At 63.3% G+C, this 226,247-nt stretch carries 219 protein-coding genes, 6 tRNA genes, 1 pseudogene and 1 other annotated feature (2 of these 227 cut by a window edge); of the genes and pseudogenes, 151 read left to right on the forward strand and 75 right to left on the reverse strand.

All coding sequences use genetic code 11. The features are described from left to right. On the reverse strand, window positions 1–837 hold the 5' portion of the coding sequence (locus tag HT051_RS07020; RefSeq protein WP_174541376.1) for a TerC family protein. It extends 189 nt beyond the left edge of the window; 837 of the gene's 1,026 nt are visible here — the first part of the coding sequence; it begins with the start codon at window positions 835–837; the stop codon falls past the left edge of the window. A 605-nt stretch (window positions 838–1,442) separates the two neighbouring features. On the opposite strand from HT051_RS07020, the gene HT051_RS07025 reads away from it, so the two are divergent. The 3 genes from HT051_RS07025 to HT051_RS07035 are packed head-to-tail and all read left to right on the forward strand — an operon-like array spanning window position 1,443 to window position 3,150. Next, window positions 1,443–2,057: a hypothetical protein gene (locus tag HT051_RS07025; protein WP_174541377.1), complete on the forward strand. Its 615-nt coding sequence runs from the start codon at window positions 1,443–1,445 to the stop codon at window positions 2,055–2,057. Beyond that, a complete protein-coding gene (locus HT051_RS07030) occupies window positions 2,047–2,418 on the forward strand; it encodes a transcriptional regulator (RefSeq protein WP_174541378.1) in 372 nt (123 codons plus the stop codon). Before HT051_RS07025 ends, HT051_RS07030 begins: the two co-directional genes overlap by 11 nt. Window positions 2,419–2,448: 30 nt before the next feature. Then, window positions 2,449–3,150, forward strand: a complete 702-nt coding sequence (locus HT051_RS07035) for a di-trans,poly-cis-decaprenylcistransferase (RefSeq protein ID WP_174541379.1) — start codon at window positions 2,449–2,451, stop codon at window positions 3,148–3,150. Here HT051_RS07035 and HT051_RS07040 read toward each other — a convergent pair whose 3' ends face one another. Both HT051_RS07040 and HT051_RS07045 read right to left on the reverse strand, forming a co-directional pair. After that, entirely contained in the window at window positions 3,151–4,461 is a 1,311-nt protein-coding gene (locus tag HT051_RS07040) for an NTP/NDP exchange transporter (protein WP_174541380.1), read from the reverse strand. Window positions 4,462–4,468: 7 nt separating this feature from the next. Further along, on the reverse strand, window positions 4,469–5,431 hold the full coding sequence (locus HT051_RS07045; RefSeq protein ID WP_174541381.1) for an aldo/keto reductase: 963 nt from the start codon (window positions 5,429–5,431) through the stop codon (window positions 4,469–4,471). Window positions 5,432–5,461: 30 nt separating this feature from the next. Between HT051_RS07045 and HT051_RS07050 the strand changes: the two genes are divergently transcribed. The 3 genes from HT051_RS07050 (at window position 5,462) to HT051_RS07060 (ending at window position 6,853) form a co-directional block, all read left to right on the forward strand. Then, window positions 5,462–5,824: a hypothetical protein gene (locus tag HT051_RS07050; RefSeq protein ID WP_174541382.1), complete on the forward strand. Its 363-nt coding sequence runs from the start codon at window positions 5,462–5,464 to the stop codon at window positions 5,822–5,824. 66 nt (window positions 5,825–5,890) lie between these two features. Continuing rightward, complete coding sequence (locus HT051_RS07055; protein ID WP_174541383.1) at window positions 5,891–6,292, forward strand: DUF983 domain-containing protein; 402 nt, start codon at window positions 5,891–5,893, stop codon at window positions 6,290–6,292. A 30-nt stretch (window positions 6,293–6,322) separates the two neighbouring features. Then, entirely contained in the window at window positions 6,323–6,853 is a 531-nt protein-coding gene (locus HT051_RS07060; RefSeq protein WP_174541384.1) for an AAA family ATPase, read from the forward strand. Window positions 6,854–6,868: 15 nt separating this feature from the next. Here the strand turns inward: HT051_RS07060 and HT051_RS07065 are convergent, their stop codons facing one another. Next, window positions 6,869–7,963 (reverse strand): helix-turn-helix transcriptional regulator, encoded by a 1,095-nt coding sequence (locus HT051_RS07065; RefSeq protein WP_208454402.1) that lies wholly within the window; start codon window positions 7,961–7,963, stop codon window positions 6,869–6,871. 200 nt (window positions 7,964–8,163) lie between these two features. On the opposite strand from HT051_RS07065, the gene HT051_RS07070 reads away from it, so the two are divergent. Both HT051_RS07070 and HT051_RS07075 read left to right on the forward strand, forming a co-directional pair. Continuing rightward, window positions 8,164–9,573: an amidase gene (locus HT051_RS07070; RefSeq protein WP_174541386.1), complete on the forward strand. Its 1,410-nt coding sequence runs from the start codon at window positions 8,164–8,166 to the stop codon at window positions 9,571–9,573. Between the two features lie 14 nt (window positions 9,574–9,587). Further along, a complete protein-coding gene (locus HT051_RS07075) occupies window positions 9,588–10,811 on the forward strand; it encodes a Xaa-Pro peptidase family protein (protein ID WP_174541387.1) in 1,224 nt (407 codons plus the stop codon). A gap of 125 nt (window positions 10,812–10,936) precedes the next feature. Here HT051_RS07075 and HT051_RS07080 read toward each other — a convergent pair whose 3' ends face one another. Continuing rightward, window positions 10,937–12,334 carry a glutamine synthetase gene (locus HT051_RS07080; RefSeq protein WP_174541388.1) on the reverse strand — a complete coding sequence of 466 codons (1,398 nt, stop codon included), beginning with the start codon at window positions 12,332–12,334 and terminating at the stop codon, window positions 10,937–10,939. A 321-nt stretch (window positions 12,335–12,655) separates the two neighbouring features. Here HT051_RS07080 and HT051_RS07085 point away from each other — a divergent pair, with 321 nt between their 5' ends. The 4 genes from HT051_RS07085 to HT051_RS07100 all read left to right on the forward strand — a co-directional run bounded on the left by HT051_RS07085 (window position 12,656) and on the right by HT051_RS07100 (window position 16,530). Further along, window positions 12,656–13,408, forward strand: a complete 753-nt coding sequence (locus HT051_RS07085) for a creatininase family protein (protein WP_246810210.1) — start codon at window positions 12,656–12,658, stop codon at window positions 13,406–13,408. A 101-nt stretch (window positions 13,409–13,509) separates the two neighbouring features. Continuing rightward, window positions 13,510–13,965, forward strand: a complete 456-nt coding sequence (locus HT051_RS07090) for an MEKHLA domain-containing protein (protein ID WP_174541389.1) — start codon at window positions 13,510–13,512, stop codon at window positions 13,963–13,965. Window positions 13,966–14,044: 79 nt separating this feature from the next. Further along, window positions 14,045–14,104 (forward strand) — a sequence feature (sul1 is cis-regulatory element that is thought to sense ions involved in sulfur or methionine metabolism; They are found in Alphaproteobacteria). An 84-nt stretch (window positions 14,105–14,188) separates the two neighbouring features. Continuing rightward, window positions 14,189–15,673 (forward strand): SulP family inorganic anion transporter, encoded by a 1,485-nt coding sequence (locus HT051_RS07095; protein ID WP_174541390.1) that lies wholly within the window; start codon window positions 14,189–14,191, stop codon window positions 15,671–15,673. An 8-nt stretch (window positions 15,674–15,681) separates the two neighbouring features. Continuing rightward, window positions 15,682–16,530 (forward strand): universal stress protein, encoded by an 849-nt coding sequence (locus tag HT051_RS07100; RefSeq protein ID WP_174541391.1) that lies wholly within the window; start codon window positions 15,682–15,684, stop codon window positions 16,528–16,530. A gap of 23 nt (window positions 16,531–16,553) precedes the next feature. Here HT051_RS07100 and HT051_RS07105 read toward each other — a convergent pair whose 3' ends face one another. Next, window positions 16,554–17,138, reverse strand: a complete 585-nt coding sequence (locus tag HT051_RS07105; protein WP_174541392.1) for a TetR/AcrR family transcriptional regulator — start codon at window positions 17,136–17,138, stop codon at window positions 16,554–16,556. Window positions 17,139–17,246: 108 nt separating this feature from the next. Between HT051_RS07105 and HT051_RS07110 the strand changes: the two genes are divergently transcribed. Next, window positions 17,247–18,407, forward strand: coding sequence for an alpha/beta hydrolase (locus HT051_RS07110; protein ID WP_246810211.1), 1,161 nt, complete (start codon window positions 17,247–17,249; stop codon window positions 18,405–18,407). Window positions 18,408–18,634: 227 nt separating this feature from the next. After that, window positions 18,635–20,986 carry an FdhF/YdeP family oxidoreductase gene (locus HT051_RS07115; protein WP_174541393.1) on the forward strand — a complete coding sequence of 784 codons (2,352 nt, stop codon included), beginning with the start codon at window positions 18,635–18,637 and terminating at the stop codon, window positions 20,984–20,986. Window positions 20,987–21,024: 38 nt separating this feature from the next. On the opposite strand, the gene HT051_RS07120 is transcribed toward HT051_RS07115, so the two are convergent. The 6 genes from HT051_RS07120 to HT051_RS15135 all read right to left on the reverse strand — a co-directional run bounded on the left by HT051_RS07120 (window position 21,025) and on the right by HT051_RS15135 (window position 26,519). Then, window positions 21,025–21,900, reverse strand: coding sequence for an HlyD family secretion protein (locus HT051_RS07120; RefSeq protein WP_174541394.1), 876 nt, complete (start codon window positions 21,898–21,900; stop codon window positions 21,025–21,027). Beyond that, complete coding sequence (locus HT051_RS07125) at window positions 21,897–22,106, reverse strand: DUF1656 domain-containing protein (RefSeq protein ID WP_174541395.1); 210 nt, start codon at window positions 22,104–22,106, stop codon at window positions 21,897–21,899. The genes HT051_RS07120 and HT051_RS07125 overlap by 4 nt, the downstream gene beginning before the upstream one ends. Beyond that, a complete protein-coding gene (locus tag HT051_RS07130; protein ID WP_174541396.1) occupies window positions 22,103–24,133 on the reverse strand; it encodes an FUSC family protein in 2,031 nt (676 codons plus the stop codon). The genes HT051_RS07125 and HT051_RS07130 overlap by 4 nt, the downstream gene beginning before the upstream one ends. Further along, window positions 24,130–24,600 carry a MarR family winged helix-turn-helix transcriptional regulator gene (locus HT051_RS07135; protein WP_174541397.1) on the reverse strand — a complete coding sequence of 157 codons (471 nt, stop codon included), beginning with the start codon at window positions 24,598–24,600 and terminating at the stop codon, window positions 24,130–24,132. Before HT051_RS07135 ends, HT051_RS07130 begins: the two co-directional genes overlap by 4 nt. A gap of 134 nt (window positions 24,601–24,734) precedes the next feature. After that, on the reverse strand, window positions 24,735–26,171 hold the full coding sequence (locus tag HT051_RS07140) for a cytochrome P450 (protein WP_174541398.1): 1,437 nt from the start codon (window positions 26,169–26,171) through the stop codon (window positions 24,735–24,737). 30 nt (window positions 26,172–26,201) lie between these two features. After that, complete coding sequence (locus HT051_RS15135) at window positions 26,202–26,519, reverse strand: cysteine rich repeat-containing protein (RefSeq protein WP_246810212.1); 318 nt, start codon at window positions 26,517–26,519, stop codon at window positions 26,202–26,204. Between the two features lie 362 nt (window positions 26,520–26,881). Between HT051_RS15135 and panB the strand changes: the two genes are divergently transcribed. The 4 genes from panB to HT051_RS07170 all read left to right on the forward strand — a co-directional run bounded on the left by panB (window position 26,882) and on the right by HT051_RS07170 (window position 30,735). Then, complete coding sequence (panB, locus tag HT051_RS07155; protein ID WP_174541400.1) at window positions 26,882–27,745, forward strand: 3-methyl-2-oxobutanoate hydroxymethyltransferase; 864 nt, start codon at window positions 26,882–26,884, stop codon at window positions 27,743–27,745. 167 nt (window positions 27,746–27,912) lie between these two features. Next, window positions 27,913–28,788, forward strand: a complete 876-nt coding sequence (locus HT051_RS07160; protein ID WP_174541401.1) for a tetratricopeptide repeat protein — start codon at window positions 27,913–27,915, stop codon at window positions 28,786–28,788. A gap of 145 nt (window positions 28,789–28,933) precedes the next feature. Continuing rightward, a complete protein-coding gene (gene der, locus HT051_RS07165) occupies window positions 28,934–30,277 on the forward strand; it encodes a ribosome biogenesis GTPase Der (protein ID WP_174541402.1) in 1,344 nt (447 codons plus the stop codon). Further along, window positions 30,274–30,735 carry a DNA polymerase III subunit chi gene (locus HT051_RS07170; protein WP_174541403.1) on the forward strand — a complete coding sequence of 154 codons (462 nt, stop codon included), beginning with the start codon at window positions 30,274–30,276 and terminating at the stop codon, window positions 30,733–30,735. Before der ends, HT051_RS07170 begins: the two co-directional genes overlap by 4 nt. A 99-nt stretch (window positions 30,736–30,834) precedes the next feature. Here the strand turns inward: HT051_RS07170 and HT051_RS07175 are convergent, their stop codons facing one another. Continuing rightward, window positions 30,835–31,185, reverse strand: coding sequence for a DUF3147 family protein (locus HT051_RS07175; RefSeq protein ID WP_174541404.1), 351 nt, complete (start codon window positions 31,183–31,185; stop codon window positions 30,835–30,837). Between the two features lie 153 nt (window positions 31,186–31,338). Between HT051_RS07175 and ndk the strand changes: the two genes are divergently transcribed. After that, window positions 31,339–31,761, forward strand: coding sequence for a nucleoside-diphosphate kinase (ndk, locus tag HT051_RS07180; RefSeq protein WP_174541405.1), 423 nt, complete (start codon window positions 31,339–31,341; stop codon window positions 31,759–31,761). Window positions 31,762–32,030: 269 nt separating this feature from the next. On the opposite strand, the gene HT051_RS07185 is transcribed toward ndk, so the two are convergent. From HT051_RS07185 to HT051_RS07200, 4 genes are all read right to left on the reverse strand, one after another. After that, the gene (locus HT051_RS07185; RefSeq protein ID WP_246810213.1) at window positions 32,031–33,404 is read right to left on the reverse strand and encodes a cytochrome P450; all 1,374 of its coding nucleotides are present in this window, start codon (window positions 33,402–33,404) and stop codon (window positions 32,031–32,033) included. Between the two features lie 290 nt (window positions 33,405–33,694). Continuing rightward, window positions 33,695–34,345: a phosphoribosylglycinamide formyltransferase gene (gene purN, locus HT051_RS07190; RefSeq protein WP_174541406.1), complete on the reverse strand. Its 651-nt coding sequence runs from the start codon at window positions 34,343–34,345 to the stop codon at window positions 33,695–33,697. Between the two features lie 5 nt (window positions 34,346–34,350). Further along, on the reverse strand, window positions 34,351–35,439 hold the full coding sequence (gene purM / locus HT051_RS07195; RefSeq protein WP_371740602.1) for a phosphoribosylformylglycinamidine cyclo-ligase: 1,089 nt from the start codon (window positions 35,437–35,439) through the stop codon (window positions 34,351–34,353). Between the two features lie 96 nt (window positions 35,440–35,535). Further along, window positions 35,536–36,747, reverse strand: coding sequence for a hypothetical protein (locus tag HT051_RS07200; protein ID WP_174541408.1), 1,212 nt, complete (start codon window positions 36,745–36,747; stop codon window positions 35,536–35,538). A gap of 240 nt (window positions 36,748–36,987) precedes the next feature. Between HT051_RS07200 and HT051_RS07205 the strand changes: the two genes are divergently transcribed. The 7 genes from HT051_RS07205 to HT051_RS07235 all read left to right on the forward strand — a co-directional run bounded on the left by HT051_RS07205 (window position 36,988) and on the right by HT051_RS07235 (window position 44,929). Further along, window positions 36,988–38,193 (forward strand): DUF2066 domain-containing protein, encoded by a 1,206-nt coding sequence (locus HT051_RS07205; protein WP_174541409.1) that lies wholly within the window; start codon window positions 36,988–36,990, stop codon window positions 38,191–38,193. A gap of 104 nt (window positions 38,194–38,297) precedes the next feature. Further along, the gene (locus HT051_RS07210; protein WP_174541410.1) at window positions 38,298–38,909 is read left to right on the forward strand and encodes a CDP-alcohol phosphatidyltransferase family protein; all 612 of its coding nucleotides are present in this window, start codon (window positions 38,298–38,300) and stop codon (window positions 38,907–38,909) included. Next, on the forward strand, window positions 38,906–39,580 hold the full coding sequence (locus HT051_RS07215) for a DnaA ATPase domain-containing protein (RefSeq protein ID WP_246810214.1): 675 nt from the start codon (window positions 38,906–38,908) through the stop codon (window positions 39,578–39,580). Before HT051_RS07210 ends, HT051_RS07215 begins: the two co-directional genes overlap by 4 nt. Before the next feature lie 176 nt (window positions 39,581–39,756). Continuing rightward, window positions 39,757–41,958, forward strand: coding sequence for an RNA degradosome polyphosphate kinase (locus tag HT051_RS07220; RefSeq protein ID WP_246810215.1), 2,202 nt, complete (start codon window positions 39,757–39,759; stop codon window positions 41,956–41,958). A gap of 33 nt (window positions 41,959–41,991) precedes the next feature. Beyond that, window positions 41,992–43,509: an exopolyphosphatase gene (ppx, locus tag HT051_RS07225; RefSeq protein ID WP_246810216.1), complete on the forward strand. Its 1,518-nt coding sequence runs from the start codon at window positions 41,992–41,994 to the stop codon at window positions 43,507–43,509. Window positions 43,510–43,655: 146 nt separating this feature from the next. Continuing rightward, window positions 43,656–44,585 carry a DnaJ C-terminal domain-containing protein gene (locus HT051_RS07230; RefSeq protein ID WP_174541413.1) on the forward strand — a complete coding sequence of 310 codons (930 nt, stop codon included), beginning with the start codon at window positions 43,656–43,658 and terminating at the stop codon, window positions 44,583–44,585. Further along, window positions 44,585–44,929: a MerR family transcriptional regulator gene (locus tag HT051_RS07235; RefSeq protein WP_208454403.1), complete on the forward strand. Its 345-nt coding sequence runs from the start codon at window positions 44,585–44,587 to the stop codon at window positions 44,927–44,929. Before HT051_RS07230 ends, HT051_RS07235 begins: the two co-directional genes overlap by 1 nt. A 9-nt stretch (window positions 44,930–44,938) precedes the next feature. On the opposite strand, the gene rnd is transcribed toward HT051_RS07235, so the two are convergent. Continuing rightward, on the reverse strand, window positions 44,939–46,108 hold the full coding sequence (rnd, locus tag HT051_RS07240; protein WP_174541414.1) for a ribonuclease D: 1,170 nt from the start codon (window positions 46,106–46,108) through the stop codon (window positions 44,939–44,941). A gap of 201 nt (window positions 46,109–46,309) precedes the next feature. On the opposite strand from rnd, the gene aspS reads away from it, so the two are divergent. After that, the gene (gene aspS / locus HT051_RS07245; protein ID WP_174541415.1) at window positions 46,310–48,091 is read left to right on the forward strand and encodes an aspartate--tRNA ligase; all 1,782 of its coding nucleotides are present in this window, start codon (window positions 46,310–46,312) and stop codon (window positions 48,089–48,091) included. Window positions 48,092–48,113: 22 nt separating this feature from the next. Here the strand turns inward: aspS and HT051_RS07250 are convergent, their stop codons facing one another. Continuing rightward, window positions 48,114–49,394, reverse strand: a complete 1,281-nt coding sequence (locus HT051_RS07250; RefSeq protein WP_174541416.1) for a DUF2254 domain-containing protein — start codon at window positions 49,392–49,394, stop codon at window positions 48,114–48,116. 59 nt (window positions 49,395–49,453) lie between these two features. Beyond that, the gene (locus HT051_RS07255; RefSeq protein WP_174541417.1) at window positions 49,454–49,657 is read right to left on the reverse strand and encodes a hypothetical protein; all 204 of its coding nucleotides are present in this window, start codon (window positions 49,655–49,657) and stop codon (window positions 49,454–49,456) included. A 224-nt stretch (window positions 49,658–49,881) separates the two neighbouring features. On the opposite strand from HT051_RS07255, the gene HT051_RS07260 reads away from it, so the two are divergent. From HT051_RS07260 to HT051_RS07280, 5 genes are all read left to right on the forward strand, one after another. Next, the gene (locus HT051_RS07260; protein ID WP_174541418.1) at window positions 49,882–50,694 is read left to right on the forward strand and encodes a ceramidase domain-containing protein; all 813 of its coding nucleotides are present in this window, start codon (window positions 49,882–49,884) and stop codon (window positions 50,692–50,694) included. A 41-nt stretch (window positions 50,695–50,735) separates the two neighbouring features. Further along, the gene (locus HT051_RS07265) at window positions 50,736–51,296 is read left to right on the forward strand and encodes a cupin domain-containing protein (protein WP_174541419.1); all 561 of its coding nucleotides are present in this window, start codon (window positions 50,736–50,738) and stop codon (window positions 51,294–51,296) included. A gap of 159 nt (window positions 51,297–51,455) precedes the next feature. After that, window positions 51,456–51,542: transfer RNA gene (locus HT051_RS07270), tRNA-Leu, on the forward strand. Between the two features lie 293 nt (window positions 51,543–51,835). Further along, window positions 51,836–52,354 carry a hypothetical protein gene (locus tag HT051_RS07275; protein ID WP_174541420.1) on the forward strand — a complete coding sequence of 173 codons (519 nt, stop codon included), beginning with the start codon at window positions 51,836–51,838 and terminating at the stop codon, window positions 52,352–52,354. 32 nt (window positions 52,355–52,386) lie between these two features. Beyond that, complete coding sequence (locus tag HT051_RS07280; RefSeq protein ID WP_208454404.1) at window positions 52,387–53,319, forward strand: toll/interleukin-1 receptor domain-containing protein; 933 nt, start codon at window positions 52,387–52,389, stop codon at window positions 53,317–53,319. A gap of 353 nt (window positions 53,320–53,672) precedes the next feature. Here the strand turns inward: HT051_RS07280 and HT051_RS07285 are convergent, their stop codons facing one another. From HT051_RS07285 to HT051_RS07295, 3 genes are read right to left on the reverse strand one after another with little or no spacing between them, the layout of a single operon-like run. Then, the gene (locus HT051_RS07285) at window positions 53,673–54,092 is read right to left on the reverse strand and encodes a potassium channel family protein (RefSeq protein ID WP_174541422.1); all 420 of its coding nucleotides are present in this window, start codon (window positions 54,090–54,092) and stop codon (window positions 53,673–53,675) included. Between the two features lie 34 nt (window positions 54,093–54,126). Continuing rightward, window positions 54,127–57,282 (reverse strand): efflux RND transporter permease subunit, encoded by a 3,156-nt coding sequence (locus tag HT051_RS07290; protein WP_174541423.1) that lies wholly within the window; start codon window positions 57,280–57,282, stop codon window positions 54,127–54,129. Between the two features lie 3 nt (window positions 57,283–57,285). Beyond that, on the reverse strand, window positions 57,286–58,485 hold the full coding sequence (locus HT051_RS07295) for an efflux RND transporter periplasmic adaptor subunit (RefSeq protein WP_174541424.1): 1,200 nt from the start codon (window positions 58,483–58,485) through the stop codon (window positions 57,286–57,288). 253 nt (window positions 58,486–58,738) lie between these two features. On the opposite strand from HT051_RS07295, the gene fabI reads away from it, so the two are divergent. After that, window positions 58,739–59,503, forward strand: a complete 765-nt coding sequence (gene fabI / locus HT051_RS07300; protein WP_174541425.1) for an enoyl-ACP reductase FabI — start codon at window positions 58,739–58,741, stop codon at window positions 59,501–59,503. On the opposite strand, the gene HT051_RS07305 is transcribed toward fabI, so the two are convergent. Further along, window positions 59,500–60,126 (reverse strand): SGNH/GDSL hydrolase family protein, encoded by a 627-nt coding sequence (locus HT051_RS07305; protein ID WP_174541426.1) that lies wholly within the window; start codon window positions 60,124–60,126, stop codon window positions 59,500–59,502. The two genes, fabI and HT051_RS07305, sit on opposite strands and share 4 nt — an antisense overlap. Before the next feature lie 36 nt (window positions 60,127–60,162). Here HT051_RS07305 and HT051_RS07310 point away from each other — a divergent pair, with 36 nt between their 5' ends. From HT051_RS07310 to HT051_RS07335, 6 genes are all read left to right on the forward strand, one after another. Then, window positions 60,163–61,797, forward strand: coding sequence for a bifunctional diguanylate cyclase/phosphodiesterase (locus tag HT051_RS07310; RefSeq protein WP_174541427.1), 1,635 nt, complete (start codon window positions 60,163–60,165; stop codon window positions 61,795–61,797). Between the two features lie 205 nt (window positions 61,798–62,002). Continuing rightward, the gene (locus HT051_RS07315) at window positions 62,003–62,218 is read left to right on the forward strand and encodes a hypothetical protein (RefSeq protein ID WP_174541428.1); all 216 of its coding nucleotides are present in this window, start codon (window positions 62,003–62,005) and stop codon (window positions 62,216–62,218) included. Between the two features lie 235 nt (window positions 62,219–62,453). Further along, window positions 62,454–64,265 (forward strand): sulfatase-like hydrolase/transferase, encoded by a 1,812-nt coding sequence (locus tag HT051_RS07320; protein ID WP_208454405.1) that lies wholly within the window; start codon window positions 62,454–62,456, stop codon window positions 64,263–64,265. Window positions 64,266–64,522: 257 nt separating this feature from the next. Then, the gene (locus HT051_RS07325; protein WP_208454406.1) at window positions 64,523–65,662 is read left to right on the forward strand and encodes a hypothetical protein; all 1,140 of its coding nucleotides are present in this window, start codon (window positions 64,523–64,525) and stop codon (window positions 65,660–65,662) included. A gap of 34 nt (window positions 65,663–65,696) precedes the next feature. Continuing rightward, window positions 65,697–68,111, forward strand: a complete 2,415-nt coding sequence (locus tag HT051_RS07330; RefSeq protein ID WP_246810217.1) for a tetratricopeptide repeat protein — start codon at window positions 65,697–65,699, stop codon at window positions 68,109–68,111. Window positions 68,112–68,297: 186 nt separating this feature from the next. Next, the gene (locus tag HT051_RS07335; RefSeq protein ID WP_174542917.1) at window positions 68,298–69,464 is read left to right on the forward strand and encodes a mechanosensitive ion channel family protein; all 1,167 of its coding nucleotides are present in this window, start codon (window positions 68,298–68,300) and stop codon (window positions 69,462–69,464) included. A 6-nt stretch (window positions 69,465–69,470) separates the two neighbouring features. Here HT051_RS07335 and HT051_RS07340 read toward each other — a convergent pair whose 3' ends face one another. The 4 genes from HT051_RS07340 to HT051_RS07355 form a co-directional block, all read right to left on the reverse strand. Next, window positions 69,471–70,910, reverse strand: coding sequence for a mechanosensitive ion channel family protein (locus tag HT051_RS07340; protein ID WP_174541430.1), 1,440 nt, complete (start codon window positions 70,908–70,910; stop codon window positions 69,471–69,473). 86 nt (window positions 70,911–70,996) lie between these two features. Beyond that, complete coding sequence (locus tag HT051_RS07345) at window positions 70,997–72,004, reverse strand: zinc transporter ZntB (protein WP_174541431.1); 1,008 nt, start codon at window positions 72,002–72,004, stop codon at window positions 70,997–70,999. A 208-nt stretch (window positions 72,005–72,212) separates the two neighbouring features. Then, window positions 72,213–73,439, reverse strand: coding sequence for a cytochrome P450 (locus HT051_RS07350; RefSeq protein ID WP_174541432.1), 1,227 nt, complete (start codon window positions 73,437–73,439; stop codon window positions 72,213–72,215). A 25-nt stretch (window positions 73,440–73,464) separates the two neighbouring features. After that, window positions 73,465–74,934 carry a glutamine synthetase family protein gene (locus HT051_RS07355; RefSeq protein ID WP_174541433.1) on the reverse strand — a complete coding sequence of 490 codons (1,470 nt, stop codon included), beginning with the start codon at window positions 74,932–74,934 and terminating at the stop codon, window positions 73,465–73,467. 365 nt (window positions 74,935–75,299) lie between these two features. On the opposite strand from HT051_RS07355, the gene HT051_RS07360 reads away from it, so the two are divergent. Beyond that, entirely contained in the window at window positions 75,300–76,091 is a 792-nt protein-coding gene (locus tag HT051_RS07360) for a FadR/GntR family transcriptional regulator (protein ID WP_174541434.1), read from the forward strand. 252 nt (window positions 76,092–76,343) lie between these two features. Here the strand turns inward: HT051_RS07360 and HT051_RS07365 are convergent, their stop codons facing one another. The 3 genes from HT051_RS07365 to HT051_RS07375 all read right to left on the reverse strand — a co-directional run bounded on the left by HT051_RS07365 (window position 76,344) and on the right by HT051_RS07375 (window position 79,154). Further along, a complete protein-coding gene (locus tag HT051_RS07365) occupies window positions 76,344–77,675 on the reverse strand; it encodes a glutamine synthetase (RefSeq protein WP_174541435.1) in 1,332 nt (443 codons plus the stop codon). 136 nt (window positions 77,676–77,811) lie between these two features. Continuing rightward, window positions 77,812–78,327, reverse strand: a complete 516-nt coding sequence (locus HT051_RS07370) for a Dps family protein (RefSeq protein WP_174542918.1) — start codon at window positions 78,325–78,327, stop codon at window positions 77,812–77,814. Window positions 78,328–78,497: 170 nt separating this feature from the next. Beyond that, on the reverse strand, window positions 78,498–79,154 hold the full coding sequence (locus HT051_RS07375) for a glutathione S-transferase family protein (protein WP_174541436.1): 657 nt from the start codon (window positions 79,152–79,154) through the stop codon (window positions 78,498–78,500). A 170-nt stretch (window positions 79,155–79,324) separates the two neighbouring features. Here HT051_RS07375 and HT051_RS07380 point away from each other — a divergent pair, with 170 nt between their 5' ends. Beyond that, window positions 79,325–80,554, forward strand: a complete 1,230-nt coding sequence (locus HT051_RS07380) for a polyhydroxyalkanoate depolymerase (protein ID WP_174541437.1) — start codon at window positions 79,325–79,327, stop codon at window positions 80,552–80,554. A gap of 206 nt (window positions 80,555–80,760) precedes the next feature. Further along, window positions 80,761–80,895: a hypothetical protein gene (locus HT051_RS15220; protein ID WP_256396469.1), complete on the forward strand. Its 135-nt coding sequence runs from the start codon at window positions 80,761–80,763 to the stop codon at window positions 80,893–80,895. A gap of 190 nt (window positions 80,896–81,085) precedes the next feature. Here the strand turns inward: HT051_RS15220 and HT051_RS07385 are convergent, their stop codons facing one another. Beyond that, on the reverse strand, window positions 81,086–81,421 hold the full coding sequence (locus HT051_RS07385; protein ID WP_174541438.1) for an antibiotic biosynthesis monooxygenase: 336 nt from the start codon (window positions 81,419–81,421) through the stop codon (window positions 81,086–81,088). Window positions 81,422–81,580: 159 nt separating this feature from the next. Beyond that, window positions 81,581–83,722, reverse strand: a complete 2,142-nt coding sequence (locus HT051_RS07390) for a TonB-dependent receptor domain-containing protein (protein WP_246810220.1) — start codon at window positions 83,720–83,722, stop codon at window positions 81,581–81,583. A 623-nt stretch (window positions 83,723–84,345) separates the two neighbouring features. Here HT051_RS07390 and hemP point away from each other — a divergent pair. From hemP to HT051_RS07420, 6 genes and pseudogenes are all read left to right on the forward strand, one after another. Continuing rightward, a pseudogene (gene hemP / locus HT051_RS15285) lies at window positions 84,346–84,429 on the forward strand (hemin uptake protein HemP); the annotation flags it as partial. Window positions 84,430–84,439: 10 nt separating this feature from the next. After that, window positions 84,440–85,384 (forward strand): hemin ABC transporter substrate-binding protein, encoded by a 945-nt coding sequence (locus HT051_RS07400; protein ID WP_174541441.1) that lies wholly within the window; start codon window positions 84,440–84,442, stop codon window positions 85,382–85,384. Then, entirely contained in the window at window positions 85,381–86,466 is a 1,086-nt protein-coding gene (locus HT051_RS07405) for an iron ABC transporter permease (protein ID WP_174541442.1), read from the forward strand. Before HT051_RS07400 ends, HT051_RS07405 begins: the two co-directional genes overlap by 4 nt. 3 nt (window positions 86,467–86,469) lie before the next feature. Continuing rightward, window positions 86,470–87,267 (forward strand): heme ABC transporter ATP-binding protein, encoded by a 798-nt coding sequence (locus tag HT051_RS07410; RefSeq protein WP_174541443.1) that lies wholly within the window; start codon window positions 86,470–86,472, stop codon window positions 87,265–87,267. Window positions 87,268–87,393: 126 nt separating this feature from the next. Continuing rightward, on the forward strand, window positions 87,394–88,866 hold the full coding sequence (locus HT051_RS07415) for a UbiA family prenyltransferase (RefSeq protein WP_174541444.1): 1,473 nt from the start codon (window positions 87,394–87,396) through the stop codon (window positions 88,864–88,866). Continuing rightward, a complete protein-coding gene (locus HT051_RS07420) occupies window positions 88,863–89,321 on the forward strand; it encodes a GtrA family protein (RefSeq protein WP_246810221.1) in 459 nt (152 codons plus the stop codon). Before HT051_RS07415 ends, HT051_RS07420 begins: the two co-directional genes overlap by 4 nt. Before the next feature lie 49 nt (window positions 89,322–89,370). On the opposite strand, the gene HT051_RS07425 is transcribed toward HT051_RS07420, so the two are convergent. Next, a complete protein-coding gene (locus tag HT051_RS07425; RefSeq protein WP_174541445.1) occupies window positions 89,371–90,597 on the reverse strand; it encodes a glycosyltransferase family 39 protein in 1,227 nt (408 codons plus the stop codon). 214 nt (window positions 90,598–90,811) lie between these two features. Between HT051_RS07425 and nhaA the strand changes: the two genes are divergently transcribed. After that, window positions 90,812–92,044: a Na+/H+ antiporter NhaA gene (gene nhaA / locus HT051_RS07430; RefSeq protein ID WP_246810222.1), complete on the forward strand. Its 1,233-nt coding sequence runs from the start codon at window positions 90,812–90,814 to the stop codon at window positions 92,042–92,044. A 4-nt stretch (window positions 92,045–92,048) separates the two neighbouring features. Here nhaA and HT051_RS07435 read toward each other — a convergent pair whose 3' ends face one another. Both HT051_RS07435 and HT051_RS07440 read right to left on the reverse strand, forming a co-directional pair. Continuing rightward, on the reverse strand, window positions 92,049–93,224 hold the full coding sequence (locus HT051_RS07435; protein WP_174541447.1) for an FAD-dependent monooxygenase: 1,176 nt from the start codon (window positions 93,222–93,224) through the stop codon (window positions 92,049–92,051). 18 nt (window positions 93,225–93,242) lie between these two features. Continuing rightward, window positions 93,243–93,491: a zinc-finger domain-containing protein gene (locus HT051_RS07440; protein WP_174541448.1), complete on the reverse strand. Its 249-nt coding sequence runs from the start codon at window positions 93,489–93,491 to the stop codon at window positions 93,243–93,245. 62 nt (window positions 93,492–93,553) lie between these two features. Between HT051_RS07440 and HT051_RS07445 the strand changes: the two genes are divergently transcribed. The 4 genes from HT051_RS07445 to HT051_RS07460 all read left to right on the forward strand — a co-directional run bounded on the left by HT051_RS07445 (window position 93,554) and on the right by HT051_RS07460 (window position 96,104). Continuing rightward, window positions 93,554–94,318, forward strand: a complete 765-nt coding sequence (locus HT051_RS07445; RefSeq protein ID WP_246810223.1) for an alpha/beta fold hydrolase — start codon at window positions 93,554–93,556, stop codon at window positions 94,316–94,318. A 68-nt stretch (window positions 94,319–94,386) separates the two neighbouring features. Next, window positions 94,387–95,220: a serine O-acetyltransferase gene (gene cysE, locus HT051_RS07450; RefSeq protein ID WP_174541449.1), complete on the forward strand. Its 834-nt coding sequence runs from the start codon at window positions 94,387–94,389 to the stop codon at window positions 95,218–95,220. A 107-nt stretch (window positions 95,221–95,327) separates the two neighbouring features. Continuing rightward, window positions 95,328–95,540 carry a DUF3126 family protein gene (locus HT051_RS07455; protein ID WP_174541450.1) on the forward strand — a complete coding sequence of 71 codons (213 nt, stop codon included), beginning with the start codon at window positions 95,328–95,330 and terminating at the stop codon, window positions 95,538–95,540. A gap of 252 nt (window positions 95,541–95,792) precedes the next feature. Then, a complete protein-coding gene (locus tag HT051_RS07460; RefSeq protein WP_174541451.1) occupies window positions 95,793–96,104 on the forward strand; it encodes a hypothetical protein in 312 nt (103 codons plus the stop codon). Between the two features lie 167 nt (window positions 96,105–96,271). On the opposite strand, the gene HT051_RS07465 is transcribed toward HT051_RS07460, so the two are convergent. The 3 genes from HT051_RS07465 to HT051_RS07475 form a co-directional block, all read right to left on the reverse strand. Beyond that, window positions 96,272–96,892 carry a transglutaminase-like cysteine peptidase gene (locus HT051_RS07465; RefSeq protein WP_174541452.1) on the reverse strand — a complete coding sequence of 207 codons (621 nt, stop codon included), beginning with the start codon at window positions 96,890–96,892 and terminating at the stop codon, window positions 96,272–96,274. 327 nt (window positions 96,893–97,219) lie between these two features. Next, window positions 97,220–97,777 carry a PilZ domain-containing protein gene (locus tag HT051_RS07470; RefSeq protein ID WP_246810224.1) on the reverse strand — a complete coding sequence of 186 codons (558 nt, stop codon included), beginning with the start codon at window positions 97,775–97,777 and terminating at the stop codon, window positions 97,220–97,222. A 257-nt stretch (window positions 97,778–98,034) separates the two neighbouring features. Continuing rightward, the gene (locus HT051_RS07475) at window positions 98,035–98,625 is read right to left on the reverse strand and encodes a PAS domain-containing protein (RefSeq protein ID WP_174541454.1); all 591 of its coding nucleotides are present in this window, start codon (window positions 98,623–98,625) and stop codon (window positions 98,035–98,037) included. A gap of 309 nt (window positions 98,626–98,934) precedes the next feature. Between HT051_RS07475 and HT051_RS07480 the strand changes: the two genes are divergently transcribed. Both HT051_RS07480 and HT051_RS07485 read left to right on the forward strand, forming a co-directional pair. Beyond that, window positions 98,935–99,657 (forward strand): rhomboid family intramembrane serine protease, encoded by a 723-nt coding sequence (locus HT051_RS07480; RefSeq protein WP_174541455.1) that lies wholly within the window; start codon window positions 98,935–98,937, stop codon window positions 99,655–99,657. Window positions 99,658–99,831: 174 nt separating this feature from the next. Continuing rightward, on the forward strand, window positions 99,832–100,221 hold the full coding sequence (locus tag HT051_RS07485; protein ID WP_333502683.1) for a CBS domain-containing protein: 390 nt from the start codon (window positions 99,832–99,834) through the stop codon (window positions 100,219–100,221). Here the strand turns inward: HT051_RS07485 and HT051_RS07490 are convergent. From HT051_RS07490 to folE, 3 genes are all read right to left on the reverse strand, one after another. Further along, window positions 100,218–101,132: a patatin-like phospholipase family protein gene (locus HT051_RS07490; protein WP_174541457.1), complete on the reverse strand. Its 915-nt coding sequence runs from the start codon at window positions 101,130–101,132 to the stop codon at window positions 100,218–100,220. The two genes, HT051_RS07485 and HT051_RS07490, sit on opposite strands and share 4 nt — an antisense overlap. A 111-nt stretch (window positions 101,133–101,243) precedes the next feature. Then, complete coding sequence (gene hisI, locus HT051_RS07495) at window positions 101,244–101,702, reverse strand: phosphoribosyl-AMP cyclohydrolase (protein ID WP_174541458.1); 459 nt, start codon at window positions 101,700–101,702, stop codon at window positions 101,244–101,246. Window positions 101,703–101,705: 3 nt separating this feature from the next. After that, window positions 101,706–102,335 (reverse strand): GTP cyclohydrolase I FolE, encoded by a 630-nt coding sequence (gene folE / locus HT051_RS07500; RefSeq protein WP_174541459.1) that lies wholly within the window; start codon window positions 102,333–102,335, stop codon window positions 101,706–101,708. 268 nt (window positions 102,336–102,603) lie between these two features. On the opposite strand from folE, the gene HT051_RS07505 reads away from it, so the two are divergent. From HT051_RS07505 to thrS, 4 genes are all read left to right on the forward strand, one after another. Beyond that, window positions 102,604–103,083, forward strand: coding sequence for an iron-sulfur cluster assembly scaffold protein (locus HT051_RS07505; RefSeq protein ID WP_174541460.1), 480 nt, complete (start codon window positions 102,604–102,606; stop codon window positions 103,081–103,083). A gap of 7 nt (window positions 103,084–103,090) precedes the next feature. Beyond that, entirely contained in the window at window positions 103,091–103,567 is a 477-nt protein-coding gene (locus HT051_RS07510; protein ID WP_246810225.1) for a cupin domain-containing protein, read from the forward strand. Next, window positions 103,564–103,905, forward strand: a complete 342-nt coding sequence (yidD, locus tag HT051_RS07515; protein WP_174541461.1) for a membrane protein insertion efficiency factor YidD — start codon at window positions 103,564–103,566, stop codon at window positions 103,903–103,905. The genes HT051_RS07510 and yidD overlap by 4 nt, the downstream gene beginning before the upstream one ends. Before the next feature lie 79 nt (window positions 103,906–103,984). Then, window positions 103,985–105,928: a threonine--tRNA ligase gene (gene thrS, locus HT051_RS07520; protein WP_174541462.1), complete on the forward strand. Its 1,944-nt coding sequence runs from the start codon at window positions 103,985–103,987 to the stop codon at window positions 105,926–105,928. Here thrS and HT051_RS07525 read toward each other — a convergent pair. After that, window positions 105,861–107,075 (reverse strand): hypothetical protein, encoded by a 1,215-nt coding sequence (locus HT051_RS07525; RefSeq protein WP_174541463.1) that lies wholly within the window; start codon window positions 107,073–107,075, stop codon window positions 105,861–105,863. The genes thrS and HT051_RS07525 overlap by 68 nt on opposite strands. 222 nt (window positions 107,076–107,297) lie before the next feature. On the opposite strand from HT051_RS07525, the gene HT051_RS07530 reads away from it, so the two are divergent. Then, window positions 107,298–107,876: a nitroreductase gene (locus tag HT051_RS07530; protein ID WP_174541464.1), complete on the forward strand. Its 579-nt coding sequence runs from the start codon at window positions 107,298–107,300 to the stop codon at window positions 107,874–107,876. Window positions 107,877–107,888: 12 nt separating this feature from the next. Here the strand turns inward: HT051_RS07530 and HT051_RS07535 are convergent, their stop codons facing one another. From HT051_RS07535 to HT051_RS07545, 3 genes are all read right to left on the reverse strand, one after another. Then, complete coding sequence (locus HT051_RS07535; protein ID WP_174541465.1) at window positions 107,889–108,311, reverse strand: Hpt domain-containing protein; 423 nt, start codon at window positions 108,309–108,311, stop codon at window positions 107,889–107,891. Between the two features lie 78 nt (window positions 108,312–108,389). Then, entirely contained in the window at window positions 108,390–108,953 is a 564-nt protein-coding gene (locus HT051_RS07540; RefSeq protein WP_174541466.1) for a response regulator, read from the reverse strand. Window positions 108,954–109,056: 103 nt separating this feature from the next. Beyond that, window positions 109,057–109,827 carry an NAD kinase gene (locus HT051_RS07545; protein ID WP_174541467.1) on the reverse strand — a complete coding sequence of 257 codons (771 nt, stop codon included), beginning with the start codon at window positions 109,825–109,827 and terminating at the stop codon, window positions 109,057–109,059. A gap of 331 nt (window positions 109,828–110,158) precedes the next feature. Between HT051_RS07545 and HT051_RS07550 the strand changes: the two genes are divergently transcribed. From HT051_RS07550 to HT051_RS07565, 4 genes are all read left to right on the forward strand, one after another. Further along, window positions 110,159–111,136 carry a leucyl/phenylalanyl-tRNA--protein transferase gene (locus HT051_RS07550; protein WP_174541468.1) on the forward strand — a complete coding sequence of 326 codons (978 nt, stop codon included), beginning with the start codon at window positions 110,159–110,161 and terminating at the stop codon, window positions 111,134–111,136. 267 nt (window positions 111,137–111,403) lie between these two features. After that, the gene (gene aat, locus HT051_RS07555) at window positions 111,404–112,372 is read left to right on the forward strand and encodes a leucyl/phenylalanyl-tRNA--protein transferase (protein ID WP_174541469.1); all 969 of its coding nucleotides are present in this window, start codon (window positions 111,404–111,406) and stop codon (window positions 112,370–112,372) included. After that, on the forward strand, window positions 112,372–113,145 hold the full coding sequence (locus HT051_RS07560; protein WP_174541470.1) for a leucyl/phenylalanyl-tRNA--protein transferase: 774 nt from the start codon (window positions 112,372–112,374) through the stop codon (window positions 113,143–113,145). Before aat ends, HT051_RS07560 begins: the two co-directional genes overlap by 1 nt. Before the next feature lie 163 nt (window positions 113,146–113,308). After that, window positions 113,309–115,519 (forward strand): SulP family inorganic anion transporter, encoded by a 2,211-nt coding sequence (locus tag HT051_RS07565; protein WP_174541471.1) that lies wholly within the window; start codon window positions 113,309–113,311, stop codon window positions 115,517–115,519. Between the two features lie 18 nt (window positions 115,520–115,537). Here HT051_RS07565 and HT051_RS07570 read toward each other — a convergent pair whose 3' ends face one another. Next, the gene (locus HT051_RS07570; RefSeq protein ID WP_174541472.1) at window positions 115,538–117,748 is read right to left on the reverse strand and encodes a CHASE2 domain-containing protein; all 2,211 of its coding nucleotides are present in this window, start codon (window positions 117,746–117,748) and stop codon (window positions 115,538–115,540) included. Between the two features lie 234 nt (window positions 117,749–117,982). On the opposite strand from HT051_RS07570, the gene HT051_RS07575 reads away from it, so the two are divergent. Then, window positions 117,983–119,284: a UDP-glucose/GDP-mannose dehydrogenase family protein gene (locus tag HT051_RS07575; protein ID WP_174541473.1), complete on the forward strand. Its 1,302-nt coding sequence runs from the start codon at window positions 117,983–117,985 to the stop codon at window positions 119,282–119,284. A 14-nt stretch (window positions 119,285–119,298) separates the two neighbouring features. Here the strand turns inward: HT051_RS07575 and HT051_RS07580 are convergent, their stop codons facing one another. Continuing rightward, window positions 119,299–120,780 carry an NAD(P)/FAD-dependent oxidoreductase gene (locus tag HT051_RS07580; RefSeq protein WP_174541474.1) on the reverse strand — a complete coding sequence of 494 codons (1,482 nt, stop codon included), beginning with the start codon at window positions 120,778–120,780 and terminating at the stop codon, window positions 119,299–119,301. Window positions 120,781–121,086: 306 nt separating this feature from the next. Between HT051_RS07580 and HT051_RS07585 the strand changes: the two genes are divergently transcribed. Together HT051_RS07585 and HT051_RS07590 are read left to right on the forward strand one after the other, a co-directional pair. Next, complete coding sequence (locus tag HT051_RS07585; RefSeq protein ID WP_174541475.1) at window positions 121,087–121,614, forward strand: hypothetical protein; 528 nt, start codon at window positions 121,087–121,089, stop codon at window positions 121,612–121,614. 258 nt (window positions 121,615–121,872) lie between these two features. After that, window positions 121,873–122,721: a quinoprotein dehydrogenase-associated putative ABC transporter substrate-binding protein gene (locus HT051_RS07590; RefSeq protein WP_174541476.1), complete on the forward strand. Its 849-nt coding sequence runs from the start codon at window positions 121,873–121,875 to the stop codon at window positions 122,719–122,721. Between the two features lie 21 nt (window positions 122,722–122,742). On the opposite strand, the gene HT051_RS07595 is transcribed toward HT051_RS07590, so the two are convergent. Beyond that, entirely contained in the window at window positions 122,743–123,969 is a 1,227-nt protein-coding gene (locus HT051_RS07595) for an ABC transporter substrate-binding protein (protein ID WP_174541477.1), read from the reverse strand. 222 nt (window positions 123,970–124,191) lie between these two features. Between HT051_RS07595 and HT051_RS07600 the strand changes: the two genes are divergently transcribed. After that, the gene (locus HT051_RS07600) at window positions 124,192–125,295 is read left to right on the forward strand and encodes a hypothetical protein (RefSeq protein ID WP_174541478.1); all 1,104 of its coding nucleotides are present in this window, start codon (window positions 124,192–124,194) and stop codon (window positions 125,293–125,295) included. Continuing rightward, complete coding sequence (locus tag HT051_RS07605; protein ID WP_174541479.1) at window positions 125,279–125,674, forward strand: hypothetical protein; 396 nt, start codon at window positions 125,279–125,281, stop codon at window positions 125,672–125,674. Before HT051_RS07600 ends, HT051_RS07605 begins: the two co-directional genes overlap by 17 nt. Window positions 125,675–125,865: 191 nt before the next feature. Here the strand turns inward: HT051_RS07605 and pqqE are convergent, their stop codons facing one another. The 4 genes from pqqE to HT051_RS07625 all read right to left on the reverse strand — a co-directional run bounded on the left by pqqE (window position 125,866) and on the right by HT051_RS07625 (window position 129,739). Next, window positions 125,866–127,104, reverse strand: coding sequence for a pyrroloquinoline quinone biosynthesis protein PqqE (gene pqqE, locus HT051_RS07610; RefSeq protein WP_174541480.1), 1,239 nt, complete (start codon window positions 127,102–127,104; stop codon window positions 125,866–125,868). Window positions 127,105–127,128: 24 nt separating this feature from the next. After that, entirely contained in the window at window positions 127,129–127,434 is a 306-nt protein-coding gene (gene pqqD, locus HT051_RS07615) for a pyrroloquinoline quinone biosynthesis peptide chaperone PqqD (protein ID WP_174541481.1), read from the reverse strand. After that, entirely contained in the window at window positions 127,434–128,168 is a 735-nt protein-coding gene (gene pqqC / locus HT051_RS07620) for a pyrroloquinoline-quinone synthase PqqC (RefSeq protein ID WP_174541482.1), read from the reverse strand. Before pqqC ends, pqqD begins: the two co-directional genes overlap by 1 nt. Before the next feature lie 368 nt (window positions 128,169–128,536). Continuing rightward, complete coding sequence (locus tag HT051_RS07625; RefSeq protein ID WP_174541483.1) at window positions 128,537–129,739, reverse strand: hypothetical protein; 1,203 nt, start codon at window positions 129,737–129,739, stop codon at window positions 128,537–128,539. Between the two features lie 269 nt (window positions 129,740–130,008). On the opposite strand from HT051_RS07625, the gene HT051_RS07630 reads away from it, so the two are divergent. Next, window positions 130,009–130,725, forward strand: a complete 717-nt coding sequence (locus HT051_RS07630) for a TVP38/TMEM64 family protein (RefSeq protein ID WP_174541484.1) — start codon at window positions 130,009–130,011, stop codon at window positions 130,723–130,725. Between the two features lie 15 nt (window positions 130,726–130,740). Here the strand turns inward: HT051_RS07630 and HT051_RS07635 are convergent, their stop codons facing one another. Beyond that, window positions 130,741–131,253, reverse strand: coding sequence for a Tat pathway signal sequence domain protein (locus HT051_RS07635; RefSeq protein ID WP_174541485.1), 513 nt, complete (start codon window positions 131,251–131,253; stop codon window positions 130,741–130,743). Window positions 131,254–131,501: 248 nt separating this feature from the next. Between HT051_RS07635 and HT051_RS07640 the strand changes: the two genes are divergently transcribed. The 3 genes from HT051_RS07640 (at window position 131,502) to HT051_RS07650 (ending at window position 135,304) form a co-directional block, all read left to right on the forward strand. Continuing rightward, complete coding sequence (locus tag HT051_RS07640; protein ID WP_246810016.1) at window positions 131,502–132,212, forward strand: metallophosphoesterase family protein; 711 nt, start codon at window positions 131,502–131,504, stop codon at window positions 132,210–132,212. A 103-nt stretch (window positions 132,213–132,315) separates the two neighbouring features. Beyond that, window positions 132,316–134,202, forward strand: coding sequence for a glutaminase A (gene glsA / locus HT051_RS07645; protein ID WP_208454291.1), 1,887 nt, complete (start codon window positions 132,316–132,318; stop codon window positions 134,200–134,202). Between the two features lie 247 nt (window positions 134,203–134,449). Continuing rightward, complete coding sequence (locus HT051_RS07650; protein ID WP_174541488.1) at window positions 134,450–135,304, forward strand: hypothetical protein; 855 nt, start codon at window positions 134,450–134,452, stop codon at window positions 135,302–135,304. Between the two features lie 34 nt (window positions 135,305–135,338). Here the strand turns inward: HT051_RS07650 and HT051_RS07655 are convergent, their stop codons facing one another. Next, complete coding sequence (locus tag HT051_RS07655; protein WP_174541489.1) at window positions 135,339–136,262, reverse strand: leucyl/phenylalanyl-tRNA--protein transferase; 924 nt, start codon at window positions 136,260–136,262, stop codon at window positions 135,339–135,341. A gap of 237 nt (window positions 136,263–136,499) precedes the next feature. Between HT051_RS07655 and HT051_RS07660 the strand changes: the two genes are divergently transcribed. From HT051_RS07660 to HT051_RS07685, 6 genes are all read left to right on the forward strand, one after another. Beyond that, a complete protein-coding gene (locus HT051_RS07660; RefSeq protein WP_174541490.1) occupies window positions 136,500–136,811 on the forward strand; it encodes a cytochrome c in 312 nt (103 codons plus the stop codon). A gap of 33 nt (window positions 136,812–136,844) precedes the next feature. Beyond that, the gene (locus HT051_RS07665) at window positions 136,845–137,210 is read left to right on the forward strand and encodes a c-type cytochrome (RefSeq protein ID WP_174541491.1); all 366 of its coding nucleotides are present in this window, start codon (window positions 136,845–136,847) and stop codon (window positions 137,208–137,210) included. Window positions 137,211–137,267: 57 nt separating this feature from the next. Further along, window positions 137,268–137,654, forward strand: coding sequence for a DUF302 domain-containing protein (locus tag HT051_RS07670; protein WP_174541492.1), 387 nt, complete (start codon window positions 137,268–137,270; stop codon window positions 137,652–137,654). Between the two features lie 185 nt (window positions 137,655–137,839). Then, the gene (locus tag HT051_RS07675) at window positions 137,840–139,219 is read left to right on the forward strand and encodes a hypothetical protein (RefSeq protein ID WP_174541493.1); all 1,380 of its coding nucleotides are present in this window, start codon (window positions 137,840–137,842) and stop codon (window positions 139,217–139,219) included. Between the two features lie 183 nt (window positions 139,220–139,402). Then, on the forward strand, window positions 139,403–139,951 hold the full coding sequence (locus tag HT051_RS07680; RefSeq protein ID WP_174541494.1) for an HdeD family acid-resistance protein: 549 nt from the start codon (window positions 139,403–139,405) through the stop codon (window positions 139,949–139,951). Window positions 139,952–140,014: 63 nt separating this feature from the next. Next, window positions 140,015–140,302, forward strand: coding sequence for a GlsB/YeaQ/YmgE family stress response membrane protein (locus HT051_RS07685; RefSeq protein WP_174541495.1), 288 nt, complete (start codon window positions 140,015–140,017; stop codon window positions 140,300–140,302). 47 nt (window positions 140,303–140,349) lie between these two features. On the opposite strand, the gene HT051_RS07690 is transcribed toward HT051_RS07685, so the two are convergent. Next, window positions 140,350–140,425: transfer RNA gene (locus tag HT051_RS07690), tRNA-Thr, on the reverse strand. 451 nt (window positions 140,426–140,876) lie between these two features. On the opposite strand from HT051_RS07690, the gene HT051_RS07695 reads away from it, so the two are divergent. Beyond that, on the forward strand, window positions 140,877–141,476 hold the full coding sequence (locus HT051_RS07695) for an invasion associated locus B family protein (protein WP_174541496.1): 600 nt from the start codon (window positions 140,877–140,879) through the stop codon (window positions 141,474–141,476). A 56-nt stretch (window positions 141,477–141,532) separates the two neighbouring features. Here HT051_RS07695 and HT051_RS07700 read toward each other — a convergent pair whose 3' ends face one another. From HT051_RS07700 to HT051_RS07710, 3 genes are all read right to left on the reverse strand, one after another. Beyond that, window positions 141,533–142,579, reverse strand: a complete 1,047-nt coding sequence (locus tag HT051_RS07700) for a hypothetical protein (protein WP_174541497.1) — start codon at window positions 142,577–142,579, stop codon at window positions 141,533–141,535. 163 nt (window positions 142,580–142,742) lie between these two features. Next, on the reverse strand, window positions 142,743–143,168 hold the full coding sequence (locus HT051_RS07705) for a hypothetical protein (RefSeq protein ID WP_174541498.1): 426 nt from the start codon (window positions 143,166–143,168) through the stop codon (window positions 142,743–142,745). A gap of 12 nt (window positions 143,169–143,180) precedes the next feature. Then, window positions 143,181–143,468, reverse strand: a complete 288-nt coding sequence (locus HT051_RS07710) for a YqjD family protein (protein ID WP_174541499.1) — start codon at window positions 143,466–143,468, stop codon at window positions 143,181–143,183. Between the two features lie 264 nt (window positions 143,469–143,732). Between HT051_RS07710 and HT051_RS07715 the strand changes: the two genes are divergently transcribed. The 3 genes from HT051_RS07715 to HT051_RS07725 all read left to right on the forward strand — a co-directional run bounded on the left by HT051_RS07715 (window position 143,733) and on the right by HT051_RS07725 (window position 145,381). Then, window positions 143,733–144,104: a hypothetical protein gene (locus HT051_RS07715; RefSeq protein ID WP_208454292.1), complete on the forward strand. Its 372-nt coding sequence runs from the start codon at window positions 143,733–143,735 to the stop codon at window positions 144,102–144,104. A gap of 210 nt (window positions 144,105–144,314) precedes the next feature. Next, window positions 144,315–144,668 (forward strand): hypothetical protein, encoded by a 354-nt coding sequence (locus HT051_RS07720; protein ID WP_174541501.1) that lies wholly within the window; start codon window positions 144,315–144,317, stop codon window positions 144,666–144,668. 98 nt (window positions 144,669–144,766) lie between these two features. Then, window positions 144,767–145,381: a hypothetical protein gene (locus HT051_RS07725; RefSeq protein WP_174541502.1), complete on the forward strand. Its 615-nt coding sequence runs from the start codon at window positions 144,767–144,769 to the stop codon at window positions 145,379–145,381. A 28-nt stretch (window positions 145,382–145,409) separates the two neighbouring features. On the opposite strand, the gene rlmB is transcribed toward HT051_RS07725, so the two are convergent. Then, the gene (rlmB, locus tag HT051_RS07730; protein WP_174541503.1) at window positions 145,410–146,252 is read right to left on the reverse strand and encodes a 23S rRNA (guanosine(2251)-2'-O)-methyltransferase RlmB; all 843 of its coding nucleotides are present in this window, start codon (window positions 146,250–146,252) and stop codon (window positions 145,410–145,412) included. Window positions 146,253–146,463: 211 nt separating this feature from the next. On the opposite strand from rlmB, the gene HT051_RS07735 reads away from it, so the two are divergent. From HT051_RS07735 to rplQ, 42 genes are all read left to right on the forward strand, one after another. Next, window positions 146,464–146,548: transfer RNA gene (locus tag HT051_RS07735), tRNA-Tyr, on the forward strand. 19 nt (window positions 146,549–146,567) lie between these two features. Then, a tRNA-Gly gene (locus tag HT051_RS07740) sits at window positions 146,568–146,641 on the forward strand. A gap of 137 nt (window positions 146,642–146,778) precedes the next feature. Beyond that, window positions 146,779–146,855 (forward strand) — tRNA-Trp (locus tag HT051_RS07745). 176 nt (window positions 146,856–147,031) lie between these two features. Then, window positions 147,032–147,229, forward strand: a complete 198-nt coding sequence (secE, locus tag HT051_RS07750) for a preprotein translocase subunit SecE (RefSeq protein WP_174541504.1) — start codon at window positions 147,032–147,034, stop codon at window positions 147,227–147,229. An 11-nt stretch (window positions 147,230–147,240) separates the two neighbouring features. Further along, a complete protein-coding gene (nusG, locus tag HT051_RS07755) occupies window positions 147,241–147,771 on the forward strand; it encodes a transcription termination/antitermination protein NusG (protein ID WP_174541505.1) in 531 nt (176 codons plus the stop codon). 133 nt (window positions 147,772–147,904) lie between these two features. Beyond that, window positions 147,905–148,330, forward strand: a complete 426-nt coding sequence (rplK, locus tag HT051_RS07760) for a 50S ribosomal protein L11 (protein WP_174541506.1) — start codon at window positions 147,905–147,907, stop codon at window positions 148,328–148,330. Between the two features lie 4 nt (window positions 148,331–148,334). After that, a complete protein-coding gene (rplA, locus tag HT051_RS07765) occupies window positions 148,335–149,030 on the forward strand; it encodes a 50S ribosomal protein L1 (RefSeq protein WP_174541507.1) in 696 nt (231 codons plus the stop codon). Window positions 149,031–149,391: 361 nt separating this feature from the next. After that, window positions 149,392–149,910, forward strand: a complete 519-nt coding sequence (gene rplJ, locus HT051_RS07770; protein ID WP_174541508.1) for a 50S ribosomal protein L10 — start codon at window positions 149,392–149,394, stop codon at window positions 149,908–149,910. Between the two features lie 60 nt (window positions 149,911–149,970). Beyond that, entirely contained in the window at window positions 149,971–150,348 is a 378-nt protein-coding gene (gene rplL, locus HT051_RS07775) for a 50S ribosomal protein L7/L12 (RefSeq protein ID WP_174541509.1), read from the forward strand. 140 nt (window positions 150,349–150,488) lie between these two features. Next, complete coding sequence (rpoB, locus tag HT051_RS07780) at window positions 150,489–154,631, forward strand: DNA-directed RNA polymerase subunit beta (protein ID WP_174541510.1); 4,143 nt, start codon at window positions 150,489–150,491, stop codon at window positions 154,629–154,631. A gap of 104 nt (window positions 154,632–154,735) precedes the next feature. After that, window positions 154,736–158,944, forward strand: coding sequence for a DNA-directed RNA polymerase subunit beta' (gene rpoC, locus HT051_RS07785; protein WP_174541511.1), 4,209 nt, complete (start codon window positions 154,736–154,738; stop codon window positions 158,942–158,944). Window positions 158,945–159,415: 471 nt separating this feature from the next. After that, the gene (gene rpsL / locus HT051_RS07790; RefSeq protein ID WP_174541512.1) at window positions 159,416–159,787 is read left to right on the forward strand and encodes a 30S ribosomal protein S12; all 372 of its coding nucleotides are present in this window, start codon (window positions 159,416–159,418) and stop codon (window positions 159,785–159,787) included. An 11-nt stretch (window positions 159,788–159,798) separates the two neighbouring features. After that, window positions 159,799–160,269 carry a 30S ribosomal protein S7 gene (rpsG, locus tag HT051_RS07795; protein WP_174541513.1) on the forward strand — a complete coding sequence of 157 codons (471 nt, stop codon included), beginning with the start codon at window positions 159,799–159,801 and terminating at the stop codon, window positions 160,267–160,269. Between the two features lie 22 nt (window positions 160,270–160,291). Further along, complete coding sequence (fusA, locus tag HT051_RS07800; protein ID WP_174541514.1) at window positions 160,292–162,367, forward strand: elongation factor G; 2,076 nt, start codon at window positions 160,292–160,294, stop codon at window positions 162,365–162,367. Window positions 162,368–162,445: 78 nt separating this feature from the next. Then, window positions 162,446–163,636 (forward strand): elongation factor Tu, encoded by a 1,191-nt coding sequence (tuf, locus tag HT051_RS07805; protein ID WP_174541515.1) that lies wholly within the window; start codon window positions 162,446–162,448, stop codon window positions 163,634–163,636. Window positions 163,637–163,698: 62 nt separating this feature from the next. Further along, window positions 163,699–164,007, forward strand: a complete 309-nt coding sequence (rpsJ, locus tag HT051_RS07810; RefSeq protein ID WP_069438070.1) for a 30S ribosomal protein S10 — start codon at window positions 163,699–163,701, stop codon at window positions 164,005–164,007. A 33-nt stretch (window positions 164,008–164,040) separates the two neighbouring features. After that, complete coding sequence (gene rplC, locus HT051_RS07815) at window positions 164,041–164,808, forward strand: 50S ribosomal protein L3 (protein WP_174541516.1); 768 nt, start codon at window positions 164,041–164,043, stop codon at window positions 164,806–164,808. Next, entirely contained in the window at window positions 164,808–165,428 is a 621-nt protein-coding gene (gene rplD, locus HT051_RS07820) for a 50S ribosomal protein L4 (protein WP_174541517.1), read from the forward strand. The genes rplC and rplD overlap by 1 nt, the downstream gene beginning before the upstream one ends. Beyond that, a complete protein-coding gene (locus HT051_RS07825) occupies window positions 165,425–165,718 on the forward strand; it encodes a 50S ribosomal protein L23 (protein WP_174541518.1) in 294 nt (97 codons plus the stop codon). Before rplD ends, HT051_RS07825 begins: the two co-directional genes overlap by 4 nt. Window positions 165,719–165,722: 4 nt before the next feature. Then, window positions 165,723–166,562, forward strand: coding sequence for a 50S ribosomal protein L2 (rplB, locus tag HT051_RS07830; protein WP_174541519.1), 840 nt, complete (start codon window positions 165,723–165,725; stop codon window positions 166,560–166,562). Between the two features lie 5 nt (window positions 166,563–166,567). After that, window positions 166,568–166,846: a 30S ribosomal protein S19 gene (gene rpsS / locus HT051_RS07835; RefSeq protein WP_174541520.1), complete on the forward strand. Its 279-nt coding sequence runs from the start codon at window positions 166,568–166,570 to the stop codon at window positions 166,844–166,846. A gap of 3 nt (window positions 166,847–166,849) precedes the next feature. Further along, window positions 166,850–167,230 carry a 50S ribosomal protein L22 gene (gene rplV, locus HT051_RS07840; RefSeq protein WP_174541521.1) on the forward strand — a complete coding sequence of 127 codons (381 nt, stop codon included), beginning with the start codon at window positions 166,850–166,852 and terminating at the stop codon, window positions 167,228–167,230. After that, window positions 167,230–167,952 carry a 30S ribosomal protein S3 gene (gene rpsC, locus HT051_RS07845; RefSeq protein WP_174541522.1) on the forward strand — a complete coding sequence of 241 codons (723 nt, stop codon included), beginning with the start codon at window positions 167,230–167,232 and terminating at the stop codon, window positions 167,950–167,952. Before rplV ends, rpsC begins: the two co-directional genes overlap by 1 nt. Window positions 167,953–167,973: 21 nt before the next feature. Beyond that, window positions 167,974–168,387 (forward strand): 50S ribosomal protein L16, encoded by a 414-nt coding sequence (rplP, locus tag HT051_RS07850; RefSeq protein WP_174541523.1) that lies wholly within the window; start codon window positions 167,974–167,976, stop codon window positions 168,385–168,387. A gap of 15 nt (window positions 168,388–168,402) precedes the next feature. After that, window positions 168,403–168,603: a 50S ribosomal protein L29 gene (gene rpmC / locus HT051_RS07855; protein ID WP_174541524.1), complete on the forward strand. Its 201-nt coding sequence runs from the start codon at window positions 168,403–168,405 to the stop codon at window positions 168,601–168,603. Between the two features lie 11 nt (window positions 168,604–168,614). Then, window positions 168,615–168,857: a 30S ribosomal protein S17 gene (rpsQ, locus tag HT051_RS07860; RefSeq protein ID WP_174541525.1), complete on the forward strand. Its 243-nt coding sequence runs from the start codon at window positions 168,615–168,617 to the stop codon at window positions 168,855–168,857. Between the two features lie 28 nt (window positions 168,858–168,885). Next, entirely contained in the window at window positions 168,886–169,254 is a 369-nt protein-coding gene (rplN, locus tag HT051_RS07865) for a 50S ribosomal protein L14 (protein WP_174541526.1), read from the forward strand. A 2-nt stretch (window positions 169,255–169,256) separates the two neighbouring features. Continuing rightward, on the forward strand, window positions 169,257–169,580 hold the full coding sequence (rplX, locus tag HT051_RS07870) for a 50S ribosomal protein L24 (RefSeq protein WP_208454293.1): 324 nt from the start codon (window positions 169,257–169,259) through the stop codon (window positions 169,578–169,580). Further along, window positions 169,573–170,130, forward strand: coding sequence for a 50S ribosomal protein L5 (rplE, locus tag HT051_RS07875; RefSeq protein ID WP_174541527.1), 558 nt, complete (start codon window positions 169,573–169,575; stop codon window positions 170,128–170,130). The genes rplX and rplE overlap by 8 nt, the downstream gene beginning before the upstream one ends. Window positions 170,131–170,164: 34 nt before the next feature. Then, window positions 170,165–170,470 carry a 30S ribosomal protein S14 gene (rpsN, locus tag HT051_RS07880; protein ID WP_174541528.1) on the forward strand — a complete coding sequence of 102 codons (306 nt, stop codon included), beginning with the start codon at window positions 170,165–170,167 and terminating at the stop codon, window positions 170,468–170,470. Between the two features lie 11 nt (window positions 170,471–170,481). Then, window positions 170,482–170,880, forward strand: a complete 399-nt coding sequence (rpsH, locus tag HT051_RS07885; protein ID WP_174541529.1) for a 30S ribosomal protein S8 — start codon at window positions 170,482–170,484, stop codon at window positions 170,878–170,880. A gap of 23 nt (window positions 170,881–170,903) precedes the next feature. Further along, on the forward strand, window positions 170,904–171,437 hold the full coding sequence (gene rplF, locus HT051_RS07890) for a 50S ribosomal protein L6 (RefSeq protein WP_174541530.1): 534 nt from the start codon (window positions 170,904–170,906) through the stop codon (window positions 171,435–171,437). 2 nt (window positions 171,438–171,439) lie between these two features. Further along, on the forward strand, window positions 171,440–171,802 hold the full coding sequence (gene rplR / locus HT051_RS07895; RefSeq protein ID WP_174541531.1) for a 50S ribosomal protein L18: 363 nt from the start codon (window positions 171,440–171,442) through the stop codon (window positions 171,800–171,802). Between the two features lie 22 nt (window positions 171,803–171,824). Further along, the gene (gene rpsE / locus HT051_RS07900; RefSeq protein WP_174541532.1) at window positions 171,825–172,403 is read left to right on the forward strand and encodes a 30S ribosomal protein S5; all 579 of its coding nucleotides are present in this window, start codon (window positions 171,825–171,827) and stop codon (window positions 172,401–172,403) included. 30 nt (window positions 172,404–172,433) lie between these two features. Next, a complete protein-coding gene (gene rpmD / locus HT051_RS07905; RefSeq protein ID WP_174541533.1) occupies window positions 172,434–172,637 on the forward strand; it encodes a 50S ribosomal protein L30 in 204 nt (67 codons plus the stop codon). A 28-nt stretch (window positions 172,638–172,665) separates the two neighbouring features. Then, a complete protein-coding gene (gene rplO / locus HT051_RS07910; protein ID WP_174541534.1) occupies window positions 172,666–173,253 on the forward strand; it encodes a 50S ribosomal protein L15 in 588 nt (195 codons plus the stop codon). Between the two features lie 62 nt (window positions 173,254–173,315). Beyond that, complete coding sequence (gene secY / locus HT051_RS07915) at window positions 173,316–174,650, forward strand: preprotein translocase subunit SecY (protein ID WP_174541535.1); 1,335 nt, start codon at window positions 173,316–173,318, stop codon at window positions 174,648–174,650. Then, window positions 174,647–175,312 carry an adenylate kinase gene (locus HT051_RS07920; RefSeq protein WP_174541536.1) on the forward strand — a complete coding sequence of 222 codons (666 nt, stop codon included), beginning with the start codon at window positions 174,647–174,649 and terminating at the stop codon, window positions 175,310–175,312. Before secY ends, HT051_RS07920 begins: the two co-directional genes overlap by 4 nt. A gap of 179 nt (window positions 175,313–175,491) precedes the next feature. Then, the gene (rpsM, locus tag HT051_RS07925) at window positions 175,492–175,860 is read left to right on the forward strand and encodes a 30S ribosomal protein S13 (RefSeq protein ID WP_174541537.1); all 369 of its coding nucleotides are present in this window, start codon (window positions 175,492–175,494) and stop codon (window positions 175,858–175,860) included. Window positions 175,861–175,930: 70 nt separating this feature from the next. Then, window positions 175,931–176,320 carry a 30S ribosomal protein S11 gene (gene rpsK / locus HT051_RS07930; protein ID WP_174541538.1) on the forward strand — a complete coding sequence of 130 codons (390 nt, stop codon included), beginning with the start codon at window positions 175,931–175,933 and terminating at the stop codon, window positions 176,318–176,320. A gap of 82 nt (window positions 176,321–176,402) precedes the next feature. Continuing rightward, complete coding sequence (locus HT051_RS07935) at window positions 176,403–177,419, forward strand: DNA-directed RNA polymerase subunit alpha (RefSeq protein ID WP_174541539.1); 1,017 nt, start codon at window positions 176,403–176,405, stop codon at window positions 177,417–177,419. A 77-nt stretch (window positions 177,420–177,496) separates the two neighbouring features. Then, window positions 177,497–177,922 (forward strand): 50S ribosomal protein L17, encoded by a 426-nt coding sequence (rplQ, locus tag HT051_RS07940; RefSeq protein ID WP_174541540.1) that lies wholly within the window; start codon window positions 177,497–177,499, stop codon window positions 177,920–177,922. A 105-nt stretch (window positions 177,923–178,027) separates the two neighbouring features. Here the strand turns inward: rplQ and HT051_RS07945 are convergent, their stop codons facing one another. Beyond that, window positions 178,028–178,570, reverse strand: coding sequence for an SRPBCC family protein (locus HT051_RS07945; RefSeq protein ID WP_174541541.1), 543 nt, complete (start codon window positions 178,568–178,570; stop codon window positions 178,028–178,030). 182 nt (window positions 178,571–178,752) lie between these two features. On the opposite strand from HT051_RS07945, the gene HT051_RS07950 reads away from it, so the two are divergent. The 8 genes from HT051_RS07950 (at window position 178,753) to HT051_RS07985 (ending at window position 186,990) form a co-directional block, all read left to right on the forward strand. Next, window positions 178,753–180,177 carry a Do family serine endopeptidase gene (locus HT051_RS07950; RefSeq protein WP_174541542.1) on the forward strand — a complete coding sequence of 475 codons (1,425 nt, stop codon included), beginning with the start codon at window positions 178,753–178,755 and terminating at the stop codon, window positions 180,175–180,177. Window positions 180,178–180,188: 11 nt separating this feature from the next. Next, window positions 180,189–181,505 (forward strand): replication-associated recombination protein A, encoded by a 1,317-nt coding sequence (locus HT051_RS07955; RefSeq protein WP_174541543.1) that lies wholly within the window; start codon window positions 180,189–180,191, stop codon window positions 181,503–181,505. A 12-nt stretch (window positions 181,506–181,517) separates the two neighbouring features. Then, entirely contained in the window at window positions 181,518–181,889 is a 372-nt protein-coding gene (gene crcB, locus HT051_RS07960) for a fluoride efflux transporter CrcB (RefSeq protein ID WP_174541544.1), read from the forward strand. 2 nt (window positions 181,890–181,891) lie between these two features. Next, entirely contained in the window at window positions 181,892–182,917 is a 1,026-nt protein-coding gene (locus HT051_RS07965; protein WP_174541545.1) for an RluA family pseudouridine synthase, read from the forward strand. Window positions 182,918–182,948: 31 nt separating this feature from the next. After that, window positions 182,949–183,656, forward strand: a complete 708-nt coding sequence (locus HT051_RS07970) for an ATP12 family chaperone protein (RefSeq protein WP_208454294.1) — start codon at window positions 182,949–182,951, stop codon at window positions 183,654–183,656. A 100-nt stretch (window positions 183,657–183,756) separates the two neighbouring features. After that, window positions 183,757–185,289, forward strand: coding sequence for an acyl-CoA carboxylase subunit beta (locus HT051_RS07975; RefSeq protein WP_174541547.1), 1,533 nt, complete (start codon window positions 183,757–183,759; stop codon window positions 185,287–185,289). A gap of 9 nt (window positions 185,290–185,298) precedes the next feature. Continuing rightward, window positions 185,299–186,255: a hypothetical protein gene (locus HT051_RS07980; protein ID WP_174541548.1), complete on the forward strand. Its 957-nt coding sequence runs from the start codon at window positions 185,299–185,301 to the stop codon at window positions 186,253–186,255. A gap of 333 nt (window positions 186,256–186,588) precedes the next feature. After that, on the forward strand, window positions 186,589–186,990 hold the full coding sequence (locus HT051_RS07985; protein ID WP_246810018.1) for an EF-hand domain-containing protein: 402 nt from the start codon (window positions 186,589–186,591) through the stop codon (window positions 186,988–186,990). 79 nt (window positions 186,991–187,069) lie between these two features. Here the strand turns inward: HT051_RS07985 and HT051_RS07990 are convergent, their stop codons facing one another. After that, a complete protein-coding gene (locus HT051_RS07990) occupies window positions 187,070–188,653 on the reverse strand; it encodes a bifunctional diguanylate cyclase/phosphodiesterase (protein ID WP_174541549.1) in 1,584 nt (527 codons plus the stop codon). Between the two features lie 186 nt (window positions 188,654–188,839). Beyond that, on the reverse strand, window positions 188,840–189,856 hold the full coding sequence (locus HT051_RS07995) for an alpha/beta fold hydrolase (RefSeq protein ID WP_246810019.1): 1,017 nt from the start codon (window positions 189,854–189,856) through the stop codon (window positions 188,840–188,842). A gap of 216 nt (window positions 189,857–190,072) precedes the next feature. Between HT051_RS07995 and HT051_RS08000 the strand changes: the two genes are divergently transcribed. The 4 genes from HT051_RS08000 (at window position 190,073) to HT051_RS08015 (ending at window position 196,945) form a co-directional block, all read left to right on the forward strand. Next, a complete protein-coding gene (locus HT051_RS08000; RefSeq protein ID WP_174541550.1) occupies window positions 190,073–191,299 on the forward strand; it encodes an efflux RND transporter periplasmic adaptor subunit in 1,227 nt (408 codons plus the stop codon). A 4-nt stretch (window positions 191,300–191,303) separates the two neighbouring features. Continuing rightward, on the forward strand, window positions 191,304–194,522 hold the full coding sequence (locus tag HT051_RS08005; protein ID WP_174541551.1) for an efflux RND transporter permease subunit: 3,219 nt from the start codon (window positions 191,304–191,306) through the stop codon (window positions 194,520–194,522). Between the two features lie 80 nt (window positions 194,523–194,602). Beyond that, entirely contained in the window at window positions 194,603–196,618 is a 2,016-nt protein-coding gene (locus HT051_RS08010; RefSeq protein ID WP_174541552.1) for an acetyl/propionyl/methylcrotonyl-CoA carboxylase subunit alpha, read from the forward strand. A 24-nt stretch (window positions 196,619–196,642) separates the two neighbouring features. Further along, window positions 196,643–196,945, forward strand: coding sequence for an acylphosphatase (locus HT051_RS08015; protein ID WP_174541553.1), 303 nt, complete (start codon window positions 196,643–196,645; stop codon window positions 196,943–196,945). Here the strand turns inward: HT051_RS08015 and lipB are convergent. Continuing rightward, window positions 196,923–197,639 (reverse strand): lipoyl(octanoyl) transferase LipB, encoded by a 717-nt coding sequence (gene lipB / locus HT051_RS08020; RefSeq protein ID WP_246810020.1) that lies wholly within the window; start codon window positions 197,637–197,639, stop codon window positions 196,923–196,925. The two genes, HT051_RS08015 and lipB, sit on opposite strands and share 23 nt — an antisense overlap. Window positions 197,640–197,809: 170 nt before the next feature. Here lipB and HT051_RS08025 point away from each other — a divergent pair. The 5 genes from HT051_RS08025 (at window position 197,810) to HT051_RS08045 (ending at window position 202,317) form a co-directional block, all read left to right on the forward strand. After that, window positions 197,810–197,895, forward strand: a tRNA-Leu gene (locus tag HT051_RS08025). Between the two features lie 317 nt (window positions 197,896–198,212). Next, window positions 198,213–199,289: a hypothetical protein gene (locus HT051_RS08030; RefSeq protein WP_174541554.1), complete on the forward strand. Its 1,077-nt coding sequence runs from the start codon at window positions 198,213–198,215 to the stop codon at window positions 199,287–199,289. Window positions 199,290–199,491: 202 nt separating this feature from the next. Continuing rightward, window positions 199,492–200,880, forward strand: a complete 1,389-nt coding sequence (mgtE, locus tag HT051_RS08035; protein WP_174541555.1) for a magnesium transporter — start codon at window positions 199,492–199,494, stop codon at window positions 200,878–200,880. 106 nt (window positions 200,881–200,986) lie between these two features. Next, on the forward strand, window positions 200,987–201,808 hold the full coding sequence (locus tag HT051_RS08040) for a YdcF family protein (protein ID WP_174541556.1): 822 nt from the start codon (window positions 200,987–200,989) through the stop codon (window positions 201,806–201,808). A 71-nt stretch (window positions 201,809–201,879) separates the two neighbouring features. Continuing rightward, entirely contained in the window at window positions 201,880–202,317 is a 438-nt protein-coding gene (locus HT051_RS08045) for a DUF1489 family protein (protein ID WP_174541557.1), read from the forward strand. A gap of 4 nt (window positions 202,318–202,321) precedes the next feature. On the opposite strand, the gene panC is transcribed toward HT051_RS08045, so the two are convergent. Then, window positions 202,322–203,212, reverse strand: a complete 891-nt coding sequence (gene panC, locus HT051_RS08050; protein WP_174541558.1) for a pantoate--beta-alanine ligase — start codon at window positions 203,210–203,212, stop codon at window positions 202,322–202,324. A gap of 200 nt (window positions 203,213–203,412) precedes the next feature. Here panC and putA point away from each other — a divergent pair, with 200 nt between their 5' ends. The 3 genes from putA to HT051_RS15240 all read left to right on the forward strand — a co-directional run bounded on the left by putA (window position 203,413) and on the right by HT051_RS15240 (window position 208,172). Continuing rightward, a complete protein-coding gene (gene putA, locus HT051_RS08055; RefSeq protein ID WP_174542926.1) occupies window positions 203,413–206,592 on the forward strand; it encodes a bifunctional proline dehydrogenase/L-glutamate gamma-semialdehyde dehydrogenase PutA in 3,180 nt (1,059 codons plus the stop codon). Between the two features lie 81 nt (window positions 206,593–206,673). Beyond that, a complete protein-coding gene (locus HT051_RS08060; RefSeq protein WP_174541559.1) occupies window positions 206,674–207,399 on the forward strand; it encodes a VWA domain-containing protein in 726 nt (241 codons plus the stop codon). Window positions 207,400–207,407: 8 nt separating this feature from the next. Continuing rightward, on the forward strand, window positions 207,408–208,172 hold the full coding sequence (locus tag HT051_RS15240; protein WP_305798172.1) for a DnaJ domain-containing protein: 765 nt from the start codon (window positions 207,408–207,410) through the stop codon (window positions 208,170–208,172). 16 nt (window positions 208,173–208,188) lie between these two features. Here the strand turns inward: HT051_RS15240 and HT051_RS08070 are convergent, their stop codons facing one another. Both HT051_RS08070 and HT051_RS08075 read right to left on the reverse strand, forming a co-directional pair. Continuing rightward, window positions 208,189–208,587, reverse strand: a complete 399-nt coding sequence (locus HT051_RS08070) for a DoxX family protein (protein ID WP_174541560.1) — start codon at window positions 208,585–208,587, stop codon at window positions 208,189–208,191. 150 nt (window positions 208,588–208,737) lie between these two features. Further along, window positions 208,738–210,105: a D-alanyl-D-alanine carboxypeptidase gene (locus tag HT051_RS08075; RefSeq protein ID WP_174541561.1), complete on the reverse strand. Its 1,368-nt coding sequence runs from the start codon at window positions 210,103–210,105 to the stop codon at window positions 208,738–208,740. Window positions 210,106–210,360: 255 nt separating this feature from the next. Between HT051_RS08075 and HT051_RS08080 the strand changes: the two genes are divergently transcribed. From HT051_RS08080 to clpA, 3 genes are all read left to right on the forward strand, one after another. Next, window positions 210,361–210,696: a phasin family protein gene (locus HT051_RS08080; protein WP_333502679.1), complete on the forward strand. Its 336-nt coding sequence runs from the start codon at window positions 210,361–210,363 to the stop codon at window positions 210,694–210,696. A 286-nt stretch (window positions 210,697–210,982) separates the two neighbouring features. Beyond that, window positions 210,983–211,315, forward strand: a complete 333-nt coding sequence (clpS, locus tag HT051_RS08085; RefSeq protein ID WP_174541562.1) for an ATP-dependent Clp protease adapter ClpS — start codon at window positions 210,983–210,985, stop codon at window positions 211,313–211,315. Window positions 211,316–211,322: 7 nt separating this feature from the next. Next, a complete protein-coding gene (clpA, locus tag HT051_RS08090) occupies window positions 211,323–213,680 on the forward strand; it encodes an ATP-dependent Clp protease ATP-binding subunit ClpA (RefSeq protein WP_174541563.1) in 2,358 nt (785 codons plus the stop codon). An 880-nt stretch (window positions 213,681–214,560) separates the two neighbouring features. Here clpA and HT051_RS08095 read toward each other — a convergent pair. The 4 genes from HT051_RS08095 to HT051_RS08110 form a co-directional block, all read right to left on the reverse strand. Further along, window positions 214,561–214,977 carry an HIT family protein gene (locus HT051_RS08095; RefSeq protein ID WP_174541564.1) on the reverse strand — a complete coding sequence of 139 codons (417 nt, stop codon included), beginning with the start codon at window positions 214,975–214,977 and terminating at the stop codon, window positions 214,561–214,563. A gap of 76 nt (window positions 214,978–215,053) precedes the next feature. After that, on the reverse strand, window positions 215,054–216,250 hold the full coding sequence (locus tag HT051_RS08100) for a GNAT family N-acetyltransferase (RefSeq protein ID WP_174541565.1): 1,197 nt from the start codon (window positions 216,248–216,250) through the stop codon (window positions 215,054–215,056). Window positions 216,251–216,267: 17 nt separating this feature from the next. Continuing rightward, complete coding sequence (locus HT051_RS08105) at window positions 216,268–217,017, reverse strand: glycerophosphodiester phosphodiesterase family protein (protein WP_174541566.1); 750 nt, start codon at window positions 217,015–217,017, stop codon at window positions 216,268–216,270. Between the two features lie 12 nt (window positions 217,018–217,029). Continuing rightward, complete coding sequence (locus HT051_RS08110; RefSeq protein ID WP_174542929.1) at window positions 217,030–217,491, reverse strand: RidA family protein; 462 nt, start codon at window positions 217,489–217,491, stop codon at window positions 217,030–217,032. Between the two features lie 222 nt (window positions 217,492–217,713). Between HT051_RS08110 and HT051_RS08115 the strand changes: the two genes are divergently transcribed. The 3 genes from HT051_RS08115 to HT051_RS08125 all read left to right on the forward strand — a co-directional run bounded on the left by HT051_RS08115 (window position 217,714) and on the right by HT051_RS08125 (window position 220,558). After that, window positions 217,714–218,574 carry a cell envelope integrity EipB family protein gene (locus HT051_RS08115; protein WP_208454295.1) on the forward strand — a complete coding sequence of 287 codons (861 nt, stop codon included), beginning with the start codon at window positions 217,714–217,716 and terminating at the stop codon, window positions 218,572–218,574. Window positions 218,575–218,806: 232 nt separating this feature from the next. Next, window positions 218,807–219,181, forward strand: coding sequence for a response regulator (locus tag HT051_RS08120; protein WP_174541568.1), 375 nt, complete (start codon window positions 218,807–218,809; stop codon window positions 219,179–219,181). Window positions 219,182–219,184: 3 nt separating this feature from the next. Further along, window positions 219,185–220,558, forward strand: coding sequence for a PleD family two-component system response regulator (locus HT051_RS08125; RefSeq protein ID WP_174541569.1), 1,374 nt, complete (start codon window positions 219,185–219,187; stop codon window positions 220,556–220,558). A 594-nt stretch (window positions 220,559–221,152) separates the two neighbouring features. Here the strand turns inward: HT051_RS08125 and rpmG are convergent. The 4 genes from rpmG to topA form a co-directional block, all read right to left on the reverse strand. Further along, window positions 221,153–221,320: a 50S ribosomal protein L33 gene (gene rpmG, locus HT051_RS08130; protein ID WP_174541570.1), complete on the reverse strand. Its 168-nt coding sequence runs from the start codon at window positions 221,318–221,320 to the stop codon at window positions 221,153–221,155. 67 nt (window positions 221,321–221,387) lie between these two features. After that, window positions 221,388–221,876: a DUF983 domain-containing protein gene (locus HT051_RS08135; RefSeq protein ID WP_174541571.1), complete on the reverse strand. Its 489-nt coding sequence runs from the start codon at window positions 221,874–221,876 to the stop codon at window positions 221,388–221,390. 37 nt (window positions 221,877–221,913) lie between these two features. Beyond that, complete coding sequence (gene rnr / locus HT051_RS08140) at window positions 221,914–224,244, reverse strand: ribonuclease R (RefSeq protein ID WP_246810021.1); 2,331 nt, start codon at window positions 224,242–224,244, stop codon at window positions 221,914–221,916. Between the two features lie 15 nt (window positions 224,245–224,259). Then, window positions 224,260–226,247, reverse strand: the 3' portion of a protein-coding gene (topA, locus tag HT051_RS08145; protein WP_174541573.1) for a type I DNA topoisomerase. It continues 667 nt past the right edge of the window; only the last 1,988 of its 2,655 coding nucleotides appear in the window; its start codon lies off the right edge, out of view; it ends in the stop codon at window positions 224,260–224,262.

Here is a 226,247-nt window from a genome sequence, read left to right on the forward strand (position 1 = left end):
GAATTTCCCGCCATAGAAATAATTGGCGATCATTTTGAAGCCGATCACCAGCAGCACCAGGGCCAGACCGTACTTCAGATAGATGAAGCGGGGGACGATGCCGGCCAGTGCGAAATACAGCGCGCGCAGGCCGAGGATGGCGAAGACGTTGGAGGTGTAGACGATGAACGGGTCGGTGGTGATGGCGATGATCGCCGGAATGGAATCGACGGCGAAGATCAGGTCGGTCACCTCGATCATCACCAGTACGAGGAACAGCGGCGTGGCGAAAAGCAGCCCGTTCTCGCGCAAGAAGAAATGCTTGCCCCGATAGCCGTCGGTGAGGCGGACGCGGCGGCGGACGGCCTTCAGAATGATGTTGTTCTCAAGGTCCGGTTCCTGCTCGGCCACCACCAGCATCTTGATGCCGGTGACGATGAGGAAAGCGCCGAACAATAGCGCCATCCAGGCGAATTGATGGATCAGCTGTACGCCGGCGAAGATCAGCAGCCCACGCATCACCAGCGCGCCCAAGATGCCCCAGAACAGCACCCGGTGCTGATATTGCGGCGGCACCTGGAAATAGGTGAAGAGCAGCACGATGACGAAGATATTGTCGACGCTCAGCGACTTCTCGACGAAGTAGCCGGTGAGGAAATCGATGCCGTCCTCGGGCCCGCGCAGCCAGAACAGCCCGGCGCTGAAAATCAGCGCCAGCACCACATAGAACAGGCTGAGGCGAATGGCTTCGCCGACCTTGATTTGCCGCGGCTCGCGGTGAAGCACGCCGAGATCGAGGGCAAGCAGCCCCAGAACGAAAAGATTGAAGGCAACCCAGAGCCAGATGCTCGATTCCATAAATTCGCTTTCGCTTCAAAATTTCCCGGCCGGGAGGCGGCGGTGAGGGCGGATCGTACGGGGCCGATCCCCCGTGGGCCGGCTCCGCACTATGAGCGTGGCAGACAGATATGTAGCCGGAGGCCGGGTTGCAGCCCCTTGCGCGCGGGTTTGCCGGATAGAGCCCGCCCGATGGCTCGTTCGATAGCGTGCCCGCCCTGGCTCGCGTCCGGCTGTGGGTCTTCTCATAAAGCGGGGCGTTCTGTCCACGCTATCGGAGGTTTGCCCGTCGCTTTTGCCACGAGAGAGTTGCGGTCCGGATTTGCCACAACTTTGATTTTTTCGCTGCGGTCCGTGCTGTATTCCCCCTGGAAATCGCGGATAATTTGAGTTTCTTCCGGAAGGCTCGCTGCTTGTGCCGGTCGGGATGGCTCCCGTCGCCGAGGCCGCACTTCCCCACTCAGCATCGAAGACGTGCACATTTTCATGCCCGGCTGTTGCGGTCACGGCAGGGCGCCGTTCGCCGTCTTGCCTGTTTGCGCTTTGCCTATTTGCGCTTGCATCTACTTTGCAGACATGCTTACTTTGCATTATAAAGTTCTTTAGAGGACACGAGAGAGGGGCAGATGCGCGATTACGAGAAAGCCTTGTCCGACATCGCCGATATCCGCAGCAAGGTTGCGGCGAGCACCACCTTTCGCGGGCTCGGCCCGGCGGCGCTCGGGCTCAGCGGGCTGATGGCGCTGCTCACGGCGATCTGCCAGAGCCTGTTCCTGACCGATCCGCTGGATGTGCCGTTCCTGTTCTTCTCGGCCTGGATCGTCGTGGCGGCGATCAGCGGTGTGCTGATCGGGGCGGAGATGATCGTCCGCTCGCGCCAAGAGCATGGCGGCCTCGCCGACTCCATGATCCTCAACGCGGTGCATCAGTTCCTGCCTGCAGGCGCCGCGGGCACCGCGCTCGGCGCGATCCTATGGCGTTTCGCGCCCGACCATGTGTGGATGCTGCCGGGCCTGTGGTCGATCCTGGTCAGCCTTGGCCTGTTCGCCGCCGTGCCGTCTTTGCCGCGGACGGTGGCAGTCGCTGCCGCCTGGTATTTCGTCGCCGGCTGCGCCGTCCTGATGTGGGCGGCAAGCGGGCCGGCGCTTTCGCCCTGGATGATGGGGCTTCCCTTCGCCGTCGGCCAGCTGCTGCTTGCCGCGATTATCTACAAGACGTCCGGAGACCTCGATGACGCGTGAGACGAATGCCCCATATTCCTATGACGGGCTCGACCGGGTGATCCACGAGAAGGCGCGGCTCGGCATCATGACCTCGCTGATCGGCCATCCCAAGGGGCTCAGCTTTGCCGATCTGAAACGGCTTTGCGGTCTCACCGACGGCAATCTCTCGCGGCATCTGCAAGTGCTGGAGGAGACCGGGCTGGTGCGCATCGACAAGAGCTTCGAGGGCAAGCGGCCGCTGACCACCTGCCGGCTGACCGGTGAGGGCAGGGCGCGCTTCCTCGACTATCTCGCCGAGCTGGAACGCGTGGTGCGCGATGCGGCCGATGTCGCCGAAATCTCCGATCGCGATCCGCTTCTCAATCCCCGAGGCGCTTGAGCGCCTCTTTTTTTGCCAGGAGACTTTACAATGCAAAGTGCACTGCAGGACAGAATTCATGTCGGGATCATCATGGACGGCAACGGACGCTGGGCCGAGCGCAAAGGGCTTCCGCGTAGCCGAGGACACCGGGCCGGCGTGCAGGCGGTGCGGGGGATCGTCGAGGCTGCCGGAAAGGCCGGCATCGGCATGCTGACCCTCTACGCCTTCTCCAGCGACAACTGGCGGCGGCCGAAGCCGGAAATCGCGGTGTTGATGAATCTGCTGCAGGGCCATCTCGACCGCGAGCTTGGCGCGCTGCAGGGCCAAGGCGTGCGGCTCTCCTTCATCGGGCGCCGCGAGCGTCTGCCGGCGAATTTGCGCGAGCGGATCGACTGGGCCGAGCGCGCCACGGCCAAGGGCTCCCGGCTGCATCTTCGCGTGGCCGTCGATTACTCGGCGCGCGATGCGATCCTCGCAGCGGCGGCTCAGGCCGAGCGGGGCACCACGCGCGAAGCCTTCGCGCGGCTGGTGACAGGGGACGGCGCGCCGGATGTCGATCTTCTGATCCGCACCGGCGGCGAGAAGCGGCTCAGCGACTTCCTGCTCTGGGAATGCGCTTACGCGGAGCTGCTGTTCACCGATTGCATGTGGCCGGATTTCGGCCCCGACGAACTCGCCGCCGCGCTCGACGAATTCGAAACCCGGCAGCGCCGTTTCGGCGGTCTCCTTGCGAGCGGCAAGGCGGCCTGACTAGCCGGACGGGTCTCCGCCGAGAGCTGCCTCGCGGCGCTTCTCGGCCCGGCCGAGCCCGTAGCCGACGCCGGCCCAGGTCAGCGCGACGCCGGCACCGATCATCATGGCGAGGGACGGATCGCCGACGATATCGAGGCCGCGCTTCACCCAGCCGCTCACCGCATCGCCGCCGCGATAGATCACCGTGTCGATGAAGTTCTTGGCCTTGTACTTCTCCACCGGCGCGACGACGGTGTAGAGCATCTCGCGGCCCGGCCGCACCAGGGCGTATTCGCCGGCGCGGCGGGCGATCATCACCACCACGAAGACGGCGAAGACCGGCGACAGGGCAAGCCAGAGAAAGCCGCAGGCCATCAGCAGCGGCACGCCGACCAGCAGCACGCCGATACCGAGGGATTTGGCGATGCGGCCGGTGAAGAAGATTTGCGTGAGGATCGAGAGGGTCTGCACCACCGTGTCGATCAGCCCGAACACCTGTGTCTGGCGCGTCGGATCGGGGAAGGTCTCGGAAACCAGCCGGGCCTGCTCGAAATAGAGGAAGGTCGAGACGCTGGCCAGCAGCACCACGAACAGGGCGATGCCCGCGAGATAGGGCGAGCGGAAGACCTCCGTCGCCCCGGCGAACGGGTTGCCGCCGAGGGGGCGGCGGCTATCGTTCTGCGCTTGCAGCGCCGCAGGGACCGGATGAGCGTCGCGCCAGCGATAGAGCGCAACGCCTGCGATCGCACTGCCGGCGAGCAGCAGGGCGGAGAGCACCAGCAGGCCGCTATGGCCGAGCGGGGCGACCAGAAGCGTGCCGAGGATCGGCCCCGTCAGCCCGCCGAGACTGGCCCCGCCGGCAATCAGTGCGAAGAGCCGCTTCGCCTCCGCCGTGACGAAGATATCGGCGAGCACGCTCCAGGCCAGGGAGATGGCCAGCAGGTTGAACACCGACAGCCAGATATAGAAGGCGCGGGCGGTCCAGATATCGTCGGGCCGAAGGACGAGCGCGGCGGCGAAGCTGAGCAGGTTCAGGACGAAGAAGCCGTAGGCCCAGGGGAGAATGCGGCGGCGCGAGGCTTTCGAGGCGAGCCAGCCGAACAGCGGCATGGCGATCAGCGTGGCGATAAACGTGCCGGTGAACAGCCATTGCAGGTTCTCCACCCCGCCCGCGACGCCCATGGTCTCGCGCACCGGGCGCAGCATGAAATAGCCGGTGAACAGGAGGAAGAACATGGCAAGACCCCCGGCAACGGCCGGAGTTTCGCCAGGCTCGACATTGAAGAGGCGCGCGATGAGGCGTGCGGCGGCGCTGCGGGATTGCGGCATCGGGGCTTTACGCGAAGGCGGCGGTCAGCTCTTGCTGCTGCGCGGCGCTCAGCAAGGGGCCGATGCCGGCATGGAGATTATCGGCCTGATGCTTCGGCTTGCTGGTCGCCGGGATCACCGCGGTGACGGCCGGATGGCTGATGGCGAATTTGAGGAAGATCTGCGCCCAGCTCGTCGTCTCCACCTCGGGCGCCCAATCGGGCAAGGGCCGGTCCTTCACCTTGGCGAATAGGCGTCCGTCGTCGAAGGCGCGGTTGATCAGAACGCCGACCTCCTTCATCCGGGCGAGGGGAAGTAGCGTCTGGCCCGCTTGCGGCGCATTCACCGAATAATTGATCTGGATGAAGTCGAGCGGCTCGTTTCGCATGATCTCGGCCATCTCCTCATGGCCGCTCTCCAGATAATGCGTGATGCCGACATATTTGGTGAGGCCTTGCGCCTTCAGCTCGCGGGCATAGGCGAGTTGGGTGCGCCAGTCGCGCAAGTTATGCACCTGCAGCAGCTCGACATGATCGGTACGCAGCGTCTTCAGGCTGCCGGCCCATTGCGCCTCGGCCTCCTCGCGGCTGTCGGCGGCGATCTTGGTGGCGAGGAAGCAGCGATCCCGGTAGCCGCCGTCTTCCAGCAGGGCGCCGAGCGCGGCATCGGCATTGCCGTAATTGGGCGAGGTGTCGAACACGGTGGCGCCGCCATTGAAGAAGATCTTGATGGTCTCTTTCAGCCGTTCGAATTCCGGCGAGCCGATCTGCACATTGTAGGCGCCGGAGGTGCCGCCGCCGATCACCGGCAGCTCTTGGCCGGTCGAGGGAATCGGGCGGGTGCGCAAGGCTTGGCTCGGCGGCTCGGTTGGCGGGGCGGGCATCTCGCCATCCTCGATGATCTGGGCGAAAGCGCGCGGCGTGCGGGTGACGAGCGCAAGACCGCCGGTGGCGAGGGCGGCGGCGCTCAGGAAAGCGCGTCGGGAATACATCGGGCGGTTCCTTGGGACGGTTCCTTGGGCATGTCCTTGCAGTTTCGATCCTCGGCAGGCGGAGTCTGGCGCGAGAATGAAGTGGAATTGTGGAAAGGCGGCGGAAAAGGCCGGTTTTCCGTGTCCCTGCGTCGCGCCCTGGGGCAGCCTGTCGCGCCTCAGCCGATGACGCCTGTGCTACCGATAGTGGCAAAAGAATATGCAAAAGAACGTATGGAGGAAACGATGCGGATTTCCTTGCGCGGCTTTGCGGCGCGGCCCTTCGCCTTCGCGCGAACGGCGGATTTTGCGGTCTGCGACGGCATGCCCGTTGTTGGCGACGCTTTCGCCACCCATGTCTCTAAGATGCAGACAGACGGCAGCTTCAAGCTGCGGCTTCACAGCTTCAATTAGCCTTGCTTCGCGTTCCGCGCCGGCTCGGCTTTCGGGCCGGGCTCATCCCTCTATGAGGTATCCAAGATGTCCGAGACTTCCGAATATCCGCCGCTCTCTCCGATCTGGACGGGAATCCGCGGGCGCTGTCCGTGTTGCGGCAAGGGACATCTTTTCAAGGGCTTCCTCACCTTGCGCGACAAGTGCGAGGTGTGCGGCTTGGATTATTCCTTCGCGGACCCGGCGGACGGTCCCGCCTTCTTCGTGATGTGCTTCGGCTGCATCCCGGCGGTCGCGTTTGCCGTGTGGATCGAGGCGGCCTACACGGCGCCGTATTGGGTCCATCTGTTCACCTCGCTGCCGATCTTACTGCTCACCTGCATCCCTCCGTTACGGCCGCTCAAAGGCTGGCTGGTCAGTTCGCAATATTATTTCAAAGCGGAGGAGGGAAAGCTGGATCTCGGGGACGCGCCCTCGCCGACGCGCTAGGCGCTGCCCGCGATCCCGCGTTCATCTGACATGGATCGTTTCGTCGTCATCTCCGGCTGCTCCGGCGGCGGCAAGTCCACGCTGCTCGCCGAGCTTTCGCGGCGGGGCTACGCGGTTGTCGAGGAGCCGGGCCGGCGGATCATCGCCGAGGAAACGGCAAAAGATGGCGCGGCCTTGCCTTGGGTCGACATGGCCGCCTTCGCCCGGCGCGCCATGGAGATGGCGCTGGCCGACCGGGCGGCCAATGAAATGCGAGTTTCCTGGGTGTTTTTCGATCGCGGGCTGATCGATGCGGCGGCTGCGCTGCAGCACGTCACTGGCGAGCCGGCGCTCGAGGCGCTGGCGCAAGACAATCGCTACAACAGACAGGTCTTCCTCACGCCGCCCTGGCCGGAGATTTACGTCACCGACGAGGATCGCCGCCACGATCTGGAGGCGGGAATCGCCGAGTACGAGCGGCTGCTGAAAATCTATCCGGCGCTCGGTTATGAGGCCGTGATTCTGCCGAAATCCGATGTCGGGACCCGCGCCGATTTCGTGCTAGAGCGACTGGCGGTTTGAGCGCGCAGCCGCAGCTTAGCGGTTGGCGATGATCAGGTCGAAGAACAGGCGGAACAGCTCGCGCTCGGTGGTGATGTCGAGCTTGTTGTAGAGCCGGTGCTTGTGATTGCGCACGGTGCCGCTTGTCAGCCCCATCTGCTCGGCGATCAGCGCCGGCGGCTGGCCCTTCAGGAGGCGGGTGACGATCTCCTTCTCCTTCGGGGTGAGCTGGTGGATCTCGGCGAATTTTTCCACCAGCTCGTTCTCGGCCAGATCGACATAGCCGGGGGAGGGCTCCTCAAGCAGATAGGCCTTGCCGCCGGGCGCGACGGCGTTTTGCTGGTCGAGGGTCTCCCAATGCACGACGAGGCCTTCGTCGAGCTTCTCGCAGCCGCTGGCTTGCGCCTCGGCGAGGGAGCGGATGCGCTCTTCGCGGGCCTCGCTCACGCGGCTCTTCCACAGCGCATTGCGCAAGGCGACATGGCCCTCGGTGTCGATCATCATGAAGGCGATCTGGCTGTCGTCGAGATAGCCGCCGCGCCAGCCGAACACGCAGCGCTCGACATGCAGGCCATGCAGCTTGGAAAGCAGCGGGTAGAGCCGTTCGGCGATGTCGATCTCGCGCTCGTCGAACAGGGTCTCGGCCCGGTCGACGCAGATGGCAGTCCAGATGCCGCCGACGGTGGGCAGCAGGATGACCAGCTCGTCGAGGATCTCGGCGGTCCGGTACATCGCCTCGTAATAGAGCGTATCGGTGCCGCTCCGGCGCAGCTGGTCGAAGGTGAGCACGTTGCGCTCAACGCCCGTCCGCACCATGCGCAGCAGGGGATCGATGCGGTAATAGCTCCGAAGATAATCCTCGGTCGCCGCCTCGGTCATCGAGGCATTGACCAGGAACTCCGGGCGGGAGAAGCGCGCATAGCGGATGGCGAGATAGCGGTCGGCACGGAAGCTCTTAGCGACGCATTCGGCCATCGCCGGATAGAAGCGCGCGCTGCCGACCGCCTCGGCGACTTCGCCGAGACTTTCGAACAGCCCGTCGAACTCCGGCGCCAATGCGGGCGCAGGCCGGCCGGAGAGGCTGTCGCCGTCCCGGTCGATCTCCTTCAGCCGGCGTTCTAGCAGGCGCAATTTTCCGCTCCGCTGCATCTTTAAGGCCTTTCGGGCGCCAAGCTTAATACGGGTGCCGGCGCCCCGAAAGACGGCTTTCTGGCCGGTGGCGAGCCATGACGTTTGTCACGATTGCCTGCAAGGTCGGTGCAACCCAAGCTGCATGCTCGGTATCGGTTAATCGGAGCACCCGCCTTACGGGCGGCATGAGGCTGTCGAGCTTGCAAAGCGCATCCGAAATTCGAGAGGCGATCCTTGTCGGAGAGACCTCTTGCGAGGCGGTCGTCTCTGCCGCGTTGGAGCGCGCAAAACCGGTGCAGGAGAGGCTCAACGCCTTCACCATCCTGTTGGATGAGGAAGCGCTTGCGGCGGCGCGGTGGATCGACGGCTCGGGAGCGCCGGCGGACGCCGGGCTGCTGCATGGCGTCCCCATCGTGATCAAGGATATGACGCCGACAGCGGGGCATCCGACCACGCTCGGCTCGCTGACCACTGGCGAGGGGATCACCGACCACGATGCCGTGATCGTGCAGCGGCTGAAGGCGCAAGGCGCCATCGTCATCGGCAAGACCACCACGCCGGAATTCGCCTTCTCCAGCTTCACCCGTTCGCCCCGCTATGGGCCAACGCGCAATCCCTGGGATACCAGCCGCACGCCGGGCGGGTCCTCCGGCGGCTCCGCGGTGGCGGTGGCGACCGGCGTGGTGCCGCTCGGCGAGGGCACCGATATGGGCGGCTCGGTGCGCATTCCGGCCGGCGCGTCCGGCGTTGTCGGGTTCAAGCCGAGCCTGGGGCGGACGCCGATGAGCATTCTCCCGACCGGGGTCGATACCATTTCCCATTTCGGGCCGCTCGCCTCTTGCGTCGCCGATGCCGCCCTGTTCGTCGCCGCAGGCGCTGGGGGCCATCCGGCCGATCTTTTGTCGCAAACGCGCGATTTCCGCCTGGCGGATACCGCGCCGGCGCCGCTCCAAGGTTTGCGCTTCGCGCTGTCTCACGATCTTGGCTATTGCGCAGTGCAGCCGGAGGTCTCGGACGCGCTGCAGAACACCGCCGACGAACTCGCCCGTGCCGGCGCGGAGATCGTCGAGGTCGATCTTCCCTGGACCCGCGCGGTCTATGACGAGTGGATCAAGCATTGGAACGCGCTGCTGGCGCTGTTCCCGACCGGGCAAACGCCCGAGCAGCGCGCCCAGATGGACCCGACGCTTGCCGCCTGCATCGAGGAGGGGCGGGCACTCTCGGCGCTGGATCTGATGCGGGTCGGCATCTTGCGCAAGGAGATGAGCCTGCAGCTCGGCGCGATCTTGGAGAGCTGCGATGCGCTGCTCTGCCCGACCAATGCGGTGGAGGCGCCGCCTGTCGATGCGCCGGAGACCGATTACGAGGCGGACACCGAAGACGGCAAGTTCTGCGCTTTCGACATGACCCACCCGTTCAACATGCTGTCGAACCTGCCGGTGCTGTCGCTGCCCATCGGGCTGACGCCTTCGGGCCTGCCGATGGGGATGCAGATCGTCGGGCGCCCCTACCAAGACGAACGGCTGCTCGCCATTGCCGGCGGCATCGAAGCCATGCGCGGCCCGTTTCCGGCGCCGCCGAATTTCCAACCTTCGCCCTTTCAACGTTAGCCAAGGAGTAGACCATGCCCGGTCCGCAGATCCCCGACCAAGAATTCGAACAGCGCCGCGAGATTGCCCGCGCCAAGGCCAAGGAGAAGGGGCTCGAGGCTCTGGTGATCTGGTCGCGCAGCGGCCACACCGTGGAGGCTTATGGCGATCTCTATTACCTCACCAACTTCCACTCGCTGTTTCCCGTGGTGCCGGACCGGGTGAGCTGGGCGAGCCGCGGCCACGGCGCGCTGATCCTGCCTGTCGAGGGCGATCCGGTGCTGATCACCGATTACGTCGACGATCCGGAAGACCGCATCAAGGTGAGCGATGTGCGCTGCGTGCCGGATATCACCGTCTCCACCGCCGACGTGCTGCGCGAGATGGATCTCCTGAACAAGCCGATCGGTCTGGTCGGCGGCATGTCGTTTCTGATGAGCGCTTGGCGGCGTATGGAAGCGCGGGCCGGCAACGACAAGATCGATTTCGTTCCGGCGGACGACATCCTGGAGCGCATGCGGTTGATCAAGAGCCCTGCCGAAATCGCGCTGATGCGCCATGCGGCGGGCGTCGGCGTGAAGTGGATGGAGGCCACCATGTCCGCCATCGTCGCCGGCAACACGGAAGGCGATGCGGTGGGCGAGGGCTTGCGCGTGCTGGCGGCCAATGGCGGCACCCAGCAGGATATCGCCATCGCTTCGGGGCCGTTCGCTTCAAACTATATGGGCAGCTCGGGCATTCCCCATTGGAACGTGACCCGGCCCATGGAGGAAGGCGATCTGGTGCATTGCGATCAGTGGGGCCCGGTCGATGCCTATTACACCGATTTCGCCCGCTCCACCGTGGTCGGCGGCAAGCCGAGCGATGCCCAGCGCGAGCTGCTGGAAGGCAGCAAGACGCTGATCCATCACATCATCGACGGCATCAGGCCGGGCGAGACGACCTTCGGCGATCTCTATGCGAGCGGCTCCAAATGGCTCGACGATCACGGCTTTGCCAATCACAAATCCTCCGCCGACGAGAGCAACGCCTTCAGCAGCATGTTCCCCTGCTTCGGCCATTCCCTCGGGCTCGGTATCGATGCGCCGTGGATCTGCGAGGACGATCCCACGATGGTCGAAGAGAACATGACCCTGGCGATCGAGGCCCTGGTCGGGCGCCCCGGTGTCGGCGCGGCGAATTACGAGGAGAATATCGTCGTCCATGCCGACGGGGTGGAAATCCTCACCGCGTCTTGCGAGGGCCAGCGCTGGGAGTAGCCACGCCGCTCTAACAGCGACGGAATTTTGAGAAGGAAAAGGGGCGGTGCGTTCGGCGCGCCGCCCCTTCCTGTTTTGTTGCGCACCTGGCGTTTGCGGCGCCCGGTAGGGCCGACCTTCAGCGCTTAGATCGCCTCGAGCATGCGCTCGCGCTCGGGAGCGTCCACGATGTAGTAGTCGCGCTCCCACTCGCCGAGCTTCCAGGACAGATAGATGTCGCGCATCTCCTCGCCGAAGGTGGCGAGCGCGATCGGATCGGTCTCGAAAGCCTGCAGCGCTTCGAGCAGGGTGCGCGGCAGACGGCGGACGGTGCCGTCCTGAGTCTGGAACACGTCGGATGCCGTCGGCTTGCCGCGGCGGAGATAGAGATTGTCGTTCATCGGCTCGCCGGGATCGGCCGCCTGCGCGATCCCTTCCAGACCCGCCATCAGCGACATCGCGGTGCCGAGATAGAAATTGCAGGAGATATCCGGCGCGCGGTTTTCCACGCAGGGCCGGTTCATCGGCAGGCGCAGCATGGCGGAGCGGTTGTTCTTGCCGTAGGCCCGCAGCACCGGCGCCCAGCTCATATCGGCCATCTGGCCCTGCGCTAGCAGTCCCTTATAGGAATTGAAGGACGGGCAGGTAACGGCGGTCAGCGCGCTGGCATGGGCCAAGAGGCCGGAGACGAAGTGATAGCCGAGATCCGGGAAGGGGATACCGTATTTTTCCGCCATGGCGCTGCCATCGCCTGCGAACAGGTTGTCGCCGCTCTCGCTGTCGTAAAGCGACATGTTGAAATGGGCGCCCGAGCGGAAGTCGCCGGCATAGGGTTTCGGCATGAAGCTGGCGATCAGCCCCAGCTCCTGGGCGATGGCTTTCGCCATGAAGCGGAAGAAGACGAGCCGGTCGCACATGGTCAGGGCGTCGGCATAGGCAAAATCGAGCTCGTATTGGCCGCTGCCGCCTTCGGCGTCGAAGGAATAGACGCTCCAGCCCAGCGCATTCATCGCCTGCACCATGCGGTCGAGAAAACTCATCGACTGCATCGTCTGGTTCACGTCATAGGCGGGGCAAGGCCCCTTGAACTGGCGCTCGGGTAAAGGCACGGGGCCGTCCTCGCCGGGGCGGAAGACATAGAACTCCGTCTCCACGCCGAGATTCATGCCGTAGCCGGCCTGCTTTGCCTTCGCCAAGGCCTTCTTGAGGATGACCCGGCTGCAATTGGCGTAAGGCTCGCCGTGATACCAGAGGTCGGAGGCGAACCAGGCGTAGCGCTTGTCCCAGGGCAGGATCGTCAAGCTGTCGAGATCGGGCACGGCGGCGCATTCGTCCTTCTCCGGCCCGATCAGCCCCATGCCGTCCATGGCGCCCACGGTGAACAGTTCGGAGCCGCTGCACATCTTCTCGAAGCTTGTCAGAGGCACGGCTTTGGCTTTCGGCACGCCATGCACATCGACATAGGTGGCGAAGCAGTATTGGACGCCGGCCGCCTCCAATTGTTGGCGGACCTCGCGGACGCGTTCTGGGGTGTTCGGATTCATTCGTTTCCTCGACTCTTGCTGTGTCTGATGTCGCAAGCAGGCTGCAAAATCGGGGCCAGCAGTTGGAAGCGCGGCGCGGAGACGCGATATCCGTTGGTTTCCGCCGACTTGTCCGTTCTCCGCGCAAAACTGCGATTTTCGAGCTCTCTCGGGAAGGGCGCAAAGATTGTGCGCCGTTTGCTCATTAATCGATCAATTAACAAACATATTGTGCTGGTGAGGGGGTGGTTCTCGCCGGATTCCAACAGGGGCGCTGTGGCACAGGCATTGCACCTTGGAAGGCCTGAGAGTTTTGGCCCGAAAGCAACGAATGAGGCAGTTATGGCGCGGTGGGATCTGATGACGAGCGACGAGGTGGGGGCGATGATCGCCGAGGGACGGGATCTCGCCGTCTTGCCGGTCGGCGCGACGGAGCAGCACGGGCCGCATTTGGCTTGCGGCTGCGATACGATCTCGTCCGAGACGCTGGCGCAGATGGCGGGTGAGAGGGCCAATGTTCTGGTGCTGCCGGGGTTTGCCTATGGCTGCTCGCTCGGCCATACGGATCAATGGCCCGGCACGTTCTCGCTGCATCCGGGAACGATGATCCAGGCGATGGTGGAACTCGGACGCTGGGCCATGGCGAACGGGCTCAAGAAGCTGCTGTTCCTGTCCGGCCACGGCACCAACGATGCGCCGTTGCGCAGCGCCATCCTGCAGCTTCGCTACGAGTTTCCGGAAGGGCGCTTCGCCACGATGGGGCTGTGGGATATCTCGCCGCGTGTTGCCGAGCTCTATTTCCGCGACGGCGCCGATATCCACGCCAATCGCGGCGAGACCTCGATCCTGCTGCATCTGCGCCCCGAAATGGTTCGCATGGAGCATGCTTTCGACGTGCCGGACGTGACCCCGGGCACGCATTTCTCCTATGCCATGCCGGCGACCACGCCGACCGGCGTTGTCGGCAGCCCGGCGGACTCCTCCGCCGAGGACGGCGAGATGATGGTGGAGACGATCGTCACCGACCTTGCCAATTGGCTGGAGGCGGCGTTGGCTGAGGATTGGCCGGAGCTGCCGCAAGGGCCCGCGGCCTAGTCCACCCCGCGCCTCTAGGCGGCGCGCGGAACCGGGCGAGATAATTGGATCGAGGCGATTTGGATCGAAGCAATTTGGATCGAAACAATTTGGATCGAAACATGGCCGATACGCAGCGGGAGCGATGCGATCCCGACTTCTTCGCGCTTCTCACCGGAAGCTATGCGCGGCTGGTCGGGCGTCCGCTGGTGGCGCCGGGGCAGGGGCCGGCATGGCTCTACGACGCGGCGCCGTTTGCGGTGCTGGCGCATGACACGCAAGCCGATCCGCATTTCGTCTATGCCAACAAGGCCGCGCAACGCTGCTTCGAATATGGCTGGGAGGAGATCGTCGGGCTGCCATCGCGGCTTTCCGCCGAGCCGCAGGAGCGGGCCGAGCGTCAGCGTCTGCTTGATGCGGTGACGCAGGACGGCTTCGTCACCGGCTATCGTGGCGTCCGCATCGCCAAGTCGGGCCGCCGCTTTTTCATCGAGGACGGGCTGATCTGGCAGCTCTTCGACGAAGCCGGCATCTATCGCGGCCAAGCGGCGACCTTCTCCACATGGCGCGATGTCTAGGATTTAGCGCGTAGTGTCGTCGCAGGGCGGAGGTTGCACTTGCGAGGCAAAACTCTTCTCCGCTAAGTGGCAAAGCTTCATCGGACCGGGCCTTTTGCAGGCCGGGTGGCTTGGCCGGGCGCCTATCCCTCGGATAACGACAATCGCGGAGCACCCCTTGCGCATGACGCAAGGTTCGGCCGGAGGCCGGACGCTGGATTGCCGCTCCCCTCAGGTTTGACGCATGTTTTCTCTCGCCTCACTGCGCAGTGAATGGCTGGCCAATCCGCGCGGCGATATCCTTGCCGGTATCGTGGTGGCGCTGGCGCTGATTCCGGAAGCCATCGGGTTTTCGATCATCGCCGGGGTCGATCCCAAGGTCGGTCTCTACGCCTCCTTCTCCATCGCCGTGATCATCTCTCTGGTCGGCGGGCGTCCCGGCATGATCTCGGCGGCGACCGCCTCGGTGGCGGTTCTCGTGGTGCCGCTGGTGCGCGATCACGGGGTGCAATATCTGTTCGCCGCGACCATCCTGATGGGCATCATTCAGGTGATCGCCGGTTTTCTGCGCCTCGATCTTCTGATGCAATACGTCTCGCGATCGGTGGTCACCGGCTTCGTCAACGCGCTGGCGATCCTGATCTTCATGGCGCAATTCCCGCAGCTCATCGGGGTGCATTGGCTGACCTACCCCATGGTCGCCGGCGGCCTGGCGATCATCTACCTGTTCCCCTATGTGACCAAGATGGTGCCCTCGCCGCTGATCGCCATCATCGTGCTGACGGTGATCTCGATCTATTTGGGGCTGGAGGTGAACACTGTCGGCGATATGGGGCAGCTTCCCGATGCGCTGCCGTCCTTCGCACTGCCCGACGTGCCGCTCACCTTCGAGACCTTGCGCATCATCTTTCCGTATTCGCTGACGATGGCGGCGGTTGGCCTGCTTGAATCGCTTCTGACGGCGCAGATCGTCGACGATCTGACCGACACGCCGAGCGATAAGCGGCGCGAGTGCAAGGGCCAGGGCATCGCCAATTTCGTCACCGGGTTTTTCGGCGGGATGGGCGGCTGCGCCATGATCGGCCAGTCGGTGATCAACGTGAAATCCGGCGGCAGCACCCGGCTCTCGACCTTCGTCGCCGGCGCCTTCCTGCTGTTCCTGATCGTGGTGCTGGGGCCGCTGGTCAGCCAGATCCCGATGCCTTCGCTGGTGGCGGTGATGATCATGGTCTCCATCGGCACGTTCAGCTGGAAGTCGATCAAGGATCTGAAGCGCCATCCCTGGCAGTCTTCGGTGGTGATGGTGGTCACCGTCATCGTCGTGGTCTGGACCCACGATCTGGCGCAGGGCGTGCTGGCGGGCGTTCTACTCAGCGGGCTGTTCTTCGCCAGCAAGGTACGCGGCCTGTTCACGGTGAGCTCGGAGCTGTCGCCGGATGGCACCTGCCGCACCTATCGCATCGTCGGACAGGTGTTCTTCGCCTCCACCGAGCGCTTTGTCGACGCGTTCGATTTCAAGGAAGTGTTGGATAAGGTCGTTATCGATGTCTCGGCGGCGCATTTCTGGGATATCTCGGCGGTAGGCACGCTGGACGAAGCGGTGCATAAGTTCCGCCGCGAAGGGGCGAGCGTCGAGGTGGTGGGGCTGAACGAGGCCAGCGCCACCATGGTCGATAAATTCGCCACCCATGATAAGCCGGGCGGCGAGAGCCAGCCGGCCGGGCATTAGGGGGCCAAATGAAACGGATACTCGCCTGCATCGACGCATCGTCCTACGCGACCAGCGTTTGCGAGCTGACCGCCTGGGCGGCGACCCGGCTCAACGCCTCGGTCGATCTTCTGCACGTGGTGCAGCGCAAGGATGCGGTGGCGGCGCGCCACGATCTCAGCGGCGCTATCGGGCTTGGCGTGAAGAGCGAGCTGCTGGAGGAGCTGACCCGGATCGACGAGGCGGAGGGCAAGCTCGCCATCAAGAAGGGCCGCGTGCTGCTGGCAACGGCCGAAGATGCGCTGCAAAAGGCGGGCGTGACCGACATCGAGAAGCTGCACCGCCATGGCGGCATCGTCGACACCATCACCGAATGCGAGGCGGATGCCAATCTGGTGGTGGTGGGCAAGCGCGGCGCCTCGCACGAATTCGCCGCCGATCATATCGGCTCGCAGATCGAGCGCGTGGTGCGGGCCAGCGTCAAACCGGTGTTGATCGCCTGCCGCAAGGTGAAGGCGCCGGAAAGCGTGGTGCTGGCCTATGACGGCAGCGCGGCGGCCAAGGCGGCGCTCGATGCGGTGGCGAAGTCTCCGCTGTTCACCGGGCTTCCGGTGCATGTGGTGGTGGCCGGACCGGACGACGCCAAGCATCAAAGCCGGCTGGACGAAGCCGCCATGCGCCTCGACGAAAAAGAGCCGACCCTGGCGCTGCGCGATGGATCGGCGGAAGCCGTGATCGGCGCGTATATGGAAGAGCTGCCTAACGGCTTGCTGGTGATGGGCGCTTACGGCCATTCCCCGCTGCGCAGCCTGGTGGTGGGTAGCACGACCACGGCGATGATCCGCACCGTGCATGTGCCGGTGCTGCTGGTCCGCTAAGCGAAAGCGGCGATCTTTCGTCGTTAGCGGCGTCCGGTGGGTGCGGTCAGGTCGCCGGCGATAATCTCGGCGAAGAGACGGCCGATCATCTGCTCCAGCGCGCCGTTGCCGTCTTCCTGCAAAGGAGCGAGCTGCACCACATCGCGCATAATGCTGAAGCCGGCGAGGACGGCGGCGGCCAGGGCGGCCCGTTCGGGCGCTGGCGGTTTCAGGCGCGCCGATAGGGGCTCGATGAAGCTCTCCAGAATATGGGTGCGCAGCACCTCGGTGGCCTCGGCGCTGGTAAGGGAATGGACCACGATGCCGAGGGGCGAGATGCCATAGGGAAGGTCTGTGCTGGTGTCCCCTAAGATCATCCGTTCCGTGAGACTCGCGGCGATATCGGCATCTTCCTCAGGAAGGATATGCTCCGGCCGCATAACGGCCTTCACCGCGGCGGTGAACAGCGCCTGTTTCGACCCATAGCAGCGATGCACATAGGCGACGTCGACGCCGGCATCGGCGGCGATGGCGCGCAATCCGGTCTGTTCGTAGGAAGCTTCGGAAAAACGCCGGACCGCGGCTTCCAGGATCCGCTCCCGGGTGGTCTGTGCTTCTGAATGACGCATCAAAGGCTCGCTAAGAATCGATTGCCATCGAGAGGCTTACCCCATTAGGACTAAGTCAACGACTGTTGACTTAGTTTTACACGTCACTTTCCCAACGGGGGATCGGGTATGGCGACGATCATGCGGCCGGGGGCTATCGCGCGGCGTCCGGCGAGCGCCGACTGGCGGATTGCCGCGGCGATTGTTTTGGCGCTGGTGCTTGGCGGCTGCGCGCGGCCGGGCCCGGAGGTGCTGAGGCCGATCGGCGGAACCGTGCAGGGCGCCAAGACGGTGACGGTCGCGGTGGCGACGACACGGGCGCGGGCCGCATCCGGCTCCAATGTGTTCACCGTCGCGCGGGCCAGGCAGACCAACTATGCGTCCTTCACCATCTCGGTCCCGCCGGGGCATCGGCCGGGCAAGGTCGAGTGGGCGCGCGGGCGTCCCAACCCGGCGAAGCATTTTGTGACGGTGGATCAGAGCATCCTCGATCAGCGTAGCTTCGCGCGCGATGTCGCGCGCCGCGCTGCGCAATATCCGGGGCATCGCGTCGGCGTCCTCGTGCATGGCTACAACACGAATTTCCAGGAAGCTCTGTTCCGGCTTGCTCAGATGTCGGCAGATACGGATATGAAGGCGGCGCCGGTGCTGTTTGCCTGGCCGTCCGAGGCGCGGCTCAACGGCTATGTCGCCGACAAGGACGCCGTCACCTATTCCCGCGACAGTCTGGTGCAGATGCTCACTGCGCTTACCCGCGAGCCGGGCACCGGACGCATCACCGTCTTCGCCCACAGCATGGGGACGTGGCTCACCATGGAGGCGCTGCGGCAGCTGCGGCTGACCGGCCGGAACGACGTGATCCGGCGGCTTGAAGTCGTGCTTGCGGCGCCGGATATCGATGTCGATGTGTTCGCCGAGCAGCTGAAGGTGATTGGGCCGATGTCGCCGCCGCTGACGCTGCTGGTCTCTCCGGACGATCGCGCGCTCGGATTTTCCAGCCGTATCGCCGGCGACCGCGAGCGGGTCGGCCGGTTGAACGTGGCAGACCCGCGGGTGCAGGCGGCCGCGCGGTCGGCGCATGTCGAGGTGATCGATATCTCGGCGTTCAAGGGGTCGGACGGTCTCAATCACGACCGCTATGTCGGTTTGGCATCGGCCTATCCGCATCTGGTGGCCGAGGCTGCCGACAACAAATCCTTCCAGAAAGCCGGTGCTTATGTGCTCGACACGGTCGGGGTAACGCTCTCAAGCCCGTTCGTCTACTCGAGCCGCGCATTGGCTGGGCGATAAGAGACGCCCCGTAACAGGCCCAATATTGGGAATCCTGATTACCGGATAAGTAATTGAAATTGAATGAGACTTATCAGCGCACGGCGTTCCGTAGCCGTCTCGCGCGCGTATAAGCTTGCGATACGACATCCCCGATCGACGACGGGGAGCTGAAACCTAACCGCAAAATTCGGGTGCGGCGGAGAGAAACCGCCATGGGGACGCCAGGCCTCGAAAGGGAACACAGCATGTCTTCCGACAACGGACACAAGGCAGACGACGATGCGCACGCCGCCGGCGGGTGGGGCGCGGTAAACGCGACCGAGAAGCATCTCAGCCGCCAGAAAATTCTGATGAAGGGCAACAAGATCCTTCTCTCGATGAACAAGCCGGGCGGTTTCGACTGTCCGAGCTGTGCCTGGCCCGATCCGAAAAAGCCGCATATGGCGGAGTATTGCGAGAACGGCGCCAAGGCCGTCGCCTGGGAGGCGACGCGCAAGCGGACCGGGCCGGAGTTCTTTGCCAAACACACTGTCTCGGAGCTGCTCACCTGGTCCGATTTCGAGCTGGAGGATCAGGGCCGGCTCACCCATCCGATGCGCTACAACGCGCAGACCGACAAATACGAGCCGGTGAGCTGGGATACGGCGTTCAGCGAGATCGGCGAGTTCGTTCGCGGCTGCGATCCCAAACGGGTCAATCTCTATACGTCAGGCCGCACCTCCAACGAGGCCGCCTTCCTCTGGCAGCTCTATGGAAGGCTGATCGGCACCAACAATTTCCCCGACTGCTCGAATATGTGCCACGAGACCACCACGGTGGCGCTGCCCGAAAGCATCGGCATCGGCAAGGGTACGGTGACGCTGGACGATTGGAAGCATTGCGATGCGCTGTTCATCATCGGCCAGAATCCCGGCACCAACAGCCCGCGCATGCTGGCCTATTTGCACGATATGGCGAAGCGCGGCGTGCCGATCGTCTCGTTCAATCCGCTGAAAGAGCGCGGGCTGATCCGTTTCACCGATCCGCAGAGCCCGAAGGAGATGCTGACCGGCCGGGCCCAGACCATCTCTTCCAGCTATTATCAGCTGCGCACCGGCGGTGACATCCTGGCCATGCAGGGCATGTGCAAGCTGGTGATCGAGGCCGACGATGCGGCCAAGGCAGCCGGGCGTCCGCGCATTCTCGACGTGCCGTTCCTCAATCAGCACACCCATGGCTTCGAGGAATTCGCCGATCACGTGCGCCAGCTCTCCTGGGCCGATATCGAACTCTACACCTCGCTGTCCCGGGCGCAGATCGAGCATGCCGCCAACATCTATATGAAGGCCAAGAACGTGATCTGCTGCTGGGGCATGGGCATCACCCAGCACCGGCGCGGCGGCGATGCCATGCAGCAGATCGTCAATCTCTTGCTGCTGCGCGGCAATATCGGCCGGCCCGGCGCAGGACCTTGCCCGGTGCGCGGCCATTCCAACGTGCAGGGCGACCGCACCGTCGGCATCTATCAGAAGCCGAAGGAGCCGTTCCTTGCCAAGTTGGACGAGGTGTTCGGCTTCGAGAGCCCGCGCGAGTGGGGCAACGACACCGCCGAATGCTGCGAGGATATCCTGGAAGGCAAGGTCGACGTCTTCCTCGGCATGGGCGGCAATTTCTTCCGCGCCATCCCCGATCTGGAGCGTGTTTGCGCCAAGGTGAAGGATATCGGGCTGACCATGCATGTCGGCATCAAGCTGAACCGCAGCCATCTTCTGACCGGCAAACGCGCCTATATCTTCCCGGCGCTGGGGCGCACCGAATCCGACTGGCAGAAGACCGGGCGCCAGACCATCACCGTGGAGGACAGCTTCTCCATGGTGCATGGCTCCACCGGCATGGTGAAGCCGGCGAGCGAGCATTTGCGCTCCGAGCCCTTCATCGTCGCCGGCCTCGCCAAGGCGACCGTGGCCGACAAGGCCGATATCGACTGGGACGCGATGGTTCAGGATTACGACCTGATCCGCGACAAGATCGAGGCGGTCTTCCCCGACCAGTTCACCGACTACAATGCGCGCATCCTGGAGCCTGGCGGGTTCCGCATGCCGAACAGTGCCTCGGAGCGGATCTGGAACACGCCGACGGGAAAGGCCAACTTCCTGTTCAATCCGAATCTGAGAGACAACGACGATACGGTTCCGGATTCGGGCATTCTGCAGCTGATGACGCTGCGCAGCCACGATCAGTTCAACACCACGGTTTACTCCAATAACGATCGCTATCGCGGCATCACCAACGAGCGCATGGTGGTGTTCATGAACGAGCGGGATATCGAGGAGCTGGGGCTCGCCGAGAACGACATCATCGAGTTCCAGGCCGCGGCGGCGGACAAGATCGAGCGCAAGGTCTCGGGCTTCAGAGTGGTGCCGTTCGACATGCCGCAAGGCTGCTGCGGCGCCTATTACCCGGAGACCAATCCGCTGCTGTCGCTGGCCCATCGCGACGAGCGCAGCAACACGCCGGCTTCCAAAGGCGTGCCGGTGAAGATTGTGCCGGTGAAGCAAGCCGCCGCGGCCAAGCCGGGGCAGGGCGCCTCCGACGCCGAGCTGGTGCCGGCGGAGTAAGCGACCGGTCCGTTGCTCTGCTGACGGGATGAAAGCGCTTACGGCGCCGGGGCGGAAAGCGAGATCGTTGCTGTCCGGCCGGCGACGAGCTTGGCCGGGTCGGCAACGCCATCCAGCTTGATGCGCACCGGCACGCGCTGGGCCAGACGCACCCAGGCGAAGGTGGGTTCGATATCGGCGAGAAGATTGCTGCTGTTGGTCCTCTCGCTGTCGCCAATACCGCCGGCAATGCTCTCGACATGGCCTTCGAGCCGCTCATCGTCGCCCATCAGATGGATGACGGCATGGTCGCCGATATGGATGCGCGGCAGCTTGGTTTCCTCGAAATAGCCCTCGACACGAATCGAGGCCCGGTCGATCAACGCCATGACGCCGTTTCCGGCGGTGACATAGGTGCCGGGCTGAAGATCCATATTGACGATTTGACCGCTTACCGAGGCGCGCACCTCTGAACGTTCGAGATTGAGCTTGGCGAGATCGCGGGCCGCGAGCGCCTGATGATAGTCGGCTTCGGCGGTGAGCTTATCGGCGCGGGCGGATTCGAGCTTCTGCTGCGAGACGGCGCTGTCGCTCAGCTTGGCATAGCGGCGGTAATCGGCGTTGGCTTGCTCGAAGGCGGCACGCCTTCCTTCCACCTCGGCCTCCGCCTCGCGCAAGGCGAGCTTGAAGCGCTCCGGATCGATCCGGAACAGCACGTCGCCCTGTTCGACGGGCTGGTTGTCCTTGATCAGCACCGCCGAGACCAGACCGGAGACATCCGGGGCGATGGCGACGACATCGGCGCGGACATGGCCGTCCCGGGTCCAGGGGGCTTCAACATAATAATCCCAAAGGCCGTATGCGGTCGCGAGGGCGGCTGTGACGGTGACAAGGGTGAGAACGAGCCGGGACAGCGGCGTGAGGAAACGCATCATAGGGAGAATCCATTTGCGGTCGCGACGACCGCACCGAGAAGCAACACGTAAAGCGCAAGATCGAAAAGCGGGCGATGCCAGACGAAGCGATAAAGGCCGACGGCGTTCAAAACGCGGCGGAGCAGCACGCTGAGCAGAAATGCAGCCAGCATCCAGGCCATCAGGCTGGGCACGAAGACGCCATAGAGGTCGAATTGGCCGTTCATGCCGCGGCCTCCGCTATGAGAAGCGCGGGGGGCTCATAGGCTGGCGCATCGGCAAACAGGATGCAGCGTAAGCCGACCAAGCCAAGCACGGCGGAGGATCTGCCGCTGCAGGTCTCTCTTAGCGCAGCGTCGAGAGCGTCGTCGAGCAAGCCCAGGATTGGGGCCGGAGTGTCTTTGGACTCGGTGCTGAAATGCTGCGCCAAGGCGTCTAGAAGCCGGTCGATGCAGGCCCGTGTCCGGGGCGAGAGCTGGCGGCGGACGCGCAAGAGCTCGACGAGATTGATGCCGATACGGGTTTGGACCAGAAGCTCGGAGGTGATTGCGCTGGCGCCCTGTCCGGAGGAGGAGAGCTTCGCCGCGATCAGGCCGACGCGGTCGAGCATCTTGGCCGCAAGCTCGAGGCTCTCGCGGGGGCGGCGGCGCCGTGCCTCCTGAACCAGGTCCCGCCGGTTGATGGCGTGATACCGGTTTGCGGTGCGGACGGCGTCGGCATTGCGCATCAGGCGCATCAGGATCGCCGTCATCCAGGCGCCCGAGATCAGCGCGATGGACGCATTGGCGAATTCGCTGAAGTCGCCGGTATAGCCGTTCTGCAGCATCATCGTGGTGGTTCCAAGAACTGCGATACCTAAGCCGAGAAAGGCATAGCGAGGCTGGGTCATTAGCAGGGCGCAGGCCATCAACCCCGGGGTCATCACGAGGAAGAGCATCTCGACATTGGGGACGCGGGGCAAAATCGCGAACAGGTAGACCGCGCCGGCCAGGGTGCTGAGAATGGCGGCATTGCCGAAGGCGAGGATCGGCGGAACGGGATCTTCCATATCGGCGAAGAAGCTGCCGCTGAGGGCCGCCATCAGAGGGGCCGCCCAGCCAGCGGACCAGCCGGTCAAGATCCACATTGCGGAGGTGGCCAAGACCGCGGCTACGGCTGCTCCAGCGCCAATCCGGGCCTTATAATGGTCTTGGTGGCGGATGGTGCGGACCTTGGCCGTATAGCGGAAGGCGAGGGGCTCGCTCATCGGCTCGGCCTGCACGATATGGCGCTGCAGCGCGCGCGTGTCCTGACGAAGATCGATGAAATCCTGCAGCCGTGCTTCCAGATTGCAGATGAGCAGGTCGCTCCAGCTCGGCCGCGGCCCGATGCTGGGCGCCGATGCGGCGATCCGTGCCTTCAGGCTTTCGGCTTCGGCGGGATCGGTCGTGTTGCTGGTAAGCCAGCTATCGACGTCATCCAGCATTGAGCGGGCGCTCACGGGCAGCGGACCGTCGCGCTCCATTATTCGCGTGCGGTGGGAGATACCGGTGATGATCGGCAAAAACATCAACATGTGCTGCCGCAGATTGGCGAAGGCTTCGACCTTGCCGCGGCTGTCCGTATCGTGGCGAAAGGGCGCCGCCAGGGCATCGAGCGCCACGGCCTCGGAGGCCAGGTGCAGGCGTTCGGCCGGCGTATCCTTTGTTCCATCGCTGGGCGAGAAGACGGAGATCACCCACTCCCGAGCCTCTTGCAGCCAAGACGCCAATTTCTGCGTAATCGCCGGTGTCACCGGTTCCGGCAGGATCAGCGACGAGGCGAGGCCCGCACACAGGATGCCGAGGGTAATCTCTTCGGTCCGCGCGACCGCGGTGGTGAAGATTGCGCTTGGGGTGTCGATGATGGGGAAGGCGATCAAAGGGACGGTGTAGCCGGCCAGCATCCACATATAGCTTTGGGCGGTGCGGTCGATCACCGAAAGGTAGATGCAAAGTCCGACCCATAGGGCGACGGCCAAGCAGAGCAGCTCCGGGGCGTTGATCAGGTTGGGGACCATGATCACGCTGACGACGGCGCCGAGGAGGGTGCCGCAAACACGGTAGATGGACTTGGACCGGGTCGCGCCGGCATGCAGCTGGCTGGTGATGAACACCGTGGTCAGGGCCCAGTAGGGCTCCGCCAAACCGAACCACATGGCCAAGAGAAATGCGAAAAGCGCGGCGAGGGTGGTCTTGCCCGCAAAGACCCAGGCGCGCCAGCTCAGTGCGCTCATGCCGCTTCGGTCTCCTCGGCATCGCTCAGCTTAGCGGCATGGGTCTGGATCGCCTGCAGGACGCGGAGTGCCGCCTTCAGGTCCGCGGCGCTCACATTCTCCAGCACGTCTTGGCGCAATCCGGCCATGGTGGCTTCGACCTCGGCGACGATGGCCTCTCCCTCCGGCGTCAGACTTAGGGTCTTGGCGCGACGGTCATTGGGATCTTCCCGACGTTCGACGAGGTCTGCGGCGCTGAGCTGATCCAGCGGGCGGACAAGGCTTGCGCATTCCACGCCCATCACCTCGGCGAGCGCGGTCTGCGTGGGCGGCGGGGCCATATGACCGATCAGGATGAGCGGCAGGGCGGTCGCGTCGGAAAGGCCGTGGGTCTGCGCGGCACGGTCGGCCATGCGCCGCCATTGCCGCGAGGTCAAAATCAGGGTGCGCGTAAAGGTTTGACGGAGTTTGGCCAGGTCCGTGGACATCGCGGCGCCTTCTCGAAGATTTCAGGATAACCTGCATATATGAAGCGTGCATATAATAAGCAAGCTAAATATTATGACATTAATGATTGCCGCTCGGAGCGAGAATTGCGTCGATCAGAGGACAGGCGGCGGGCTTAGCGCGGGCTGACGATCATCGGGATTCCGCCGCGGGAGCGCAGCGTGATGCGTGCTTCCGGCACGATGGCCGCGGTGTCGGCGAGGCGGAAGCGGAAGGCCGGCAGGATCGCCGCCAGCACGGTCAGGATTTCCTGGATGGCGAAGCCCTGACCGATGCAGACTCGCGGGCCGAGCCCGAAGGGGAGATAGGCGCCGCGGGGGAAGTCCGCCTCCTTCTGCCCCAGAAAGCGTTCGGGGTTGAAGGCGTCCGGCTCCTCCCACAGGGCGCGGTGGCGGTGGACGATCCAGGGCGAGATTAGGATCTCGGTGCCGGGCTTCACATCGTGGCCTGCCAGCGTGTCGGCGCCGATCGCTTCGCGGCCCATGAACGGGGCCGGCGGGTAAAGCCGCAGCGCTTCGTTCACCGCCGCCCGGGTGAAGGGGAGCAGGTCCATAGCCTCGCGGGAGGCGACGCCGCCGGGCAGTGCCTCGAGCTCCTCGCGCATGCGGGTCTCGGTTTCCGGATCCAGCGCCAGCAGATAGAGGATCCAGCCCAGCGCATTGCCGGTGGTCTCGTGGCCGGCGGCGAGAAAGGTCAGCACATTGTCGGCGACGGCCGTGGGGCTCAGCCTTTTGCCGGTCTTCGGGTCGGGGCTCTGCATCAGCCGGTCGAGGAGATCGGCGCTTTCCCGGTCCGGATCTGCCACCCGCGCGGCGACGACCTCGTCCACCACGGCGCGGAAGGCGCCTAGAGCCGGCTTCACCCGGCGTGCGTTTCTGGTCGGGAGCCAGTCGGGCAGGTTGAGCAGGCTGGCCAGATCGATGCGGCCGATAGTGTCGAAATACACCGCCATATTGGCGTGGATATTGATGCGGTGCTCGTCCAGCGCGCCGGAGAACACGGTGCGGGAGACGATGTCGTAGGTCAGGCGCTGAAACTCGGCGGTGAGGTCCAGCGGCGTATCGGGCGCTTTGCGGTCGCGCCAGCGCGCGGCCATGGCGTCCGCCGCGCCACGCATATCGCCAAGCAGGGCTTCGATGGCTTTCGGCGTGAAGAGGGGGGAGGCGATGCGCCTTGTGCTGCGCCAGGTCTCGCCCTCGGCGGTGAGCAGGCCGTCGCCGAGCGCCGGCGTCAGGCGGCGCTGCTGCTGGACGCTCTTGCGATAATTGCCGGCATTGCCGACCAGGATGCGCGCGATGGCATCCGGATCGCTGACCAGCAGCATTCTTTTGAGGAAGGTGACCTCGAGAACCGGCGCCTCATAGGCGGGTGCTGCGAAGGCCGACAGAGGATTATTGGCGAGCGCCCGGATGGCGCCGAAAAAGCCGAGGCGTTTGGGGGACGGGATCGGCGCGGCCGGCCGCAGAACATTTCGCTGCGGCCCAGCCGATTGCTCGAATTGGTCCCGACGCAGCCGATTCCGGCCCGCCTCAGCTTGGAGAACGGATGACATCGCGACTAGGCATAACGCCTCTTCGCAGCGTTATTGCGGCATCACCCCGGCCGCAATCGCCTTTTGCTTCAAGGCTTCGGCGCGCGGCATGGCGCTGGTGCAGCCGTCGCTCAGCATCTCGTTCTGATTCTGAAGGCAGGCGAGGACGCGTCCGCCGCCGGGCTGGGTGCCCCGGCAAAGCCGCTTATAATCCTCGCGGCACAGCTTCATCAGCATCGCCGCCTCTTGCCGCATTTCCGGCGGAAGATCGTTGAAGGCGGTGGCCGGCGTGCCGGTCAGACCAAGTGCGAGCGCCGCGGCGGCAAAAGCGCCGGAACGGCAAAGGGACCGCATTTGAAGTTCGAGCATCGTCCTTATCCTGTTGCTGAAAAAGCCTCCTACCGAGTCGTCGATGTTATTCTGGCGTTTTTCGTCACGCATTTGGAAGCCTTGAGCCGAGCGCAAGTTCCATTTTCCTGCAAGCATTTCGCCACATGCGATGGAATTAGGGTTGAGGCCGGTTTAATAACGCGCGGATGGATTGAATCGTTTGCTTTTCGGCGGGTGGGGCTTTGGACGATTCCCGGCGTCGAGCCGGCAGCATTTCTCTCTTCTTCTCGCCTAGACGAGGGTAACCGCCGGGCCGGTTAAGTGTTCGCGCGGTTTTGCCCCTGCAAAAACCTCCCCATATCTGGCATAAACGCCCCTTACTCGAGCCTGGGAGCAATCACGTGTCGGTTGAATTTGACGGAAAACGCCTGACCGCGCCGGATATCGCCAAACGCAAAGGCGGCGAGCCCATCGTGGCGCTGACCGCCTATCACGCCCATACGGCGCAGATCATCGATCCCTATGTCGATCTTCTGCTGGTTGGCGACTCTCTCGGCATGGTGATGCACGGATATGACACGACCGTGCCAGTGCCGCTCGATCTGATGATCCGCCATGCCCAGGCGGTGGTGCGCGGCTCGGGCCATGCGCTGGTGGTCGTCGATATGCCGTTCGGCTCCTATGAGGAGAACCCGCAGGTCGCCTTCCGCAATGCAGCGCGGGTGCTGAAGGAGACCGGCTGCGGTGCGGTGAAGCTGGAGGGCGGCGAGCATATGGCCGAGACCATCCGCTATCTCACCGATCGCGGCATCCCGGTGATGGCCCATATCGGCATGACCCCACAGGCGGTGAACATGTTCGGCAGCTTCAAGGCGCAAGGCCGCCGCCGTTCCGAATGGGCGAAATTCGAGGCCGACGCCAAGGCCATCGCCGATGCCGGCGCTTTTGCCGTGGTGGTCGAGGCGCTGGCCGAGCTTCTGGCGGCGCGCATCACCAAGCAAATCCCGATCCCGACCATCGGTATCGGCGCTTCGGCCGAATGCGACGGGCAGATCCTGGTGCTGGAGGATATGCTCGGGCTTTCCAAGAGAGTGCCGAAATTCGTCAAGGAATACGCCCAGTTGGGCGATGCCATCGACCAGGCGGTGTCGAGCTACGCGCAAGAGGTGAAGACGCGCCGCTTCCCCGCCGCCGAAAACACCTATGACATGCTGGACGAGGACGGGCCGGAATACGAGAAAAAGCCCAAGCTCGCCTCCCGCTAGCCTGTGCCTTGGCGCATGTCGATGCCTGCCGCTTTCGAAACGCAAGGTGACACGCGCCGGTTGCTTTGGCTTGCGTCCGCCGCACGGCTTGACTATACGGCGGGCAGGGAAGGCGGGGCAGCGTCAAATCAAAAACCCCCGCAATAGGAGCGCCTTAAGGTTCAGCCATGAGTGATGGGGATTTATTCCGCGAGGTCGACGAGGCCATCCGCCACGAGCGCTATCGGCTTTTGTGGGCGAAATACGGCTCGTTTGTCATTGCCTTCGCGCTGCTGATTGTGGTGGTGGTCGCCGGCTATAAGGGCTGGGTCTACTGGCAAAAGAGCCAGGCGGACACTGCTGGCGCTTCCTTCACCGAAGCCGTGGCCCTGGCCGAATCCGGCGATAAGGACAAGGCGCGCGAGGCGTTCCAGAAGCTGGCCGAGGATGGGCCCAGCGGCTATGCGACCCTGGCGCGGTTTCGGCTTGCCGCTGAGGATGTCGCTGCCGGCAACACGGAAGAGGCGGTGACGGCTTACGACGCGATCGCCAATGACGGCAGCGTCGATTCCATTCTACGCAACGAGGCGACGATCCAGGCGGCGAGTCTTCGCCTGCCGGGGGCCGATTACGCGGAGATGGAGCGGCGGCTGAACGGGCTGCTTGCTGCCGACAATCCCTGGCGCTACTCGGCGCAGGATCTGCTGGGGCTTTCCGCTTACCGGCTGAAGGACATCGAGGCGGCGCAGAAGCATTTCAGCGCGCTGATGGTGGATAGCGGCACGCCGAACAATTTGCGCGAGCGGGCCAATATGATGCTGACCCTGCTGGCGGGCGAGACCGCGGCTTCGAGTGCCGGCGAGGATAAGGCCGCCGGCGAGACGCCTGCTGCAGCGAGCTCTTCCGATGCAACACCTTCGGAAGGGACGCCCTCGGAAGAGGCGCCTGCGGCGGATGAAAGCGCATCCGGCAGCGCGGAGAGTGCGCCCGATGCTCGCGGCGATGCGGCCGACGAGAGCGCCGAGACCCCGGCCGACAGCGAAGCTGAGAGCCCGGCCAATTAGGCGCTGCCGTATCCGCCGGTCTAGCCGACGCGTTTTTTGCGGCCTTTTTCGCCTATGCAGAAGATGCGGAGCGGATCGCTCTGAGCTAGCTTCTCTTTTTCGGGCCGGAATTCCTTCCGGCTCCCCTTAAACCTGAGCGCGATCCATGCCCTTTACCGTTGCCATTGTGGGGCGGCCGAATGTCGGCAAGTCCTCGCTGTTCAACCGGCTGCTCGGCCGGCGCCTGGCGCTGGTCGACGATCAGCCGGGGCTGACGCGCGACCGCCGCGAGGGGGAAGGGCCGATTGGCGATGCCGAGGTCCGGCTGATCGATACCGCAGGCTGGGAAGACAGCAACGATCCGCTGCCCGCCAATATGCGCAAGCAGACCGAAGCCGCCGTCGCGCAGGCCGATCTGGTGCTGTTCCTGTTCGATGCCCGGGCCGGCGTGATTCCGGCGGACGAGATGTTCGTTCAGCTGGTGCGCGATTCGGGCAAGCCGGTGCTGCTTGCGGCCAATAAATGCGAAGGCCGCGCCGCGGAGCCGGGGCTGTATGAGGCCTATCGCTTGGGGCTTGGCGATCCGCTCGCGATCTCCGCCGAGCATGGGCTGGGCATCGGCGATTTGATCCTTGCCATCGAGGATGCGGCCAAGGCCCATGGGGAGAGCGTTTCCGAAAGGCCGGAAGACCGGCCGTTGCGTATCGCCATCGTCGGCCGGCCCAATGTCGGCAAATCCACCCTGGTCAATGCGGTGCTCGGCGAAGAGCGCATGATCACCGGGCCCGAGGCGGGCATCACGCGCGATGCCATCTCCGTGCCGCTGGAATGGGAGGGGCGGCCGATCAGCCTGTTCGACACGGCCGGGCTGCGGCGCAAGATGCGTGTGGAGGGCCGGGCCGAGGTTCTTTCGGTCGGTGACAGCTTGCGGGCGATCCGCTTTGCCGAGGTCGCAGTGCTGCTGCTCGATGCCGAGCAGGCTTTCGAGAAGCAGGATCTCACCATTGCCGATCTGATCGTGCGCGAGGGACGGGCCCTGGTCATCGCCGTCAACAAATGGGACCTGGTGGAGGATAAGGATAAGTTCCTCAAAGCCACGCGTGAGGCGTGCGAGCGGCTTCTGCCTCAGGCCAAGGGCGTCGCGCTAGTGCCGGTCTCGGGGCTCAAGGGGCGCGGTCTCGACCGGCTGATGCGGGCGGTGCTCGCGGCGGACGAGGTGTGGAACCGGCGGCTTCCCACCCACAAGCTGAACGAATGGCTGGGCGAGATGGTGGAGGCGCATCCGCCGCCCCATGTGGCCGGACGCCGGGTGCGCTTGCGCTACATGACCCAGGCCAATGCGCGGCCGCCGACCTTCGTCGTGTTCTGCTCGCGGCCCAAGGCGCTGCCCGAGTCCTACCTTCGCTATCTGGTGAACGGCTTGCGCGAGCGCTTCGATCTTCCTGGCGTGCCGATCCGGCTGCATCTTCGCAAAGGGGATAATCCTTACGAGAAGGAGGGGCGGAGGTGAGCGAGGGGGCTCCTGAGCTCTATTTCTACCATCTGGAGCAGCGGACCCTGGAGGAGGTGCTCCCCATTCTGCTTGAGCGCTCGCTGGAGCGGGGCTGGCGCGCCGTGGTGCAGGCGAGCAGTGAGGAGCGGCTGGACCACCTCAACTCGCATCTTTGGACCTATTCGCAAGGCAGCTTCCTGCCCCATGGCGGTCCGAAGGACGGCCATGCCGCCGACCAGCCGATCTATCTGACCCTGGAGGACGACAACCCCAACGGGGCGGCGATCCGCTTCCTGGTCGACAATGCGCCGCTTTCAGATCCGACTGGCTACGAACGCATCGTGGTGCTGTTCGACGGACGCGACGAGGCGGCCACGGCCGATGCCCGCAGACAGTGGCAGGAGGCCAAGACCCAGGGGCTTCAGATCAGCTACTGGCAGCAGGACGAGACCGGGCGCTGGCAGAAGAGAGCCTGACCGGCTCCAGCACGATTTCCGATTGCTCTGCCGATGCTCGCGCTCACCGCGATAGGGCTTCGATTTCGCCAATGATGGGAATCGGTTGGCTTTATGTCTTCAGAGTTTGAGTCCGAACCGCTTCAGCGCTTCCAGCATCAGGAAATACGCCGCCACGGTCAGGGCGATGGAGATGCCGAGGCTGAGATAGAACTCCACCCCCCGTCGAAGCAGCAGGGGCAGGGCGATGAACAGCACCAGAGAGGGCAGCACCAGCCAGACGATGCCGGAGGCGAGCGAGGCTATCTTCTCCACGTCCTTGGTGTCGATATAGAGCCAGATCATGGCCAGCACCGAGACCAGCGGGATGGAGGCGAGGATGGCCCCGGCTATGGCGTTGCGCTTGCCGATCTCGGAGATCAGGACGATCAGCACGCTGGTGATCAGAAGCTTGAGCGCGGCATAGGCCATAAGCGGTCTCGTGGGTGCTCCGATGGGCTTTCTCGTGGGCTTTCGACGGGGTTGAGATCCTGTTCTGTGACCGCGGCGCCGTGCGGCTTGCCGCCCAACGGCGCGGCAGCTATAAGCCGCCCAGAGTCTAGAGGTTTTTAGAGGTATTTGGCCATGGCCACCGAACGTACTTTGTCCATCATCAAGCCCGACGCCACCGAGCGCAACATCACCGGCAAGATCATCACCAAGCTGGAGGATGCCGGCCTGCGGGTGATCGCCTCCAAGCGCGTCTGGTGGAAGAAGAAGGACGCCAAGGAATTCTACGAAGTTCATAAGGAGCGCCCCTTCTACGAGGAGCTGGTGGCCTATATGACGTCCGGCCCGATCGTGATCCAGGTGCTGGAGGGCGAGAACGCCGTTGCCAAGAACCGTGAGGTGATGGGCGCGACCAATCCGGTCGATGCCGAGCCCGGCACCATCCGCAAGGAGCTTGGCGTCAATATCGAGCGCAACTCCGTGCACGGCTCCGACAGTGTCGAGAACGCCAAGAAGGAGATCGATATGTGCTTCTCCAACAAGGAGCTCGTGGGCTAAGGCGCTTGGCCCACCGATTGGCCTGAGCGCAAGGCCTGCTCCCTCCCCCTGGAAGGGGGAGGGTCGGGGTGGGGGTCGGAAGCGGCGGCTGAAGACCGCCGCGTTTTAGATGCGCCCCCCCTCTAGCTCCCCCCTTTCAGGGGGGAGGACCGGCCATGCTCCTTTAGCGGGCGCCATGTGGTCTCGCGCCATGCCATCTATCGTCGGAATCAAAAACGCCGGGTCTTGAGCCCGGCGTTTTGTCGTTTGGAAGTCTTGAAAGCGGCTCGCTAAGCGCCGGCCTCGATCGGCTTGATGCGGAAGGGGAGCCCGCCGCGCGGCGTTAGGGTGACGGTGGCGTTCAGCCTGGGCTGTCCTTCGCCGACATATTCCGGCGTGAAGCGGCGCAGCAGCTGCACCAGAGCCAGGGTGTTCTCGATCTGGGAGAGCGCCCCGCCGATGCAAGCGCGCTTACCGGCCGCGAAAGGCAGGTAGCTGTATTTGGCGCGTTTTTTCATGCGTTCGCGGGAGAAGCGCTCCGGATCGAATGCCTCCGGATTGGTCCAGTATTTTTCGCTGTGGTGGAGGATGTAGGTGCAGACCACCACCTTGTCGCCGGGGTTGATCTTCTGGCCGTCGATCTCATCCTCTTCCTGAGCGATGCGGATCAGGGCCCAGACCGGCGGGAACATGCGCATGGTCTCCTGGATCACCATGCGGGTGTAGGTGAGCTGGTTGACCTCGTTCCATTCCGGATCGCGTTCGCCGCAGACGGAGCGGACTTCCTCGCGGATGCGCTCGCGGGACTCCGGATGCAGGGATAGCAGATAGAGCGACCAGGCCAGGGTCAGCGCCGTGGTCTCGGTGCCGGCCCACAGATACTGCTTCATCTCGTCGATGGCCTGGCGGTGGTCGAACTCCGGGAAGTCCGGGTCGTTCGCCGCATCCTCGATCATGCGCAGCAGGGTCTTTTCGCGGTGCTCCAGAATGCCGGAGCCGATCACCGAGTCGGGCACGCCGTCCCAGACTTCCATGGCCTTGGCCACGTCGCCCTGGGTGATCTCCTCAAGCTCGCCATTCACCTTGTGCAGGCGGATGGATTTGTGGTTGCCCACATCGGTGTAGGTCTTCACCTGCTGGAAGATGAAATGCGGGTTGAACGGCATCTCGCGGTCGAACAGCGCCTTGCAGACCATGTCGGCGGCGAGCGTCCAGGTCTCCTCGACCATCTCCACCGTCTCGCCGGATTTCGCCAGCTCTTCCCACCGCGCCATCTTTCCGCGGATGGAATCCATCAGATAGGGGAAATACTGCTCGAACATCGCCGGGTGGAAGGCCGGCTGCTGCGGCGTGCGCACCTTCTGCCAGAGCGCACCGTCGATGGTGATCATGCTCTTGCCGAAGATCGGGCGCAGCCCGTCGAAATATTTCGTGTAGTTGTCGGCATTCTCCACCAGCACGCGCTGGGCGTGCTCCGGCTTGCTGAGCAGCACGATGCGCTGGTTCTTCAGATTGACCGGAATGATGCCGTTATATTTGTCGCTCAACCGCATCAGAACCTGCATCGGGTTCTCTTGGGCAAGCAGTGGCGAGAGTTTGAACCAGATGCTCTGCTCTTCGCCTAGACCATGTGATGGAGCGTAGGTGACGGTCATGTCCACCATGTACACCTTCCCCTTTTGATGAAGCCCCTGGTGCGGGTCACCGCATATTCACCGGTTGCGATATTGTTGCGCAGCGGAAGCGGCTTCGTCATGTGCTGGTGCCGGCATTTCCGCATTTGAACAAGCAATAGGCACCGTTGAAAGATTTAGATTGTCCTCTAGCACCGCGGGCGCCGGATTGTCTATGTCGCCAAGGCCGCAGTCTGACCATTATGTTGCCATGTGGTAACTATGCGCTCCGCGACGATACGCGCCGGGTTTGGGCCGTTTTTGCTCGGGCCGGTCCGCCGCTAGGGACGGTCGAAAGGCGGAGATTTCGTGGCAATAGCTTGATTTACGACGATTTTGTCGTCTTCAACGTAAACTTCGCCGGATGCCACACGGCGCAGCGCATGCGGGTAAAGCAGATGCTCGGCATCGAGCACCCTCGCCGCCAAACTGTCCGGCGTGTCATTATTTAGCACCGGCACGACGGCCTGATCGACGATCGGCCCCGAATCCATCTCGAAGCGCACGAAATGCACCGTGGCGCCGGAAACCGTCATTCCCGCCTCGATCACCCGCTCATGGGTGTGCAGCCCCTTGAAGGCGGGGAGCAGCGAGGGATGAATGTTGAGGTGGCGGTTGCGCCAGCTTTCGACGAAGCCTTCGGTGTGCAGGCGCATGAAGCCGGCATTGCAGAGGAGATCGAGCTCGGCCTGTTTCAGCAGCATGTCGAGAGATGCGTCGAACTCCTCGCGGCTGTCGAATAGGCGGTGATCGAGGGCGATGGTCTCGATGCCGGCGGCGTCCGCCTTGGCGAGGCCCGGCGCGTCGGGCACGTTGGAGACCACCAGCGCGATCTCGGCCGGGTAATCCGGCTCATGGCGGCTCGCCTCGATCAGCGAATGCATATTGCTGCCGCGGCCGGAAATCAGCACGCCGACGCGTTTCTTTTCCATCGGCGTCAGGCCTCGAAGCGCAGGCTGTTCTGATAGAGGACGGCCGGTCCGTCGCCGCGCGGGGCGAGGGTGCCGAGCATCACCGGCGCTTCGCCGCCTGCGCGCAAGGCTTCCGTCACCGCATCTGCCTCGGCGGCGCTGGCGACGATGATGAGGCCGATGCCGCAATTGAAGGTGCGCAGCATCTCCGCATCGTCGAGATGGGCACCGGATTTGAGCCAGCCGAAGACCGGCGGCACGTCGATACGGTGAAGATCGATCTCGGCTGCGAGCGTCTCCGGCAGCACCCGGGGCAGGTTCTCGGTCAGACCGCCGCCGGTGATATGAGCCAGCGCCTTGACCGCGCCGGTGTCGCGGATCGCCTGCAGCACCGGTTTCACATAGATGCGCGTCGGGGTGAGCAGTGCTTTGCCCAGGCTGGTATCGGGTGCGAAGGGCGCCGGGTCGGTCCAGGTTAGCCTCACGCGCTCGGCGACGCGGCGGACCAGTGAAAACCCGTTGGAATGGACGCCGGACGAGGGGAGGCCGAGCAGCACGTCGCCGTCCGCAAGATCGGTGCGCGGCAGGATTTGCTCGCGCTCCACTGCGCCGACCGAGAAGCCGGCGAGGTCGTAATCGGCCTCCGCGTAGAGCCCGGGCATCTCCGCGGTCTCGCCGCCGATCAGGCCGGCGCCGGCCTGGCGGCAGCCTTCGGCGATGCCGGCGACGACTTGCGCCGCATGAGCCGGATCCAGCTTGCTGGTGGCGAAATAGTCGAGAAACAGAAGCGGCTCGGCGCCTTGCACGATCAGATCGTTGACGCACATGGCGACGAGATCGATGCCGACCGTGGTATGATCTTCCGCCTCGATGGCGAGCTTCAGCTTGGTGCCGACGCCGTCGGTGGCGGAAACCAGAATAGGGTCGGTGTAGCCGGCCGCCTTCAGGTCGAACAGGCCGCCGAAGCCGCCGATGCCGCCCATCACGCCGGGCCGCTTGGTGGCTTTGGCGAGGGGGCCGATGGCGTCCACCAGCGCATTGCCCGCATCGATATCGACGCCGGCATCGCGGTAGGTCAGCGGTTTGGATTTATCGGCGTTGGTGGGCACCGTCACTCCGGGCTTTCGGGGGCTTTGCGGCTTCTGGCGCATAACAATCGGCCCGAAACGATTCAGTCAAGCAGAAGCTCGAAGCCTTCCCCGAATCGCGCCCTAATCGCCGTGGGCATAATAGCGCATCAGGTGATATTGCGCCCCGCTGGCGATTTCCGGATCGGAATCCTTGGCGAGCCGCGTCAGCACGGCGTCCATGCCTTCCACCTTCTCGTTCAGCTCGGTGGCGCACATCATGGCGATCCAGGCCCGGTCCGCCTCGATCAGCTTGGTGACGAAGGCCGGATCGGCGCAGTAATGCTCGTGCACGTAGAACCAGAGCGCCTGGGCGTTGGGGAGGTAGATCTCCTCCTTCTCAGGCGCGAGCCCGTCGAGCACCCAGCGGTCGAGGTCGAAGCCGGCGCCCTCCAGCCGCTTATCGGCCTTCAGCCCGTAAAGTCCCTGGCAGGCGCTGTCGAAGCCGCAGACGAAAGCGCCGCAAAGCTCGGCCCGGTAGCGCGGCCGCGCGGCGAGGTCCTTCAGCATATCGGCAAGCCGCGCCGCGCCGGGCTCTTCGTCGATGCTGTTGTCGTAGAGCCAGCCGAGATAGCGGGCGCTAGCCGCGGCGACCATCGGGTGGGGGTGATCGAGCAGCGACAGCACGTCCCCAGCGCATTGCACCCAGGAGAGGGTTTCGTCTCGCTCTTCCTTGTCGTAGAGCCGGCCGGCCTGAGCGATCGCCTCCGCCATGCCGGGGGTGCCGAGGCTCTTGGCAGCAAGCTCGGCCATCCAATCTGCGACGACTTGTTTGAACACCGGATAGCCGTCGCGGCTGACATACCAGCAAAGCTGGAAATGGAAATTCGGATTTTCGTCGAAATAGGCCTCGTAAGCTTTTAGGAATGGGCGGATTTCTTGTGCTGCCGTTGCCTTGTCCCAGGGGATGTCGAGGGCCGGGGGAAGCTGGCTATCGTTCAGCCCCTCCGGCGTTTCTTTGTCTCCCGCTGCGAACCAGGCCCGGCGCTCGGCGATCCAGGCGCGGGTATGCGCGTTCCGGTCATACATCACCTCTTCGATGTCGGAGCGGGCGCAGGCGGCGAGATGGCCGATTTGCCAAGCTTCCAGATCGCCGGTGAGATCGAGGGGCGGCTCGGCGCTGTCGAGCTGCAGAATCCGGTAGCAAACGGCCAGCAAATGGCTCAGCTCCGCGGCGGAGACGTCCGCGGGCAGTTTGAGGGCGCGGAAAGCGGCAATCAGCCGCTCATAGCTGTGCGGGGTCTCGGCAAGTGCCGCATCGAACTCGCAAAGGACTTCGCCGATGGGGGGTGGCATGCCGGATTCCCTCTGTTTCGGCCGTTTCGGCTGGAATTCGCGCGGCTTGATCCTAGACCGTTTAGCGTCATATTTCGGCGGAAATTTTCCGACTAACTCTGTGAGAGTCGGGGGAATCGGCGCATGCCACTTGTCAGTGCGGCGCGAATGGCCTTTGTATCGGCTCGGCCAGGGACTTAAGTCATGAATGGACTTCGGCCATGGATAGACTTGGGTCCGGGAGATGAGGGGTTTTTGGGTTTGAGATACTTGGTTTTTCTTGCAGGGTTGGGGCTGGCGCTTGCCTGCGCCGGGCCGGCATTTGCCGCGTCCAGCCTCTATGACGTGGACAGTATCGATGTCGACGTGACGGCGTCCGATGCCGTTGCCGCCCAGAAGAAGGCCATGGCCGAGGCCCAGGCCAAAGGCGCCGATATCCTGTTGAAACGTTTGGTCGCGCCGAGCGATTACGCCCAGCTGCCGAAACTCAGCGCTCAGGAGATCGAAGGGCTGGTCACCGGCGTCTCGATCCAGTCGGAGCGCTACTCCACCACCCGCTATATCGCCACGCTCGGGGTCAGCTTCAGCCCGCCTGCGGTGCAGCAGCTTTTGGCTTCGCGCGGGTTGATGATCAACGACCAGCGCGCGCCGGAGATCAAGATTCTGCCTATCGTTCTGAACGGTCAGGTGCAGGGCGACGATCCGTTCGGCTGGTATAATTCCTGGGCCAATCTCGACCTATCGCACGGATTGGCGCCGGCGACCGTGGTCACGCCGATCAACTGGCTCACCACCGAGCGGCTGGGCGCCATCCTCAATGGCGATTACAACGCGTTTCAGTTCCTGGAAAACCAGTATGGCGGCGGGCCGCTGGTGATTGCGATCGCCGAGCTCGGGTCGGATCCGGCCGTGGGCCAGGTGCTGGTCACCCGGCTCTATGGCGCCGACAGCACGGGCGACGTCGATTCCAGCCAGATGGAGCCGATCGAGAACGGCGATATCCAGGCGGCCGCGCTGCGTGCGGCGCAGATGAATTACAGCGAGATCGAAAATCGCTGGAAGGCGACCACCGCCCAGGTCTCCATGCAGCAGCAGCGGCCGCGCCGGCAAAAAAAGCGCGGCGGGTTCTTGAGCAATTTCTTCGGCGGGCAGGAGGAGCAGGTGGCAGCCCCGATGCCGCCGCCCATGCCGGCCGCACCGCCGCCGATGGAGATGCCTGCCGCGGCGGCCAAGCAGAATATTTCGGCGACGGTGGAATTCGCCGGCCTCGATGGCTGGCAGCAGATGCGCCAACGGCTCAATTCGGTTCCGGGGGTGGAGAGCCTGGCGGTGAATTCGCTGTCGCCCAACAATGCCTTCGTCACTTTCGGCTATGCCGGTTCGATGCAGGCTTTCGAGGATCAGCTCGCCCAGAACGGCTTCTATCTGGAGCAGGGCATGAGCGGATATGTGGTTCGGTCCTATTAACAAGACCGAAGCTGCGTGGAGTTTAGAGTAGGACCGTTAGGGGCGATGCGGATCTGCTACGAAGCAGTCCGAACAGCCATGAGAACGGCGGTTAAGACGTGATCGTGAACATTCCAAATGCCCTGACGCTGGTGCGCATCGTGCTCGTGCCATTCGTCATCTGGTCGATTATCGCCGGTGAGATGACGCTTGCTTTCATGCTGTTTGTTGTCGCCGGTATCTCGGACGCGGCGGATGGCTATATCGCCAAGCAGTTCGGCTGCCAGACCGAGCTCGGCTCCTATCTCGACCCGATCGCCGATAAGGCGCTGCTGGTCAGCATCTATGTGACGCTCGGGCTCTCCGAGCAGCTTCCGGTTTGGCTGGTGATCGCCGTGGTCAGCCGCGACGTGCTGATCGTCGGCGCCTTTATGCTGTCCTGGGTGTTGGGCCGGGTGGTTGCGGTGCAGCCAATCCTGATCAGCAAGATCAACACCTTTTCGCAGATCGTGCTGGCCGGGCTGGTGCTTGCGGAGCTCGGTCTCGGCCTGGGGCTGGAGCAGGTGGTGGCGGTGCTGATCTGGGTCACCGGTTTCCTCACCATCGTCTCGGCGGCGGCGTATTTCTGGGGCTGGCTCGGCCTGATGGCCCGCTACGAGCCGGTGCAGCCGCCGCGGCGCCAGCATCAGAGCGACGACCTGAAGGCCCCGCGCGGGTCGGGAGTGTCGACGTCGTGATTCGGGCGCAGCTGGTTTTCGACCTGCCGCACCGCACGGCGCTCGGCGCGGAGGATTTTCTGGTCAGCCAGTGCAACCGCCTGGCGGTGGAGATGGTCGATGCCTGGCCCGACTGGCCGCAAGGTATTCAGCTTCTGGTCGGTCCGCCGAAGAGCGGCAAGACCCACCTGGTGCGGGTCTGGCAGGCGCGTTCCGGGGCGGTGGCACTGTCTCCCGACGCGGCGAGCCTGACCGCGCTCGATACGCTGGAGGCGCCGGCGCTGGTGGTGGAGGATGCCGACCGGGCCGGCTATGACGACCAGACGCTGTTCCACATCATCAATACGGCGCGGGAGCGGAATATCCCGATGCTGATTACGGCGCGAAAGCCGCCCGCCCGCTGGGATGTTTCCCTGCCGGATCTTCTGTCGCGGCTGAACGCGCTGCCGCTGGTGGAGATCGGCGTGCCGGACGATGCATTGCTGAAGACGGTCATGCTGAAGCATTTCGCCGACCGCCAGCTCGATGTCGAGCCGAAGGTGCTGGATTACCTCGCCCTGCATGTGGAGCGCTCGCTCGAAGGCGCGGCCCGGGCAGTGGCGGCGGTCGACAAGGTGGCGCTGGCGACGGGGCGAAAGATCAGCCGGCAGCTCGCCGCCGAGGCGCTCCGAAGCGATCCTTCGGCGGGCTAGCCGGCCATCTGGCCCAGCGGAATCTTTGAGATTCCGGGCGCGGCTTGTAACAGCAATGATAACTTTGCTGGTGTAGGATGCCGGAAATAGCCCGGAAGTTGCCGCTTTCAGGGAATGAGAAGCATTACGTTAGTTCGGCGAGGCAGTTGATGACATTACCGGAGAATGTAGCGTCCATGGGATCTGGCATGGGATCCGGAGGGGCGGAAGCCGGGGAGGACGGCGCCTCCAAGGCGAAGGAAGGCGTGGCCGCTTTCGGGCCGAGCCGCTACTTCAACCGGGAACTTTCCTGGCTCTATTTCAACAAGCGCGTGATGGAGGAGGCCGAGAACGAGCGGCATCCGCTGCTGGAGCGCCTGCGCTTCTTGTCGATCTCCGCCACCAATCTCGACGAGTTCTACATGGTCCGCGTGGCGGGCCTGCGCGGCCAGGTGCTGGCCGGAATCGATACGCCGAGCCAGGACGGGCTGACGCCCGCCGAGCAGCTGAGCCGCATCAACCGCTTCGTCGCCGAGCTGACCGCCGAGCAGCAGGAAAACTGGGTCAAGCTGAAGAGCCTGATGGGCGAGGCCGGCATCCATATCGTCGGCGCCGATCAGCTCACCACCCAGGAGCGCGAGTGGCTGGAGCATTATTTCGTCGACGACGTCTTCCCGGTGCTGACGCCGATCGCCGTGGATCCGGCGCACCCGTTCCCGTTCATCCCGAATTTCGGCTTCACCCTCGGGCTGGAGCTGGTGCGGGAGGGGTCGCTGCGCGCCATGCACGCGCTGATGCCGATCCCGCCGATGCTCGACCGCTTCATCCGCCTGCCGCAGGGCGAGAATTCCGACCAGATCCGCTTCATCCGGCTAGAGACGCTGGTGGCGATTTTCGTCGACCGGCTGTTCCCGGGCTACCGGGTGCGCAGCCAGGGCGCCTTCCGGGTGCTGCGCGACAGCGATCTGGAAGTGCAGGAAGAGGCCGAAGATCTGGTGCGGCTGTTCGAATCGGCGCTGAAGCGCCGCCGGCGCGGATCGGTGATCCGGCTGGAGATCGAGAACACCATGCCGCCGCGGCTGCAGCGCTTCGTGATGCAGGAGCTGAAGGTCACCGATGACGAGGTGTTCGTGCAGAAGGGGCTGATCGGTCTGTCCGACACCTCGCAGCTGATCGTCTCCGACCGGCCGGACCTTAAGTTCAAGCCGTTCAACAGCCGCTTTCCGGAGCGTATCCGCGAGCATCAGGGCGATTGCTTCGCGGCCATCCGGGAGAAGGACATCGTGGTGCATCACCCCTACGAATCCTTTGACGTGGTGCTGCAATTCCTCAAGCAGGCCGCTGCCGATCCGGATGTGGTGGCGATCAAATGGACGCTCTACCGCACCGGCAAGAGCTCGCCGATCATCGAGGTGCTGAAAGAGGCGGCCGAGGCCGGCAAGTCGGTTACCGCGGTGGTGGAGCTCAAGGCGCGCTTCGACGAGGAAGCCAACATCAAATGGGCCCGCGATCTGGAAAGCGCCGGCGTCCAGGTGGTGTATGGCTTTCTGGAGCTGAAGACCCACGCCAAGCTCAGCCTGATCGTGCGGCGCGAGCGGGGCGAGCTGGTCACCTATTGCCATGTCGGCACCGGCAACTACCACGCGGTGACGGCGAAGATTTACACCGATCTGTCCTTCTTCACCGCCGACCGGGCCACCGGCCACGACCTGTCGCGCATCTTCAACTTCGTCACCGGCTATGCCGAGCCGATGGAGCTGGAGGCGATGGCGCTGTCGCCGCACGGGATCCGGGCGCGCATCCTCGATCACATCCGCGAGGAGATGTATCACGCCAAGGAAGGCCGGCCCGCGGCGATCTGGATGAAGATGAACTCGCTGGTCGATCCGGAGATCATCGACACGCTGTACGAGGCGAGTCAGGCCGGCGTCGAGATCGACCTGATCGTGCGCGGCATTTGCTGCCTGCGCCCCGGCGTGCCGCATCTTTCCGAGCGCATCCACGTGAAGAGCATCGTCGGCCGCTTCCTGGAGCATTCGCGCATTTATTGCTTCGGCGCCGGCTACGGCCTGCCGCACCGCAATGCAGCCGTTTATATCTCCTCGGCGGATATGATGCCGCGCAATCTCGACCGCCGGGTCGAGGCGATGCTGCCGATCCGCAATGCCACGGTGCATGAGCAGATTCTCGACCAGATCATGGTCGCCAATCTGAAGGACAACCTGCAGAGCTGGCGGGTGCGCCCCGATGGAAGTTCGGAACGAATCAAGCCGGTGGAGGGCCAGGAGCCGTTCAGCGCACAGAGCTACTTCATGACCAACCCAAGCCTTTCGGGGCGCGGCGCGGCTTTGAAGGAAAACATGCCGCCGCGATTTGCCCATCTCGTACAGACCGGTTAAGCGTTGGCTTTGATGAAGCTTTTCCGGCTGCCCATGGCCCGTCGCGATGACCTAAGCCCTGTAGCGATCGTCGATATCGGGTCCAACTCGGTTCGGCTGGTCGTCTATGAGGGCGCAACCCGCGTCCCCGTACCGCTTTTCAACGAAAAGGTGCTTTGCGGTCTCGGCCGCGAAGTCGCGTCTACGGGCAAGCTTGCGCCGAAGGCGGTGGAGCGGGCCTTGCACGCCTTGCACCGCTTTCGCGCCATCATCGATCAGACCAAGGCCAAGACCGTCGAGGTGATCGCCACCGCGGCGGCGCGCGATGCCGAAAACGGTCCGGACTTCGTCGCCGAGGCGGAAGCGATTCTCGATGCGCCGGTGCAGCTTCTGACCGGCCGCATGGAGGCGGAGCTTGCCGCGGCGGGTGTGATTTCCGGCCATCGCCATGCGCAAGGGCTCGCCGGAGATATGGGCGGCGGCAGTCTGGAGCTGGTGGATATCGCCGATGGCACGCCGGGTGATGCCGTCACCTTGCCGCTTGGCGGCTTGCGGCTGATCGACGTTTCCGGCGGCAGCCTGAAGAAGGCGCGCGATATCGTCGACGAGGAGCTCGACAAGGTTTCGTGGCTGGAAAACGGCAAGGACCGCGATTTCTACGCCATCGGCGGCACGTGGCGCGCTTTCGCCCGGGTCTATATGGCGGAGATCGACTATCCCTTGAGCGTGATGCAGGATTTCCGCATCAAGGCGGAGGATGCGCTGAAATTCGCCTCCGTGCTCGATCATCAGTCCCAGACATCGCTGGCCGGCATCCGCGAAGTCTCCAGCGCGCGGCGTGAGACCTTGCCCTATGGCGCGTTGGTGCTGGAGCGGATCATTCGCCGGATGAAGCCGAAATCCATCGTCATCTCGGCTTACGGCATCCGGGAAGGGCTGCTCTATACGCTGCTCGACGAGACGCAGCGGAAGGAAGACCCGCTGCTGGTCGCCTGCCAGGATCTGGCGGAGCGCCGCTCGCGCTCGGTGGACTACGCCTACGAGCTTTGCGAATGGACCGACACGCTGTTCGGCGGCGCCGGCTATCCGGAAACGGAGGATGAGCGGCGTCTTCGCCATGCCGCATGCCTGCTCTCCGATATCGGCTGGCGGGCGCATCCCGATTATCGCGGCACGCAAAGCCTCGACACGGTGGCGCAGGGCAATTTCGCCGGGGTCGATCATGTCGGCCGGGCGCTTCTGGCGCTTGCGGTCTATTTCCGCGCCGAAGGCTTCGTGAAGGACGAGCTCAGCCTGTCGCTGATGGAGCTGATCGGCGACGATCAGGTGAAGCGGGCCCGTATTCTCGGGGCCGCCTTCCGTGCTGCCAATATGGTCAGCGCCTCGCTGCCGGGCGTGCTGCCGCATACCCCGCTCAGCTTCGAAGGCGACCGGCTGGTCTGGACCTTGCCGGCGCCTTACGACAATCTGGACGGCGAGCGGGTCGGGCGCCGGTTCAAGACCTTGGCCGGGCTGCTCGGCAAGGAAGATGAGATCAGGGTCGGCAATGCGGTGGAGAAGGCTGCAGTCTAAGCTCCGCAGCTATGCTTGTGAGCGGGGTTAAGAGACCCCAACTACAAAACACCCCGAATTATCGTGTCCCCAATTAACATGACATTGGGGATCATGGTGTCCTATCCCATTTCACGATCAAAGCAGAACCGGAACATCTCTTGTAAATGGCAGACGATCTTTATTCCGTGCTTGGCGTGTCGAAGACCGCGAGTGGCGACGACATCAGCAAGGCCTATCGCAAGCTCGCGAAGAAGTATCACCCCGACCTCAATCCGGGCGACAGCGCTGCGGAGGCCAAATTCAAGGAAGCCTCGGCCGCCTATTCGATCCTTGGCGACGAGGAGAAGCGCGGCAAATACGATCGCGGCGAGATCGACGCGTCCGGCCAGGAGCGGCCAGAGCAGCGCTACTATCGCGAATATGCCGGCGGCGAGGGCGGCCAGCAATATTACTCCTCGGCCGGGTTCGAGGATCTCGGCGATATCTTCAGCGATCTGTTCGGCCAGCGCGGCGCTGCGGGCGGCGCACGCGGCGGCGGCGCCCGCAACTTCGCCATGCGCGGCCAGGACGCCAATTACCGGCTGGAGGTCGATTTTCTGGAAGCCGCCAACGGCGCCAAGAAGCGCATCACGCTGCCCGATGGCGGCACGCTGGATGTCAGCCTGCCTGCCGGCGTGCGCGACGGCCAGGTGCTGCGTCTCAAGGGCAAGGGCTCGCCGGGCTCGGGCGGCGCGCCTTCGGGCGATGCGCTGGTGGAGATCACCGTCCGGTCTCACCCGGTGTTCAAACGCGACGGCAACAACATCACGGTGGAGCTGCCGCTGACCCTTGCCGAGGCGGGGCTCGGCGGCAAGGTCGAGGTGCCGACCATTCACGGCCCGGTCTCGATGACCATTCCGGCCGGCTCCAATACCGGCCAGACGCTGCGGCTGAAGGGGCGCGGCATCAAGGCCAAGGCGGGCACCGGCGATCAGTTCGTGAAGCTCCAGGTGACGATGCCGGAGACCGTCGATGACGAGCTGAAAGAGTTTCTCGGAAGCTGGCGGGACAAGCATCCTTATGACCCGCGCTCGAAACTGAGGGTGGGAACCTGATGCTGAAGGAACGCGATCTTGTGGCCAAGGTGCCCAAGCTCACCGTCTCGCGGCTTCGGGTCTGGGTCAACGAAGGTTGGATCCGGCCGACCGCGCAGGACGACGACGGCTTTAGCGAAGCGGATCTGGCGCGGGCCGCGCTGATCCGCGATCTGCTCGACGATCTCGGCTTTGGCGAGGAGGAGGTGCCGGTGGTACTGAATCTGATCGATCAGATCCACGGGCTGCGCGGCGAGCTGCGCTGCTTCGTCGAGACTATCGATTCCCTATCGGACGATACCCGCACCGAGGTGAAGCAGAAGCTCACCGTGCGGCGGGCCAAGCTCTACCGCACCGAGCCCTAAGCCGGCCTGCTAGCCGGCGAGGATATCCTTGCCGGCGGGGACCACCACGATCTCGCCATCCTTGATGGTGAGGGAGAGTTCGCCGCGTTTCAGCGCCAGGGCCTGATCGCCGAACAGGGTCTTGCGCCAGCCTTTCATCACCGGATTGTCGGCGGCATCGGAGCGGGCGATCTGCTCCAGATCGTCGGATGTGGCGATCAGCTTGGGCGCAACGCCGTGATGCCCGGCGGTCGCTTTCAAAAGCACCCGCAATAGATCGAACACCGCGGCGGCTTCGGGCTTCAGCGGCTCGTTGCGGGGAAGCCGCGGCACGGTCTTCGGATCGCGGGCGAGGCCTGCCTCCACCGCTTCCAGGACGGCGCGGCCCCGCGGCGAGCGGGCAAAGCCGTTATGCAGGGTGCGCAGCCCTCCGAGCTCTTCCTGCGTGCGCGGCGCCTGATTGGCGATGTCGTGCAGCGCGTCGTCCTTGAGGATGCGGGCCCGGGGCACGTCCTGGGTCTGGGCTTCGCGCTCGCGCCAGGCGGCGATCTCCATCAGAATACCGAGCGCCTTGGGCGTCTTGGTGCGGATCTTCAGGCGTTTCCAGGCATTTTCCGGATGCAGCTCGTAGGTGGCTGGGTCGGTGAGCACCGCCATCTCCTCGCGCAGCCAGGTTTCCCGCCCGGATTGGTCGAGCTGGGCCTTCAGATCGGGGTAGAGGTCCCGCAAGTGTGTCACGTCGCCCAGCGCGTAGGTCAGCTGGCGTTCGGAGAGGGGGCGGCGGCTCCAATCGGTGAAACGGGAGGTCTTGTCCAGATTGCGGTTCAGCATCCGCTTCACCAGCATGCCGTAGCCCACCGATTCGCCGAAGCCGCACACCATGGCGGCGACCTGGGTATCGAAGATCGGCTTGGGCACGTCGCCGGCCATGTGGTGGACGATCTCCACGTCCTGGCGGGCGGAATGGAACACCTTGACCACGTTCTCATTGAACATCAGCTCGAAGAACGGGGCCAAATCGATGCCCGGCGCCAGGGTATCGACCAGCACTTCGGTGTCCCCGGCAGCCATCTGGACGAGACATAGCTTCGGCCAGAAGGTCTGCTCCCGCAGGAACTCCGTATCGACGGCAATAAATGGAGCTGAGGCCAGCTCCCGGCAGGTCGCCGCGAGCTCCTCGGAGGTGGTGATTAATCGCATGGTTACTGGCCGATATAGCTTAACCGGGGGCCCCGCGCCAAGGATTTGCACGAAACGAGCTGTTGACGAGAATGCGGCAGCCGGGATCGCGCCGGCTTGCGGCGGTCCGCGGCGCCGCTCATCTTGACAAACCGGGCCGCGCATGCGCTGTTCCGCGGCACCCGATCCTTGCCTTTTTGGCCTTCCAAAGAACCATTTCCGATGCACGATTATCGCTCCCATACCTGCGGCGAACTTCGACGCGACGACGTTGGCAAAACCGTCCGGCTGTCCGGCTGGGTCCATCGCGTCCGCGACCATGGCGGCCTGCTTTTCATCGACTTGCGCGATCATTACGGGCTGACCCAATGCGTCGCCGATCCGGAGTCGCCGGCCTTTGCCGAGGCCGAGAAGCTGAAGGCCGAATGGGTGGTGAAAATCGACGGCGAGGTGGTCGCTCGCGAGGCGGAGACGGTCAATCCGAACCTGCCGACCGGCGATGTCGAGGTGCGGATCAAATCCATCGAGGTGCTGTCCGAGGCGGCCGAGCTGCCTGTGCCGGTGTTCGGCGAGCCGGATTATCCGGAGGAGACGCGGCTGCGCTACCGCTTCCTCGATCTTCGCCGCGAGAAGCTGCACGCCAATATCATGAAGCGCCAGGCGATCATCTGGTCGCTGCGCCAGCGCATGCGCGATGCCGGGTTCTTCGAGTTCCAGACCCCGATTCTGACGGCCTCCTCGCCGGAAGGCGCGCGCGATTATCTGGTGCCGAGCCGGGTGCATCCGGGCAAGTTCTATGCGCTGCCCCAGGCGCCGCAGCAGTTCAAGCAGCTGACGATGATGGCTGGCTTCGACCGGTATTTTCAGATCGCGCCGTGCTTCCGCGACGAGGATGCCCGCGCCGACCGCTCGCCGGGTGAATTCTATCAGCTCGATATCGAGATGAGCTTCGTCACCCAGGAAGACGTGTTCCAGGCGGTGGAGCCGGTGCTGCGCGGCCTGTTCGAGGAGTTCGCTGACGGCAAGCGGGTGACCCAGGAGTTTCCGCGCATTCCCTATGCCGAGGCGATGCGGAAGTACGGCACCGACAAGCCGGACCTGCGCAATCCCATCGAGATGGAAGATGTCTCGGAGCATTTCCGCGGCTCCGGCTTCAAGATCTTCGCCGGCATGCTGGAGATGGACGAGAACGCCCGGGTCTGGGCGATCCCGGCCCCCGGCGGCGGCAGCCGCGCCTTCTGCGACCGGATGAATAGCTGGGCGCAAGGCGAGGGGCAGCCAGGGCTCGGCTATATCTTCTTCCGCGAGGGCGAAGGGGCAGGGCCGATCGCCAAGAATATCGGGCCGGAGCGCACCGCGGCGATCCGCGAGCAGCTCGGGCTGAAGGACGGCGATGCGGTGTTCTTCGTCGCCGGTCTGCCGTATGAGTTCGCCGATTTCGCCGGCCGGGCGCGGGTCAAGGCGGGCAACGATCTGGAGCTGACCGATACCGATCAGTTCGCCTTCTGCTGGATCGTCGACTTCCCGATGTATGAGTGGAACGAGGAGGAGAAGAAGATCGACTTCTCCCATAACCCGTTCTCCATGCCGCAAGGCGGGATGGAAGCGCTGGAAGGGATCGAGCCGCTGGACGTGCTCGCCTATCAGTACGACATCGTCTGCAACGGCATCGAGCTTTCCTCCGGCGCGATCCGGAACCACAAGCCGGAGATCATGCAGAAGGCGTTCGATATCGCCGGCTATCCCATGGACGTGCTGGAAGAGAAATTCGGCGGCATGCTGCGCGCGCTGCAATACGGCGCCCCGCCTCATGGCGGCATCGCGCCGGGCGTCGACCGTATGGTGATGCTGCTTTGCGGCGAGGAGAATCTGCGCGAGGTGGTGATGTTCCCGATGAATCAGCAGGCCGAAGATCTGCTGATGGGGGCGCCCTCGACCGTCGACGAGGCGCAGCTGAAAGAGCTGAACATCAAGCTGGTTCCGCCGAAAGTCGCCAAGAAATAGCGCCCGGTGAGGCTGGCCCTGCCTATCCGCTTTTCTTGATGGCCGCGAGCTTCTCTTTCGCCCAGCGCAGCTTGTCCTCGTCCTCGAGGCGATCTTCCATCGCATTGACGGTGGCTTGCGCCTGATCCTGAAGCACCTCGCGCTGCTCGGGATGGGCGTGCTCGGCGAGCTGGGCTAGCGCCTCGATCAGGCGGATCTGCACCGAAGGGCTGCCTTCGGCGTGATGGCGGATCTGAAAGAAGGCGGTATCGGCAAGCGCGGCGAAGCCATATCGCGGCGCGATCAGCCGCACGGTGCCATCCTCGTCGCACCAGGCTGTTTGCGGCCGGCCGCGGCGCATCACCTTCTGCATTGCGCTCGCCAGCCTGTCGATCGCCGCCATGGCGGTGAACGGATCGGTGATCGAGGGCGACAGCGCCCGAAGCGCGATCTCCACCAGCTGATGGATGTAGTAGCGAAGATCCTGTACCGGATATTGGCCGCTGCTTTGCTGGATGCAGGCCTGGATTTCTTCGATCACATCGTCTTGCGCGCAGCTGGCGGGCGTAATCTTGCCGAAGCTGGCGGCTTCGATGCGGTGGTCGCCGGCAATCGCCTCCAGCAGGATCACGGCATCGTTCTTCGCCGCGATCTTGACCAGGCTCTCATGCTCGATGCCCTGGATATAGCCGCTCGCCGATGCAGGGAGCGGCGCGGCGTCCTTTTCCGGGAAGTCCGGCATCTCGCCGTTCGGCTCGTCGTCCTTCTCATAGGGGAGAAGCCGCTCGATCTCCTCGTCCAGCATCCCGCCGACCTGGGCGATCACCGTATCGGCGATGATCGAGCGGGCGAGGTGATGCACGAAGATCAGAAGCGCCAGGATGTTGATCAGGATCAACGCAGTGCCGGCCGTGACCGCGATATTGGGCACGCCGTTATCTGCGGCATAGATCGAGCGCAGCACCAAGATCAGATAGACCACGCTGGCGATCATCAGGCCGAGACTGGCCTGGGTGCGCCAATCGGCCATGAAGCTGCGGATCAGCCGCGGCCCAAGCTGCTGGGCGGCGAGCGTCAGCACCACCATGGTGATGGAGATGGCCAGCGTCGCCATGGTGATGATGGCGGTGACCAGATCGGAGAGGAACTGGGAGGCGCCGTCCGGCGTGCCGCTATAGAGATACCAGGGCGGGGTGTCGCCGACCTCCAGATCCACGCGCACCAAGGCCAGCGCGGCCACCACCGCGACCAGCGTCATGGCGAGCGGCAGTGCCCAGAGGCTGGAGCGGATGTTCAGCCAGAAGGCGTAGAGCCGGTTCAGCATGGGGGCTCCCGATCAGGGAAGGCCGCGATTTGAGCGGCCGGTTGCGGCGCGGCTAGGGCTCAGCCGCCGCCCGGCGCGTCGTCGCGATGCCAGAAATCCACCGTGGCGTTGCGCAGCGTATAGGCGCAATTGAAGGTGCAGTTGAGCCAGGCACCGCCCGGCGTCTGCACCTGATAGCCATGGGGGCCGAGGCGGACGCGGCCGGAAACGGCGCTCGGCGTGCCGTATTTCCCATCCACGGTAATGGAGTGCTCGTCGGGCACGACGGCGGCATACGGGTCGCTATACCCGTCCGCGAGGGCCGGGGCCGCACAACTTGCGAGGAACAAAGTCGCAAGGGACGCACTTTTGAAGAAACCGGTCCGGTTCATTGCCGCCGCTCCATTTCGATTCCGGTCGTATCGAAGCGGCAGCTTAAGCGAGGCGCCGCGGCTCCGAAACCCCAAAAGCGGCTTTGGAGCCCACGGAAAAAGGGGGACATCGGGTCTTGGGGGAGCACGTCTATCTCTATTGCGAGCGCGGGGTGAATCCCGACCTGCTCGCCGAGCCTGTGAATGCTGCGACCAATGCCGCCTTTCTGCTGGCGGCGCTGGCCGGGCTTTGGCTGTTTTACCGGCGCCCGGCCGCGGCCAGGAGCGCCGACCATTATTTGCTGATCGGCCTGGTGTTCGTGATCGGGCTCGGCAGCCTGTCCTTCCACCTCTTCGCCACCGAGGCGACCTCGCTGGCCGACACCATTCCCATCGGGCTTTTCGTCCTGGTCAATCTCGGCTTTGCGCTGAACCGTCTGCTCGGCGTGCCGCCGGGCTGGACGGTGCTGATCGTCGCCGGTTTCGCCGGGCTTGCCGCCGGCACCATGCAGCTTCGCTGTTTCGACGGGGCGATCGGTTTTCCGGGGCCGAACGTCACCGGCGCATCGCCCTGCTTCAACGGCTCCATCGCCTATTTCCCGGCGCTGCTCGCCATGGCGGTGATCGGGGCGCTGCTTTGGGCGCGGAAACAGAGGGCCGGCACCACCATCTTGTGGGCGGCTTTGATCTTCGCCATCTCGGTCACCTTCCGCTCGCTGGATCTGGCGCTTTGCGGCACGGTGATCGCCTCGGGCCATAAGCTCGGCACCCATTTCCTCTGGCATCTCCTGAATGCGCTGACGCTGTTCCTGCTGCTGAAGGCGAGCTTGGAGGCGGGGCAGGGCGTTTCGGGGGCCAGCCGCTCGCGGGCCGAGATCCTGGCGCCGGTGCCGTCCTCGGCGCCTGCACGCGAAGAGGAGCCGGAGGAGCGGAGCGGCTCGTTCCTCTAGACTCGCGCTATGCTGGGGCCAAGCAGCCAAGAGGATCTTCGATGTCGTCAAATCCCTCCCGCCCCATCCGCCGGGTCGTCACCGGCGAAACGGCCGATGGCGCCTCCATTGTCGCCAGCGACGCTGAGGAGCCGCCCATCGAGGTGCCGCTGATGCCCGGCGCGCAGTTCTTCAGCCTTTGGGGGAGCGATGCCGCGCCGGTGCTGCCCAATGACGGGGCGGCGCCGGACTTCACCCAGTGGTTTCCGCCGGAGACGGGCTTCCGCTTTCAGGTCATCGTGCTGCCGCCGGACGGCACCGCGCTAAAGGAGAAGATGAGTGCCGCGGCGGCCGTGGTCGAGACCCAGAAGCGGCTGCCAGGGCTACTCGCGGCGATGGATCCGAAAAATCCCGGCATGCACGCGACCGATACGATCGATCTGATCTATGTGGCGTCCGGCGCCTGCGAGATGGAGCTGGCCGACGGCTCCAAGACGGCGCTCTCCGCCGGCGACGCCATCGTCCAGAACGGCGCGCGCCATGCCTGGCGCAATCCGCATGAAGGCCCATGCACCCTGATCAATGTCTCGCTCGGCGCGGCGCGGAAATCCGATCCGGCTTAGGCGGGCGCGCAAACCATAGAGTGGTCACGCCGACGCGCGGGCTAGGCAAAATGCTGCAAACCGGGCAAAAGAGGCAAAGGCCGATTTGGCCATGCGCTCAAGCCCTGCCGCGAAATTGGGGGCGGGTACGGGCGCTCGCGCTTCTCCCGAAGCGCGCATGCGGACGTGGTGGAATTGGTAGACACACAGGACTTAAAATCCTGAGGGCGAAAGCCCGTGCGGGTTCGACCCCCGCCGTCCGCACCATTTCGTATTCGGGTACTCTGAACCAAGTCCGATGATTTCGCCGGGCTGACACCCGCAACCGAGAAATTGGCCGCGAACTGCCCAGGACGCTTGCTGAGCGCAAGGAGCGCCAGAACCGACGATATCGATATGCCTATTGCATCGCACATTCTTGCTGCAGCCGAGGCTATCCGGGCTCATGACTCGTCCCTTTACCACCTTGACGTTTGCAATCCTTGTCAGCAAAACTAAAACTAGAATCGGGAAAAGTTTAATAGTTGTTTGGCGGCGCGTGTATCTAATGGAACTGCGTTATGAAGTATATAGTAGATGGAAATCTTATTTATGAGAGTCAGGTCGGGGGGTATTTTGATGTTGCGAATGACATCGCAACACTTATAATCGCAATTTTTGTGCCATTGTTGACTTATATACTTTATAAGAGAACGCGGAAGGCCGATCAGAGGTGTTTAATTGTTTTTAGAAATGTAGATTTTGACCCAAATGAAGAATCAACTTGGGTTATTGAGAATGTGGGGAAGGGCGTTGCATTAGATGTGCTGGTGGGGACTGCGGATAGCGAAAAGCGCTATGACGCAGGTAAGTGGACTGAATATCCGGCACTCCCGGTCGGCAAAGTGTATAGGTTAAATCTGACGGGTTATGAGCTTGCCGCGTACTACAATGATATAACTGGGCAGAGCTATAGGACAGTTTGCTGCGGCCATAGGAATAAAATTGACGAAAATGTTCCTAGGCCTGCTGTTAGGCCAAGTCATTCTCATTGGTCTCTTTCTATGGAGGCCGGAAAGAAAACAAAGTCAGAAACTTAAATAATATATATTTTTCGATGCCAAAAATATTTGTGAGTTATGCAAGCGAAGACAGTGATGCTGTTGAGGCAATCATTGCTCATATGGAATCTATGCTTCCATGTGTAGATTTCTTTAGGTCCATGGATCCGAAGAAGCTTTCTCCAGGTCAAGAATGGCGTTCGACCCTTTTGCTTGAGATGGAGCAGTGCGATCTGGCCATTTTTTTGATTTCGGAGAATTCACTCGGGAAAGCATGGCCGAATTTTGAGTTAGGCTACATAACGAGAAGCCATCGGACTCCCTTGATATGTTCGTCGCTCCAGCATGACCTACATCTTCACGGGCCGTTTGAGGCCCATCAAACTACTCCACTAAACCCAAGTCGCCGCCTAGCAGCGGAAGAGCTAAGTAGACTTATCGAGGATAAGATCTCTCTGCGGGCGGCTCGGACAGAATTTACAATCCAGATACGCGACAGGGTGCTGCCTTTGGAACAGGGCTGGCAGCGTTATGCCGGTCCATATTCCGACACTGCAAGGATACGACAGGGCACCTTTGGGGTTACTTTTGGAGCGGGGTTCGACGATGGATTTCGCTTCCCTGCGTCGGAAGATTCTCTGGCAGCGCCTTGGCAATTTCTTTTGTTAGAGGTGAATCCTAACAAGGATGTGTACGTGTATTTCGTTGTGGAGATGCAGGATAGAACAAGAAAGCTTCTGTTTCTGAACAGTTACCAGGAGTCTGTCGGCTTCGGAAGCCCGAAGAATGAATTTCAGATTCCGCTTCCATCGTGCGACCGGCCATCTAGGCTAATTGTCGATACAAACACGTTCATACCGCGCTTGGGTCGCCATGTACCGGTTATGACGCGTGGTTTGAGAGTTCGCGGACCAACAGAGCTGCGCAAAATAGGAATGTTCGAATCCTGGGAAGCAATTCCGAAGATGCTGAAACGCGACTCTCTCGCTATTCAACTGCCGTGAACGCGAGGCCGCGCGACGTTGTTGAGGAAGTTCGGGTTGTCCGTTCATATGTCGCGTGTCATCTCATTTACCTCAGGTCACCGCCTTTTGGCGGCCTCTTTGTTAAATGGAATTCCTGCGCGAACGCAGCGAGACCAGCAAACGTTTCATGCAACTGACGATATCTTCTTCTAGCTGAAACCGGAAAATCAGTGCGAGGCGAACGGTTGTTACGTCCGGCGCACATAGCGAACGCTCGTTTGCCCCCTCTTTGGCGGCGCTTCGCTCGCCGCTCCGCGGGGGCGGGCTATGGCCCGGGCCGCGGTCGCGGCCTGTTGGCGGCAAATTTTCCGCTCTGCGCTTCTTGAGGCCCATCAAACATCGGCGCGGTAGACCCATTTGACGCCGACGAAGACCAGTGCCGTGGACCAGCCGAACAGCAATAGGCCGTTGGCTGCCTCGAAGGAGGAGAGCAGGCGCCATTCCTCGTCCAGGGTGATGTCGCCGAAGCCGAGCGTGGTGAAGGTGACGGTGGAGAAATAGACCGCGTGCTCCAGCGTGTCGAAAGTGCCGAGCGCGAGATAGAGCACGGCCCAGCTCCAGACTTCGGTGATGGTGCCGAGGAACAGCCACAGCACCAGAGCGGCGATCTTCAGCGTCCCGTGGGGGAGGGAGCTGGTCGGGTGGCGCTTCAGATGCTCGCGCAGGCGCTCGATGCCGGTGACGGCGAACAGCCCCTGGATGAAGGTGGTGATCACGATCATGGCCGAGCCCAGGATGATCTGTGTGAGCACATTTCCTCCGATCTCAAATGCCAAGCCGGGCGCCTCAGCTTTGCTGTGTCTTGGGCGGCGCGGCGGCCTCGTCCGCCTCGCCGGCTTTGGCGCCCTTGGAGGCCTCGCGCAAGCGCTGGAACTGCACATAGAGGAACGGCACGAAGACGACGCCGAGGATGGTCGCCAGCAGCATGCCGCCGAACACGGTGAGACCGACGGAAACGCGTGCCGCGGCGCCCGCGCCGGTGGCCAGCACCAGAGGCAGCACGCCGAGCACAAAGGAGAGCGCCGTCATCAGCACGGCGCGGAAGCGCAAGGAGGCGGCATGCTCGGCCGCATCGACAATGGTCTCGCCGGCCTCGCGCCGCTCCTTGGCGAATTCGACGATGAGGATGGCGTTCTTGGCGGCAAGGCCGATGAGCAGGACGAGGCCGACTTGCGCATAGGTGTTCAGCGCGACGCCGGCGAATTTCAGCGTGGCGAGCGCGCCGAGCAGGGCGAACACCACCGACAGCATGACCGATAAGGGGATACTCCAGCTTTCATACTGCGCCACCAGGAAGAGATAGGCGAACAGGATGGAGAGCAGGAACACCGCCGCGCCGGCCTCGCCCGATTTGATCTCCTCGTAGGACATGCCGGTCCACTCATAGCTATAGCCGTCGGGGAGATCGGAGCTTGCGGTCTCTGCCATGGCGGCGATGGCCTGGCCGGAGCTGAAGCCGGGGGCAGCGTCGCCATTGATGGTGGCGGAGCGGAACATGTTGTAGCGCTCGATCGTCTCGGGTCCCAGCACCGACTCCACGGTGATCAGGGTGCGCAAGGGCACCATCTCCCCGCTGTTGGAGCGGACATAAAGCTTGCCGATATCCTCGGGCGAGGAGCGCCGGTCCGCCTCGGCCTGCACATAGACCCGGTAGACGCGGCCGAACTTGTTGAAGTCGTTGACGTAATAGGCGCCGATATTGGCATTCAGAACGGTGAAGATATCTTCGATGCTCACGCCCTTGGTCTTGGCGAGCTGGCGGTTGATATCGATGAAGAGCTGGGGCGAGTTGGCGCCATAGGTGCTGAATACGCCGGAGAGCTCGGGCCGGCCATTGGCGGCGAAGATGAAGCCGTTGAGCACCGCGGAGAGAGACTGCGGCGAGCGGTTCTCGGTATCCTGCAGCACGAATTCGAAGCCGCCGGTGCTGCCGAGGCCGGGGATCGGCGGCGGCACGAAGGGGATGATCACCGCCCGCGAGATGGCGGCGAATTCCGGCGCCACTTTCTGCATGATGGCTTTCAGGCCGAGCTCCGGTGTGTCGCGCTCGTCCCAGGGATCCAGCACGGCGATCAGGAAGGCGCCGTTGGGCACCACGGTCCCTTGCAGCACGCTATAGCCGCCGACCGCGATGACATTGGCGACGCCGTCGGTGTTGGCCAGGATCGTCTCGACCTCGGAGAGAACGCTCGCGGTGCGGGGCAGGGCCGCGCCGTCGGGCAGGCGCACATCGACGAAGAAGGCGCCGCGATCCTCCGGCGGGATGAAGCCGGTGGGCAGGGTCTGGCCGAACCAGGCCGCCGCGCCGAACACGGCGGCGACCAGCGCCAGGCCGATGACGGTGCGGCGGATCAGGGCGCGGACCACGCGGTTATAGCCGCCGCGGGTGCTGTTCAGCCCGCGCTCGAACCAGGCGAAGGGCCCGCTCTTATGTTCCTTCGGCGGGCGCAAGATGGTGGCGCAAAGTGCCGGGCTCAAGGTGAGCGCGTTGATGGAGGAGAGCGAGACGGCGATGGCGATGGTGGCGGCGAATTGCTCGAACAGCCGCCCGGTGAGCCCCGGCGTGAAGGCGACCGGCACGAACACCGCCAGCAGCACCAGCGTGGTGGCGACCACCGGCGCGGTCACCTCCTGCATGGCGATGCGGGTGGCGTCCGGCGGATCCAGCCCTTCGGCCATATGGCGCTGCACGTTCTCCACCACGACGATGGCATCGTCGACCACGACGCCGATGGCGAGGATCAGGCCGAACAGGCTGATGGTGTTGATGGTGAAGCCCATCGCCAGCAGGGCGGCGAAGGTGCCGATCAGCGAGACCGGAATGGCGATGGCGGGGATCAGCGTGGAGCGCCAATCCTGCAGGAAGATGAAGACCACGAGCACCACCAGGGCCAGCGCCTGCACCAGGGTGACCACCACCTCGCGGATCGAGGTCTTCACATAGAGAGTGGTGTCGTAGGTGACCTGATAGGCGAGGTCGTCGGGAAAGCGCTGCGCGAGCCGCTCCATCTCGGCGCGCACCTCGGTGGCGACGTCCAGGGCATTGGCGTCGGGAAGCTGATAGACGGCGAGCAGCGAGGCGGGCTTGCCGTTGAGCTGGCCGAACCAGCCGTAATTCTCCGCGCCGAGCTCGACTTGCGCCACGTCCTTCAGCCGCACCACCGAGCCGTCCTGATTGGCGATCAGAATGATGTCCTGAAATTGCGAGACGTCGGTCAGGCGGCCTTGCGCGGTGAGGGTGTATTGGAATTGCTGGCCGGCGGGCGCCGGCTCCTGGCCGATGGCGCCGGGAGAGGCCTGGATGTTCTGGTCGCGGATGGCGCCGATGACGTCGCTGGCGGTCAGGCCGAGCGCGGTCAGCCGGTCCGGCTCGAGCCAGATGCGCATGCTGTAATCGCGTGCGCCCAGGATTTCGACCGAGGCGACGCCATCCAGCCGGGCCAGGGAATCGCGCAAATTGATGCCGGCATAGTTGGAGAGGAAGATGTCGTCATACGTCCCCTCGGGCGAGAACACGGAGGCCACCATGAGGATGCTGGTGGATTTCTTCTCGGTGTTGACGCCCTGGCGCTTCACCTCTTCGGGCAGCTTGGGCAGCGCCTGGGCGACGCGGTTCTGCACATTGACTTGCGCGGTGTCGCCGTCGGTCTCGATGGAGAAGGTGATGGTGAGGCTGTAGCTGCCGTCATTGGCGCTTTTCGACGACATGTAGGTCATGCCTTCGACGCCGTTGACCTCGCCTTCGATCACCGCAGCCACGGTCTCGGCGACGACGTTCGCATCGGCGCCGGGATATTTCGCCGAGACCTGAACCTGCGGCGGGGTGAGCTCCGGATATTCGGCGACCGGAAGCGCGCTCAATGCCAGCAGCCCGGCAATGATGGTGACGATGGCGATGACGAACGCGAATTTCGGGCGGGTGATAAAGAACGCGCTCAGCATGGCTTATGGCCCGGTCTCGCTCTCATTGTCCGGCGTCGGGTCCGGGGTGCCGGCGGGCGCCTCGGGGCTCGCTTCCGGATCGATCACCTCAGGCTCGTCGGCCGGCTTGCGGAAATCGGTGGTCACCTCAGCGCCGGGGCGCACCTTCTGGATGCCTTCCACCACCAGGGTCTCGCCCTCGGTCAGACCTTCGCGCACCACGACACTGTCGCCGACCCGGTCGCCGGTCTTGACCGGGCGGGATTGGACGCGGCCTTCGCCGTCGACGATGAGTACGAAGGGGCCGGCTTGGTTCTCCTGCACCGCCGCTTGCGGGATGACGATCCGCTTCTCCGGCGTGGCGCCGGTCAGCAGCACGCTGACATATTGTCCCGGCACGAGCAGGCGGTCCGGATTGGGAAATTCTAGGCGCACGGTAATGGTGCCGGTTGCGGGGTCGACCTTGTTGTCGATGACGTCGACCTTGCCGGTCTGTCCGTAGAGCGCGTTGTTGGCGAGACGGATCTGCGGGGTGAAGGATGTGTCCCGGTCGGTCTTGGCCGCCTCTGTATAGTTCAGATAATCGCGCTCGCCGACGGAGAAGATGACGTCGATGGGATCGAGGGCCAGCACGGTGACCAGCACGCCGCTATCGGGGCCGATGAGATTGCCGACATCGACATTGGCGATGCCGCTGCGGCCGGCGATGGGCGAGGTGATGGTGGTGTAGCCGAGATCCAGCTTGGCGCGTTCCAGCTCCGCCTTTGCCGCCTCGACATCGGCCTGAGACTGATCCGCCTGGGATTTGGCGATGTCGTATTGCGCTTGGCTGGCGGTCTCGCGCTCCAGCAGCACCTCATAGCGCTTCCGGTTGCGCTCGTTCTCATCAAAGCTGGCTTCCGCCTTGGCGAGCTGCGCCTCGGCCGTCGTCACGTTGGCCTGGAACTCCGCCGGGTCGATCTTGAACAGAAGCGCGCCTTCCTCGACCGCGTCGCCCTCCTTGAACGGCCGCTCGAGCAGCGTGCCGCTGACTCGCGCCCGGATATCGACGCGCTGGGAGGCTTCGGTGCGGCCGACGAAGTCGACCTGGCCGGCGATATCTTGCGAGGTCACCGCTTCGACCACGACGCTGGGCAGCGGTGCGTCTTGCTTGGCGCCCGTCTCGGCGCCGTCGGAGCAGGCTGTGAGCAGCGAAACGATCAGAAGCGGCGTTGCAAGGCGCACGGCTCTTCGACCTCCGCGTCTTGCCAGGATGGACGCTCCTCCCATCGACAGCTCTCCCCGGTGGAATCGGTATTGATTTTAGCCGGATGCTAACCCAGGCCTGTGCAAAGGCAAATGACGAAGGCGAACGGTCCCCGCCGGATCGCTCTTTGCTGCACCGGCTTTCCGCGCGATTTCGCCGCGCATACGGAGCGCAAATCCAACTGTCATAGTTGAGCTCTAGCGTGCCCCAAAGATCACAGAAGAGGTGCCCATGTTTTCCCTGAAAGGAAAGAAAGCTCTCGTCATCGGTATCGCCAACGAGCACTCGGTCGCGTTTGGCTGTGCCAAGGCGTTCCGGGAACAAGGCGCCGAGCTTGCCATCACCTATCAGAACGAGAAGGCGGAGCCATATGTGCGTCCGGTCGCCGAGGCGCTGGGGGCGGAGATTTTTCTGCCGCTCGATGTGCGGGAGGATGGGCAATACGGCGCGCTGTTCGACCAGATCAAGGAGCGCTGGGGCGGTATCGATATCTGCCTTCACTCCATCGCGTTTTGCCCGAAGGACGATCTGCATGCGCGGGTGGTGGATTGCTCGCGCGATGGCTTCGTCACCGCGATGGATATCTCGGTCTATTCCTTCATCCGCATGGTGCGCCGCGCCGAACCGCTGATGGCGCCGGGGAGCAGCTGCATGACAGTCTCCTATCTCGGCGCCGACAAGGTGATCGAGAATTACAACATCATGGGCCCGGTGAAGGCGGCGCTGGAATCGGCGACCCGCTATATGGCGGCGGAGCTGGGGCCGAAGGGGATCAGCGTCAATGCGCTCTCGCCCGGGCCGCTCAGCACCCGTGCGGCGTCCGGCATCGCGCATTTCGACGAGCTGCTGGATCAGGCGGCGGAGCGCGCCCCGACGCATCAGCTGGTGACCAATGAAGAGGTCGGGGCCTATGCCGCGTTTCTTGCGAGCGGAGAAGCCGCCAACGTCACCGGCAGCGTGCATTATATCGACGGCGGCTATCACATCGTCGGTTAGAGCAGCGGTGCAACCGCGTCTTTGACCGCCAGCGCCAAGGCGCGATGGCCGTCGGGATCGAGATGCACGCCGTCGGCTGGGCTCACGCTCACCGCCTTGCCCGCATCGAGGAAGGCGCAGCCGAACGTGGCCGCCACAACCGCATAGGCCTCGGCCAGTCTCGCCGAGACCGCTTCGCCGCCTTGATAGGCAAGCGATAGGAAGGGGCTCAAGCTGCCCATCGGCGGCGGCGCGATCAGCAGAGTTCCCGGCGCCGTGCTGCCCGGACCCGCTTGGCTTTGCTGCACGGCGCGGATCAGCCCGACCATGCCTTGGGCGATATCGCCGGCACTCAGCCGGTAGCGCGGCATGCAGTCATTGCTGCCGAGCATGAGGATGACGAGATCGAGCGGGGCGTGAGATTCCAGCAGCATAGGCAGGGCGGCGAGACCGTTTCTGCTGGGGCGCACCGGATCGTCGGTGGCCGCGGTTCGGCTGTTCAACCCTTCCTCGACGATGCGCGCCGCGCCGCCGAGCTCGGCTTCCAGGATGCGGGGCCAGCGCTGCTCCGGCGGATAGCGCGATGCATCCACCGGGTTGTAGCCCCAGGTCAGGGAATCGCCGAAGCAGAGGATCGTGCGCATGATCTTGGGCACCCCCGTTAATTCTATGATTCCAAAGTGGCGCTATATGCCCCCGACGGGAGGAGTTGCGCGCCACCAATGAAAAGAATTCAGAAAACGAGAGACTTTATCATACGCAATCGCTTCACGATTTGGGATGTCGGCGTCTTTCTCCTCGCTGCCTACGTTCTCACCTTCTTGGGCGCGGAATACGAACTGCTGACGGCGGAAGGGATGCGGCGCTCGGAGGTCACCGAGCTCGAGCTCGGCGAGCTTTTTGTCATTTGCTTCATTCTCGGCAGCTATCTCTACGTGATGGTCCGCCGCATGCGGGCCCAGGCGCGCGAAGTGAAACGGCGCCGTGCGGCGGAGAGGCGGGCCCGCGAGCTTGCCTCGCAAGACCCGCTGACCGGTTTGCCGAACCGCCGAAAATTCGACCAGACCGTGGCCAGGGCGCTCGCCGAGCCACCCGGTGCGGATCGCTGCCATGCTATTTTCCTGCTCGATCTCAATCGCTTCAAATTCATCAACGACGCGTTTGGCCATCCGGTCGGCGATGAGGTGCTGTGCGAGGTCGGGACACGGCTGATGGATGCGTTGCGCGAAAGCGGTGCCGATGTCGCCCGGCTGGGCGGCGACGAGTTTGGCATCATCGCCACGCATCTGCTCGGCCCTGAAGCGGCCAGCGGGATTGCGCTCCGGGTTCGCGACGCGCTGAACGCGCCGGTGGTTGTGGGGGACGTGGAACATGTCGTTGGCGTTGCCATCGGGATCGCTTTGTTTCCGCGAGATGGAGCCAACGCGGAGGAGTTGATCCGCCGTGCCGATGTGGCGCTCTACCGAGCCAAGACCGATGAAGTCTCCAGCCACCATTTCTTCTCGAAGGAGATGGATGCGCAAATTCGCGAGCGGTCCTACCTCGAGGCCGAGCTGCGCGCAGCGATCGCCAGCGGTGCGATCCAGCCCTTCTATCAGCCGCTCGCCGATCTGAAGAGCAATCGCATTACCGGTTTCGAGATGCTGCCGCGCTGGCACCATCCGAAGATGGGCGACGTGCCGCCGGAGCGTTTCATCCCAGTGGCGGAATCTTGCGGTCTCAGCGTGAGTCTCGGCGAGCATTTGCTTCGCCAGGCCTGCCGGGACGCTTGTGGCTGGCCGGCAGAGACGATGCTGAATGTCAACGTGTCTCCGATCCAGCTGCGGAGCAAGAGCTTCAGCCTGGACGTGCCGGCAATCCTCAGCGAGACAGGTTTGCCGCCGCAGCGGCTGGAAATCGAGATCACCGAAAACACTCTGGCGCAGGACATGCCCCTGGTCGAAGAAACCGTCGCAGCGTTACGCGCTGCCGGGGTGCGCATTGCGTTGGACAATTTCGGAACCGGCTATTCCAGCCTGTATCATTTGCGCAGTCTGAAGTTCGATCGCATCAAGATCGATCGCAGCTTCGTTGCCGCGATGGGGTCGGGCCAAGACAGCACCAGGATCATGCGCGCTCTCATGGGCCTCGGTCACGGGCTGGGCGTCGAGATTGCCGCGGAGGGCATCGAAAGCCGGGAACAGCGTGACATGCTGCTCTATGAAGGCTGCGATTACGGGCAGGGCTTTCTCTACAGCAAGCCGCTGGCGGCTGAAGACGCGGCCGAACTGCTCGGCGAGCCTGCATCGCAGCAGGCGGCAGCCAGCGCCGTCTGAGCATGAGGCTTGGCCGGGGGGCGCCGGTCGGCAGTCGCGATCTTCGCTGTTCAAGCGCCGAGTCAACAAACGCACACAGCTTCGTGATCGGCCCTATAGGCAATCCCCACCGCAGTGTGATCGCGCTCGACCGCACTGTGACCCCCGCTCTTCTCCCAGCTTGCTAGGGTCGCCGCCGTCCCCCAGCTCAAGAAGGATGAGAGCAATGACGAAATATCTTCTGGCCGCGGCGCTGATCGTCGGCTTTGCGGCACCGGCCATGGCAATGGGCCCGTTCTACATCGTCTTCGACAAGGAGAAGCAGACCTGCTCGATGGTCGATACGGTGCCGAGCGACACCGACAAGTTCGCCATGATGGGCAACTACCGGACCAAGAAGGCTGCCCATATGGCGATGGAAGGCATGACCAAGTGCCAGTAGGTACGCCTTCCGAGCAAGGCGTGTTGACGGCCGTCCTCTGCAATTGAGGGCGGCCGTTTTGCATTTGCGTAACCCAACCGGTGCGGGGGACGGAGGCTTCGGTTGAACCGTCTCGCTGCCCTGACATAATGCCGGCGCAGGGGAGGATTCGGCCCGAACGGCTCGCCGCACTTGTCGTATTCCTGTGTCGCTCTCCTCCAATAGTGACGCGAACTTTTAGGAGAGGAGGCTCATTGTGAGATTTCATTCGGCCATTCTGGCTGCGTTTGTGCTCGCGGTGGTGAGCAGCACGCCGGCCTTCGCACAATCGGCGGACGATACGTCCGATGCGAAAACGAAGCCGATCGAGGAAGGCACCAATCTCCGCGGCGCTACCACGGGACCGACCGATGCGCCCGGCTACGATCACCCCGATCAATATGTTCACCTGAACACGGTGAAGCCGGCGCCGAATATGTACGGTGTCATCCCCCATCCGGAGCAGGACAAGGAAGCGGCCGATAAGCTCGCCGAGTTCGTGAAAAAGAACGGCGGCAAGAAGCCGAACTTCCTGGTCTTCCTCTTGGACGATGTCGGCTGGATGGATCCGGGCTTCAATGGTGGTGGCATCGCCGTCGGGCATCCGACCCCGACCATGAACGAGCTGGCCTCGCAAGGGCTGGTGCTGACCTCGGCCTATTCGACGCCGTCCTGCACGCCGAGCCGCGCCACCATCCATACCGGCCAGATCCCCTTGCATCACGGCCTGCTGCGCCCGCCGATGTATGGCGAGCCGGGCGGTCTGGACGGGGCGGTCACTCTGCCGGAGATTCTGAAGAAGTTCGGTTATGTGACCCAGGGCGTTGGCAAGTGGCATATGGGCGAGAACAAGGGCTCGCTGCCGCAGAATGTCGGCTACGACAATTATCGCGGCTTCCTTGGCGTGTCGGACATGTACACCGAATGGCGCGACGTCTACTTCAATCCGGAGATTGCGCTCAGCCCCTCCCGCTTCAAGATGATGCAGAAGAAGGACTTCGACCATTACGATGTGGAGTGCACCCCGTCGGACAAGGACAAGTGCAAGAATCTGAAGCTCATCGATCTGGACTACATCAAGGAGCTCGACGAGGTCTGGACCAAGGTCAGTCTCGATTTTCTTGAAAAGCAGAAGGACAGCGACAAGCCGTTCTTCCTGTATCACGCGACACGGGGCTGCCATTTCGACAACTATCCGAACAAGAAATGGGCCGGCGCCAGCCGCGCGCGCACCGTCTATAGCGACTGCATGGTGCATATGGACGATGTGCTGAGCCGTCTCGTCGCCAAGCTGAAGGCGACCGGTCAGCTCGACGACACCATCATCCTGCTCACCTCCGACAACGGTCCGGAATGCGAGATCCCGCCCCATGGCCAGACGCCGTTCCGCGGCTGTAAGGGCTCCAGCTGGGAGGGCGGCGTGCGTGCGCCGATGTTCGTCTACTGGAAGGACATGATCGCGCCGCGCCGATCGGAGGGTCTGTTCGATCAGGCGGATATCTTCAACACGTTCATCTCGATTGCCGGCGCACCGGGCAAGGAGCTGGCGAAATACGTGCCCAGCAAGCGCTATGTCGACGGCGTGGATCAGGCCTCGTTCCTGCTGGCCAAGGACGGCCAGTCGGCGCGCAAGGCCCGCATCTATACGCTGAACCAGTATCTTTCGGCCGTGCGGGTGGACGAGTTCAAGGTCACGATCACCGCCGAGCTGGAGGACGGCTTCTTCAAGCGCGGCTACACCGGCGGCTTCTCCGGTCCGGTGGTCACCGATACCGGCGGCGCGGTGATGGTCAACCTCTACACCAACCCGAAAGAGGATGTGAGCATCGGCGTGCGGCATCTGCCGCTGACCGTGCCGGTGGGCTATGCGCTCGGCGATTACATGCTGGAGCTGATGAAATACCCGCCGAAATTCTCCACCAGCTTCCTGTCCAACAATCCGCCGATCTACGACATGATCCCGGAGGTCAAGGAAGACCTGAAGATGGGTCTCGAGGCGTGGAAAAAGAAAGAGCTCGGCGAAGACTAGCCGGCATGGCAAAGGAAGAGCCACAGGCCGCCAGACGGCCTGTGGCTCTCCTGACACAGCGGACTGAATAACACGCTCGATGGCGTCAAATGGTAGGTTCTCGCCGCCGACCGGATTTATGGTGCCGACAATAAGAACACCTGCCTAGAGGCCCGGAATAGGGGCACAATTTCGAGAAGCGAGATCGAGGCAGGACGATTGGGGCAGGGCCGGCAGACGGCTTTGGGGATTGGATGACCATGTGGGGCGTTTGGCGTTTGGCGTGTTGGGCTCTGGCCGCGGCAACATCCTCCTATGCGCTTGCCGGGGTGGCTGCTACGCCTGCGGCTGCCGAAGACGCTTCCATCACGAGCCTCGATGGCTGGGAAATCCAGGCGGGCAGCTATGCCTGGCTGCCCTGGGGCGAGGGCAATGTCACGGCGCGCGGCGTCAAGGCCGATGTCTATGCGACGCCGGGCGACTTTCTCGATGCGATGAAGATGACGGCGTCGTTCCAGGCGCTGGCAAAGCGGGACAAGCTCAGCCTCTATGGCGACGCCTTCTATGTCGATCTCGGCTATGACGGCGACGTCCTGAAGCAGAGCAATCCGATCGGCAACCTGACCGTGAAAGCGCAAGGCCGGGGCGGGCTGGATCTGCGCTTCAGCGTCTACGATGTCGGCGCGCGTTATCAGATGTTCGACGTGACGACCGGTTATGGCGATACCAGCTTTTCGCTCGGCGGCGGCGCCCGTTTCGTCAATGAGAAATTCAATATGCATCTGGGCGTCGACGTCACCGCGACGCGCAACCTGACCCAGCGGGTCGACCAGATGGAAAACCGCATCGGCCGCATTCAGAACCGGTCGGAGCGGGTCGCGGCGCTGGCGCAGCTGAACGCGCTGCGCCAGGCGGTGCTCGATCAGCGGGTCATTAATGCGCAGTCTGCCCGTATTCTGAAGCGCCGGGCCGCCCGCCTGGAGAACCGGCTGAACAAGGTGACGCGGCGCGGCCAGGCGATCGCCGCCATCGAGGCGGTGGAGGATTTCCGCACCGCGCTGCTGGAGGAGCGGGTGGAACTCGCCAATCGCGACTTCAACGGCGATATCGCTGTGGTGCGCAGCAGCGACACCTATTGGGCCGATCCGGTGATCTCCGGCCAGTTCGACCACGATTTCGGCAACGGCCAGTCGCTGACGCTGATGGGCGATCTGGGCGGTTTCAACGCCAATGACGATTTCAGCTGGCAGGTTTTCGTCAGCTATCAGAAAGAAACGACGCTGCTGGGCTTCGACACCACGGCGATCATCGGATACCGGGCGCTTGGCTTGCTTTACGACAAGACGACGGGGACAGGCACGACTGGCCTCGATCTCGTGCTGCACGGCCCGGTGGCCGAGCTGGCGTTCCGCTGGTAACCCCACCGCAGTCAATTCCGCTATTATATAAGGGATGTTTCGCATCACCTGGTTTCGACATGGCTGGCGCAAGGCTGCGCTGGCGGCGGCGCAGAGTTTCCACGCGCGCCTGTCGGCGCGGGCCGCCTGCTGGCTGACGGTGGCGCTCGGCGCGGCGATGGTGCTGGGCGCCGGACTGGTGCTCGATATCGGCGCCACGCCGTCTTCCGCCAAGCCGCATCCGTCTGATGCGCCGCAATTCGTCGGAAGCGAGACCTGCATTGGCTGCCATGCGCAAGAGGGGGAGGCGTGGCACGGCTCGCAGCACGCCCACGCCATGGCGCACGCTACCGAAGAGACGGTGCTGGGCGATTTCGACGATGCGACCTTCGACTATTACGGCATCAAGTCCCGCTTCTACCGCAAGGACGGCAAGTTCTTCGTCGAGACCGACGGGCCGGACGGCACGCTGCAAAGCTTCGAGGTGAAATACACTTTCGGGCTGGAACCGCTGCAGCAATATCTCATCGAATTTCCCGACGGGCGGGTGCAATCGCTTACCATCGCCTGGGACAGCCGGCCGGAATCGGAAGGCGGACAGCGCTGGTTCTCGCTCTATCCCGACGAGAAGATCGTCCATGACGATGTGCTGCATTGGACCAAGCGCAATCAGAACTGGAACTTCATGTGCGCGGAGTGCCATTCCACCGGCCTGCGCAAGAATTACGACGCCAAGACCGACAGCTTTCACACCACCTGGCGCGAGATCAGCGTCGGCTGCGAGGCTTGCCACGGCAAGGGCTCCGATCATGTCGCCTGGGCGGAGGAGCCGGAGGCGGAGCGTGCCGGGGCGCCGCGCAAAGGCCTGGTCGCTCTCTATAACGAGCGCCAAGGGGTGAGCTGGCATCGCGATGCCAAGACCGGGCAGCCGGTGCGGAGCCTTGATCCCTTCGCCTTGCGCAAAGAGGTGGAGGCGTGCGGGCGATGCCACGGGCGCAGGTCGCAAATCTCCGAGGATTGGGTACCGGGGCAGCCGCTCTCGGAAACCCATCGCGTGGCGCTGCTGGCCGAAGGGCTCTACCAGCCGGACGGGCAGATGCTGGACGAGGTCTATAATTACGGCTCGTTCAAGGAGAGCAAGATGTTCGCCGCAGGCGTCACCTGCAGCGATTGCCACGATCCGCACGCGGCAAAGCTGAAGGCCTCCCGGACCGAGGTCTGCCTGCAATGCCATGCGCCGGCTTATGCGGAAGACTCCCATACCCATCATCCGGCCGGCGCGGCGGACGGACCGGACTGCGTCTCCTGCCATATGCCGACGCGCACCTTCATGGTGATCGACGACCGCCACGACCATAGCTTCCGGGTGCCGCGCCCCGACCTTTCGGAGCTGCTGGATACGCCGAATACCTGCACCGATTGCCATACCGAGGAGAGCGCCGGCTGGGCGGCGGCGAAGATCGAGGATTGGTTTGGCCCGGAGCGGAAGGGCTTCCAGGATTACGGCCCGGCCTTCCATGCCGCCTGGAACGAGGAGGCGGATGCGGCGGCGCAGCTCACCAAAATCGCCTCTAATGATGACGAGCCGGCTTTCGTGCGGGCCAGCGCGCTGGAGTCGCTGAGCGCGTTTCCCTCGCAAGACTCGTTGGCGCTAGGACGGCAGGCGCTGAGCGATCCCGATCCGATGGTCCGCCGGGCGGCGCTGGAGATGTTCGAGGGCTTTCCGCTGGCGCAAATCTGGCCGATTCTTTCGCCGCTGCTTGCCGATCCGGTCCGCAGCGTGCGCATCGCGGCGGCCTCCTTGCTCGCCGGCATGCCGGCGGACGGCTTGTCGGAGCAGGAGGCGGCGCTGCTCGCCTCGGCGGAGGCGGATTTCGTCGCCGCGCAGGAGCTCAATGCCGACCGGCCGGAAGCGCGCACCAGCCTTGGACGCTTCTATGCGGCGAAGCGCGATGCGGAGAAAGCCGAGGCCGAATACAAGGCGGCCCTCAGGCTGGGGCCGGATTTCGTGCCGGCGACGGTCAATCTCGCCGATCTCTATCGCGCGCTGGGACGCGAGGACGAGGCCCTGGCGGCGCTGCATGAGGGGCTGGAGCGCTCACCCGACGAGCCGAGCCTCTATCATGCGCTGGGGCTCGCCCTGGTGCGCGCCAAGCGGCAGGACGAGGCGCTGGACGCGTTGCAGAAGGCGGCAGCGCTGGCGCCGGAAAATCCACGCTATGCCTATGTTTACGCGGTCGGGCTCAACTCTTCCGGCAGGAGCGACGAGGCGATCGCGATTTTGCAGGACAATCTGAAGCGCCACCCGGCGGACCGGGAGACGCTGATGGGGCTGATCAGCTTCACGCGCAATGCCGGCGACCTTGCAGCGACGCTACGCTACGCCGAGGCGCTGCAGAAAATCGAGCCGCAAAACCGCGAGTTGGAGGCTTTGATTCAGACGCTGCGGCAGCAGACCGGCGGACGGTAAATCCGCGGTTTCATCCAACGCGGGCGAGGTTTTTCCAGCGAAACCGGCGATTTCGGTTCATTTCGCAGTTGCGAGATTTGTTCGCAGGTGCGGAACTGTGCTTGAGTAGAGGCGTTAGCGCCGAAACCTTCGCCGGAGCGCCGTTTGGATAAAATAGCCGGGTATTTGCAGTCGCTCGATCAGAGCATGTCGTGGTGGCCCGATTGGGCGACCAGTCTCTGTCTGCTTTCGGCGGCGATTTTATTCGGGCTCTGGCTTCACGCGTTCTGCTTTCCCTTCATCGAACAATTGGTCAGCGGCCAGGATCTGTTCCGCCGCTCGCTGGTGGCGCGCACCCGGGCGCCGTCGCGCCTCGCCGTCGTGCTGCTGTTCATCGGGCTTGCCGCCTCGGTGGCGCCGTTCACCTGGCAGGAGGCCGATGCGGTCTGGAAGGTGATCATCGCCGGCCTCGTGGTGTTGTTCGGCTGGTTCGTTCTCACCGCGCTGCATATCTGGATGGTGCTCTATTTGCGCCGCTTCAGCCTGGACGCGGAAGACAATCTTCTGGCGCGCAAATACATCACCCAGTTCCGCATTCTGGAGCGGGTCGCCAAGATCGTCATCGTGCTGCTGACCGTCGCCGCGGCGCTGATGACCTTCGACGGGGTCCGGCAATACGGCGTCAGCCTGCTCGCCTCTGCGGGCGCGGCCTCTCTGGTGGTCGGTCTTGCCTTCCAGCCGATGCTGCGCAATCTGATTGCCGGGCTGCAGCTCGCCGTCACCCAGCCGATCCGTATCGACGATGCGCTGCTGGTGGAGGGCGAGTGGGGCAATGTGGAGGAGATCACCTCGTCTTACGTGGTGGTGCGGCTGTGGGATTGGCGGCGCATGGTGGTGCCGCTCAGCTATTTCATCGAGCAGCCATTCCAGAATTGGACCCGCGAGGAGGCGGCGCTGATCGGCACGGTGTTCCTCTATACCGATTTCACCGTGCCGGTGGACGCGGTGCGGGCCAAGCTTGAGGAGGTGGCGCGCTCATCGCCGATCTGGGACGGCAAGGTGGTCAATCTCCAGGTCACCGACTTCAAAGAACAGACCATGGAGCTGCGCATGCTGGTGAGCGCCAAGGATGCGCCGAAGACCTTCGATCTTCGCTGCGAGGTGCGCGAGAAGATGATCGCCTGGCTGCAGGAGAAATATCCGCTCGCTCTGCCGCGGCTGCGCGCCGATATGAGCCGTCTGGGGCCGCGTCCGCTCGAGGCGCAAAGCGGCAATGGCCGGGCGCAGGGAAACGGGCGGGGCCAGGGCGGTCAAGACAAGGCCCAAGACCAGGGTCAAGACCCGCGGCCCGGCGCCGAGGCCCCGGCCGAATAGGGCAGGCTAGGCCTTCTCCTCGCCGCCTTGCTCCTTGCTCTCCTGCACGATGGGAAGCTGGCCGGAGCGGATATGCAGATCGCGCTGCGGGAAGGGGATCTCGATCTCGTATTTGCGCAAGGCCGACTCGATGGCCCAGCAGTAATCGGCGTTGACCGCGGCGGGGCGCAGCACCGCTTCGGGCTGCAGCCAGACCACCAGCTCGAAATCCAGGCTGCTGTCGCCGAAGCCGACCAGCCAGACCTTTGGCTCCCGGCCTTTCACGCCGAGCAGGGTGTGGGAGACCTCCTCGGCCGCTTCCAGCCCGGCCTTGCGCACCAGCTCCTTATCGCTGCCATAGGCGACGCCGAACGGGATGCGCAGGCGGCGGAATGCGTCGCGCAAGGTCCAGTTGGTCATCTGCTTGCTGATGAATTCGGAGTTCGGCACCAGCACATCGATATTGTCGTTGGTGGTGATCAGCGTGCTGCGGATGGTGATCTCGCGCACGCTGCCGCGGGTGCCGTCGGGCAGCTCGATGAAGTCGCCGACCTTGATGCTCTTCTCCGACAAGAGAATGATGCCGGCGACCAGATTGCTGAACACCGATTGCAGGCCGAAACCGATGCCGACGCCGATGCCGCCGAACAGCACGGTCAGCGCGGTGAGGTCCACGCCGACGGCATTCACCGCGATCATGATGGCGACGGTCAGGAGGCCGAGCCGGACGGTCTGGCCGATCAAGGTACGGACCGAGGGGGTGAAGGCGCCGGTCCGTTTGATGCGCGAGTTCACCGCCCCGGCGACCAGGCTTGCCAGCCAGAGCAGCAGAGCGGCGAACAGTAGCGCTTTCAGGATCAGATAGAGCGACAGGCGCATATCGCCGAGGCGCAGCGCGATGCTGTCGAGAAAGGCGACGGTGGGGTCGAGAAGCTGCAGGATATTCAGCGCCGCGATGATCCAGGCGACGGTGGCGAAAGCCTTGGACCAGAACGGGTCGGGCACCAGGGCCGAGAACAGGCGGATGACGATCCAGGCGTTCAGAAGGCTCGCCGCGGCGGTGAGGATCAGGCTGGTATGGCCGAGCTGGGAGAGAAGCGAGGCGCTGAACCAGAGCAGCACCACGGCGATCAGCGGGGCGACGAGATTGATCACCACCTGGCGCAGCATGTTGATTGTGGGAAGACGCCATGCCTCCGTCGCCGGCCAGACCCGCGCGAGGAGCTGCTTGCCCGGCCGCGCCAAGGTGTAGGCAATGACGCCGACGGCGAAGAGGATGGAGAGCTCCAGCGCGACGTCGAGGGTCAGCACCTTCTCCTGCACGAAGGTCAGGGCATCGCCGGTCCAGTCCACGGCGGTATCGACGGTCTCGTCGAGCGCCTTGCTGACCGATTCCGGCTCGGGGAGATGGGCCTCCGGCGGCGGGGCGGCGGTGTCGGCACCTGGAGTTGGCGTGGGCGCGGGCATAGGAGGCGCCGCAGGCTCGGCTGCGTGGGCAGGGGGCTGCTCGGGCGCCGCTTGGGCTAATCTGAAATCTGCAGGGAGCATACCGCTTAGATCCATCGCAGCCGCCGGAACAGATAGACCTCGAGCGCGAGGAGAAGCACCAGACCGGCGCAGGTGAGCCAGAAGCCGAGGCTGTTCTCCACCCCCGGCATACCGCCGACATTGACGCCTAACAGGCCGGTGATGAAGCCGAGGGGAAGGAAGATGCCGGCGATCATGGAGAGCACATACATGCGCTGGTTCATGGCCTCGGCGAGACGGTTGGAGAGCTCGTCGCGGATCACCATGGCGCGGTCGCGGGCAGCGTCGAGATCCTCCACATAGCGCTGCAGCTTGTCGGCGGATTCGCGAAGCTGGATCGCAAGCTCGCGGTCGAGCCAGGCGGGCTGCTCGATATGGATGCGGGCCAGGGCCTCGCGCTGCGGGCCGATATAGCGGCGGAGGCTGACGGCGGCCTGGCGCGTATTGGAGAGCTTGCCGCGCAGCTCCGAGGTGTCGCCGGTGTCGAGCTGGGCTTCGACCTCGTCGAGCGCTTCGTCGAGCTGCACCACTTCGGAATTCATCCGCTCGGTGAGGCGCTCGGTCAGCCGCACGAACAGCGAAGGGATGGTCGCCGGCCCAATGCGCTTGTCGATCAGCTCGGAGAGCATGTCGCGCGGTGTCATCATTGGCCGGTAGCGCACGGTGATGAGGCGGTCTCGGGTGACGCAAGCCCGCAGCGCCAGCATATCGTCGGGCTCGGCGCCGGTATTGAGATTGATGCCGCGCAAAATGGCGATCAGCCCGTCGCCGGAAGAGAAAACGCGCGGGCGGGTCTCTTCTTCCAGCAGGGCCTTGGCGGTGGTCTCGCTGAGGCCCGCGTCTTCGGAGAGCCAGCTTATGGCGCCTTCGGCACCGCGGTCGAAATGGATCCAAAGCGGGGCGTCGGGTGGTGCATCCCCGTTGAGCTCGGTCCAGCCAATGCGCCGGGCGCCGCCTTTGCCGTCCAGGAGGCAGGCAAAGACCAGCCCGTTATCGCTTCCGCTTATGGTTTCGGAACGTTCGCCAGCGGCCATCGATGCAACTTCTTCACCGTATTGCACAGCCTATTGGTGTGAACTGTGCCACGGATTGGAAGCCTCACCAAGTTGCGCCGACGTTGTTCTCGCTGTGGCGCGGCCGGCCGGTACGGAAGCTCCGGCCGGGGAAGGCAGACAAAAAAAGGGCCTCTGAAGCGGGTGTGTCCACCCGGTCCAGAGGCCGTCTCCAGGTCAAGGGAGAGGGTTATGCCGCCGCTTGCGCGCCTTCCGGATCGAAGCGGATCGGCAGAGAGATCGGCCCGGTATTGCCGCTATCGGGCAGCCAGGTGCCTTGGCCGTTGGCGCGGATATTGCGCATGCGGCGGGGCAGGATCCTCAGCGCCACGGCCATGTCGCTCTTGGCGATGGCGTGGCCGAGACAGTGATGGATACCGCCGCCGAAGCCGAAGGAGCGGGCGCGGCCTTCCACGGTGATATCGAAATCGATCGGATCGAAGATCGTCGGATCGGTGCCGGCGGCTTCGGAGATCAGATGGATGGTGGTGCCCTTGGGGATCACCACGCCCTCATACTCGATATCCTCGCAAGCCTCGCGGGTGACCCAGGTGATGGTCGGGCGCACCCGCATCACCTCGTCCACGGCGCGCGGGGCGAGATCGGGATTGTCGGCGAGCAGCTCCCATTGCTCCGGATTGTCCAGGAACATGGAGATGCCGAGGCCGAGCTGGTTGCGGGTGGTGTCGATGCCGGCGAAGACCAGCATCAGGACCATGTCGCGCAGCTCCTCGTCGGAGAGGGCGTCATTGTCCTCGCTCGCCGCGACCAGGTTCGACATGAAGTCGTCGCCGGTTTGCGGGTTGGCGCGCCGCTCGGCCACGATCTTGTCGGCATATTGGTACATCTCGACCGTGGCTTGGTTGATCGCGTCCTCGTATTTCTTGAAGTCGACGCCGAGAGCGTGCCCCATGACGGCCGAGAGCTCCAGCACGTGAGCCGCTTCCTCCTGGGGCAGGCCGAGCACGTAGCAGAGCACGCGGCTTGCGTAAGGATTGGCGAATTCCGCCATGAAGTCGCATTCGCCCTTGGAGGTGAAGCTGTCGGCGAGCTCGGTCGCTATGGCTTCGAAGTCCGGCTTCATGGCCTCGATCACGCGTGGGGAGAAGGCGGGATTGACCAGCTTGCGCAGGCGCGAGTGATCTTCGCCCTCCTTCACCAGGATGGTGCGGACCCACCAATCGGCGAAGATGCCTTCGACGTTGTTGTGGCCTGGCCAGGTGTGGCTGCCCTGGCGCAAACCCTTGTGGAGCAAGAGCTTGCGCACTTCGTTGTAGCGAAGCACGGCGATGCCGTAGGGCGTGCGTGCGAACCAGCTCTCGTCCCGCGCCTGTTTGATGGGCGCGGAACGGATGGAGAGCATCGGGTCTGCAAGATTGATGAACGGGGCCTCTTCGAGCCTTGCAGCAGGGTCCATTATTCTTCTCCTTTGGGATCCTTCCTTACGGCAGGTAGTCGAGATAGGTATCGAGATCCCAATTCGTCGTGGTGTGCATGAAGCGCTCCCACTCGTCGGTCTTGTACTCGCTGTAGAGGCCGTACATCTCGCCGGGCATGGCCGACTTGATGACGTCGTCCTTGGACAGCGCGACGAGGGCGTCGCCGAGAGACATCGGCAGCTTCTCCACCTGCTTGCCCTCTTCGATGGCGGCGTAGATGTTGCGCTCCTCCGGCTGGCCGCACGGGATCTGATTGCTCAGACCGTCATCCATGGCCTGCAGCAGGCCGGCGGCCATCAGGTAAGGATTGACCATGGAGTCCACGGAGCGGAACTCGAAGCGGCCGGGGGCGGAGATGCGCAGGCCAGTGGTCCGGTTTTGGAAGCCCCAATCCTTGAACACCGGCGCCCAGAAGCCGGTATCCCACAGGCGGCGGTAGGAGTTGACGGTGGAGCAGCCGATCGAGGTGAGGGCATCGAGATGCTTGACGATGCCGCCGATGGCGTATTGGCCGACCTGGCCGGGCATCTGGCTGTCGTCGCCTTCCGGCATGAAGGTGTTGTGGCCGCCGGAGCGGTAGGTAAACACCTCGTCCATCGCTGCGCGGGTCTTCTGGCCCAGCGGCTTGGTGCCGTCCTCGCCGTCCTTCCACAGCGAGATGTTGTGGTGGCAGCCGGAGGCCGAGACGCCCATGAACGGCTTGGTCATGAAGCAGGCGATGAGGTTGAACTCGCGCGCCACCTGAGCGCAGATCTGGCGATAGGTGGTGAGGCGGTCGGCGTTCCTCAGCGCATCGTCATAGGTCCAGTTGAGCTCCAGCTGGCCGGGCGCATCCTCGTGGTCGCCCTGGATCATGTCGAGACCCATGGCGCGGGAATACTCCATGACCTTCATATAGACGGGCCTGAGGCTCTCGAACTGATCGATGTGATAGCAATAAGGATTGGAGAAGCCGCCATTAGGCATGCCGTTCTCGTCCTTCTTCAGCCACATCATCTCCGGCTCGGTGCCGGCGCGCAGCTCCAGGCCGTGACGCTCCTTGAAGGCCTCGTGCAGGCGGCGGAGATTGCCGCGGCAATCGGCGGTGAGGAACGCACCAGGATCGACCCGTTCCTCGCGGTTGCGAAATAGGGTGCAGTAGACGCGGGCGACGCGCTTATCCCAGGGAAGCTGGCAGAAGGTCTCCGGCTCGGGGATGCCGACCAGCTCGGCGGCTTCCGGCCCGTAGCCCATGTAATCGCCGTGGCGATTGACGAACAGATTGACCGTCGCGCCATAGACCAGCTGGAAGCCCTTCTTGGCGATGCTTTCCCAGTGATCGGCGGGGATGCCCTTGCCGCAGATACGGCCGGTAATGGAGACGAACTCTAGATAGAGATATTCGATGCCGAGCTCGTCGATCAGGCGGCGTACCTCCTTGACCTGCTCGTCCCGGCCCGGCGCCTCAACAAAACTCTCAATATCGGTACTCATTCGATCATCTGCTCCCGTGCTACGTGGTTGGCCTAACCTCACCCAAAGCTAGGCCCTTTGGCAAGGCCAATTGAGGACCGATTTTTAGTCTTTTGCACAAATATGAGGCGGCAGTCTGCGCTGTCTATGAGCCAGGCAGGACGGTTTCGGGTGCACGGCGGCTTTCTTTCAGTGCCACCGAAACGCAATTAAAATAGTTTATATCAATGGCTTGTGTTTCTTTCTGTCAGCGCGTTGTGTGGCGCCTGATTGCACGGTTTTGCGCCGACCGCTGAAATCCCTGCTATTTTAGGGCGATTGTCTTTTCAACCAAAAGCCCGTATAAGGATGCCAATTGCAGACCAATTGGCTTGGGGCGAGCGAGTATGAGCGATCCAATTTACCGGCCGGGGCTTTCGGCGGTTCCCGCTTTCGAGGCAGAGGGCAATTCCAGCGCCTCGGCTGAGGGCTCTACCGGCGTCCCGCCAGGCGCAGGGCGGCGGCCGGTGCAGAATGCGGCGGCGATCACCTCGCGGCTCAGGCATGCCATCGAGGCGGGGGAGTATTCCAAGGGCGACCAGCTTCCCCCCGAGCGGGATCTGGCGGAGCGGTTCGGGGCGGCGCGCAGCACGGTGCGGCGGGCGCTGGACCGGCTGGAGCGGGCCGGGCTGGTGTCGCGCAAGGTCGGCAGCGGTACCTTCGTCACCTGGTCCGGCGGGCTCGACCGGCTGGAGGATATTTCAGATGCGGTGAGCCCGCTGCAGCTAGTGGAAATGCGTTTTGCCATCGAGCCTTACATGAGCGAGCTCGCGGTGCTGCATGCCACGCGCAAGGATCTGGAGAGCATGAGCGCGCTGCTCGACCGTCTGGAAAGACTCGAGCACGACAAGGATGCGTTTTCCGAATGGGATGCGGAGTTTCATCTCTCCCTGGCGCAGGCCTCGCGCAACCCGCTGATCGTCTATATCTACCGCCAGATCAACGAGGTGCGGCTGCACGCGCAATGGAATGCGCAGAAGGAGAAGACCCTGCATCCGGCGCGGATCGCCACCTATAACCGTCAGCACCGGGCCATTTTCGATGCGCTTTGCCAGCGCGATGCAGAAACGGTGAAGACGCTCCTGCGCGAGCATCTGGAGCTCGCCCGCACGGACCTGATCGCCAATAACAGCGATTAAGAGGGGATCACACCCCGGCGATATAGGCTGTCAGCTAGGCACGGGCGAGTTCTGGGCATCCACGAAAAGCCGGCATTGTCTCGAAAGACGTGGATGGCCGGGACAAGCCAGGCCATGACGCGGGATGGGCGACTTCTCGCAAAGCGCCGAGCACTCGGACCGCGTCTCCTTCGAGGCCCGCTTTGCGGGCGCCTCAGGATGACGCGGCGAGAGGCTGTGCCTAACGGCGTGTGAGGCCGCGCGTAAAGCCGCCTAAGACGTTTCCAGATAGCGCGCCAGCTCGAAGGGCGAGACATGAGCGTGGAAGGCTGCCGATTCGGCGGCGCAGCGGGCGGCGTAGTGCTGCACGAAGGCCTCGCCGAACAGCGCCTTGGCGGCGTCCGATTTGGCGAAGCGGTGGCCGGCTTCCTCTAGCGAGATGGGAAGCGCGTGGTCGGGGCTGACCTCGGCAAGGCGTCCGTTGCCGTCCACCGGCTCGCCCGGATCGGCGTCGTTCTCGATACCCCAAAGCCCGGCCGCCAGCATCATGGCGGTCGCCGTATGGGGGGCGACATCGGCGCCGGGGAGGCGGAACTCGAAGCGCGTCTCCTTGGCGTTGTGGGTGACGACGCGCACACCGCAGGTGTAGTTGCCGATGCCCCAATTGGCCGCGCGCGGCGCCCAGTTGCCGGGGCGGAGCCGCCGATAGGCATTCACCGTGGAGGCGAACATGCACATCAGCTCCGGGGTCAGCGCCACGATCCCGCCGAGGAAGGCGCGGCCCGTCTTGCTCAGCTTGTAGGGATCGCTCTCGTCGTAGAATACCGGCTCGCCGTCGGCGGTGCGCAGCGACATGTTGATATGGCCGCAGAGCCCGGGGAAGCTGTCATCGAGCTGCGAGACGAAGCAGGCGGTCAGCCCGTGTTGGCGGGCCATGGCCTTGGTGAAGGTCTTGAACAGGGCGGCATCGTCCGCCGCCTTGACGATCGGGTCGGGACCTAAGGTGTATTCCACGCAGCCCGGCCCCAGCTCCATGCAGTGATGGTTGAGGGAGATACCGGCGGCGCGCAGCTTCTCCTGCACCTCGGCGAAGTAGGCGGCGTCGGCGGCGGGTGCAACGCCGGACCAGCAGCGGTTCTCGGTGAAGGCAGGGGCGACGCCCTTCCAGCCCTTCTCGCGCAAGGAGGGGCCGGTCTCGTCGAGAAAGATGGTCTCGAACTCGAAGCCGCCGATGGCCTGAAAGCCCATGCCAGCGGCCTTGTCGACGATGCGGGTCAGGGTCGCGCGGGGCGAGATCGCGGCGCTGGGGCCGGAATATTCGCCGATCGCCAGGCAGGCGCCGGGCTCGAACGGATAGGGGCGGATCGCCGCCTCGTCGATCGCCACCGATTCGTCGATGAAGCCGCGATCTTCGAAGCAGGTCTCGTCATGCATCCAGAAGGGCAGGGCATCGATGAAATGCCAGCCCGACTTCAGCGCCGTCTGAAAGGCGGAGGCATCGATCCGCTTCTCGCGGAAATTGCCGGTGAAATCGAAGATTCCGAGATGGGCGACGTCGAACTCGCCGATCTTCGGCCAGGAATGCGGGGCAGCGGACGCTGTCACGAGAACTCTCCAAATGGCTGTGAGCGGAAATCAAAGTGGTTTCGTAAGGTGCAATAAAATTGCCTGATAGGAAACCCCTGTTGCTTCCGCTCACCGCCGCAAAGTCTCATGTCCGGCGTTCGCCGCCAGGGCGCGCTTATTGGCGCTGGCCGGCCTCGTACAGGAACCAGACGCGCTTCTCGGCCTCGTCGATAAAAGGCTCGAGGATGCTGACGGTGGCGACATCGCCAAGCTCGTCGCAAAGCGAGTGGGCCTCGCGCATCCGCGCCGCGACGGCCAGATTGTCCTCGCGCAGCTCGGCGAGCATGTCCTCCGGGGTCACGAAATCGGCGTCGTTGTCATCGACCCGCTGCAGCTTCCCGATCTGGCCGATGGAGTGCAGGGTCAGGCCGCCGATCTTGCGCACGCGTTCGGCGAGTTCGTCGGTGGTGGCGAGGATCTGGCTCGCATGATCGTCGAACATCAGGTGATAGGAGCGAAAGCTCGGCCCGGAAACGTGCCAGTGGAAATTCTTGGTCTTGAGATAAAGCGCAAACATATCCGCGAGTAGGGCGTTGAGTGCCCCGGAAATATCTTTGACTTCATTGTCTCCGAAATTGGAGCGCGTTTGCAGCGGAGCCGTGCGGCGCGTGGCTGCGTCTTTGGTCGACATGGGACCCTCCTCAAAAGAAAAAAACACATGCAATCGGAGCCGTTGGGGCCGGCTTCGCGATTGATATAGGTATCCTGACGGATAAGCGCTACGAAGACTTTAAGCGCTTAAGGGCGGTTTTGTTTCATCGGAAACCGAAGAGGAGGGAGCGGCCGCGCACGGGCCGCCGGTCAGAATTCGACGTCGAGTTCCTCGAGCTCGTCGGGCTCTTCCTTGGCGGCGTCGACCCACTCCTCCATGAGAGGCCAATTCATGATGGTGGCACAGTAACTTGCGCTGACCGGATCGAGCTTCACATCATAGGTATAGAAGCGGGTGCAGACCGGCGCGTACATGGCGTCGGCCAGGGTCGGCTGCTCGCCGAACAGGAACGGTCCGCCATAGGTCTGCTGGCATTCCTGCCAGATGGTCAGCACGCGTTCCACATCGCTCTTCACGCCGGTCCAGGCGGCGAAGGAGGGCAGCCGCGCCTTGATATTCATGGGCAGAGCCGAGCGGAGGTTCTGGAAGCCGGAATGCATCTCGCCGGAAATCGCGCGGCAATGGGCGCGGGCCGGCGTCTCTTGCGGCAACAGACCGGCGCCGGGAAAGCGCTCGGCCAGGTATTCGGCGATCGCCAGGGTATCCCAGACGCGGACCCGCTCATGGGTCAGACAGGGGACCAGGAAGGAGGGCGACAGCAACAGAAGCTCGGCCCGGGTGGACGGATCGTCGGAAGGGAGACTCTCTTCTTCGAATTCGAGACCTGCCATCTTGCAAAGTAGCCAGCCGCGCAGAGACCAGGAGGAGTAATTCTTGCTGCTAATGGTAAGGACGGCTTGCGCCATTACGCTTATCCCTTCTCGATACTTGCCCCGATAGTGACGGCGGCCTTGTGTCACGCCCGGGTTAAAAAATGCTCGCCGTCTATCGCAGGATGCACTAGCGTTTGCCGACTGCGCAATGGTTGCCGCCGCCAAATCAGGGGAGGTGCGGCGACCTGTCTGTCAGGGAACGAATGCTGTATCGCGCCTACCAAGCACATAATAATTTCTTTGAGCCTGCCAAATCCTTCGCCCGCACATCGCTTGCGTGGCTGGATATGTGGCGCTCCAAAGGGCCCACGCCCTGGATGGAGACGCCTTGGGTGGATTCGCTGGCGGCCGGGTTCGAGCTGGTCTCGCGTGCCGAGCTGAGCCACACCCGCCCCAATTACGGCATCGAATCGGTGACAGTGGGCAACCGCGAGGTGGCGGTGACCGAGGAGCCGGCGCTCACCTTGCCGTTTGGGACGCTGCTGCATTTCAAGAAGGATATCGAGGCGCCGCAGCCGAAGGTGCTGGTGGTCGCGCCGCTCTCGGGGCATTTCGCGACGTTGCTGCGCAATACCGTGCGCACCATGCTGCCGGACAATGACGTCTACATCACCGATTGGCACAATGCCCGGGATGTCAGCATGGAGGCGGGGCGTTTCGGCTTCGACGATTTCGTCACATATCTGATCCGCTTCATGGAGGAGCTGGGGCCGAAATCCCACATCGTGGCGGTGTGCCAGCCTTGCGTGCAGGCGCTGATCGCGGTGGCGGTGATGTCGATGCGCAACAATCCCGCGACGCCGCGCAGCATGACCTTGATGGCCGGGCCGGTGGATACCCGCATCAGCCCCACCAAGGTGAACAAGCTGGCCACCGAGAACCCGATCGAGTGGTTCGAGCGCAATCTGATCGCCACCGTGCCGCATCCTCACGAGGGGGCGGGGCGGAAGGTTTATCCCGGCTTCATGCAGCTCACCGCCTTCGTGTCGATGAACGCGCCGCGGCATATGCAGGCCCATCGCGATTTGTATGAGCATCTGGTCAATGGCGACGATGCCGAGGCCGAGCGCATCAAGCAGTTCTACGACGAGTATTTCGCGGTGATGGATATGCCGGCGGAGTTCTACCTGGAGACCGTGCAATGGGTGTTCCAGGAGGCGCGGCTGCCGAAGGGCGAGCAGACCTATGAGGGCGAGCCGATCGATCTTGGGGCGATACGCCGCACCGCGCTTCTCACCGTCGAAGGCGAGCGGGACGATATCTGCGCGCTGGGCCAGACGGCCGTGGCGCATTCCCTATGTACCGGGCTGCGCGCCCATAAAAAGCAGCATTATCTGCAGCCGGGCGTCGGCCATTACGGGGTGTTTTCCGGACGGCGCTGGGAGGGCCAGGTTTATCCAACGGTCCGCAACGTTATCCTCACCAATAATTGACCGGCTGCCATCTTTCCGCCCAGGGTCTGCGCCATCAACGACCTCGTAACCTATTGTTGATAGGGTACGATTCGCGTTGTCGAGGGAACCGATTGGTACGGCGTAAGTTTGGTTCCTAGAGATGGCCGGGGGCACCGGTCGTCGCAACGTATTTGCAGGAATACGGACCTCTTTTGCGTTCGTTAGACAGTCCAAGGGGGACAGATATGCAAAATCCCGTCAAACTCGCGGTGGCCCTGGCGGTCGTCGCTGCCAGCCTGACGCTTGGCGGCTGCTTCCACCACCACCAGAAGACCTACACCACCGAGGTTCTGCCGCCGGCAGCTCCCCCGCTGAAGTAAGGTCAACGCAAGTTGGACGTGTCAGGGCGCCTACGGCGTCCTGACGCCACCTTCTCAAAACCGAAGACGATCTGATGGCCATGCGCGGCGATGCCGGGCGTGGTTTTTTTACATGCGAAAACGCCGCCAGCCGGTTTCCCGGCGGCGGCGTTCGCGTTTCTCGGCTTTGCCTTGAAAGATGAGGTCTGCGCTACTCGGCGGCGACCTTGGGGCTGGCCTTCACCTCCTGGATGGTGGTGAAGCCCTCGAACTCCGGATGGCCCTGATAGAGCGGCTTGTTGTTGCCGGCGCCGGCATGAGCCTTGCGGAAGGCTTCCGACTTGGTCCAGGCCTCGAACGCCTCATAGGACTCCCAAAGGGTGTGAGAGGCGTAGAGGGTGTACTCCTCCTTTTCCGGCCCTTTCAGCAGGTGGAAGGTGATGAAGCCCGGCAGATCCTCAAGATGGGTCTCGCGGCTCAGCCAGACATTCTCGAAATCCTTCTCCGATCCCTTGTTCACCTTGAAGCGGTTCATGGCGATAAACATCAGCGCTCTCTCCTCAAGCTCATAAATGGCCGTGGCAACGGCCGGTTCTTTCCCAAAGTTATAACGCAAACATCGGCGAGGGTGAGACCCCCGCCGATGGCTTCTCCTGATTTGCGAAAGGCGGCTGCCGGTGGGCGGCAGCCGCCTTTGACGCACCTCCTAGAACTGACCGCGCGCGGTCAGCAGGAAGGTCCGTCCGCGGCCCGTATCGAGCCCTGCGATCGCGCCGGTGGCACCGGTGCTGAGGGCAGGGGTATAGGCCTTGTCCAACAGGTTCGAGATGGTCAGCCCAACATCGAGACCGTTCCGGAGCTCATAGCTGGTGTAGAGGTCGACCAGGCCGTAGCCGTCGTCATAGGGATCTTCGCCCGCCGCGACATTGACCTCACCGACATAGGCTTCCGACGCGAAGTAGAGCCGGGAACCGATCACCCAGCGCTGATCCATCAGACGGACACCGCCGTCGAAGGTGGCAACGTGATCCGGCAGATAACTATGCGCACCAAGACCGTCGAGCTGCGAGGGCAGGTCGGTGTGGGTATAGGTGTAGGTCATGCCCGCATAGTAGGCGCCTGCATCGTAGAAACCCTCGATCTCGACGCCGTTGATGTTGGAGCGGCCGGGGGTGTTGCAGAAGTAGTACGGGCTCATCGAATAGAAGCCGAAATTGATCACGAGGTCGCTCTCGCAAGCCGTGATGTAGTTGTCGACATTCATATCGTAGTAGTCGGCCTTGAACCGGAACCGGTCGCCAGCGGTGAACACGTCGTTCTGCATGACGTTGAAGCCGAGCTCCCAACCCTTCTGCGTCTCCGGCTCCAGATAGGGGTTCGGATAGAAGAACGATGTGGTCCCGGGATGGACGCCGCCCATCAGGGTTTCGGCCACGGTCGGAGCCCGCATGGATTCCGAATAGGTCACGTAAGGCATCAGCCAAGGCTTCACCTGTGCGGCCAAGGTGATCTTCGGATCGAGGCGACCGTCGGAATCGTCGACGGAGTAGGGGCCTGACGGTATGCCGAGATGGCCGCCAACGGCAACCGCACCCTCGCCTTCGGTCTTGAAGTAGTCGTAGCGGAGGCCGGCGGTCAGATCCCAGATTCCGTATGAGAAGGTGGTCTCGGAGAAGGCGCCGAAGGTGGTCTGCTCGCCTTCGGGGTTCACACCGCCGTTCAGTGCATTGGCGTCGTCGTGGTTGTACTCGGCGCCATACTCGGTCGCCACGGCAATCTCGCCGATATTGAAGCGGGACGTGTTCGCGGCATTGAAGCCCGTACCCCTGTCCTGCAGATGGCGGCCGCTATAACTGCCGCCTCCGAGCGGATCGTAATAGTCGTAATACTCCATCTCCACGTCGGAGAAATTGAGATTGCCCTCGAAGTCGATCCAGTTATTGGCTGCCGGATTGTAGACGAATTTCGTTGTGTAGATATTCGACCGGATGGCCTGATCGTACGAGTTGGCGGTGAAGTGGTTGTTGTAAAGCACGGTCCCGAAAGACAGGCGGGCGGCTGGCGTGATGTCGATATGAGCCTTCACCAAGCCTGAGATCAGGTCTTCATTTGTGTTCGGCACGGTCTCGCCGTTGCCGTTCTCGTAGTCGTTTTCGTCGTGCTTGCTGACGGCGCCTGCGACGGAGACGCGGCCCGACTGAGCCGCGACAGCGCCCATCTCGGCCCAGCCGACACCGTTGCTGCCCCAACTGCCGGTGACGAGCGCACCGTAATTTTGGCCCGGACGGAGAATGTCCTGCACGTCGAGGGTGCGCATATTGGCGCTACCGGCCAAGCTGCCGCCTCCGACCGTGGTGACCGCGCCGCGCTCAACGTCGATGCCGGCGAGGAGCTGAGGATCGACATAAGCGAAGCCACTCGCCTCGTGGCCGGTGATGCCGAAGTTCTGGCGCACGCCGTCGATCATCATGTTGACGCGGCCGGAACCTTCAAGACCGCGGATATTCACCGCGATGCCGGGATTGCTGATGCTTTCCCGCGTGGAGGTGCCCGGCATGGAGCGGAAGATGCTGTTCAGATCGTAAGAGCCGAAGGTCTCGATCTCGCCCCGTCCGGCAGTGCTGACGCTCGCCGGCACGGTGTAAGGCACGTCCGATTCCGAAATGGCATCGGTCTCAGCTGATTCAGCTGGCTCCGGAGCAGGCTGGGCTGGCGCCGGTGTGGCCGGAGCGCTGTAGACTTGGCGCGGTGCCGGGGCCGGCGCTCCGGCTTCGACGGTGATTTCCGGCAAGCTCGCCGAATCGTCGGCTTCCTGACCGAAGACCGGGCCGGACAGGCCGATGGCCAATGCGGCGCCGACGGCAACGAGCGCAACCGGTCCCCAAACCGAGCTGCGAAGTTCTTCGGCGCCCTTGGGCTTTCTCGCTAGTGCTGAATTAGTTGGTAGAGAGTGCGAAGCCAGCGGTCTTTCCGCTGACAGTGACGCACGCGCGTTTGGATGCACGTTCATAAGTGCCAACCCCCATTATCCCTTCTTGTGTGTTTGTGGGCTGGCTGGCTTGTGCGGCTTCTAATCCGTAGCGGGCTCGCCTCTCCTTTCCGCTGCTGCTCTGAAGATGTTGCTCAAAAGCCACGAGCATCGCAGGCGAAAATGTGCCCAGCGCGTCGCTAGGCTTGCGCAGGCTATAAATCATGACTATCAAAGTCAACAAACACCGGCAGCGCTAAACCGCCGAATTGTTAGGGCAATTCGGCTTTCTGCCGAGAGCGTTGCTTTTTGGATACAGGTCGGGCTGCCGTGCGGGATAGCGGGCAGGACCGGCGTTTTTTAGAGGGTCACGGCTTATGGACTGTGCTTCGCGCAAGAACACCGATGGCGGGGCGGGTGCCCCCGAAGACCGGAAGGACGAGCCGCAGACTTCCGAATCGAACAAGCCTTTCCGCTGGGCTATTGCGGATCTGCTCAAAGGCGGCCGCGTGGCGATCATCGAACATGCGGGCGAAGAGTACCGGCTGCGCCTGACCGCAAACGACAAACTGATTCTCACCAAATAGGGAGACCGCTATGAATAGCGCCGTAACTTGGCCGGCGGCCTTGCGCGCAAGCATCGTGCTGGCCGCAGTCGCCGTTCTGCTCGCGCCGCTGAGCGCTCGTGCAGAGATGACGGTGACCGATGCCGGAGGCCGCGAGGTCAAAATCGAGGACACCTCCCGGATCGTTTCCATCGGCGGTGACATTACCGAGATCCTTTACGACCTGAACCAGGACGGCAAGATTATCGCCGTCGACACCACGAGCCAGTTTCCCGCCGAGGCGCTGGAGGAGAAGCAAGAGGTTGGCTATATGCGCGCGCTCTCCGCCGAGGGCGTGCTGTCGACCAATCCCAGCGTGATCATCGCATCGGCCGGCTCCGGCCCGCCGGAGGTGGTGAAGCTGCTGAAATCCTCCTCGGTGCCCTATGTTGAGGTGGTGGACGATCCCTCGCCCGAGGCCATCGCCGAGAAGGTGCGTTTCGTCGCCAAGGTGGTGGACCAGGAAGAGGCGGGCGAGAAGCTCGCCAAGCAGGTCGAGGACGATTTCGAGGCGCTGGCCAAGGGACGCGAGCAGGTCAGCAAGCCGATGCGCGCGATCTTCATTCTCAGCGTTCAGAACGGCCGCGCCATGGTGGCGGGGAAGGGCACCGGGGCCGACGCGATTCTGCAGCTTGCGGGCGCGGAGAACGCTGCTGGCGAGATGACCGGCTATAAGCCTGTCGCCAACGAGGCCGCCATGGAGCTCGCCCCCGATGCGATCGTGACCATGAGCAATGCGGGTGCCGAGACCGGGCTCGACCGGGTCCGTTCGGTGAAGGGCATGGATACGACGCCGGCGGTGAAGAACGGCCGGGTGATCACCATGGACGGACTTTATCTTCTCGGCTTCGGGCCGCGGGCCGGACAGGCGGCGCGCGATCTGATGAACAAGCTCTATCCCAATCTGGCGCAATCGAATCCGGATCAGAGCGAATGACGGCTGAGACGACGGCTCCGGCGGTATTGCGGCCGGCGAGGGCGCGGCTTATTCCGCGGTTTCTCGCTGCCGCTGCCCTGGTATTGGCATTCGCGGCTTTGCTGTCGCTTTCGCTGGGACCGACGGGCATCACGCTCACCTCGCTGCCGCGAGCGATCGAGGCCTGGATCTTCGGAACCGACGATGCGGCGGCGGCGCGGGAGCAGCTCGTGCTGCTCGATATCCGCCTGCCGCGCACCTTGCTGGGCATGTTCGTCGGGGCGGCGCTCGCCGTGGCCGGGGCGATGATGCAGGGGCTGTTTCGCAATCCGCTGGCCGATCCCGGGCTGATCGGCGTTTCCGCCGGTGCAGCGCTGGCCGCGGTTGCCACCATCGTGCTCGGCAATACCATGCTGGCGCCGATCATCGCGCCGCTCGGCATCTATGCGCTGCCCGTTGCCGCCTTCATCGGCGGGGCGGTCTCCACCGGCGTGCTGGTGGCCATTGCCGGCCGGCACGGACAGCTCGCCATCGGAACCTTGCTTTTGGCGGGCATCGCGCTTGGCGCCCTGGCCGGGGCGCTGACCGGGCTGCTCGCCTTCGGCAGCGACGATCGCGAGCTGCGCGATCTCACCCTGTGGTCGATGGGGAGTCTAGGCGGCGCAAGCTGGCCGAAGGTCTTCGCCGTGCTGCCCTTCGCGTTCGTGGTGGCGCTTTTGATTCCGCGCATGGTGCGGGGGCTGAACGGCTTCCTGCTGGGCGAGGCGCAGGCTTTCCATCTCGGGGTGAACGTGGAACGCACCAAGCATCTTGCTATTCTGGCGACGGCGGCGGCCGTCGGCGCCGCCGTGGCGGTCGCCGGTGTGATCGGCTTCGTCGGCATCGTGGTGCCGCATATGGTGCGGCTGGTGGCGGGGCCCGATCATCGGGTGGTGCTGCCGGGCTCGGCGCTGCTCGGCGCGGCGATGCTGATCTTCGCCGATGTGTTCGCCCGCATCGTGGTGCGTCCGGCCGAGCTTCCCATCGGCATCGTGATGGCGGTGATCGGCGCGCCGGTCTTTCTGCATCTGGTGCTGAAGCGCGGTGTCGGAGGCTTCGGTTAAGCCATGCTGCATGCCTCTCACATCACGTTCGAAATTGCCGGCAAGTGTCTGGTCGAGGATGCCGATATCCTGCTTGAGCCGGGCCGGGTGATCTCCGTGGTCGGGCCGAATGGCGCCGGCAAATCGACTTTGCTGAAGCTGCTTACCGGCGAGATGCAGCCGACCGACGGGCATATCCGTCTCGATGGCCGGCTGCTTGACGAGGTCAATCCGCACGAGCTTGCGCGGCGGCGCGCGGTGGTGCCGCAATCGACGGCGCTGTCCTTCTCCTTCACCGTGCTGGAGGTGGTGCTGCTCGGCGCCACGGTGCCGGGCTTCGGCCTCCGCACCGACCATCTGATGGGCGTGGCCTACGACGCGATCGCCTCAGTGGGCTTGCGCGGCTTCGAGGAGCGGCTCTATCCGGAACTGTCCGGGGGCGAGCGGCAGCGTGTGCATATCGCGCGCGCCCTGTGCCAGCTCGCGGCGGCGGAGACCCCCGGCGCCGAGCCGGCGATCCTGTTTCTGGACGAGCCGACAGCCAGCCTCGACTTTTCGCATCAGAGCATCGTGCTTGGCGAAGCGCGGCGTCAGGCCGAGCGTGGCCGCGCCGTGTTCGTCATTCTGCACGACCTCAATCTCGCTGCGGCTTATGCCGACGAGATCGTGCTGATGCATCGGGGCAGGGTGGTGGCCAAGGGCGGTGCGCTGGAGGTGCTCGAGGACGAGCTTCTGTCGGAGGTCTATGGCTGCCCGGTCCGCACCAATGTGACGCCGCCGGAAGGCACGCCTTTCATTCTGCCCTATATCGGCGCGGTGTGAGCGGTCGCGGCCTGGCGGTTTCATCTATTAAGGTTACACGCTGTTCAGGTTAACAAGCGCATTTGCTCGCCATACGGGTAGGATTCCCAGTAGGTTGCCGGTCCTAATTAAACTGACGGGACATCTATGTTGGGTAGGGCGGAGAGTTTTTCCGGCGCAACGCCAAAGGCGAGCGGCGCGCGCGTTCTAGCGCTCGATCTCGATCATGCGCTGCTGCGCACCGATCTACTCTACGAGACGGCCGTCGGCTATCTCTCGGGCAATCCGTTGCGCGTTTTCAAGCTTGCCGGCTGGCTACTCCAGGGCAAGGCGGTGCTGAAGCGGCGCTTGAGCGAGCTTGCCGCGCTCGACGTCGAGCATCTGCCGGTTAACGAGGATCTGGTGGCCTATGCGCGGCGGCTGAAGGACCAGGGCTATCGCGTCGGCATCGCCTCGGCGAGCGACGAGCTGCTGGCGCACCGCATCGCCAAGCGGTTCGATTTCTTCGATTTCGTCGTCGCCAGCGATGGCGCCAGCAATCTGAAGGGCCAAGCCAAGGCGAAGCTGCTGAAAGAGCGCTTCCCGAACGGTTTCGTCTATGCGGGCGATGCCAAGTCCGACATTCCGGTGTGGAAGGAGGCCGATGCCATCGTGCTGGCGGGTGCATCGCCGGCGACGGCCCGCGCCGCCTCCAAGCTCGGCAAGCCGATCCAGGCGGAGTTCCCGGCCGAGAGTTTGAGCCTGAAGGGCTGGATGAAGGCCCTCCGGGTGCATCAATGGGTGAAGAACGGGCTGATCTTCGTGCCGCTGATCCTATCGGGTATGGCGGCGGATCCGGGCTCGGTGCTGAAAGCCTTTATCGCTTTCGCCGCGCTGTCGCTGATCGCGTCGGGCACCTATCTGGTCAACGACATGTTCGACCTGACCGACGACCGCAAGCATTGGAGCAAGAAGGAGCGGCCGCTCGCCTCCGGCAAGATGCGGCTTACCGAGGGAATCCTGTCAGCAGGCGTTCTGATGCTTGCCGGCTTTACCCTCGGCGTCACCCTCGGGCCAGGCGTTCTCGCGCTGCTGTTCGCCTATATGGCGATCACGCTGGCCTATTCGGTCTATCTGAAGCGGCAGCCGATCGTGGATGCCTTTACCCTGGCGACGCTGTTCACCTTGCGGCTTGGGCTCGGCGTCGTTGCGGTCGGCGCTGAGCCGTCCGCCTGGCTCCTGGTGTTCTCGATGTTCCTGTTCACCTCGCTCTCCTTCGCCAAGCGGCAGACGGAGATTCAGCGCAGCGGCATCAATAACGGGGCGTTCCTGAACGGGCGCGGCTATCGCGGCGAGGATACGCCGCTGGTGCTGGCCATGGGCGTGGCGACTGGCATGACCGCGGTCACCATCATGGTGCTCTACATCATCAACGATGCGTTCAGCGCCGAGTTCTACAGCCAGCCGCTGTTCCTGTGGGCGTTTCCGGCCGTGCTGTTCATGTGGATCTCGCGGGTCTGGCTGCTGTGCCACCGGGGCGAGCTGCACGACGATCCGGTGGCCTTTGCGGTGCGCGATCCGATGAGCATCGCGCTTGGCGGTATCATGGTCGCCGCCTTTCTGGCAGGCTGGCTGTCGTGAAACGCATCAAGGGCATCGCCGTCAAAGTCTCGCAGCATCAGGGGGTCCGCTTCCTGGCGCTCGGCGGCTTCGCGGCGCTGGTCAACTGGCTGGTGCGGTTTCCGCTGTCCCTGATCATGCCGTTCGAGGCGGCGGTGTTCGTCGCCTATTGCATCGGCATGTCGGTCGGCTTCACGCTCTATCCGCGCTACGTCTTTCCCGGCTCCGACCGGCCGGTCACCCATCAGCTGGCGATCTTTGTTGCCGTGAACCTTGCCGGCGCCGGCGTGGTGCTGGTGGTCTCTTACCTGCTGTTGCAGGCGCAAAGCGCGTTTCCCTATCCGCTCTTCATCAAGGAAGGGCTGGCGCACGGCTTCGCCATCGGGGTTGGGGCGGTGGCCAATTTCTTCGGCCATAAGACGCTGACCTTCCGGGTGCGTCCGCCGGAAGAGAACGGGGCTAGCTCCCGCGTCTGAGTGCAAGGCATTCTAAAAGGTGCTCTAAGCGCTCTATCTAAGCTTCAGCTTAGCTCGCCAGCATGCCGCCGATGGCAATCATCGCCAAGGTGACGGTCATGGAATAGGCGATCAGCAGCGAGAGCGGCGCGGTGTACTCTTTCCGCCAGCCGGCGCACATGAAGACCAGCAGGATCGGCAGCCAGTCGAGGGCATAGCGCTGGGCGCTATACTGAGAAAAGCCGTTGGAATGGTAGAACAGCGTCACCCCAAGGATCGCAGCGCAGGTGATCAGCCCGAACCAGAAGGCGCGGTTCCAGCGGGCCAGGAAGGCGAAGAGCAAAGCGGGCGTCACCAGGAAGAGCGAGGCGCCGTTATTGTCGAAGGCGCCGAACTCGGTCTTGTACTTGCCGACGAATTCCAGATGCGGACCCTGCACGAACATGTAGAGGACGTTGAACGGCAGATACTGGGTGGAGAAGCTGCCGAGCTCCCGAAGACGGTTCTTGATGAAGCCGGGGTCGTTCGGATCGGGATCGAGCTCGCGGGGAAACAGGTATTTGTAGCCGGTCTCCAGCGGGGCACCGAAACGGGCCGCGTTATAGGCCAGATAGCCGGCGAGAAACAGCAGCGGGAAAGCGGCGAGCGAGAGGCCGCGCTTCAGCGCCGCGCCGTCGATGCGGAAGAGCGGCGTGTCGTCGTCGAGCAGCAGCACATAGAGGAACGGCAGATAGAGAATCGACATCTGCCGGCAAAGGAAGGCGAGCCCGATGAAAAGCCCGGTGAGCAGGGCGCGCTTCTGGATCAGCGCCGCATAGATGGCGGCGGAAGCGAACAGGAAACCCCAGCTCTGGGCGAAGAACCAGATCTTGTCGCCGCGTAAGGTGACGAAGAAGATCGGCGTCGCGAACACCACCAGCAGCACCAGCAGGCTGTTCAGCTCGCGAGTCTCGACCAGCTTCTGGCCGATGCGCCACCAAAGATAGGCGGTGGCGGCCAGGGCGATCATCGACAGCAGCATGAAATAGTGGAACTCGACGCCGAAGATGGCGACGAAGGGCATGGCGATGACGGCGGGAAGCGGCGGGAAGACGACGAAATATTTGTCGCCGAAACGCGCGCAATCCTCGTCGAAGCAGCGGGAGACGTCGAATCGCCCATGCAGGAAGGCATCGGCGAGGAGGGCATAGGAATTGCTTTCCGGCGCTTCGCGCAAAATGGCGACCGCCAGCACGGCAAGAAAGCCAAGCACTAGGCCTGTGAAGATCACTGTGATGGAGAGCCGTTTGGCCGTCATTCCCCGTTCCCCCACGTCGTTTCGCGCGAAGGGTAGGGGCAACACACTTCGGAAACGTGAATAGGACTACCGCCTGCGAGCGGCGCTAAGTCACTTGCGAGATTGCGATCATTGTCGCACTTCCACCTGGATTTGTTGGCAGAAGGCCACAGCGATTGTTATAGAATTGGAGAAATCCCGCCCAATGACGCGTTCCAGAACCGGATTCCGACTCTTGTCAATTCTCCTGCGCTCCAAGGCTGCCTTCCGAGATTTCGTCGAAGCCGAATCCGCCGGAGGGCTGGTGCTGATGGGCGCGGCGGCGGTCGGGTTCTTCCTCGCAAACAGCCATTGGTCGGACGAATACACCCATGTTCTGCATTCGAAGGTGGGCGGGCTCGACGTTCTGCACTGGATCAATGACGGGCTGATGGCCCTGTTCTTCCTGCTCGTCGGCCTCGAAATCAAGCGCGAGATGGTGGACGGCCAGCTCAGCACCTGGTCGACCCGGGTGCTGCCTTGCGCGGCGGCGATCGGCGGCATGGTGTTTCCCGCCATCATCTTCATGGCGGTGAACTGGGACGTGCCGGAGGATTGGCGCGGCTGGGCAATTCCGAGCGCCACCGATATCGCTTTTGCCCTCGGCGTGCTCTCCTTCTTCAACTCGCGGGTGCCGAACTCGCTGAAGGTGTTCCTCACCTCGCTGGCGATCATCGACGATCTGGGTGCGATTTTGATCATCGCGCTGTTCTATTCCAGCGGCTTCTCCTTCCTGGCGCTCGGCATCGACGTCTTGGCGCTGATCGCGCTGATCGCGCTCAACCGCTTCGGGGTGATGAAGCTCATCCCTTATCTCATTCTCGGCTTCATTCTCTGGGGGGCGATGCTGTTTTCCGGTCTCCATGCGACGCTGGCCGGCGTGCTGCTGGCCATGACCATTCCGATCGGAGCGCTCGGCAAGGGCGAGATGGATGCCGATGGCGAGCATGAGGGCCATACCACCTCGCCGCTGCACCGGCTGGAGCATGGGCTGGAGAAATGGGTCGCCTTCCTGATCGTGCCGATCTTCGGCCTGGCCAATGCGGGCGTCTCGCTGGAAGGCGTGGGCTTCGACGTGATGTTCCATCCCTTGGCACTGGGTATCATCCTGGGCCTGTTCCTCGGCAAGCAGCTCGGCATCATGCTGACCGTCTGGGCCGCCACCAAGACGGGGCTCGCGAATTGGCCGGAAGGGGCGACATGGCGCCAGACCTATGGCGTCTCCATCTTCTGCGGCATCGGCTTCACCATGAGTCTCTTCATCGGCTTGCTGGCCTTCCCGGACGTGGAGCGCCAGGACATCACCAAGCTCGCCGTTCTTGTCGGCTCGCTGCTCTCGGTGGTCGCCGGCTCGATCGTCTTTCTCTCGCCGGGCGGCAAACGGCTTGCCGAGCTCGCCAAGGAAGAAGAGCGGGTGCCGCGCTTCTAGGCGCTCAAGCGCCGTAAAGCCAATCGAACTGATCGAGGGCCGTCTCCGGGTTTCGGTTCCGCAGCATCGCGTTGCGGACCGCCCGGCGCATGCCGCCGAAATGGTAGATCGTTCCCATCCGTGCCGACTGGGCCATCACTTTCAACGCCCGGGGCCGGCGTGTCGCCTCGTAAGCGGCGAAAGCCTTTTGGCGGTCGGCGCTGTATTGGGTGAGCGCATCGGCGAGATGCGCCGCATCCTCGATAGCGAGCGCTGCGCCTTGCGCCAGGAAGGGCAGGATCGGGTGGGCGGCATCGCCCAGCAGCACGGTGTTGCCCCGGCTCCAGCGTGGCATCTTGCGTAAACGAAACAGCGACCAGCGGCGCCAGGTCTCGATGCATTCAACAAGATCGCGGGGCGCCGCGGCCCAGCCCTCGGTGAGGGCCAGAAGATCGTCCCGTTGAGTGTTCCAGTCGCGGTTCCAGCCGGACTTCGGCTCGCCGCCCTCGAAACCCAGCACGACATTGAGCAGCTCGCCGCCGCGCACCGGATAGGTGACGAGATGGGCGTGCTTGCCAAGCCATAGGGTGACGGTGCCGGCATCGAAGGGTGCGCCGAGCTTCTCCGTCGGGATCAGTGCCCGGGCGGCGGTGCGGCGGGTGAAGGCCAGTGCGGCCTCCGGCGCGACGCTCTGGCGGATGCGCGACCACAATCCATCGGCGCCAACCAGGAAGGAGCCCGGAAAGCTGAGTCCTTCCGTGCTTCTAACCGAGACGGCTGAGCCATCGTCTGAAACCGTGTCGGCGGTGACGTTGGTTGTGAGGCTGATGGGCGAAAGCCCCATACAGGTTCGATAAAGTGCCTGATGCAGGTCGGCGCGGTGCAGACAGAGATAGGGCGCGCCGTAGCGGGCCTCGTACGCGCTGCCGAGGGGCACCGAGGTGAGCTTTTCGCCGCTTCGCGCATCGAACAGCCAGACCGCCTCGGGGCGGTAGGCCGCCGCCGCGACAGAGTCGAGCGCGCCGAGTTCGCGCAGACGCCGCGACGCGTTGGCGCCGAGCTGGATGCCGGCACCGGTCTCGTCGGCGAAGGCGCCGCGTTCCAGAATCAGGCTCGGGATATTTGTGCGCGCAAAGGCGATGGCGGCGGTGAGACCGCCAATGCCGCCGCCAGCGATCAGCGCCCGCTTATCGCCGGACATGGCCATCGCAGTAGGACTTTACGCCGGCTCGGTCACCACATGGACGCAGCCCGCCGGGTCGCTGTCCTCCGGGCCGAGCGCCGGATCGTAGAGATAGAGCGTAGAGCAATATGGGCAGATGATCTGGTTGTCGGCGCCCATGTCGAGGAAGACGTGCGGATGGTCGTAAGGCGGGGAGGCGCCCATGCATTGGAATTCCTTTACGCCGACCTTGATACGATCGACCCCCTTGTCGTTTACGAAATGCGGCACCACAGTTTGCGCCATAGCCAACTTCCTTCCTCAACGTCACACTGGCTGGCGTTCAGCATAATTGTCTGGTCCCTTCGATGATAGAGCGAATACAGCACTTCTCCTCCGACGGCATCGAGCTGGCGTATCTCGACGAAGGCGAGGGGGAGCCGATCTTGCTGGTCCATGGCTTCGCCTCCAACATCTTCGCCAATTGGGTCGATACGGGCTGGGTGAGAACGCTCACCAAAGCGGGGCGGCGGGTGATCGCCTTCGACAATCGCGGCCATGGACGCAGCACCAAGCTCTACGAGCCGGAGCTTTACGGCGCGCCGGATATGGCGGCCGATGCGGTGCGGCTGCTCGATCATCTGAATATCGATAAGGCCGACGTGCTCGGCTATTCCATGGGCGCGCGGATCGCGGTCTTTATGGCGCTACGCTATCCGGAGCGGATGCGCAGCCTGATCATCGGCGGGCTCGGCATCAATCTGGTGCGGGGCATGATCGGGTCGTTGCCGCTGGCGCACGCGCTGGAGGCGGATAGTATCGACGAGGTCAGCAATCCGACGGCGCGGAGTTTCCGCAGCTTTGCCGAATCCACCAAGAGCGACTTGAAGGCGCTCGCCGCCTGCATGCGGGGCCCGCGGGAAAAAGTGCTCCGGGAAGATCTCTCCACGCTCTCCCTGCCGGTGCTGGTGGTGGTGGGCGATCAAGATGTGATCGGCGGCTCGGGCGGAGAGCTTGCAGCCTTGATCCCCAATGCCCAGTTCACTGAGTTGAAGAACCGGGATCATATGCGCGCGGTTGGCGATAAGAGTTTTAAGGAAGCCGTACTCGACTTTTTAAGCCAGCGGCGTTAAGCCGACAAAAGGTCCAAAGAGGGCTTGAGGCGCGAAGCGCCCTTCTCGGGAAATGCCCAGAGGTTGCCATGTCGAAGACCGCTGTCAAACAGCAGCAGCTGAAGAGTGTCGATCCGATCTGGTCGCGCATTCAGTCGGAAGCCGATCAAATCCGCATTAGCGAGCCGGCGCTTGCCGGTTTTGTCTATGCCACCGTGCTGAGCCATGCACGGCTGGAGGAGGCGCTGTGTCACCGGCTTTCCCAGCGGCTGCAGCATACCAGCGGCGATGCCGGGCTGCTCAACCGGACCTTCCTGGAGATTGTGGAGCAGGCGCCGGAGCTGGGCGAGAAAGTGCGCTCGGATCTGGCCGCTTGGGCAACGCGCGATCCGGCCTGCGAGCGGGTGATCGAGCCCTTGCTGTATTTCAAGGGCTTCCACGCCTTGCAGACCTATCGCTTCGCCCATGAGCTGTGGAAGCAGGGGCGCCGCGATTTCGCGCTCTATCTGCAGAGCCAGGGCAGCCGCGTCTTCGCTGTCGATATCCACCCGGCAGCGCGCATCGGCAAGGGCATCATGCTCGATCATGCCACCGGCATCGTCATCGGCGAGACGGCGGTGATCGGCGATAATTGCTCGCTGCTGCACGGCGTCACCCTGGGCGGCACCGGCAATGAGAGCGGCGACCGGCATCCGAAGATCGGCTCCGGCGTGATGCTGGGGGCGGGCGCCAAGGTTCTGGGCAACATCAAGATCGGCGATTGCAGCCGGGTTGCTTCGGGCAGCGTGGTGCTGAAGGATGTGCCGGCCCGGCGCACGGTGGCCGGGGTTCCGGCCCGCGAGGTCGGCTTTGCCGGCTGCGAGGAGCCGGCCATCACCATGGACCAGTTCGTGGCAGGGATCGACGAGGCCGATCGGGACTAGAACGCGCGTCCAAGGCGCAAATCAGTAGATTTCGCCGTTTTCGCCCGAATGGCTCCGCCGATCTTACAGGCGGCCGATTGGGAGCTGGCGGCAGTAAAGGAGAGTTCGTGACCAAGGAAGAGATCATCAAGCTTGAGCAGTACATGCAGCGCCTGTTCCGCCTGCCGGATTTGCAGGTGCGGCAGCGGCCGAAGAAGGACGATTCCGCCGAGGTCTATATCGGCGACGAGTTCATCGGGGTGCTGTTCCGGGACGATGACGACGACGATCTCGCCTATCAGTTCCAGATGGCGATCCTGGATTTCGATCTCGCCGGCTAACGCTGAATCGCGCGTCTCGCTTTGAGGCGGGCTCGCGCCGCGTATTTTCCAGAGGGGCCTCGCTTGGCCCCTCTTTTTTATTCATTCGCAATGGCTTAGCGCCGCCCATGCCGGTCCGGTAGGCGCGCGCCGCGGCGATCTTCGTCTGCCTTGCGGACGATGGTTAACCAATAGTTAAAATTTCATACAAACCCCATGGTTTGCTTGGTTAGAGTGGCCTCACGGGAAGGCAAGCATCGTGGGGGAGAGCCGATGCAATCTGTTTGGGTCACGCTCTACATCATGGCGGTCGGCTTCGTGTCGGCAGGGATCTTGTCGAGCTTCGTGCAATGGATCTCGGGGAAGCCAGCCCGTTTCGAACTCGCACCGGAGACGTTTCTTGCCTCGCTTGTCGGCGTGGCGCTGGGCGCGGTCGCCGGACCGGCAATTCTGATGCGCAATGCCTGGTGGGGGTTGAAGCTGCAGGACCGGCCGCCGTTCTGGTTCGGCCTTTCGGCCATTCTCGCCGGTGTTTGGAGTCTTTTTTCGGGCACTATCCTGCTGGCCATCGTTTTCGCCGTCTAGGCGATCGTGCGATCCAGCCTTCGAGAACTCCGCCTCAAAAAGGAAGAGAGCCGGTCTCTTGGGGGAGAGACCGGCTCAGTTTAGGCCCGGCGGGGTCGGGGATGGGTGGGATGGCGCCGGGCCCTGGGGGAACTGTGTGATTCCGATTGGCCGGTGAGGGACCTCGTTTATCGGTTGCTCTGGGATGCCGAGAACTGGGTCTGCGGCAGCTGCGAGGGCGGAACCAGCGAAATCCAGACCAGCGGATTGCGCTCCGATTGCCGCTTCACATAGACGTAGGGCGTGTCGGTCCACAGCCGGATCTGGGACTGCTTGTTGTCGAGGATGTAATCGCCCTTGTCGGTCCGCACCGTCAGAACGGCATGGCCTTCATTATTCTCGTCGCGCACCACGGTGATGAGCAGGGCCGATTGCGGCCAGCCGCGCTGCATCAGCATCTTGCGCTTCAACAGCACGTAGTCTTCGCAATCGCCGCTGGAGGCAGGATAGGTCCACACCTCCGGCTGGCCGTAGAGCTCCATATCGCTCATCGGCGCGATCGACTGATTGACCATCTCGTTGACGCGGATCAGCTCGCCGATAGAGCGCTCGCTCAGCCGGACACGAAACCGCTTCACGGAACGGTCGGTGCATTCGCCGCGGTTTTCGCGGCAGAAGGTGACATAGCCGATCGGCGGCAGAGTCTGCCCGAAGGCCTGCATATAATAAGCCTTCTGCACGGTGGCGGTGTGCGTCACCGGGATAACGTGGTCGGTCGTTGCTTTCGCCGAGTACGATGACGCGAACATCAGCAATGCCATGCCAAGCAAAAAGTGTCTCATAAAGCCCCCCTGTTCTTGAGAGGCACTGTCTCACAAAGTTTTTTATGTCGAGATAAGTCGAGATACTTGTTTCAATATGTATTTGAGATTGTTTCTCGGAAAATTTGTCTAAAATTTTAGCGATCTGAAATTTATCTAAAATTTTAGGGAAACTGGTACAAAACATAAACCAAACGCGATCATCCCGCCGGTTTGAGAACAAACGGGCAGGGGAGGTCGCCTCGATGGCCTGGGCCTCCGCTTCTCGGAGGCCCTTTCGCTTTTGTCGGTGTGAAGAGTGACGCGCCGGGGCGTCTAGCCGAAGGAGTGTTCGATACTGTCGGGATCTTGGACTTCGGCGAATTTAATTGCGACGCCGTGCTCGTGGTCGCGGATCACCCGGCCACGCATGCGGCCCAGCACGACCATCGTGCCCATCGGCGGCTTGGGCGTGACCTCGATAGAGGCGCCGCTCAAGGAGACGTCGATCACCCGGCAGTCATAGGACTTGCCGTCGGGCAGGATCAGCTTGGATTGGCGCTTCTTCGGGGCGCGGCGCTCATGGATGCGCGTTTCGGCGTCGCCGAGGAGATCCTGGTTCGACGACCAGGTCAGCAGATTGGCAATCTTCTCGCGGCGCACCGGGCTGGCGACGATCTTGACGGCGAAGCCGCCTTCGAAGCCGCGCGCGACGATACCCTCGATGCGGCCGAAATTGTCGAGATAGGCGACGATGCGTTCGCCGCGCTGACACGAGACCGGGGAGAGCAGCGCCATTCCGCCGGCCGACATGTTGATGACGCGGCAGGGGAATTCCTGCTTATCTTCACGCATGAAGCGGCCGAAGATGCGCACCGGCACACGGCGAAACATCCTGCGGTCAGGCACGATGCGAGGTCTGTGCCGGCTGGATTGAGGCTTGGCTTCCGGGTGTGGCCCGGCGTTGGGATCGGCCGAGATATGCTCGGCTGTGTGAGCGCTTATCATTGTATGGACCCGCAGCCGCCATTTCATGCGGCTAGCTTTATGAGCCTTTGTCCAGCGCTGTCGAGGCTAGGGCCAAGCCTATTAACGAATGGCTAAAAGCCTGACCAAGTTGGGCAAAATAATCCGTGTGCTTACCAATTGCTTTAATCGCGCGAACTCAATCCGCCGTCATGCACGGTGAAGCGGGAGCGGATGAGCGCCTCGAGCTGGCTCGGATGAGGTGCCTCTTGCGGGCGCGGCGCTTGTGCCGGCTCGCCCTTCGGCCAGTGCAAGGCGGTGTCGATCAGCTCCAAGGTGAGATCCGGCTCGGCGCCAAGCCAGAAGGGCGCATCGGCGGCGGCGATGGCGCCGAGACAGCGATTCACCGCATCCCCGCCATGGGTCAACGGCATGAGCAGCAGGTCGAACCGGCAGCTGCGGCCGGACTTGGTGTGGGCGAGGAAGGTCGCTTCGCCGACCGCGCCTTCGCCGAAGATGCGCACCAGAAGAGACGTCACCTCTTCACGATCCTCTTGCTCCCAAAGATCAAGGAAATCGGTTCCGCCGAGCTCGCGGCAGAATTGATGGCAGATCTTGGTGCCGACCAGACGGAAGCGATAGCGCATCGGCCCGGCGCATTCGGCGATAAAGGTTTCCGGCAATAGGGGTGCGATCGCGGCCGGCTCGATATCCAGACGGCGCGGAGCAAGACGTCCGTTTCGGACGCGGTTCCAATACGCGTAGAGAAGTTTCACTGTAGACTGTTTCATTACCCACCCCGTGGGCTCACGCTACATCCTCGCTTTGGCCTTCGCCTGCCTTGGCGCCGAAAAAGGTAAACGTCCCATTTTGGCACAAAGGCCTTAACTGCAAGGCCGCTCCTACAGATCTAAGCAGGGGCCGTGCCAAAGCGGAAAAAGCCCGGGGTTAATTAGCGTTACGGCTGGCAATCGAGGCGTTTTGCTGAAAAGGATGGTTAACCGGGCCTGGGGATAAACGGGCTTGGCAAGGCTGGGCGAGATGCCGCCTTGCAGCCGGTGTCCCGCTATGGGAACAGGAGACCCATGGAGCCCTCTGAACCGCTATTCAATGTGCCGCGTGCGGTGCTGTATTCGATGCTGCTGATGGTCGCGGTGCAGGCGATCCGCGTCATGCTGCCGGATGAAACCGATCTGATTATGCTGCTCAGCCTCGCCTTCATTCCGGCGCGCTATAGCGGGGAGGCGGGGATTCTGCCCGGCGGCTATGTGGCGGCGGTCACCTCCTTCGTCACCTATATGATCGTGCATGGCGGCTGGGTGCATCTGCTGGTCAATATGCTGTGGATGCTGGCCTTCGGCAGCGCCGTGGCGCGGCGGATCGGCAGCTCCCGCTTCCTGTATTTCTCGATCCTGGCGGGAATCGCCGGCGCACTGACGCATCTGGCGTTCCATTGGGGCGAGCAGGCCCCGGTGGTCGGCGCCTCGGCGGCGATTTCGGGACAGATGGCGGCGGCGATCCGCTTCGTGTTCCGGGCCGGGCCGCAAACCTACGCTCTTGCGGGGCAGCGCGATTGGTCCGCGGTGCCGCTGGCCAGCCTCGGCCAGACGCTGAGCGATCCGCGGATCTTGCTGTTCCTCGGGATCTGGGTGGTGATCAACATCGCCTTCGGGCTCAGCACGCCGATCTCCGGCGTTTCCAGCGGCGGGGTCGCCTGGGAGGCCCATATCGGCGGCTTCCTGTTTGGACTTCTGGCGTTCGGATGGTTCGATCGTCCGACCCCGAAGCCGGATGCGGCGACGGTCTGAAACGGCCGATTTTTGGCCGTTTTGCAGCGCAAAAAGCGCGTTTTCCTTCCCAGAAGAGCTTGTCAGGCATCATTTGCGGGGACATGATGTCGCAATCTAAGCGGGCGATGACGCCTGCACTGGGAGGAAACGATGAATGTTGCGGCAATTCTAAAACTAAAGGGGCGGGAGGTCATGACCGTGACTCCCGAAGCCTCGCTGCTTCAAGTCGCCGATCTGCTCACCGAACGCGGTATCGGCTGTGTCGTCGTCGCCGAGGATGGCGGCAACGTGGTCGGCATCATCTCCGAGCGCGATATCGTGCGGGCGCTGGGCAAGCGCGGCGCGAAGGTGCTGGAGGAGCCGGTCAGCTCCTGCATGACCAAGGATGTGGTGAGCTGCCGCGAGGCCGATACGATTGAGCAGCTGATGTCCGAGATGACGGCGCATCGCTTCCGGCATATGCCGGTGGTCGAGCGCGGCCAGCTTGCTGGGCTGGTGTCGATCGGCGATGTGGTGAAGATGCGGATTGCGGCGGCGGAGATGGAAGCGGCCGCGATGCGCGATTACATCGCGACCGGCTAAACCGCCATCATGCTGATGGAATTGCGGATATCGCTGAGGTGACGCGCAGTCGCCTCGGCGCCCGCCGTGATGGCTTCTTCCGCCCGATGGAAATCGAACAGGCCGATATTGCCGACGCGCGGATTGATGGTGATATCCGGCGGGTCGCCGGCTAGGCGCGAGCGGGAGATGCGGTCCTGGGTGATGTTGATCGCATCCATCATCACCGAAGAGATGCCGGGCGCATCGCGCTTGCCGAAAAGCTGACGCTGAAGCAGGCGGACCGCCGACCGGCCGTTACCGCCCGGCGCTGCTGCGTCGGTGGGGTCGGGCTGCTCGGCGATGGCGTTCTGATCGGGAATGACCCCGCCGCGGCTGAACAGATCCGAGCTGAGATTGACCGCGATGACCAGCCGCGCGCCCAGCGCCCGGCAGACCGAGACGGGAATCGGGTTGACCAGCGCGCCGTCGATCAGCCAGCGGCCGTCGATCTGGATGGGCCGGAAAATGCCGGGGAGGGCGTAGGACGCCTTCAGCGCATCGACCAAGGAGCCCTTGCTGAGCCAAACCTCGTGCCCGGTGCCGAGCTCGGTGGCCACGGCAACGAATTTCCGCGGCAGATCCTCGATGCTGTAATCGTTGAGATGGGCTTCCAGCCGGCTTGAGAGCCGTTGGCCGGTGATCAGTCCGGAACCGCCGAAATTCAGATCGACGAAGCCGAAAACCCGGCGGCGGGTGAGGCTGGTTGCGAATTCGTGCAGCTCAGGGAGGCGGTCCGTCACATAACAGGCGCCCGCAACGGCGCCGATCGATGTACCAGCGATGATGTCGGGTTCGATCCCCGCCTCGCGCAAGCTGCGTAGAACGCCAAGATGCGCCCAGCCGCGCGCTGCGCCGCCACCAAGGGCGATGCCGATTTTCGGTCTCGCCATGTAATTCATTCTAAAACCCCGAGCATTGCGCGGGCGGGTTACGCCTTACTTCTCCAGCATATGAGCATAGAGCAGCATAATGTGGAGTCTTTAAGGTTCACTTGCGGCGTCTCAATGATCGTAGGTCTTTGCCGGATCGAACAGCTTATTATCGTCGACGAAGCGTAAACGGGTGCTCCCATCGGGGGCAGAAGAGGCGGCCCGATAGAAACAGGTGCGCCGTCCGGTATGGCAGGCGGCCTTCTCGCCCCGCATTTCAACCAGCATCCAGACGGCATCCTGATCGCAATCGGTGCGGAGCTCGACGACCTTCTGGGTGTTGCCGCTGGTCTCGCCCTTCTTCCAGAGCTTGTTCCGCGAGCGGCTGAAATAATGCGCTTCGCCGGTCTCCAGGGTGAGCCGGAGCGCCTCGTCGTTCATATAGGCGAGCATCAGCACCTGCCCGGTCTTCGCGTCTGTCGCGACGACCGGCAGGGTGCCGTCAGGTCCGAATCTGGGAGTGAACGCGGTGCCTTCTTCGAGGGCCTGCTTGCCGGTTTGGTCCGCGCTCGATGGGGGCGCGGAAGACATGGCTTAGCGGCCGCCGCGCTCGGAAACCAGCATCATGAAGCGCGCCTGCTGGGCCGGGTCTTCCTTGAAGATGCCGGTGAACTGGGTGGTGATGGTGGCCACGTCCGGCTTCTTCACGCCGCGCAAGGACATGCACTGATGCACCGCCTCGATCATCACCGCCACGCCCTTGGGCTTCAGCACATCGTCGATGGCCTCGGCGATCTGAGCGGTCATGGTCTCCTGAGTCTGGAGACGGGCGGAGAAGATATCGACCACGCGGGCCAGCTTGGAGATGCCGACCACCCGGTCCGTCGGGAAATAGGCGACATGCGCCTTGCCGATGAACGGGATCATGTGGTGTTCGCAATGAGAGTTCAGCTCGATATCGCGCAGCATGACGATGTCGTCATAGCCGCCGACCTCGTCGAAGGTGCGGGACAGAACCTCGTGGGCGTCCTCGCGGTAGCCGGAGAAGAACTCGTCATAGGCGGCGACGACGCGCTTCGGCGTGTCGATCAGGCCTTCGCGGTCCGGATTGTCGCCGGCATAGGCGATGAGCGTGCGGACGGCTTCCTGGGCCTGCTCCCGGCTGGGGCGCTCGACGACCGCTTCGGCTTCTTGCGGTTTCTTCTTGCTGACAAAGGCGTCCATGAATTCGTCCTCAGTGGCTAGTCTGGCGTCGTCCGCGCCGTAAGTGTGAAGCTGATAAGGGGGATAATGCACCGGTCTGGCTTCGCTTTTCGCTGTGGTGTTATGTCCGCCCGAAGGCAGAGCGTCCCGTTATTGTTCCTGGCGAAGACCCCCGAACCCCATAGTCGGCGAGGCGCCTGGGATTTGGCTCTCGCCTGCAAATGCGTCCAGGAAGCATATATATGTCGAAAGAGAAGGGTTCAAGCTGGACGGCAGGGTACAGGTTTACATGAGTTTACAGGACGATATCTACAGCCAGAGGATTCTGGAGCTGGCGAGCCGCATTCCGCGCTGCGAACGGCTGGAGCATCCGCAAGCCAGCGCTACGGCGCATTCCAAGCTTTGTGGCAGCACCGTCACCGTCGATCTGGCGATGGATGGCGATGTCGTCACCGATTTCGGCCAGTCGGTGAAGGCCTGTCTTCTGGGCCAGAGCTCCGCCTCGGTGATGGGACGGGAGATCGTCGGCTCCACGGCGGCGGAGCTGCGCGAAATCGGGGCGGTCATGCGCAAGATGCTGAAACAGGACGGGCCGGTGCCGGAAGGGCGCTGGGCGGATCTCGCCGCGCTGCAGCCGGTGAAGGATTATAAGGCGCGGCAGCCCTCCACGCTTCTGGTGTTCGACGCGGTGGAAGATGCGATCGGGCAGATCGAGGCGGCGCGCGCCGGCGGCGGGAGCGAAGCCGCGGCCGCATCGTCGGCAGAGTGAGGCGCCCATGAGCGAGCGCAAGACATGCTGGCTGGATGCGATGGAGGTGACGCCCCGCACGGGCACCGGCTATCCCGCCCCGTTTGCCGAGCCGCTAGCCGGGCGCCTGAAACGCGCGCTCGGCGATCCGCTCGGCCTGACCCAGTTCGGCGTCAATCTGGTGACCTTGGCGCCCGGCACCTGGTCCTCGCAGCGTCACTGGCACGCCAATGAGGACGAGTTCGTCTATGTGCTGGCGGGGGAAGCGACTCTGGTGACCGATGCGGGCGAGACGGTGCTCACGCCGGGCATGGCGGCAGGGTTTCCGGCGGGCATTGCCGACGGGCATCATCTAATCAATCGCGGTGAGGTGCCGGCGGTCTATCTGGAGATCGGCACGCGCGCGGCCAGCGAGGTCGCAGACTATAGCGATATCGACATGACGGCGCGGCGCGAGGGCGGAGCGTTCGTCTACACCCGCAAAGACGGCGAGCCATATCCATGAGCGGGACGTTCGGACAGCGGCTGGCCAAGGCGCTGATGCTGGCGCCGATCATGGCCTATCGCTACACATTCTCGGGGCTGGTCGGGGCGCATTGCCGGCATCTTCCGACCTGTTCGGACTATGCGCGCGAGGCCATCGACATCAACGGCCCCTGGCGCGGCGGCTGGCTGACCTTGGCCCGGCTTTGCCGCTGCAACCCTTGGGGCAGTCACGGCTTCGACCCCGTCCCCGACATCCGCGCCGAACATCATCCCTTTGCCCCTTGGCGCTACGGGCGATGGCGATTATGTTCCGGGGCGCCGGAGACGAATCCGGCGGAGGCGCGCAAGCCGTCTTAACCGCACGGCGCGCCGGCCTCCCGATTTCAGCTTCCAAGCTCTTACCTGCGGCGGTTCGCAGGAGTGAGAGGAGACAGATATGATTTCTCTGACGTTCCCCGATGGTTCTGCGCGCGAATTTCAGCCCGGTGTAACGGGCAAGGACGTCGCTGCGTCGATTGCCAAATCCCTTGAAAAGAAGGCAGTTGCGGTCGAGCTCGACGGTGAATTGCGCGATCTGGCGCAGCCGATCGAGGAAAACGCCAAGATCCGCATCATCACCCGTTCCGACCCGGAGGCGCTGACGCTGATCCGGCACGATGCGGCGCATGTGATGGCCGAGGCGGTGCAGGATCTCTATCCCGGCACCCAGGTCACCATCGGACCCGTGATCGAGAACGGATTCTATTACGACTTCGCCCGCGAGGAGCCATTCACGCCGGACGATCTTCCGGTGATCGAGAAGAAGATGGCCGAGATCGTCCAGCGCGATCATCCCTTCACCGTGGAGGTATGGGACCGCGACAAGGCGAAAAAGGTGTTCGCCGAGAAGGGTGAGAACTTCAAGGTCGAGCTGGTAGATGCGATCCCGGAAGGGGAGAGCGTCAAGATCTACCACCAGGGCGACTGGTTCGATCTGTGCCGCGGGCCGCATATGGATTCCACGGGGCGCATCGGCAAGGGCTTCAAGCTCTTGAAGATCGCGGGCGCCTATTGGCGCGGCGATTCCAACAATCCGATGCTGCAGCGGATCTACGGCACCGCCTGGGCGAATGAGGAAGAGCTTAAGGCCTATCTGCATCAGCTGGAGGAAGCGGAGAAACGCGACCACCGCCGGCTGGGCCGGGAGATGGATCTGTTCCACTTCCAGGAAGAGGCGCCGGGCGCCGTATTTTGGCACGCCAAGGGCTGGTCGCTGTTCCAATCGCTGATCGGCTATATGCGCCGGCGCCAGCAGGAGTGGGGCTATAACGAGGTGAACTCGCCCGACATGATGGACCGCTCGCTCTGGGAGCAGTCCGGCCATTGGGAGAAGTTCGCCGAGAACATGTTCATCTCCGAGACGCCGGACGAGCATATCTATTGCTGCAAGCCGATGAACTGTCCGGGCCATGTGCAGATTTTCAAAAACGGGCTGAAGAGCTATCGCGAGCTGCCCTTGAAGGTCTCTGAGTTCGGCAAGGTGCACCGCTACGAACCGTCGGGCGCGCTGCACGGGCTCTTGCGGGTGCGCCATTTCACCCAGGACGATGCGCATATCTTCTGCACCGAGGATCAGATTACGGAAGAATGCGTGAAGCTGAACGAGCAGATGCTCTCCATCTACCGGGATTTTGGCTTCACCGATGTGCGCATCAAATTCTCCGACCGGCCCGAGAAGCGGGTCGGCGAGGATGCGGTCTGGGACAAGGCGGAAGCCGCTTTGAAGCATGCGGTGGAGGCGGCCGGGTTATCCTACGAGCTGAACCCGGGCGAGGGTGCCTTCTATGGCCCGAAGCTGGAATATGTGCTGCGCGATGCCATCGGCCGCGATTGGCAATGCGGCACGATCCAGGTCGATCTCAACATGCCGGGCCGGCTCGGCGCGTTCTATATCGGCCCCGACGGAGAGAAGGCGACGCCGGTGATGATCCACCGCGCCATGTTCGGCTCGCTGGAGCGCTTCACCGGTATCCTGGTCGAGCATTACGCCGGGCATCTGCCGCTATGGCTTGCTCCGACGCAAGTCGTGGTGGCGACCATCGTCTCTGAGGCCGACGAGTATGCCAATGAGGTGCTGGCCGCGCTGAAGCAGGCGGGGCTCCGCGCCGAGGCCGACCTTCGTAACCAGAAGATCAACTACAAGGTGCGGGAGCATTCGGTGACGAAGGTTCCGGCTTTGCTGGTGGTCGGTAAGCGCGAGGCGGAGGAAGGCACGGTCTCGGTGCGGCGGCTGGGCAGTCAGGGCCAGACGGTGATGAGCCTTGAGGAGGCGATCACTTCTTTGAGTCGTGAAGCAGTGCCCCCGGATTTGCAAAGCCGCCAATTGAAGCCGGCGGCGTAGCGGATTCGCCGGCGAAGTCGGCGCTGCCGGCGCCGGTGGGATTGATGATCGATTCCAGCACTTCGGGTGAGGAGGGGCCGTCCTTGACGGCCACCTCGACCTGCTCCGCATCGCCCGGCTCGACGGTGAATTTCCGGGTATAGCTGAGACCGTTATGTCGGGCGACGACGGCGTAATTGCCGGCGGCGAGGATATGGCTCGGCAGCGCGCCGGCGCCTTGCTTCACCACATCGCCGGTGGGCGTCAGGATGGTCCACTGGGTGTCGGCGAGGGCTTCACCGCCCGGCGTCTGCACCAGCTTCAGCGTCACCTTGGCGGCCGAATGCTTGATGGTCACAACGGTCAGCTTGCCCGGCTCGACGGTGACGTCGGCGCGGACCTTGGCGTTGGCATCGCCGCAGGTGGAGACGATGTAGTAGCCGCCAGCATTGAGGCGCACCATCCGCTCCGGCTTCACGTCGGAGAGAAGAGTCTTGCGATTGCCGAACTGGTCTTGCTCGTCCGACATGATGTCGAAACGGACATCGCCGTCGAGCAGCTTGTGGTCGGCAAGCTCGGCGGAGAGTTTCAGCGCCCCGGTATTGAGGATGAAGTTCTCTTCCGGCTGCTCGCCCTTCTTGACCTCGATCTTACGGGTGAGGTTGGACAGGCCGTAGGCGGCGTTGACGAGATACTCGCCGGGCGGCAGCGCGACGGTCGGATGCGATTCCCGGTGGGTGCTGATCAGCTGATGCTTGCCGTCGGGACCGGCCAGGGTGAAGACGCGCCAGATCACGCCGGAGTTCAGCGGCGGGCCTTGCTCGGTGAGGAGGGCGTGCAGGTTCACGGGAATGACGTCGCCGTCGAAGCTTTGCTGGCTCGGCGGCGCGAAGCGCTCGTCGTCGGGTGCCGTGATGTCCTGCGCAGGGAAGCGGTCGGCGGGCACTGCCGGCGGGATGTCGAAAAATCCGGGATTGGCGGACGGAATGCCGTTGGGCCGGGGCGGCGGCTCGCTGCCGCCGCTCAGCAGACCGAGCGGCGCGTCGATCGCGGGCTGGGATACGCCGCCGGAGAACAGCTCCTGCGCACTTGCAGGGCAAAGCATCGCGGCGAGCGCAAACGCCGCGACAAGCGATCGTATCAGCCAGGCTTGGCTGTTCCCCCACATGCTCTGCGTTCCGTCCCGATTATGCCGTCGGCGATCCTACACCCTCACCCAGCCGCCACCAAGTACGCCTGGCCGGACCGAGAGGCAATCCCTCCTCGCTACCAAATCGGTCGATTTGGGCAAGCTTGGGACCTGAAACTGCGACAAAAGCAGGGAATGGGCTGCGTTGTCCAGGGGCGCTTTTAGCTGTAGGGAAATGGCTATGGAGCGATTGAAGCAAGAATGACAAATCCAATTCTCGATCACCTGCTCTCGCGGCGCTCGGTGGCAGCCAATAATTTGGGCGAGCCGGGGCCAAGCGAGACGGAAATTCAACAGATTTTGACGGCGGCGGCGCGGGTTCCGGACCATAAGAAACTGGCCCCCTGGCGCTTCATCCTGTTTCAGGGCGAGGGGCGGGCCGTGTTCGGCAAGGTCTTGGCCGAGGCTTGCGCGAAAGCGGAAGATGCGCCCGGGGAGGGGCGGCTGGCATTCGAATCACAGCGCTTTTTGCGTGCGCCCTTGGTGGTGGCGGTGGTCTCGCATGTCGTGGAGACTCCGGCCGTGCCCGAATGGGAGCAGGTGCTTTCGGCGGGGGCGGTGTGCCAGAATATGCTTACCGCCGCGACCGCGCTCGGCTTCGGCGCGCAATGGCTGACCGAGTGGTATGCTTTCGACGAGACGGTGCGTGCCGCCTTGGCGCTTGCCGAAAATGAGCGCCTGGCCGGTTTCATCTATATCGGCACCAAGCAGGCCGAGCCGAGCGAGCGGCCCCGTCCGCTGCTGGAGGATATCGTGACGGTCTATCGCGGGCCGGCTTAGTCCTGTGACTACCTAGTCCTGGGCCATCGGGCCGAGAAGATCGGCGGTTTGCTCGCGCAAGTCCTTCAGGGATTCGGCGATCTGATCGCGGTTGCCGCCGGACGCATCCTGCGCGGCCTCGGCGATCGCCTTCACATGCGCGGTGGCGAGCTGTTTGAAGCCGTCTTCGGGCAGCCAGTAATTGAGCAGCCGGCAGAGCGAGGCGGCGAGCTTAGCCACTTCGGGATAGCCGAGGGTGGGGGCTTGGCCCTTCAGCGTATGGGCGGAGAGGAAGATGCCCTGGCGCGATTGAAGCGAGAAATCCTCCGCCTCGGCGGCTTCGCAGGCGAGCTGCAAGGCTTCCACCTCTTCGGCGAGCCAAGCTTTGAATGCCGGCGACAGGGCTTCGACAGCGGCTTTGGCTCTTTCGATGGCGGCTCGTGCGGATCTCGACATGGGAACTCTTCGTCTGGTTAGCGCCGAAGCGTCTAAGCTACTGCAATGAACACAAAAATATCGGCCAGATAGAGGCAGCTAGAGCGGCCTGGCCGGCCGGTTGGGCGCCGTCTCGGATTTGGTGAAATCCAGAATGTAGCGGCCGCCCATGCGGACTTTTTTCGCCTTGCGCGACACGGTCGCGCTACGTCCGGCGTTGCGGCGCCGGTCCGGCCCGAAATAGCTCTTGGTGCGGATGAAGGGGGCCGGGTCTTCCAACACGCGATGCAGCGCGTGATAGAGCGCGTCGGCCTCCACCGGCTTTTGAAGGACTTCGTTGGCCCCGGCATTGCGCGCCGCGGTCAGATGGCGCGGCTCCGAATGGGCGGTGAGCACGATAATCGGCTGGTAGGGATTGCGCGAGATCGCCGGGTTGCGGACCGCGCTGGTGAGTTCCAGCCCGTCCATCTCGTTCATGGCGATATCGACGATCAGCGCGTCGATGTCCTGTTCGGCGAGGATGGCGAGGGCTCGCTTGCCGTCGGTGGCCGTGTGGACTTCCCGGCAGCCGAAACCATCCAGGATCGTTGCCACGATGCGGCGCATATGGACGTTGTCCTCCACCACAAGCACGCGCGCCGCGTCGATCTTCGTTTTCGCCATGAATTCTCTCCACCCCTAATCCGCGCAGTACTACAGCGACGACCTTAAAGTTCGCTGAATCGGAGGGGCGGAAGGCGATTCCGCGGCAGCACTACTTGAGGTGCTAATACTCGAATTGCTCGGAGAGAATGCGCTCGGTCAGGCTGTGGCCGGAATCGAACATCATCAGGATGTCGATCTTGGCTTCCTCGCGCACATCCACCGTCACGACATTACGGAATTCGGTGTGGTCGGCGACGGCGCTGACCGGCCGCTTCTCCGCCTCCAGCACCTCGATGCGCACTGTCGCCTCGTTGGGGAGCAGGGCGCCGCGCCAGCGCCGAGGGCGGAACGGGCTGATCGGGGTGAGCGCCAGCAGGGGCGCCTCGATCGGCAGGATCGGCCCATGGGCGGACAGATTGTAAGCGGTGCTGCCGGCCGGGGTGGAGACCAGCACCCCGTCGCAGATCAGCTCGTTCATGCGCACCCGCCCGTCCACGGCGATCCGCAGCTTCGCCGCCTGGTAGCGCTGACGGAACAAAGAGACCTCGTTGATAGCAAGTCCTTGATGTTCTTGTCCGTTCTGGTCGATGGCGACCATGCGCAAGGGATGGATGACGTTCACCTCGGCCGTCTCCAACCGCTCGGGTAGCATCTCCTCGCTATATTGGTTGAGCAGGAAACCCACCGAGCCGCGATTCATGCCGTAGATCGGAATCTTGTCGGTCATGTAGCGGTGCATGGTCTGCAGCATCAAACCGTCGCCGCCGAGCGCGACAATGGCGTCTGCCTTGCTGGGCTCGACATTGCCGTAGAGCTCGGTCAGCCGCCTAAAGGCGGCTTGGGCTTCGTCATGCTCGCTGGCGACGAAGGCGATCTTGCGGAAATGGGCCATGGTCTTTCGCGCTAGGGCGTTTTCAAACGTTGGCGCCGGCGCGTTCGGTCCGGCAGGGAAGCGGGCACTATAAAGGCTGCGTGCCCACGGAAGGCAAGCCCGTCATCGCGTTTCGATGTTTCAAAGTGTCCTGACACGTATCGGCTGCATTTAATCCAACACGGCAAGTCTATCTTAAGCTTCGCCCGATACCCGTTAGTGGCGCTGGCCCGGAGGGGTAAGGCGGCCGGTCTCGCTACGCACGGGGGCCTTGGGAAACTCTAAATTTCGGAGTGATTTCGTGTCCCTCTCACAGGACGTGTCCGGCGCCCCTCGGGCGGTTGCAGCTTCCTTGAACGAGACCCCGGCCGACCGCCAGCGCCTGCGTGAGGAGTTGTTTCGCGAGACCCCGCTGGATTGGCTTGAGCGCAACGGTCTCGGAATCGCCTGGTCTTTCGCGCCGGAGCGGGTTGCCAGCATGCCGGCGCTCACCTGGCTCTGGCTGAAGGACGTGCTGGCCCGCAGCAACGGATTGCCGGACCCGGAATCTTCGTTGAATGCCGGCGGTGTGGTCGGGATTTGCCGTGATCTTTCGGTGCCCACGTTGATCGAGGCGTCGAAGCGCGGACTGTATCCTCACAGTCATGTCGGACGTCCGAAATGGTGGTCGCCGGAGCAGCGGGCGATCCTGGATCTGGAAGAGTTTCATATCGGCAAGCAGGTGCGGCGCACCATGCGCCGCGGCGATTATCGGGTTACCTTCGATCAAGACTTCGAGCGGGTGATCACCGCCTGCGCCGGCAAGCGTCCGGGACATTGGCATCTCAACTGGATCACGCCGAAGATCATGTGGAGCTATGCCGATCTGTTCGATGCCGGCATCGCGCATTCCTTCGAGGTCTGGGACCGCGAGGGCGAGCTGGTCGGAGGCGGTTACGGCATTGCCGTCGGTTCTGTCTATATCGGGGAATCGCTGTTCTCGCTCCGGCGCGACACCTCTAAGATCGGCGTCGCGATGTTGGTCTGGCATCTGGCCAAGTGGGGCTACTCCTTCATCGACACCAAGCATATGAATCCGTTGATGGAGAGCTTCGGCTTTCGCGCAGTGCCGCGCGCGGAGTTCCTGGCCTTGAACGAAGAGGCCATGGCGAAGCCCGGCCGTATCGGCCGCTGGCATGCCGAGGCCGGAACCGAGGTCGTTGCGGATTGGCGTCCGGACCATGCGGTGTCCGCTGCGCCCAAGGCGGAGGCGGATCACGGCGGATGTCAGCACCGCTCGTCCGAGCCGGCTATCGATACGCAAGTGCAGCGGACCGGAACGGGCGACTAGCCGCAGCGATACCGATTGCCGGTGTATCGGTGCGAGCCGGCTGCGCAAATCGTGGTTAGTAATTTCTGTATTTCCGTCCCCCGGCAAGCCAATCTTAATTCTTCCCCAGTACCCCTAATGACGATGGGCCGGCGCCCAAGACGCCGGTGTTGCTGTCGGCGGCGCCCTGCAAGGCGGCCGTTGCGGCAAGAAACGTTCGGGGTATTTCGCGTGTCCTCATCGGGCCAATCGTCATGCGACCGCGCCGTAGCGGCCGGGTCCTCCGAAATGCCGCCGCCATCGGCGGAGCGCCGGAGGCTGCGCGATGCGCTGTTCCGGGAATCGGCGCGCGATTGGCTGGAGCGGAACGTGCTCGGCACCGCCTGGTCGCTGATGCCTTCGCGGGTTGGCGACGTGCCGGTCATGGCCCGCATCTGGCTCAACGACCTGCTGGGCGGAGGCAAGGACTTGCCGGATCCGGAATCGCCGCTGAATGCCGGCGGCGTCGTCGGGGTGGTGCACGATCTTTCGATCCCGACCATCGTCGCGGCGGCTAAGCGCGGGCTGTTTCCGCTGGGCCATACCGGGGGCCCGAAATGGTGGTCGCCTTCGGTGCGCGGCATCGTCTTCTTGGACGAGTTTCACATGCCGAAGCGCCTGCGCCGGCTGATGCGCCAGGGGCGCTACACCGTCACCTTCGATCGCGATTACGAGCATGTGGTTTCCCACTGCGCCGGCAAGCGGCCGGGCCGTTGGCATCTCACTTGGGTGACGCCGGAGATGATGCGCGCCTATGCCGATCTGTTCGACGCCGGGCTGGTGCATTCCTTTGAGGTTTGGAACGAGAAGGGCGAGCTGGTCGGCGGCGGCTACGGGCTCGCCGTCGGCAGGGTGTTCATCGGGGAGTCGCTTTTCTCGCTCGAGCCCAATGCTTCGAAGGTCGCCCTTTCGGTGCTCGCCTGGCACCTCGCCAAATGGGGCTTCTCCTTCATCGACACCAAGATCGTCACCCCGGTGACCAGCAGCCTCGGCTTCCACGAAATTCCGCGCGCCGACTATCTGGCGCTGAACCAGAAGGCCATGGCCGGGCCGGGCAAGCCCGGCCGCTGGGAGGTCGAAGCGGGGCCTGAGATCGTCGCCGATTGGCGCCCCGAAAAGGCGGTCAAGCCGGGCGGTACGGGAGGAGCGGGGCCGGCCGGCGCGGAAGACGGGGCGGCCAAATTCAGTGAAACAGATATGACTTCGGTAGGTGCGTAATGAGTTTCAATGTGTTGCCGGTCCGTGTTGCCGGCTATGGACGAGCGGCGGGTGCTGCGCCCGTGCTTCCCAATCCCGAGATCGCCAGCGCTTCGGACGGACGGGCCGGAACCTGCGGGGCACTCAGTATCGAGACCCTGCTTGCCGCCTACAGCAAAGGCTTGTTCCCGCGCCGTGTCGCCGGGTGCACCGAGTGGTGCGCGCCGGCCAACCGTATGGTGCTGTTCATCGAGAATTATCATCTCGGCAGCCGGCTTGCCGCCAAGCTGACCCGGCCCGGCTATCGCGTCACCTTCGACCGGGCTTTCGAGGAGGTGGTGCAGGCCTGTACCGTCCACCGCCCGCGCCAAGGGCGCCGGGAGTGGCTCGACAATGAGGTGGCGTCGGCGTTCGTTGCCGCGTTCGAGGCCGGGATCGCCCATTCGGTCGAGGTCTGGGATGCCGACGGAGATCTGGTCGGCGGCGCGTACGGGCTGGCCGCGGGCAAAGTGTTCTTCACCGAGGCGCAATTCTCATCGCTTCCCGATGCGGGTAAGCTGGCTTTCGCCACGCTGAATTGCCATTTGCAGCGCGCCGGCTATTTCGCCAACGACGCTAAGTACATGACCGGCGCATTGCTGCGGCAGGGCTTTACCATGGTGCCGCGCGACGCATTCAATCGCTTCATCGAGAAGGCCAGCGCCATTCCGGCCGCGACCGGAAGCTGGGCCGGGGAAGAGATTTCGGTTGGCGGCTGGCGGCCGAAAGCGCACTGGCTCGCAGGCGCGGCGTAAGCCGCCTCCGGCGGGTTTGCGGTGGCACGCTCCAAGCAAAGCTGTATAAGTCTGACGGCGGCAGACTCGGCTGCGCGCCCGCGAGGGCGGCTGCCGGAAAACGGAATTGCGGGCTGCGATCGCGGCAGAACATTCCTTGTGCTTGGAGGCGCATTTAGTCCCCTTGGCTCACTTAGCGATGAAGCGTCCGGGCAAGCCTGAGGCTTTGATCATTGGCCGAGATGCGATCGCCGGCGTGATCGCCGCGGTCGTGCAGATCGCCTATTGTATTTCTTTCAGTGCACTGATTTTCCAGGGCGCCATCGCGGGCGGCTTCGCGCTCGGCCTCGCGGCGCTGCTGATGGGCACTATCGTCACCGGTTTCGTGGTGGCGCTGACCACCAGCCTGGTGCCGGCCGATGCCGGGCCCGATACGCCGGCCGTGGCGGTGATGAGCGTGCTGGCGAGCACCGTTGCGGCCAGTCTCCTGGCCCAGAATCTTCCCGAGCAGACCATCATCATCAATGTGCTGCTGGCGCTTTCCATCAGCACGCTGTTCACCGGCATTTTGCTGTTCGGGCTCGGCGTGTTCCGTCTCGGCCAGTGGCTGCGTTTTGTGCCTTACCCGGTGATCGGCGGCTTCCTTGCGGCTTCCGGCTGGCTGCTGATGACCGGCGGTGTCGAGGTGGTGACCGGCACCAGCCTGACGCTTTCGCCGGCAAGCTGGGCGGAGACCTTCTCCTTCGCGCATGCGCCTGAGCTGGCTGTCGGGCTGTTCTTCGCGCTCTCCGTCGTTGTCTTGCGGCAATGGGTCAGCACCTTCCTGGCGCTCCCCATCGCCTTCGTCGCCTTCGTGGCGGTGATGGATGCCGTGCTGCTCGGCTTTCATCCCGGCGGCTCCGATCACTGGTTTCTGGCCGGCGTCGGCCAGCTCACCCCGTGGTGGCCGATCGGGGCGACAATGCGGGCCGATATCGACTGGTGGGCCCTGGCGCAGAGCAGCGCGGAGATTGGGGCGGTGTGCGGCGTCACCGCGATCTCCATGCTGCTAGACGTTTCGAGCCTTGAGGTGGCGCGGCAGAAGACCGCCGATCTGGACAAGGAGCTGCGGGTCAACGGGCTGGCCAATGTTCTGGCCGCGGGGCTTGGCGGCGTGGCCGGCAATCTCTCGCTGAACGGCAGCATCCTGATCAAGGAGGCGGGCGCGGTCACCCGCTGGAGCGGTGTCGCCGTTGCCGCGACCTGCGGCGTGGTGATGTTCGCCGGCATCGATGTCGGCAGCTTCGTGCCCAAGGCGGTGCTGGGCGGCATGCTGGCCTATCTCGGCGTGGTGATTCTGATCGAGGCCTTGCTGCATTCGCCGGCACAGCGCTCCTGGGCGGATTTCGCGCTCGCCGCGGCGATCATGATCGTGATCTGCTATTTCGGCTATCTGCTCGGCGTGGTGCTGGGGGTGATCGGCGCCTGCCTGCTGTTCGCCATGAGCTATAGCCGCATCGGGGTGATCCGCCGGCATCTGACCCGGCGGGAATTCGCCGGCAATGTCGAGCGCGCGCCGGAGCAGCGCCGCATCCTGCAGGAGGAGGGCGGGCGCATCCATATCTTCTGGCTCTCCGGCTTCATCTTCTTCGGCTCCTCCAACGGGCTGTTCGAGCGGGTGCGCCAAGCGATCGACAATGCCTGTGAGCACGGGGTGCATTACGTGATCCTGGATTTTACGGCCGTCTCTGGCCTGGACACCTCGGCGGTGCTGAGCCTGGTGAAGCTGCGCAACTATTGCGAGGAGCATGGCGTCACCTTGGTGTTCTCCGGTCTCGACGAGGGGACGCGCAGCAATCTGGCGCGAGCCGGGTTCTTCTCCGATGGCGGTGGGCATCAGGCGTTCCGCAGCCGCAACGAGGCGCTGGAATGGTGCGAGGATCATCTGCTGCGGCCGCATGAGGCGGCGGCTTCCAGCGACCGGAGCTTCGAATCCTGGCTTAAGGCCGAGTTCGGCGAGATCGGCAATCTCTCCCGTATCGCACCCTTCCTGGAGCGCTGCGAGCTGGCCGAGGGCGATGTGCTGTTCGAGCAGGGAACGCCGTCGGACTCGGTGGAGCTGATCGCCGAGGGCTGCGTGGTCATCACCATCCACGACGAGGCGGGGCGGCGTATCCGTCTGCGGCGCATGGTGGGGCAGACCGTGGTCGGCGAGATGGGCTTCTACCGCAATCTGCCGCGCACCGCCGACGTGATCGCCGAGGAGCCGACGATCGTCTACCGGCTGTCGCGGGAGTCGTTCGAGAAGATGAAGCAGGAAGATCCGGCCGCCGCCGCCGCCTTCCACGAGCTGATGGTGCGGCTTCTGGCGGACCGGCTGGACTTCGCCAACCGCGAGATCTCGGCGCTGGTCTAGGCTGAACGCGTCAGCGTCCTACTTGCCTTCCGCTTCGCTGGTGCCGTCCCAATTCTTCGGCGGCGGGGATTTGCGGAAAACTGCGATGCGGTCCTTATACAGCCCGTAAAGCGCCGCCAGGTCGGGATGCGTTTCGGCAAGCGCGTCGCAAAGCTTCTCAGCGCCGTCCCAATCCTTGGCGCGGTATTTCTGCAGCAAGTCTGCGTGGCGCGCCGCATGAGCCTGGAAATCGGGGTCGGCTTTCGCCGCGCCATCGCCGCGCAAGGTGAAGATGCGCACTGCCTCGGTCTTGCCTTTCACCTTCAGGAGATCGAGCTCCAGATAGGCAAAGTCGGGAGCCAGTTCCGCGGTGCTTTCGCCCACCACGCTGTCGACACCATAGGTCTTGCACTGGCCTTCCAGGCGCGAGGCGATATTCACATTGTCGCCGATGACCGAATAATCGAAGCGGGTCTCCGAGCCGAGATTGCCGACACAGCACGGCCCGGTATTGAGGCCGATGCCGATCACCACCGGATGGAAGGGGCGTCCTTTGGCGTCCGCCGCGGCGCGCCATTTGGCGTTCAGCGCATCCATGCCGCCGGCAATGCGAAGCGCGGCGCGGGCGGCATTGGCGGCATGGTCGGCGTCGTCGAGGGGCGCGTTCCAGAACGCCATCACCGCATCGCCCATATACTTATCGATGATGCCGTTCTCCTCCAGGATGATCTCGCTGAGCGGCGTGAACAGCTCGTTGAGAAGGCGGGTCAGCTCCTCCGCATCCAGCCCCTCGGAGATGGTGGTGAAGCCGCGCACATCGGAGAACAGCAAGGTCATGTCGCGGGTCTCGCCGCCGAGCTTGAGGCGCGAGGGATCGGCGGCGAGCCGCTCCACCAGAGCGGGCGCCATATAATGGCTGAAGGCGTTGCGCACGCGGTTCCGCTCATGTTCGGTGCGCAGGAACACGAACAGCGTGCCGGCAAGATAGGTCGCCACAAGCGCGATGGCCGGATAGACCGGATCGACCAGCCAGCCGAGGCTTTCATAGGCGTACCAGGAGAAGCCGATCACCGCGGCGATGGCGGCAATGCCGATGCCGGCGCTGAGCAGCGCCCCGGCGCGGTAGATCAGCACCGCGATCAGAATGCCCAGAGCCAAGATGTAGATCAGCTCGGCAGGCTTGGCGAAATCCGGCCGCAAGAGAAAGTCGCCGGTAAGGATTTGTTCCACCGCTTGGGCGTGCAGCTCCACGCCGGGGATAGCGGCATCGAGCGGCGTGGCGCGAAGGTCGAGCAGGCCGGCGGCGCTGGTGCCGATCAGGATGATGCGGCCCTCAATCGCCTCGGCGCCGATTTCGCCCTGCAGCAGGGCCCAGGCGGGGATATAGCGATCCCGATTGGCGGGGCTGAACTTCATCCACATCTCGCCGCGCGCATCGGTCGGCACTTCGAAATCGCCGACGCGGATCTTGGCGATGCCGGTCTTCTCGCCGAAGGCTTCCTCGCCGCTGGCGCCGGAGGACTTCACCACATAGGTGGAGGCGCCTTGAGCGATGCGCAGCAACTCGCCGGCGAAGGCCGGATAGAGCCGGTCGCCGACCGTGGCCAGCATGGGCATGCGGCGGATGACGTGATCGTATTCCGGCACCCAGTTGAGCGAGCCGGAGCCCTTGGCCGCATCTTGCAGGATCGGCAGGCTGGCGGCGGCACCTTTAAAGTGGGGCGCGAAGAGTTTCGGATCGTCGCCGCCGAAGGCGAAGCCCGCCTTGCTCACCGGCTGGCCGCCTCCGGCGTCAAGGCCGATGAAGCCCAGCGTCACCGGGGCTTGGCCGATCGCCTCGGCGAAGACCGCATCGTTGGAGGGCAGGGCGCCGAGCGTGCTTTCCAGCCTTTCAGCCTCGTCCCGGTCGGGCCAGCTCTTCAGGATATTGGCCGGCGACATGCGGTCTTCTTCGGGGAAGACGATATCGAAGCCGATGGCGGCGGCGCCCATCTCCGTCAGCTGCTCGGTCAGCTCGGCGAGCAGGGTGCGCGGCCAGGGCCATTGGCCGAGGCGCCGCAGCGACTCCTCGTCGATATCGACGATGCGGACCGGGAGCTGGGGCTGGAACTTGGCGGGCCTCAGCTGCTGATAGGTATCGAAGGCGAGGCTGCGCAGCCGGGCCACCGGCACCGGGTCCCACAGGCGCAGCAGCAGCGCGGCGAGGATGACAGCGCCGACGATAAGGCCATAGAGAAGGCGAGAATTCATCGGGCGCCCCTATATCCCCGCAATAAAAGCGTCATATCCGAACACTAAGCGGGCAGAGCCTAGTCGATGCCTCGCCGGTGCTCCACAGCGTTTCCGATCCGTCTTGAAAGTGGTTGGTTTGCTGCAACGGATGCGGGCCGGGTGCGGCACGGGAGAAATTGAATTGCGGCGCGGGATGGATTACCACCGCGCCTTGGTTGCGCGCGTCAGCCGCGAGCTGGAGGGGATTGCTTCGTGAATATTTGCATGATCGGTGCGGGCTATGTGGGGCTGGTCTCGGCGGCCTGCTTCTCCGAATTCGGCTGGAACGTCACCTGCATCGAGAAGGATCCCGACAAGCTGGAGCGTCTGCGCGCCGGCGAGGTGCCGATCTACGAGCCGCGGCTGGACGAGCTGTTGGAGCGCAATTTGCGCATGGGACGCATCTCCTTCACCGACGAGGCGAAGGATGCCGTCGCCAACTCGGAGATCGTGTTCCTGGCGGTCGGCACTCCCATGCGGCGCGGCGACGGCTATGCGGATCTGACCTTCATCTACGAGGCGGTGGAGGGGATCGCGCCCTATCTCACCGGCTTCACCGTGATCACCACCAAATCCACCGTGCCGGTGGGGACCTCCCGCGAGATCGAGCGGCGCATCCGCGCGCTTCGGCCCGATGCCGATTTCGCTGTCTGCTCCAATCCGGAGTTCTTGCGGGAAGGCTCGGCGATCTACGATTTCACTCATCCGGACCGGGTGTTGGTCGGCTGCGACAACGACCGGGCGCAGGAGCTGATGGAGCAGCTCTACAAGCCGCTCACTTTGCGCGATGCGCCGGTGATGTTTGTCTCGCGCGAATCGGCGGAGCTGGCGAAATACGCCTCCAACGCCTTCCTCGCCATGAAGATCACCTTCATCAACGAGGTGGCCGATCTTTGCGAGCAGGTCGGCGCCAATGTGCAGGAGGTGGCGACGGCGGTCGGCGCCGACGGGCGTATCGGCGACAAGTTCCTGCATCCGGGGCCGGGCTATGGCGGCTCCTGCTTCCCCAAGGACGTGGCGGCCATCGTGCGCACCGCGCGCGAGGCGAAGGCGCCGCTTTCGCTGATCGAGCAGGTGCAGACCGCCAATTCGGAACGGAAGATCGCGATGGCGCCGCGGGTGGAGCAGGCGGTCGGCGGCTCGGTGCGCGATCTGACGGTCGGTATTCTGGGCGTCGCCTTCAAGCCGAACACCGACGATATGCGCGATGCGCCGAGCCTGACCCTGATCCCGATGCTGCAGGAGCGCGGGGCCAAGGTGAAGGCCTACGATCCGGAAGCCATGGAGAACGCCAAGGGGCTGCTCCCCGATGTGGCGTGGTGCGCGAGCGCGCTGGATGTGGCGGAAGAGGCCGATGTGCTGGTGGTGGTCACCGAGTGGAACGAGTTCCGCGCGCTGCAGCTTCCGACCCTGAAGGCGAAGATGCGCGGCGACGTGCTGGTGGATCTGCGCAACGTGTTCTCGCCGGCCCAAGCCAAGCAGGCCGGCTTCACCTATTCCAGCATCGGGCGCTAGGACGCCGCAGCCGGCTATTTGGCGGAGACGGAGGAGGACGCGCCCGCGGCGCTCTTCTTCTTGGCCGCGCTCGGTGTTTTTGCGATCTCGGCCTTGGCGCCGTTGACGCAAGGGGTCTCCGCCGCCTCGATCGCGGCGATGAAGGGCTCGCTTTCCACCACGTCCGATTTTAGCGGCGCGCCGCTCAGGCTCTGCTTGGCCAGGGCACCGAAGCGGCGGATCAGCTTCTTGGCCAGCCGCCGATAGGCGAAGTAGTTGGTCTCAAGCGTATGCCGTTCGCTCTGTACATAAGAGCGGTGCGCAATCCCGCGGCGTTTCTTCTCGGCAAACCACTCCGCCTTGGGATCGTGCTTGCTGCGGGCGATCAGATAGCTGGCAATGAGCGTCGACTGGTCGTCGGCGAGGCGCCAGATGCTGCCATTGGCCTGGATCAGCCCGACGGCGAAGAAATCGTCATATTCGGGATGGAACACGTTCAGATAGAGGATCGGCTTGCCGTCCGCATCGAACACCAGATCGTTGTCGAGGAAGGGCAGGCTGATCTCGTATCCCGTGGCGAACACCACCAGATCGGCCTCCACCTCCGAGCCGTCGGCGAAGCGGACGAGATTGCCGTCGAATTCGGCGATGTCCGGCTTGATGTCGATCCGGCCATGGGCGACGAGCTGAGGCAGGATCGTGTTCATGGTCGGGTGGCTGTCGAGGATCCAGTAATCCGGCTTGGGCAGGCCGAACTTCTCCGGCCGTCCAGCCATCAGCCGCATCCAGCGGGTATAGAGCCGGTTCCGCAGCCAATAGGGCATCGGGAAGTTCTCGAAGAAATGCACGATGCCGTCCGTGGGGCGGCCGAGGATGAATTTCGGCACGAAGTGATAGCCGCGGCGCAGGCTTTGATGCACCGATTTGGCGACGCTGGTGGCGTCCACCACGATATCGCAGGCCGAGTTGCCGCCGCCGGCGACGACGACTCGCTTGCCGGCGAGCTGCTGCACATTGCGGTAATCGCGCGAATGCATGATCTCGCCGGAGAAGGTGCCCGGAATTTTCGGAATGCGGGGGATGTGATGATGGCCGTTGGCCATCACCAGCCCCTTGTAGAAGCGCGGATGCGATTCGCCCTTCACATGCACGCGCCAGCCGCCATCGGTGCGCTTGGCCTCGACCACCTCGGCGTTGAACTCGATGCGCTCGTCGATGCCGAACGCCTTGGCATAGGCCTTCAGATAGGTGAGCACCTGGGCGTGTGAGGGATAGATCGGATAGTCGTCCGGAAACGGGAAGTCTTCGAAGCCGGTATGGCGCCGGGAGGAGACCAGGAAGGTGCTATCATAGACCACGCCGGTCTCGGTATGGGCGTTCCACAGCCCGCCGATATCCCCCTCCCGCTCCAGACAATCGAATGGGATGCCGCGCTGCTTGAAGGTCTTCGCGGCGGCGAGTCCCGAAGGGCCGGCTCCGATGATGCAAAGCTTGTCTGTCTCGGCTCGAATATCCATCGTTGATCTTCTAACTCCGGTTTTCCGCCCTTTCTGGTACCGCCTATCGGTTTGTTTTCGTTTAAATTTACTTCGGCACCACACCTATAATTTACGCCTCGCCGCCGATCCTCGAAACGGCAATTTGCGATGAAACCGCGCAGTTGTGCACAAAGCGTCGAATCTTCGCAGGTGCACAACCGATTTTGGCGCTACAGTGACATCTCCGGCAGATTTGTTCGCAGGTGCAAAAAAACTGTTCCGCTAAGGCTCCGCGCCGCATTAGATTTAAGAACTGGGAGCCTTGCTAGCAAAGGGTAGACGAGAATGCGTCTTCCGCTTCTGGCCATTGCAACCCTCTTCGCTTTCGCGCTGTTCCGCAGCGCCACTGTCGACGCTCGGCCGATGTGGCTGCCGGAAGTCGAAAATCCCTATTGCGATATCGCCACCTTCGTGGCCCCCAACGTGCCCGAGCAGGCGGTGTCGTTGGCCGGTGACGACGGTAAGGGGATGATCGTGGTCAGCGCGCGGACCTTGTCGCAGTCGCCGGAATACGGCCACTTCCTGATGGCGCATGAATGCTGCCATCACACGCTGGGGCATGTGCGGATGTTCAATCAGGAGCTCGGCCAGATGGGGCCGCAGCCGTTCTTCTATATCAAGCCGGCCTTGCGCAGCATGGAGCTGGACGCCGATTGCTGCGCGGTGAAGATGCTCAAAGCGACCCATGAGCCGATGAGCATCGTGGCCGGCGAAGCGGTGATGTCGAAATTCGGCGACCGGCCGACCGGGGCCTATTATCCGACCGGCACCGAGCGGGCGGCCAATATTTCCGCCTGCGAGGCACGGGACTAGCGCGCCAGCGGCGCGGTTTGGCTTCGGATTCGATTCAGAGTGCGCCCCTAACCAACGAGAATCCCTATTCTTTTCGGATATCTGGCGCGAAAGCCGGCTGGCTGCGCCCGGTGGTCACGCTTTGGCGATCTGAGCGCTCGCGTCGGCCCCATGGTTTGGTCGATATGCTATGATTATCTGTCTCGCCGAGGTGAATGCGGGTCGAGGACGATCCGGAAATGGAGATGCGTGGTGTCGGCTGTTCGCCGGAATAATCCATTGGCGCCGTGGCGTGCCGTGCTGGCGGCGGCGGTCGCGATATTCGCTCTGATCCAGGCGCCGGCAACCGTCCGGGCGGAGCCGGAGAATGGCGTCTTGCGGGTCTGTGCCGACCCGGACAATCTTCCCTTCTCCAACCTGAAGGGGGAGGGGTTCGAGAATAAGCTCGCCGAGCTGATCGCCGACCGTCTCGACCTCAAGCTGAGCTATAGCTGGTATCCGGAGGTGCATGGCGGCATGCCCACCCCGTTCAGCAATCGCGATTGCGATATCGTCATGGGCTATGCCCAAGGCACCGAGCTGATCGAGGATACCAATCCCTATTATTACACCTCCTATGCGCTGATTTATCGGCGGGACGATCCGGCGCTGCAAGGCGTGACGCGGCTGTCCGATCCGCGTCTGAAAGGGAAACGAATCGGTATCTTCTCCCGCACCCCGCCGGCAACGCTGCTGGCGACCAACGGGCTGACCTCCAGTGCGGTGCCGTTCGATTCGCCCTTCTCGGGCGACGCCGACCAGACCCACGATCTGCCGCGGCAGATGATCAACCAGGTGGCATACGGCAAGCTGGATGCGGCGATCCTGTGGGGACCGATCGGCGGGTATGTCGCCAAAAGCTCCCATGTGCCGCTGGAGGTGGTGCCGCTGGTGAACGAGACGGCGGGGCCGGAGATGATCTACGGCATCACCATGGGGGTGCGGCCGAACGAGCCGCAATGGAAGCACCGGCTGAACAAGCTGATTGCCGAGGACCAGCCGGCGATCAATGCGATCCTGTTGCGCTATAACGTGCCGCTGCTGCAGCCCAACGGGAAGGTGATTAAAGCCGCCTCCGCTGAGCGCTAGGCTAGCGCCGCCCCGCTTTCCCTATCCGCCAACGGCCGTGCATTCGGTCTCGTCCTCGTCGATGCCGAGGGTATCGACTAGGCGGTCCGGTGCGCTCGGATGTGGGAAGCCGGGCTGGGGCGAGACGGAGACCACGATCTTGTCGGTGGCGAGCAGGATGGGCTGGCGGAACTGGCCGTCCCAGGCGCGATAGGTGTGCTTGATGCCTTTGAAGGCGTTGAGCTGGAAGCTGTCGCCGTGGATGAAATCCTTGATAGTCTGGAAGTCGGCGCCGCGATTGCGGGTGATCGCCTCGCCGACGCTGCGGGCGGCGACATAGCCGTGATAATCCACCGGCAGCATGAGACGCTGATGCTCGTCCTCGAAATGCGCGTTGAGCTGGCGGGCGCCCCATTTCATATGTGAGGCGTTCCAGCTGGTCGGCATCAGCCCGGCGCTGCCGACCACCGGGCGGAGGGCGCCGCCGCGATAGGGCGCGAACGGCGACCAGGCCTGCTCTTCATCGGCGACCACCACGACGTCGAAATTGGGCACGCCTTCTTCGCCCGCGGCGCCCTGACTCGGATCGGGCAGGGTGCCGATCTCGTCGCGGTCGCGGCCGGGGATCTCCCGATAGACCCGCTCATCGACGATGGTGGCGCCGAAGCGGTTGGCGGCACGGTCGATGGCGCGAGCATAAGCCTTGTCGGCGTCACTCTCGCCGCGCACCAGCAGCCAATCGGTCCAATGTCGGGCGACGAGATATTGCGCCAGGGCATCGGCCAGCATGGTGCGGTCGGGGGCAACATGCAGGATATTGGCGCGGCAATCGGCCTGGCGCAGCCGGGTCTCCGGCGCGCGGATATTGAACAGCAGAACGTCCTTATCCTTAGCTGCATCGGCCAGCGCCAGCAGCGTATCGGCGGGCGCATCGACAACGACATATTGGACGCCGCGATCGAGCAGACCGTTCAAGGCCGCGACCGCGTCGCCATCGGGCGGGACGGTCTCCTCCTCGATCGTATAGTGGAAGCCGGTGAACTGGCCGGCAGCGTTGTTCTCGCGCAGCGCGGTATCGACGCCGGCAAGGCCGATATCCTCCGGCTCCGCATCGAGGCGGGAGGCAGGCAGGATCTCCGGGCGGAGCTGTTGGCGCAGCACGCCGATCGGCACCTCGGTCAGCTTCTTGGCCTGGGCCTCTTGCAGGGGGGTGGGCATGTCCTTGGCGTGGCTAGCGCCAATCGGCGCCAGACCGGCTGCGAGTGCCACAGCAAGACATACGCAGATGCTCCGTGCTGCACGGACTTGGCGGTAACGAGGATACGCCACGCTCAACCTCCCTAGGTCGTGCCCGGTCCTCTCGTTGCGTTGGCGCAATCCGTGCCGGGGCAGGAAAATGTGGTATCACTTCCGGGAAGTGTTGGCAATTTGTCGCAGGGGCGAGGTAGCCGGCGGCGAGGCTCATCCGGGGACCACGCCGGCAAATCGTGCTTGTGGAAAACGATCCCGGGCGCCGCGCCGCATTTGGGGCGGCGTGATAGCTTTCTGCCTATGAATTTTCCGATCCTCGGCACCATCCGCTATGGCTGGGAGGCGTTCAAGCAGCGCTCGTGGCTCTATCTCGCCGCGACGGTCATCTTCGCGGTGGTCTCCTTGGCCATCAGCATGCTCAGCGTGATGATCGACGGGCTGCTCAACGGATGGGACGGGCCGGACGGCATCCCGCAGGAAAGCTTCGTCGGCACGATTTTCAGTCTCGCGCTCAGCACGCTGGTCTATATGGGCGTCACCGGCTTCTACCTGAAGGCGTTCGACGCGCCGGACCGAGTGGCGCTGTCCGATCTGTGGCAGCCGCATCCGTTTTGGAACTATCTCGGCGCTTCGGTCCTGGCTGGCCTTTCGGTCGGGGTCGGGCTGGTCCTGCTGATCGTGCCCGGCATCATCTTCGCCTTGATGTTCGCCTTCGGAACCGTGGTTGTGATGGATCGCGGGCTGGGGCCGATCAAGGCGCTGGAGGAGAGCCGCCGCATCACACGCGGTCATCGCTGGCGGCTTTTGGGCTTCGGTCTGCTTCTGGGGCTGCTCAACCTTGCCGGGCTGTTGGCCTTCGGGTTGGGGCTCTTGGTGACGGTTCCGGTCAGTTTCCTGGCCGGCATCTACGCCTATCGTCTGCTGGAGGATGCGGCGGGGCCGGGGCCCTATGCCGGCTTTAGCGCGGCGTCGCGCGGGGCAGGCCGCTCGGGACGCGGGTTTCGCCTGAAAGCTGAGGAAAACTCGCAATCTCCATGGCGGTGGCAACGGTACGCCATGCTACTTTACGGCTATGGCATTCTCGATTGGCGATTCCATCAAGGCGGGCTGGGAGATCTTCAAATCCCGGCCCTGGATCTTTATTGGCGCGATTTTGGTGCTGTTCATCGTCTCGATGATCGCAAGCAGCATTATCGGCATGATCGACGTTGCGCTTTTCGGTGCGCCGGAGATTCCCCAGCCGGGCGAGATGCCAACCATGCCGCCGATGCGGCCCTTGGCAGGGATCCTCAATTTCATCATCAGCATGCTGATCTCGATGGGTGCCATGTCCTTCTTCCTTAAGGGGCACGACAACCCGCAGACCGTCTCCTTAGGCGATCTTTGGCACCCGGAATCGCTGCTGTCCTTTATCGGCACCTATATCCTGGTCGCCATCGTCGTCGCGATTGGCCTGATCCTGTTCGTTATTCCGGGCATCATTCTTGCGCTGATGCTGATGTTCGCCCTCTGGTTCGTGATCGATCGCGGCTTGGGGCCGATCGAGGCAATGAAGGCGAGCAACGAGATCACTCGCGGCCATAAATGGCAATTGCTCGGCTTTCTGATCGTGCTTTGGTTGATCAATCTGGTCGGCGCGCTGGCCTTGGGCATCGGCCTCCTCGTCACCGTGCCGGTCACCGTATTGAGCATCATAGAAGCCTATCGCCGCCTCGGCGGGTAGGGGCTTCAGCGGTGCGGCTGAGGGATTGAGTCCGGAAGCCGAGATAAGTCTCTCCGCCACCACTGAAATCCCCTGTGCACCCTTTTCGTCGGCACGCCGTTTGCGACGCTGCCGTCAATCTTGTCAGCCGACATGAAAAGGCCGGGGCAAATGCCGCCCCGGCCTTGAGATTTTACAGGAGAGAATTCGGTTTATTCGGCCGGCGTCAGCTCGGCGTCTTCCTTCTTCGCCTTGAGGGTCTGGGCCGCGTTCTTCGGGTTGCGGTAGACGTAAGGCTTCACCGGCTGATGCGATTCCTCGCGCGCCACGGCGACCATCTCGCGGTGATAGGGCGAGAGCGAGCAGGCCGGGTCGGTATTGGTCGGATCGCCGGTCATAGCCATGGCCTGGCAGCGGCATCCGCCCCAATCGATCTCCTTGAAGGCGCAGGAGCGGCAGGGCTCCTTCATCCAGTCGGTGCCGCGGAAGGCGTTGAACGCGTCAGAATGCAGCCAGATGTCGAGCAGCGGCCGGTCCTTGGCATTGTCGAAGGTCAGTTGCGGGATGCTCTCCGCCGCATGGCAGGGCATCACCTTGCCGGCGGGGGTGATATTCATGAAGCCCTTGGCCCAGCCGCCCATGCAGGGCTTCGGCCGCTTGGCGTAATAATCGGGCACCACCATGTCGATGGTGAGCACGCCTTTGAGGCGCTCGCGCGCCGCCTCCACCACATCGACGCTCTGCATGGTCTGCTCGTAGGTGGGGATCAGCGAGGCGCGGTTGAGAAACGCCCAGCCGTAATACTGCACATGGGCGATCTCCAGACGCTGGGCGCCGAGATCGACGGCGAGGTCGATATAGCGGCCGACATTATGGATGTTCTGGCGGTGGATCGGCGCGTTGATGGTGAGCGGCAGGCCCATATCGGTGACCCAGCGGGCGACCTCCAGCTTCTTCGCCGTGGCGCCGGGATAGCCGCCGATACGCTCGGCGTTCTCCGCATCCACATCCTGGAAGGAGATCTGCACATGGTCGAGGCCGAGCGCTTTCAGCTTCTCCAGCCGCTCACGCTTTAGGGTGACCGCGGCGGTGATCAGGTTGGTGTAGAGCCCGGCCTTGGCCGCCGCCTCGACGATATCTTCTAGGTCCTTGCGCGCGGTCGGCTCGCCGCCGGAAAGATGGATTTGCAAGATGCCCATCTCGCCGGCCTGCTCCATCACCGAAATCCACTGCTCGGTGGTGAGCTCGGCATTGACCCGCTCCAGCTCGATCGGATTGGAGCAATAGCCGCATTGCAGGGGACAGCGATGGGTCAGCTCGGCGAGCAGACCGATCGGCGCGCGGGCGCACAGAATGCCCGCCGATTCATCGTTCGCCTCGATACCGGCCGTCGGCTCGTCGTCGACGGTGACCGATTCGAAATGGCCGTTCTGTTTCAGTTCGTCCGTCATAGCTGTCACTTCGCCTCATTGGGCTCAGAACGCTTTCAGAAACCCCTTATCGGCCAGGTCCTGCAGCAGCTCGACGACATCCTTCTGGATCACGTCGACCGGGGCCGAATACTGCTCGGCCATCTGGCCGGAGATTTCCTCTACGTTCTTCACGCCGTCGCAAAGCTGCAAAATCTCGACGGCGATCTTGTCCGGAGACAAAATCCGCTCCGGTGCTAGCAACACCCACCGGTCGCGCCCCTTGTCGTAGCGGAGCTTCATGAACGGGGGCAGGTAAGGCTTGGTCCCCTGATCGACGATCAGGCGGCCAGGCCGGTTCGTTTCAGCCATTATTTTTGATCCGGTACAAATGCTCCTGGCGGGATCATCCCCGGATCATAATACGCCAAATAGAGTGCATCGAGCTGCACCCAAAGCACATTGGTCTTAAAGCGCAGCGCATCGAGCACACCGGCCTGGGCCTCGGGGGTGCGGGCGTGGCGCTTCACATATTCGAGGGCGAAATTGGCATCGCGCGGCGCCTGGGTCAGGCGGCGGCGGAAATAGGCCATCACATCGTCGGTGATGAAGTCGTAATTCTCCAGCATGCCGGAGATGCGCTCTTCGTGGATCTTCGGGGCGAAGAGCTCGGTCAGCGAGGAGGCGACGGCCTCGACAAGCGTCTTCTCGCGCACGAAGCGGACATACGCCTCCACGGCGAAGCGCGTTGCGGGGAGGGCGCCCTTCATCGACATCACATAGTCGCGGTCGAGGCCAAGCCCATCGGTCAGGACCAGCCAGCGTTCGATGCCGCCTTCCTCGCCCGGCTTGCCGTCGTGATCCTCGATGCGGTGGATCCATTCCTGGCGCAGCTCGCGGTCGAAGCAGCGGCTCATCAGGGCGGCGTCCTTGCGCGGCACGGCCGACTGATAGCAGTAGCGGTTGAGCGCCCAGGCCTGGACCTGGCCCTTATTCAGCTTGCCGCCATGCAGCAGCTTATGAAACGGGTGCTTGTCGTGGTAGCGCTCCGCGCCGATGGCGCGCAGCTCCGCCTCCAATTCATCGGGACTCAAAATCTTGGTCACGGCGTTACCTCACTTCCGGGGCCGGCCATCCTGCTTCTCCCAAGCGATGGCCTTGTCCGGTTTTCGTTTTTATCTTCGCACTTGCCTTGTTCAGGGAGGTTCATAGTGGGCTCCCGTTTCGGTCAAGTTTATCTTTGCACCAAATCATAACCGCGATCGGGCTTGGCCGTCATGAACAAGAGGAAAAACCAAGATGAAGAAATTCCAACAGCGGCGGTGCGCGCGGTCCGGTGTCCTGATCGTTCGTTGTGCTGAAAATACCGGCCGTGCAGGTGCTTAGGCGAATTTCCTGAGATTAAACCTGAGTGATACGCGCTGCCGTGGAGATACGAGGGCGGGGCAGCCGAAAAGAGCCGCCCCGCCGCCGCTCAAAGCTCGTATTGCTCGGTTTCGTCCAGGGTTTCGTCCGGTTCGGCAGATTCGGGCTGCTCGGGGATCGAACCGGTCTCGGTGTCGGTATCGGCTTCCGGCTTCGGCGCTGCGGCTTCCTGCTCCTCCACGGCATCGTCCGAGCCGTCATCGGACGGTGCGTCCTCAGAAGGGGCCGGCGCGGTCTTCTTGTCGGGCTGGTCTTCATCTGATTTGTCATCGGGCTCGGCCGGGGCCGTCTCTTCTTCCGACGGCGCCTCGCCGGCATCGGGTTTGTCCGTTGCCTCGGTGACAGGCTCGCTGGCCGGCTCTTGATTGGAGGGCGCTGCCGCTTCCTCGCCATCGTCGGCCGGCCCATCGGCGGTGTCGCCTGCCGGCTCCTCTGCCGCCGCATCCGTGGACGGCGCGGCGCTGTCCTTCGCATCGGACTCGGCGGCTGCGTCGCTATCGGCGTCCGGCTCGCCGTCATAGAGGCTGTTGCTCTCTTCGCCGGTCTCCTCGTCGGCATCCTCGCCGGCCGTCTCGTCTAACGCCTCGCTATCGTCCGTGGTGTCGGCAGGTTCGGATTGCGTCTCCGCGCCGTCGCCCGCCGCTTCCGTCTCGTCGGCTGCCGGTTTCTCCTCCTCGGCCGGAGGCTCTTCCTTGGTCTTTTCGACCAGGTGGAACGAATCGCGGAAGCGCTTGGCCGCCTCGCTCTTGGTGTGGCCGCGCGGGCCGACCGAGACCAGCATGTAGATCCGGTCGCCGGCGGGAGCGATATCGATCAGGTGATTGAGCTTGCCGTCGCTGGCGGTCGCCTCAAAGCCCTGCAGCCCGGCGATCTTCGTGGGACCTTGGGACACCAGCTTGGAGCCACTGCCTTGCGCATAGGCCGAAACCAGGCGCTCGTAATAGTCGGTGTTGGTTTTGGGGGCGCGGCCTTCCGGATATTCGAAGACGATGGCGTGATACGCGGTGCCGTCTCCCGGATCGAGCTGATAGTCGTGCTGAATCAAGGGGCTCTGCCCAGCAACGGATTTCGCCGAGACGGTGGGCTTTTCCGGGAAAGAGATGCCGAAGCCCTGTTCGGGAACCTCGAAGTCGAACCACGTCTCCTGCGGCTCTTCCGGCGTCTCGCCGGTCTCGTCCGCATCCTCTTGGGCCGCGGCGGGGCTCACGCCGAGCAAGCCGTCCAAGGGCGCCGGCGCGAGGTCCGTCTGCAACAGGCTCAGGCACGCGGCGAGCGCGAGAATGAAACAAATCTGTCCGGTTACCGATGTTATACGGCTGGGCATCCCCTCTGGCCTCCCAAGGCTTTTTTGCTGATTCTCTGTTTAACATAGGCCGGTGACGATTGAGTGGGCGAAGCGGGGATTAGGCAACGGGCCCCATTCTCTCAAGCTGTTGCTGCGAGGGACCACTTTCTCGGGGAGGCTTGCGCATCATGGCGGGCGACCAGGCGGGATCGTGCAGGCAGCGTGGCGGCGGACGATTGCGCCGCTCCCTGAGATGGGCGCTGTCGGTCCTGCTGCTGGCCGTGCTGGCGCTTGCGTGGTTCCACTATGGCGACCGGATCCGTCTGCCGAGCGAGGCGGAGATCTCGGCGGTTCTGGCGACGGTCGGCGTTTGGGGGCCGCTGGCGATCATCGGGCTGCGCGGCGTGACCGCGCTGCTCGCCGTGGTGCCGAGCGCCGTCATCGTCATGGCGGCGGGGGCCATCTACGGCGTCGCGCTCGGCTCGCTCTATATTCTGATCGGGGCGGAGATCGGCGCGCTGATCGCGTTTCTCACCGGGGCGTGGCTCGGCCGCGGCTATGCGGAGCGCCATGGCTGGCTCGACCGCCTGCGGCGCACCCGGGCCGGCGCCTGGTTGCTGGACGAGACGGCCGGCCAGAGGCGGCTCACGTTGGCGGTGCTGTATTGCCGCCTGCTGCCCGGGCTCAATTTCGACGGGATGAGCTATGTCGCCGGCGTGACCCAGATCCGGCTTTGGCGCTTCCTGCTGGCGACGCTGATCGGGCTCATTCCCTATACGGTGCTGTTCGCCGCGTTCGGCGAGGGGCTGATGCAGATGGATGGGCGCCAGGTCGCCATGGCGCTGGGCCTGATGCTGGCGCTGCTGGCGATCCCCGCATTCTGGCAGTTCCGCAAGCATCGGCGGCGGCGCGCCGCAAAACGCGCCGCACCGCTTGGCGAGGAGGCGGAGTAGCCTCGCTTTTTGCCGCTATTTCTCGAAGGGCACGTCCGACTTGCTGGTCAGGGTGATCTTGGAGACGCAATCCTCGATATCGCCGTTCTGATCCTTGCAGGCGGTGATGTCGTTGAGCAGCAGCTTGCCGAGCTTATCGCAGGAAATCTCGGCGATATCGAAGACCTTGAGCTGGGTCTTCGCGGCGCTGAGCGGAGCAGCTTCCACCGCCAGGCGCTTGGCGACGATGCCGTCCTTGTCGAAGGCGACGATATCGAATTTCAGGCTGGAGAAAGCGCTCTCGCCCTTGTTCTGGAACAGCACATAGGTGCGGCAGGCGTTTTGCTGCGGTTCCAGCTTGTTCAGTTCGACGGTGAGGTCGAGGTCGGAAGCCGCATCGGCATCGGACGTCTCATCGGCGGCCGGAGCGGTCTCGGCGGAGGCGGCGCTTTCGGTGCTCGGGGCGCTCGTCGTGCTGTCGTCGGTCTGGGCCAGGGCGCTGCCCGAAAGCAGCAGCAGCGTTGCGAATAGGGCAGCGGCAAGTCTCATCTAATCCTCCTAACGCGTTTCCAAAGCGTGTTTCTTTAACACGCCTCTCTATAAGGAGTTTGACCGGCCCACCAGAGTTTGACGCAAGCGCAAAGTGATAGCTGCAAAGTTTTCAGCTTATGGCTTGGGCGGCGAAGCGCCGCGAATCCGATAAGTGATTGACGGATGCGGTGAAGAATCGTGGAGTTGATGCGATGAGGTTCCGGCCGGACGGGGACAAGCGAGAAGACGTGCAAGAAAACGTTCCCTTGGCGGCCGTTCCGGAGGATCTGCGGGTCTATGCTATCGGCGATATCCATGGCCGGCTGGATCTGCTCGATGTGCTGCTCGCCAAGATCGCCGAGGATATCGAAGCCAGTCCGCAGTCCCGCGCCGAACTCGTCTTCCTCGGCGACTATGTCGACAGGGGGCAGGACTCCAAAGGCGTGATCGAGCGGCTTTTGTCGAAGACGCTGCCGGCGCCGGCCACTTGCCTCAGAGGCAATCACGAAGAGCTGATGTTGGATTTCCTGCGCGCGCCGCAATACGGCCAGCCCTGGCCGGAACCGGCGGGCGGGCTGGCGACGCTCAACTCTTATGGCGTTGCCGGGGATGCGATCAGCCACAATCCGGAGGCGGTGCGGGACGAATTCTTGCGCAAGATACCGTCCTCGCATTTGCAGTTTTTCGAGACGCTTCAGCTCACTGCCGAGATCGGCGATTACTTCTTTGTGCATGCCGGGGTGGAGCCGGGCGTGCCGCTCGACCGCCAGGACGTGCGCGATCTGCTCTGGATCCGCGAGCCCTTCCTTAATCACGAGGGCGGTTTCGGCAAGGTGGTGGTGCACGGGCATACGCCGCGCGATCGGGTGGTGATGCGGGCCAACCGCATCGGCGTCGATACCGGCGCCTTCATGAGCGGGCGGCTTTCGGCGGTGGTGCTCGCCGGCAATGAGAGGCATGTCATCGACACGGCGTGACCTGTGGCCCCGGTGAAAGTCGTCGCACGGGAGGTTAGGATCGGATATTTCCGCAAAAGAGCCCCGCGGTTGAGGGCTCTTCTTCGCATTTGGGAGCTCAGTGGTGCAGGAGACGGTGAACCGCGTCCTATCGGCGGACGGCAACGAGGCTGGGGCCATCGCGCCGATCGAGGACTATCTGGCGGAGGTGCACGGGCGGATCTCGCAGATCCAGGGCGGAGCGGTCGCCGATTATATCCCCGAGCTCTCCAAGGCCGATCCGGAGGCCTTCGGCATCACCATCGCGACGGTAGACGGGCAAGTCTACAGCACCGGCGAGGTGGACGTTCCCTTCACCATCCAGTCGATCTCCAAGCCGTTCCTCTACGGTTACGCGCTGCAGCGCTATGGCCGCGAGGCGGTGCTGGAGCATGTCGGGGTTGAGCCGACGGGCGAAGCTTTCAACTCCATCGTCCTGGATCAGCGGCATAATCGCCCCTTCAACCCGATGGTCAATGCCGGCGCCATCGCGGTCGCCGAGCTGGTGGAGGGCGACACGCAAGAAGCGCGCATCGCCAATATGCTGGCGGTGTTCTCGGGCTTCGCCGGACGCAAGCTGGAGATCGACGAGGCGGTGTTCCGCTCCGAGCTGGCCACCGGCCACCGCAACCGGGCCATCGCCTATATGATGCTGAATACCGGCATGATCCGCCGCGACCCGGAGGAGGTGCTGGATCTCTATTTCCGGCAATGCGCCATCACCATCACGGCGCGCGATCTGGCGATCATGGCGGCGACGCTGGCCAATGACGGCATCAATCCGCTGACCGGCGAGAGCGTCATCTCGCCAGACAATGTGCGCGACGTGCTGACGGTGATGAATAGCTGCGGCATGTATAATTACGCCGGCCAGTGGTCCTACGAGGTCGGCATGCCGGCGAAGAGCGGCGTTTCCGGCGCGATCATCGCCGCGATCCCGGGGCAGGTCGGCATCAGCGTCTATTCCCCGCCCATCGATCAGCACGGCAACAGCGTGCGCGGGGTGGAGGTGTGCAAGGCGCTGTCGTCGGAATTCGAGCTGCACGCCTTCCATAACCGCACCAATGTGCGCGCCGTGGTGCGGCGGGAGTATTGCGGCGAGCAGGTCTGCTCCAACCGGCTACGGACGCCGGAGGAGCGGAATTTCCTGATCGAAGAGGGGGCGAAGATTGCCGTCATCGAGGCGCAAGGGGCGCTGTTCTTCGGCTCCACCGAGCAGCTGTTGCGCAGGATTGCCGCGCGCACCGAAGATGCCCGCTATGTGATCGTCGATTTCGGCCGGGTGCATCTGGCCGACGACTCCGCAGGCCGGCTGATCCGGCAGGCCGCCAAGTCGATGGCCAAGACCGGCACCGAGCTGGTTTTTTCCAACGTGCCGGCGGAAGGGCCTCTGAGCAGCCTTGCGACCTGCATCTCCGAGCTGGCGCAAAGCCAGGCCTTGCATTGTTTCGGCGATGTCGATGCGGCGATGGAGTGGTGCGAGGACCAGCTGCTGGATCGCTCGCGCCTGCACGTCTCCGACAGGAAATTCGCGCTGGCCCAGCTGGAGCTGTTCCGCGGGTTGAATGCGGAAGAATGCCATCTCTTGGAGCGGTTGGTGCGGCCGCTGATCTTCGAGAAGGGGGAGATCATTATCCGGGAAGGGGCGCCGGCGCGTCTGTTCTTCGTGCTCGCGCAAGGTAGCGTGGGCGTGGAGGTGCGCGGCCCTGACGGGGATGGCGAGGGGCTGCGCCGCGTCGCCTCCATCGGGCCGGGGCTGACCTTCGGCGAGATGGCGCTGCTCGACGGCGCCCCCCGCTCCGCCCGCGTCGTCGCCGACGAGAAAGTGGTCTGCTACGGGCTGCCGGTGGACGAGCTGCAGGAGCTCGGCGCCGAACACCCGAAGATCATGATCACGATCCTCAGCAATCTGACCCGGGAATTCTCCGAGCGCCTGCACCACGCCCATGAGGAGATCCGGGCGCTGGAATAGGGGCGGCTTCGGCGGCTAGCCGAAATCGGCGTGGCCGATATCGTGCGGGCTGTCCTCGATCTGCCAATGGCCGGGCCTTGCATCGGTGCCGAACTTTCGATGACGTAGGGCGGCCAGTGCGCGTCATCTCTCTGACCAGCGGCGGACCTAGGCGAAAATCGATATTTCCATCGCTGCGATGGTTGTTATGTCCTTAACTTCAACCTAAGATGGCTGTCGTCTCAATTTAAGTCTAATTGATGGACCGATGAGCGAAGAGTCTTCTAAGAATACGGACGAAGCAGAGGTTGTGGGCGGGGGGCTTGTCACCTTCGTTAAGGGAATTGTGTTCTGCGTTATAATTGCAATATGGTTTACATTTGGTCTTTTTGTTTCATGTGTAATGTATCTTAGAGTTTCTATCTTTGATTCTGTTGCTTCAGTTCTTTATCTTCTCGGGGGAGGTCGTTCATGGAACCTTATTGATTTGGAGAAGTCAGCTTATTATTGGCGATATGAGCTGACTTTGCTCTACAATCAGGTTATGCAAGCCAGCTTATATCCGGTAGATATGCTTAAATTTTCCGGTGTTAAGAATTTATTGTCTCTCGCTCTATTTGTAATGGGGTTTGTGTTTAGTGTAGCATTTCTTGTATATTTAACGTCTACACTTTTTGCATTTTTATTGTATTTTTTGATATTGGCGGCCTTTTTCTTCCCATTATTGGCGCTTGGTTTGGGAATTGTAATTCAGCTCCTTGCCATTTTTCTTGCGATTTTGCTAGTTTGGATTCCCTTTTTCATTAGTACGATAAGTCTTATTGTTTATGAGCAGGTTTCAAAATCGTTCGGTATATATGATGACGACGTCAATTATTCATTGATAGATTTTTCATTTCGGTGGCCTGTACTGTTTTTCGATTATTACAGGTTCGATCAGAAAAATTCGCCAGCGCCTGATAGGTTTGATCGGATAATATCTGGGATAAAAGTTGTAGTTCTCTCTGCAACGATATGGTCTGTTATTTTTGCGGCTGTATTATATGTTCCGATACTTATATTGACTGCTATATTTTTTGGAGGACTTGTCTGGTTGGAGTTTTACTCCAGACGAGCATTGTAAGGTCACGCCAAGGAGGGTACTCGATTAAATCGGCCTAGCCGAAATCGGCGTGACCGATTTCTTGCGGGCCGTCCTCGAGCTTCCAGTGGCCGGGCTTGGAATCGGTGCCGGCATATTGCGCCACCAACCCCAGAAATTCGCTGCGGGGCACTTCGTGGAAGCCCTGCTCCAAGGTGGTCGGCGTCGCCCATTTGTTATCGCAGAGCTTGAAGCCCCATTTCGCCAGGTGCCAGGCGAGCACCGAGAAGCCGTATTTCGAGGCGTTGGAGACGCGGGTGAACTGGGATTCGATCACGAACATGCCGCCGACCGCCACGCCATAGCCGCCGGCGATCAGCGCGCCGGTCTCGTCCCAGACCTCGTAGCTATGAGCATGGCCTGCATCGTGCAGCGCCGCATAGGCGTGCATGATGCGCGGGGTGATCCAGGTCAGCGGCGGCCGGTTCTTGCGCGGCGCGGCGCAGGCGGCCATCACGCCATCGAAATCGCTATCGAAGGTGACGCGCCAGCGGTTCTGGCGCAGCATGGCGCGGACCCGGCGGGAGATGTGATAGCTCTCGAAGGAGAGCACGCAGCGCTCTTTCGGCGTCATCCATTTCAGCGGGCCGTAATGGCCGTAGGGGAACAGGCCGCTTGCGTGGGCTTCGAGCAGCACCGGCACCGACATGTCGGAGACGAAACCGGCGAACTCCGAATCCCATTTTGGCTTGGCCGGATCGGGCAGGGCGGCGCGGTTGCCGCGGAGCCATTGGTCGAGGCAGAGTGCGCCCAAGGGAAGAAGGTTGGCGGCGCGCTTGGGCCGCAGCGCCCAGACCGTGCCGAGGGCGATACGGCGGAGGCGCTGCTTCGGCGTCTCGCGGAACAAGCGTTTGCGCCGCTCGCCTCGGGGCTGGCCAGCGGTCCGCGTGAGCGGCCATCCCGCCGACAGCGCGACGGCAATTTCAACCTGTCGTTGCATCTGCCCTCCACCCCTCCACTTTTAAGGCATTAGCTTAACCTTACCGGGCAAGTTACCACAATAACTGGCAATAATAGCTCGTTACCCGTGCGGCACTTTGTGAACATGCTTAACGGGAGAAACGGCGCCTATTGCACCCAGTTGACGGCGGCGGGCAAGCGCGCGACGCTCCCCCTGGTTGATTTGAGATGAGTCGGGACTTGACCGCCTTTGGCAAGGCCCGGGGGAAAGGTCTTGATGCGGCTTGGTTTTATCCTGACCGTGTTGACGCTGTTTTGTCCTGGATTGGCGCATGCCGACGAGGCGGCTGTGGCGCGGGGGCAGGCTTTCGTCGAATCCCATTGCGCACGCTGTCATGCAATCGGCCCGGAGGGGGAAAGCCCGATGGCCGAGGCGCCGCCTTTCCGTACACTGAAGCAGCATTATCCGGTGGATTCCTTGGCCGAAGCGCTTGCGGAAGGGATCGTCACCGGACATCCCGACATGCCGCCTTTCGAGCTCGATCCGCACCAGATCAACGACATCATCCTTTATCTCGACACGTTATAAACGGCCGGCATCTCGGCCCGTGAGGGAGGCTTCATGACGTTCAGGACCATCCCGCCGATCCTTGGTCTGCTATTGTCGTTCGCTGCCGTGCTTTTGGTGCCGGCGGCCTCCGCGCTTGCAGCCGACTCGATCAAGGCGAAGCAGGGCAAGGAGATCGCGGAGCGCTGGTGCTCCAGTTGCCACTTGGTCTCCACCGACCAGAAGCAGGCCGGCGCGGTGGGAACGCCGAGCTTCATGGCGATTGCCGCGAAATACGACGGTGCGGTCGATGTGCTGCAGGGCTTCCTGATCGAGCCGCATCCGCCGATGCCCGACATGGCCTTGACGCGGCGGGAGATCCAGGACCTGATCGCCTATATCGCCAGCCTCAAGCCGGCGTCCGAAACGCCGGCGGAGTAACCCCGGCAAGGCGCGGACAGGAGAGGCCGACGAGAGGGGCGGAAAAGCGAGGACCGGATGAGCTATCATTTTTCCCGCACGATCGATGCGCCGTTCGACGCAGTGGTGGCGCGGGTGATCGCGGCGCTGAAGACGGAAGGTTTCGGCGTGCTGACCGATATCGACGTCTCCGCCACGATGAAGGCGAAGCTCGGCGAGGATTTCCGCCCTTACCGCATTCTCGGCGCCTGCAATCCGAAGCTGGCGTTTCACGCGCTTCAGGTTGAAGACAAGATCGGCACCATGCTGCCCTGCAACGTCATCGTGCAGCAGACGCCGGATGGTGCGGTCGAGGTCTCGGCCGTCGATCCGGCCGCCTCGATGCAGGCGGTGGACAATCCGGCCCTCGCGCCCGTCGCCAAAGAGGTCGGCGGTAAGCTTCAGCGTGTGATCGATGCCGTCTAACCTCTTATTTCCTCTGCCGAAATCGTCACTGGCTGCGGGCGTGGATCGGTGCGCTCGACCGCCGCGGCGGGACTGTTACGAAACCATCAAATAGAGAGACTAGGACTGTTCGCCGATTGACACCCATAGGCGGGGGAACCGACGTGAACAAATCTTTGAACACCCTATCTCTTTTTGCATTTTCCATGACCGCGCTGGTGGCGCTGGCCGGTCCAGCTTCGGCGGCTGGCCCGATTCTGGTCACCAATGGCGAGGACAGCGGCGAGGGCTCCTTAAGGGCGGCTCTGGAGCAGCTGAGCAAGGACGACGCGCCGGGCCAGATCTTCCTGGTCACCAAGGACGACATCAAAATCGAATCCGGCCTCACCTATGGCGGCAAGGCGCCACTGGCGATCTTCGGCCAGGGCCAGACCGTGAAATCCAGCGCCGACGAGACCGTGCTGACCTTGAGCGAAGGCGCCGATCTGACGGTCAGCGATCTGAACTTCTCCGGCCCCGACAATTTCGACATCAAGCACCGGGGCAAGGACGGCAAGGGCATCTTCATCGATGTGCGCGACGACCAGACCGGCACCGTGTCGCTCAAGCTGGACAAGGTGAAAGTCTCGGGCGTCTCCTATCACGGCATCCACGTTTCCGACTGTAACCTAGCCGACGATTGCGGCAGCGGCCGCGGCGGCGCAGGCGGCGGTTCGCCGGCTTCCATCGACATTCACCTGACCGAAGTCACCATCGAAGATGCCGGCAATGGCCGCTTCGATGCCGACGGCCTGCGCGTCGACGAGCGCGGCCCCGGCGATATCCGCTTCTACGCGCAAGGCTCGACCTTCACCGATGTCGGCGCCGACGGCGTGGAGCTGGACGAGGGCCAGGAGGGCAGCGTGGTGGCGACGGCGGTCGATTCCAAGTTCGACGAGAACGGCGCCTATTGCGATCCGAAGATCCTCGATGCCTTCATGCCGGAAGAGGATGAGGGCGAGTTCGAGGACGAGGAGAAGGTGACCGAGGCGGATATCCCGGCCGCGGTCAAAGGCTCGCCGGACGATGCCTGCTTCGAGCGCGAGGTCGAGCTCTACGACTCCGGCAACGTCAAAGAGTTCGAGATCGGCATCGACACCGATGACGGGTTCGATATCGACGAGGCCGGCCCGGGCGATCTGATGGCCCTGATCATCGGCGCCAGCGTGCGCAAGAATCTCGACGAAGGCATCGACTTCGGCGAGGAGAACGAGGGCGATGCCAAGGTCGCCATCTGGCGCACCACGACCAAGGACAATCACGACGACGGCATCAAGATCGTCGAGAGCGAGGATGGCAGCCTGCAATCTCTGCTTGAGGACGTCACCTCCAAGGACAATGGCGGCAACGGCGCCGCTTACAAGGAGTATGACGCGGGCAATCTCGACGTGATGGTGAGCGACAGCAAGACCGCCGACAACGACGACGGCGATCAGACCGGCCTGAAACTCACCAAGTATGACGGCGGGGAGGGCACCCTCACCGTGCGCGATTCGGAGATCGAGGACGGCATCAAGGCGAAAAACGTCAAGGTCGTCGAAGACTAGGGGAAGTTATCCCCTATCGCGAATGTTCGGCCGGGGGCCTTGGCAGACAAGGCTCCCGGCCGATTTGCGTCTTGCGGCGGGCTTGGCGCCGGGCCGCCGTAACGCCGTTTTTGGTGCTTGGGCAGGCCGAGCCATGTTATTCTAGGGCTTGGTTTGGGGCTTGCTAAACGGGAGGCAGCAGCCATGGCGGATACATCGGAAGTTCATGTCGGCGTTTCGGAGAACCGGACCTGGTTCTTCATCTTTGGTATTTTACTGCTCATTCTCGGGGTGCTGGCGATCGCATTCCCGTTCATCACAACTATCGCAGCGAAGATTTTTCTCGGCTGGCTGTTTCTGATCGGCGGTATCGTGCAGATTTTCCACGCGTTTTCGTCGCGTGGCTGGAGCGAGTTCTTCCTCAATCTGCTGATGGGCATTCTCTATCTCATCGCCGGGGCGTGGCTCGCCTTCTTGCCGCTTTCGGGCATCATCACGCTCACCATCTTCCTGGCGGTGATGTTCATCGTGCAGGGCGTGATCGAGATCGCCATGGGCTTCCGCATGCAGCCGAAGAGCGGCTGGGGCTGGATGCTGTTTGCCGGCATCGTCGCCGCCGCGGTCGGGATCTTGATCCTGGCGGGTCTGCCGAGTTCGGCGACCTGGGCGATCGGGCTTCTGGTCGGCGTGAACCTGATCATGACCGGCTGGGCTTATCTGCTGCTGCCGATGATGGCGAAGGCAGCCGACTAGCCGAACAAAACACTGCCCGCGCTCCGGCGCGGGCAGCCTGCGCTTTTTTAAGGGAGGCAGCACATGTCGGTGGCATTCAGCGATCTTGTGGTTTGGCTCATTATCGGCGCCTTGGCCGGATCCCTTGCCGGGATGGTGGTGAAGGCGGGGTGGGAAGGCATCGGCCGCTGGACCAGCCTTGGCGTCGGCCTGGTCGGCGCGATTATCGGCGGCGGCATCTTCCGGCTGTTCAATATCGCCCCGGGACTCGATTCCATCTCGGTCTCGCTGCGGGACGTTCTGGCGGCCTTTATCGGCTCGCTGATCTTCCTGGTGATCCTCTGGATCGTCCGCAAGCGCCGCGCGGCTTGAGGGGCTAGCGGTCTGCGAAGGGGGGCGAGGATCTTGAAGCTGGGAAATGGTGCCGGCTGGAGGATTCGAACCCCCGACCTACTGATTACAAATCAGCCGCTCTACCAACTGAGCTAAGCCGGCTTTTGGTGTCGCGCCGCCGAGTATGGTGCGCGCGCCTTGTATCCCGGTAAATGGGGCGCGGACTTTTACACCAAAACATCCCCGAAGGGTCGCCCCACGAAACGCCTGGATAGCGGGGGCTGGGGCACAACTCAAGCCTCTCTGCATTGCTATTCCGATATTATCGCGCTTGGTGCTTCGGGTGTCTTCCGGGTGCATCTTGGCCCCGTGAGAACCCCGCAATTGCCGGCTTTGCTGCAATTTTTGCATCCCCGATGAGAAATCCGGGCTTTCGCTTGGCTTCCTGGCGCGGTATTTGCGGAGCCGACAGCGTCGTCTCAGGGCGGAACAGCCCGGTTTCGGCGATGGGTTCGATGAGGAGCGTTGCGGGTGCGCCGGTGGGCTAGACGGTGCGTTGAGGCGCAGGCTGAGCCAAACATCAGCAGTCTCAAGAGGATGAGAGGATCAGGTAATGGGGTTTGAGAGATTTGGGCGCATCGCGCGGCGCAAGGTTGCCGGCCGGAGCGCCGGGCTTCTGGCGGTTTCGTTCGGTGCCCTGGTGGCGCTGAGCGCGCCTTCGATGGCGCAGTCGATCGCAACGCCGGTGGGTGCGAGCGTGACCCTGCCGGGCGGCGCCTCTTCGCTGACGGAGACCCATGAGGACTGGACCGTGAGCTGCCAGGTGCAGAACAACGAGAAGCGGTGCCTGTTCAGCCAGACCCTCGGCAATCAGCAGACCGGGCAGCGGGTGCTGAGCATCGAGCTGCGGCCGCAAGACAATGGCGAGGTGCAGGGCGTGATCCTGGCGCCGTTCGGCCTGCGCCTCAGCGACGGCGTGACCTTGAAGGTCGACGACAAGGCGATCGGCGATCCGGTGCCGTTCAGCACCTGCATGGAGGCGGGCTGCCTGGTGCCGGTGACGCTGGATTCGTCGACGCTGGGCACGGTCTCCGGCGGCGAGAAGATGACGGTCAATGCGCTGAACAGCGCCAACGGCCAGCCGGTGGAGCTGACGCTCTCGCTGAAGGGCTTCACGGCGGCGATGAACCGCGCTAAGGAGCTGATGCAGTAGCGCTTGCTTAGGTTTCCAGGAAAAGCTTCGCCTTCGCCCGGACTCAGAGCCCGGCGCTAGAAGGTCGAGAAGCGATAGGTGACATCGCCGAAGACGCCGATGCGTTCGCTGGTGAAGTCCTGCAGATCGACGGTGGTGCCGGTGTGGACAAACTCCGAATCCCCGTCGGTCTTGGCATACCAGTAGCGCACGCCGCTGGAGATCGCCCAGTTCTCGTTGATGTCGATCTGGGCGGAGCCTTCCAGCTGATAGCCCCAGCCGGTCCCGCTATCTTTGATATTCGGCGTCGGGCCGAGATCGCGGCGCAAATGGTGGCTGTCGTCGTTCCATAGATAGGCGACCGGCAGAAACGCGGCATCGCCTATCAGGGTGATGCGGTCGAGGAACTTCACCTTCACTTCCGCGCCGAGGCGGAGCGAGGCCCAATGGACTTCGTTGGTGATTACCTTGGTGCCGAAGGGCACGGCGACGGAGCCGGGCGGTCCGCAGTAGATCCCGCCAACCTGGTCGGGGTTGCAGCGGACGCCATAGGCATCGGCGGTTTCCTGCCAGTAGTTGAAGCCGATCAGCGGATTGATCTGCAGCTCCGGCCCGCCCGTGGCGATGTTGAATCGCTTGGCGAGATCGAGGGTGCCGTAGAGCATGCCGTCGCCGTCGATGCTGCTATAGGTGTCGGAGAATTTCACCTGGCCGGCGAAATAGTCCTCATCGTCCAGGCTGCCGCCGTCGATCCAGCCGCCGCCGACGAAGCCCTTGAAGATGGTGTCGGTCTCGTTGGCGGCGCGGAAGGTGAACTCGATGGTGTCGCCCTGCATGCCGTCGTAATCGAGGGTGGAGGTGGGGCTGCCGTAGAAGTCCGGGGCCAGGCGGCTGGAATCGATGTCGAAGCGGGTTTTGCCCTCGCTGTGCCAATAGCGCAGGCCGAGCTGGAAATTGGGCTCGACGCTGGGCGGGGGTGGGATATAGACCGCTTCGGATTCGCCGCCATAGACTGGAACCGGGCCGCCGACTAGCGGTCCGCCAACTTGCGCACTTGCCGGCGTGCACCAGGGCACGAGCCCCGCAGCGGCAAGCGCGGCGGTGCAAAGCCAACCCCTGTTCATTCCCTCACGTCTCCCGATTCTCGATTGCTTTGGCTTGTCCGAGAGTGGTCAGAGAGGGGTTAAGGCGGGCTTAAAGCCTGTTTCAGATTGGAACGGCCCGGCTGCACGCGGCGAGCCGGGCCATAAGATCGTTCATGAGATCGATCGCGAGACCGGTCGCGGATTAGCGCCGGCGGCTGGCCAGAAGACCGGCGATAAAGGCGACCGCCAGCAGGGTGATCGGGCTGGTCTGGCGCATGGCCTTGTTCAGGCTCTCGTCCAGCATGGCGAGCCCCTCGGTGCCGGCTTCGATGGCGGCTTGCGGCTCGGGCTTGCGCTTCTTCTCTCCGAAGGCGGGGAGCAGCAGCAGGAGCAGGACGCCGATTGCCAACAGCGATCCGGCGACCAGCCCTGCGGCGGCCAGCGGGGTGAACTCGCAGACCGAAATCAGAGCATTATAGCCGGCCAGCAGCCCGAAGATCAGAGCCAGCAGCAAGAAGATCAGCGCGACGACGACCACAAAGGTCTGGCGCTTGATCGCATCCGCCTTGGCTTTGATGCGGGCCCCGATCTCGAGGCCCGAGACGAGCCTCATGACGGTGCGGAGCATGGAGCGTCCTTCCTAGCGGCGGGTGAAGACGCCGAACAGGAAGCCGAGCCCCGCCGCGATGGCGATGGCCTGGAGGGGATTTCGTCTGATGGCGTCCTCCGCCTCGGTGGCCGTTGCCTTGGCTTTGTCCTGGGCGCGGCCCATCTGGCGGTTGGCAATGCCGGAAACGGTGTCCTTCAGCCCCTGAATCTCTTCGCGAATCGAAGCGATGTGATCGGAGAGCTCGCCGATCTCCGCATCGGTCACGCCAGCGGCAGCGGCCGTCTTCTTGGCCGTCGAACGCATGTCATTATCGGACATCCCTGAAATCCCTTCCTGCAGTATAGAGTCTTCCGAACAACTTGCGGCCCGGCGCTCTGTTCCATGAAATCCAACACTTCCGCAGCTTGCGGAGCCAAGAGTGTCGCAGATGAATATTGCGATCCGATTAGCGCGATACTTCGAAAACGAGCGCACCGGCGTGATCGCGTAAGCGTCCAAATGTCCGCGATCGGCGCTTTCCCCGGCACGCTTATGGCAGTAGAGTCCGCAGCAGACGCAGGGGCGCAGAATTGAGGGGGTAAGATGCAGGCGAAATCGCGAAGCTATCGCGGATCCCATCCAATCTGGCTCGCAGCCGCGGGAGCCGTTCTCGTCGGCTTGTTCATGCTCGCCGGTATGCCGGACGCCAAGGCCAACGGCGCCTTGGGGGCGGCTTCTGCGGGGCTTGAAGCGCAAACTGCCGAGGCGGGCCAAGGGCTCCGTCACCGGGTCTGGTTCCATCACCGCAAGAAGCCGCAGGCGCTTTACTGCGTGGACAATAACTATTGGTGGTACTACCGGCCCTACAACACCAAGGGCGGCCAGCCGGTGAGCGAGGCCTATGCCCGCTGCATGCCGTACTTCCATTACACGGAAGAGGCTTATGGCGGCGCCCCGCAAGGCCCGGTGAAATAGCGCGCCGAGACCGACTCCGGAATCGGGTCTCGAATAGGTCTTTCGTGCCAAAGCGGGGCAGGGCTTAAGCGCCGGTCAAGCTAGATTTCTATTGCAGTTCCACTGTTAACATCGCCGAGAGTGGCGGCGACTTAACTTGCTGAGACCTTCGGCTGGCCGAGGAATTGGTCCTGCCGGTTCGACGGGGTCTTGTCTTGTTGGAGTCGCGTGATGAAGTTTGTCCTGAGTCTTGCTGCGTTGCTCGGCCTGGTGCTCGCCGTCAACCTGGCAGCGAGCGATAGCGCCGAGGCCCGCTGCTGGAAGCGCTGCCGCGGCGTTGTCGTCGTGCCGGTGGCTCCGGTGCCGGCCTACCGGTCCCCGCCCGTAATTGCGGTGCCCGCGCCGCATCCGATCCCGCGCCGCGAGCCGGTGCGCTGTGGCGGATGCTACGCGTCGTATGTTTATCCGAACTACAATCCGCCCGGCACGATCTATGCCTATGGCGGCCGCTGCGGTGTCGGCGTGCGCTGCTATCCGCGCCGGGATTGCTGGTATGACGGTTACGGGCGCCGCTTCTGCAATTAGCGCCTGAATATGATTTAAGGGAGGGGCCATGGCTCCTCCCTTTTTGCTTGTTGTGCGCGCCGTTTAGAGCGCGCCACCGAAGACGTCAGGGATGCGCGATGGATTTCCTTGCCCGTTTGACGATCACGGTTTTGACGGCTCTGGCGCTTGCCTCCGCTTTGGGATTGGCGGCAAGCGCAGCGGACGCCCCGGCCGTGGCGGATGTCTGCAGCGACACCGGGTCTTACGCGCTTTGCACCTCGGCGAAATGCATTCCCGATCCGCGCGCCCCCGACAAGACGGCGATCTGCTCTTGCGAGGTGACGTCGGGTCCGAATTTCGGCACCGTGCCTTGCGACGCGCGCAAGCCCACGGAGGAGGGCGGCAAGACCGTTGCGGTGATGTCGCTCTATTCCTTCGCCCAGGCGCCCACCAAGCCGCTGATGGCCTGTCCTTCCGGCAAGCCCTGGACCGACTGCCTGAACAAGCCCTGCCGGGTCGACCCGTCCAATCCGCTCAAAGCCATCTGCTCTTGCGCGATCGAGACCACGGGCGCTTTCGTCACCTATGGCGGGTCCTGCAATACGCTGACCTGCGATACCGCTTATTGGTCGGCCGCGACGGTGGCGAGCTTCGAGCAGGGCAGCCAGGAGCTGGTCGAAGCGATGCAGCTGCAGAAGAGCCCGGTGACCTACTGTCCCTCGGCCGACCGCGCATTCCAATCCAAGAAGTGACCGTGCGGCGGGCTGGCCGCCGCTTGGGTCAGGTCCGCTTCGTCGCCGAACGCGCCCAATGCAGCGCGATGGCGCCGGCATTGGAGACGTTGAGGCTGGCGAGCGAATCTTCGGTGCTGATGCGGCAGAGCTGATCGCAGGTCTCGCGGGTGAGCTGCCGCAGGCCCTTGCCTTCGGCGCCGAGCACCAGGGCGACCGACGAAGGCGGGGTTTCGCCCTCCAGCGCCGTGGCGCCTTGCTCGGCGAGGCCGACCAGCCAAAAGCCTTTCTTGCGAATCGCTTGCAAGCTTTGGGCGAGATTTCCCACGAAGATCACCGGTACCAGATCCAGCCCGCCGCTGGCGGATTTCGCCAGGGTGCCGTTCAGAGGCGGGCTGTGGCGCTCCTGCATGATCACGGCACCGGCGCCGAAAGCGGCCGCGGAGCGGAGCAGGGCGCCGACATTATGGGGGTCGGTGAGCTGGTCCAGCACCAGAACGAGGTCCGAGCCGTCGATCTCGTCCAGGCTGCGTTCAGGCAGGGGGCCGGCCTCGAGAATCACCCCCTGATGCACCGCATCCGGCCCCACCAGCTTGTCGAGCTGCTTGGGCGGGGCGGTCTCGACCGGGATTTTCCGTTGTTCGATCGCCTCTTGCAGGCGCTGGCTGGCATTCGGGGTTGCGATCAGCCGGTGCACCGGGCGGTCGAAATTGCGCAAGGCGGCTTCCACCGGATGGATGCCGTAAAGCAGCACGTTGTCGCCGCCGGGTCGTCCTGCGGCCGGTTTCCGCCGCTCTCCGCCCTTTTGAAACCGTTGTTTTGCGCCCCTATTCGCCCCTTTGCCCCGGCCCTTTGCCGTCTTCGGGGAGGGGATTGGTGCATTGCGTCCCATTTTCGCCTCGTCGCCGCGCCATTATCGCGGAATGCCTGTAATCGCGTCTCCCTGCTCATTTGCAGGACGAATTTCGGCGAGACAAGGCCGATTTGGAGTTGACACAGCGCTCTCCCCTTTCCATAAACCGAAGTCTTTCAACGGGACCCTGCAGGCCACCGGCGGGTTCTTTTTGCGTGGTTTGAAGACAAGTCCGAAAAATCATCTTCGAGGAGGGGTGCCCGAGTGGCTAAAGGGGACGGGCTGTAAACCCGTTGGCTATGCCTACGTTGGTTCGAATCCAACCCCCTCCACCACCCTTTCGCGCGGATGGAGGCGGGTGTAGCTCAATGGTAGAGCAGCAGCCTTCCAAGCTGACGATGAGGGTTCGATTCCCTTCACCCGCTCCAATTCAAGGAGCGCCGGAAGGAAAGAGTGGCGGCGAGATGAAAACGGACCGATAAGGTCGAGAGACGAGACGAAAAGCGGCGATACGACAAGGCGTTACGAAGCGAGGCGGTAAAGACGGCAACCCCCGACGGATCATAGGAGTGTAGCTCAACTGGCTAGAGCACCGGTCTCCAAAACCGGGGGTTGGGGGTTCGAGTCCCTCCACTCCTGCCACGGCGTGGAGGTGAATACCCAAAGCTCGTTGCAGCCATTGAGGCGCACTTGAAGAGAAACCGGCCCCAGCGCTCCCAATCTTGGCGGTGATGCGCAAGGGCAGGGGCGTGAAGAGCCTGAGGCCGCAAAAGGCAAACAGCGATGCGGGGCCCGCATCGAGGAAGACAGATCTGACGATGGCGAAGACAAATCCGTTCGAGTTCTTGCAGGAGGTGCGGACCGAGGTCTCCAAGGTTACTTGGCCGACCCGCCGGGAGACCGTCATCACCACGATCATGGTGGTGATCATGTCGATCCTGGCTGCGCTGTTCTTCCTGGCCGCGGATTGGATCTTGAGTGAGCTGGTGAGCCTCGTGCTCGGATTTGGGATTTAGGGGCCTGATCGATGGCAATGCGCTGGTACATCGTTCACGCCTATTCGAATTTCGAGCGGAAGGTCGCCGAGTCGATCAAGGAGCGTGCCGTTTCTGCCGGGCTTGAGGACAAGCTCGAGCAGGTTCTGGTGCCGATGGAAGAGGTGGTGGAAGTCCGGCGCGGCCGGAAGGTCAACGCCGAGCGGAAGTTCTTTCCCGGCTATGTGCTGGTGAAGATGGAGCTCAGCGACGACACCTACCACCTGATTAAGGATACGCCCAAGGTCACCGGGTTTCTGGGGACCGACAACAAGCCGGTGCCGATCACCGAGGCCGAGGCTGGGCGCATCCTGCAGCAGGTGCAGGAAGGTGTGGAGCGGCCGAAGCCTTCCGTCACCTTCGAGATCGGCGAGCAGGTGCGGGTGTCCGACGGACCCTTCGCTTCGTTCAACGGTCTGGTGGAAGAGGTCGACGAGGAGCGGGCGCGGCTCAAAGTGGCGGTTTCGATTTTCGGGCGCGCGACCCCGGTCGAGTTGGAATATGGGCAGGTCGAGAAGCTCTAAGAGCGAGTCGGCAAGCCGAAATAGCACGTCATGCCCGGTCTCGAGCCGGGCATCCAGGGCGGAAGGCCAAGGAGCGCGAGGCTCTGGATTGCGGGGTCAAGCCCGGCAATGACGGAATAAGGACGAGAGTGAGATGGCAAAGAAGATCGATGGCTATATCAAGCTGCAGGTCCCGGCGGGCCAGGCCAATCCGGCCCCGCCGATCGGTCCTGCGCTCGGTCAGCGCGGCGTGAACATCGCCGAGTTCTGCAAGCAGTTCAACGCTGCGACCCAGGACGTAGAAGGCGGCTCGCCGCTGCCGACGGTGATCACGGTCTATGCCGACCGTTCCTTCAGCTTCGAGACCAAGACGCCGCCGGCCTCTTATCTCCTGAAGAAGGCAGCGAAGGTCGGCAAGGGCTCGCAGACGCCGGGCCGCACCTCGGCCGGTAAGGTCTCCGAGGCGCAGATCCGCGAGATCGCCGAAGCGAAGATGAAAGATTTGAACGCGAACACGGTCGAGCAGGCGATGAAGATCGTCGAGGGCTCTGCCCGTTCGATGGGTCTGCAGGTGGAGTAGGACAATGAGCAAGCCTGGCAAACGTTATCGCGCCGCGGCCGAAGGGGTCGATAGTCAGACGCTGTACTCGCTGGACGAGGCGGTGAAGATGGTCAAGAGCGGCGCCAAGGCCAAGTTCGACGAGACCGTCGAGGTGGCGATGAATCTGGGTGTCGATCCGCGTCACGCCGATCAGATGGTGCGCGGTGTGTGCCAGCTTCCCAACGGTTCGGGCCGGACGCTCCGTGTCGGCGTGTTCGCCAAGGGCGACAAGGCCGATGAGGCCAAGGCCGCCGGTGCCGATGTGGTCGGTGCCGAGGATCTGGTGGAGCAGGTGCAGGCGGGCAAGATCGAGTTCGATCGCTGCATTGCAACCCCCGATATGATGCCGCTGGTCGGCCGTCTGGGTAAGGTGCTCGGCCCGCGCGGCCTGATGCCGAACCCGAAAGTCGGCACGGTGACCGCCGATGTCGCCGAAGCGGTGAAGGCTGCCAAGGGCGGTGCGGTCGAGTTCCGCGTCGAGAAGGCCGGCGTGATCCATGCCGGCGTCGGCAAGGCGAGCTTCACCGAAGAGGCGCTGGAGCAGAATATCCGCGCTTTCGTCGATGCGGTGATCAAGGCAAAGCCTTCGGGCGCCAAAGGAACCTTTCTTAAGCGTCTCGCGCTGACCTCGACCATGGGTCCTGGCGTGCATGTCGAGACCTCGAAGATTGGTGCGTAATTGGAGTTTCGGGGCGATGAGCCCCGGGAGTTGGGCCGGCCCGTAAGGGGCGGCCCGAACCTGTCCGAGATTGCAGGTGTGGAACACGCTTAAGTCCTTGCGGACGCGCATTTAGCGAAAACGCACGGGGCCTGCATGAGACGGGGAGACGAACGGTTCACAGGGCGAGGGGTTATATCCTCGTCCCGGGAGATCGGTTTGAACCTCGGATACGGCTTACGTGCTCTTCGGAGCGCAAGCGGACAGGCATTGGAGCGTCGCTTGGAAGGGCGAGGCGGCTTCTTTGCAGGGCCGCTTTTTGCGTTTCCGGCGGCAGGTGAAACGGCCGGAGAGTTCTTCGGCCATACCTACGGAGTGAGCAGTGGATAGAGCTGAGAAGCGCGAAGTCGTTGCGGCGCTTCACGATGTCTTCGCCAATACCGGCGTGGTCGTCGTGGCTCACTATGCCGGCCTGTCCGTCGCCAAGATGACCGAACTCCGCCGCAACATGCTTGATGCTGGCGGAACGGTCAAAGTGGCGAAGAACAGGCTCGTCAAGCTCGCGCTGGAAGGAACCGATGCCACGGGTATTGCGGATCTGATGCAGGGACCGACCTGCATCGTCTATTCCGACGATCCCGTCGCAGCGCCGAAAGTGGCTTCCAAGTTCGCCAAGGATAACGAGCAATTCGTGATCCTCGGCGGGTCGATGGGCACCACGGTGCTGGATTCCAACGGTGTGAATGCACTTGCTTCCTTGCCCTCGCTCGATGAGCTGCGCGGCAAGCTGGTTGGTCTGTTGCAGGCGCCGGCGGGCAAGATCGCCCGCGTGACGAATGCACCGGCTGGGCAGCTGGCGCGTGTGCTTAGCGCTTACGCGGAGGCCGGCAAGGCGGCTTGACGACAACACGTACGTGACTTGCATCACTGACGAGATTTGAACCGACAAGGAAAAGTCAAAATGGCTGATTTGGAAAAAATCGTTGATCAGCTCTCGGAGCTGACGGTGCTCGAGGCCGCCGACCTGGCCAAGATGCTGGAAGAGAAGTGGGGCGTTTCCGCCGCTGCCCCGGTGGCCGTTGCCGCCGCTGGTGCTGGTGGTGGCGAAGCTGCCGCCGCTGAGGAGAAGGATGAGTTCGACGTCGTCCTGACCTCTGCTGGCTCCCAGAAGATCAACGTCATCAAGGAAGTCCGTGCCATCACCGGTCTTGGCCTGAAAGAGGCCAAGGATCTGGTCGAGGGCGCGCCGAAGCCTGTCAAGGAAGGCGCCGGCAAGGACGAAGCCGAAGAGATCAAGAAGAAGCTCGAAGACGCAGGTGCGACTGTCGAGCTGAAGTAGTGGGTTGAAAAACCTCCGGACGGGCACCATATGTGTCCGTCCGGTCAACCCACCGAAATTGAAATTAGACGTCTCACCTGAGGTTCCGCAAATTGCGGGGTCTCCGGCGAGCCGTCTTACGAGCGCAGGAAGAGGACTCTATGGCCCAGCAGACGTCGAATGGTCATAAGCGTTTGAGAAAAATGTTCGGTCACATCCGTGAAGTGGCCGAAATGCCGAACCTCATCGAGGTTCAGAAACAATCATACGACCAGTTTCTCATGGTCGATGAGCCCGAAGGCGGGCGCTCCGACGAGGGGCTGGAGGCCGTGTTCCGCTCGGTCTTCCCGATCAAGGATTTCGGCGACCGGGCCCAGCTCGAATTCGTCGGATATGCCTTCGATCAGCCGAAATACGATGTCGAGGAGTGCCAGCAGCGCGACATGACTTTCGCCGCGCCGCTGAAGGTGACGCTGCGTCTGATCGTCTTCGATGTCAACGAAGAGACCGGCGCCCGCTCCGTGAAGGACATCAAGGAGCAGGACGTTTATATGGGCGACATGCCGTTCATGACCTCGAACGGCACCTTCGTGATCAACGGCACCGAGCGCGTGATCGTCTCCCAGATGCACCGCTCGCCAGGCGTGTTCTTCGATCACGACCGCGGCAAGACCCATGCCTCGGGCAAGCTGCTGTTCGCCGCCCGCATCATTCCGTATCGCGGTTCCTGGCTCGACTTCGAGTTCGATGCCAAGGACATCGTGCATGTGCGTATCGACCGGCGCCGCAAGCTGCCGGTGACGACGCTGCTTTATGCGCTTGGCCTGGAGGGTGAGGAGATCCTCTCCACCTTCTACGACGCCATTGCGTTCAAGGCGAGCAAGGACGGCTGGAAGATGCCGTTCAACCCGGATCGCATGCGCGGCATCAAGCCGATGACCGACCTGATCGACGCCAAGACCGGCAAGGTCGTGGTCGAGGCCGGCCGCAAGATCACCGCACGCCTGGCCCGCAAGCTGGCCGAGGAAGAGGGCGTGAAGGAGCTGCTGGTCCAGGACGAGGATCTCTATGGCCGCTATCTGGCCGAGGAGGTGCTGAACCCGGAGACCGGCGAGATCTACGGCGAGGCCGGCGAAGAGATCGACGAGAAGCTGCTCGCCACCCTGAAGGATCTGGGTCTGAAGGAGATTCCGATCCTCGATATCGACCATGTCAATATCGGCGGCTTCATCCGCAACACGCTTGCGGCGGACAAGAACTCCAATCCGGAAGAGGCGCTGCTCGACATCTACCGCGTGATGCGGCCGGGCGAGCCGCCGACGCCGGAAGCGGCCCAGACTCTGTTCAACGGGCTGTTCTTCGATGCGGAGCGCTACGATCTTTCCGCGGTCGGCCGCGTGAAGATGAATATGCGCCTCGATCTGGAGTGCGAGGACACCGTCCGCACCTTGCGCAAAGAGGACATCCTGGCGGTCATCAAGACCCTGGTGGATCTTCGCGACGGCAAGGGCGAGATCGACGATATCGACCATCTCGGCAACCGGCGCGTGCGCTCGGTCGGCGAGCTGATGGAGAACCAGTACCGTCTGGGTCTGCTGCGCATGGAGCGCGCCATCAAGGAGCGCATGTCCTCGGTCGATATCGACACGGTGATGCCGCAGGATCTGATCAACGCCAAGCCCGCGGCTGCCGCGGTGCGCGAGTTCTTCGGCTCCTCGCAGCTATCCCAGTTCATGGATCAGACCAACCCGCTGTCGGAGATCACCCACAAGCGGCGCCTGTCGGCGCTTGGCCCGGGCGGTCTGACCCGCGAGCGGGCGGGCTTCGAGGTGCGCGACGTGCATCCGACCCACTATGGTCGTATCTGCCCGATCGAGACGCCGGAAGGTCCGAATATCGGCCTGATCAACTCGCTGGCCACCTTTGCGCGGGTGAACAAATACGGCTTCATCGAGAGCCCCTACCGCAAGGTGATCAAGGGCAAGGTGAGCGATGAGGTGGTCTATCTCTCCGCCATGGAGGAGGCCCGCTACATCATCGCCCAGGCCAATGCCGAGCTGAACCCGAACGGCACCTTCGCCAATGAGCTGGTGACCACGCGCCATGCCGGCGATGTGGAGCTGACGCCGGCCGAGCAGGTGGATCTGATCGACGTGTCGCCGAAGCAGCTTGTGTCTGTGGCCGCGGCGCTGATCCCGTTCCTGGAGAACGACGACGCCAACCGCGCGCTGATGGGCTCGAACATGCAGCGTCAGGCCGTACCGCTGGTTACGGCGGAAGCGCCGTTTGTCGGTACTGGCATGGAGCAGGTTGTGGCCCGCGACTCCGGTGCCGCGATTGCGGCCCGCCGCGCCGGTATCGTCGATCAGGTGGATGCCACCCGTATCGTCATCCGCGCGACGGAAGAGACCGATCCGTCCAAGTCCGGCGTCGACATCTACAACCTGCGCAAGTTCCAGCGCTCGAACCAGAACACCTGCATCAATCAGCGGCCTCTGGTTCGCGTCGGCGACTTCGTGCCGAAGGGCGGTATCGTGGCGGACGGTCCCTCGACCGATCTGGGCGAGCTGGCCTTGGGCCGCAACGTGCTCGTCGCGTTCATGCCGTGGATGGGCTACAACTTCGAGGACTCCATCCTGATCTCCGAGCGCGTGGTGCGCGACGACGTGTTCACCTCCATCCACCTTGAGGAATTCGAGGTGATGGCCCGCGATACCAAGCTCGGGCCGGAGGAGATCACCCGCGATATTCCGAACGTCTCGGAAGAGGCGCTGCGCAATCTCGACGAGGCCGGCATCGTCTATATCGGTGCCGAGGTGCATCCGGGCGACATCCTGGTCGGCAAGATCACGCCGAAGGGCGAGAGCCCGATGACGCCGGAAGAGAAGCTGCTTCGCGCCATCTTCGGCGAGAAGGCCTCCGATGTCCGCGATACGTCGCTGAAGCTGCCGCCCGGCGTTGCCGGCACGGTGGTCGAGGTGCGCGTCTTCAACCGCCACGGCGTGGAGAAGGACGAACGCGCCATGGCGATCGAGCGGGAAGAGATCGAGCGTCTCGCCAAGGACCGCGACGACGAGCTCGCGATCCTCGACCGCAACGTGTTCGGCCGCTTACGCGACGTGCTGCTGCACAAGCAGGTCGCCAAGGGGCCGAAGGGCTTCGCCAAGGATGCCAAGATCACCGAGGCCATGATCGATGAGGTCGATCGCCACCAGTGGTGGGAGATCGCCCTCAAGAACGAGAAGGCCATGGAAGAGGTCGAAGGGCTTCGCCGTCAGTATGACGATGCCCGTAAGCGCCTCGAGCAGCGTTTCGTCGACAAGGTCGACAAGCTGCAGCGCGGTGACGAGCTGCCGCCCGGCGTGATGAAGATGGTCAAGGTCTTCGTCGCGGTGAAGCGGAAGATCCAGCCCGGCGATAAGATGGCCGGCCGTCACGGCAATAAGGGCGTGATCTCGCAGATCCTCCCGATCGAGGATATGCCGTATCTGGAGGACGGGACGCAGGTCGATATCGTGCTGAACCCGCTCGGCGTGCCGAGCCGCATGAATGTCGGTCAGATCCTGGAGACCCATCTGGGCTGGGCTTGCCGCGGCCTCGGACACAAGATCGGGCTGGCGCTCGACGAGTATCACGAGACCAACAAGCTGAAGCCGGTCAAGGATACGATGAAGGAGATCTACGGCAGCGATCCCAAGCTTGCCGAGCTCGACGACAATGCGCTGGTGGAAGCGGCCGAGCTGCTCCGTCCGGGCGTGCCGGTGGGAACGCCGGTGTTCGACGGTGCCCACGAGACCGACGTGACCGCGCTCTTGGAGCAGGCGGGCCTCGACGGGTCGGGGCAGGTCACGCTCTATGACGGGCGGACTGGCGAGGAGTTTGAACGCAAGGTCACGGTGGGCTACATCTATATGTTGAAGCTGCACCACCTGGTCGACGACAAGATCCACGCGCGGTCCATCGGCCCGTACAGCCTTGTCACCCAGCAGCCGCTCGGCGGTAAGGCCCAGTTCGGCGGCCAGCGCTTCGGCGAGATGGAGGTGTGGGCTCTGGAGGCTTACGGCGCAGCCTATACGCTGCAGGAGATGCTGACTGTCAAATCCGACGACGTCGCCGGCCGTACCAAGGTCTACGAGGCCATCGTCCGCGGCGACGATACCTTCGAAGCCGGTATTCCGGAGAGCTTCAACGTGCTCGTCAAGGAGATGCGGGCGCTGGGTCTCAATGTCGACCTGGTCCAGCCCAAGCCTCAGGACGAGGCTTCGGACGCACCGCAGATTACGCAGCGCCCGGCGGCGGAGTAGCCGGGCGCCTGCGCCGTTTCGCGTGAATGCGGCGGCGCAGGCTTGAGACGACGAATTTGGCGACCGAAACAGTGCCCCGGCCAGGCACTCGGGAGAACGAAAGAATGAATCAGGAAATCGTCAATCTCTTCAATCCGCAGAACCAGCAGCAGAACTTCGATCAGATCCAGATCGGGATCTCGAGCCCGGAGAAAATCTACTCCTGGTCCTACGGTGAGATTAAGAAGCCTGAGACCATCAACTACCGCACCTTCAAGCCGGAGCGGGACGGGCTGTTTTGCGCCCGTATCTTCGGCCCGACCAAGGACTACGAGTGCCTGTGCGGCAAGTACAAGCGGATGAAGTACAAGGGCGTCATCTGCGAGAAGTGCGGCGTGGAAGTGACGCTCGCCAAGGTCCGGCGCGAGCGCATGGGGCATATCGAGCTGGCTGCGCCGGTGGCGCATATCTGGTTCCTGAAGTCGCTGCCCTCGCGCATCGGCTTGCTGCTCGACATGACGCTGAAGGATCTGGAGCGGGTTCTCTATTTCGAGAACTACATCGTTCTGGAGCCGGGTCTGACCACCTTGCAGCCGATGCAGCTTCTCACCGAGGAGCAGTATATCGAGGCGCAAGACGAATTCGGCGAGGACAGCTTCACCGCTGCGATCGGCGCCGAGGCGATCCGCGAGCTTCTGAAGAATCTCGATCTGGAGAAGACCGCAGCCGAGCTTCGCGAGGAGATCGCCGAGACGACCTCCGAGCTGAAGCCGAAGAAGCTCGCCAAGCGTCTGAAAGTGGTCGAGGCCTTCATCCAGTCGGGCAACCGTCCGGAGTGGATGATCCTCACCGTGGTTCCGGTGATCCCGCCGGAGCTGCGACCGCTGGTGCCGCTGGATGGCGGCCGCTTCGCGACCTCGGATCTGAACGATCTCTATCGCCGCGTCATCAACCGTAACAACCGTCTGAAGCGGCTTATGGAGCTTCGCGCGCCGGATATCATCATCCGGAACGAGAAGCGCATGCTGCAGGAGGCGGTCGATGCGCTGTTCGATAATGGCCGCCGCGGCCGCGTCATCACCGGCGCCAATAAGCGTCCGCTGAAGTCGCTGTCCGACATGCTGAAGGGCAAGCAGGGCCGGTTCCGTCAGAACCTGCTCGGCAAGCGCGTCGACTATTCGGGCCGTTCGGTCATCGTGGTCGGCCCGGATCTGAAGCTGCATCAGTGCGGCCTGCCGAAGAAGATGGCGCTGGAGCTGTTCAAGCCGTTCATCTATTCGCGGCTCGACGCCAAGGGCCATGCCTCCACGGTGAAGCAGGCGAAGAAGCTGGTCGAAAAGGAGAAGCCGGAAGTCTGGGATATCCTGGACGAGGTGATCCGCGAGCATCCGGTGCTGCTGAACCGCGCGCCGACGCTGCACCGTCTCGGCATTCAGGCCTTTGAGCCCACCCTGGTCGAAGGTAAGGCGATTCAGTTGCATCCGCTGGTCTGCGCGGCGTTCAACGCCGACTTCGACGGCGACCAGATGGCGGTCCATGTGCCGCTCTCCCTGGAAGCGCAGCTCGAGGCGCGCGTGCTGATGATGTCGACCAACAACATCCTGCACCCGGCCAACGGCTCGCCGATCATCGTGCCGTCCCAGGATATCGTCCTCGGTCTCTACTATCTGTCGCTCGAGGCGGATAACGAGCCGGGCGAGGGGATGATGTTCGGCTCGGTGGCCGAGATCCAGCACGCGCTGGATGCCAAGGTCGTCACGCTGCACACCAAGATCAAAGGCCGCTTCACCGGCGTGGACGAGGACGGTAACGAGCATACCGCGATCTACGACACGACGCCCGGACGCATGCTGCTCGGCGAGCTTCTGCCGAAGCGTTCGGCGACCGGCTTCGACCTGATCAACCGTCTGCTGACCAAGAAGGACATCTCCCACATGATCGACGTGGTCTATCGCCACTGCGGTCAGAAGGAGACGGTCATCTTCTGCGACAAGATCATGGGTCTGGGCTTCGCCTATGCCTGCCGGGCGGGTATCTCCTTCGGCAAGGATGACATGCTCATTCCGGAGACCAAGGAAGACATCGTCAGCAAGACCTCCGATCTCGTGCTGGAATACGAAGCCCAGTACAATGACGGTCTGATCACCCGGGGCGAGAAGTACAACAAGGTGGTCGACACCTGGACCGAGTGCACCGAGACGGTCGCCAAGGAGATGATGAAGCGTATCTCCGCGGTGCAGATCGACGAGGAGACCGGACGCCAGAAGCCGATCAACTCGATCTACATGATGTCTCATTCGGGTGCGCGTGGTTCGCCCGCCCAGATGAAGCAGCTTGCCGGTATGCGCGGTCTGATGACCAAGCCGTCGGGCGAGATCATCGAGACGCCGATCATCTCCAACTTTAAGGAGGGGCTGTCGGTTCTCGAGTACTTCAACTCGACCCACGGTGCCCGTAAGGGCCTGGCCGACACCGCGCTGAAGACCGCCAACTCCGGTTATCTGACCCGGCGTCTGGTGGACGTGGCGCAGGACTGCATCGTCACCGAGACGGATTGCGGGACCGAAGAGGGCATCACCACCCGTGCGGTGGTGGATTCCGGCGAGGTCACCGTGACGCTGGGCGCCCGTGCGCTCGGCCGCACCGTGCTGGACGATGTGAAGGATCCGGCCACCGGCGAGATCATCGTCAAGAAGGGCCAGCTGATCGAAGAGGAGCAGGTCGAGGCGATCGAGAATTCGAACGTCCAGGAGATCCGCATCCGCTCGGCGCTGACCTGCGAGACCCGCAACGGCATCTGCGCCGCGTGCTACGGCCGCGACCTGGCCCGCGGTACGCCGGTCAATATGGGCGAGGCGGTCGGCGTTATCGCCGCTCAGTCCATCGGCGAGCCGGGCACCCAGCTCACCATGCGTACCTTCCACTTGGGCGGTGTGGCGAGCTCGAAGGTCATCGACCAGTCCTCGCTTGAGGCCAGCTATGACGGCACGGTCAAGATCAAGCAGAAGAACGTGGTCACCGACTCGCAAGGGCGCCACATGGTCATGAGCCGGAACACGGTCTTGTCGATCATCGACGAGGACGGCAACGAGCGCGCCGTGCACCGCGTGCCTTACGGTACGCATCTGCGCGTCGACGACGGTCAGAAGGTCAAGCGCGGCGAGCGCATGGCGGAGTGGGATCCTTATACCCGCCCGCTGATGACCGAGATCGAAGGCGTTGTCGACTTCGAGGATCTGGTGGAAGGCGTTTCGGTGTCCGAGCAGCGGGACGAGTCGACCGGTATCACCTCGACCGTGATCATCGACTGGCGTGCTAGCCCTCGCGGTTCGGACCTGCGTCCGGCCGTGGTGATCAAGGACAAGAAGGGCGAGATCCTCAAGCTGCCGCGCGGCGGCGAGGCCCGTTACCTTCTTCCGGTCGACGGCATTATGTCGGTCGCTCCGGGCAGCGAGGTGAAGGGCGGCGACGTGCTGGCCCGTATCCCGATGGAGAGTGCCAAGACGCGCGACATCACCGGCGGTCTGCCGCGGGTGGCGGAGCTGTTCGAGGCGCGGCGTCCGAAGGATCACGCTATCATCGCCGAGGTCTCCGGTATCGTGGAATTCGGCCGCGACTATAAGAACAAGCGGCGGGTCACCATCCATCCCGACGAGGGAGCGGATCCGGTGGAATTCCTGATCCCCAAAGGCCGTCACCTTTCGGTGCAGGACGGCGACCGGATCGAGAAGGGCGAATACCTGCTCGACGGTCATCCGGCACCGCACGACATCCTTGCCATTAAGGGTGTCGAGGAGCTGGCCAACTACCTGGTGAACGAGATCCAGGAGGTCTACCGGCTGCAGGGCGTGACCATCAACGATAAGCATATCGAGGTGATCGTCCGGCAGATGCTCGGCAAGATGGAGATTCAGGATCCGGGCGATACGGAGTTCCTGAAGGGCGAGCAGGTGGACCGGCTCGATTTCGACGATGCCAATGCGGAGGCGGTCGCGGCGGGCAAGCAGCCGGCCACCGGTCAGCATGTCCTGCTCGGCATCACCAAGGCGAGCCTGCAGACGCGCTCCTTCATCTCGGCGGCCTCCTTCCAGGAGACCACCCGCGTCCTCACCGACGCGGCGGTCAACGGCAAGGTCGATACGCTGGAAGGGCTGAAGGAGAACGTCATCGTCGGCCGGCTGATTCCGGCGGGTACCGGCGGTATGCTGGGCCGGCTGAAGAAGGTGGCCAGCCATCGCGACGATCTGATCGCCGAGGAGCGTGCCAAGGTTTCTGCCGAGCAGCTGGAAACCGCCGGCGGCGAGCCGGAAGAGAGTCAGGAAGAATCGGTCTAGGGCCGAATCTCTCTTTCTCTTCTGACGAATCTGAGGTCCGGCCGAGGGTGAAATCCCGGCCGGACCTTGTCGTTTCACCCCCTTTTTGGGGGCGAGGATGGGCCCTTGGACAGGGCAGGGGCGTTTTGGGGAAAATAGTCGCCCTAAGGCGCAGTTTTCCGCGGCTTCGCTCTTGACGATGCAAGAAACCGCCTGATACAAGGCGCGGACTTCAACGGCAGGTCGTAACCGTAAAGCCAAAGCGAAAAACGTGGCGGCGGGTTAAACGCTGGCGGATCAACCGGATCAAATTCGGGTTCATGATCTTGAGGCTCAGCCTTGAGATCCTCTGGTAAAGGGGGCTGGAGCGAGCGCTGACGCGCACTTCGGCTCTTATGTTTTGGGCGCTAAGGCCCCCATTCGCGTTGGGCTTGGTGCCCGCATTTGGTTTTCGGGCGAAAGCCCATATTGGAACGATCGGTAAAGGCGAACATGCCCACGATTCAGCAGCTTATCCGCAAGCCGCGCCAGAAGGTGCTGAAGCGGAATAAAGTCCCTGCGATGCAGGCCTGCCCGCAGAAGCGAGGCGTCTGCACCCGCGTTTACACGACGACCCCGAAGAAGCCGAACTCGGCGCTTCGTAAGGTTGCGCGCGTGCGTCTGACCAATGGGCTCGAAGTGACGAGCTACATTCCGGGCGAGGGGCATAACCTGCAGGAGCACTCGGTGGTGATGATCCGCGGTGGACGCGTGAAGGACCTTCCGGGTGTGCGTTATCACATTATCCGCGGCGTGCTCGACACCCAGGGTGTCGCCGACCGTCGTCAGCGCCGTTCGAAATACGGCGCCAAGCGTCCGAAGTAAGGAACTAGGCCATGTCCCGGCGGCATAGAGCAGAAAAGCGCGAGATCATCCCCGATCCGAAATTCGGGGACATCATCCTCACCAAGTTCATGAATTCGATCATGCAGGAGGGGAAGAAGTCCGCAGCTGAGACCATCGTTTACGGCGCTTTGGACGCCGTCGAGGAAAAGACCAAGCAGAACCCGGTGGAACTGTTCCATCAGGCGCTGCAGAACGTGATGCCGGCGCTGGAGGTTCGCTCCCGCCGTGTCGGTGGCGCGACGTATCAGGTGCCGATCGAGGTGCGGGCCGATCGCCGTCAGGCGCTGGCCATCCGCTGGATCATCGCCTCCGCCCGCGCCCGCAACGAGAACACCATGGTCGAGCGCCTCTCTGGAGAGCTGCTCGATGCCGCGAACAATCGCGGCAACGCCGTCAAGAAGCGTGAGGACACGCATCGCATGGCCGATGCCAACCGCGCCTTCTCTCATTATCGCTGGTAAGCAGCTTTAAGGATTATTCGTCATGGGACGCGAGACCCCGCTCAAGGACTACCGCAACATCGGGATTATGGCGCATATCGACGCCGGTAAGACCACGACGACGGAGCGGATCCTGTATTACACGGGCCGGAGCCATAAGATTGGCGAGGTTCATGACGGCGCTGCAACCATGGACTGGATGGAGCAGGAGCAGGAGCGCGGCATCACCATCACGTCCGCCGCGACGACTGCCTTCTGGAAAGACAAGCGCGTCAACATCATCGACACCCCCGGCCACGTGGACTTCACCATCGAGGTGGAGCGTTCGCTCCGCGTGCTCGACGGTGCGGTGGCACTGCTTGACGCCAACCAGGGTGTGGAGCCGCAGACCGAGACGGTGTGGCGCCAGGCCGACAAGTATCACGTGCCGCGCATGATCTTCGTCAACAAGATGGACAAGATCGGCGCCGACTTCTTCAACTCCGTGAAGACCGTCAAGGAGCGCCTCGGCGCCAATCCGATCGTGCTGCAGCTGCCGATCGGTGCCGAGAACGACTTCAAGGGCATTGTCGACCTGGTCGCTATGAATGCGGTGATCTGGAACGACGAGACTCTCGGCGCTTCGTTCGACGTGGTCGATATCCCGGCCGATCTGGCCGATCAGGCTGCCGAATATCGCGAGGCGATGATCGAGCAGGCGGTGGAGCTCGACGAGGCCGCTATGGAGGCCTATCTGGAGGGTAACGAGCCCGACACCGATACGCTGAAAGCGCTGATCCGCAAGGGCACGGTCAATCTCGACTTCGTGCCGGTGCTGTGCGGCTCCGCCTTTAAGAATAAGGGTGTGCAGACGCTGCTCGACGCGGTGATCGACTATCTGCCTTCGCCGGAAGATGTGCCGCCGATCAAGGGCATCGACGTGAAGACCGGCGAAGAGGTGAGCCGCAAGTGCTCCGACGATGTGCCGCTCGCCATGCTTGCCTTCAAGGTGATGAACGATCCCTTCGTCGGCTCGCTGACCTTCTGCCGCATCTATTCCGGTGTGGTGGAGACCGGCGGCAACGTGCTGAACACGGTCAAGGAAAGCCGCGAGCGCATCGGCCGTATGCTGCAGATGCACTCCAACAGCCGCGAGGACATCAAAGAGGCTTATGCCGGCGACATCGTCGCTCTGGCGGGTCTGAAGGATGTGACCACCGGCGACACGCTTTGCGATCCGATGAGCCCTGTGATCCTGGAGCGGATGGAGTTCCCGGAGCCGGTGATCGAGGTTGCCGTGGAGCCCAAGACCAAGGGCGACCAGGAGAAGCTGGGTCTGGCGCTGAACCGCCTGGCGCAGGAGGATCCCTCGTTCCGCGTGTCCGTGGATCACGAATCCGGTCAGACCCTGATCAAGGGCATGGGCGAGCTTCATCTCGACATCATCGTCGACCGGCTTCGCCGCGAGTTCAAAGTGGACGCCAATGTCGGCGCCCCGCAGGTTGCCTATCGCGAGACGCTGACCAAGCCGACCGATGTCGACTACACCCACAAGAAGCAGACCGGCGGTTCGGGCCAGTTTGCGCGGGTGAAGATCACCGTCGAGCCGGCCGAGGCGGGCGAGGGCTTCGTGTTCGAGAACACCGTCGTTGGCGGCAATATCCCGAAGGAATACATCCCGGGTGTCGAGAAGGGCGTTCGTAGCGTTATGGATGCGGGCATCATCGCCGGCTTCCCGATCCTCGACGTCAAGGTGACGCTGACGGATGGCGCCTATCACGATGTGGACTCGAGCGTCATGGCCTTTGAGATCGCCGGCCGTGCCGCTTTCCGCGAGGCTTCTCAGAAAGCCGCGCCGAAGCTCCTCGAGCCGATCATGCGGGTCGAGGTGGTGACGCCGGAAGAATATGTCGGCGGCATTATCGGCGATCTTACCAGCCGGCGTGGCCAGGTGCGGGGACAGGAGCCCCGGGGCATCGCGACTGTCGTCAATGCGATGGTGCCGCTGGCCAACATGTTCGGCTATGTGAACACGCTGCGCTCCATGAGCCAGGGGCGGGCCCAGTTCACCATGCAGTTCGACCATTATGCGCAGGTGCCGCAGCAGGTCGCTGACGAGGTTCAGGCGAAGTTCGCGTAAGCGGGTTCGTCGCGGAGAAGAGTTAGGCGGTACGCCGCCAGATGTTTTGCTTCTTTTGTAGAAGGATGGAGAGCCAGGATGGCTAAGGAAAAATTTTCGCGGGCCAAGCCCCATTGTAACATCGGGACGATCGGTCACGTCGATCACGGCAAGACGACCCTGACGGCTGCGATCACCAAGGTTCTGGCCGAGACCGGCGGTGCGACCTTCACCGCCTACGATCAGATCGACAAGGCGCCGGAAGAGAAGGCGCGCGGCATCACCATCTCCACCGCTCACGTGGAGTATGAGACCGAAAACCGTCACTACGCCCACGTCGACTGCCCGGGCCACGCCGACTATGTGAAGAACATGATCACCGGCGCGGCGCAGATGGACGGCGCCATCCTGGTGGTGTCCGCTGCCGACGGCCCCATGCCGCAGACCCGCGAGCACATCCTGCTCGCCCGTCAGGTCGGTGTGCCGGCTCTGGTGGTGTTCCTGAACAAGGTCGACCAGGTCGACGATCCGGAGCTTCTGGAGCTCGTCGAGCTCGAGGTTCGCGAGCTGCTCTCCAGCTACGAGTTCCCGGGTGACGACATTCCGATCGTTTCCGGTTCGGCTCTGGCCGCCGTCGAGGGCAACAACCCTGAAATCGGCGCTGAGAAGATCCTCGAGCTGATGCAGGCCGTGGACTCCTACATCCCGCAGCCCGAGCGTCCGAAGGATCAGCCCTTCCTGATGCCGATCGAGGACGTGTTCTCGATCTCCGGTCGCGGTACCGTGGTGACCGGCCGTATCGAGCGCGGCGTCGTCAAGGTGGGTGAGGAAGTCGAGATCGTCGGTATCAAGCCGACCAGCAAGACGACCGTCACCGGCGTTGAGATGTTCCGCAAGCTGCTGGATCAAGGTGAGGCCGGCGACAATGTGGGTTGCCTGCTGCGCGGTATCGAGCGCGAGGGTGTCGAGCGCGGCCAGGTGCTGTGCAAGCCCGGCTCGATCACGCCGCACACGAAGTTCAAGGCCGAGGCCTACATTCTCACCAAGGAAGAGGGTGGCCGCCATACGCCGTTCTTCACCAACTACCGTCCGCAGTTCTACTTCCGCACCACCGACGTGACCGGTGTGGTCGAGCTGCCGGAAGGCACCGAGATGGTGATGCCGGGCGACAACTGCGCCATGACCGTTGAGCTGATCGTGCCGATCGCCATGGAGGAGAAGCTTCGCTTCGCCATCCGTGAGGGCGGCCGGACCGTCGGCGCCGGTGTGGTGTCGTCGATCATCGAGTAACGAGGAATGCGGCACGGCGCGCCGCCTGATGCGGCGCGCCTGTCTTTTCTGGGACCATTGGGATGCAAAGCCAGAACATCAGAATTCGGCTCAAGGCCTTCGACCATCGCATCCTGGATGCGTCGACGAAGGAGATCGTGAATACGGCGAAGCGCACGGGCGCTGAGGTGCGGGGCCCGATCCCGCTGCCGACGCGGATCGAGAAGTTCACCGTGAACCGGTCGCCGCATATCGACAAGAAGAGCCGCGAGCAGTTCGAGATGCGCACGCATAAGCGCTTGCTCGATATCGTGGACCCGACCCCGCAGACCGTCGATGCTTTGATGAAGCTCGATCTGGCAGCCGGTGTCGATGTTGAGATCAAGCTCTAGAGCTTTAACTAGGGCGTTCGAGGAATTAGATCGATGCGATCAGGTGTCATCGCACAGAAGGTCGGCATGACCAGGATCTTCACCGAGGCGGGAGAACATATCCCGGTCACGGTGTTGAAGCTGGACAACTGTCAGGTTGTCGGTCAGCGGACTTCTGAGAAAAACGGCTATACGGCGCTGCAACTCGGTGCCGGTCTTGCCAAGGCCAAGCGTCTGTCCAAGGCGCAGCGGGGGCAGTTTGCCGCCGTCGAGGTGGAGCCCAAGCGGCGCATGGCCGAGTTCCGGGTGAGCCCTGAGAACTTGATCGATGTGGGCGCGGAGTTCACCGCCGACCATTTCGTCGAAGGCCAGTTCGTGGATGTCTCTGGCACCTCGATCGGCAAGGGCTTTGCTGGCGGCATGAAGCGGCACGGCTTTGGCGGTCTTCGCGCCTCGCACGGCGTGTCGATCAGCCATCGTAGCCACGGTTCGACCGGTAACAGCCAGGATCCGGGCAAGGTCTTCAAAGGCAAGAAGATGGCCGGCCATATGGGTGACGTGAAGGTCACCACGCAGAACCTCAAGGTCGTTCGGACCGATGTGGAGCGTGGCCTGATCATGGTCTCCGGTGCGGTTCCGGGCGCCAAGGGCGGCTGGGTGCTTCTGTCCGATGCGGTGAAGCGTTCGCTGCCGGACGAGGCTCCGAAGCCGGGCGCATTCAAGCCGGCCAACGGCGCAAGCCCGAAGGCTGAGGCCAAGGCCGAGCCGGAAGCTGACAGTGCCGAGGCTGCGGCCCCGGCAGAAGGCGGGAGCGAAGAGTAATGCAGGCGAACGTAACCACGCTCGACGCCAAGAAGGCGGGCACGGTCGATCTTTCCGATGCCGTGTTCGGTCTCGAGCCGCGCGAGGACATTTTGCATCGCATGGTGCGCTATCAGCTCGCCAAGCGGCGCGCCGGCACCCGTTCGGTGCAGGACCGCTCGGAGGTTTCGGCCACCGGCGCCAAGATGTTCCGCCAGAAAGGCACCGGCAACGCCCGTCACGGCAGCCGCCGGGTCAACCTGTTCCGCGGCGGCGGCAAGGCTTTCGGGCCGAAGCCCCGCAGCCATGCCTTCGACCTTCCCAAGAAGGTCCGGGCTCTGGCTCTGAAGCACGCCCTGTCGGCCAAGGCCAAGACGGGCGCGCTGGTGGTGCTGGACAAATGTGAGGTGAAGGCGCCGAAGACCAAGGAGCTGAAAGACAGCTTCGAAAAGCTGGGTCTGGGTTCGGTGCTGGTTGTCGACGGAAACGAGGTGCAGCTGGCATTTGCCCAGGCGGCACGCAATCTGCCGGGCGTGGATGTGCTCCCGGTTCAGGGCATCAACGTCTACGACATCCTTCGCCACGACAAGCTGGTGCTGACGAAAGCGGCGCTGGAAGCTTTGGAGGAGCGTCTCAAATGAACCAAGCTTCCATGTACGACGTGATCCTGTCGCCGGTGATCACCGAGAAGTCCACGGCGGCTTCCGAATTCAACCAGGTGGTGTTCAAGGTTCGCAAGGACGCCACCAAGGATCAGATCAAGAAGGCGGTCGAAAAGCTCTTCGACGTGAAGGTGGTCGGTGTCAACACGACTATCCGGAAGGGCAAGACCAAGCGGTTCCGCGGTGTGCCGGGACGGCAGAACGCCATGAAGAAAGCGATCGTGCGTCTTGCCGAAGGCGAGCGCATCGACGTGACGACGGGAATTTAGGACCATGGCCCTTAAGACGTTCAAACCCAGGACTTCGAGCCAGCGTCAGCTGGTGCTCGTCGACCGCCGCGGCCTGTGGAAGGGTAAGCCCGTCAAGGCGCTGACCGAAGGTCTGCCGAAGAAGGGCGGCCGCAACAATTACGGCCGCGTCTCGGCTTGGCATCGTGGCGGCGGACATAAGCGCAGCTATCGCCGGATCGATTTCAAGCGTCGTAAGTTCGGCGTGCCGGCCCTCGTGGAGCGGATCGAATACGATCCCAACCGCACGGCTTTCATCGCGCTGCTGAAATACGAAGATGGCGAGCAGGCCTATATCCTGGCGCCGCAGCGTCTGGCCGAGGGCGACACGGTGATTGCCGATGCCAAGGTCGACGTGAAGCCGGGCAATGCGATGCCGCTTGCTTCCATGCCGATCGGCACCATCGTCCACAATGTGGAGATGAAGGAAGGCAAGGGCGGTCAGATTGCCCGCGCCGCCGGCACCTATGTGCAGCTTGTCGGCCGGGACGGCGACTACGCCATCATCCGGCTGAACTCGGGAGAGACCCGCATGGTCCGTGCCGCCTGCATGGCGACGGTCGGCGCGGTGTCCAACCCGGACAATTCGAATACCAATCTCGGCAAAGCGGGCCGGAGCCGTTGGCTCGGGCGCAGGCCTACGGTCCGCGGCGTGGTGATGAACCCCCACGACCACCCGCATGGTGGTGGTGAGGGCCGCACCTCCGGCGGCCGGCATCCGGTGACCCCTTGGGGCAAGTCCACCAAGGGCAAGCGGACCCGGAGCAACAAGGAGAGCGATAAGTTCATCCTGCGCAGCCGGCACATGAAGAAGAAGCGAGGGTAAAGGCCGTGGCACGTTCGGTTTGGAAAGGTCCGTTCGTCGACGGATACCTGTTGAAGAAGGCGGAGAAGGCGCGGGACAGCGGCTCGAGCGCGGTGATCAAGATGTGGTCGCGCCGTTCGACGATCCTGCCGCAGTTCGTCGGTCTGACCTTCGGTGTCCATAACGGGCAGAAGCATATTCCGGTTCTCGTTACCGAGGACATGGTGGGTCACAAATTCGGCGAGTTCGCCCCGACCAGGACCTATTTCGGTCATTCGGCGGACCGCAAGGCGAGAAGGAAGTAAGCGATGGGTAAGCCGCATCGCGAGCGTAAACTGGCGGAGAACGAGGCGCAGGCGGTCACCCGTCTGCTGCGCGTCAGCCCGCAGAAGCTGAATCTGCTTGCCCAGCTGATCCGGGGCAAGAAGGTGGACCGCGCGCTCGCCGATCTCGAATTTTCGCGCAAGCGCATCGCTCAGGACGTCAAGAAGACGCTGCAGTCGGCGATTGCGAATGCCGAGAACAATCACGATCTCGACGTGGATTCGCTGGTCGTCAAAGAGGCCTATGTCGGCAAGGGGCTGGTGATGAAACGCATCAAGCCGCGTGCCCGTGGCCGGGCGGCGCGTATCTTGAAGCCGTTCGCGCAGATCACCGTTGTCGTGCGCCAAGCTGAGGACGCTGCTTAATGGGACAGAAAATCAACCCGATCGGGCTCCGGCTCGGCGTCAACCGCACCTGGGATTCCCGCTGGTTCGCATCCGGCGACGAATATGCCCGTCTGCTGCACGAAGACATCAAGATGCGCGAGCATATCTTGAAGTCCCGCAAGCAGGCCGGCATTTCCAAGGTCGTGATCGAGCGCCCGCATAAGAAGTGCCGTGTGACCATTCACACCGCGCGTCCGGGTATCCTGATCGGCAAGAAGGGCACCGATATCGACAAGCTTCGCAAGGAGCTGTCCGCGCTGACCGACTCCGAGGTTCACGTGAACATCGTGGAGATCCGGAAGCCCGAGATCGATGCCAATCTGGTGGCCGAGAATATTGCCCAGCAGCTGGAGCGCCGTGTGGCCTTCCGCCGGGCGATGAAGCGGTCGGTGCAGTCGACCATGCGCATGGGCGCGCTGGGCATCCGCATCAACTGCTCCGGCCGTCTCGGCGGCTCCGAGATTGCACGTATGGAATGGTACCGCGAAGGCCGTGTGCCGCTGCATACGCTACGCGCCGATATCGATTACGGCACCGCGCTGGCGCGCACCGCCTATGGGATCATCGGCATCAAGGTTTGGATCTTCAAGGGCGAGATCATGGATCACGACCCGATGGCGCAGGAAACCCGCGCGATGGACGCCCAGGAGGGTGGCCGGTCTGGCGGTTCCCGCCGGGACAACGCGCCGGCCCGGGCGTAACGGGCGAAAGGCTGAATTACGATGCTGCAACCGAAGCGTACGAAATACCGCAAGGCCCATAAGGGCCGCATTCACGGCGTCGCCACGGGCGGGGTCAGCCTGAACTTCGGCACCTATGGGCTGAAGGCACAGGAGCCCGCTCGCATCACGGCGCGGCAGATCGAGGCTGCACGTCGTGCCATGACCCGCCAGATGAAGCGCGCCGGCCGCGTGTGGATCCGTATCTTCCCGGATACGCCGATCTCCAAGAAGCCGACCGAAGTGCGCATGGGTAAGGGTAAGGGTTCGCCGGAATATTGGGCGGCCAAGGTGAAGCCAGGCCGTGTGATGTTCGAGATCGACGGCGTGAACGATGCTGTGGCGCGCGAGGCGCTGCGTCTGGCGGCTGCCAAGCTGCCGCTGAAGACCCGCGTCGTGGCGCGCGTCGAAGGTTAGGTGAGGATAGAAGTTATGAAGCCGGTCGAGATTCGCGACATGACGGCCGACCAGCTCGACGACGAGCTGATCAAGCTGAAGAAAGAGCAGTTCAACCTGCGCTTCCAGGCTGCGTCCGGCCAGTTGGAGAACACGGCGCGGATGCGGCAAGTGCGCCGGGATATCGCTCGCATCAAAACGATTGCGAGCGAGAAGACCGCCGCCGCGAAAGCTTAAGGACGAAGAAGATGCCGAAGCGAATTCTGCAAGGTGTCGTGGTGAGCGACAAAAACGACAAGACCGTCGTGGTGAAGGTGGAGCGTCGCTTCACGCATCCGCTGCTGCGCAAGACGGTGCGCCGGTCGAAGAACTATCAGGCCCATGACGAGGGCAATGAATACAAGATCGGCGATATCGTTCGCATCGAGGAATGCGCGCCGATTTCGAAGCATAAGAGTTGGGCCGTTCTGCCCCGCGGGGCCTCGGCGTAGGTAGGCGTTTCGAGAAGGATCAAGTTCGATGATTCAGATGCAGTCAAATCTCGATGTCGCCGACAACTCCGGTGCGAGGCGCGTCCAGTGCATCAAGGTGCTGGGCGGATCGAAGCGGAAATACGCTTCGATCGGCGACACGATCGTGGTCAGCGTGAAGGAAGCGATCCCGCGCGGCCGTGTGAAGAAGGGCCAGGTGATGCGGGCCATCGTGGTGCGTACCGCCAAGGGTGTGCGCCGTGCCGATGGCAGCTTGATCCGTTTCGACCGCAATGCGGCGGTGTTGGTGAATGCGCAGGGTGAGCCGGTGGGTACCCGTATTTTCGGCCCGGTCACCCGCGAGCTTCGCGCCAAGAAGCACATGAAGATTGTCAGCTTGGCGCCGGAGGTTCTGTAGCGATGGCGACGAAGATGAAAATCCGCAAGGGCGACAAGGTCGTCGTCACTTCCGGTAAGGACAAGGGCAAGAAGGGCGAGGTGCTGCGCGTGATCCCGTCGGAGAACCGCGCGGTGGTGCAGGGCGTGGCGATGATGCGCAAGCATCAGCGTCAGACCCCGTCCGAGGAAGGCGGTATCGTCGCCAAAGAGGCGCCGATCCACGTTTCCAACCTTGCGATCGAGGATCCGAAGGACGGCGAGCCGACCCGGGTTGGATACAAGTTTTTGAAAGACGGGCGCAAAGTTCGCTTCGCGAAGCGCTCGGGCGAGGTCATCGATGGCTGATAACGGTTATACGCCGCGCCTGAAAGAGCATTACAACGCGGTGCTCAAGGGCGAGCTGGTCAAGGAATTCGGCTACCAGAATCCGATGCAGGTGCCCCGGCTCGAGAAGATCGTGCTGAATATGGGTGTCGGCGAGGCGGTTGCCGATTCGAAGAAGGTCAACTCGGCTGCGGCCGACCTGTCGCAGATCGCCGGCCAGAAGCCGGTGGTGACCCGGGCGCGCAAATCCATCGCCGGCTTCAAGCTGCGCGAAGGTATGCCGGTCGGCGCCAAGGTGACCCTTCGCAAGGCCCGTATGTATGAGTTCCTGGATCGCCTGGTGAATATCGCGCTGCCGCGTGTGCGCGACTTCCGCGGGCTCAATCCGAAGAGCTTCGACGGCCGTGGCAACTACGCCATGGGTCTGAAGGAGCACATCATCTTCCCTGAGATCGACTACGACAAGGTCGACGAGATCCGGGGTCTGGACATCATCGTCTGCACGACGGCGGCGAGCGACGACGAAGCGCGCGCGCTGCTGAAGGGCTTCAACTTTCCGTTCCGTGGGTAAGGCTAGCGAGAGCCTGCTCTCGAAGGAGGAATGAATGGCAAAGACCAGCATGGTTGAGCGGGATAAGAAACGCCGCCGCTTGGCTAAAGAGTACAACACGCGCCGGACGCGTCTGAAGCAGATCGCTTCGGACCGCAGCCTTCCGGCCGAAGAGCGCTTCGCGGCGCGGCTCAAGCTCGCCGAGCTGCCGCGCAATGCTTCGCCGGTGCGGATTCACAACCGTTGCGAGGTTACGGGGCGTCCGCGCGGGTATTACCGCAAGCTGAAACTGTCGCGCATCATGTTGCGGGAGCTGGGCAGCAATGGCCTAATCCCGGGCATGGTGAAGTCGAGCTGGTAGGGGACCGGTCCATGAGCATCAACGATCCCTTGGGCGATATGCTGACCCGCATCCGGAACGCGCTTCTGCGCAACAAGTCCCGGGTGACGACGCCGACCTCCAAGCTGCGCCAGCATGTTCTCGACGTGCTGGTCGAGGAGGGGTATATCCGCGGGTATTCGGAAGTCGAGTACGGCACGGGCCATTCGGAGTTCGATATCGAGCTCAAATACTTCGACGGCGAGCCGGTGATTAAAGAGATCAAGCGGGTCTCCACGCCGGGCCGGCGAGTGTATTCCTCGGTGCGGGATCTTCCGACTGTCGCAAACGGTCTCGGTGTCGCGATTCTGTCTACGCCGAAGGGCGTGATGTCGGACTCGCGTGCACGCAACGAGAATGTCGGCGGCGAGATTCTCTGCAACATATTCTAGACACGAATTTTGGACGAAGAACCATGTCGCGTATCGGCAAAAGACCAGTGAGCATCCCGAGCGGCGTCACCGCCACGCTGGATGGCCAGGCGCTTTCGGTGAAAGGGCCCAAGGGCGAGCTCTCGCATGTGCTCGTCGACGATGTCCTCGCGAAGCTGGAAGACGGCGCATTGACCGTCACCCCGCGCGACGACTCGAAGCGCGCCCAGGCTATGTGGGGCATGTCGCGCACGATCGTCGCCAATTTGGTGGCCGGCGTGACCGAGGGCTTCACCAAGAAGCTGGAGATCACCGGCGTCGGCTACCGTGCCGCAGTGCAGGGCCAGGCTCTGCAGCTCAATCTCGGGTTCAGCCACGACGTCGCCTATCCGATTCCGGAAGGCATCCAGATTCAGTGCCCGAAGCCGACCGAGATCGTGGTCACGGGCATCGACAAGCAGCAGGTTGGACAGGTTGCGGCGGAGATTCGCGCGTACCGGCCGCCGGAGCCCTATAAGGGCAAGGGCGTTCGCTACGAGAACGAATACATCTTCCGCAAAGAAGGTAAGAAGAAGTAGCCATGAGCGGGACTTCGAGCAAATTCGACAAGCGTGCACGCCGGGTGCGTCAGACGCTGAAGCGGGCTTCCACGGGGCGGCCGCGGCTTTCGGTGTTCCGTTCCTCGCAGCATATTTATGCCCAGGTGATCGACGATGCGGAGGGCAAGACCATGGCCGCCGCGTCCAGCCTGGATAAGGATCTGAAGGGCTCTCTCAAGAAGGGCAGCGACGTTTCGGCGGCAGAGGCCGTCGGCAAGCTGGTTGCCGAGAGAGCGGTTAAGGCAGGTGTCAAGGACGTGGTCTTCGATCGCGGCGGCTATCTTTATCATGGCCGCGTGAAAGCGCTCGCAGACGCCGCCCGCGAAGCCGGCCTGAATTTCTAGGTTTAAAGAAAGGGTCTAAGACGTGGCACGAGGTCCTCAATCACGCGGTCCGCAGGGGCGCGATCGCGATGACCGCGACAACGAGTTTGTCGACAAGCTCGTCCATATCAACCGCGTCGCCAAGGTGGTGAAGGGCGGTCGTCGCTTCGGTTTCGCAGCCCTGGTCGTCGTCGGCGATCAGAAGGGCCGGGTCGGTTTCGGCCACGGCAAGGCGCGCGAAGTGCCCGAGGCGATCCGCAAGGCCACCGAGTCCGCCAAGCGGACCATGGTGCGCGTTCCTCTGCGCGAGGGACGGACGCTGCATCACGACGTCGCCGGCCATCACGGCGCGGGCAAGGTCGTGCTGCGTGCAGCGCCTCCCGGCACCGGCATCATCGCCGGCGGTCCGATGCGCGCCGTGTTCGAGACCTTGGGGATCCAGGATGTGGTGGCCAAGTCGGTCGGCACCTCCAACCCGTACAACATGATCCGGGCGACCTTCGATGCCCTGACCCGCGAAGACAGCCCCCGTGGCGTCGCCGCGCGGCGCGGCAAGAAGGTGTCGGAGATCGTTTCTCGCCGGCGCGACGAGGCCAGCGAGGGCGCTCCGGCGGAAGCTTAAGCGCTGAATTAGAAAGACAGGTTGGTCGAGATGGCCGAGAAGAAGAACACCGTGACCGTGGAGCAGATCGGCAGCCCGATCCGCCGCCCGGCTGTCCAGCGCCAGACCCTGATCGGGCTGGGGCTGAACAAGATGCACCGGCGCCGGACCCTGGAGGATACGCCCCAGGTCCGCGGCATGATCGCCAAGGTGAGCCACCTGGTGCGCGTGGTCGAGGACGAGCCGAAGGCGTAAGGCCTTAAAGGCGTGAAGGACTGAAACGATGCGACTGAACGAACTCAAAGACCGTCCGGGTGCGACCCACGCCAAGAAGCGTGTCGGGCGCGGGCCGGGTTCGGGCCTTGCCAAGACCTCCGGTCACGGCATCAAGGGTCAGAAATCCCGCTCCGGCGTGGCCATCAAGGGCTTCGAGGGCGGTCAGATGCCGCTCGACCGGCGTCTGCCGAAGCGCGGATTCAACAATATCTTCGCCAAGCGCTATAACGAGATCAATCTCGGCCGGGTGCAGGGCGCCATCGATGAAGGCAAGCTGGACGGCAAGAAGCCGGTGACGGCGGAAGCGCTGAAAGAGGCGGGTCTAATCCGCCGCCTGCATGACGGCGTGCGTCTGCTCGGCAATGGCGAGCTGAAGGCTAAGGTCAGCTTCGAGGTTGCCGGCGCAACCAAGAGCGCGATCAAGGCGGTGGAAGCCGCCGGCGGCAGCGTCACGGTGAAGGCTCTGGCCAAGCCGGAAGCAAAGACCAAAGAGATGGGCGCGAAGCCTGCGAAGAAAGCCGCGAAGGCGGCCAAGGATGATAGTGGCGCCGACGAGGCTAAGGCTTCCGGCGACGCGTCCAAGAAAGACGATTAAGGCCGGCGTGACGCATTAAGCGGTCCCTGGCCGCTTTCGTCGCGGGAAGGGAACGACCGCTCATGGCTTCTGCTGCTGAACAGCTTGTCTCGAATCTGAATTTCGCGGCCTTTGCCAAGGCCGACGAGCTGAAGAAGCGCATCTGGTTCACACTGGGTGCGCTTCTGGTCTACCGGCTCGGCACTTACATCCCGATTCCGGGTGTGAACCCGCAGGCTCTGGCGGATCTGTTCCAGCAGAACCAGTCCGGCATTCTCGGCATGTTCAACATGTTCTCCGGCGGCGCCGTGGGACGTATGGCGATCTTCGCCTTGAACATCATGCCGTATATCTCGGCCTCGATTATCATCCAGCTCCTGACCACGGTCTCGCCGCATCTTGAGCAGCTCAAGAAGGAAGGCGAACAGGGCAGGCGCCAGATCAACCAATATACCCGCTACGGCACGGTGATCCTGGCGGCGCTGCAGGGCTACGGCATCGCCGTGGGTCTGGAGGGCGCCGGCAATGCGGTGATCGATCCGGGCATGTTCTTCCGCATGACCACGGTGATCACCCTGGTCGGCGGCACCGTGTTCCTGATGTGGCTCGGCGAGCAGATCACCGCCCGCGGCGTCGGCAACGGTATCTCGCTGATCATCTTCGCCGGCATCGTCGCGCAGCTGCCGCACGCCGTCGCCGGCACGCTGGAGCTCGGCCGGGAAGGGGCGCTGTCGACCACGCTGATCCTCGCCATCCTGGTGATGGCGGTGGTGGTGATCGGCGTCATCGTCTTCATGGAGCGGGCGCAGCGCCGGCTTCTGGTGCAGTATCCGAAGCGCCAGGTGGGCAACCGCATGTTCCAGGGCGATGCCTCGCATCTGCCGCTGAAGCTGAACAGCGCCGGCGTGATCCCGCCGATCTTCGCCTCCTCGCTGCTGCTGCTGCCGATCACGGTGGCCAACTTCTCCGCTGGCCAAGGACCGGAATGGCTGACCACGATCACCACGGCTCTGGGCCGCGGCGCGCCGCTGCATATCGTGATCTATGTTGCGCTGATCGTGTTCTTCGCCTTCTTCTACACGGCGGTGGTGTTCAACCCGCAGGAGACGGCCGAGAATCTGAAGAAGTATGGCGGCTTCATTCCCGGCATCCGTCCCGGCGAGCGCACGGCCGAATATATCGACTACGTGCTGACCCGGATCACGGTGGTGGGCGCGATCTATCTCGCCGCGGTCTGCGTGCTGCCTGAGATCCTGATCGCCTATGCGGGCGTGCCATTCTATTTCGGCGGCACATCGCTGCTCATCGTGGTCAGTGTGACCATGGATACGGTGGCCCAGGTGCAGAGCCATTTGCTCGCCCATCAATATGAAGGCCTCATCAAGAAGGCGAAGCTCCGCGGGGCGCGCCGCAGATGAACCTGATCCTCGTCGGACCGCCCGGTGCCGGTAAGGGGACGCAGGCGGCGAAAATCGTGGAACAGCGCCACATGGTGCAGCTTTCTACCGGCGACATGCTGCGGGCGGCCGTGAAGGCCGGCACGCCGCTCGGCCAGGAGGCCGAGAAGATCATGGCGCGGGGCGAGCTGGTGCCGGACGATCTGGTGATCGGGCTGATCTCGGAGCGGATGGACGAAGGCAACGATGCCGGCTACATCCTCGACGGGTTTCCGCGCACCATTCCGCAGGCCGAGGCGCTGGACAAGCTGATGGCCGAGCGCGGCGATCAGGTGGACGTCGTGATCGAGATGGCGGTGGACGACGATAAGCTGGTTCAGCGTATCACCGGCCGCTTTGCCTGCGCCAAATGCGGTGAGGGCTATCACGACGAGTTCAAGCAGCCCAAGGTCGCCGGCGTTTGCGACCGCTGCGGATCGACGGAATTTGTGCGCCGCAAGGACGACACCGAAGAGGTGGTCCGGTCGCGGCTGAAGGCGTATCACGAGCAGACCGAGCCGCTGGTCGCCTTCTACAAGAAACAAGGGAAATTGCGTGAGGTCGATGGCATGGCCGATATCGACCAGGTGCAAGAAGAGATCGGCAAGGTGCTTGATGGCGTCGCTGACAAGGTAAACACGTAGTAAGCGCAAAGCTGATGTTGACCTTGTCAAGCGGAATCGTTAGAAGTGCCTCGATCCATCGCTGGAGAAGAGCCACCGATCCTGGGGTATCACCGTAGCCCGGATCGGTCTTTCTGTGCTTCACCGGAATTTTTAGCTTTGATTACAACACGCTGGGGCGTGTTCGAGGAGACAGCTTCGTGGCCCGAATTGCAGGTGTGAACATCCCGACCAATAAGCGGGTTGAGATCGCGCTCACATATATCCATGGCATCGGCGATACCTTTGCCCAGGAAATTTGCGCGAAGACGAGTATTCCGCGGGAGCGGCGTGTGAATGAGCTGACCGATGCCGAGGTCAGCCAAATTCGCGAAGTGATCGACCGCGACTATGTCGTGGAGGGCGATCTGCGGCGCGAAGTTGCAATGAATATCAAGCGGTTGATGGATCTCGGCTGCTATCGCGGGCTGCGCCATCGGCGCGGTCTTCCGGTGCGCGGTCAGCGGACCAGCACCAATGCGCGGACGCGTAAAGGGCCGGCCAAGCCGATCGCCGGCAAGAAGAAGTAACGAGGCCTTGATCGGGCGCTGATGACGCTTATTTCCGTCTTAGCGGCCCGAAGCATGCGGGATTTAAAGAATGGCTAGAGAAAAGACGCGTCTTCGCCGCCGCGAAAAGAAGAACATCACATCGGGCGTGGCCCATGTGCATGCGAGCTTCAACAACACCATGATCACCATCACCGATGCGCAGGGCAATGCCATCTCGTGGTCTTCGGCCGGTGCCATGGGGTTCAAGGGTTCGCGTAAGTCGACTCCTTATGCCGCCCAGGTGGCCGCCGAGGATGCTGGCCGCAAGGCGGCCGATCACGGCATGAAGAATCTCGAGGTTGAAGTGCGCGGTCCCGGCTCGGGCCGTGAATCGGCTCTGCGGGCGCTTCAGGCCGCTGGCTTCACGGTGACCTCGATCCGCGATGTGACGCCGATCCCGCATAACGGTTGCCGGCCGCGGAAGCGCCGCCGGGTCTAACGCCACGGGCGTTTGCTTAGGCGGTTTTGGCGCCGGTCCCGGACCGGGCGCCTGATATTTTGATCAAGAAAGGGCCTCCCAGGTGCTGCACAAGAACTGGCAAGATCTTATCAAGCCCACGAAGCTGGAAATCATTCCGGGCCGCGACCCCAACCGTTTCGCTATGGTGGTTGCAGAGCCTCTGGAACGCGGCTTCGGCGTGACGCTGGGCAATGCGCTTCGTCGCGTCTTGCTTTCCTCGCTTCAGGGCGCCGCCGTCACCTCGGTGCATATCGACGGCGTGCTGCACGAGTTTTCCTCGATCCCCGGTGTGCGCGAGGACGTGACCAACATCGTTCTCAACATCAAGGAGATCGCGGTCCGCCAGCATTCCGAAGGCATCAAGCGGATGATGCTGAAGAAGGAAGGGCCGGGCGTGGCCACGGCCGGCGATATCGAGACCGGCGCCGATGTGGAGATTCTCAATCCCGACCACGTGATCTGCACGCTGGATGACGGCGCCTCGATCCGCATGGAGTTCACCACCTCGGTGGGCAAGGGCTATGTTCAGGCCGAGCGCAACCGTCCCGACGATGCGCCGATCGGCTTCATCCCGGTGGATTCGCTGTTCAGCCCGGTGCGCAAGGTCTCCTACAAGGTCGAGCATACCCGCGAGGGGCAGATCCTCGACTACGACAAGCTGACCATGGACGTTCAGACCAACGGCTCGGTGAAGCCGGAGGATGCCGTGGCGCTGGCCGCCCGCATCCTGCAGGATCAGCTTTCGGTGTTCGTCAATTTCGAGGAGCCGAAGAAGGAGCAGACCCTGGAGCACCCGCCGGAGCTGGTGTTCAACGCGGCGCTGCTGAAGAAGGTGGACGAGCTGGAGCTGTCGGTGCGTTCGGCCAACTGCCTGAAGAACGACAACATCGTCTATATCGGCGACCTGATTCAGAAGACCGAGGCGGAGATGCTGCGCACGCCGAATTTCGGCCGCAAGTCGCTGAACGAGATCAAGGAAGTACTCGCCGGCATGGGCCTGCATCTGGGCATGGAAGTGCCGGATTGGCCGCCGGAGAATATCGAAGAGCTGGCCAAGCGCTTCGAGGACCATTACTAGGAACGGCTTTTCCGGCCTAACCCGCCGGAGCAAAGAAGAAGGGCGGGGCGGAAAGCGCCGCAAGGGAGTTAAAAGAGATGCGCCATCGTAAAGCCGGCCGGAGGCTCAATCGCACGGTCAGTCACCGCAAGGCGCTGTTCGGCAATATGGCGGCTGCTCTGATCAAGCATGAGCAGATCGTCACCACGCTGCCGAAAGCGAAAGAGCTGCGCCGTGTTGCGGACCGTCTGGTGACGCTCGCCAAGCGCGGCGACCTGCATGCCCGCCGCCAGGCGATTGCCAAGGTGCGCGACGAGGACATGGTCAAGAAGCTGTTCGAGGTGCTGGGCCCGCGCTATGCGGAGCGTCCGGGCGGCTATACCCGCGTGCTGAAGGCCGGTTTCCGCTACGGCGATTCGGCGCCGGTTGCGGTGATCGAGTTCGTCGATCGCGACGTGGAGGCCAAGGGGCAGGATTCCGGTCCGACCCAGGACTTCAGCGATGAAGAGGCCGCCGCGGCGTAAAGCCCGAAGCCTTTTCCATCCAAGCAACAAAAAACGCGCCGAGGGTTTCCCCGGCGCGTTTTGTTTTGTCTGGCCTCGGAGAGGCCCGATGAGGCCGTGCGCGGCTTACTCCTTACCGTGCACTTCGGGCGCGGTGTACTCGATGCCCTCGCGCTCGTCATAGGCCTTGATGGCGTTTTCCTTGATGCCCTTCAGGCCGGCTTTGAAGATGCCGGTGATGACCTTCTCGGCTTCCTTGTCGGTGGAACCGTCGGCAGCATCGAAATCGGCCGTCCAGTAGATCACGGTGCGGTCCGGCTCATCGTCCTTCTCGACCCAGAGCTTGGCCTCGTAATCCTTCACCGGCAGGGGGCTTTCCAGGATCTCGTAGCTGTAGCTGTGCGCGTCGGTGTCTCCGAGCTCCTCGACGATCTTGCCGCCATCGCCGAGGGTCAGGGTGCGGACGGTATCGTCGCCATCCTTCTTCTCGGAGCAATCGGTGACGGCGGGGTGCCATTTGGCGATGTCGCAGAAGGCGCCGATCTGGGCCCAAACCTGGTCGGGCAGGCCGGGGGCTTCGATGCGGGTCTTAACGTCGATCGCGTAAGCGGCGGAGCTGGTGGCGACCAGAACCGCGCCTGCGAGCAGAGCCCCTCTCAAAATGGGCATGTTTTTCCTCCATATTACCGTTGTTTCGTGTTTCGGCGTTATTCCGGCATCCTAGTAAAACGGGAAGTTGGGGCAAGCCTCTTGCTCTTTTTCCGTCCGGTTTCTGAGCCGGTTCGATTCTTGGTGCCGGTTGCGCTATAGACCATCCAGCAAAATCACACCAAAGCCCATCTCAGCAGCCCATGTCAGCCAAGCCTTACCTGCGATACCGCCTCTGCGCCGTCCTGATGGCGGCGTTCTTCGTTTCGGCGCCGGCCGTCCATGCGGAGATCCGCGTGGTGCCGAAGAGCCAGACCGCGCTGAAGCGCTCTTTCGCGCCGGTGGTCGAGCAGACCATCCCTTCGGTGGTGAACGTCTATGTGAAACGCGAGGTCGCCCAGCGGGTCTCGCCGTTCATGAACGACCCGTTCTTCCGTCGCTTCTTCGGCGGCAATCTCGGCGTGCCGCAAAAGCGCATCCAGAACTCGCTCGGCTCGGGGGTGATCGTCAGCCCCGAAGGCATCGTGGTGACCAACAACCATGTCATCGAGGGGAGCGGCGAGGCGGAGATCACGGTGGCGCTTTCCGACGGGCGCGAATTCCCCGCCGAGGTGGTGAGCAAGGACGAGCGCACCGATCTTGCCGTGCTGCGGCTCGATGCGGACGGGGCGAAATTCCCGGCCATCTCCTTCACCGATTCCGACAGTCTGAAGGTCGGCGATATCGTGCTCGCCATCGGCGATCCGTTTGGGGTCGGCCAGACGGTGACCAGCGGCATTGTCTCGGCCCTGGCGCGGACCCAGATCGGCGTTTCCGACTATCAGTTCTTCATCCAGACCGATGCGGCGATCAATCCGGGCAATTCCGGCGGCGCGCTGGTGGATGTCGACGGACATCTGGTCGGCATCAACACGGCGATCTTCTCCTCCAGCGGCGGCTCGCACGGCATTGGCTTTGCGATTCCCTCCAACATGGTGCGGCTGGTGGTGCAGGCGGCGCTGAAAGGCAACACGCTGCGCCAGCCCTGGCTCGGCGCCTCGATGCAGGGGGTGACCTCAGGACTTGCCGAATCCCTTGGCCTCGACCGGCCGCGCGGTGCGCTGATCGCTGAGGTGAAGCCGGACGGCCCGGTCGCCAAGGCGGGGCTGGATGCCGGCGACGTCATCGTCTCGGTGGACGGCAAGCTGGTGCAGGATCCCAAAGCGCTGAACTATCGGCTGTTCACCAAAGGCGTCGGCATGACGGCGACGCTTGGGGTGGTCCGCGACGGCAAGGCGATCAATGTGGCGCTGCCGCTGGTCCCAGCCGTTGAGGATCCGCCGCGCAATACGCTCGCCGTCGAAGGGCGAACCCCGCTGACCGGCACCGAGGTGGCCAATCTCTCGCCGGCCGTGGCGCAGGAGGTCGATGTCGACAATGAGGGCCCCGGCGTTGTGGTGCTGGATGTCTCCCGCGGCAGCATCGCGGCGCGGATCGGCTTGCGGAAGGGCGACATCATCGCCAAGCTCAACGACCAGGAGGTTCCATCGGTCAAGCGGCTCAAAGTGCTGCTGGCGATGCGGCCCGGCGCCTGGCGGCTGACGGTCAATCGCGACGGCCGCATGCTCAACGTGACCATCGGCGGTTAGGGACCAGATTTATGTCCAGCTTGTTTGAAGCGGCGGGGCTTGAGCAGGGCGCGCCGCGCCCGCTCGCCGACCGGCTTCGCCCGTCCAGCCTGGATGAGGTGATCGGCCAGGAGCATCTTCTGGGGCCGAACGGCATGCTGATCCGCATGGTGGAGGCAGGGCGCCTCGGCTCGGTGATCTTCTGGGGGCCTCCGGGCACCGGCAAGACCACCGTGGCGCGGCTCTTGGCCAAGCAGACCGATCTCGATTTCGTGCAGCTCTCGGCGATCCAGTCGGGGGTGCAGGATCTGCGCAAAGTGTTCGATGCCGCCAAGGCGAAGCGGGAGCAGGGCAGGGGCACGCTGCTGTTCGTAGACGAGATCCACCGCTTCAACCGCTCGCAGCAGGACGCCTTCCTGCCGCATATGGAAGACGGCACCATCACGCTTGTGGGGGCGACCACGGAGAACCCCTCCTTCGAGCTCAATTCGGCGCTGCTGTCGCGCGCCAGCGTGCTGACCTTCCACCGGCTGGACAATGCGGCGCTCTCCGAGCTGCTGGCCCGGGCGGAGAAGTTCGAGGGGCGCAAGCTGCCGTTGGACGAGGATGCCCGCCAGGCGCTGATCGATATGGCCGACGGCGACGGCCGGGCGCTGGGCAATCTGGCCGAGGATGTGTTCCTCGCAACTCAGAAGGGCGCCGAGCCGCCGCTCGACCGCGAGGCGCTGGTGAAGCTGGTGCAGCGCCGGGCGCCGCTCTACGACAAGTCCCAGGACGGGCATTACAATCTGATCAGCGCGCTGCATAAATCGGTGCGCGGCTCGGACCCGGACGCAGCGCTCTACTGGCTGGCGCGCATGCTGGCTGGCGGCGAGGACCCGCTCTATATCGCCCGGCGACTGGTGCGCATGGCGGTGGAGGATATCGGCATGGCCGATCCGGTCGCTCTGGTGCATGCCAATGCGGCGAAGGAGGCTTACGACTTTCTCGGCAGCCCGGAGGGCGAGCTGGCGCTGGCGCAAGTTGCGGTCTATCTCGCCACGGCGCCGAAATCCAACGCCGCCTACAAGGCGTTCGGCGCGGCAAACCGCGCGGCGCGGGAGAGCGGCTCGCTCTTGCCCCCAAAGCATATCCTGAACGCGCCGACCAAGCTGATGCAGCAAGAGGGCTATGGCGCGGGCTATGCCTACGACCATGATCAGGAAGAGGGCTTCTCGGGGCAGAATTACTTCCCCGACGAGATGGAGCGGCAGAAATTCTACAGCCCGACCGGATTCGGCTATGAGCGGGAGGTGTCCAAGCGGCTTTCCCATTGGGCCGAGCTCCGGGCGAAGCGGGGCGGCAGGTAAGGCGGAGCATCTATGACGATTCTTTACGTGGCGGCGGGCGGCGCGTTCGGCGCCAGCATGCGCTATCTGGTGGGCGTTATTTCCGGACGGCTTTTCGGGTTCGGGTTTCCTTGGGGAACCTTCGCCTGCAACGTTATCGGCTGTTTTGCCATGGGTGTTCTGATCGAGCTGATGGCGACGCGCTGGACAGTGCATAATGACCTGCGCGCTTTTCTCACCGTCGGGCTGCTCGGCGGCTTCACCACCTTCTCCTCGTTTTCCGCCGATTTCGCGTTTCTCTACGAGCGGCATCAAACCTTCCAGGCCGTGGGCTACGTGCTCGGCACGGTCGGTGTGGCGCTGATTGCGGTCTTTGCCGGCATGATGCTGGTGCGTTCGCTTTAGCCATGAGCGGGGTCGAGACAAAGGAGGTCTCCCGCGACGAGGACGGAATGCGCCTAGACCGCTGGTTCAAGACCCATTTCGCCGCGCTGCCCCATAGCCGGCTGGAGAAGCTGCTGCGCACCGGCCAGGTGCGGGTCGATGGCGGGCGGGCGAAATCCCATACGCGGCTGGAGGCGGGGCAGATGGTGCGCGTGCCGCCCTTGCAGGCGATGCAGGGCGGTAAGCCCCCCGCAGCCAAGGCGCAGCCCTTGAGCGCCGCCGACCGCAAGTTCCTGGCCGATATCACCCTCTACGAGGACGACGACCTGCTGATCCTCAACAAGCCCTCCGGCCTCGCGGTGCAGGGGGGCAGCAAGACGGCGCGGCATATCGATGGGATGTTGGCGGGGCTCGGCGACGGGCCGGAGACGCGGCCGCGGCTGGTGCACCGGCTGGACCGGGATACCTCGGGCGTTCTGGTGATCGCCAAGCGGCGCTCCATCGCCGCCAAGCTCGGCAAGGCGTTCCAGACCCGCTCGGTGCGCAAGATCTACTGGGCGCTGGTTTATGGGGTGCCGAAGCCGCCTCAGGGTAAGATCGATGCGGCGCTGGTGAAGGCGCAGACGCCGGATGGCGACCGGGTGCGGAAAGCTAGGCCCGGCGAGCAGGACGTGGCCCAGAGCGCGGTGACCTATTACGCGGTGGTGGACCGGGCCGGCCAGCAGGCCTCTTACGTCTCGCTGAAGCCGGTCACGGGGCGCCAGCATCAGCTCCGTGCCCATATGGCGATGAGCGGTCATCCGATCCTGGGCGACACCAAATATCCGCCGGAAGGCGAAACCGCGCTGCCGGAAGGGGTGCCGAACAAGCTGCATCTGCATGCGCGGCGGATCAGCTTTCCCCATCCCACCGGCGAGGGGGTGGTCGACGTCACCGCGCCGCTGCCCGCGCATATGGTGGAGAGCTTCTCGTTGTTCGGCTTCACCGAGAAGGGCGGCGATAGCGGAGACGATGAGCCCCGCGGGCGCAAGGACGCCAAGGGCGCCTGAGGCGGCGGAACCAGGAGTACAGGAGTATCGCGTGAGCGGAGCAAAGAAATTCTACGAGACCGTCTCGGTCGAAGAGGTGCCCTCCGGCGGCGCGGAGGTGCTGCTCGACGGAAAGCGGGTGAAGACGCCGAAGCGCGAGCCGTTGGCCTTTCCCAGCACGGCGCTGGCCGAGGCGGTGGCCGAGGAATGGCGCGGCCAGGGCGAGACCATCGATCCCGGCACCATGCCGCTGACCCGTCTGGCCAATACGGCGATCGACGGGGTAAGCGCCATGGAGGAGGCGGTCCTCGAGGACATCCTCAATTTCGCCGGCACCGATCTCCTGTGCTACCGGGCGAGCGGGCCGGACGGGCTGATCGCCAAGCAGCAAGAGATTTGGGATCCGGTGCTGGGCTGGATCGCGCAGCGCTATGGCGCAGAGTTCGCCCTTGCCGAAGGGGTGATCCATGTCGAGCAGCCGGCGGACTCGGTGGTGGCGCTGCGGGACGCCCTGAAGGGGCTCGATCCCTTCGGTCTTGCCGCTCTTCATGTGATGACCTCGCTCACAGGCTCGGCCTTGCTGGCGCTTGCTGTGGCGGAGGGCGAGATCGGGCCCGAGGCTGCCTGGGAAGCGGCCCATGTGGACGAGGACTGGCAGATCGGCCTGTGGGGCGAGGACGCGGAGGCGGCGGAACGGCGCGAAGCGCGCCGGCAAGACTTCGCCGCAGCGGCAAAAATGCTAAAGCTTTTGCGGTGTTGAGCGGCTCGAGGGTGCATGCGAGTGCAACTTGAGCCTTGCCTCGGCGCGCGACCATGCTATTGAGCGGGCGCTGTATGATGACCGGGTTGGGGAGCGTATTATGAAAGAAGTCCTGGAAGAGCTTGAAGTCCGCCGCGAGAAGGCGCGTGCCGGCGGTGGCGCGAAGCGTATCGATGCGCAGCATAACCGGGGCAAGCTGACGGCGCGGGAGCGGCTGGCGCTGCTGCTGGACGACGGGTCTTTCGAAGAGTTCGACATGTATGTCGAGCATCGCTGCACCGATTTCGGCATGCAGGACAGCAAGGTGCCGGGCGACGGCGTGGTGACCGGCTGGGGCACCATCAACGGCCGCGTGGTCTATGTCTTCGCCAAGGATTTTACGGTGTTCGGCGGTTCGCTGTCGGAGACCCATGCGCGCAAGATGACCAAGATCCAGGACATGGCGCTGCAGAACCGGGTGCCGATCATCGGCCTGTTCGATGCGGGCGGGGCGCGCATTCAGGAGGGCGTCGCGGCGCTCGGCGGCTATGGCGAGGTGTTCCTGCGCAATGTGCGCGCTTCCGGCGTGATCCCGCAGATCTCGGTGATCATGGGGCCGTGCGCCGGCGGCGACGTCTATTCTCCGGCGATGACCGACTTCATCTTCATGGTGCGCGACACCTCCTACATGTTCGTCACCGGCCCGGATGTGGTGAAGACGGTGACCAAGGAGGAGGTGACCGCCGAGGAGCTGGGCGGCGCTTCGGTGCACACCACCAAATCCTCCATCGCCGACGGCGCCTACGACAACGATGTCGAGATGCTGTTGCAGATGCGCCGCTTCATGGATTTCCTGCCGGCGAGCAACCTCTCCGGTGTGCCGGCGCTTCCCACCGAGGATCGCTGGGACCGGCTGGATCATTCGCTGGATACGCTGATCCCGAACAATCCGAATATGCCCTATGACATGAAGGAGCTGATCCTGAAGGTCATCGACGAGGGTGATTTCTTCGAGATCCAAGAGTCCTTCGCCAAGAACATCGTCACCGGCTTCGGCCGCCTGGACGGGCGGACCATCGGCATCGTCGCCAATCAGCCGATGGTGCTGGCGGGCGTGCTGGATTCGGACGCCTCGCGCAAAGCGGCCCGCTTCGTGCGCTTCTGCGACTGCTTCAACATCCCGCTGGTGACCTTCGTCGACGTGCCGGGCTTCCTGCCCGGAACCGACCAGGAATATGGCGGGCTGATCAAGCACGGCGCCAAGCTGCTGTTCGCCTTCTCCGAGGCGACGGTGCCGAAGGTGACGGTGATCACCCGCAAGGCCTATGGCGGCGCTTACGACGTGATGTCGTCGAAGCATATCGGGGCGGATGTGAACTATGCCTGGCCGTCGGCCGAGATCGCGGTGATGGGCTCCAAGGGCGCCGCCGAGATCCTCTACCGCTCGGAGCTGGGCGATCCGGAGAAGATCAAAGAGCGCACCGACGAATATGAGCGGCGCTTCGCCAATCCGTTCGTTGCCGCCGAGCGGGGCTATATCGACGAGGTGATCATGCCGCACAGCACGCGGCCGCGCATCGCCCGCGCCTTGCGCATGCTGGCCAACAAGCAGGCCGAAACCCCCTGGAAGAAGCATAACAACCTGCCGCTTTAGGTGATGGATATGACTTCAGAGGATGAGGACGCGGACAAGGCGAGTGAGGTTAGAGCACAGGTTGGAGCAATTGCGAAAGCTGAAGCACGGGCGAGCTACGAGCGAAGAACTGAGGTCTCAATTGACGTACCTCCCGATGTGACGAGGGCCAAGTCGCAGGCCTTTCTAGATGCAATTTCCCCTATCACTCATTCTCTTGGGTTGGCCGGTGACTATCTCGAAGATCTTCGCGAGAGACTCCGAATGGGGCGTGGCGCGACGCTTGGAGTGGTGGCCGCAAAAACGCGTGATCAGATAGAGCATCAGCAAAAGCCCCCCGGGGAAGTCCCGATCAAGGCGATGCTGCCAATCTTGGAGAGGGCTTCCCTCGAAGAACCCGATGACGAAGTGCTAACATCGGCGTGGGCTACTCTCATTGCCACCGCTGCGACGGACTACGATCCGGAAGTTATTAGTTTCTCACGTATCTTGGCGGAACTTACTCCGCGTGAATGCCAAATTTTGCAGCATATCTTTCAAGGTCGTTTCAAATGGGTGGACGGAAAGCGTCCAGTAGGCCCGATGACGAAGTTCTTCGAGAGCGAAGACGAGATTAAATCAAAGCTGCGAAAAGCGGTTCAAGCTGGGGATTCGAAGATTTTTTCCGAATTACTCACGTATGTCGATCCTGAAATGCCCATCCAATTTATTGCTGCCATAACGCGGGGAGTTTCAGTCAGAGCAAACTGGATCGACAAGCTCCTTAAGGAGCCGTTTTATACTGAGCACGAAGGTGGATATGAGATCCTGAAGGCTCAGGGGTTGGTTGAGCATCGGGGCCAGAGCTACTCTTGGCGTGATGGAGAAACGCCTGTCGCGGTGGATTGGTTTGAGCTCAGTGAATTGGGTTGTCGCTTTGTGGCCCGAGTGATCCCAAGGGCTAACTCCAGTGAGGCAGGCGACGGGGCCGCTGCGGAAGAAGCATAACAACCTGCCGCTTTAGGGCTGCCGCGTTTTCCGTCATGCCCGGGCGCAGACCCGGGCATCCAGCTGCGATGGGAGCTTCGTAGCTGGCGGTTCTGGATTGCCACCCGGGTCCGGTATAGCCGGACCGGGCGCAGGCTCAAGGCGAGCCTGTATTGACGTGCTGGCGTAAGCCTACGCCGTGTGCCCCTGCCAGGCATTGGCAAAAATCTTACCAAGTGCGGAGAATTCCCGGACATGCCGAGAAAAATCCCGGCATGGTCTGCCACATCGTAGAAACCTTCGCCGTTTTCCGACGTTTCGTTGGTCTGTGGAGGTCATGAAGGGAGAATTGCCGTGAAAAGAATTGCAGCGATTTTGACTATTGCCGGCGCAGTGACGGTAGCGGCGGGCGGTGCGGCATTTGCCGGCAAGGCCGCCGATGCCATCCAGGCCCTCGATCCCGATAAGGACGGCACCATCGATCTGAACGAGGCCAAGGCCGGCGCCAAGGCTGTTTTCGAGAAGATCAATCCCGATGGCGACGGCACGCTTGAGGTCAAGGAGCTGAAAGGCCGCCTGACCAAGAAGGAGCTGGATGCCGCCGATCCCGATAATGACGGGACCCTGGATATGCAGGAATACGAGGCGGTGGTGACCAAGCAGTTCGAGCTCGCCAACCCCGACAATGACGGGACGGTCGACGAGAAAGAGCTGAAGACCAAGGAAGGCAAGAAGCTGCTGAAGCTGATCTACTAAAGCCTCAAGCTTCCGACGCCAGAAACGAGCCGGGGTATTTTCGTGCCCCGGCTTTTCTATATCCCCAGCTTTTCTATGGCTATGAGGCGATGGCGAGGCGTCGTTTCGGCTTCGGGCTTGCCAGGAGGCTGGTGATCTCCGAGGCCGGGAGCGGCTTGCCGAAGAGATAGCCCTGGCCCAGCGTGCAGCCATGCATGGCCAGCCATTCGACGTCCTGCTCACTCTCCACGCCCTCGGCGGTGGTCTTCAGATCGAGGCTATAGGCCAGGCTGAGGATGGCGGCGACGAGCTTGCGGCTATCGCTACTGGTCCGCATCGAACGGATAAAGGAGCGGTCGATCTTGATCTTGTCGAACTGGATGGTGCGAAGCTGGGCCAGACTCGACTGACCGGTGCCGAAATCGTCCAGAGCGATGGAGATGCCGGCATTGCGCAGCGACGACAAGGTGTGCCGGGCGACGGCCAGATTGCTCATCACGGCGCTTTCGGTCACTTCGATCTCCAGCCGCCCCGGTGCCAGGCCGGTCTGGGTCAGTACGGCCAGGATGCGCGCCGGCAGGCTCGAATCGGCAAGCTGGAGCGGAGAGATGTTCAGCGCGATGGTAAGGTCGGGGCGCCAGTTCCGCGCATCGAGACAGGCCTTGCGCAGGATGCGGAAGGTAAGCTCGTCGATCAGCCCAACCTCCTCGGCGACGGGAATGAAGACATCGGGTCTGATCCGATGGCGGGCCTCCGGCCAGCGGGCCAAGAGCTCGAAGCCGTAGAGACTGCGATCGTCGAGATAGACCAGCGGCTGGTAATAGGGGACGAACGCATCGGCGGCGAGAGCGGCGCGGAGCTTCCGCTCCATATCGGCGCGCGAGCGGATATCGTCCCGCATTTGCCGCCGGAACACGTCGATATTGGTCTGACCGGAGCGCTTGGCGCGGTCGAGGGCGATATCGGCGGCACGCAGCATGCTCTCAGGATCGCTGTCGTGGTTGCTGACCGATATGCCGATAGTGACGCTCAAGTCGAACGAGGCATTGGCCACCTGAATAGATTCGCCGATGCGGGCGCTGATCCGCCGTGCCAGCTCCAGCGGGGGCATCTCATCCGCCATGTGGGGAATGACGACGGCGAACTCGTCACCGCCGACGCGGGCGATCGTGGCGTCGTTCGGCGTCACGTTGGCGAGGCGCTCTGCAACGATGCGCAAGACAGCGTCGCCCGTGGCATGTCCATAAAGCCCGTTGGCAACCTTGAAGCGATTGATATCGATTAGAAGGACGCCGCAATGTTCCCCGGCAGCCCTGGCCTTATCGAGCTGGGCCTGCAGCTCCTCGGCAAATACCGCGCGGTTGGGAAGGCCGGTCAGAGGATCGATCCGGGTCAGCGACTGGGCCAGGCTCTTGGCGCTGTTCAGTGCGGTGTAGGACCGGCGCAGCTTGCCGGCAGCATCGAACAGGAGCAGTGCCGGAGCTATCAGCGAGAGCGCGGCGAAAGCGGTGGAGGTGAGGATAAAGCGCCAGCGCTCCTCCGCCTCGAAAGCTTGATCGTATGGCAGCCCTACCGTCTCGCACAGCCATCGCTCCAGTCTGAACTCCCAAAAGGCCGAGAGGCAGAACATGGTGACGATGGTGAGCGACAGGATTCCTAGGACTTTTCCCCGGCTGAGAGACATAACCCAATCCCTTTGTGGAGTACGATAGCACCACAAACAGCCGACTATCTCGTTAAGGTCTTGATTTCATTTGTATTGATTTTGACTATTTGAAACTAACTCATACTTAATCTGGCTACGGACAGTCCCGAGACTGCGCGATGGCGAACACTCACGTCTTCTCGCTTCACTGGCGACACGTGGCGGTCAGTCCTGAAGGAAGTCCAGCATCAGCGCATTGAAGCGCTCCGGTGCCTCCAGGAAGGGCAGATGGCCGACGCCGTCGATGATCACGGCGCGGGCATCGGGCATTTCCGCGGCGATCTTCTTCGCGTTGTCGGCGTTGTGGCCCATCTTTTCCTGCAGCGGTTTCGGTGCCGCGGGCTTGCCGGGGGCGACATGGTCGTTCTCGCCCATGACGATCAGCACGGGCTTGTCGACCAGCGGCATCTCGTAAACCACGGGCTCGCGCAGGACCATCTGGGCGGAGGCAGCGAAGGAGCGGAGCCAGCGGGGATATTCGGCGCTGTCGCGCATTCCGGTGCGCGCCCAGACGAAGGGATCGAGATCCTTGTCGGGCAGGGTGAGCCGGTAGCGGGTTTTCAGCGCCTCGCGATAGCTTTCCGGCGTCACCTTGGCCTCGTTGGCGATCAGGGTCTCGATGGGGATCGGCGGGACGAACAGGCCGTAATCCTCAAGCCCGATAGGGCCGACCATCAGCACCCGGTCGACCTTGTCCGGATAATCGCGGGTAAAGCGCATCGACATCATGCCACCCATGGAATGGGCCACCACCTTCACCTTGCCGATATCGAGACTGTCGAGCAGCTTTGCCGTGTTGCGGGCGAGATCGGCGAAATGCAGGTCGAAATCCGGCTTGGCGGATTTGCCGAAGCCGATCTGGTCCGGCGCGATCACCCGGTAGCCGGCTCCGGTGAGCGTCTCGATGACGGGGCCCCAATAGCTGGAGGGAAAGTTGCGGCCGTGGAACAGAAGCACGGTTTCGCCATTGGCTTTGCCGGTCGGCGCCACATCCATATAGGCCATGCGCAAGGGCTTCCCCTCGCGGGTCAGCGCGAAGAGCTTGACCGGATACGGATAGGGATATCCCTCCAAAGCAGTGCCGATAGGCGGCTCGGTCGCGGCGGAGGCGGGCTGGGCAAGGCCGAGGAGGAGCGCGCAGGCGAGCATTGGCACGGCGAGCCGAAGACGGCTTGGAAGCATAAGTTTCTCCAGTCTTATCAAATGGTTATGTCGCATCTCGGCGGAATTCTCGCGACAGTCGTACAGCGGCCAAACTCTCGCCTTACGGTAACGGTTTCTGATCCTTGCAAATCGGCCAAACCCTGCTATCCCCGGGGCACGTGACGGTTGAGATATTGCGGGTGGCGAAGCGGCTCTCCGCCGTCGAGGGGAACGTCCAAACATGCTTCTGACATCATGATCAAACGGCTCGTTATCGTCGCCTTGATTTTCGGCATCCTGCTCGGCGGGCTGGCCTATTTCCAGTTCGTGTTCAAGCCGCAGATGATCGAAAAATTCGTGGCGCAGATGCAAGGCACCGCTCCGGTGGTGACCAGCGATATCGCCAGAGAAGAAGACTGGACCGCGAAGGTCCAGGCGATCGGCACGGTAACGGCCACGAAAGGCGTGAATTTGGCGCCGGAGATCGCCGGCATCGTCGCCGAGTATTTCTTCGAGACCGGCGACGATGTGAAAGAGGGCACCAAGCTGGTGCAGCTGGACGATTCGGTGCAACAGGCGGAGCTGCACAGCAATCTGGCAACGCTGAAGCAGACCAAGCTCGATTTCGACCGGCAGTCCAATCTGGTGAAGAAAGGGGCGGTTTCGCAATCCTCGCTCGACAGCGCCACGGCGGCGCGGGACACGGCGGCCGCGGCGGTGGAGCAGGTCGAGGCGGTGATCGCGCAGAAGAAGGTGCTGGCGCCGTTCTCCGGCCGGCTGGGGCTGCGCAAAGTGGAGCGCGGCCAATATGTCTCCGCCGGCGAGGGGCTGGTGTGGATTCAGGCGCTGGATCCGATCTGGGTGGATTTCCCGGTGCCTGAGAAGCAGGCCGGGCAGATCAAGGTCGGCGATCCGGTGACCGTTACCTCGGACGCTTTTCCGGACAAATCCTTCGACGGCAAGGTGCTGGCGCTCGATGTGCGGGTCAACGAGGAGACCCGCACGCTGACCATCCGCGCCGAATTTCCCAATCCCGACAAGCTGCTGCTGCCCGGTATGTTCGGCAACGTGGCGGTCTCGTCCGGCAAGCCGCAGCCTTACGTGACCGTGCCGCGCACCGCCGTTACCTATGGGCTTTACGGCGATAGCGTCTGGGTAGCGAAAAAGCGCGAAGATGCGGCGGATGCCTCTGGGCCCGATAGCGCCAAAGCCGATGAGACGGCCGAGGCTGACAAGTCCGATACTGTGAAGGCCGATGCGGCCGGAGCAGGGGGAGAGGCGCCAGCCGGGCCGGTTCTGATGGCCGAGCGGCGCTTCGTGCGCGTCGGCCCCGCCGAACAGGACCGGGTGGCGATCCTGGAGGGGATCGAGGCCGGCGAGGAGGTGATCACCTCCGGCCAGCTCAAGCTGGACCCCGACGGTCCCGTCAAGATCGACAATTCCGAACGGCTGAAAACGCCGGCGGAATTGCCGAGGCCGTGACGGCATGAAATTCACCGACATTTTCATCAAGCGTCCGGTGCTTGCCATGGTGGTGAGCGCTTTGGTGCTGCTGATCGGCCTGCAAGCCGGGTTCAATCTGCAGATCCGGCAGTATCCGGAGATGTCGAATACGACGATCACCATCACCACCACCTATCCGGGCGCCAATGCCGACCTGATCCAGGGCTTCATCACCGTTCCGATCCAGCAGGCGGTGGCGAGCACCGAGGGCATCGATACGCTCACCGCCTCGTCGAGCCAGAACGTCTCGACCATTACGCTGAATTTGAAGCTCAACGCCGATCCCGACCGGGCGATGACCGACGTGCTGTCGAAGATCGCCCAGGTGAAGAGCATCCTGCCGCGCGAGGCGAACGATTCCGTCGTCACCAAGCAGACCGGCGATTCCACCGCGCTGATGTATCTGTCGTTCAGCAGCGATGTGATGAACTCCTCGCAGATCACCGACTATCTGACCCGTGTGGTGCAGCCGCAGCTGCAGACCGTGGGTGGGGTCGCCAGCGCCGAAATTCTCGGCGGCGAGACCTTCGCCATGCGTATTTGGCTGGATCCCGACAAGATGGCGGCGCTCGGCGTGACGCCGCTGGATGTGAGCCAGGCGCTCTCCAACAACAACTACACATCGGCGCCGGGCCAGGTGAAGGGCCAGTTCATCCAGACCAATATCGATGCGCAGACCAATTTGAGCGATCCGGAGGCGTTCGGGCGTCTGGTGGTCTCGCATCAGGGCGATGCGCTGATCCGGCTGAACGATGTCGCCGAGATCGAGCTCGGCCCGCAGAGCAGCGACTCCTCCTCCGTGTTCGACGGGCTGAAAGCGGTGTTCATCGGTGTCTATGCCACGCCGACGGCGAATCCGCTGACGGTGATCTCCGATGTCCGCGCCGAGATGCCGAAGATCGAGAAGGCGCTACCCGAGGGGCTCAACGCGGCGATCGCCTACGATGCGACCAACTTCATCCGCGCCTCGATCTGGGAGGTGGTGAAGACGCTGGGCGAGGCGGCGATCATCGTCATCGTGGTGATTTTCCTGTTCCTCGGCAATTTGCGCTCCACCATCATTCCCATCGTCACCATTCCGCTGTCGCTGGTGGGCGTGCTGGCGCTTTTGATGGCGCTCGGCTACTCGATCAATCTGATGACGCTGCTGGCCCTGGTGCTGGCCATCGGGCTGGTGGTGGATGACGCCATCGTGGTGGTGGAGAATATCTACCGCCATATCGAGGACGGTATGAAGCCGTTCGATGCGGCGCTGCAGGGGGCGCGCGAGATCGTCTATCCGGTCATCGCCATGACCATCACCCTGGCGGCGGTTTACGCGCCGATTGGCTTCGTCTCCGGCGTGACCGGCTCGTTGTTCCGAGAATTCGCCTTCACCCTGGCCGGGGCGGTGATCGTCTCAGGGCTGATCGCGCTCACCTTATCGCCGATGATGTGCTCCCGGCTGCTGCGCCACGAGCAGGGGGAAGCCAAGGGGCTGACCGGGTTTCTCGACCGAAGCTTCGACCGGCTGAAGAACTGGTATCAGCGGCGGCTGCATTCGACGCTCAACTATCGTCCGGTGACTTTGCTGCTGCTGGCCTTCGTGCTCTTCGGCACCGGCTTTCTGTATATGACCAGCCAGAAGGAGCTGGCGCCGGAGGAAGACCAGGGCATCCTGTTCGCCATCGTCAAGACGCCGCTCTATGCCAATCTGGACTATCTGGAGCAGACCACCGGCCAGCTCGGCGCGGTGTTCGACAAGGTGCCGGAAGAGCAGCACATCTTCACGATCAACGGCATGGGCGATGTGCACCAGGCGTTTGTCGGCTTGCTGCTGAAGGAGTGGGAGGACCGCGACGCCGATCAGAAGGCGGTGCTGCAGAAGCTGCAGCCGCAGGTCAACAATGTGGCGCCGGCCAAGATCCTGATGTTCTCGCCGCCGGCCCTGCCGGGCACCACGGGCGGCGCGGCAGTGCAGTTCGTGATCACCACCACCAAGGACTTCCGGCAGCTTGCCGATGTGCTTGACCAGCTGGTGGCCGAAGCGAACAAGAGCGGCATGTTCATCTTCACCGATTACGATCTGCGTTTCGAAAATCCGCAGATCCAGTTCGATATCGACCACGACAAGGCCAACAGCCTCGGCATTTCCATGGCCGATATCGGCCAGTCGCTGGCGACCCTGCTCGGCGGTAACTACGTCAATCTGTTCGATCTCTACGGGCGCTCCTATCAGGTGATCCCGCAAGTGCCGCGCAAATACCGGCTCGATGCCGATTGGCTGACCCGCTATCAGGTGCGCACCCAGGCGGGCACGCTGGTGCCGCTGTCCAATGTCGCCAGCGTCAGCCAGACGGTGCAGCCCAATGCGCTGACCAGTTTCCAGCAGCTCAACTCGGCGACCTTCACCGCGGTGCCGTTCCCCGGCCGCACGCTGGGCGAGGCGGTTGACTATCTGGAGCAGACCGCCGACCGCATCTTCCCCGCCGGCTTCACCTACGATTGGGACGGGCAGAGCCGCCAATACGTGCAGGAGGGGAGCTCGCTGGTCTACACCTTCGGCTTCGCGCTGATCCTGATCTTCCTGGTGCTGGCGGCGCAGTATGAGAGCTTCCGCGACCCGTTCATCATTCTGGTCGCCTTGCCGACCTCGATGTTCGGCGCGCTTCTGCCGATCAATCTCGGCCTCGCCTCGATCAATATCTACACGCAGATCGGCCTCGTCACCCTGATCGGGCTGATCTCCAAGCACGGCATCTTGATGGTGGATTTCGCCAACAAGCTGCAGGAGGAGGAGGGCTATGGCCGGCGCGAGGCGATCGAGCATGCCGCCGCGATCCGCCTGCGCGCGATTTTGATGACCACCGCTTCGATGGTGATCGCCATGGTGCCGCTGCTGATCGCCACTGGCGCGGGCGCTGCGAGCCGGTTCGATATCGGCCTCGTCATCTTCGCCGGGCTGACCATCGGCACGCTGTTCACCCTATTCGTGACGCCGATGGTCTATACCTTCCTGGCCAAGGATCATCAGGCTTTGCGGGCCGAAGCTGCGGCCGAGACGCCGTCTGGATCTCCGTCCGAAGCTCCATCCGAACCTTGGCCGGATACCGATATCGGCGATGGCGAGCCGGTGAGCGCCGGGGAGAAGGCGGCGGATGAAACGGCTGCCGGCAAAACGTCCCGCCGCAAGCGCAAAAGCACCGGTTCGGCAGCCGAGTAGACCTGAGCGCGCAACCAGCTTATTTACTCCGCCCCGCCGAAGCTCTAGAAGCGAAGCGGAAAAACGGCCCTGGGGGAATAATGTTCTCGAAGATCCTGATCGCCAATCGCGGTGAGATTGCCTGCCGCATTATAAAAACAGCAAAAAAGCTCGGGATTGCGACCGTTGCGGTCTATTCCGAGGCAGACCGCGATGCGCTGCACGTCGATATGGCGGATGAAGCGGTGCTGATCGGGCCTGCCGCCGCGGCGCAGTCCTATCTGGTGGTCGACAAGATCATCGAGGCGGCCAAGGAGACCGGCGCCGAAGCCATCCATCCGGGCTATGGCTTCCTGTCGGAAAATGCCGAATTCGCCAAGGCGCTGCAGAAGGCGGGCATCGCCTTTATCGGCCCGAACCCGCACGCCATCGAGGCGATGGGCGACAAGATCGAATCCAAGAAGCTCGCTGCCGAGGCCGATGTCTCGACCGTGCCCGGCTATCTGGGGGTGATCGAGGATGCCGAGGAGGCGATGAAGATCGCCGAGGAGATCGGCTATCCGGTGATGATCAAGGCCTCCGCCGGCGGCGGCGGCAAGGGCATGCGCATCGCCTACAGCAAGAAGGAAGTCGAGGAAGGCTTCGACGCGTCGCGCTCGGAAGCCAAATCGAGCTTCGGCGACGACCGCGTGTTCATCGAGAAGTTCGTGGAGGAGCCGCGCCATATCGAGATCCAGGTGCTGGGCGACAAGCACGGCAATGTGATCCATCTCGCGGAACGCGAGTGTTCGGTGCAGCGGCGCAACCAGAAGGTGCTGGAAGAGGCGCCGAGCCCGTTCCTGGACGAGGAGACCCGCGCCGCGATGGGCCAGCAGGCCGTCGAGCTGGCGAAAGCGGTGGATTACGATTCCGCCGGCACGGTGGAGTTCATCGTCGATAAGGACAAGAACTTCTACTTCCTGGAGATGAACACCCGGCTGCAGGTGGAGCATCCGGTGACCGAGCTGGTGACGGGAATCGATCTGGTCGAGGCGATGATCAAATCCGCCGCCGGCGAGAAGCTCGGTATGGAGCAGTCGGATCTGAAGCTGAACGGTTCGGCCATCGAGGCGCGCGTCTATGCCGAGGACCCGACCCGCAACTTCCTGCCCTCCACCGGGCGTTTGGTGCATTTCAAGCCGCCGGAGGTGGGCACCGATGAGAACGGCGTCACCGTGCGTCTCGATACCGGCGTGGAAGAGGGCGGCGAGATCTCGATCTATTACGATCCGATGATCGCCAAGCTGATCACCCATGCGCCGACGCGGATCGAGGCGATCGATGCCATGGGCAAGGCGCTGGATGCCTTCGTCATCGACGGCTTCCGCCACAACATCCCGTTCCTCGCCGCGCTGATGCGCCACCCGCGCTGGCGCTCGGGGGATATCTCCACCAAGTTCATCGCCGAGGAATTCCCGGAAGGCTTCGTGCCGTCCACGCCCGATGGCGAGGAGCGCGACGTGTTTATCGCCGTCGCCGCGGCGATCGACCATCTCAGCAACAAGCGCCGCCGCTCCATCACCCAGCAGATGCTGGGCGAGCCGGTTTGCTTTGCGGTGGAGCGCGTGGTGGAGCTTGGCGGGGCGAGCGAGAAGGTCACCGTCTCGCCGGGCTCCGAAGGCTCGCTGGTCGTTGCGCTGACCGGGGAAGGCAAGGGGCGCAAGATGCACCTTGTCTCGAATTGGTGGTTCGGCGATACGGTCTGGCACGGCACCATCGACGGGCGCGAAGTGTTCGTGCAGACGCGGGCGATCCTCAATGGCTATGCGCTGACCTATCAGGGCATCGAGGTGCTGACCCGGGTTTATACCGACCGCGAGGCGGAGCTGATGGCGCTGATGCCCATCAAGGAGCCGCCGGACACCTCCAAGATGCTGCTTTGCCCGATGCCGGGCATGGTGGTCTCGCTGGCCGTCGAAGAGGGCCAGGCGGTGCAGGCCGGCGATACCTTGTGTATCGTCGAAGCCATGAAGATGGAGAACGTGCTCCGCGCCGAACGCGACGGGGTTGTCACCAGCATCCTGGCCGAGCCGGGCGACAGCCTCAATGTCGATGCGGTGATCATGGAGTTCGAATAGCCGCGCGGGCGAGAGCCAAATCCCATGACTGATGACGAAAGCACCCGCCGCACGGTTCTGACCAAGATCAAGGGGCGGGTGCAGGGCGTCTATTACCGGGTGTGGGCGAAAGAGAACGCCGAGGGTCTGTCCCTCGACGGCTGGGCGCGCAATCTGCAAGACGGCAGCGTGGAGGCGGTGTTCTCCGGCGCGCCCGAGGCGGTCTCCGAGATGCTGGAGCGCTGCAAAGAAGGGCCGCCCGATGCGATGGTGCGGGAGGTGGAGATCGTCGCCGAAGGCGGCGCGCCGCCTTCCGGCTTTCAGGTCATTGCGAGCGAGGGCTGGTAGCCTCGCTCAGGCTTTCCGGAAAATTCGCCATCAGCGCCCGGTCGACCGCGTCCATATCCGTCTCGATGCCGAGTGCCTTCAGGCTCGTGACCTTGCCGTCTTCCAGGCCGCACGGCACGATGCCGCTGAAATGTTCCAGATCGGGTGAGACGTTCAGGCTGACGCCGTGAAAGGTGATGCCGCGGCGGATGCGGATGCCGAGCGAGGCGATCTTCGCCCCGTCGACCCAGACGCCGACCTCGCCCGGCATAGGGCTCCCCGTCACGCCGAAGGTTTTCAGCGTCCCCATCAGCCAGTCCTGCAAGGCCTGCACAAAGGCGCGGACATCGCCGCCGCGGGCCGCCAAATCCAGCATCACGTAAGCCACGCGCTGGCCCGGTCCATGATAGGTGTAGCGGCCGCCGCGGCCGGTCTGGAACACCGGGAATTTGTCCGGCGCCAGCAGCTCCTTCGGATCGGCGGAGGTGCCGGCGGTATAGAGCGGCGGGTGCTGCAGCAGCCAGACGGTCTCCGGCGATTCGCCGCCGCCAATTTCGGCAACGCGCATCTCCATGGCGGTGAGCGCGGCCGGATAGGGCACCGGCTTGGCGCTGCGGTACCAGGCGAGGGCGCTGTGGGGCTTGGGCGCAGCCAGCGCCTCGGCGCCCAGCAGGGGCGCGATTCCGGTCATGCGTGCCAGATTTGCGGTCGGCATAATGTTGATCCGTTGGTCGAAATAGCGATGGACTCTATATAATCACGACATTCGCCGATTGGTCAGCTTGCGCGGCCCCCGCGAGTTTGCTAATGCAGCGTTCGCTTCAAGGACAGAGTGTCCTGATGTATGGGCCTTCGCTGGTTTCGGCGAAGGTCTTCGAGTTTCTTGCGGTCGTGGCGGAAATGGTAGACGCGCAGCGTTGAGGTCGCTGTGGGCTTAGCCCGTGGAGGTTCGATTCCTCTCGACCGCACCACTCTCTTTAGGTGCGCTATCGGCCTCTGGCCTACTTGAGCGCGGTTGTCTCTACCGCCCTCCGGGCTGCTTGAGGACCGGATGGGGCGCGCTAGACGCGCGGCGCCCAGTCGGGCGCTTCTGGTGCCTCGGAGTTCGCGCTATTGGCCTCTGGCCTAGTTGAGCGCTTGTTTCCTGGCGCTACCCGTACCTCTCTCTTTTCCCTGATCTCCCCACCGTATGCCGTGGGCGTTGTCTCCTGCTGGTTGCGTGTGGTTTAGTAATTGCACGCAACGTTTCGTTGCGGGTTCGTTTTTACGCGATGGGGTGGGGAGAGCCATGCGCGTCGTTATTCATGGCGGGATGCATAAGACGGGGACCACCTCGCTGCAGCACCTCGCCTTGAAGAGACGCAGGGCGCTGGCCTCCGAAGGCGTCTTCTATCCAGACAGTTCGGCCGGAGCGAATACGTTCCTCAATGCCAAGTCCCCGAAATGGGACGCCGAGCCATGCCGCGCTTTGCTGCAGAACTGCGAGGGGAGGGGCTTCGACACGCTGTTCCTCTCCAATGAGGTGGTCTCCACCTTCTCCACGGCGCAGTTCCAACGGCTTCTCGAACCCTTCGCGGGGGTTCCCGTGATCTTCGTATTCTGTTTCCGTCACTGGGCCGATTTTCTGCCCTCGCGCTGGAGCCAGAATTGCAAGCGGCGCGATTCCCAGACCTTCGACCGCTATATCGAAGCGGTGACGGCGCTCGAGTCAGGCCATGTCGATTTCTGGTTCGACGGTATTTTGGATCGCGTAGCGGCGCTGGATTGCGACGTCATCGCGTTGTCCTATCAGAATGCGAAGACCGAACCACTCGGCGTGATGGGCGCGGTCCTTCGCACGGCAGGGCTATCGGAAGATTTGATCGAAAGGCTGGTCTCCGGCGAGCAGTGGAGCCAGAAGCGGCTCGACTGGACGGTCAGCGAGCTGTCGCGGCTTTTGAACGGCGTGGCTGCGGATCGCCTGCAATTGCCTCAGGACGATCTGTGCCACGCGCTGGGTGAATTCCGGCCGGTCAAAGGCAATTTCGGTTTCGCGCAGCGCCTGCCGAAGGTGAATCGACGGCTGCTCCAGCCGCTGACAGAGGCGGTGGAGCAGTATAAGAGCGAGCGCATCGTCAAGGACCTGCCCAATATGGATGAAGCGGAGCGCCGGCTTCAGACCAAACACGGCCACCGCTTCGCCAATCTGGTGGACGGCAAGATCTTTCCCAAAGCCGCCGAGAGCAAGCTGACGCTCGCCGATGTCGAATGGCCGGCGTTTGCGCGCGAGCGGATGCCGGCGATCGACCCGGTGCTGGATCAGCTGTTCAGTCTCAGAGCGCCGCTTGCGGCCCGCGCCGAGCGCAACCGGACGGCGGTCTTGTAAGCGCGCCGTCCGGACTTATCCCAGCGTTCTTCCCGGTTGGCGGGCCAAATCCCACTTTTGGCTGGCGATTCCGGCCGAAGCAGCGTTTATTGCCCGCAAGCCGAACGATGTAAGCCCTCAAGGGGCTGATAGCATCGGCGCCTCCGGCCGGAGGCCGGGCCCCTTCGCTTTATGCGCGTAGACCTTTGGAATCGGACAGGCGATGGACACCGCACCTGACGACCAGATTGCCGTGCGCGACGAGGAGGGCGATTTCCGCGCCGATTTCCTGCATGCCGTCGAGGCGGCGCTGGAGGAAGGCAACAAGGCCGAAGTCAAATCCCTCACCGCCGATCTGCATGAGGGCGATCTCGCCGACCTGCTGCAGCTCTTGAGGCCGGACGAGCGCGAACAGCTGATCACCTCCTTGGGTCGCGACTTCAAGGTCGGCACCTTGCCGGAGCTGGAAGAGGGCGTGCGCGACCAGGTGCTGGAGCAGCTCTCGCCGGCGACGGTGGCGGCCGCGCTGAAGCAGCTGGATTCGGACGACGCGGTCTATCTGCTGGAAGACCTCGACGAGTCCGAACAGAAGGCGATCCTCGACAAGCTGCCGCGCTCGGAGCGGCTGGCGCTGACCCGCAGCCTGGAATATCCGGAGGATTCGGCCGGCCGCATCATGCGCACCGAGGTGATCTCGGTGCCGCCGTTCTGGTCGGTCGGCCAGACCATCGACTACATGCGCAAGGCCGACGATCTGCCGGACCGGTTCGACGAGATTTTCGTCGTCGATCCCGCTTATCACCTGATCGGCACCGTGGCGCTGAACCGGCTGCTGCGCTCCAAGCGCAAGGTGAGCATCGAGGAGATCACCGATCACGATGTGCAGCCGATCGAGGCCAATGCCGACCAGGAGGACGTGGCGCGCGACTTCGAGCGCTACAATCTCTACTCCGCACCGGTGGTGGATCAGGACAACCGCCTGCTCGGCGTGATCACCGCCGACGATGTGGTCGAGGTGGTGCAGGAAGAGGCCTCGGAGGACATCCTGCATCTTGCCGGTGTCTCCGGCGGCGGCAGCTCCATGGCCGATACGGTGTGGAGCACGACGCGGCAGCGCTTCGCCTGGCTGACGGTCAATCTTTTCACCGCGATCCTCGCCTCCGCTGTGATCAGCCTGTTCGACGCCACCATCGAGCAGATGGTCGCCTTGGCGGTGCTGATGCCGATCGTCGCCTCCATGGGCGGCAATGCCGGCACCCAGACCATGACTGTGGCCGTGCGGGCGCTGGCGACCCGGGATCTCGGTCCGGTCAACGCGGTGCGGGTGATCATGCGCGAATCGGCGGTGGGTTTGCTGAATGGGCTGCTGTTCGCTGCGCTGATCGGCACGGTGACCTATTTCTGGTTCGGCAATACCGATCTCGGCTTAGTCATCGCCGTCGCCATGGTGGTCAATCTGCTGGTGGCGGCGCTGGCCGGCATCCTGATTCCGCTGGGCCTGAACGAGCTGGGCGTCGATCCGGCTATTACCTCGGGCGTCTTCGTCACCACGGTGACCGACGTGGTCGGCTTCTTCGCCTTTCTGGGACTTGCCGCGATCTGGCTGCTCTAGGGCGCCCTCGGAAAGATGCGCGCGCGCGTTCTGCCTGATATGACTCCTTCCGCCGGGCGCCTCTCGCCGTCCGGCATGTCCTTCAGTCTGAAATCCCGTGTGAGCGATGTTCTTCTATTTGGCGAAGGCCGTCTGGTTCCTGCTGCAGCCCTCCTGCTTCATCGCCTTCCTGCTGCTCGCCGGCACCATCATGGTTTGGACCTATTGGGCGCGCTGGGGCCGCCGTATCGTGGCGCTTGCGGCAGGGCTTTTGCTGATCGCCGGGCTCTCGCCGCTGGGCAACGCCATGGTGCTGCCGCTGGAGGATCGCTTCAAACGCGCCGATCTGGAGAAGCTACCGGCCCCGACCGGCTTCATCGTGCTTGGCGGTTCGGAAAGCCGTCTGGTGGGGGAGGCGCGGCACGCGCCGTCGCTGAACGAGGCGGGGGAGCGGCTGGTCGAGGCGGCGATTCTGGCCAGGCAGTTCCCGGACGCCAAGATCGCCTTCTCCGGCGGCGATGCGGGCATCTTCTATCCGGCGAAGTCGGAAGCCTCGGGCGCGGAAAGCCTGCTCACGGCGCTGGGGGTTTCGGAGGACCGGCTGGTGCTGGAAGCGAACTCCCGCGACACCTACGAGAATGCCGTCTATCTGAAGCAGGAACTGACCTCGCTTGGGCTGGCCGGTCCGGATCGGCGCTGGGTGCTGATCACCTCGGCCTATCACATGCCGCGGGCGATGGGCTGCTTCCGCCAGGCGGGGCTGGATGTGGAGGCCTGGCCGGTGGATTACCGCACCCGCGGCCCGCAAGACCTCACCCGGCCGTTCGACAAGGTCTCCGAAGGCTTGCGCCGGGTGGACATGGCGAGCCGGGAATGGGTGGGGCTTTTCGCCTATTGGTTGACCGGGCGGACCGATGCGCTGTTTCCGGCGCCCGCCGCGACAAGCTGAGACGAGATAAGCGGGGAAAAGCGCCGCGCCGCCTTTGCGCAGCCGGTTTCGAAGCCTAGCTTTCCACCATCATGACCGTGCATCTCCTGAAACTTTGCGTCGGCGTCGACACGCTTTCCGATCTTCGTGATTGGCAGAAGGGGCGGCTGGCGCTTCGCCGCAAAGAGGGCCGGCCGCAGGAGATTTGCCATATCACCCGGCAGACGCCGAAACGGCGCGATGCGGTGTTGGATGGCGGCTCGCTCTATTGGGTGATCAAGGGCGTGATCCAGGCCCGGCAGCCGATCCTCGATCTGCGGCCCGAGACCCGCGAGGACGGCAAGGCGGCTTGCGCCATCGTGCTGTCGCCGGAGCTGATCCCGGTGCGGCCGAGGCCGCGCCGCGCCTTCCAGGGCTGGCGCTATCTGGATTCGGCCGACGCGCCGCCGGATGCGCGCGGGCCTGCCGACAGCGATCTGCCGCTGGAGATGGCCGGGGAGCTGCGCGAGCTCGGCCTGATCGACGTCTAGAGGCTTAGCCGAGCTCGGCCTTCTTCTTCGCCCGGACCTTTTTGGGCGCCACGGCGATATTGTCGATCAGCCGCGTCTTGCCGAGAAGGGCAGCCGCAAAAGCGCGGGCCGGCTGGGTGAGCACGCCGCCGAGCGGCTCCAGGCTCTGGCTGTCGGCGATCACCAGGTAATCCACCTTGAAGCCGCCGGTCTCGAGGCGGAAACGGCTCGCTTCCAGCGCATCCTCGATGGGCCGGCCTTCGCCGAGATCGGAGGCCATGTCCTGCAAGGTCCGCTGCAAGAGCGGTGCGCTCTCGCGCTCGGCCGGCGACAGATAGGCGTTGCGGGAGGAGAGGGCGAGCCCGTCCGCCTCGCGCACGATCGGCGCGCCGATAATCTCTGTCGGGATATCGAGATCGCGCACCATGCGCTTGATGATCTGCAGCTGCTGGTAATCCTTCTCGCCGAAGATGGCGCGATCGGGCGCGCATTGGATCAGCAGCTTGGCGACCACCGTCGCCACGCCGTCGAAATGGCCGGGACGGGATTCGCCGCACAGCCCCTTGCTGAGCCTGTCGACATGCACCGTGGTGGCGAAGCCGTCCGGATACATCTCCTCCACCTTGGGAAGATAGACGGCATCCACCGCCATCTCGCTCAGCTTGGCGAGGTCGGTCTTTTCGTCGCGCGGGTAGGCCTCCAGATCCTCGCCGGGGCCGAACTGGGTGGGATTGACGAAGACCGAGACGACGATGCGGTCGGCATTCTTCCTGGCCAGCTCGATCAGCGACAGATGGCCTTCATGCAGCGCGCCCATGGTGGGAACCAGGGCAATTTTCTCGCCCGCCTCGCGCCAGCGGGCAATGCGCCCACGCAAGGCTTTCACGGTCCTGATCTGGCTGAGGCGAGGGGCCATTTCGATGTTCGATTTTGCTGATGAGAAGCTGCGGACGATAGCGCCTTGCGGCGTGCAAGGCCAATATATGGGGCAAGACTTGTGGGACAAGATTTGGCGCTTTGCGCGGGCCTTTATCGGCCGTTCGATTCTGCCTGGCAAGACGCTAAGATCGTTCCGATGTCCCATGCATGCACCATGGAGACGCCAAGGCGAACGCCATGACCAATCTGGAGATCGCGCAAACCCACGCTGCCCGGATGCCGTCGCGCGCCGGGATCGCGGAATTGCTGCTGGCCGATGAGGATCGGCTGGTTTCGGAGCTGATCGAGAAGGCGCGATTTGCGTCTTCCGAACAGGCGCGGATCGAGACGGTGGCGCGCGGCCTGGTGCAGGCGGCGCGGGAAGGCCGCCGCGCCTATGGCGGGGTCGATTCCTTCCTGCATGAATACGGGCTGTTGAGCGAGGAGGGCGTGCTGCTGCTGTGCCTTGCCGAGGCGCTGCTGCGCATTCCAGACAAGGCGACGGCCGACCGGCTGATCGCCGGCACCATCTCCGCCGGGGATTGGGCCAAGCATATGGGCCGCTCGCCCTCGCTGTTCGTCAACGCCTCGACCTTTGGGCTGATGCTGACCGGCCGGGTGCTGGATTGGGGCACGCGAGACGGGGCGGAGATTAGCGCAAGGCTGCAGCGGCTGGTGTCGCGAAGCGGGGAAGGCGTCATCCGCGAGGCGCTGCGCCACGCCATGCGTATCCTCGGCGGCCAGTTCGTGCTCGGTGAGACCATCGAACAGGCGCTGAAGAACGGGGCGTCCGATGCCGCCAAGGGCTATCGCTTCTCCTTCGACATGCTGGGCGAGGCGGCGCGGAGCGAGGCGGACGCAAAGCGCTATTTCGAACGCTATGCCCATGCGGCCGAGGCGATCGGAAAATCCGAAGGCCGGCCCGAACCCCGCGACGATGCGAGCTTGCAGTCCCGCTCGGGGCTTTCGGTCAAGCTGTCGGCGCTGCATCCGCGCTATGTGCCCTCGCAGGAGGCACGGCTGCATTCGGAGCTGCTGCCGCGGCTGAAGGCGCTGGCGCTCGCCATGCGCGAGGCCTGGCTGCCGCTCACCATCGATGCGGAGGAGGCGGACCGGCTGGAGCTGAGCCTCGGGCTACTGCAGGCGCTGTTCGAAGATCCCGATCTTGCCGCGTGGAACGGGCTGGGGCTGGCGGTGCAGGGCTATTCCAAGCGCGCGCTCCCCGTCATCGAGTGGCTGGGAGCTGTGGCTGAGGTCACCGGGCGGCGCATTCCGGTGCGGCTGGTGAAGGGCGCCTATTGGGATTCTGAGATCAAATGGGCGCAGGTCGCCGGGCTTGCGAGCTATCCGGTGTTCACCCGCAAGGTGAATACCGACGTCTCTTACATCGCCGCGGCACGGGCGATGCTGGCGCTTCCCGATGCCATCTTCCCGCAATTCGCCACCCATAACGCCCATACGGTCGCGGCCATGTACACGCTGGGCGAGGGCAAGGCTTACGAGTTCCAGCGGCTATTCGGCATGGGCGAAGCGCTGCATGAGGCCGTGGTCGGCGAAGGGGGGCTGAACGTGCCCTGCCGCATCTATGCGCCGGTGGGCGGGCATGACGATTTGCTGGCCTATCTGGTGCGGCGGCTATTGGAGAATGGCGCCAATACCTCCTTCGTCAATCGCCTTGCCGACGACGAGGCACCGATTTCGGAGATCATTGCCGATCCGGTGGAAAGGGCGGCGAGCCTGGCGGAGAAAGCCAATCCGTCGATCCCGCTGCCCAAAGATCTGTTCGGTCCCCAACGGGAGAACAGTCTCGGCCTGCCGCTTTGGGAGGATAGCATCTGCGCTCCGCTCATGGCTGAGATGGAGCAGGCGCTGGAGCGGCCCTTCGCGGCGGCGCCGATCGTTGGCGGTGCGGTGCTCGAAGACGGGCCGGCGGAGACTGTGACGGCGCCGCATGACCGGCGAGTGGTGCTGGGCACATGCATCAGCGCCGATAGGGCGGCGATCGATGCGGCGCTGGACAAGGCGACAGCCGCCGCGCCCGGCTGGGACGCGCTGGGCGGCGCGCGGCGCGCCGCTATTCTGGAGAGAGCCGCCGACCTTCTGGAGGCGGACCGGCCGGCGCTGATGGCGCTTCTGGTGCGCGAGGCCGGCAAGACCCTGGCCAATGCCCAAGGCGATCTGCGCGAAGCGGTGGATCATTTGCGCTATGCGGCGGCCGAAGCGCGAGAGACGTTCGAGACGCCGCAGGCGATGCCGGGGCCGACCGGCGAAAGCAATCTTCTCTCCCTCCACGGCCGGGGCGTGTTCGCCTGTATCTCGCCGTGGAATTTCCCGCTGGCGATATTCCTGGCGCAAATCGGCGGCGCGCTCGGGGCCGGCAATGCGGTGGTGGCGAAACCGGCGGAGCAGACGCCGCTGATTGCCTTCCGCGCCGTGCAGCTTCTGCACAAGGCCGGCGTGCCCGGCGACGTGCTGCATCTTCTCCCCGGCACGGGCGCGCGCGTCGGGGCAGCCCTGGGGTGCGATCTTCGCGTCAACGGCGTCGCCTTCACCGGCGGCACCGAGACGGGGCTCGCCATCAACCGGGCGCTTGCCGCACGCGAAGGGCCGGTGACGCCTCTGATCGCCGAGATGGGCGGGCTCAACGCGATGATCGTCGATTCCTCAGCCCTGCCGGAGCAGGTGGTGGACGATGTGGTGGCTTCGGCCTTCGACAGTGCCGGGCAACGCTGCTCGGCGCTGCGCGTCTTGTTCCTGCAAGAGGAGATCGCCGACAAGACGCTGGCCATGCTGACCGGACTGGCAAGCGAGATGGTGATCGGCGACCCGCTGGACTTCGCCACCGATATCGGTCCGGTGATCGATGCGGAGGCCAAGCATATGCTGGAGGCCCATAAGGCGAAGATGTGCCGCGAGGCCAAGGAATGGCTGGATCTGCCGCTGCCGCCGGCATGCGCCCACGGCAGCTTCGTCACACCGGCGATCTACGAAATTCCGTCTCTCTCGATGCTGGAGAAAGAAGTCTTCGGTCCGATCCTGCATGTGGTGCGCTATGCCGCCGACCGGCTGGGCGATGTGTGCGAGGCGATCAACGCCACCGGCTACGGTCTGACGCTGGGGCTGCATTCGCGGGTGGAGCAGACGGCGGATTTCGTCGCCGCGCGGGTGCGGGCCGGGAATTTCTACGTCAACCGCAATCAGATCGGCGCGGTGGTCGGCGTGCAGCCATTCGGCGGGGAGGGGCTTTCCGGCACCGGTCCCAAGGCGGGCGGGCCGAACTATCTGGAAGCCTTCGCCACCGAACGGGTTCGCACCACGAACACTACCGCGTCTGGCGGCAATGCGGCGCTGCTGGCGGCGGGCGATGAAAGCCTATGATAAAGCTTACGCGGTAAGGCATTGCCGTGAGGCCTTCGAGGTTCCATTTATAGGGCGATCCAGGCGGAACCAGGAGATTAGATGGCGAAACCGCTCAGTCCCAAAGACGGGGCGAAAACCGATATTGAGGAGACCCGCTCCAGCGCGGCGGATGTCGCCGCCTTCATCGAGCGGACGCAGCGCGTTGCGCCTGCCCGCTCGGGGCGCGGACGGCTGATCTTCGCCATGGATGCCACGATGAGCCGCCAGCCGACCTGGGATATGGCGCTCGGTCTGCAATCGGAGATGTTCGAGGCGGTGGACGAGATCGGCGGGCTCGACGTGCAGTTGGTTTATTTCCGGGGCTTCGGCGAATGCCGCGCCAGCAAATGGGTCGGCGACGCCAAGACCCTGGCTTCGGTGATGGGCAAGGTGTCCTGCCGCGGCGGCTTCACCCAGATCGGCAAGGTGCTGGCCCATGCCAAGCGCCAGGCGGCGGCTGACAAGGTCAATGCAGTGGTCTATGTCGGCGATTGTATGGAAGAGAATATCGATATGCTGAGCCAGCGGGCCGGCGAGCTCGGCCTCCTCGGGGTGCCGATGTTCCTGTTCCAAGAGGGGCGGGAGCCGGCCGCGGCCACCGCGTTCAAGGAAATCGCGCGGCTCACCCGGGGGGCTTATTGCCCGTTCGATGCGGGTTCCGCCGCCCAGCTGCGCGAGCTTCTGAAAGCCGTCGCGGTCTATGCCAGCGGCGGACGCAAAGCGCTGCAGGCTTTCGGCGAGAGGGGCGGCAAAGGTGCCGCCTTGCTGCTTGAGCAAGTGAGCTGACCTATCCGATGTATGCTATTCTCGGCGCGATCGCGCTGTTCCTGCTGCTGTATTTCGGCAGCCATATCCTCGCCCGTATGGACGCACACGAGCTGGCCCGGCGGATCCGCCGCTTCGGCTGGATCGTGCTGTTCGTGCTGGCCGGGCTTCTGCTGATCCCGGGGCTTTTGGTCCTGTCCATTCCGCTGGCCATTCTCGGCTACACCATGCTGCGCCGGGGCGGCGGGGGTTTTCGCCTCGGCGGCGGTTTCGGCGGGCCGTTCGGCGCCGGCGGCTATGGTCAGCGCAGCCAGAAGCGTCCCGGGCAGAAATCCTTCGTGCGCACCGCTCATCTGGAGATGGCGCTGGATCACGATACCGGCCAGGTGGACGGGCAATGCGTGAGCGGTAAATTCGCCGGGCGTCCGCTCTCCTCGATGAATTTGGAGGAGCTGAAGGAGCTGGCGATGGCTCTGCAGCAGGGCGATCCGCAAGAGGCGGCGCTGCTAGCGGCCTATCTCAATCAGCGTTTTCCGGATTGGCAGGCGGGCGCGGCAGGCGCCGGTGCTGCCGGGGCCGGCGGCTATAACGGCGCGCGGGCACGGCGTGCGACCGGCGGCATGAGCATCGACGAGGCTTATGAGGTGCTCGGCGTCGAACGTTCGGCCAGCAAGGACGAGATTCGCAGCGCCCACCGCAATCTGATGAAGAAGGTGCACCCCGATCAGGGCGGCTCCACCTATCTCGCCGCGCGCATAAACGAGGCGAAGGAGGTGCTGCTCAGCGTGCGCTGAGCAGCGTTGGTTCGCCTTACGGGTTGGCTTTGCGCATGCCGTCGACGCTCCAGGCGCCGGAGCCGGCAAACACCAGATACAGGAAGACGAAGCAGAACAGGATCGCCCCGTCGCCGTGGTTCTGAATCGGGAAGAATGCCTCGGGTTTGAAATGGACCATCCAGTAGGCGATGGCCATCTGGCCCGACAGCAGGAAGGCGACCGGGCGGGTGAACAGCCCGATGACCAGGGCAAGCCCGCCGAACACCTCTAGCAGGCCTGCGATCAGGTGCAGCGTGTCGAGCTCCCCGCCGCCGCGGCCGGTGTCCGGAAATCCGAACAGTTTTACGGTGCCGTGCTCCATGAAGAGCAGAGCGGCAACGATCCGAAGCGCCGCAAGCGCATACGGCGCATACCGATTCAACGATTCCGTCATTGGGTTTTCGTCCCTCGCTTTTTGACCTCGGCTTCCCCCTAACCGTTGAGGTTATGCGGATATAGCGAGGTCGGCAAGACGAGGTCGAAGAGGCGAGGCCGAAGAGGCGAGGGCGCCGCCGAAAGGCGGCGCACCGATGGCAGGGCTTGTCTAGTCGGCCCGCATGGCGATGCATTCGACCGACAGGCGCTTCAGCTGGGCGCAGGCTTGCGCGGCTTCGTTCTGCGAGAAGCTGGCGAAGCGGGCGCGATACCAGCGCTGGCTGCCCTGATCGAATGTGGTGGTCAGGCCCGAATGCCCGTCGAGCAGGCTCGATGCCTTGCTGGCGACGAAATCCAGGCGGCGCTGGGCGTCGGCCTGGCTGGTGTAAGAGCCGACCTGGACCTGATAGGGGCCGGAGCTGCCGAGAAGCTTCGGCTTCATCAGCGGCATGGACGGCGCGCCTCCGGCGGAGGCCATGACGACGCGCGGCTTGGGCTTCTGCTGGGCCGGGGCGGGCGCGGGCTGCGGAATGCTCGGCTTCAGCGGCATCGAGGGATCGAAGGCGACCGGCTGCACCGGCAGATTGCTGCCCGTCGAGGCTACGGCATAGCTCTGCTGTCCCGGAGGCACCGGACGGCGCTCGGGCATGCCGGGGTTGGCGACCAGCATTTCGCGGACCGCGGCCTTCTTGAAATGCACGTCCAAGAGATAGCGCATGGTGGCGTCGCGGCCGCGGCTGGTGGAGCCGCCGAGCACCACGGCCAGAAGATGCTTGCCGTCGCGCTGCACCGAGGCGGTCAGGTTGAAGCCGCTGGCGCGGATATAGCCGGTCTTGATGCCGTCGGTGCCGCGATAATTGCCCAGGAGGTGATTGTGGTTGCGGTAGGTCACGCCCTTATAGCTGAAGCTCTTCAGCGAGAAGTAGTGATAGTATTCCGGATAGTCGCGCATCACGCGCTCGCCGAGGATCGCCATGTCGCGGGCGGTGGTGACCTGCGCGTTATTGGGCAGGCCGGAGGCGTTCTTGAACACCGTATTGTGCATGCCGAGGCGGTGGGCCTGCTCGGTCATGATACGGGCGAAATTGGATTCGGTGCCGGCGAGATTCTCGCCGATGGCAGCCGCCATATCGTTGGCGGACTTGGTCACCAGCGCCTTGATGGCGTCTTCCACGCGAATGGTGCTGCCGGGCTTCAGGCCGAGCTTGGTCGGCGGCTGAGCGGCGGCATGGGGCGTGATGGTGAGCTTGGAATCGAGGTCGATCCGCCCGGCGCGCATGTAGGAGAACAGCACGTAGAGCGTCATGATCTTGGTCAGCGACGCCGGATAGCGCTTGGTGTCGGCGGAACGGGCGAACAACACCTTGTTCGCGTTCAGATCGACGACGATCGCCGAGCGATAATCGGAAAGGGCATAGGCCGGCGCCAGCGGCGGCAGGCTCAAGGTGAGGGCCAAGAGCAGGGCCAGACCTACAGATGCGAGGCTACGCGGCCGGCTTAGGCGGCGCAGCGATGCGGATGTGAGGTTGTAAAACAACGCCAATTTCCCCGTCGACTAACCATCCCAGACGCATTGCCGGGCTGCTCGCTGTTTACAGCGATGCACCATCCCAAACCTGCGCTCCGCAGGACACCGGCGCGTCAAAGGGGGATGGTAAAAGACGGCAATTGCCAAAGGGTTAAGGCGAATTTGATTTATTGTGCGGTGCAAAATTCCAGTTGAACTTATTGTGCATTGCATATATAAGTTTCCATATGCAACAGGCTTTCCGATACGTGGTGAAAGAGGGTGATGATGCTGAAAGGATTCGAGGAGTACCAGAAGGTGGGTAAAGACGGTTTCGACGCAAGCATGCGCTCATTCGGTGAATGGACCAAGGGTTTCCAGGCCATCGCCGCCGAGATGACTGACTACTCCAAGAAGGCGTTCGAGGACGGGACTCGCGCATTCGAGCAGCTCGCCGGTGCGAAGTCCGCCGAGCAGGCTTTCGAGATCCAGTCCCAGTACGCCAAGAAGTGCTACGACAGCTACATGGCCGAGATGTCCAAGATCGGCGAGATGTATGTCGGCATGGCGCAGGATGCCTACAAGCCCGTCGAAGGGGCGTTCGCGAAAAAGACGTTCTAAAAATTCTGTCACAGCGACAGTATTTGGTTTGCGAAGGCCCGGGCTCGACCCGGGTCTTTTTTTGTTCATTCCCCGTTGGGCAAATCGGCTTATGCTAGGGGCGAGTCATCGCATAGCGCGCCGCAGCCTGAGGCAAAGAGGCCCCGTTCGCGGGCTTGCGCCCTCGGCCCGGATTGGCTCAGGATAGCCAGAGGGACGGTTCGGCTCGTAAGCCGGATGAATTCTCGTTTCGATCCCCGTGGTAACCTTGGCAGACGAGATACGAGACGCCACATAGAGGCAGGTAATGGCCCGCAATGGCGACAATCGCCGGGACGACGACGACTCCGGCACCCATATCATCACCAAGACACGGCCGAAGACCAAACGGCCCAGTCTCTACAAGGTGCTGCTCCTCAACGACGACTACACGCCGATGGATTTCGTCGTGTACGTCCTCGAGCACTTCTTCAACAAGGGGCAGGAAGATGCCACCCGGATCATGTTGCACGTCCACCAAAAGGGGGTGGGCGTTTGTGGGGTCTACACTTACGAGGTGGCCGAGACTAAAGTAGCTCAGGTGACGAGTTTCGCCCGCCAGAACGAGCATCCGCTGCAATGCACCATGGAGAAAGAGTGAGGACCTAGTGGCTTCTTTTTCGACCAGTCTGGAACAGGCTCTGAGGCGCGCGCTGCAATATGCCAATGAGCGCAATCACGAATATGCAACGCTTGAGCATCTGCTGCTCTCGCTGATCGACGACCGCGACGCGGCCGCCGTGATGCGGGCCTGCGATGTCGATCTCGACCTGCTGCGCGACAAGGTCACCGGCTATATCGAAGAAGAGCTGGCCGGTCTTGCCGGCAAGCAGAGCGCCGACGCTCAGCCAACGGCGGGCTTTCAGCGGGTGATTCACCGCGCCGTCGCCCATGTCCAGTCCTCCGGCCGCGAAGAAGTTACCGGCGCCAATGTGCTGGTGGCGATCTTCGCCGAGCGCGAGAGCCACGCCGCCTATTTCCTGCAAGAGCAGCACATGACGCGGCTGGATGCGGTCAATTACATCAGCCACGGCATCGCCAAGCGGCCCGGCATGTCCGAGCCCCGCACGGTGCGCGGCGTCGACGACGACGCGGCGACGGTGGAAGGCAACGAGGACAAGAAGCGCGGCGCCGATGCGCTCGAGGTCTATTGCGTCAATCTCAACGAGAAGGCCGAGACTGGGCGGATCGATCCGCTGATCGGCCGGGCCAGCGAGATCCAGCGCACCATCCAGGTGCTGTGCCGCCGGCAGAAGAACAACCCGCTCTTCGTGGGCGATCCCGGCGTCGGCAAGACCGCCATTGCCGAGGGTCTGGCGCGCCGCATCGTCATGGGCGATGTGCCGGAGGTGCTGCAGGACGCCACCATCTTCCAGCTGGATATGGGCGCGCTGCTGGCCGGCACCCGCTACCGGGGCGATTTCGAGGAACGGCTGAAGGCCGTGATGCGCGAGATCGAGAATTATCCCGGCGCGATCATGTTCATCGACGAGATCCACACGGTGATCGGCGCCGGCGCCACCTCGGGCGGCGCTATGGACGCCTCGAACCTTCTGAAGCCTGCGCTGCAGAGCGGTGGCTTACGCTGCATCGGCTCCACCACCTATAAGGAGTACCGGCAGCATTTCGAGAAGGACCGGGCGCTGGTGCGCCGCTTCCAGAAGATCGACGTCAACGAGCCTTCGGTCTCCGACGCCATCGATATTCTGAAAGGGCTGAAGCCTTACTTCGAGGATTTCCACAAGGTCCGCTACACCACCCAGGCGATCCGCACGGCGGTGGAGCTGTCGGCCAAGTATATTCACGACCGCAAGCTGCCCGATAAGGCGATCGACGTGATCGACGAGACGGGTGCGAGCCTGATGCTGGTGCCGGAGAAGCAGCGGCGCAAGGTGATCGGCGTCAAGGAGGTGGAGAACACCATCGCCACCATGGCGCGGATTCCGCCGAAGACCATCTCCAAGACCGATGCGGAGGTGCTGCGCCATATCGACCGCGATCTGAAGCGGGTGGTGTTCGGCCAGGACGAGGCGATCGAGGCGCTGGGCGCTGCGATCAAGCTGTCGCGGGCCGGGCTGCGCGAGCCGGACAAGCCGATCGGCTGCTACATGTTCTCCGGCCCGACCGGCGTCGGCAAGACGGAGGTCTCGCGCCAGCTCGCCGATCTGCTCGGCGTGGAGCTGCTGCGCTTCGACATGTCGGAATATATGGAACGGCACACGGTCTCGCGCCTGATCGGTGCGCCTCCCGGCTATGTCGGCTTCGACCAGGGCGGTCTTCTGACCGACGGCGTCGATCAGCATCCCCATTGCGTGCTGCTGTTGGACGAAATCGAGAAGGCCCATCCGGACCTGTTCAACATCCTTCTGCAGGTGATGGATCACGGCAAGCTGACCGACCATAACGGCAAGCGGGTCGACTTCCAGAACGTCATCCTGATCATGACCACCAATGCGGGCGCGACCGATCTGGCCAAGGCGGCGATCGGCTTCAACCGCACCAAGCGGGAAGGGGATGACGAGGAGGCCATCGCGCGGATGTTCTCGCCGGAATTCCGCAACCGTCTGGATGCGGTGATCCCGTTCGCGCCGCTTGGGCCGGAGGTGATCTCCAAGGTGGTCGAGAAGTTCGTCTTCCAGCTGGAGGCGCAGCTCGGCGACCGCAACATCACCATCGAGCTCACCGACGAGGCCAATCAATGGCTGGCCGAGCGGGGCTATGACGAGAAGTTCGGCGCGCGGCCGCTCTCCCGGGTCATCCAGGAGCACATCAAGAAGCCGCTGGCCGAGGAGATCCTGTTCGGCAAGCTGCAGAATGGCGGCATCGTCCGCGTGATCGTGGAAGACAAGGACGGCAAGAAGGGCCTCGGCTTCGAGTTCCTCGACGCCAACGCGCCAGCCAAGCCGAAGAGCGAGAGCAAGGCCAAGTCGCGGAGCAAGAAATCCCGCAGCAAGGAAAGCGCTTAACGCGTTTCTTGCCGCTCAGAACACAAAAGCCCGGCCATCGCGCCGGGCTTTTTTGTTTTTGAGGGGCATTACGACGTCCGTGGTTGGAGCGGGGCACTTAGCAGTTCCCCCGATCCCCTTCTTCACCCTCGGGCTTGACCCGAGGGTCCATGCCGTGACCGCGCAGCTAGCGACGGCGCGCCAAGAGAAACCGCGGCGCATGCCGAGAAGGAACGGCATGGATGCCCGAATCAAGCCTGTGCCCGGGCTGACCGAGCCAGACCCGGGTAGCCGGGCATGACGACGGAGTGTGGTGCGCTGTCAGGTGATCACAGCCTTCGCCCCACGTCATCCTGAGGCGCGCGCATTGCGCGCCTCGAAGGAGACGTGGCCCTGACGCCCATCCTTCGAGGCTCGCCGCGTTCCGCGCCGAGCGCCTCAGGATGACGCCCGTAGGGATCGGGAGGCGCGTCATGGCGCGGGTCCTGGGGCACGTCTTGCGGCGGGTTGAAGAGATGCGGTTCTCGGCCTTACCCCAAACACCTTCGTCACCCTCGGGCTTGACCCGAGGGTCCATGCCGTGACCGCGCAGCTAGCGACGGCGCGCCAAGAGAAACCGCGGCGCATGCCGAGAAGGAACGGCATGGATGCCCGGATCAAGTCCGGGCATGACAAAAGAGGGGGTGGAACCTCGGAGTGCCTACCGGCACGGGGTCATTCCGGCGAAAGCCGGAATCCAGCGACAAGGTCCGTGCAAACATGTGGATCCCGGCTTTCGCCGGGATGACGCCCGTTTTGTTGGGGAGGGGGCAAAATACGACAATCGCCGGACCCCCACCCGATCTAGCCCAAGGCCAGATCGACCTCCCCCTTCTAGGGGGAGGTTCGGTCCGCGGCTTTGCTACACCGCCGTGCGGATCTTCTCGGCCAGCGCCGCGAGCTCGTCCTGGTCGGCCATGTCGCGGGCGTGGCCTTTCAGGGGTTCGCCCTCTTTGCGCGGCACGATGTGAAAGTGGAGGTGGAAGACGGTCTGGCCGGCGGCAGCGCCATTATATTGCTGGATCAGCACGCCTTCGGCCCCGACCGCATCGCGGATCTTCGGGGCGAGCTTCTGCACCACTTCCATGGTCTTGCCCAGGGCCTCGGGCGAGACGGCATAGAGGTCCTCGGCCGGCTCCTTGGTGATCACCAGGGTGTGGCCTTCAGTCATCGGCATGATGTCGAGAAAGGCGAGGGTGTCGTCGTCCTCGTAGATCTTGTGACAGGGCACTTCGCCCTTCAGCATCTTGGCGAAGATATTGTCCGGATCGTAGGCCATTTTCCCTCCCTATAAGCGGCACTTGTGGCGCGCCATTCTTGTCATCGCTGCCACCCACACGCAATTCGCCGGGCGCTCAAATCTTGTCGGTATCGCTCTTTTTGAACGGGCTCTCCTCGGAGAGGAGGGCGATCTCGTGGCTGACGGCGCGGCGCTCGCGGCGGAGATAATCGGACACCGCCGCGGCCAGCGAGGCATCGCGGAAATAATGGGCGCTGTAGGTGGGCGTCGGCAGATAGCCGCGGGCGAGCTTATGCTCGCCTTGGGCGCCGGCCTCGACGCGGGCGAGCCCCCGTTCGATGGCGAAGTCGATGGCCTGGTAATAGCAAAGCTCGAAATGCAGGAAGGGGTGATGCTCAGCGCAGCCCCAATAGCGGCCGTAGAGCGTGTCGCCGCCGGCGAAGTTCAGCGCCCCGGCAATGTAGTTTCCGTCGCGCTTGGCGAGCATCAGCACGATCCGCTCCGGCATCGCTTCGCTGACAAGCGAGAAGAAGCGGCGGTTGAGATAGGGGCGGCCCCATTTGCGCGCGCCGGTATCTTGATAGAATTCGAAGAAGGCGTCCCAATGCGCCTCGGTGAGATCGGCGCCGGTGATCCATTCGGTCTCGATACCGTCCGCCACCGCTTCGCGGCGCTCTTTTTTCAAGGCTTTCCGCTTGCGTGAGGCGAGCACGCTCAGAAAATCGTCGAAGCTGGCATAGCCCTCGTTCTGCCAGTGGAATTGCTGGTCGGTGCGCTGCAGATAGCCGATCTGGCCGGCGAGCTTCCATTCCTCTTCGGTGAGGAAGGTGATGTGCAGCGAGGAAAGCTCCAACTGGTTGGTCAGGCTGGCGCCGGCCTGCAACAACAGGCTTTGCCGCTCTTGCTTGTCGGGGCAGTCGGGCACCAGAAGTCGTGGGCCGGTGACCGGGGTGAAGGGGACGGCGCTTTGCAACTTCGGGTAATAGGCGCCGCCCGCCCGCTCGAAAGCGTCGGCCCAGCCGTGATCGAAGACATATTCGCCCTGGCTGTGGGATTTCACATAGCAGGGCATGGCGCCTTGCAGCTCGCCATCGGGGCCTTGCAGCAGCAGGTGACGGGGCAGCCAGCCGGTCTCCATTGCGGCGGAGCCGGACTCTTCCAGCGCCTTTAGAAAAGCATGGGAGACGAAGGGGTTGTAGCCGCGCGATGCGTCCGGGGCTGAACTCCCGAAGGCGCAAGCATCCCAAGATTCGGCGTCGATCTCGGCTATGGAGGAGACGGCCTGGACTGTGACTTTCTCGATGTCACCCAACGCGTTACGACTCCGTCTTAAGGTTCGATCGTCTCGAAGATCATGGCATCGGCATGGGCTTTTGCCCGTGCCTTGTCGGCCTCGGTGCGGACCGTCCAGGTGAGGAGCGGCAGACCGAAAACCTTGCGGGCGATGGCCGGCGCGGCCGCAGGCAAAGCGCGGATATCGTAGGCAATAAAGGCCGGTTTGGCGATGGCGGCGGTGAGCAGACGGCGCATGGCGAAACGCTTGAACGGCGAGAGTCCGGGCCAATCGGCCTTCTCGAAGCGGCAGGCGACCAGCCCGCGCGGGATCTCCGGTGCGAGCCGTTCAAAGGCCCCCACCACGTAAGGATCGAACGACATTACCGCCACGGGGCCGCGATAGGCGGCGAGCTGCTCGGCGATCGCCCGCACGAAGCGCTCATCGCCGTTCCATTCGCCCTTGATCTCCAGCAGCAGCCCGGTGCGCCCGCGGACCCGATCCAGAAGTTCTGCGAGGGAGAGGATGCGGTCGGCGCTGCCGGTGAGGGGGATTTGGCAAAGCTCGGCCAGGGAGCGGTCTTTCACCGCGCCTGGCTGGCCGGTGAGCCGCATGAGTTCCGCATCGTGGAACACGATAGGGGCGCCGTCTCGCGCCGCCTGGAGATCGACCTCGATATTGTAGCCGCCGACGATGGCGGCCTCGACGGCGGAGGCCGAGTTCTCAATGATGCCGCGGGAGATATCGTGCAGGCTGCGATGGGCTGTCGGCTTCAGCAACCAATTCAGCTTGGCGCCGTAAGCCATTGGCTTTCGACTCTATTCGATGGCGAAGATAGCGCCGATCTCGACGCAGGCGCCGAGCGGCAGGCTGCTGCAGCCGACGGCCGCGCGGGTATGGCGGCCCTTATTGCCGAGGATCTCCACCATCAGATCGGAGGCGCCGTTGATCACCTTGGGATGGTCGGTGAAGTCCGGTGCGGCGTTTACATAGCCGGTAAGCTGCAAGCACTGCTCGATACGGTCGAGATCGCGCAAGGCCGCCTTGGCCTGAGCCAGGATATTGAACAGGCAGAGCTCGGCCGCCTTGGCGCCGTCCTCGACGCTGACAGTGTCGCCCAGCTTGCCGGTCACGGCGGCTCCATCGCGCATGGGAAGCTGGCCGGAAATGAAGAGCTGGTTATTGATGTGCAGGAAGGGCACGTAATTGGCGAGGGGGCTGGCCACCTCCGGCAAGGTGAGATCGAGGGCTTTCAGCCGTGCTTCGATTTCGCCTGCCATACCCTGTGTCTCCTTCTGCACTATCGTGTTCTGCAAATCGTGATGGGCCGCCCGCAAGAGGGGGCTCAGGGCCCGGAAATAAGTGCCCAGACCATCGGTCAAATCCCTCCCGACCGCAAGCGGCTTGAGGGCTTGTGGTGGGGGGCCAAGGGTGCGAAAAATCGTCTTCCGTCGGGATGTTGGCGCCACGCCGTCATCCGCGCCGGAGGTGCATTTAGGACGATGATGACTCAGTTTGGTTTCAGGCTGCTTCCGGTGCTCACCGGGGTTTTCGGCGTTTGGCTCGCATTGGCCCCGAGCGCTGCGCAGGCGATGGCATCCGGGGTTCCGGCGCTCAAGCCCCACCGCGCCGTCTACGAACTCTCCTTGGACGATGCCCGCTCGGCCTCCGGCATTACCGGGGTGGACGGGCGCATGGTGTTCGAGTTCTCCGGATCGCATTGCGAGGGCTACACGCTGAATATGCGCATGGTCACCCAGATGATGGATAGCCAGGGCCAGACCAATCTGACCGATATCCGTTCCTCCACTTGGGAGCAGGCGGAAGGCAAGACCTTCCGCTTCCAGTCGGCGCAATATCTCAACGACAAGCTCGACGACGTGACCATGGGGCGGGCGACGCGCAAGGACCCGGGCACCGATGTGGAGGTGCGGCTCAGCCGCCCGTCGCCGAAATCCATGGCGCTGCCGCCGAAGGTGCTGTTCCCGACTCAGCACAGCCTGGCCATCATCGAGGCGGCCGCCGCCGGCCAATCGAAGGTGGAGGCGGTGCTTTATGACGGCTCGGAGAAGGGTCAGAAGGTTTATGACACCACCGCCTTCATCGGCGAAGCGGTGCCGGGCGGTAGCGAGGAGCCGCCGGAAGCCCCGGCCAAGGAGCAGGGGCTGGGCGCGCTGCGGTCCTGGCCCGTCTCGATCGGCTATTTCGACACCGCGGGCGGCGACCTGACGCCGGCCTATCAGATCGATTTTCGTCTTTACGAGAATGGGGTTAGCCGGGACTTGCGAATCTCTTACGGCGACTTCTCGATCCGCGGCCGGCTGACCAAACTGGAATATTTGAGCGACGATAAGTGCGAGTAATAAACTTGCAATTTTTGCGTGTACAGTCGCCTGCAATCCAGATTTATTCGCGGTTTCCCCCTGGTTTCAAGTATTGGCTAAAGGGTTTGGTTACGGGTTCGGGTGTGAAATCCGCGACGAAACCGAGGGGATTTAGAACATGCACTGGACGCCGGGACCGGCTCCCAGCACCATGGGAGACAATAATCGCGTTGACGTTCGGGAGCAGTGCGAACCGCCGGGGCTTAAACTGATGAGCAAAACGGTTTTGATCGTGGAAGACAACGAGCTGAACATGAAGCTCTTTCACGATCTTCTCGATGCCCACGGCTATAAGACGCTGCAGACCAAGAACGGCATCGAGGCGCTGGCGCTGGCCAAGGAGCACCGGCCCGATCTGATCCTGATGGATATTCAGCTTCCCGAAGTCTCGGGGCTGGAGGTCACCAAGTGGCTGAAGGAAGACGATCAGCTGCGCGAGATCCCCATCGTCGCCGTCACCGCCTTTGCCATGAAGGGCGATGAAGAGCGCATCCGCGAGGGCGGGTGCGAGGCCTATATTTCAAAACCGATTTCCGTTTCCACCTTTCTCGGCACGGTGAAGCAGTTCATCGGGGAAGCGCAGTAATACATGACCGCCCGTATCCTCGTCGTCGATGATGTGGACACCAATGTCAGGCTTTTGGAAGCGCGGCTGACGGCCGATTATTTCGACGTCCGCGCTGCCACGAGCGGGCCGGAGGCGCTGCAGATCTGCGCGCGGGAGCGGATCGACGTGATCCTGCTCGATGTGATGATGCCCGGCATGGACGGGTTCGAGGTGTGCCGGCGGCTGAAGGCCGAGCCGCGCTCCCAGCATATCCCGGTGATCATGGTCACGGCGCTGGACCAGCCCTCCGACAAGCTGAAAGGGCTGGAAGCGGGGGCCGACGATTTTCTGACCAAGCCGGTGGACGATATCGCCCTGATCACGCGAGTGAAGAATCTGGCGCGGCTGAAGACGCTGACCGACGAGATGCTGATGCGGGTTTCGACCGAGCAGCAGATGGGGCTCGGTGCGCTCGCCGATTCGGAGCTGCAGGATCTGGCCAGCGGCGGCAAGATTCTGCTGGTCGAGGACCGGCCGAGCGCGGCGGAGCGTATCGTCGGCGCGCTGACACCCGATTACGAGGTGGCGCTGGAACCGGATCCCTCCCGGGCGCTGCTGGATTTGCCGGAAGGCGAGTTCGATCTGATGATCGTGAGCACCAGTCTGGAGAATGCCGACGGCTTGCGGCTTTGCTCGCAGGTGCGCTCGCTGGACCGCACGCGGCATCTGCCGATCCTGATCATCGTGGAGGAGGGCGAGGATGCCCGGCTGATGCGCGGGCTCGATATCGGCGTCAACGATTACATCACCCGGCCGATCGATCCGGCAGAGCTGCTGGCGCGGGTGCGCACGCAGGTCAAACGCAAGCGCTACATCGCCGTGCTGCGCATGCGGCTGGAAGAATCGGTGGAGATGGCGGTGCTCGATCCGCTCACCTCGCTGCATAACCGGCGCTACATGACCAGCCATCTCGGCACCTTGTTCGAAGAGGCGGCGCATAGCGGGCGGCCGCTTTCGGTGCTGCTGGTGGATATCGATTTCTTCAAGGCGGTGAATGATAGCCACGGCCACGATGCCGGCGATCTGGTGCTGAAGGAGTTCGCCTCGCGAATCCGCCGCGGCATTCGCGGCATCGACCTGGCCTGCCGGTTGGGCGGCGAAGAGTTCGTCGTGGTAATGCCGGATACCGATCTTGCCCGTGCCTTCCAGGTGGCCGAAAGGCTGCGCGACGGAATCGCCTCGTCGCCGTTCTACGTGGGCACTGAGGCCGATGCGCTGGATATTACGGCCAGCGTCGGGGTCGCCTCGTTCGAGTTCCCCGACGACACGCCCGAGATCATCCTGAAACGGGCGGATCAGGCGCTGTATTGCGCCAAGCGCGACGGCCGCAACAAGGTTGTTGCAGACGCAGCTTAGACTGCTACCTAGATCACCTTAGTTCTGCTTGATTCGCTGACGACTCTTCCGGAGATTTCTCCGGTGCGGGCCAGCTTGGCTTGGCAAATGAGGCGTTTAGCGCAACGCTTTACAATGACTAATATTTTAGCGTATTAAGCAAAAGAAAAAGATTGTTATCGATCGACCGGGGGATGGTTTAAGGTCGATCGGGTCCGGCTAAGGACGAGAGGAATTCTAGGGGTGAGGGGCTCCTACGGGCCTCCGTTGATCCCTAAACCTATTCAAAGTTAGCCCTACGGAATGCTCAGGTCCGCCGCATCTCCTGGGTCCGTGGGGTTCGGTCGGTCGAGGCGCGGTTGAGTGGCCTCCTCGTTAGCGCCGCGTTTCGGCCGACCACCAAGTCAAACGGCCAAGCCCTCTTTGGTCTTTGACTTGTCGACCAGCCCCGTAGTGCATGCAGGAGCTACCCCGCTTAACCTGTATGTCTGCGGGGTTGGTCACTTTTAGCGCCCATTTCCGGGCTTTGTTCTTCGACAATTCAATCTCGAAAGCCAAAACGAGCCCAGCCCCGCCGGGAGCCGGCGAGGAGGCTTAGACAGCTCTGAAGCTTGTCTATTTGATCTTGGCTTCCTTGAATTCGACGTGTTTGCGCGCGACCGGATCGTATTTCTTCAGGACGAGCTTCTCGGTCGAGTTCCGGGGGTTCTTCTTGGTCACGTAATAGAACCCGGTACCCGCGCTGCTTACGAGCTTGATCTTCTGGGTGATCGGCTTCGCCATTTTTCGTCCTTCATTCGGTCAGTTAGCGCCTGTGCGCCGGCGCACACTACTTATCGGCTGGTGGAAGTCAAGCCTGACTGGAGGGGAAATAGGAAGATCCGCCCGGTTCTCCCGTGTCGATGGGATCCTCTTCCGCATTGGGATCGAATCCGTGCATGAGAAGCGCCCATTGCAGGCCGACGAGGGCGCCTTTGATCGGCGGCAGGATGCACAGTGCCATCAGCACGGTCAGCGGGATCCAGAGGGCCGAATGGACCCAAAGCGGCGGGTGATAGGCCATCTCTACCGCCAGCACGAGGCTGACGATGACATGGCCGACGATGACGATGGTGAAATAGGGCGGGGCGTCGTCGGCGCGGTGATGATGCAGCGCTTCGCTGCAGGACGGGCAATGGTCATTCACCTTCAAATACTTGCCGAATATCGACCCCTTGCCGCAGGCCGGGCAGCGCATCAGGCCGCCGCGCCGCAAGGCCTCGGGCAGATTGCGCTCGCCGGTGGAGCGGCCGTCGATCTGGGTGACAGTCTTGGCAGGTGTTTCGGATGCTTGCGGCATCGCCATGTCCTTTCCGTTCCTCGTCTGTGAGGAAAACCTAGCGGCGGCGCTTTGCCCGCCCGCCGGTCTTGTTGGATGTCGTTTTAGCAGTCTTTTTCGCCGCGCTGCTTTTCTTTTTCCGTGACGGACCCGGCCCGCTGCGGGATCGAGCGACTCTGGCCCGGCTGGAAGGGCGGCGCTTGATGCCGAGCTTGCGGCCTTCGGTCAGAAGCTCGAAACGAAGCGCGCCGGCGGTGGGGATGGCTTCGACCAGCCGCACCGTCACCCGGTCGCCGAGCTGATAAGCGGAGCCGGTATCCTCGCCCACCAGGGCCTGATGGGTCTCGTCGTGATAATAATACTCCTCGCCGATGGTGGAGGCAGGCACGAAGCCATCGGCGCCTGTGTCATTCAGTCGCACGAACAGGCCGGAGCGGGTGACGCCGGAGACCTTGGCTTCGAAACGGGCGCCGACCCGGTCGGCCAGGAAGCTGGCGACCAGCCTGTCGACGGTATCGCGCTCTGCCGCCATGGCGCGGCGCTCGGTAAGGGAGATGGCCTCGGCGGTTTCGTCCAACCCCTCCATCTCCGTATCGCTCAAACCGCCTTCGCCGAAGCCCAAGCTGCGGATCAGCGCCCGGTGGATCAGCAAATCGGCATAGCGGCGGATCGGCGAGGTGAAATGGGCATAGCGCCGGAGGTTGAGGCCGAAATGGCCGAGATTACCGACCGTGTATTCGGCCTGCGCCTGGCTGCGCAGCACCACCTCGGCGACCAGCTCCGCCGACGGGGTCTCGCGGCTCTGGCTCAGGATGCGGTTGAAATGGGCCGGCTTCAGAACGCCGGCGCGGGCAAGCTTCAGATCGAGGCTATGCAGGAAGTCGGTGAGGCTGGCGATCTTGGCCTCGGAGGGGGCATCGTGCACCCGGTAGACCACCGGCACCTTCTTGGCTTCCAGCGTCTCCGCAGCGGCGACATTGGCCGCGATCATGAACTCCTCGATCAGCTTATGGGCGGTCAGCCGCGGCGGGCTGACGATGTCGGCGATCTCGCCCTGATCGTCGAGGAGGATCTTGCGCTCCGGCAGATCGAGATCGAGGGGGCCGCGCTGCTCGCGGGCCTTGGCGAGGCTGTCATAAGCGGCCCAGAGTGGCTTCAGCACCGGCTCCAGCAGCGGACCGGTCACATCGTCGGGCTGGCCGTCGATGGCCGCTTGCGCCTGCTGATAGGTCAGGCTCGCGGCTGAGCGCATCAGGGCGCGGGTGAAGCGGTGATCGCGCTTGTGGCCGTCCTTGTCGAACACCATGCGCACCGCCATGCAGGGGCGCGTCTCGCCTTCCACCAGGGAGCAGAGATTGTTGGAGATGCGCTCGGGCAGCATCGGCACCACCCGGTCGGGGAAGTAGACCGAATTACCGCGCATCTTGGCCTCGCGGTCCAGCGCGCTTCCCGGGCGGACATAGGCCGCCACATCGGCGATGGCGACGATGACGATATGACCGCCGGGATTTTTGGGGTCGTCGTCGGGCGCGGCATAGACCGCATCGTCATGATCGCGCGCATCCTGCGGATCGATGGTGAGCAGGGGGAGGGCGGTGAGATCCTCGCGCCCCTCCGGTCCAGGCGGGGTGGCGGCCTCCGCTTCGGCCAGCACGGCTTGCGGGAATTGATCGGGGATGCCGTGGGCATGGATGGCGATCAGGCTGATCGCCTTGCGGTCCTTCGGATTGCCGAGGCGCTCCACGACGCGGGCAGCCGGCACGCCATAGCCGCGCGAGCGGGCGATCTCGAAGCGCACCAGCTCGCCGTCCTCGGCCTCCTTGGTGTCGCTGGCCTGAACGCGCCATTCCTTCAGCTGTTTCTTGTCGATGGGATCGATAACCCCGCCGCTGCCCTGCTTGCGGAAGATGCCGAGCAGGCTGCGCGGGGCGCTGGAGAGCTTTTTGATGGGGCGCGCCTGATAGGCGTAGGTCTCGTCGTCGATCTTATCGATGCGGGCGAGCAGCCGGTCGCCGACCCCCGCGGCGGACTCCGGTCCTTTGCGCTTTCCCTGAACGATGATCTGGGGCGGGGCGCCGTCCTCGTCGGACCAATTGTCCGGTACGGCGACGAACTCGCCGTCCTGGTCGCGGCCGGTGATGCGGACCACGGTGACGGATGGCAGCTTGGAGGGCTGGCGCAGGCTTTTCTTGCTGCCGGCGATCAGGCCTTCGTCGGTCATCTCGCGCAAAAGCGCTTTCAGCGGGATGCGGTCGGCGCCCTTGATGCCGAAGGCGCGGGCGATCTCGCGCTTGCCGACCTTCTCGTCGCTCGACTGAATGAAGTCGAGGACGTCTTGCTTGCTGGGGAGGGCCCTGGTCTTTTGGTCGCTGCGGCTCTTAGAGTTCACCAATTGAGGTCTGGCCTAGCCGGCCGTCTCTTCGACGGCCTCCTTCTTCTTCGTCGACTTCTTCGCCGCGGTCTTTTTGGCGCCGGTTTTCTTGGTGGCAGTTTTCTTGGCGGTGGACTTCTTGGCAGCCGCCTTCTTCGGCGTTTTGCCGGTCTTCTCGGCGCGGGCGGCGATCAGCGCCACCGCTTCGTCCATGGTGATCTCTTCGGGGTTCTTGTCCTTCGGCAGGGTCGCATTGATCTTGCCGTGCTTGACGTAAGGCCCGTAGCGGCCGCTCATCACCTGAACCGGGCCTTTCAGCTCCGGATGCTCGCCGAGCTCCTTGATGGCGCTGCCGCCGCGCTTGGCGCGGGAGGCTTCCTTTTCGGCGATCAGCGAGATGGCGCGGTTGGCGCCGACGGTGAAGACTTCCTCCGGTCCGCTGAGATTGGCGTAGGTCCGCTCATGCTGGACGTAAGGCCCGTAGCGGCCGAAGCCGGCCAGGATCGGCTTGCCGGTCTCCGGATGGGTGCCGACCTCGCGGGGGAGCGCCAGCAGCGCCAGCGCCCGCTCGAGCGTGATCTCGCCCGGATTTTCGCCCTTGGGGATCGAGGCGCGTTTCGGCTTCTCGCCGTCCACCGCCTCGCCGAGCTGCAGATAAGGGCCGAAGCGGCCGTCGCGCAGCGTGACGTCCAGCCCGCTCTCCGGATCGGTGCCCAGCACCTTGCCGTCGGCGCCGGCCGCGGCCGTTGCCTCGTCCTTGTCGCCGGTATCGGCAAGCTGCCGGGTATAGCGGCATTCGGGATAGTTGGAGCAGCCGATGAAGGCGCCGAAGCGGCCGACCTTCAGGCTGAGGCGTCCGTTCTCGCAGGCCGGGCAGGCGCGCGGATCCTTGCCGGGCTCGGTGGCCGGGAAGATATGCGGCCCCAGAAGCTCGTTCAGCGCATCCAGCACCTGGGAGATGCGCAGATCGCCGATCTCGTCGACGGCGCCGATGAAGTCTTTCCAGAAATCGCGCAGCACGTCGCGCCAGGCGAGCTCGCCGGCGGAGATATGGTCGAGCTTCTCCTCCAGATCGGCGGTGAAGTCGTACTGGACGTAGCGCTTGAAGAAGCTCTCCAGGAAGGCGGTGACCAGACGGCCCTTGTCTTCCGGGTAGAGGCGCTTCTTATCGATGCGCACATATTCGCGGTCGCGCAGCACGTTGAGCGTCGCGGCGTAAGTGGAGGGGCGGCCGATGCCGAGCTCTTCCATCTTCTTGATCAGCGTGGCCTCGCTATAGCGGGGCGGCGGCTCGGTGAAGTGCTGCTTCGGCTCGATCTTGCGGCCCTGAAGCGCATCGCCTTGCGCAAGGCGCGGCAGGCGCATGCCGTCCTCGTCCTCCGCATCGTCGACGCCTTCCTGGTAGAGCTTCAGGAAACCGTCGAAGCGGACGACCTGGCCGGTGGCGCGCAGGCCGTAGGCCACACCGTCATTGCCGGTGACGGCGATATCGGCGGTGGTGCGCTCCAGCTCGGCGCTCGCCGCCTGGCTCGCCAGGGTGCGCTGCCAGATCAGCTTATAGAGCTTGGCTTGCTCGGCATTCAGGTAGCGGCCGATCTGGTCCGGATTCTTGCGGAAGTCGGTGGGGCGGATGGCCTCGTGGGCTTCCTGAGCGTTCTTCGCCTTGGTCGCGTAATGGCGCGGCGAGGGCGGCAGGTAGTTCTCGCCATAGAGCGATTTCAGCGTGCTGCGGCAGGCGGAGATCGCCTCGGGCACGATCTGCACGCCGTCGGTACGCATATAGGTGATCAGGCCTTCGGTTTCGCCGCCGAGATCGACGCCTTCATACAGGCCTTGCGCGATCTGCATGGTCTGGCGCGGGGAGAAGCCGAATTTGCGCGAGGCTTCCTGCTGCAGCGTCGAGGTGGTGAAGGGCGGGGCGGGATTGCGCTTGGCCGGCTTTTTCTCGACGGATGAGACGGTGAAGGCACCTCCTTCGAGGGCCTCCTTCAGGCGCATCGCCGTCGCCTCATCGGCGATAT

It is taken from the genome of Methyloligella sp. GL2, assembly GCF_013341275.1.
GTDB lineage: Bacteria > Pseudomonadota > Alphaproteobacteria > Rhizobiales > Methyloligellaceae > Methyloligella.

Bases quoted from the DNA above. Each gene is read 5' to 3' on its own strand.
- mgtE (WP_174541555.1), top strand. From the start codon at position 199,492: ATGGACACCGCACCTGACGACCAGATTGCCGTGCGCGACGAGGAGGGC.
- HT051_RS08110 (WP_174542929.1), bottom strand. From the start codon at position 217,491: ATGGCAGGCGAAATCGAAGCACGGCTGAAAGCCCTCGATCTCACCTTG.
- pqqD (WP_174541481.1), bottom strand. From the start codon at position 127,434: ATGGCTGAAACGAACCGGCCTGGCCGCCTGATCGTCGATCAGGGGACC.
- HT051_RS07675 (WP_174541493.1), top strand. From the start codon at position 137,840: ATGACCGCGCTGGTGGCGCTGGCCGGTCCAGCTTCGGCGGCTGGCCCG.
- HT051_RS07140 (WP_174541398.1), bottom strand. From the start codon at position 26,171: ATGTCATCCGTTCTCCAAGCTGAGGCGGGCCGGAATCGGCTGCGTCGG.
- HT051_RS07480 (WP_174541455.1), top strand. From the start codon at position 98,935: ATGGAGCCCTCTGAACCGCTATTCAATGTGCCGCGTGCGGTGCTGTAT.
- HT051_RS08120 (WP_174541568.1), top strand. From the start codon at position 218,807: ATGAGCAAAACGGTTTTGATCGTGGAAGACAACGAGCTGAACATGAAG.
- rplA (WP_174541507.1), top strand. From the start codon at position 148,335: ATGAGCAAGCCTGGCAAACGTTATCGCGCCGCGGCCGAAGGGGTCGAT.
- HT051_RS07435 (WP_174541447.1), bottom strand. From the start codon at position 93,224: ATGTCCGGCGATAAGCGGGCGCTGATCGCTGGCGGCGGCATTGGCGGT.
- rpmG (WP_174541570.1), bottom strand. From the start codon at position 221,320: ATGGCGAAGCCGATCACCCAGAAGATCAAGCTCGTAAGCAGCGCGGGT.
- HT051_RS07380 (WP_174541437.1), top strand. From the start codon at position 79,325: ATGCTGTATCGCGCCTACCAAGCACATAATAATTTCTTTGAGCCTGCC.
- HT051_RS07465 (WP_174541452.1), bottom strand. From the start codon at position 96,892: ATGTTCGCGTCATCGTACTCGGCGAAAGCAACGACCGACCACGTTATC.
- HT051_RS07360 (WP_174541434.1), top strand. From the start codon at position 75,300: ATGAGCGATCCAATTTACCGGCCGGGGCTTTCGGCGGTTCCCGCTTTC.
- HT051_RS07135 (WP_174541397.1), bottom strand. From the start codon at position 24,600: ATGTCCACGGACCTGGCCAAACTCCGTCAAACCTTTACGCGCACCCTG.
- HT051_RS07075 (WP_174541387.1), top strand. From the start codon at position 9,588: ATGCCCGGTCCGCAGATCCCCGACCAAGAATTCGAACAGCGCCGCGAG.
- rlmB (WP_174541503.1), bottom strand. From the start codon at position 146,252: ATGGGACGCAATGCACCAATCCCCTCCCCGAAGACGGCAAAGGGCCGG.
- HT051_RS07200 (WP_174541408.1), bottom strand. From the start codon at position 36,747: ATGCCACCCCCCATCGGCGAAGTCCTTTGCGAGTTCGATGCGGCACTT.
- lipB (WP_246810020.1), bottom strand. From the start codon at position 197,639: ATGCCGACCGCAAATCTGGCACGCATGACCGGAATCGCGCCCCTGCTG.
- HT051_RS08005 (WP_174541551.1), top strand. From the start codon at position 191,304: ATGAAATTCACCGACATTTTCATCAAGCGTCCGGTGCTTGCCATGGTG.
- HT051_RS07220 (WP_246810215.1), top strand. From the start codon at position 39,757: ATGGGATCTGGCATGGGATCCGGAGGGGCGGAAGCCGGGGAGGACGGC.
- HT051_RS07650 (WP_174541488.1), top strand. From the start codon at position 134,450: ATGAGCGAAGAGTCTTCTAAGAATACGGACGAAGCAGAGGTTGTGGGC.
- HT051_RS08060 (WP_174541559.1), top strand. From the start codon at position 206,674: ATGGCGAAACCGCTCAGTCCCAAAGACGGGGCGAAAACCGATATTGAG.
- HT051_RS08070 (WP_174541560.1), bottom strand. From the start codon at position 208,587: ATGACGGAATCGTTGAATCGGTATGCGCCGTATGCGCTTGCGGCGCTT.
- rpsK (WP_174541538.1), top strand. From the start codon at position 175,931: ATGGCTAGAGAAAAGACGCGTCTTCGCCGCCGCGAAAAGAAGAACATC.
- HT051_RS07415 (WP_174541444.1), top strand. From the start codon at position 87,394: ATGTTGGGTAGGGCGGAGAGTTTTTCCGGCGCAACGCCAAAGGCGAGC.
- HT051_RS07995 (WP_246810019.1), bottom strand. From the start codon at position 189,856: ATGCTTCCAAGCCGTCTTCGGCTCGCCGTGCCAATGCTCGCCTGCGCG.
- HT051_RS07045 (WP_174541381.1), bottom strand. From the start codon at position 5,431: ATGTATTCCCGACGCGCTTTCCTGAGCGCCGCCGCCCTCGCCACCGGC.
- HT051_RS07355 (WP_174541433.1), bottom strand. From the start codon at position 74,934: ATGAGTACCGATATTGAGAGTTTTGTTGAGGCGCCGGGCCGGGACGAG.
- HT051_RS08105 (WP_174541566.1), bottom strand. From the start codon at position 217,017: ATGGCTTACGGCGCCAAGCTGAATTGGTTGCTGAAGCCGACAGCCCAT.
- thrS (WP_174541462.1), top strand. From the start codon at position 103,985: ATGATTTCTCTGACGTTCCCCGATGGTTCTGCGCGCGAATTTCAGCCC.
- HT051_RS07510 (WP_246810225.1), top strand. From the start codon at position 103,091: ATGAGCGAGCGCAAGACATGCTGGCTGGATGCGATGGAGGTGACGCCC.
- crcB (WP_174541544.1), top strand. From the start codon at position 181,518: ATGACGATTCTTTACGTGGCGGCGGGCGGCGCGTTCGGCGCCAGCATG.
- HT051_RS07345 (WP_174541431.1), bottom strand. From the start codon at position 72,004: ATGGCCGCTGGCGAACGTTCCGAAACCATAAGCGGAAGCGATAACGGG.
- HT051_RS07315 (WP_174541428.1), top strand. From the start codon at position 62,003: ATGACGAAATATCTTCTGGCCGCGGCGCTGATCGTCGGCTTTGCGGCA.
- HT051_RS07235 (WP_208454403.1), top strand. From the start codon at position 44,585: ATGCTGAAGGAACGCGATCTTGTGGCCAAGGTGCCCAAGCTCACCGTC.
- HT051_RS07700 (WP_174541497.1), bottom strand. From the start codon at position 142,579: ATGAACAGGGGTTGGCTTTGCACCGCCGCGCTTGCCGCTGCGGGGCTC.
- HT051_RS07425 (WP_174541445.1), bottom strand. From the start codon at position 90,597: ATGACGGCCAAACGGCTCTCCATCACAGTGATCTTCACAGGCCTAGTG.
- rplR (WP_174541531.1), top strand. From the start codon at position 171,440: ATGAGCGGGACTTCGAGCAAATTCGACAAGCGTGCACGCCGGGTGCGT.
- HT051_RS07725 (WP_174541502.1), top strand. From the start codon at position 144,767: ATGGATTTCCTTGCCCGTTTGACGATCACGGTTTTGACGGCTCTGGCG.
- HT051_RS08015 (WP_174541553.1), top strand. From the start codon at position 196,643: ATGACTGATGACGAAAGCACCCGCCGCACGGTTCTGACCAAGATCAAG.
- HT051_RS07955 (WP_174541543.1), top strand. From the start codon at position 180,189: ATGTCCAGCTTGTTTGAAGCGGCGGGGCTTGAGCAGGGCGCGCCGCGC.
- fabI (WP_174541425.1), top strand. From the start codon at position 58,739: ATGTTTTCCCTGAAAGGAAAGAAAGCTCTCGTCATCGGTATCGCCAAC.
- HT051_RS07540 (WP_174541466.1), bottom strand. From the start codon at position 108,953: ATGGCGAAAACGAAGATCGACGCGGCGCGCGTGCTTGTGGTGGAGGAC.
- HT051_RS07340 (WP_174541430.1), bottom strand. From the start codon at position 70,910: ATGCCCGCGCCCACGCCAACTCCAGGTGCCGACACCGCCGCCCCGCCG.
- folE (WP_174541459.1), bottom strand. From the start codon at position 102,335: ATGGACGCCTTTGTCAGCAAGAAGAAACCGCAAGAAGCCGAAGCGGTC.
- rplO (WP_174541534.1), top strand. From the start codon at position 172,666: ATGCGACTGAACGAACTCAAAGACCGTCCGGGTGCGACCCACGCCAAG.
- HT051_RS07370 (WP_174542918.1), bottom strand. From the start codon at position 78,327: ATGTCGACCAAAGACGCAGCCACGCGCCGCACGGCTCCGCTGCAAACG.
- rpmC (WP_174541524.1), top strand. From the start codon at position 168,403: ATGAAGCCGGTCGAGATTCGCGACATGACGGCCGACCAGCTCGACGAC.
- HT051_RS07490 (WP_174541457.1), bottom strand. From the start codon at position 101,132: ATGGCGAGACCGAAAATCGGCATCGCCCTTGGTGGCGGCGCAGCGCGC.
- HT051_RS07440 (WP_174541448.1), bottom strand. From the start codon at position 93,491: ATGGCGCAAACTGTGGTGCCGCATTTCGTAAACGACAAGGGGGTCGAT.
- HT051_RS08115 (WP_208454295.1), top strand. From the start codon at position 217,714: ATGATGACTCAGTTTGGTTTCAGGCTGCTTCCGGTGCTCACCGGGGTT.
- HT051_RS07375 (WP_174541436.1), bottom strand. From the start codon at position 79,154: ATGGCGCAAGCCGTCCTTACCATTAGCAGCAAGAATTACTCCTCCTGG.
- HT051_RS07400 (WP_174541441.1), top strand. From the start codon at position 84,440: ATGAATAGCGCCGTAACTTGGCCGGCGGCCTTGCGCGCAAGCATCGTG.
- rplF (WP_174541530.1), top strand. From the start codon at position 170,904: ATGTCGCGTATCGGCAAAAGACCAGTGAGCATCCCGAGCGGCGTCACC.
- hisI (WP_174541458.1), bottom strand. From the start codon at position 101,702: ATGTCTTCCGCGCCCCCATCGAGCGCGGACCAAACCGGCAAGCAGGCC.
- HT051_RS07305 (WP_174541426.1), bottom strand. From the start codon at position 60,126: ATGCGCACGATCCTCTGCTTCGGCGATTCCCTGACCTGGGGCTACAAC.
- HT051_RS07385 (WP_174541438.1), bottom strand. From the start codon at position 81,421: ATGTTTATCGCCATGAACCGCTTCAAGGTGAACAAGGGATCGGAGAAG.
- HT051_RS07485 (WP_333502683.1), top strand. From the start codon at position 99,832: ATGACCGTGACTCCCGAAGCCTCGCTGCTTCAAGTCGCCGATCTGCTC.
- rplP (WP_174541523.1), top strand. From the start codon at position 167,974: ATGCTGCAACCGAAGCGTACGAAATACCGCAAGGCCCATAAGGGCCGC.
- HT051_RS07990 (WP_174541549.1), bottom strand. From the start codon at position 188,653: ATGTCTCTCAGCCGGGGAAAAGTCCTAGGAATCCTGTCGCTCACCATC.
- HT051_RS07680 (WP_174541494.1), top strand. From the start codon at position 139,403: ATGGCGGATACATCGGAAGTTCATGTCGGCGTTTCGGAGAACCGGACC.
- HT051_RS07585 (WP_174541475.1), top strand. From the start codon at position 121,087: ATGCGTCTTCCGCTTCTGGCCATTGCAACCCTCTTCGCTTTCGCGCTG.
- pqqE (WP_174541480.1), bottom strand. From the start codon at position 127,104: ATGACGGACGAACTGAAACAGAACGGCCATTTCGAATCGGTCACCGTC.
- HT051_RS07670 (WP_174541492.1), top strand. From the start codon at position 137,268: ATGAGCTATCATTTTTCCCGCACGATCGATGCGCCGTTCGACGCAGTG.
- rpsQ (WP_174541525.1), top strand. From the start codon at position 168,615: ATGCCGAAGCGAATTCTGCAAGGTGTCGTGGTGAGCGACAAAAACGAC.
- HT051_RS07720 (WP_174541501.1), top strand. From the start codon at position 144,315: ATGAAGTTTGTCCTGAGTCTTGCTGCGTTGCTCGGCCTGGTGCTCGCC.
- HT051_RS07050 (WP_174541382.1), top strand. From the start codon at position 5,462: ATGTCCTTGCAGTTTCGATCCTCGGCAGGCGGAGTCTGGCGCGAGAAT.
- ppx (WP_246810216.1), top strand. From the start codon at position 41,992: ATGGCCCGTCGCGATGACCTAAGCCCTGTAGCGATCGTCGATATCGGG.
- HT051_RS07530 (WP_174541464.1), top strand. From the start codon at position 107,298: ATGACAAATCCAATTCTCGATCACCTGCTCTCGCGGCGCTCGGTGGCA.
- HT051_RS07560 (WP_174541470.1), top strand. From the start codon at position 112,372: ATGAGTTTCAATGTGTTGCCGGTCCGTGTTGCCGGCTATGGACGAGCG.
- rplB (WP_174541519.1), top strand. From the start codon at position 165,723: ATGGCCCTTAAGACGTTCAAACCCAGGACTTCGAGCCAGCGTCAGCTG.
- HT051_RS07100 (WP_174541391.1), top strand. From the start codon at position 15,682: ATGAAACGGATACTCGCCTGCATCGACGCATCGTCCTACGCGACCAGC.
- rplL (WP_174541509.1), top strand. From the start codon at position 149,971: ATGGCTGATTTGGAAAAAATCGTTGATCAGCTCTCGGAGCTGACGGTG.
- cysE (WP_174541449.1), top strand. From the start codon at position 94,387: ATGTCGAAGACCGCTGTCAAACAGCAGCAGCTGAAGAGTGTCGATCCG.
- HT051_RS08125 (WP_174541569.1), top strand. From the start codon at position 219,185: ATGACCGCCCGTATCCTCGTCGTCGATGATGTGGACACCAATGTCAGG.
- der (WP_174541402.1), top strand. From the start codon at position 28,934: ATGCCCTTTACCGTTGCCATTGTGGGGCGGCCGAATGTCGGCAAGTCC.
- HT051_RS08045 (WP_174541557.1), top strand. From the start codon at position 201,880: ATGACCGTGCATCTCCTGAAACTTTGCGTCGGCGTCGACACGCTTTCC.
- HT051_RS07060 (WP_174541384.1), top strand. From the start codon at position 6,323: ATGGATCGTTTCGTCGTCATCTCCGGCTGCTCCGGCGGCGGCAAGTCC.
- HT051_RS07035 (WP_174541379.1), top strand. From the start codon at position 2,449: ATGCAAAGTGCACTGCAGGACAGAATTCATGTCGGGATCATCATGGAC.
- rplN (WP_174541526.1), top strand. From the start codon at position 168,886: ATGATTCAGATGCAGTCAAATCTCGATGTCGCCGACAACTCCGGTGCG.
- HT051_RS08095 (WP_174541564.1), bottom strand. From the start codon at position 214,977: ATGGCCTACGATCCGGACAATATCTTCGCCAAGATGCTGAAGGGCGAA.
- HT051_RS07185 (WP_246810213.1), bottom strand. From the start codon at position 33,404: ATGGTGGACATGACCGTCACCTACGCTCCATCACATGGTCTAGGCGAA.
- HT051_RS07965 (WP_174541545.1), top strand. From the start codon at position 181,892: ATGAGCGGGGTCGAGACAAAGGAGGTCTCCCGCGACGAGGACGGAATG.
- HT051_RS07175 (WP_174541404.1), bottom strand. From the start codon at position 31,185: ATGGCCTATGCCGCGCTCAAGCTTCTGATCACCAGCGTGCTGATCGTC.
- HT051_RS07030 (WP_174541378.1), top strand. From the start codon at position 2,047: ATGACGCGTGAGACGAATGCCCCATATTCCTATGACGGGCTCGACCGG.
- HT051_RS07110 (WP_246810211.1), top strand. From the start codon at position 17,247: ATGGCGACGATCATGCGGCCGGGGGCTATCGCGCGGCGTCCGGCGAGC.
- HT051_RS07350 (WP_174541432.1), bottom strand. From the start codon at position 73,439: ATGGACCCTGCTGCAAGGCTCGAAGAGGCCCCGTTCATCAATCTTGCA.
- purN (WP_174541406.1), bottom strand. From the start codon at position 34,345: ATGGAAAAGAAACGCGTCGGCGTGCTGATTTCCGGCCGCGGCAGCAAT.
- HT051_RS07265 (WP_174541419.1), top strand. From the start codon at position 50,736: ATGTCGTCAAATCCCTCCCGCCCCATCCGCCGGGTCGTCACCGGCGAA.
- rpsJ (WP_069438070.1), top strand. From the start codon at position 163,699: ATGCAAAGCCAGAACATCAGAATTCGGCTCAAGGCCTTCGACCATCGC.
- HT051_RS07920 (WP_174541536.1), top strand. From the start codon at position 174,647: ATGAACCTGATCCTCGTCGGACCGCCCGGTGCCGGTAAGGGGACGCAG.
- HT051_RS07120 (WP_174541394.1), bottom strand. From the start codon at position 21,900: ATGATGCGTTTCCTCACGCCGCTGTCCCGGCTCGTTCTCACCCTTGTC.
- HT051_RS07405 (WP_174541442.1), top strand. From the start codon at position 85,381: ATGACGGCTGAGACGACGGCTCCGGCGGTATTGCGGCCGGCGAGGGCG.
- rpsN (WP_174541528.1), top strand. From the start codon at position 170,165: ATGGCAAAGACCAGCATGGTTGAGCGGGATAAGAAACGCCGCCGCTTG.
- HT051_RS07080 (WP_174541388.1), bottom strand. From the start codon at position 12,334: ATGAATCCGAACACCCCAGAACGCGTCCGCGAGGTCCGCCAACAATTG.
- ndk (WP_174541405.1), top strand. From the start codon at position 31,339: ATGGCCACCGAACGTACTTTGTCCATCATCAAGCCCGACGCCACCGAG.
- rplD (WP_174541517.1), top strand. From the start codon at position 164,808: ATGCAGGCGAACGTAACCACGCTCGACGCCAAGAAGGCGGGCACGGTC.
- secY (WP_174541535.1), top strand. From the start codon at position 173,316: ATGGCTTCTGCTGCTGAACAGCTTGTCTCGAATCTGAATTTCGCGGCC.
- HT051_RS07275 (WP_174541420.1), top strand. From the start codon at position 51,836: ATGAAGTATATAGTAGATGGAAATCTTATTTATGAGAGTCAGGTCGGG.
- HT051_RS07975 (WP_174541547.1), top strand. From the start codon at position 183,757: ATGAAAGAAGTCCTGGAAGAGCTTGAAGTCCGCCGCGAGAAGGCGCGT.
- HT051_RS07290 (WP_174541423.1), bottom strand. From the start codon at position 57,282: ATGCTGAGCGCGTTCTTTATCACCCGCCCGAAATTCGCGTTCGTCATC.
- HT051_RS08010 (WP_174541552.1), top strand. From the start codon at position 194,603: ATGTTCTCGAAGATCCTGATCGCCAATCGCGGTGAGATTGCCTGCCGC.
- HT051_RS07125 (WP_174541395.1), bottom strand. From the start codon at position 22,106: ATGAACGGCCAATTCGACCTCTATGGCGTCTTCGTGCCCAGCCTGATG.
- rpsL (WP_174541512.1), top strand. From the start codon at position 159,416: ATGCCCACGATTCAGCAGCTTATCCGCAAGCCGCGCCAGAAGGTGCTG.
- aspS (WP_174541415.1), top strand. From the start codon at position 46,310: ATGCACGATTATCGCTCCCATACCTGCGGCGAACTTCGACGCGACGAC.
- HT051_RS07545 (WP_174541467.1), bottom strand. From the start codon at position 109,827: ATGGCCCATTTCCGCAAGATCGCCTTCGTCGCCAGCGAGCATGACGAA.
- HT051_RS07460 (WP_174541451.1), top strand. From the start codon at position 95,793: ATGCAATCTGTTTGGGTCACGCTCTACATCATGGCGGTCGGCTTCGTG.
- HT051_RS15220 (WP_256396469.1), top strand. From the start codon at position 80,761: ATGCAAAATCCCGTCAAACTCGCGGTGGCCCTGGCGGTCGTCGCTGCC.
- rpsG (WP_174541513.1), top strand. From the start codon at position 159,799: ATGTCCCGGCGGCATAGAGCAGAAAAGCGCGAGATCATCCCCGATCCG.
- yidD (WP_174541461.1), top strand. From the start codon at position 103,564: ATGAGCGGGACGTTCGGACAGCGGCTGGCCAAGGCGCTGATGCTGGCG.
- HT051_RS07660 (WP_174541490.1), top strand. From the start codon at position 136,500: ATGCGGCTTGGTTTTATCCTGACCGTGTTGACGCTGTTTTGTCCTGGA.
- rpsC (WP_174541522.1), top strand. From the start codon at position 167,230: ATGGGACAGAAAATCAACCCGATCGGGCTCCGGCTCGGCGTCAACCGC.
- HT051_RS07825 (WP_174541518.1), top strand. From the start codon at position 165,425: ATGAACCAAGCTTCCATGTACGACGTGATCCTGTCGCCGGTGATCACC.
- HT051_RS07945 (WP_174541541.1), bottom strand. From the start codon at position 178,570: ATGCCCATTTTGAGAGGGGCTCTGCTCGCAGGCGCGGTTCTGGTCGCC.
- HT051_RS08040 (WP_174541556.1), top strand. From the start codon at position 200,987: ATGTTCTTCTATTTGGCGAAGGCCGTCTGGTTCCTGCTGCAGCCCTCC.
- HT051_RS07105 (WP_174541392.1), bottom strand. From the start codon at position 17,138: ATGCGTCATTCAGAAGCACAGACCACCCGGGAGCGGATCCTGGAAGCC.
- HT051_RS08135 (WP_174541571.1), bottom strand. From the start codon at position 221,876: ATGCCGCAAGCATCCGAAACACCTGCCAAGACTGTCACCCAGATCGAC.
- rplE (WP_174541527.1), top strand. From the start codon at position 169,573: ATGGCTGATAACGGTTATACGCCGCGCCTGAAAGAGCATTACAACGCG.
- HT051_RS07665 (WP_174541491.1), top strand. From the start codon at position 136,845: ATGACGTTCAGGACCATCCCGCCGATCCTTGGTCTGCTATTGTCGTTC.
- secE (WP_174541504.1), top strand. From the start codon at position 147,032: ATGGCGAAGACAAATCCGTTCGAGTTCTTGCAGGAGGTGCGGACCGAG.
- HT051_RS08030 (WP_174541554.1), top strand. From the start codon at position 198,213: ATGCGCGTCGTTATTCATGGCGGGATGCATAAGACGGGGACCACCTCG.
- rpsH (WP_174541529.1), top strand. From the start codon at position 170,482: ATGAGCATCAACGATCCCTTGGGCGATATGCTGACCCGCATCCGGAAC.
- HT051_RS07525 (WP_174541463.1), bottom strand. From the start codon at position 107,075: ATGTGGGGGAACAGCCAAGCCTGGCTGATACGATCGCTTGTCGCGGCG.
- HT051_RS15240 (WP_305798172.1), top strand. From the start codon at position 207,408: ATGTATGCTATTCTCGGCGCGATCGCGCTGTTCCTGCTGCTGTATTTC.
- HT051_RS07250 (WP_174541416.1), bottom strand. From the start codon at position 49,394: ATGCTGAACCGGCTCTACGCCTTCTGGCTGAACATCCGCTCCAGCCTC.
- HT051_RS07715 (WP_208454292.1), top strand. From the start codon at position 143,733: ATGCAGGCGAAATCGCGAAGCTATCGCGGATCCCATCCAATCTGGCTC.
- rpoB (WP_174541510.1), top strand. From the start codon at position 150,489: ATGGCCCAGCAGACGTCGAATGGTCATAAGCGTTTGAGAAAAATGTTC.
- HT051_RS07095 (WP_174541390.1), top strand. From the start codon at position 14,189: ATGTTTTCTCTCGCCTCACTGCGCAGTGAATGGCTGGCCAATCCGCGC.
- HT051_RS07410 (WP_174541443.1), top strand. From the start codon at position 86,470: ATGCTGCATGCCTCTCACATCACGTTCGAAATTGCCGGCAAGTGTCTG.
- HT051_RS07445 (WP_246810223.1), top strand. From the start codon at position 93,554: ATGATAGAGCGAATACAGCACTTCTCCTCCGACGGCATCGAGCTGGCG.
- clpS (WP_174541562.1), top strand. From the start codon at position 210,983: ATGGCCCGCAATGGCGACAATCGCCGGGACGACGACGACTCCGGCACC.
- HT051_RS15135 (WP_246810212.1), bottom strand. From the start codon at position 26,519: ATGCTCGAACTTCAAATGCGGTCCCTTTGCCGTTCCGGCGCTTTTGCC.
- rpmD (WP_174541533.1), top strand. From the start codon at position 172,434: ATGGCCGAGAAGAAGAACACCGTGACCGTGGAGCAGATCGGCAGCCCG.
- HT051_RS07160 (WP_174541401.1), top strand. From the start codon at position 27,913: ATGAGTGATGGGGATTTATTCCGCGAGGTCGACGAGGCCATCCGCCAC.
- HT051_RS07115 (WP_174541393.1), top strand. From the start codon at position 18,635: ATGTCTTCCGACAACGGACACAAGGCAGACGACGATGCGCACGCCGCC.
- rpoC (WP_174541511.1), top strand. From the start codon at position 154,736: ATGAATCAGGAAATCGTCAATCTCTTCAATCCGCAGAACCAGCAGCAG.
- HT051_RS07710 (WP_174541499.1), bottom strand. From the start codon at position 143,468: ATGTCCGATAATGACATGCGTTCGACGGCCAAGAAGACGGCCGCTGCC.
- HT051_RS07040 (WP_174541380.1), bottom strand. From the start codon at position 4,461: ATGCCGCAATCCCGCAGCGCCGCCGCACGCCTCATCGCGCGCCTCTTC.
- rplX (WP_208454293.1), top strand. From the start codon at position 169,257: ATGGCGACGAAGATGAAAATCCGCAAGGGCGACAAGGTCGTCGTCACT.
- HT051_RS07685 (WP_174541495.1), top strand. From the start codon at position 140,015: ATGTCGGTGGCATTCAGCGATCTTGTGGTTTGGCTCATTATCGGCGCC.
- rnd (WP_174541414.1), bottom strand. From the start codon at position 46,108: ATGCGATTAATCACCACCTCCGAGGAGCTCGCGGCGACCTGCCGGGAG.
- HT051_RS07130 (WP_174541396.1), bottom strand. From the start codon at position 24,133: ATGAGCGCACTGAGCTGGCGCGCCTGGGTCTTTGCGGGCAAGACCACC.
- rplV (WP_174541521.1), top strand. From the start codon at position 166,850: ATGGGTAAGCCGCATCGCGAGCGTAAACTGGCGGAGAACGAGGCGCAG.
- HT051_RS07570 (WP_174541472.1), bottom strand. From the start codon at position 117,748: ATGAATTCTCGCCTTCTCTATGGCCTTATCGTCGGCGCTGTCATCCTC.
- HT051_RS07470 (WP_246810224.1), bottom strand. From the start codon at position 97,777: ATGTTTCGCCGTGTGCCGGTGCGCATCTTCGGCCGCTTCATGCGTGAA.
- HT051_RS07330 (WP_246810217.1), top strand. From the start codon at position 65,697: ATGTTTCGCATCACCTGGTTTCGACATGGCTGGCGCAAGGCTGCGCTG.
- rplK (WP_174541506.1), top strand. From the start codon at position 147,905: ATGGCAAAGAAGATCGATGGCTATATCAAGCTGCAGGTCCCGGCGGGC.
- fusA (WP_174541514.1), top strand. From the start codon at position 160,292: ATGGGACGCGAGACCCCGCTCAAGGACTACCGCAACATCGGGATTATG.
- HT051_RS07085 (WP_246810210.1), top strand. From the start codon at position 12,656: ATGGCGCGGTGGGATCTGATGACGAGCGACGAGGTGGGGGCGATGATC.
- rplQ (WP_174541540.1), top strand. From the start codon at position 177,497: ATGCGCCATCGTAAAGCCGGCCGGAGGCTCAATCGCACGGTCAGTCAC.
- HT051_RS07705 (WP_174541498.1), bottom strand. From the start codon at position 143,168: ATGCTCCGCACCGTCATGAGGCTCGTCTCGGGCCTCGAGATCGGGGCC.
- HT051_RS07535 (WP_174541465.1), bottom strand. From the start codon at position 108,311: ATGTCGAGATCCGCACGAGCCGCCATCGAAAGAGCCAAAGCCGCTGTC.
- tuf (WP_174541515.1), top strand. From the start codon at position 162,446: ATGGCTAAGGAAAAATTTTCGCGGGCCAAGCCCCATTGTAACATCGGG.
- HT051_RS07655 (WP_174541489.1), bottom strand. From the start codon at position 136,262: ATGCAACGACAGGTTGAAATTGCCGTCGCGCTGTCGGCGGGATGGCCG.
- putA (WP_174542926.1), top strand. From the start codon at position 203,413: ATGACCAATCTGGAGATCGCGCAAACCCACGCTGCCCGGATGCCGTCG.
- HT051_RS07950 (WP_174541542.1), top strand. From the start codon at position 178,753: ATGTCAGCCAAGCCTTACCTGCGATACCGCCTCTGCGCCGTCCTGATG.
- HT051_RS07335 (WP_174542917.1), top strand. From the start codon at position 68,298: ATGTCGTGGTGGCCCGATTGGGCGACCAGTCTCTGTCTGCTTTCGGCG.
- HT051_RS07605 (WP_174541479.1), top strand. From the start codon at position 125,279: ATGTCCTTCTTCCTTAAGGGGCACGACAACCCGCAGACCGTCTCCTTA.
- HT051_RS07980 (WP_174541548.1), top strand. From the start codon at position 185,299: ATGACTTCAGAGGATGAGGACGCGGACAAGGCGAGTGAGGTTAGAGCA.
- HT051_RS07635 (WP_174541485.1), bottom strand. From the start codon at position 131,253: ATGAGACTTGCCGCTGCCCTATTCGCAACGCTGCTGCTGCTTTCGGGC.
- HT051_RS07230 (WP_174541413.1), top strand. From the start codon at position 43,656: ATGGCAGACGATCTTTATTCCGTGCTTGGCGTGTCGAAGACCGCGAGT.
- HT051_RS08080 (WP_333502679.1), top strand. From the start codon at position 210,361: ATGATGCTGAAAGGATTCGAGGAGTACCAGAAGGTGGGTAAAGACGGT.
- panC (WP_174541558.1), bottom strand. From the start codon at position 203,212: ATGGCCCCTCGCCTCAGCCAGATCAGGACCGTGAAAGCCTTGCGTGGG.
- HT051_RS07025 (WP_174541377.1), top strand. From the start codon at position 1,443: ATGCGCGATTACGAGAAAGCCTTGTCCGACATCGCCGATATCCGCAGC.
- aat (WP_174541469.1), top strand. From the start codon at position 111,404: ATGCCGCCGCCATCGGCGGAGCGCCGGAGGCTGCGCGATGCGCTGTTC.
- HT051_RS07580 (WP_174541474.1), bottom strand. From the start codon at position 120,780: ATGGATATTCGAGCCGAGACAGACAAGCTTTGCATCATCGGAGCCGGC.
- HT051_RS08000 (WP_174541550.1), top strand. From the start codon at position 190,073: ATGATCAAACGGCTCGTTATCGTCGCCTTGATTTTCGGCATCCTGCTC.
- HT051_RS07505 (WP_174541460.1), top strand. From the start codon at position 102,604: ATGAGTTTACAGGACGATATCTACAGCCAGAGGATTCTGGAGCTGGCG.
- HT051_RS07695 (WP_174541496.1), top strand. From the start codon at position 140,877: ATGGGGTTTGAGAGATTTGGGCGCATCGCGCGGCGCAAGGTTGCCGGC.
- rplC (WP_174541516.1), top strand. From the start codon at position 164,041: ATGCGATCAGGTGTCATCGCACAGAAGGTCGGCATGACCAGGATCTTC.
- HT051_RS07055 (WP_174541383.1), top strand. From the start codon at position 5,891: ATGTCCGAGACTTCCGAATATCCGCCGCTCTCTCCGATCTGGACGGGA.
- nusG (WP_174541505.1), top strand. From the start codon at position 147,241: ATGGCAATGCGCTGGTACATCGTTCACGCCTATTCGAATTTCGAGCGG.
- HT051_RS07090 (WP_174541389.1), top strand. From the start codon at position 13,510: ATGGCCGATACGCAGCGGGAGCGATGCGATCCCGACTTCTTCGCGCTT.